General features: G+C 45.0%; 158 protein-coding genes and 1 tRNA gene (1 of these 159 running past the window's edge). 73 read left to right on the forward strand and 86 right to left on the reverse strand.

Going from position 1 to position 164,473, the window contains the following annotated elements:
* From ACTHQF_RS09780 to ACTHQF_RS09795, 4 genes are all read right to left on the reverse strand, one after another.
* Nucleotides 1–636, reverse strand: partial view of a baeRF7 domain-containing protein gene (locus ACTHQF_RS09780; RefSeq protein WP_440429996.1) — the 5' portion only. The gene continues 528 nt to the left of window position 1, outside the view; 636 of the gene's 1,164 nt are visible here — the first part of the coding sequence; it begins with the start codon at nt 634–636; its stop codon lies beyond the left edge, outside the window.
* Between the two features lie 5 nt (nt 637–641).
* Nucleotides 642–875, reverse strand: a complete 234-nt coding sequence (locus ACTHQF_RS09785) for a hypothetical protein (protein ID WP_440429997.1) — start codon at nt 873–875, stop codon at nt 642–644.
* A 79-nt stretch (nt 876–954) separates the two neighbouring features.
* Nucleotides 955–1,554 carry a hypothetical protein gene (locus ACTHQF_RS09790; protein WP_440429998.1) on the reverse strand — a complete coding sequence of 200 codons (600 nt, stop codon included), beginning with the start codon at nt 1,552–1,554 and terminating at the stop codon, nt 955–957.
* A complete protein-coding gene (locus tag ACTHQF_RS09795) occupies nt 1,535–2,332 on the reverse strand; it encodes a metallophosphoesterase family protein (RefSeq protein ID WP_440429999.1) in 798 nt (265 codons plus the stop codon). Before ACTHQF_RS09795 ends, ACTHQF_RS09790 begins: the two co-directional genes overlap by 20 nt.
* A gap of 114 nt (nt 2,333–2,446) precedes the next feature.
* Between ACTHQF_RS09795 and ACTHQF_RS09800 the strand changes: the two genes are divergently transcribed.
* From ACTHQF_RS09800 to ACTHQF_RS09810, 3 genes are all read left to right on the forward strand, one after another.
* The gene (locus tag ACTHQF_RS09800) at nt 2,447–3,436 is read left to right on the forward strand and encodes a 2-hydroxyacid dehydrogenase (protein ID WP_440430000.1); all 990 of its coding nucleotides are present in this window, start codon (nt 2,447–2,449) and stop codon (nt 3,434–3,436) included.
* Nucleotides 3,437–3,457: 21 nt separating this feature from the next.
* Nucleotides 3,458–5,110, forward strand: coding sequence for an alpha-glucan family phosphorylase (glgP, locus tag ACTHQF_RS09805; protein ID WP_440430002.1), 1,653 nt, complete (start codon nt 3,458–3,460; stop codon nt 5,108–5,110).
* A gap of 233 nt (nt 5,111–5,343) precedes the next feature.
* Complete coding sequence (locus tag ACTHQF_RS09810) at nt 5,344–5,721, forward strand: hypothetical protein (protein ID WP_440430003.1); 378 nt, start codon at nt 5,344–5,346, stop codon at nt 5,719–5,721.
* Between the two features lie 26 nt (nt 5,722–5,747).
* On the opposite strand, the gene glgB is transcribed toward ACTHQF_RS09810, so the two are convergent.
* From glgB to ACTHQF_RS09825, 3 genes are read right to left on the reverse strand one after another with little or no spacing between them, the layout of a single operon-like run.
* Nucleotides 5,748–7,745, reverse strand: coding sequence for a 1,4-alpha-glucan branching protein GlgB (gene glgB, locus ACTHQF_RS09815; RefSeq protein WP_440430005.1), 1,998 nt, complete (start codon nt 7,743–7,745; stop codon nt 5,748–5,750).
* Nucleotides 7,746–7,755: 10 nt separating this feature from the next.
* Nucleotides 7,756–11,094, reverse strand: coding sequence for a maltose alpha-D-glucosyltransferase (gene treS / locus ACTHQF_RS09820; RefSeq protein ID WP_440430007.1), 3,339 nt, complete (start codon nt 11,092–11,094; stop codon nt 7,756–7,758).
* Between the two features lie 12 nt (nt 11,095–11,106).
* Nucleotides 11,107–13,053, reverse strand: a complete 1,947-nt coding sequence (locus ACTHQF_RS09825) for an alpha-1,4-glucan--maltose-1-phosphate maltosyltransferase (RefSeq protein ID WP_440430008.1) — start codon at nt 13,051–13,053, stop codon at nt 11,107–11,109.
* A 244-nt stretch (nt 13,054–13,297) separates the two neighbouring features.
* Here ACTHQF_RS09825 and ACTHQF_RS09830 point away from each other — a divergent pair, with 244 nt between their 5' ends.
* The 3 genes from ACTHQF_RS09830 to ACTHQF_RS09840 all read left to right on the forward strand — a co-directional run bounded on the left by ACTHQF_RS09830 (nt 13,298) and on the right by ACTHQF_RS09840 (nt 15,281).
* A complete protein-coding gene (locus ACTHQF_RS09830; RefSeq protein WP_440430010.1) occupies nt 13,298–13,597 on the forward strand; it encodes an ArsR/SmtB family transcription factor in 300 nt (99 codons plus the stop codon).
* Nucleotides 13,598–13,621: 24 nt separating this feature from the next.
* Nucleotides 13,622–14,722 (forward strand): NADH:flavin oxidoreductase, encoded by a 1,101-nt coding sequence (locus ACTHQF_RS09835; protein WP_440430011.1) that lies wholly within the window; start codon nt 13,622–13,624, stop codon nt 14,720–14,722.
* Between the two features lie 70 nt (nt 14,723–14,792).
* Nucleotides 14,793–15,281, forward strand: coding sequence for an FKBP-type peptidyl-prolyl cis-trans isomerase (locus ACTHQF_RS09840; protein ID WP_440430012.1), 489 nt, complete (start codon nt 14,793–14,795; stop codon nt 15,279–15,281).
* 42 nt (nt 15,282–15,323) lie between these two features.
* Here ACTHQF_RS09840 and ACTHQF_RS09845 read toward each other — a convergent pair whose 3' ends face one another.
* Complete coding sequence (locus tag ACTHQF_RS09845; protein WP_440430013.1) at nt 15,324–16,148, reverse strand: hypothetical protein; 825 nt, start codon at nt 16,146–16,148, stop codon at nt 15,324–15,326.
* On the reverse strand, nt 16,145–16,921 hold the full coding sequence (locus ACTHQF_RS09850) for an EcsC family protein (protein ID WP_440430014.1): 777 nt from the start codon (nt 16,919–16,921) through the stop codon (nt 16,145–16,147). The genes ACTHQF_RS09845 and ACTHQF_RS09850 overlap by 4 nt, the downstream gene beginning before the upstream one ends.
* Nucleotides 16,922–17,011: 90 nt before the next feature.
* On the opposite strand from ACTHQF_RS09850, the gene ACTHQF_RS09855 reads away from it, so the two are divergent.
* Nucleotides 17,012–18,640 carry an amidase gene (locus tag ACTHQF_RS09855; protein ID WP_440430015.1) on the forward strand — a complete coding sequence of 543 codons (1,629 nt, stop codon included), beginning with the start codon at nt 17,012–17,014 and terminating at the stop codon, nt 18,638–18,640.
* Nucleotides 18,641–18,683: 43 nt separating this feature from the next.
* On the forward strand, nt 18,684–19,997 hold the full coding sequence (locus ACTHQF_RS09860) for an MgtC/SapB family protein (RefSeq protein ID WP_440430016.1): 1,314 nt from the start codon (nt 18,684–18,686) through the stop codon (nt 19,995–19,997).
* On the opposite strand, the gene ACTHQF_RS09865 is transcribed toward ACTHQF_RS09860, so the two are convergent.
* On the reverse strand, nt 19,998–20,963 hold the full coding sequence (locus tag ACTHQF_RS09865; RefSeq protein WP_440430017.1) for an SDR family oxidoreductase: 966 nt from the start codon (nt 20,961–20,963) through the stop codon (nt 19,998–20,000).
* A 173-nt stretch (nt 20,964–21,136) separates the two neighbouring features.
* Here ACTHQF_RS09865 and ACTHQF_RS09870 point away from each other — a divergent pair, with 173 nt between their 5' ends.
* Complete coding sequence (locus ACTHQF_RS09870; RefSeq protein WP_440430018.1) at nt 21,137–22,021, forward strand: universal stress protein; 885 nt, start codon at nt 21,137–21,139, stop codon at nt 22,019–22,021.
* Here the strand turns inward: ACTHQF_RS09870 and ACTHQF_RS09875 are convergent, their stop codons facing one another.
* Complete coding sequence (locus ACTHQF_RS09875; RefSeq protein ID WP_440430019.1) at nt 22,022–22,825, reverse strand: helix-turn-helix domain-containing protein; 804 nt, start codon at nt 22,823–22,825, stop codon at nt 22,022–22,024.
* Nucleotides 22,826–22,893: 68 nt separating this feature from the next.
* Here ACTHQF_RS09875 and ACTHQF_RS09880 point away from each other — a divergent pair, with 68 nt between their 5' ends.
* From ACTHQF_RS09880 to ACTHQF_RS09895, 4 genes are all read left to right on the forward strand, one after another.
* The gene (locus tag ACTHQF_RS09880) at nt 22,894–24,237 is read left to right on the forward strand and encodes a TolC family protein (protein WP_440430020.1); all 1,344 of its coding nucleotides are present in this window, start codon (nt 22,894–22,896) and stop codon (nt 24,235–24,237) included.
* Between the two features lie 2 nt (nt 24,238–24,239).
* Nucleotides 24,240–25,301, forward strand: a complete 1,062-nt coding sequence (locus ACTHQF_RS09885; RefSeq protein ID WP_440430021.1) for an HlyD family secretion protein — start codon at nt 24,240–24,242, stop codon at nt 25,299–25,301.
* 1 nt (nt 25,302) lies between these two features.
* Complete coding sequence (locus tag ACTHQF_RS09890; protein WP_440430022.1) at nt 25,303–26,901, forward strand: MFS transporter; 1,599 nt, start codon at nt 25,303–25,305, stop codon at nt 26,899–26,901.
* Between the two features lie 65 nt (nt 26,902–26,966).
* A complete protein-coding gene (locus ACTHQF_RS09895; RefSeq protein WP_440430024.1) occupies nt 26,967–27,755 on the forward strand; it encodes an OBAP family protein in 789 nt (262 codons plus the stop codon).
* Here the strand turns inward: ACTHQF_RS09895 and ACTHQF_RS09900 are convergent.
* Entirely contained in the window at nt 27,752–29,608 is a 1,857-nt protein-coding gene (locus ACTHQF_RS09900; protein WP_440430026.1) for an LTA synthase family protein, read from the reverse strand. The two genes, ACTHQF_RS09895 and ACTHQF_RS09900, sit on opposite strands and share 4 nt — an antisense overlap.
* 513 nt (nt 29,609–30,121) lie before the next feature.
* On the opposite strand from ACTHQF_RS09900, the gene ACTHQF_RS09905 reads away from it, so the two are divergent.
* The 6 genes from ACTHQF_RS09905 (at nt 30,122) to ACTHQF_RS09930 (ending at nt 37,564) form a co-directional block, all read left to right on the forward strand.
* Nucleotides 30,122–31,681, forward strand: a complete 1,560-nt coding sequence (locus ACTHQF_RS09905) for a protein adenylyltransferase SelO (RefSeq protein WP_440430027.1) — start codon at nt 30,122–30,124, stop codon at nt 31,679–31,681.
* Nucleotides 31,682–31,700: 19 nt separating this feature from the next.
* Nucleotides 31,701–32,879, forward strand: coding sequence for a nicotinate phosphoribosyltransferase (gene pncB / locus ACTHQF_RS09910; protein ID WP_440430028.1), 1,179 nt, complete (start codon nt 31,701–31,703; stop codon nt 32,877–32,879).
* A gap of 12 nt (nt 32,880–32,891) precedes the next feature.
* Nucleotides 32,892–33,626: an FRG domain-containing protein gene (locus ACTHQF_RS09915; RefSeq protein WP_440430029.1), complete on the forward strand. Its 735-nt coding sequence runs from the start codon at nt 32,892–32,894 to the stop codon at nt 33,624–33,626.
* Between the two features lie 90 nt (nt 33,627–33,716).
* A complete protein-coding gene (locus ACTHQF_RS09920) occupies nt 33,717–34,331 on the forward strand; it encodes a (2Fe-2S)-binding protein (protein ID WP_440430030.1) in 615 nt (204 codons plus the stop codon).
* On the forward strand, nt 34,328–35,305 hold the full coding sequence (locus ACTHQF_RS09925; protein WP_440430031.1) for an FAD binding domain-containing protein: 978 nt from the start codon (nt 34,328–34,330) through the stop codon (nt 35,303–35,305). The genes ACTHQF_RS09920 and ACTHQF_RS09925 overlap by 4 nt, the downstream gene beginning before the upstream one ends.
* 24 nt (nt 35,306–35,329) lie before the next feature.
* The gene (locus ACTHQF_RS09930) at nt 35,330–37,564 is read left to right on the forward strand and encodes a xanthine dehydrogenase family protein molybdopterin-binding subunit (RefSeq protein ID WP_440430032.1); all 2,235 of its coding nucleotides are present in this window, start codon (nt 35,330–35,332) and stop codon (nt 37,562–37,564) included.
* A 6-nt stretch (nt 37,565–37,570) separates the two neighbouring features.
* On the opposite strand, the gene selD is transcribed toward ACTHQF_RS09930, so the two are convergent.
* From selD to ACTHQF_RS09960, 6 genes are all read right to left on the reverse strand, one after another.
* Nucleotides 37,571–38,611 (reverse strand): selenide, water dikinase SelD, encoded by a 1,041-nt coding sequence (gene selD / locus ACTHQF_RS09935; RefSeq protein ID WP_440430033.1) that lies wholly within the window; start codon nt 38,609–38,611, stop codon nt 37,571–37,573.
* Between the two features lie 3 nt (nt 38,612–38,614).
* The gene (gene mnmH / locus ACTHQF_RS09940) at nt 38,615–39,649 is read right to left on the reverse strand and encodes a tRNA 2-selenouridine(34) synthase MnmH (RefSeq protein WP_440430034.1); all 1,035 of its coding nucleotides are present in this window, start codon (nt 39,647–39,649) and stop codon (nt 38,615–38,617) included.
* Nucleotides 39,650–39,686: 37 nt separating this feature from the next.
* Entirely contained in the window at nt 39,687–40,313 is a 627-nt protein-coding gene (locus ACTHQF_RS09945) for a gluconate 2-dehydrogenase subunit 3 family protein (RefSeq protein WP_440430035.1), read from the reverse strand.
* Nucleotides 40,314–40,349: 36 nt separating this feature from the next.
* Nucleotides 40,350–42,089: a GMC family oxidoreductase gene (locus ACTHQF_RS09950; protein WP_440430036.1), complete on the reverse strand. Its 1,740-nt coding sequence runs from the start codon at nt 42,087–42,089 to the stop codon at nt 40,350–40,352.
* Nucleotides 42,090–42,273: 184 nt separating this feature from the next.
* Nucleotides 42,274–43,224 (reverse strand): CvpA family protein, encoded by a 951-nt coding sequence (locus tag ACTHQF_RS09955; RefSeq protein WP_440430038.1) that lies wholly within the window; start codon nt 43,222–43,224, stop codon nt 42,274–42,276.
* Nucleotides 43,225–43,563: 339 nt separating this feature from the next.
* Nucleotides 43,564–43,950: an SPW repeat protein gene (locus ACTHQF_RS09960; protein WP_440430039.1), complete on the reverse strand. Its 387-nt coding sequence runs from the start codon at nt 43,948–43,950 to the stop codon at nt 43,564–43,566.
* Between the two features lie 356 nt (nt 43,951–44,306).
* Between ACTHQF_RS09960 and ACTHQF_RS09965 the strand changes: the two genes are divergently transcribed.
* Complete coding sequence (locus ACTHQF_RS09965) at nt 44,307–44,534, forward strand: hypothetical protein (protein WP_440430040.1); 228 nt, start codon at nt 44,307–44,309, stop codon at nt 44,532–44,534.
* A 26-nt stretch (nt 44,535–44,560) separates the two neighbouring features.
* On the opposite strand, the gene ACTHQF_RS09970 is transcribed toward ACTHQF_RS09965, so the two are convergent.
* Complete coding sequence (locus ACTHQF_RS09970; RefSeq protein WP_440430041.1) at nt 44,561–45,604, reverse strand: Gfo/Idh/MocA family protein; 1,044 nt, start codon at nt 45,602–45,604, stop codon at nt 44,561–44,563.
* Nucleotides 45,605–45,787: 183 nt separating this feature from the next.
* Here ACTHQF_RS09970 and ACTHQF_RS09975 point away from each other — a divergent pair, with 183 nt between their 5' ends.
* The 4 genes from ACTHQF_RS09975 (at nt 45,788) to ACTHQF_RS09990 (ending at nt 49,307) form a co-directional block, all read left to right on the forward strand.
* A complete protein-coding gene (locus tag ACTHQF_RS09975; protein ID WP_440430042.1) occupies nt 45,788–46,912 on the forward strand; it encodes a carbohydrate-binding family 9-like protein in 1,125 nt (374 codons plus the stop codon).
* A gap of 24 nt (nt 46,913–46,936) precedes the next feature.
* Complete coding sequence (locus ACTHQF_RS09980; protein ID WP_440430044.1) at nt 46,937–47,410, forward strand: hypothetical protein; 474 nt, start codon at nt 46,937–46,939, stop codon at nt 47,408–47,410.
* 137 nt (nt 47,411–47,547) lie between these two features.
* Nucleotides 47,548–48,246 carry a zinc metallopeptidase gene (locus ACTHQF_RS09985; protein ID WP_440430045.1) on the forward strand — a complete coding sequence of 233 codons (699 nt, stop codon included), beginning with the start codon at nt 47,548–47,550 and terminating at the stop codon, nt 48,244–48,246.
* 140 nt (nt 48,247–48,386) lie between these two features.
* Nucleotides 48,387–49,307: a TIM barrel protein gene (locus ACTHQF_RS09990; protein WP_440430047.1), complete on the forward strand. Its 921-nt coding sequence runs from the start codon at nt 48,387–48,389 to the stop codon at nt 49,305–49,307.
* A 1-nt stretch (nt 49,308) separates the two neighbouring features.
* On the opposite strand, the gene ACTHQF_RS09995 is transcribed toward ACTHQF_RS09990, so the two are convergent.
* The 5 genes from ACTHQF_RS09995 to ACTHQF_RS10015 are packed head-to-tail and all read right to left on the reverse strand — an operon-like array spanning nt 49,309 to nt 53,914.
* Nucleotides 49,309–49,848, reverse strand: coding sequence for a 2'-5' RNA ligase family protein (locus ACTHQF_RS09995; protein WP_440430049.1), 540 nt, complete (start codon nt 49,846–49,848; stop codon nt 49,309–49,311).
* Between the two features lie 11 nt (nt 49,849–49,859).
* Nucleotides 49,860–51,146, reverse strand: a complete 1,287-nt coding sequence (locus ACTHQF_RS10000; RefSeq protein ID WP_440430050.1) for a TolC family protein — start codon at nt 51,144–51,146, stop codon at nt 49,860–49,862.
* A 2-nt stretch (nt 51,147–51,148) separates the two neighbouring features.
* Nucleotides 51,149–52,282, reverse strand: coding sequence for an ABC transporter permease (locus tag ACTHQF_RS10005; protein ID WP_440430051.1), 1,134 nt, complete (start codon nt 52,280–52,282; stop codon nt 51,149–51,151).
* Nucleotides 52,283–52,284: 2 nt separating this feature from the next.
* Nucleotides 52,285–53,232: an HlyD family secretion protein gene (locus ACTHQF_RS10010; RefSeq protein WP_440430053.1), complete on the reverse strand. Its 948-nt coding sequence runs from the start codon at nt 53,230–53,232 to the stop codon at nt 52,285–52,287.
* The gene (locus ACTHQF_RS10015; protein ID WP_440430055.1) at nt 53,213–53,914 is read right to left on the reverse strand and encodes an ABC transporter ATP-binding protein; all 702 of its coding nucleotides are present in this window, start codon (nt 53,912–53,914) and stop codon (nt 53,213–53,215) included. Before ACTHQF_RS10015 ends, ACTHQF_RS10010 begins: the two co-directional genes overlap by 20 nt.
* 69 nt (nt 53,915–53,983) lie before the next feature.
* Between ACTHQF_RS10015 and ACTHQF_RS10020 the strand changes: the two genes are divergently transcribed.
* Both ACTHQF_RS10020 and ACTHQF_RS10025 read left to right on the forward strand, forming a co-directional pair.
* Nucleotides 53,984–54,943, forward strand: coding sequence for a helix-turn-helix transcriptional regulator (locus ACTHQF_RS10020; RefSeq protein WP_440430057.1), 960 nt, complete (start codon nt 53,984–53,986; stop codon nt 54,941–54,943).
* Nucleotides 54,944–54,997: 54 nt separating this feature from the next.
* Entirely contained in the window at nt 54,998–55,489 is a 492-nt protein-coding gene (locus tag ACTHQF_RS10025; RefSeq protein WP_440430059.1) for a DinB family protein, read from the forward strand.
* Nucleotides 55,490–55,560: 71 nt separating this feature from the next.
* Here ACTHQF_RS10025 and ACTHQF_RS10030 read toward each other — a convergent pair whose 3' ends face one another.
* The 4 genes from ACTHQF_RS10030 to ACTHQF_RS10045 all read right to left on the reverse strand — a co-directional run bounded on the left by ACTHQF_RS10030 (nt 55,561) and on the right by ACTHQF_RS10045 (nt 57,872).
* Complete coding sequence (locus ACTHQF_RS10030; protein WP_440430061.1) at nt 55,561–56,067, reverse strand: SRPBCC domain-containing protein; 507 nt, start codon at nt 56,065–56,067, stop codon at nt 55,561–55,563.
* Nucleotides 56,033–56,668 (reverse strand): DinB family protein, encoded by a 636-nt coding sequence (locus tag ACTHQF_RS10035; protein WP_440430063.1) that lies wholly within the window; start codon nt 56,666–56,668, stop codon nt 56,033–56,035. Before ACTHQF_RS10035 ends, ACTHQF_RS10030 begins: the two co-directional genes overlap by 35 nt.
* A gap of 6 nt (nt 56,669–56,674) precedes the next feature.
* Nucleotides 56,675–57,142, reverse strand: coding sequence for a VOC family protein (locus ACTHQF_RS10040; protein WP_440430064.1), 468 nt, complete (start codon nt 57,140–57,142; stop codon nt 56,675–56,677).
* Between the two features lie 148 nt (nt 57,143–57,290).
* Nucleotides 57,291–57,872: a Crp/Fnr family transcriptional regulator gene (locus ACTHQF_RS10045; RefSeq protein WP_440430065.1), complete on the reverse strand. Its 582-nt coding sequence runs from the start codon at nt 57,870–57,872 to the stop codon at nt 57,291–57,293.
* A 139-nt stretch (nt 57,873–58,011) separates the two neighbouring features.
* Between ACTHQF_RS10045 and ACTHQF_RS10050 the strand changes: the two genes are divergently transcribed.
* Both ACTHQF_RS10050 and ACTHQF_RS10055 read left to right on the forward strand, forming a co-directional pair.
* Nucleotides 58,012–58,755: a nucleotidyltransferase gene (locus tag ACTHQF_RS10050; protein WP_440430066.1), complete on the forward strand. Its 744-nt coding sequence runs from the start codon at nt 58,012–58,014 to the stop codon at nt 58,753–58,755.
* Entirely contained in the window at nt 58,752–59,501 is a 750-nt protein-coding gene (locus ACTHQF_RS10055) for a metallophosphoesterase family protein (RefSeq protein WP_440430068.1), read from the forward strand. Before ACTHQF_RS10050 ends, ACTHQF_RS10055 begins: the two co-directional genes overlap by 4 nt.
* A gap of 57 nt (nt 59,502–59,558) precedes the next feature.
* Here ACTHQF_RS10055 and ACTHQF_RS10060 read toward each other — a convergent pair whose 3' ends face one another.
* The 3 genes from ACTHQF_RS10060 to ACTHQF_RS10070 form a co-directional block, all read right to left on the reverse strand.
* Nucleotides 59,559–59,909 (reverse strand): ExbD/TolR family protein, encoded by a 351-nt coding sequence (locus ACTHQF_RS10060; protein WP_440430069.1) that lies wholly within the window; start codon nt 59,907–59,909, stop codon nt 59,559–59,561.
* A 233-nt stretch (nt 59,910–60,142) separates the two neighbouring features.
* A complete protein-coding gene (yiaK, locus tag ACTHQF_RS10065; RefSeq protein WP_440430070.1) occupies nt 60,143–61,147 on the reverse strand; it encodes a 3-dehydro-L-gulonate 2-dehydrogenase in 1,005 nt (334 codons plus the stop codon).
* A 178-nt stretch (nt 61,148–61,325) separates the two neighbouring features.
* Nucleotides 61,326–61,535, reverse strand: a complete 210-nt coding sequence (locus ACTHQF_RS10070; protein WP_440430071.1) for a hypothetical protein — start codon at nt 61,533–61,535, stop codon at nt 61,326–61,328.
* 302 nt (nt 61,536–61,837) lie between these two features.
* Between ACTHQF_RS10070 and ACTHQF_RS10075 the strand changes: the two genes are divergently transcribed.
* The 11 genes from ACTHQF_RS10075 (at nt 61,838) to ACTHQF_RS10125 (ending at nt 75,546) form a co-directional block, all read left to right on the forward strand.
* Entirely contained in the window at nt 61,838–64,147 is a 2,310-nt protein-coding gene (locus tag ACTHQF_RS10075) for a putative monovalent cation/H+ antiporter subunit A (RefSeq protein WP_440430072.1), read from the forward strand.
* A gap of 1 nt (nt 64,148) precedes the next feature.
* Nucleotides 64,149–64,562 carry a Na+/H+ antiporter subunit B gene (locus ACTHQF_RS10080; RefSeq protein WP_440430073.1) on the forward strand — a complete coding sequence of 138 codons (414 nt, stop codon included), beginning with the start codon at nt 64,149–64,151 and terminating at the stop codon, nt 64,560–64,562.
* 1 nt (nt 64,563) lies between these two features.
* Nucleotides 64,564–64,920, forward strand: coding sequence for a Na+/H+ antiporter subunit C (locus ACTHQF_RS10085; RefSeq protein ID WP_440430075.1), 357 nt, complete (start codon nt 64,564–64,566; stop codon nt 64,918–64,920).
* On the forward strand, nt 64,917–66,419 hold the full coding sequence (locus ACTHQF_RS10090) for a proton-conducting transporter transmembrane domain-containing protein (protein ID WP_440430076.1): 1,503 nt from the start codon (nt 64,917–64,919) through the stop codon (nt 66,417–66,419). The genes ACTHQF_RS10085 and ACTHQF_RS10090 overlap by 4 nt, the downstream gene beginning before the upstream one ends.
* Nucleotides 66,420–66,425: 6 nt before the next feature.
* The gene (locus ACTHQF_RS10095) at nt 66,426–66,902 is read left to right on the forward strand and encodes a Na+/H+ antiporter subunit E (protein WP_440430078.1); all 477 of its coding nucleotides are present in this window, start codon (nt 66,426–66,428) and stop codon (nt 66,900–66,902) included.
* Nucleotides 66,899–67,171, forward strand: a complete 273-nt coding sequence (locus ACTHQF_RS10100) for a monovalent cation/H+ antiporter complex subunit F (protein WP_440430080.1) — start codon at nt 66,899–66,901, stop codon at nt 67,169–67,171. The genes ACTHQF_RS10095 and ACTHQF_RS10100 overlap by 4 nt, the downstream gene beginning before the upstream one ends.
* Nucleotides 67,168–67,560 carry a monovalent cation/H(+) antiporter subunit G gene (mnhG, locus tag ACTHQF_RS10105; RefSeq protein WP_440430082.1) on the forward strand — a complete coding sequence of 131 codons (393 nt, stop codon included), beginning with the start codon at nt 67,168–67,170 and terminating at the stop codon, nt 67,558–67,560. Before ACTHQF_RS10100 ends, mnhG begins: the two co-directional genes overlap by 4 nt.
* Before the next feature lie 68 nt (nt 67,561–67,628).
* A complete protein-coding gene (locus tag ACTHQF_RS10110; protein WP_440430084.1) occupies nt 67,629–67,991 on the forward strand; it encodes a hypothetical protein in 363 nt (120 codons plus the stop codon).
* Between the two features lie 151 nt (nt 67,992–68,142).
* Complete coding sequence (locus tag ACTHQF_RS10115; RefSeq protein WP_440430086.1) at nt 68,143–69,279, forward strand: efflux RND transporter periplasmic adaptor subunit; 1,137 nt, start codon at nt 68,143–68,145, stop codon at nt 69,277–69,279.
* Nucleotides 69,280–69,350: 71 nt separating this feature from the next.
* Nucleotides 69,351–74,009: an efflux RND transporter permease subunit gene (locus ACTHQF_RS10120; protein ID WP_440430088.1), complete on the forward strand. Its 4,659-nt coding sequence runs from the start codon at nt 69,351–69,353 to the stop codon at nt 74,007–74,009.
* A 154-nt stretch (nt 74,010–74,163) separates the two neighbouring features.
* Complete coding sequence (locus ACTHQF_RS10125) at nt 74,164–75,546, forward strand: erythromycin esterase family protein (RefSeq protein WP_440430089.1); 1,383 nt, start codon at nt 74,164–74,166, stop codon at nt 75,544–75,546.
* Here ACTHQF_RS10125 and ACTHQF_RS10130 read toward each other — a convergent pair whose 3' ends face one another.
* The 7 genes from ACTHQF_RS10130 to ACTHQF_RS10160 form a co-directional block, all read right to left on the reverse strand.
* Entirely contained in the window at nt 75,547–76,272 is a 726-nt protein-coding gene (locus tag ACTHQF_RS10130) for an AAA family ATPase (RefSeq protein ID WP_440430091.1), read from the reverse strand. It abuts the gene before it with no gap.
* Between the two features lie 125 nt (nt 76,273–76,397).
* Nucleotides 76,398–76,589, reverse strand: coding sequence for a cold-shock protein (locus tag ACTHQF_RS10135; RefSeq protein WP_188625056.1), 192 nt, complete (start codon nt 76,587–76,589; stop codon nt 76,398–76,400).
* 128 nt (nt 76,590–76,717) lie between these two features.
* Nucleotides 76,718–77,221, reverse strand: a complete 504-nt coding sequence (locus tag ACTHQF_RS10140; RefSeq protein ID WP_440430094.1) for a DUF1579 domain-containing protein — start codon at nt 77,219–77,221, stop codon at nt 76,718–76,720.
* Nucleotides 77,222–77,346: 125 nt separating this feature from the next.
* On the reverse strand, nt 77,347–78,765 hold the full coding sequence (locus ACTHQF_RS10145; protein ID WP_440430095.1) for an efflux transporter outer membrane subunit: 1,419 nt from the start codon (nt 78,763–78,765) through the stop codon (nt 77,347–77,349).
* Nucleotides 78,752–81,937 (reverse strand): efflux RND transporter permease subunit, encoded by a 3,186-nt coding sequence (locus tag ACTHQF_RS10150; RefSeq protein ID WP_440430097.1) that lies wholly within the window; start codon nt 81,935–81,937, stop codon nt 78,752–78,754. Before ACTHQF_RS10150 ends, ACTHQF_RS10145 begins: the two co-directional genes overlap by 14 nt.
* 10 nt (nt 81,938–81,947) lie before the next feature.
* Entirely contained in the window at nt 81,948–83,081 is a 1,134-nt protein-coding gene (locus ACTHQF_RS10155) for an efflux RND transporter periplasmic adaptor subunit (protein WP_440430098.1), read from the reverse strand.
* 161 nt (nt 83,082–83,242) lie between these two features.
* Complete coding sequence (locus tag ACTHQF_RS10160; protein WP_440430099.1) at nt 83,243–83,842, reverse strand: TetR/AcrR family transcriptional regulator; 600 nt, start codon at nt 83,840–83,842, stop codon at nt 83,243–83,245.
* Nucleotides 83,843–84,101: 259 nt separating this feature from the next.
* On the opposite strand from ACTHQF_RS10160, the gene ACTHQF_RS10165 reads away from it, so the two are divergent.
* Nucleotides 84,102–86,192: a hypothetical protein gene (locus tag ACTHQF_RS10165; RefSeq protein WP_440430100.1), complete on the forward strand. Its 2,091-nt coding sequence runs from the start codon at nt 84,102–84,104 to the stop codon at nt 86,190–86,192.
* A gap of 34 nt (nt 86,193–86,226) precedes the next feature.
* Here ACTHQF_RS10165 and ACTHQF_RS10170 read toward each other — a convergent pair whose 3' ends face one another.
* The 13 genes from ACTHQF_RS10170 to ACTHQF_RS10230 form a co-directional block, all read right to left on the reverse strand.
* Nucleotides 86,227–87,978: an alpha-L-fucosidase gene (locus tag ACTHQF_RS10170; protein ID WP_440430101.1), complete on the reverse strand. Its 1,752-nt coding sequence runs from the start codon at nt 87,976–87,978 to the stop codon at nt 86,227–86,229.
* 370 nt (nt 87,979–88,348) lie between these two features.
* Nucleotides 88,349–88,428 (reverse strand) — tRNA-Leu (locus ACTHQF_RS10175).
* A 53-nt stretch (nt 88,429–88,481) separates the two neighbouring features.
* Nucleotides 88,482–88,775 carry a DUF3817 domain-containing protein gene (locus ACTHQF_RS10180; RefSeq protein WP_440430102.1) on the reverse strand — a complete coding sequence of 98 codons (294 nt, stop codon included), beginning with the start codon at nt 88,773–88,775 and terminating at the stop codon, nt 88,482–88,484.
* A gap of 2 nt (nt 88,776–88,777) precedes the next feature.
* Nucleotides 88,778–89,302 carry a Fe-S protein assembly co-chaperone HscB gene (gene hscB / locus ACTHQF_RS10185; RefSeq protein ID WP_440430103.1) on the reverse strand — a complete coding sequence of 175 codons (525 nt, stop codon included), beginning with the start codon at nt 89,300–89,302 and terminating at the stop codon, nt 88,778–88,780.
* A gap of 8 nt (nt 89,303–89,310) precedes the next feature.
* Nucleotides 89,311–90,642, reverse strand: a complete 1,332-nt coding sequence (gene rseP, locus ACTHQF_RS10190) for an RIP metalloprotease RseP (RefSeq protein ID WP_440430104.1) — start codon at nt 90,640–90,642, stop codon at nt 89,311–89,313.
* Between the two features lie 37 nt (nt 90,643–90,679).
* Entirely contained in the window at nt 90,680–91,831 is a 1,152-nt protein-coding gene (locus ACTHQF_RS10195) for a 1-deoxy-D-xylulose-5-phosphate reductoisomerase (RefSeq protein WP_440430105.1), read from the reverse strand.
* 10 nt (nt 91,832–91,841) lie between these two features.
* Entirely contained in the window at nt 91,842–93,341 is a 1,500-nt protein-coding gene (locus ACTHQF_RS10200) for a GH3 auxin-responsive promoter family protein (protein WP_440430106.1), read from the reverse strand.
* 6 nt (nt 93,342–93,347) lie between these two features.
* Entirely contained in the window at nt 93,348–94,175 is an 828-nt protein-coding gene (locus ACTHQF_RS10205; RefSeq protein ID WP_440430107.1) for a hypothetical protein, read from the reverse strand.
* Nucleotides 94,172–95,140, reverse strand: a complete 969-nt coding sequence (locus tag ACTHQF_RS10210; RefSeq protein ID WP_440430108.1) for a glycosyltransferase — start codon at nt 95,138–95,140, stop codon at nt 94,172–94,174. Before ACTHQF_RS10210 ends, ACTHQF_RS10205 begins: the two co-directional genes overlap by 4 nt.
* Nucleotides 95,140–96,093 carry a glycosyltransferase family 2 protein gene (locus ACTHQF_RS10215; protein WP_440430109.1) on the reverse strand — a complete coding sequence of 318 codons (954 nt, stop codon included), beginning with the start codon at nt 96,091–96,093 and terminating at the stop codon, nt 95,140–95,142. The genes ACTHQF_RS10210 and ACTHQF_RS10215 overlap by 1 nt, the downstream gene beginning before the upstream one ends.
* A 160-nt stretch (nt 96,094–96,253) precedes the next feature.
* Nucleotides 96,254–96,826 (reverse strand): DUF4199 domain-containing protein, encoded by a 573-nt coding sequence (locus ACTHQF_RS10220; protein WP_440430110.1) that lies wholly within the window; start codon nt 96,824–96,826, stop codon nt 96,254–96,256.
* 25 nt (nt 96,827–96,851) lie between these two features.
* The gene (locus ACTHQF_RS10225) at nt 96,852–97,529 is read right to left on the reverse strand and encodes a hypothetical protein (protein WP_440430111.1); all 678 of its coding nucleotides are present in this window, start codon (nt 97,527–97,529) and stop codon (nt 96,852–96,854) included.
* Nucleotides 97,522–98,784 carry a dihydroorotase gene (locus ACTHQF_RS10230; protein ID WP_440430112.1) on the reverse strand — a complete coding sequence of 421 codons (1,263 nt, stop codon included), beginning with the start codon at nt 98,782–98,784 and terminating at the stop codon, nt 97,522–97,524. The genes ACTHQF_RS10225 and ACTHQF_RS10230 overlap by 8 nt, the downstream gene beginning before the upstream one ends.
* Nucleotides 98,785–99,155: 371 nt before the next feature.
* Between ACTHQF_RS10230 and hisG the strand changes: the two genes are divergently transcribed.
* The 9 genes from hisG to ACTHQF_RS10275 all read left to right on the forward strand — a co-directional run bounded on the left by hisG (nt 99,156) and on the right by ACTHQF_RS10275 (nt 107,161).
* Nucleotides 99,156–100,007 carry an ATP phosphoribosyltransferase gene (gene hisG / locus ACTHQF_RS10235; RefSeq protein WP_440430113.1) on the forward strand — a complete coding sequence of 284 codons (852 nt, stop codon included), beginning with the start codon at nt 99,156–99,158 and terminating at the stop codon, nt 100,005–100,007.
* A 67-nt stretch (nt 100,008–100,074) separates the two neighbouring features.
* Nucleotides 100,075–101,373 carry a histidinol dehydrogenase gene (gene hisD / locus ACTHQF_RS10240; protein WP_440430114.1) on the forward strand — a complete coding sequence of 433 codons (1,299 nt, stop codon included), beginning with the start codon at nt 100,075–100,077 and terminating at the stop codon, nt 101,371–101,373.
* Nucleotides 101,363–102,409 (forward strand): histidinol-phosphate transaminase, encoded by a 1,047-nt coding sequence (hisC, locus tag ACTHQF_RS10245; protein WP_440430115.1) that lies wholly within the window; start codon nt 101,363–101,365, stop codon nt 102,407–102,409. Before hisD ends, hisC begins: the two co-directional genes overlap by 11 nt.
* A gap of 27 nt (nt 102,410–102,436) precedes the next feature.
* On the forward strand, nt 102,437–103,570 hold the full coding sequence (hisB, locus tag ACTHQF_RS10250) for a bifunctional histidinol-phosphatase/imidazoleglycerol-phosphate dehydratase HisB (RefSeq protein WP_440430116.1): 1,134 nt from the start codon (nt 102,437–102,439) through the stop codon (nt 103,568–103,570).
* The gene (gene hisH, locus ACTHQF_RS10255) at nt 103,571–104,158 is read left to right on the forward strand and encodes an imidazole glycerol phosphate synthase subunit HisH (RefSeq protein ID WP_440430117.1); all 588 of its coding nucleotides are present in this window, start codon (nt 103,571–103,573) and stop codon (nt 104,156–104,158) included.
* Nucleotides 104,159–104,165: 7 nt separating this feature from the next.
* Nucleotides 104,166–104,915: a 1-(5-phosphoribosyl)-5-[(5-phosphoribosylamino)methylideneamino]imidazole-4-carboxamide isomerase gene (gene hisA / locus ACTHQF_RS10260; protein ID WP_440430118.1), complete on the forward strand. Its 750-nt coding sequence runs from the start codon at nt 104,166–104,168 to the stop codon at nt 104,913–104,915.
* Between the two features lie 2 nt (nt 104,916–104,917).
* Nucleotides 104,918–105,673: an imidazole glycerol phosphate synthase subunit HisF gene (hisF, locus tag ACTHQF_RS10265; protein WP_440430119.1), complete on the forward strand. Its 756-nt coding sequence runs from the start codon at nt 104,918–104,920 to the stop codon at nt 105,671–105,673.
* On the forward strand, nt 105,670–106,260 hold the full coding sequence (gene hisIE / locus ACTHQF_RS10270) for a bifunctional phosphoribosyl-AMP cyclohydrolase/phosphoribosyl-ATP diphosphatase HisIE (RefSeq protein WP_440430120.1): 591 nt from the start codon (nt 105,670–105,672) through the stop codon (nt 106,258–106,260). The genes hisF and hisIE overlap by 4 nt, the downstream gene beginning before the upstream one ends.
* A gap of 1 nt (nt 106,261) precedes the next feature.
* Nucleotides 106,262–107,161: a WD40 repeat domain-containing protein gene (locus tag ACTHQF_RS10275; protein WP_440430121.1), complete on the forward strand. Its 900-nt coding sequence runs from the start codon at nt 106,262–106,264 to the stop codon at nt 107,159–107,161.
* Nucleotides 107,162–107,187: 26 nt separating this feature from the next.
* Here the strand turns inward: ACTHQF_RS10275 and ACTHQF_RS10280 are convergent, their stop codons facing one another.
* Nucleotides 107,188–107,970 carry a C40 family peptidase gene (locus ACTHQF_RS10280; RefSeq protein ID WP_440430122.1) on the reverse strand — a complete coding sequence of 261 codons (783 nt, stop codon included), beginning with the start codon at nt 107,968–107,970 and terminating at the stop codon, nt 107,188–107,190.
* Nucleotides 107,971–108,065: 95 nt separating this feature from the next.
* Between ACTHQF_RS10280 and ACTHQF_RS10285 the strand changes: the two genes are divergently transcribed.
* The gene (locus ACTHQF_RS10285; RefSeq protein WP_440430123.1) at nt 108,066–108,515 is read left to right on the forward strand and encodes a universal stress protein; all 450 of its coding nucleotides are present in this window, start codon (nt 108,066–108,068) and stop codon (nt 108,513–108,515) included.
* A gap of 33 nt (nt 108,516–108,548) precedes the next feature.
* Here ACTHQF_RS10285 and ACTHQF_RS10290 read toward each other — a convergent pair whose 3' ends face one another.
* From ACTHQF_RS10290 to ACTHQF_RS10315, 6 genes are all read right to left on the reverse strand, one after another.
* Entirely contained in the window at nt 108,549–109,241 is a 693-nt protein-coding gene (locus tag ACTHQF_RS10290; RefSeq protein ID WP_440430124.1) for a cupin domain-containing protein, read from the reverse strand.
* Between the two features lie 286 nt (nt 109,242–109,527).
* Nucleotides 109,528–110,970, reverse strand: a complete 1,443-nt coding sequence (locus ACTHQF_RS10295; protein ID WP_440430125.1) for a glycoside hydrolase family 30 protein — start codon at nt 110,968–110,970, stop codon at nt 109,528–109,530.
* An 87-nt stretch (nt 110,971–111,057) separates the two neighbouring features.
* Nucleotides 111,058–112,467: a RagB/SusD family nutrient uptake outer membrane protein gene (locus ACTHQF_RS10300; protein ID WP_440430126.1), complete on the reverse strand. Its 1,410-nt coding sequence runs from the start codon at nt 112,465–112,467 to the stop codon at nt 111,058–111,060.
* 11 nt (nt 112,468–112,478) lie between these two features.
* Nucleotides 112,479–115,388, reverse strand: a complete 2,910-nt coding sequence (locus tag ACTHQF_RS10305; RefSeq protein WP_440430127.1) for a SusC/RagA family TonB-linked outer membrane protein — start codon at nt 115,386–115,388, stop codon at nt 112,479–112,481.
* A gap of 264 nt (nt 115,389–115,652) precedes the next feature.
* Complete coding sequence (locus ACTHQF_RS10310) at nt 115,653–117,497, reverse strand: 7TM diverse intracellular signaling domain-containing protein (protein WP_440430128.1); 1,845 nt, start codon at nt 117,495–117,497, stop codon at nt 115,653–115,655.
* A 92-nt stretch (nt 117,498–117,589) separates the two neighbouring features.
* Nucleotides 117,590–117,940: a 4Fe-4S dicluster domain-containing protein gene (locus ACTHQF_RS10315; RefSeq protein WP_440430129.1), complete on the reverse strand. Its 351-nt coding sequence runs from the start codon at nt 117,938–117,940 to the stop codon at nt 117,590–117,592.
* Nucleotides 117,941–118,014: 74 nt separating this feature from the next.
* On the opposite strand from ACTHQF_RS10315, the gene ACTHQF_RS10320 reads away from it, so the two are divergent.
* Nucleotides 118,015–119,034, forward strand: a complete 1,020-nt coding sequence (locus ACTHQF_RS10320; protein ID WP_440430130.1) for an acyl-CoA reductase — start codon at nt 118,015–118,017, stop codon at nt 119,032–119,034.
* A gap of 29 nt (nt 119,035–119,063) precedes the next feature.
* Here ACTHQF_RS10320 and ACTHQF_RS10325 read toward each other — a convergent pair whose 3' ends face one another.
* On the reverse strand, nt 119,064–119,267 hold the full coding sequence (locus ACTHQF_RS10325) for a hypothetical protein (protein ID WP_440430131.1): 204 nt from the start codon (nt 119,265–119,267) through the stop codon (nt 119,064–119,066).
* Nucleotides 119,268–119,498: 231 nt separating this feature from the next.
* Between ACTHQF_RS10325 and ACTHQF_RS10330 the strand changes: the two genes are divergently transcribed.
* The 7 genes from ACTHQF_RS10330 to ACTHQF_RS10360 all read left to right on the forward strand — a co-directional run bounded on the left by ACTHQF_RS10330 (nt 119,499) and on the right by ACTHQF_RS10360 (nt 125,632).
* Nucleotides 119,499–119,702 carry a fructose-6-phosphate aldolase gene (locus ACTHQF_RS10330; protein ID WP_440430132.1) on the forward strand — a complete coding sequence of 68 codons (204 nt, stop codon included), beginning with the start codon at nt 119,499–119,501 and terminating at the stop codon, nt 119,700–119,702.
* Between the two features lie 2 nt (nt 119,703–119,704).
* The gene (locus tag ACTHQF_RS10335) at nt 119,705–120,388 is read left to right on the forward strand and encodes a cell division ATP-binding protein FtsE (RefSeq protein WP_440430133.1); all 684 of its coding nucleotides are present in this window, start codon (nt 119,705–119,707) and stop codon (nt 120,386–120,388) included.
* Nucleotides 120,389–120,516: 128 nt separating this feature from the next.
* The gene (locus tag ACTHQF_RS10340) at nt 120,517–121,134 is read left to right on the forward strand and encodes a nucleotide exchange factor GrpE (protein WP_440430134.1); all 618 of its coding nucleotides are present in this window, start codon (nt 120,517–120,519) and stop codon (nt 121,132–121,134) included.
* 4 nt (nt 121,135–121,138) lie between these two features.
* Nucleotides 121,139–122,308 carry a molecular chaperone DnaJ gene (dnaJ, locus tag ACTHQF_RS10345; RefSeq protein ID WP_440430135.1) on the forward strand — a complete coding sequence of 390 codons (1,170 nt, stop codon included), beginning with the start codon at nt 121,139–121,141 and terminating at the stop codon, nt 122,306–122,308.
* A 151-nt stretch (nt 122,309–122,459) separates the two neighbouring features.
* Nucleotides 122,460–123,365 carry an ABC transporter ATP-binding protein gene (locus tag ACTHQF_RS10350; protein ID WP_440430136.1) on the forward strand — a complete coding sequence of 302 codons (906 nt, stop codon included), beginning with the start codon at nt 122,460–122,462 and terminating at the stop codon, nt 123,363–123,365.
* A complete protein-coding gene (locus ACTHQF_RS10355; RefSeq protein ID WP_440430137.1) occupies nt 123,365–124,693 on the forward strand; it encodes an ABC transporter permease in 1,329 nt (442 codons plus the stop codon). The genes ACTHQF_RS10350 and ACTHQF_RS10355 overlap by 1 nt, the downstream gene beginning before the upstream one ends.
* Before the next feature lie 3 nt (nt 124,694–124,696).
* Nucleotides 124,697–125,632, forward strand: coding sequence for a Ppx/GppA phosphatase family protein (locus tag ACTHQF_RS10360; RefSeq protein ID WP_440430138.1), 936 nt, complete (start codon nt 124,697–124,699; stop codon nt 125,630–125,632).
* On the opposite strand, the gene ACTHQF_RS10365 is transcribed toward ACTHQF_RS10360, so the two are convergent.
* The 17 genes from ACTHQF_RS10365 to ACTHQF_RS10445 form a co-directional block, all read right to left on the reverse strand.
* On the reverse strand, nt 125,608–126,177 hold the full coding sequence (locus tag ACTHQF_RS10365) for a Maf family nucleotide pyrophosphatase (RefSeq protein WP_440430139.1): 570 nt from the start codon (nt 126,175–126,177) through the stop codon (nt 125,608–125,610). The two genes, ACTHQF_RS10360 and ACTHQF_RS10365, sit on opposite strands and share 25 nt — an antisense overlap.
* A gap of 68 nt (nt 126,178–126,245) precedes the next feature.
* Nucleotides 126,246–126,773 (reverse strand): KdsC family phosphatase, encoded by a 528-nt coding sequence (locus ACTHQF_RS10370; RefSeq protein WP_440430140.1) that lies wholly within the window; start codon nt 126,771–126,773, stop codon nt 126,246–126,248.
* Nucleotides 126,773–127,015, reverse strand: a complete 243-nt coding sequence (gene iscX, locus ACTHQF_RS10375) for a Fe-S cluster assembly protein IscX (RefSeq protein ID WP_440430141.1) — start codon at nt 127,013–127,015, stop codon at nt 126,773–126,775. The genes ACTHQF_RS10370 and iscX overlap by 1 nt, the downstream gene beginning before the upstream one ends.
* A gap of 20 nt (nt 127,016–127,035) precedes the next feature.
* On the reverse strand, nt 127,036–127,368 hold the full coding sequence (locus tag ACTHQF_RS10380; RefSeq protein WP_440430142.1) for a 2Fe-2S iron-sulfur cluster-binding protein: 333 nt from the start codon (nt 127,366–127,368) through the stop codon (nt 127,036–127,038).
* A 39-nt stretch (nt 127,369–127,407) separates the two neighbouring features.
* Nucleotides 127,408–128,169 carry a Rossmann-like and DUF2520 domain-containing protein gene (locus ACTHQF_RS10385; protein WP_440430143.1) on the reverse strand — a complete coding sequence of 254 codons (762 nt, stop codon included), beginning with the start codon at nt 128,167–128,169 and terminating at the stop codon, nt 127,408–127,410.
* Between the two features lie 55 nt (nt 128,170–128,224).
* Nucleotides 128,225–130,693 (reverse strand): heme lyase CcmF/NrfE family subunit, encoded by a 2,469-nt coding sequence (locus ACTHQF_RS10390; protein WP_440430144.1) that lies wholly within the window; start codon nt 130,691–130,693, stop codon nt 128,225–128,227.
* 22 nt (nt 130,694–130,715) lie between these two features.
* The gene (locus tag ACTHQF_RS10395; RefSeq protein ID WP_440430145.1) at nt 130,716–131,126 is read right to left on the reverse strand and encodes a cytochrome c maturation protein CcmE domain-containing protein; all 411 of its coding nucleotides are present in this window, start codon (nt 131,124–131,126) and stop codon (nt 130,716–130,718) included.
* Nucleotides 131,127–131,280: 154 nt separating this feature from the next.
* A complete protein-coding gene (gene msrA / locus ACTHQF_RS10400) occupies nt 131,281–131,946 on the reverse strand; it encodes a peptide-methionine (S)-S-oxide reductase MsrA (protein WP_440430146.1) in 666 nt (221 codons plus the stop codon).
* A gap of 131 nt (nt 131,947–132,077) precedes the next feature.
* Complete coding sequence (locus ACTHQF_RS10405; RefSeq protein ID WP_440430147.1) at nt 132,078–133,499, reverse strand: Glu/Leu/Phe/Val family dehydrogenase; 1,422 nt, start codon at nt 133,497–133,499, stop codon at nt 132,078–132,080.
* Nucleotides 133,500–133,648: 149 nt separating this feature from the next.
* Entirely contained in the window at nt 133,649–133,867 is a 219-nt protein-coding gene (locus ACTHQF_RS10410) for a CcmD family protein (protein WP_440430148.1), read from the reverse strand.
* 2 nt (nt 133,868–133,869) lie between these two features.
* Nucleotides 133,870–134,529: a cytochrome c biogenesis protein CcsA gene (gene ccsA, locus ACTHQF_RS10415; RefSeq protein ID WP_440430149.1), complete on the reverse strand. Its 660-nt coding sequence runs from the start codon at nt 134,527–134,529 to the stop codon at nt 133,870–133,872.
* 12 nt (nt 134,530–134,541) lie between these two features.
* Nucleotides 134,542–135,201, reverse strand: a complete 660-nt coding sequence (locus tag ACTHQF_RS10420; RefSeq protein ID WP_440430150.1) for a heme exporter protein CcmB — start codon at nt 135,199–135,201, stop codon at nt 134,542–134,544.
* A gap of 12 nt (nt 135,202–135,213) precedes the next feature.
* Nucleotides 135,214–135,627, reverse strand: coding sequence for a hypothetical protein (locus ACTHQF_RS10425; RefSeq protein WP_440430151.1), 414 nt, complete (start codon nt 135,625–135,627; stop codon nt 135,214–135,216).
* Nucleotide 135,628: 1 nt separating this feature from the next.
* A complete protein-coding gene (gene gldC, locus ACTHQF_RS10430; RefSeq protein ID WP_440430152.1) occupies nt 135,629–135,964 on the reverse strand; it encodes a gliding motility protein GldC in 336 nt (111 codons plus the stop codon).
* Between the two features lie 55 nt (nt 135,965–136,019).
* Complete coding sequence (locus tag ACTHQF_RS10435; RefSeq protein ID WP_440430153.1) at nt 136,020–136,304, reverse strand: hypothetical protein; 285 nt, start codon at nt 136,302–136,304, stop codon at nt 136,020–136,022.
* 5 nt (nt 136,305–136,309) lie between these two features.
* Complete coding sequence (locus ACTHQF_RS10440) at nt 136,310–137,620, reverse strand: DEAD/DEAH box helicase (RefSeq protein ID WP_440430154.1); 1,311 nt, start codon at nt 137,618–137,620, stop codon at nt 136,310–136,312.
* Nucleotides 137,621–137,741: 121 nt separating this feature from the next.
* On the reverse strand, nt 137,742–138,833 hold the full coding sequence (locus ACTHQF_RS10445; protein WP_440430155.1) for a hypothetical protein: 1,092 nt from the start codon (nt 138,831–138,833) through the stop codon (nt 137,742–137,744).
* A gap of 318 nt (nt 138,834–139,151) precedes the next feature.
* On the opposite strand from ACTHQF_RS10445, the gene ACTHQF_RS10450 reads away from it, so the two are divergent.
* Both ACTHQF_RS10450 and ACTHQF_RS10455 read left to right on the forward strand, forming a co-directional pair.
* A complete protein-coding gene (locus ACTHQF_RS10450) occupies nt 139,152–140,486 on the forward strand; it encodes a dihydroorotase (RefSeq protein WP_440430156.1) in 1,335 nt (444 codons plus the stop codon).
* A 67-nt stretch (nt 140,487–140,553) separates the two neighbouring features.
* The gene (locus ACTHQF_RS10455; protein ID WP_440430157.1) at nt 140,554–141,606 is read left to right on the forward strand and encodes a DUF3810 domain-containing protein; all 1,053 of its coding nucleotides are present in this window, start codon (nt 140,554–140,556) and stop codon (nt 141,604–141,606) included.
* Here the strand turns inward: ACTHQF_RS10455 and ACTHQF_RS10460 are convergent.
* Both ACTHQF_RS10460 and ACTHQF_RS10465 read right to left on the reverse strand, forming a co-directional pair.
* Nucleotides 141,601–141,987: a group III truncated hemoglobin gene (locus ACTHQF_RS10460; protein ID WP_440430158.1), complete on the reverse strand. Its 387-nt coding sequence runs from the start codon at nt 141,985–141,987 to the stop codon at nt 141,601–141,603. The two genes, ACTHQF_RS10455 and ACTHQF_RS10460, sit on opposite strands and share 6 nt — an antisense overlap.
* A gap of 34 nt (nt 141,988–142,021) precedes the next feature.
* Nucleotides 142,022–142,213, reverse strand: coding sequence for a hypothetical protein (locus ACTHQF_RS10465; RefSeq protein ID WP_440430159.1), 192 nt, complete (start codon nt 142,211–142,213; stop codon nt 142,022–142,024).
* Nucleotides 142,214–142,391: 178 nt separating this feature from the next.
* Here ACTHQF_RS10465 and dnaK point away from each other — a divergent pair, with 178 nt between their 5' ends.
* Nucleotides 142,392–144,269: a molecular chaperone DnaK gene (dnaK, locus tag ACTHQF_RS10470; protein WP_440430160.1), complete on the forward strand. Its 1,878-nt coding sequence runs from the start codon at nt 142,392–142,394 to the stop codon at nt 144,267–144,269.
* 39 nt (nt 144,270–144,308) lie between these two features.
* A complete protein-coding gene (locus ACTHQF_RS10475) occupies nt 144,309–145,265 on the forward strand; it encodes a zinc dependent phospholipase C family protein (RefSeq protein ID WP_440430161.1) in 957 nt (318 codons plus the stop codon).
* On the opposite strand, the gene ACTHQF_RS10480 is transcribed toward ACTHQF_RS10475, so the two are convergent.
* Entirely contained in the window at nt 145,262–145,921 is a 660-nt protein-coding gene (locus ACTHQF_RS10480; RefSeq protein ID WP_440430162.1) for a DedA family protein, read from the reverse strand. The genes ACTHQF_RS10475 and ACTHQF_RS10480 overlap by 4 nt on opposite strands.
* A 324-nt stretch (nt 145,922–146,245) precedes the next feature.
* On the opposite strand from ACTHQF_RS10480, the gene ACTHQF_RS10485 reads away from it, so the two are divergent.
* Nucleotides 146,246–146,671: a hypothetical protein gene (locus ACTHQF_RS10485; protein ID WP_440430163.1), complete on the forward strand. Its 426-nt coding sequence runs from the start codon at nt 146,246–146,248 to the stop codon at nt 146,669–146,671.
* 47 nt (nt 146,672–146,718) lie between these two features.
* Here ACTHQF_RS10485 and dnaN read toward each other — a convergent pair whose 3' ends face one another.
* The 5 genes from dnaN to ACTHQF_RS10510 are packed head-to-tail and all read right to left on the reverse strand — an operon-like array spanning nt 146,719 to nt 151,944.
* Nucleotides 146,719–147,843, reverse strand: a complete 1,125-nt coding sequence (gene dnaN / locus ACTHQF_RS10490; RefSeq protein WP_440430164.1) for a DNA polymerase III subunit beta — start codon at nt 147,841–147,843, stop codon at nt 146,719–146,721.
* Nucleotides 147,844–147,877: 34 nt separating this feature from the next.
* A complete protein-coding gene (gene gldG / locus ACTHQF_RS10495) occupies nt 147,878–149,560 on the reverse strand; it encodes a gliding motility-associated ABC transporter substrate-binding protein GldG (protein WP_440430165.1) in 1,683 nt (560 codons plus the stop codon).
* On the reverse strand, nt 149,554–150,282 hold the full coding sequence (gene gldF, locus ACTHQF_RS10500; protein WP_440430166.1) for a gliding motility-associated ABC transporter permease subunit GldF: 729 nt from the start codon (nt 150,280–150,282) through the stop codon (nt 149,554–149,556). The genes gldG and gldF overlap by 7 nt, the downstream gene beginning before the upstream one ends.
* A 36-nt stretch (nt 150,283–150,318) precedes the next feature.
* Nucleotides 150,319–151,026 (reverse strand): ATP-binding cassette domain-containing protein, encoded by a 708-nt coding sequence (locus ACTHQF_RS10505; protein ID WP_440430167.1) that lies wholly within the window; start codon nt 151,024–151,026, stop codon nt 150,319–150,321.
* Entirely contained in the window at nt 151,027–151,944 is a 918-nt protein-coding gene (locus ACTHQF_RS10510; RefSeq protein ID WP_440430168.1) for a glycerophosphodiester phosphodiesterase family protein, read from the reverse strand.
* A gap of 38 nt (nt 151,945–151,982) precedes the next feature.
* Here ACTHQF_RS10510 and ACTHQF_RS10515 point away from each other — a divergent pair, with 38 nt between their 5' ends.
* The 8 genes from ACTHQF_RS10515 to ACTHQF_RS10550 all read left to right on the forward strand — a co-directional run bounded on the left by ACTHQF_RS10515 (nt 151,983) and on the right by ACTHQF_RS10550 (nt 159,774).
* Nucleotides 151,983–153,464 (forward strand): glycine--tRNA ligase, encoded by a 1,482-nt coding sequence (locus tag ACTHQF_RS10515; RefSeq protein ID WP_440430169.1) that lies wholly within the window; start codon nt 151,983–151,985, stop codon nt 153,462–153,464.
* Between the two features lie 60 nt (nt 153,465–153,524).
* Nucleotides 153,525–154,430: a hypothetical protein gene (locus tag ACTHQF_RS10520; protein WP_440430170.1), complete on the forward strand. Its 906-nt coding sequence runs from the start codon at nt 153,525–153,527 to the stop codon at nt 154,428–154,430.
* Entirely contained in the window at nt 154,427–155,095 is a 669-nt protein-coding gene (locus ACTHQF_RS10525; protein ID WP_440430171.1) for a class I SAM-dependent methyltransferase, read from the forward strand. Before ACTHQF_RS10520 ends, ACTHQF_RS10525 begins: the two co-directional genes overlap by 4 nt.
* Nucleotides 155,096–155,204: 109 nt before the next feature.
* Complete coding sequence (locus ACTHQF_RS10530; RefSeq protein ID WP_440430172.1) at nt 155,205–155,843, forward strand: YceH family protein; 639 nt, start codon at nt 155,205–155,207, stop codon at nt 155,841–155,843.
* A 36-nt stretch (nt 155,844–155,879) separates the two neighbouring features.
* Nucleotides 155,880–156,671, forward strand: a complete 792-nt coding sequence (locus ACTHQF_RS10535; protein WP_440430173.1) for a CAP domain-containing protein — start codon at nt 155,880–155,882, stop codon at nt 156,669–156,671.
* Between the two features lie 58 nt (nt 156,672–156,729).
* On the forward strand, nt 156,730–157,203 hold the full coding sequence (locus ACTHQF_RS10540) for a GtrA family protein (protein ID WP_440430174.1): 474 nt from the start codon (nt 156,730–156,732) through the stop codon (nt 157,201–157,203).
* 83 nt (nt 157,204–157,286) lie between these two features.
* Complete coding sequence (locus ACTHQF_RS10545) at nt 157,287–159,068, forward strand: aromatic amino acid hydroxylase (RefSeq protein ID WP_440430175.1); 1,782 nt, start codon at nt 157,287–157,289, stop codon at nt 159,066–159,068.
* A gap of 4 nt (nt 159,069–159,072) precedes the next feature.
* On the forward strand, nt 159,073–159,774 hold the full coding sequence (locus tag ACTHQF_RS10550; RefSeq protein WP_440430176.1) for an SDR family NAD(P)-dependent oxidoreductase: 702 nt from the start codon (nt 159,073–159,075) through the stop codon (nt 159,772–159,774).
* 12 nt (nt 159,775–159,786) lie between these two features.
* Here ACTHQF_RS10550 and ACTHQF_RS10555 read toward each other — a convergent pair whose 3' ends face one another.
* Complete coding sequence (locus ACTHQF_RS10555) at nt 159,787–160,677, reverse strand: flavin reductase family protein (protein WP_440430177.1); 891 nt, start codon at nt 160,675–160,677, stop codon at nt 159,787–159,789.
* Nucleotides 160,677–161,672 (reverse strand): fumarylacetoacetate hydrolase family protein, encoded by a 996-nt coding sequence (locus ACTHQF_RS10560; RefSeq protein ID WP_440430178.1) that lies wholly within the window; start codon nt 161,670–161,672, stop codon nt 160,677–160,679. The genes ACTHQF_RS10555 and ACTHQF_RS10560 overlap by 1 nt, the downstream gene beginning before the upstream one ends.
* Before the next feature lie 318 nt (nt 161,673–161,990).
* Here ACTHQF_RS10560 and ACTHQF_RS10565 point away from each other — a divergent pair, with 318 nt between their 5' ends.
* Together ACTHQF_RS10565 and hppD are read left to right on the forward strand one after the other, a co-directional pair.
* On the forward strand, nt 161,991–163,157 hold the full coding sequence (locus ACTHQF_RS10565) for a homogentisate 1,2-dioxygenase (protein ID WP_440430179.1): 1,167 nt from the start codon (nt 161,991–161,993) through the stop codon (nt 163,155–163,157).
* A gap of 27 nt (nt 163,158–163,184) precedes the next feature.
* Nucleotides 163,185–164,315, forward strand: a complete 1,131-nt coding sequence (gene hppD, locus ACTHQF_RS10570) for a 4-hydroxyphenylpyruvate dioxygenase (protein ID WP_440430180.1) — start codon at nt 163,185–163,187, stop codon at nt 164,313–164,315.
* Nucleotides 164,316–164,473 lie beyond the last annotated feature (158 nt).

A 164,473-nucleotide genomic window follows, 5' to 3' on the forward strand; every position in this document is an offset into this window, starting at 1 on the left:
GTATTGGATCACCCATTCCGTTTCATCTGCAAGCCCAGGTCCATGTCCGTGAAAGTTCGCGCCTGAAATAGCACCTCTTCCCGCACCAGCACCAGCCCTGCGCATGGTTTGCTGCGTATCTTTCTCTTCGAAGTGAATCACATCATCCATACCGTTAGGTAGACCTTCAACTTCCAATAGTTCCATACCATAGGCATCACCACGGAAGATCTTCGCGTCTTTCTTGCTTAGCATCAGCAGGAAAAAGTATGCGTCGTCAGTCATGAGTGGCAGCAGCGGCAGGATATTGAACGAAGAGTTTACAAACAATTCCTCTTTCAATGGCATAGGTGTTTTGATGACCTTACAAAATCCTTCCGCGAGAAATAAAGCCAATCCTTGCGATTGCGTATTCCAGAATTCGCGATTATCTACCAGCGCTGAGCCTTCTTTTAAAATCTGTTCAACAGCAGCCTGGCTTTTGCCTTTTTCCGTTAAAATTCGTTTTGCTTGCTGCAGGTTATTCTTTAACAACAGTGCATCGTGTTTCTCATTTACTTCTACACCCGAACGATGCGCGGGTATGTAGATAGACACACAGATATCCGCTTCAAAGCCAGTTATCTCCGTGATGTCTTCCTTTAATAATACTCCCATAGATCCTAGTTATTAGCGTCGTCGTTGTAATCTACCCCTTTATTAACATTCCTGTTCACGTGTCTCATCTGAATGAGTGCTTCCTGACTGTCCGTATCTGAGATATATTTTTCCGTAATTTCATTCTCCTTATCAGGATCAATTGCCGCGAAGGCATCTTTCAATCCAGCTGTTTCATTTCCTTTACCTGAAGGTTTGCCCTTTGGAGGTACAAAACTTCCATTATTGTTTTTAGCCATAGGTTTGAATTTTAGTTTTATTAAGGTATTGTTATCTTAATAATGATTCCGGGCTAAAAATTGTTTGTAAAAATAAATCTTAGAAACGCATGCGCAGGCCAATACCCAGCTTAAATACGTCTTTAATCGACACCTCAGGCACATTTTGAAAGAAATTGACCAGATACCATTCATTACTATTGAACTCTGAATAGAGACTTAAAGACTTCAAACCAGCGGCTTTGATAAACTTGGGCTCAGAGAATTCAATTTCATTGCTGAAGGATAAATGCGGGCGGAGGGCTTCCGACCAGTAGTAATATCCTTTCGGCCAATTGTCTTTGGAGAACTTAAATTGCAGATCCTTATGCGCCGTATAGCTCAGGAAAAACCCTGGATTAAATGGATAAATGGTGCCAAGCTTATTCACTTTAATCACAAAAGGTTTGTAAGCGAATTTGGCGGTAATGATATGCAGTTCCCCCCCTTTGGATGCGGGTACATAGCCATACAGCAGGTCCAGATTCCCACGTTCATTTTTGAACAACTTATAACCTGCGCCGGCACTTAGGTAACCGATACTCCCGGCATGTTGCAGGATCAATTCATCAGGTACAAGAAACTGTTGCGCATTTGACCGGAGTCCGTTAAGTAAAAAGAGAATGATCAGGGATGGAATCTTAATAAAATACGCGTTCATGAGTCAGTTTGTTGTTAATTACAGTTACCACGATGAATTCTTTGCTTTCGATGGAGCCGGTTACGACATACCGGAAGGAATCTTCAGGCGCAGAGGTAAGGTAAGTATGGGTATGCCCGTACAGGGCAGCAAGAAAGTTAGGGGTTTGTTCAAATTGCCTTGTATATTGTGGCACGAGTTTCTGGTCAAAGTCGTCAGACAGCGGCGGCACATGGCCAACGGTAATATAGGATTGTACGCCGGCGCCAGGCTGAAGCTGCTGCGCAAGCCAACCTATATCGGGTACACGACCGTCATACCTGTACTCGCGACTATTGGTATCATGGCAAATGAACTTTGTGCCTTTATATACGAAGCTAAAGTTCAGCTCGCCAAACATCCGTTGATAAGATTCCCTGCCGCGCCCGGTTAAGTCATGGTTGCCGATCACGGTAATCACCGGCACCTGTGCTTTCTTCATCCGCTCGGCATATCCTTCCATCTCCTGCGAATTTCCGAACTCGGTGATATCACCTGCAACGAGGATAAAATCGACATTGTCAAATGAATTTACTTTTTCAATAAAGCCGGGAATTTCTTTATAAGAACGTTGCGTGTCACCCGAAAGAATGAACTTCAGCGTATCATTTGTCGGTTGAACGGACATCAGCCTGCTTATGGCAGTTTTATTAAGATTTGTAGGTGAATTGCGATCAAAGGTTTGGTTCGGACTGTATTCGAAGGCGTTACAACCAGTTAGCATTACTGACAGAACGAGTAAATTAGTAAAAATCTTCATACTTGCTTAAAAGAAGTTGAGATGACCAAAAACAATGCCTTTCGCGCTTAGAGCCTGTCACATGGAAGCAAGGAATACGAAACTAAACTGTAACTTGTTCATAAATTTAGAATTATGAAGATTGCCGTTTTTAGCACCTACACCTATGATGAAGTTTATTTGAGCAGGTTTAACACCGGGCATGAGCTAAACTTTTTTGTATTACCCTTAAATGAACAAACCGTTGCCTTAACTAAAGGATACGACGCCGTTTGTATTTTCGTAAATGATACGGTGAACAACACGGTTGTGAAAGCATTACACGAAAATGGTGTTCAGTTGATCGTGTTACGCTGTGCGGGTTTCAACAACGTTGATGTTGCTGCAGCAGCAAAACTGGGCATCCCGGTTGTCCGGGTACCGGCTTATTCTCCCGAAGCTGTTGCTGAGCACGCCATGGCGCTGATCCTGACATTGAACCGTAAAACACACAAAGCCTATAACCGTGTCCGTGAAGGAAACTTCTCCCTGGAAAAGCTGATGGGCTTTAATCTACACAGCCGGAAAGTAGCCGTCATTGGCACTGGAAACATCGGCAAAGCGTTCTGTAACATCCTTCGTGGTTTTGGATGCAAGATCAGTGCCTATGACATCTATCCGGATCCGGAGCTTATTGCCGCGGGGGTGATCTACGGTACCCTGGAAGCAACGCTTTCCGAGGCCGACATCGTTTCACTACACTGCCCTTTGATGGACAGCACCCACCAGATGATTAATGCCGACACGCTACGGTTGTTCAAAAAAGGTGCAATGCTGATCAATACCAGCCGTGGCGGACTGATCAATACCATGGACGTGATATCGGCCTTAAAACATGGTCAACTGGGTTATCTCGGACTGGACGTGTATGAACAGGAAGGCAAATTGTTCTTTCAGGACTATTCCGAAGATGTCATTCAGGATGATGTCATCTTGCGTCTGATCTCTTTTCCAAATGTGCTGATTACCGCTCATCAAGGCTTTTTTACGCAGGAGGCTATGGAGCAGATCGCAGGCACCACTTTTCAGAACATTGATGCCTTTGCTGCGAAGGCGAGCTTACATAATCAAATTAAAACAGGATAAATTAAAGTTAACAAAGCAACTATGTTAAATAAAAACGAAATTTTCGGCTATACGCCAGATGAGAAATATGCAAAGTCAGTTGCATATTTCTCCATGGAATTTGCCATTGATCAGGCACTAAAAACTTATAGTGGCGGCCTGGGCTTTTTAGCAGGGTCCCATTTACGCAGCGCTTACGAACTGCGTCAGAACCTTGTAGGTATAGGTATGCTTTGGAAATATGGGTACTATGATCAGGTCAAAACGCGCGATGCCCTGATGAAGCCTGAATTTGTGGAAAAGCAGTATTCTTTTTTAACTGATACAGGTATAGTACTCACCGTTCCGGTACATGACTATCCGGTAAAGGTTAAGGTTTATCTGCTAAAGCCGGAAGTTTTCGATTCCGCACCGCTGTTCTTGCTATCAACGGATATTCCAGAGAATGATGAAATGTCCCGCAGCATCACCTATCATTTATATGATGGGAATGAAACAACAAGAATTGCACAAAGCATTGTACTGGGCATCGGTGGCGCCATGTTGCTGGACGAGCTGAATATGACGCCGGAGGTCTATCACATGAACGAGGGCCATGCGGTATCCTTAGGTTTTTACCTCTATGCGAAGCATAAAAGCCTGGAGGAGATCAGAAAACGAGTGGTTTTTACGACCCATACGCCAGAGATGGCAGGCAATGAATCGCACCGCTTCAGTTTACTTAAAGAGATGTCGTTTTTCTATCACTTGCAGGAGCATGAAGCTAAATTTATTCTGGGTATGGAAGGTGAAGACTTCAACTACACGCTTGCCGCGTTGAAGTTTGCACGCAAAGCTAACGGGGTGTCCAAACTACATGGCGAAGTAGCACGCCAAATGTGGAGCAGTAATCCAGGGGTCTGTGAAATTACATCCATTACCAACGCGCAGAACAAGAATTTCTGGACCGATCCGGAAATGCATGCAGCCATAGAGGCTTCTGATGCTACAGCCATCCGTTCCCGAAAGCAGGCACTTAAAAAACAACTGTTTAAGATTGTCGCAGATCAGACGGGGAAACTTTTTGACGAGCAGGTACTGACCATTGTCTGGGCAAGGCGGTTTGCCGCTTATAAGCGTGCAGACCTGGTGATGCAAGACTGGGAAAGGTTTGCGCGCCTGGTTTCCAATACCACTTACCCGGTACAGTTTATATGGGCCGGTAAACCCTATCCTGGCGATTATGGCTCCATAGCCCTTTTCAATCACATCATGTCCCGCGCGAAACCACTTGCGAACTGTGCGGTACTCACGGGCTATGAACTTTCACTTTCTGATGCCTTAAAGAAAGGTGCGGATGTTTGGTTAAACAATCCAAGAATGTACCGCGAGGCCTCTGGAACTAGTGGGATGACCGCAGCAATGAATGGTACCATAAATTTATCGATGCCCGACGGTTGGGTACCCGAGTTCGCAGTAGATAAACAGAATGCCTTCGTTATCGAAACACTAAGCGATCAATCTGCTCCTGAAGAGGTGGACCGCTTCGAAAACAAGGCTTTGATGACGCTACTTGAAAGGGAAATTTTGCCCATGTACTATAAGGATCAGAAAAAATGGGTAGAAATACTGGAAAATTCGGCAAAAAGTGTGATACCATCGTTCGAATCGGCTAGAATGGCACAGGAGTACTATGAAATTCTGTATAACAAATAAATTTATTTCTCAAATCTTCACATTAGGGTAATATATCACATTTTAAGGCGGAACAAATATTGCATTATTAGTATTGTGAGCAGACAAAACACAGGATTTCACCAGCTTAGGAAATTTTTGGGGAACTTGTGTGTATATTCAAGAAACAAACTGTGTAGTTTTTAAGACGGTTGAACAAAGAATACACAATAATCTTCTCACGACATTTTAAAACAGTAATCAAATTCGTTTATATGGATATACATCACGGAGAAATCATTGAAAAAGTAGTCAGAAGAAACGGTCACTCTATAACAGATGTGGCGAGATTGACAAACGTAAACCGAAGATCAGTGTATAACTGGTTTAACCAGCCAAGGCTGAAACCCGAGATCATTTATAAGATCGGGTGTGTTATAAACCACGACTTTTCGAAGGAATTACCACAGCTATTTACCCCTGAAGATTTTGAAAAAGGATTTAAGGAGCATTCTCCGGTTGAAAGACGAGCAGAAGAACAAAAGGATATCTGGAAGGATAAGTATATTGATCTGATGGAACGCTACAATGCATTACTTGCTGAGTGCAACATGGAACGGGAGATCAATAATATTCTGAACCCGGTTAGCTAATTTAGCCAAAAAAAAGAGACTGGTACCTAAAGCGTACCAGTCTCTTTTTTTGTTTGTGGTTTGAACCATCCGTAGGTATGGCTGAACTTAAGCACAATGACAGCCAAAGGCGGCAGCTTCAGGGAAACTGAGTGAGTTTGGCGGTTATACGGAATTGGTGAGGTTTCCAGTTCATTAAGGTTCCTCAGGTCACTACCACCATAATAAAGGTTATCAGAATTGAAAATTTCCTTATAGTAACCCATCTTCGGCACCCCCAGTCTATAATTCTTCCAGACCACAGGGCTAAAATTGGCAACAAATATTAGGGTGTCCTGCTCATTCTTTCCTTTACGTGTCCAGGAGATCACAGATCTCTCCGCATCATCGGCATTGATCCATTCAAAACCTTCTGGTGCAAAATTAGCTTCATACAATGCGGGATGGTCCTGATAAAGTTTATTCAGATCTTTAACCACGCGCTGAATACCTTGATGATCTGGATTGTTGATCTCATGCCAGTCCAGGCTGAAATCATGTCGCCATTCATGCCTTTGCGCAAACTCTCCGCCCATAAAGATCATCTTTGCACCTGGATGCCCAAACATGTAGGCATACAATAAGCGAAGATTAGCAAACTGCTGCCAGTTATCCCCCGGCATCTTATTGATCAGAGAGCCTTTTCCATATACCACTTCATCATGCGACAAAGGCAAAGTAAATTTCTCAGAAAACGCGTACATCATGCTGAAAGTAAGCTGTCCATGATGATACTTTCTATAGACGGTGTCCGTTTGCAGGTAACCGAGGGTATCGTGCATCCAGCCCATCATCCATTTCATGTCGAAGCCCAGTCCACCTTGCGAAACCGGATGTGTGACCCCGGGCCAGGACGTAGATTCTTCCGCAACGGTGAAAACATCGCTGTATTCTGTATGGATCACCTGGTTGAGCTCCTGTAGAAAACTGATCGAATCCAAATTCTCCCTGCCTCCATGAATATTCGGAATCCACTCACCTGGTTCGCGGGAGTAATCCAGGTACAACATGGAAGCTACCGCATCCACCCGCAGTCCATCAATATGATACTTCTCCAGCCAGAACACGGCGTTGGAGATCAGGAATGCGCGAACCTCATGTCTGCTCAGGTTGAAGATAAAGCTCTTCCAGTCTGGATGAAAGCCTTTTCTAGGATCGTCCCATTCATAAAGATGTGTACCATCGAAATACCCGGGACCGTGTTCATCAGTAGGAAAATGTGAGGGTACCCAATCCAGGATCACTCCGATACCGGCCTGATGCAATTTATCGATCAGGTACATAAAATCCTGCGTGGTGCCATATCGGCTACTTGGCGCATAAAAACCAACCACCTGGTATCCCCAGGAACCGTAAAATGGGTGTTCCATAACCGGCATGAATTCGACATGTGTGAAATTCATATACTGGCAATAGGCTGGCAGTTGTTCAGCCAGTTCCCGATAAGTCAGAAATGCATTGGGTTTCTCCTTATCCATTCGCCGCCAGGATCCCAGATGAACTTCGTAGATCGATATAGGCTTACTCAATGGCTTTTCCATTTTTCTTTTTGCCATCCAGGCCTCATCGTTCCATTCATAACTCAGGTCCCAGGTAACACTTGCTGTGTGTGGTGGCGTTTCCCAGTGAAAAGCATATGGATCGCCTTTTTCCACCTCATAGCCAGAGTGCGACTGGATGAAGTACTTATAGTATTCGGCCGGACCAAGTCCTGGTATAAAACATTCCCAAATTCCAGAGCTATCCCAACGCACAGACATCGGGTGACTGCTACGGTTCCAGCCATTAAAGTTCCCGACAACACTTACCTGTTTTGCATTGGGCGCCCAAACGGCAAAGTAGGTGCCTTGGCTACCCGCATGTTCCACTACATGTGATCCGAGTTTGTTAAACAGCTTGTGGTGCTTCCCTGCTTTAAACAACTGAATGTCCTCGTCGGAAAACAAAGAAAACCAAGCCGGTGCTTCCACCGGCACATTGCTTTTTACCGCTTTTATCTTCGCCATACCTCTATAGTTAAACTGCTACTACGCTCCTATTCTTTTCCACAATTGCCTTGATTCCGCGCAATGGTACAATGACCCAATCCGGGCGGTTGTTTAATTCATAATTTAACTCGTAAATCGCCTTTTGCAACAAATAGGTTTGCAACAAGGTTTCAAGATCAGCGGCGTTATCTGGTACAATCGCTGCCGTGCCAACTTTCTCCATGTATGATTTGATGAAGAAACCACTCATATAATGGTACCATTGTTCAACATAAGGTAATAACACGGTGATATCTTCTTTACGAATCTGGTTGTCCAGGAACAAGCTACCAAATGCCGCATAATGGAATGACCGGATCATACCAGCGACATCGCGGAGTGCCGAATACTTCAATCGTCGTTCACTGTAACTTCTGGATGGTTCACCTTCAAAGTCTAATATCAGGAAGTCTTTACCGGTAAATAAAACCTGTCCAAGGTGAAAATCGCCGTGAATCCTGATCTTATTAACATCTATCTTGCGGCTATAAACCTGCTTTAATATGCTGAGTATCTCGTTTTTCATGCTGAGCACCTCTTCTGCCTCTGCACGGATCTCTGGGTTCAGCGACTTCAGGTTCTTACTCAGGCTGGAGAATGCTACCCTTACCAATGATTGTAAGGAAGAGAACAGCGAGCGCTGATAGTGCAGTGAGAAAGGCTCGGGCGTGAAAGCTGGATTTTCAGTGTCAAGTGCAAGCGCAAGATGCATCTCAGCGGTCCGCTGCCCCAGAAGGTGACAATTCTCGGCAACGTTCGCTTCCAGTAACTCCTGAAGGGCAGGAGGAACTTCCTCAAATACTGCCGGTGCGGAGAGGGAGCCAACCAAATCCGGCATCACAAAGCCTGCGTCGGTATTGGAGAGTATCTTTTCATTGAAATCATCAAGCCTGTCGAGCATATACGCCCAACCATCACTAGTACTTTTTACCATCTCCTGCATCATACCCAATACCATGGTCTCCTTGCCGAACTTCCATTCGATGGCCCCGATATATCCAGGTGTATGTTTGAAACCTGCCGTTTCACTTAAGTGGCGACTAAGCTCTACATCAGGGTTGATTGCACGGTCTACTTTCCGGTATATCTTGAGGTAGAAGGTGTTATCATAGGTGATTGAGGTGTTGCTCTGCTCCGCGGAGATTACACGGGGTTTGGTTTTTGGATTTTCCTGCACATGCTTTCGAAGCGCCTTGTTGCCGTGGAATATCAACTCCGAGCGGTTTTGCGGCACATGATGGTTACTCGCCATGTTGGTCAATATGCTTTGCTGCAGGTCAATACCGTATATGGCGTCGTACAATACCGCTTCTTCACCATCAAGGTCAAGAAAGGCGATAACCGATTGCGGACAATTATCCTGAAGTTTGTAGGAGAACTGCCCTAAGCCACAGGCTACGGGAATCTGGTACATATCGGGTAGCCCATCACGATAAGAGACCTCCAGCAGCAGCACGAACGCGCTATTTTCCTGCATTGGCACAATGGCATGATCAATGATCTTTACGTTCTCCATCCCCCTGCCCTTACCGCCGAACCAACGTAAGCGCATCATGTACTTAGGCAGGATTTCCGTTTCCAGCTGTGCAAGGATCTCAGGTTTAAGCAGATCTTTCCACTTATTCATCTTGATGGTATGGATCTGCACGTCATTTTCCAGCTCCGGATGTACTTTCTCTAAAATAAAGCTTTGCGTAGCGTAGGCGCCAAGCGTAAAGAAATATGGGATATCCTCCCGGATCAAGGGAAAACGATTACGGCTTAAGATTTCTACGGGAACATAACCTTTAAAGGTATCAAGGTCAAGTTCAGCCACCTGTGCGAAACGTGAAAGGTTAGCAACAATAAGCATGGTTTCATCCTCAAAGGTGCGGGTGAAAGCAAAAACCTTTGCATTTTCACTCTGAACAAACTTCATATCGCCGCGGCTAAGTGCCTTATATTTTTTCCGTGTGCTGATCACCCGCTTCATCCACCAGAGCAGCGAAGAAGTATTGCGGGATTGCAGTTCTACGTTCACAGATTCATAATGAAACTGTGGGTCCAGAATCAGTGGCAGGTACAGCTGTTGAGGATTGGCTTCAGAGAAGCCGGCATTCCGGTCGGAATGCCATTGCATTGGTGTGCGAACGCCATCCCGGTCCCCTAGGTAGAAGTTATCTCCCATACCGATCTCATCACCATAATAGATCACTGGTGTACCAGGAAGTGTAAACAACAGGGAGTTCATCAGTTCGATCTTACGGCGGTTGTTTTCCAGCAGGGGTGCCAGGCGGTGCCTGATACCAAGGTTGATTCTTGCTTTAGGATCTTTTACATAGACCTTGTACATGTAATCACGCTCCTCGTCGGTAACCATTTCCAGGGTGAGCTCGTCGTGGTTCCTGAGGAATATCCCCCACTGGCAATTCTCCGGGATGGCTGGCGTCTGATCGTAGATATCAGTTATAGGGTATTTATCTTCCATCTGTAAAGCCATGAACATCCTTGGCATCAACGGGAAGTGATAGTTCATCTGACACTCGTCGCCATCGCCAAAGTATGCTGCTGAATCTTCGGGCCACATGTTTGCCTCCGCAAGTAACAGCGTACCCGGGTAATGGTCATCAACATATTTACGAAGCTTCTTAAGGAAGGCGTGGGTCTCTGGCAAATTTTCGCAGTTGGTTCCATTACGTTCAAATAGGTATGGCACAGCATCGAGCCGGAAACCATCAACACCCATTTTGCACCAGTAGTCCATGATCTTGATAACTTCCTGCTGCACGGCAGGGTTATCGAAGTTCAAGTCGGGTTGATGGTGGAAGAACCTGTGCCAGAAGTACTGCTTGGCCACTGGATCCCAAGTCCAGTTGGAGGTTTCATAATCCTGGAAAATGATCCTTGCATCCTTGAAATTTGTAGGGTCATCTGTCCAGACGTAATAGTCGCGGTAATTGGAGCCCTTTGGTGCTTTTCTCGCACGCTGAAACCAGGGATGCTGGTCGGAGGTATGATTGATGACCAGCTCGGTGATCACCCGTAAGCCTCTTTTATGTGCTTCTTTTAGAAAAGTTTTAAATTGTTTGATATCCCCGTAGGAGGGGTTGATGTTGTAATAATCGGCAATGTCGTAGCCATCATCACGTAATGGTGATGGATAAAAAGGAAGTAGCCAGATCGCAGTGACACCAAGATCTGCCAGGTAAGGAATTTTTTCAATAAGGCCTTTAAAGTCGCCTATACCATCACAATTCCCATCGCGGAAAGCCTTGATGTGGAGTTCATAGATGATTGCGTCTTTGTACCAAAGTAGGTTTTCGTCAATCCGGTTATTTTTTTCAGCCATGGTTGTATATGCTTATTGTTCTATTCTAAAGATGTGTGCAGGCATCAGGTATGGGTTTAGCTCCACATACTGCCACTCGCCCTGCCAATGGTATTCGTCGCCACTAAGGAGATCATGCACCCGGTAGGTCGTTCCCGGACTGATTCCAATTATCGCTTCCGGTATTCTGACCATTGCAGCATGGGTATTCCAGAAGTCCATATTCACTACTACAATAAGCCTGTTCTTCGTTATTGCATCAACTTTAACATAACAGAGGATCTGATCGCTACTGGTCTCTGCAAACTCGATATTCCAGGTACTTTGAAGTGCAGGATTCTCTTTACGGATCTTATTTATCCGGATCATGATTTCTCTGATGCGGGTGTATTTATCCCAATCCCAGTGCTGGATTTCGTATTTTTCATTATCCACATATTCCTCCTTGGCGCCATGGGGGGTGTTGATCCCGAACTCATAGACAGGACCATAAACGCCGTAACTGGAAGAAAGCGTTGCGGCGAGGATCAGCCGGGTGATGTGCGCATTTTCGCCACCCGAGATCAATGCAGGCGGCAGGATATCGGGGGTATTCGGCCAGAAGTTCGGCCGGAAATAATATCTCATCTCCGTCTTCGTCAACTCAGTTAAATACTCCTCCATTTCCTTTTTGGAATTCCGCCAGGTAAAGTAGGTGTATGACTGGTTGAAGCCGGCTTTTGCAAGGCGCTCCATTACACGTGGCCGGGTGAAAGCTTCTGCGAGGAATAAGACCTCAGGATGTTTGTTCCGCACTTCGCCGATCGTCCATTCCCAGAAACGGAAAGCCTTGGTATGTGGATTATCAATGCGGAATATGGTTACACCCGCATCTACCCAATATTCAATCACACTCTTAAGCTCGTCCCAAAGGTTTTCCCAATCGTCGGTTTCGAAGTTAAATGGCAGGATGTCTTCGTACTTTTTCGGCGGATTCTCGGCATATTGAACCGTGCCGTCGGGACGCCAGATAAACCACTCGGGATGTTCCTTGACGTAAGGGTGGTCTGGAGCACACTGAAAGGCGATATCCATGGCGATCTCGATGCCCATCCCCTTTGCAGCTACGACCAGCTTTTTGAAATCATTGAGGGTGCCGAGTTGGGGATGTATCGCCTTATGCCCCCCCTTCCGATTGCCGATCGCCCAGGGCGACCCAGGATCGTCCTTTGTCGCAATGAGGGAGTTATTTTTGCCTTTACGGTTCTTTTCGCCGATTGGATGTATGGGCGGGAAGTATAAAACATCGAAACCCATCTGTGCCACCCGCGGCAATAAAGTGATCACGTCTTTAAAAGTTCCATGGCGCCCGGGTTCTTTCGCTGCTGAGCGGGGAAATAGCTCGTACCAGGTGCTAAAGGCCGCCTTTTTACGTTCGATTTCGATCTGATAGACCGGCGAAGAGCTGATGATATCTGCCGGTCGATATGGATACATTAAAGCAGCAAGTTCATTATCCAAAGCCAACTCCAGGGCTGCGGCAGGTGTTTCTGCATGAGCGATACGCGCTGCCCAATTCTGGAGGGCTGTTTGTTGCTCCGGCAATACTGCCGCCGCCTTTTTAAGCAGAATCAACCCGATCTCCAGCTCCACATCAATGTCCTGACCAGCATCAAATTTCTTCTTCAGTCCTTTTTTCCAGTTCGTATAATGATCCTCCCAGCCTTCTATCCAAAAGCTGTGTTTTCCGATTGCAGTGAAGGTGTGTTCAACCGTCCAGAAATCATTTATCTGAAAAACCATGGGAACTTCGGTGACCTCATTTACGGCCGCGTTCCTGATATATAAGCTTGCTGAAATGGCATCGTGCCCGTCGCCAAAAACATCTGCTGAAAAAGTGATGGTGTCGCCAATGACCGCCTTTGCCGGGTAGCTGCCCGCTTCCACAACAGGCTTTACATTACTGATAATAACTCTTGTTTTACCGCTTGCTTTTATCATTTACTGAAAATTGGTTACTATATAAATCCGATACCCAGTTGAATGTTTTACAAAGACTCGAAATCTTAACTAAACCGAATTTATACTGTTAACAAGCAGGTTTTTAATTGGTTAACAACGTATTAAATTTCGTATTTATAACACTGTATTACGTGATCAACTTCAAGTACGGTGCTTTATTCAGGAAATTGTCATCTCTTACAATGTTTGGTTATATCGGAAAAAATCGATATACCTTTGTGCCATGGATCAGGTAGACATCTTCAAAGCGCTTTCAAATAAAACCAGGCTGCAGATCTTAGCCTGGCTTAAAGCGCCTGAGATCAACTTTGCGGAACAAACTGAGGCTGGCTTTGCGCACGGCGTTTGTGTAGGACAGATACAGAAAAAGGCAGGCCTGACACAATCGACAGTGTCTGAGTATCTTGCTATGCTGCAGCGTGCCGGCTTGGTTAGCTCCGTCAGGGTTGGGCAATGGACGTATTATCGTCGTGATGAAGCGGGGATCAAAACCTTGATGGATCGCATTAACAAAGAACTTTAATAAAGTATAAACAACAACACACATATGAATAACGATAGCTTGTTCAAACCTTTTCGTTTGAAATCTTTGAATATCAAAAACAGAATTGTCATGGCACCCATGACGCGTTCTTTCTCACCGGAAGGTGTGCCCACAGCGGATGTGGCGGCATACTATAGCAGGAGAGCAGCAGGACAAGTTGGCCTGATCCTCTCTGAGGGTACCGTCATTGACCGTGCTGCCGCTTCCAACGATCCTGCAGTACCACATTTCTATGGCGCAGCAGCCCTAGACGGATGGAAGCAGGTTATTGATTCGTTGCATGCCGAGGGTGGACAAATGGGTCCACAGATCTGGCACATGGGCATCATGGATAACCATCCTTCCGGCTGGTTGCCATCCACACCATTTGAAGGTCCTTCAGGTTTAAACCGTCCGGATTTCAACAACGGCAACACCATGACCGATGCCGACATCGCGGATACGATTGCTGCCTTTGGCCGTGCAGCAGCAGATGCAAAAAGACTGGGCTTTGACTGCGTGGAAATTCATGGTGCCCATGGTTATTTAATTGACCAGTTTTTCTGGGATGGCACCAACAAACGTACCGACATCTACGGCGGCAAAACACTTGCTGAGCGCAGTAGATTTGCGACTGAGGTGATTAAAGAAGTACGAAAATCGGTAGGTGAAGATTTTGCCCTGATTATCCGTTTATCACAATTTAAGCCTTCGGCATACCATAATAAACTTGCAGCAACACCTGAAGAAATGGAGCAATGGCTGAATCCAATGGCAGATGCCGGTGTAGACATTTTTCACTGCTCACAACGCCGCTTCTGGGAACCTGAATTCGAAGGATCAGATTTGAACTTTGCAGGCTGGGCGAAAAAAGTTACCGGCAAAGCGACCATTACCGTAGGTTCGGTAGGTTTAACCGGGGAGTTCCTGGCTGCATTCGCAGGAGAAAGCTCCGCACCATCATCATTGGATGAATTGTTACGCAGGATGGATCGTGGTGACTTTGACCTCGTTGGTGTGGGACGTGCTATACTCGCTGACCCGAACTGGACGGAAAAGGTAAAGGATCACCGTACCGCTGAGTTGAGAGGATTTACTAAGGAGGCATTAGCACAGCTGCTATAACACAACAACGATAATGATGCGCTATTCGACTGGATAGCGCATTTTTTATGCAATAGTTTTATCTTTGATTATGAAGAAAATTAAGTCTATACTACTATTCGTATGCATGGCAGCTGGTTTAGCAGCTTGTAAAAAGAATTCCAGCAACGACAACTTTGATGTAGTTGCGCAATTTAATGCAGATACAACCGCCATCCGCGCTTACATCGTTAAAAACAGCATCCCAGCAACAAAACATGAATCTGGCGTTTTTTACCAGATCATCACCCCTGGCACCGGATCGGTAGAATACAAGCCAAGTACCACGGTGACCGCGCACTATTCTGGTCGTGTTTTAGGAAACACAGCAACGTTTGATTCTACGGAAGGTAAAGCTCCCGCTGCATTTCCTTTAGGTGGAGTGATTACAGGCTGGCAGATTGGTGTACCGCTGATCCAAAAAGGTGGTACGATCAGGTTGATCATTCCTTCTTATCATGGGTACGGAAACCGTGCCACTGGATCAATTCCTGCGAACTCCATCCTGGACTTTAACATCACCCTGGTTGACGTTAACTAATCCAAAAGAACAAATCAGAAAATTATGGCCACTTATCCGGAGTTAGAACAGCTCCGGATAAGTTGTCTTAAGCGCCTTCACGGCAATCTCTATAAGCTGTAAGTTTTGCAGTTGATGTCCATGCTGCACTTCGACATTGATGTAAGGAATTTTATTTTGCATGGCATAAAGCGAAAGCGAGCCATCATCAGCCGCATCCCGGCTCTGTAACACCACATTAACATCCTCTTTCTTTAAAGCATTAAATAACTTTAAATCAGTTACCAGGATCAGATCGTCCGGGTCCATATTAAAGTTAATATGCAGGGAATCTGCAACCAGCTCCAACTCATGTCCTTTCAGGTAGGAGTTAATGCCGAAAGCGCCGTCAGTATTGTTATGCAAGGTAAAAATGTAATCCGGCTTACCGGGATTGTAGAAATTTAAGATCATTTCAGCAGCCGTATTCAGGCTTGCACTCACCTCGTCGTTAACAGCACCATAAAACTCCAAGCCCTCCATTACACCATAGCTCGAATAAATTTTGTTCGGATCAATTTGGTACTGCAGGCCTTGATAATTGATGTTGTAATTGCGCAGGTCACCATATTGAGAATCAAAAACACTACCTCCACTAAACCTGATGTATTCAAATGCGGCTTTCACCCCGGTATCCTCATTGTCGTGAATGACCAGGAAGTTTACATTGGGTTTGCCATAGCTGTATTTAACTACCTTTAATGGTAAAGAATACATGTCCACAAACAGCGTATCCATCTTCATGCCTTCAAATACCGGAGGGTGTTGTGCATGAACCAGGCCAGGGAAGGAAAGGAGAATACTAAGCGTTAAAAGGCGAGGTAAGTTGATTAAAAGCTTATAGATCATTCATTCACAGGATAAGTGTCATCATTGTTGTTGCTACCTGAATGCCTCAACAGGCGCAAGCGATAGCAGTTCATAGCAGTTTCGCCAAGCTGTGCCACGAGTTTATAGTTGGCGATGGCGCCCACAGCGGCCCCTATTACTGGCACCAGTTGTGCCATTTTTGCCAGATCGATATAGTCGCGGTATTCCTGTTGAAAACTGCGCCAGTTAAAATCCTCAGCATGTTCAGGCAGTGTTTTGGCAAAGTCCTCCCAGGTATCTATCATTTTATAAACCTCATTGCGCCACTGTTGGCTGGAGAAAGCGAGTTGAAAAATGTAGAGGATATACAAGCGCTCGCGGTAGTCTTTTACGTCGAAGCCGTACAGTGCAGCGATATCAAATAGCAGCTTCATCTTCAAGCCGATGAGTACCGGAAAATCTGCAAGCCCCATCAGTAGCCCACCAGCTCCGGTGACTGCACCTTCGAGCGACGCGGTTTTCTGATAGAAAGCAATTTGATTTTTGATGTAAGCTTCACGATATACCAATGAACCATTTGTCATTTTCCGGCCAGTGGTGTATTCAGCGCCAAAAAGAACAGCCTTGAATAGTTTCTCCATGGTGAGGGTAATTGCTTTGTGCACTTTCTCGGGGATATATCCATTGATCTTATCCTGAACCTTCTTCGACAGGCGATCTGTAAAGGAAGGCGCACTGGTCATTTTACGATGCCAAAACAAAACTTCGGTACGTACCTGATCCTCGTAGCTGTTTAAATGATGATGCTGCATATTTAAGCCATTAAGCTATGTAATATTTTTATCTTACCCATTTACAGGCCAAATAATTTTGTTACTTAGGTGATAAATCCTTCAAATTTCATGCAAAGAAGAAACTTTTTGAAGTCAAGCTCCCTTGCTGCGCTCAGCCTGGGTACCCTGACCAGCTCATCCTGCAGCATTCTTGTTGAGGAAAGCAACAATTCTAATAAACCAACCAAACTTCCGGGCGACTTCGAGCTTAATGAAGCCAGTATAAAGCTGCTGCAGGAGAAAATGGCTGACAAATCTTTAACTGCCCATACAATCACCAGCTTATATCTGGATCGTATCGCCGCCATCGACAAAAAAGGTCCCACATTAAACTCGGTGATCGAGCTAAACCCTGATGCCCTGGAAATTGCTGAACAGCTGGATAAAGAGCGTGCCCAGGGGAAGGTCAGAAGCATGATGCACGGCATCCCCGTACTGATCAAAGACAATATCGATACTGCGGATAAGATGCATACCAGCGCAGCTGCGCTTGCACTTTCGGATAACATCGCCAGCCAGGATGCACACATTGTTAAACTACTGCGTGAAGCTGGCGCGGTGATCCTGGGGAAAACAAACCTCAGTGAATGGGCAAACTTTCGCTCCTCAGATTCGACAAGCGGATGGAGCAGCCGCGGCGGACAAACAAAAAATCCCTACATACTGAACCGTAATCCAAGTGGTTCAAGTGCAGGCTCCGGTACTGCCGTTGCTGCAAACCTCTGTGCCATTGCTATAGGTACGGAAACAGACGGTTCTATTGTATCCCCGAGTTCTGTGTGCGGTGGTGTAGGCATCAAGCCAACGGTCGGATTGTGGAGCCGAAGTGGTATCATTCCCATCTCCAAAACACAGGACAGTGCCGGCCCAATGGCGCGGAATGTCAGCGATGCAGCGATACTGTTGGGAGCGCTTACGGCTGAAGATCCTAAAGATCCTTACACCAATTCGGCTCGTGGAAAGAGACATCAGGATTATACGCAGTTTCTGAATCTTGATGGGCTGAAAGGCAAGCGATTGGGTCTGGAGCGGTCAGCCATAACGGCAGGAAACGTCGCGGCCCAGCAGCTGCTGCAAACCGCTGTAGACCTGATGCGCAGTAAGGGTGCTACGATTATTGAGATCGACCTGCTTAAGGAATTACGATCTCTCGGGAATGCAGAATACACCGTCTTGCTCTATGAGTTTAAAGCCGGCGTAAATGACTATTTAAGTCATGCAAACTCCGCCATGAAAAGCCTGGCAGACGTTATCGCTTATAATAAAAACAATGAAGCTAAGGCGATGCCATTTTTTAAGCAGGAAACACTTGAGCTGGCGCAGTCGAAAGGCGGATTAGACAATAAGGAATATCTGGATGCGCTAAAGAAGTCAAATCTGGAAAGTCGCAAAATCATCGATGGCTTGATGGACAAACATCAACTGAACGCTATTATTGGTCCTACCAATGGATTTGCAGTATGTATCGATCTGGTAAATGGTGACTATGGGAATGGATTTTCGTTCTCCTCTCCTGCTGCGAAAGCCGGCTATCCGCATATCACCGTACCCATGGGCAGCTGGCACGATCTACCGGTGGGTATCTCATTTTTTGGGAAGGCTTTTACGGAGCCAGAACTGATCAGCATCGCCTATGCCTACGAGCAGGCAAGTATGAAACGCACTGCCCCCAAATATATTCCGGCCTTATTTGGTTAAAACCAATGGAGGCTGCTTTTGTTAGGTTAAAAAATTGTTAAGCATGAATGATGAATTTCTGCATTACCCGGCTGCGCCAATAGCTTTGAAGATGGCTGTGTCGCTTGGCATCGGGATGCTCATTGGAATGGAACGTAAATGGTCTAACAAGGAGATGGGCATCCGCTCGTTTTCGATGGTAGCCATGTTGGGTATGCTCTCTTCTGTTATTGGTACAAACTTCGTAATTGCCTCTTTAGCCGGCGTGCTACTGCTGGTTTTACTGAACAATGGCCGGAACATCCTGGTCGACCGCACTTTAGAGATTACAACATCCGTTGCGCTCATCGTGACCTATGTGCTGGGCGTGCTGGTGGGCTTGGGTCATATATTTCTGCCCGTTGCCGGGTCCATCGCCATTATGATGCTCCTAGCATGGAAGGCAGAATTGAATAAGTTTGCTGGAGGCCTGAAACCTGCTGAAGTTCGCAGTGCAGTACTGCTGGGGCTGATCGGCTTCGTGATCTATCCGATTATGCCCGACCGCTATGTTGACCCCTGGGAGCTTTTCAATCCAGGTGATGCCTGGGTCAGCGTTATTGCAATATCCGGCATTGGATTTTTAAACTACTTTTTGCTTCGTGTATTCAGCACGAACGGACTTTATCTGGGCGCCATATTTGGTGGACTGGTAAACAGTACGGCTACCCTTGCGGAAACCAGCCAGCGCGTACAGCAGGCTGGCCTGACTTCCCGGATAAGTACCCTTTGCCTGTTAACGACCATCGCAATGTTTGCACGCAATCTTATTCTGCTGTTAATTTTCTCCCCACTTTCCATCACCTCAACGCTCCTGCCGATCCTGGCGATGTCTGTGGTATCCGGATTATGGATATGGAAGGATTATACGGAGGAAAAGTCAGATCCAAATAAAGTACCAGCATTACAACTCGCCTCCCCGATTTCACTGATGAATGTGCTGACCTTCGGATTGATCTTCGTTATTATCGCCATCGGCGGCACATTGCTTACGAAGCTATTCGGAAACTACGGCATCATGGCTACGGGCTTTTTTGGTGGATTTGTAAGCAGTGCCAGCACAACAGCTGCCGCTGCTACCATGGCCAGCCACGAGAAGATCAGTGCTGCGCTTGCCGGAAGTGTCACTATTGTCACTTCACTCACAAGTGCCTTAGTAAGCTTACCGATTGTCTGGAAGATCATAAAGGACCGGGCAGCTGTTAAAAAACTAACCTTTCAGCTTTGTACTGTACTCGCTATCGGTATTGCAGTTGTGATGCTCGACAGGTACTTCGAGTTTTCAGAACAACTGATCAATTTCAACCCGGACATGTTCAATAAACAGGCAGCGCGTTAGCTATTTCTGCTTTTTCAACAACAGCAAGCCTAATGCAGAAGTTAGCACGAAAGCGGCTGCAAGGTATTTTTGATGTGCTCTTGGCCGCCCAGGCAAACCCCAACCACCGAAAACGGAATTGCCAAAGGCAAGCGTATTAAACAGGTTCCCATTGGTTTTGCCGGCCTGCTTTGCCTGCTTCAAATAGGTGGCAATTACTGCTTTGGTTACTGTGGTGGTAATACCTGGAAATAATCCATATGCCAATCGAATGACGCTCGATACGCTGCCGATCATCAATTCGGATTTCGGATTTTCGGCAAGTTTCACAATCGCCATTGCCAATCTTCTTGGATCGTATACAGGCGGCGCTGGCTTAAGCGCTTTTCCGGTGCAGTTTGCTGCGTGTTGGATGCCCGGTGAATCCAGAAAGGCAGGATAGGCATCGCAAACATGAATATTAGGGAAGCCGCTTAACTCTGCTTTCAGCGCTGAGGAAAAACCCCGGATGCCGAACTTACTGGCAGAATAGCCCACCCCATAAGGTACAGGCATAAAGCCGCCAATGGAAATGTTGTTGATTAAAGTACCATATTGCTGTTTTTTGAAGTACGGCATTACCGCATGAGCCCCATAGATATAGCCGAGCAGATTGGTTCGTACAACTTGTTCCGTTACTTCAATGGGTGTTTCCGTGAACGCTCCCACCGCAAGTACACCTGCATTGTTCACCCAAACATCTATTTTACCCCCGAAGTCATCCGCTTCGCTGGCCAGGTTGATCAATGCAGTGGGTTCCGTTACATCGGTGACCACACATTTAACGGCTGCACCAAGCACTCGACACTCCTCAGCGGTCTCTTCCATGGCGGTTAGATTTCGCGATGCAAGCACCAGCTTGTGCCCTCCTGTTGCGAATTCAAGCGCAATAGCTCTACCGGCACCACTGGAGGCACCAGTAATGACAATTGTTTTTTGATCTAGCATAATAAAGGTTTTGTTAATACAACTTATGCAAGCGCATTATGTTTTTGTCTATTTGAATTTGCGCCAAACTGATCAGGGTCACAAAAAATTAACACGAGGGTCATTCCTGCTTACACCGATTTTCACGATCTTTAGCTAAGCAACAGGAATAAAGAGGATTAAAATGAAATGTTATGAAAAAGATTATAGTATTTACAGACTTCTCGGAACGCGCGGCGCATGCCGGTGAATATGCCTTCCAGCTTAGCCGTGAACTGCAGGCCAACATTATCCTTTACCATGCCTATCTCAATCCTGCTTCACAACCTTACGCCGCACAGGTTGCCTGGCCCATGGAAAATGCTGGGGCGCTGGAAATAACCAGCAGAAAAGAGCTGGCGCTTGCTGCCTCCAAACTCAGCAAGACTTCAAGCCTTAGCGCCGCCACGGGCTTTACTCCAAAAATAGAAACGCGTTGTGACGAGGGAGAAATCGCCGATCATATAGATGAACTGCTTAGTGATCGAGACATCGTCCTTTTTGTTATGGCTAATCATAGAAAAGGCTTTAGCAGCCTGATTACGGGCAATCACATGAAGAAACTACTGGAACAATCGAAAGTTCCCGTGCTGGTTGTTCCGCAAGGCGCTGCTTTTAAGGGCATCCATAAAATTGCATTTGCAACAGATCTGCAACTGCAAGATATAGATGCCCTGCATTCACTGTGCAGCCTTGGCAGACATCGAGAGGCAAGTATCATGCTTGCACATGTATCTTCGGAAAGTGAACAAGAACAGGGCAAGGAAAAACGGGATCAGGTGCAGCAGTTTTTATGTGCGGTAAGCAGTAAGATCAACTATCCTCACGTTTACTACCGCCACGTGCAGGATGCCCAGGTATCCTCAGGCTTGAAATGGGTATCTGAACATGTTAGCTTTGACCTGCTCGTGATGGTACATCATCAAAAGCACTTTTTGCAGCGTCTATTTAGCAGTAGCAACACACATGAGGTTGCTAATGACATGAGCATTCCGCTGCTTGTATACCCCTATCCAGCCGAACATTATCCGGTATTCTGATTATTTGATAGAATGCGCAAACTGGGATGGGCGCATATTGGTAAGCTGGTAAAAGGTATTGCTAAAAGCTGCGATACTTTGATACCCGGTGCGATAAGCGATTTCACTCAGGGTGAGTTCCGTCTGAAGCATCAGCTCTACAGCTTTCACCATCCTGAGTTGCTTTAAGTATTGTAAAAAGGAGATGCTAAGTTCCGCCTGAAAGATCCTGGAGAGCGTACGTTCGCTTAAGGAAAATTCTTTACTGATTCTGGTTAAACTAATCTCCTCTCCGACATGGGCTTCCATGTACTTCAGTATCGGCACCAGGCGCTCGTTTCTCGTCACTGGTAATACCGTATGCAGGTGATTATTGCTAATTTCCGGCAGGATATTGAACAAGGCTTTCAGGAATGGATAGTATTTGTTTGTCTTGCCGATCTCCCATTCGAAGTGTTCCGTAAACAAGAGCATTTCAAGTAAAAGTGTGTCTACCGGGTAAATGCCCATCTGCTGGTAAAAAACTTCCTCAGTGTCGAGTTCAAAATACACCGTCCGGATGGCGGTCGCTGAACTTCTAACGGTTAGGAAATGTAGAAGTCCTGGAGGTATCCAGATGTAATGTCTTGCAGGTATCACCAGGATTTTTCCCTGAACATGAACATAGGCAATTCCCCCATCTACGTAAGTTAACTGCCCTTTGGTGTGCTGATGGACTGGGAAGCGGCGTTCCAGCTTTTCATGTAATACAAAGATTGCATCAGGTGTCGCATCTATATACTGTAAATATTCTTCTGAATTCCGGACAACCTCAACTTGGCTCATTTGATATAATTTTAGGCAAATTACATAAAGTGCAGCAAAAGGCATAGCGGTACCTTTGTGTTGTTATTATGAAGAACATTTTTTCAATCCCCAGGTACTTTGCATTTACCTGTTTTTTAACCTTTCTTGGCTTTGCAGAAGCTCATGGGCAGCATACTCCCGATAATGCCATTACCTTAACCATCAACCAGGTATGGGAAAAGGCCACCGCAGAAAATAAGATCATCAAGATGCAGGATTTGGACGTCGCAGTCAGCGCTGAAAAGATCCTGGATGCGAAAGCAGAGCGCCTGCCAGAGATTAGTACAGAGGCCGAATACGGCAAAGTCAGTAATTTTCCACTCTTTGTCGATGGTTTATTGCATAAGCCCGAATTGCTGCCCGTGGAACATACATTTTATAAAGTTGGTGGCGACGCTTACTTGAACTTGTACAACGGTCACAAAACCGGCACGAACATCACACGCCAGCAAATTTTGCATGAGATCCATTCGGAACGGAGGAACCAAACGGTTTCTGAAATCAAGCTGCAAGCGGCAGCCTACTACCTCGATTTACAACGTAGTATTGCTTTCAAGGCACTGATGGAAAAGAATATTGAAGATCAGGAGCGTCAGCTTAAAGAAATCCGTCAGCTACTGATTAACGGCGTTGTCCTAAAGAGTGATGTGTTACGGGCAGAGTTACAGCTTTCCAGACAAAACCTCAGCCTTAAACAGATTAATAATGACATTGCTATTGCTCGTCAGAAACTAAATATTCTCATGGGAGAACCTGATGCTCAACACACTTTACCAGTGGAGCTGTCGGCTATGCAGGAGCTTCCTGTTAAGAACTATGAGGAATATCTCCGGGAAGCAATGGCCAGATCATATCAGAACAAGATCTCTGAAGAAGAAACCCGTTTAAGCAAACTGGAGTTAAAAGATGTAAAAGCAAACGTTAACCCAAAACTAGGTCTCTTCGCCAACTATGCCTACTCCTATCCACAGATACAGTTCTACCCTTATAGCAACTACCTATATGGACTGGGAACAGCAGGGATCAAGGCCAGCTTTTCCGTTGACGCTTTGTATCACAACAAACACAAGGTTAAGGCAGCACAGCTTGAGCTAAAAACACAGGAGCTGGAGCATCACCATACCCAGGATCAGATCAGGCAAAGGGTAAATGAAGGCTATCTGCGGTACAATGAATCCTTGAACAGGATCAAGGTCGCGGAAACCAATGTCATTCAGGCCCGGGAAAATGCGAGGATTGTAAATAATACCTACTTCAACCAATTATCATTGGTTACCGACCTGTTGGAATCCAACACACAGCTACTCCAGACGCAGTTTGACCTTGCTGCAGCGCGGATCGCGGCACAACTACAATACTATCAATTACAAAACATTATAGGCAATCTCTAAATATGACGACAAATACTGACCATTCCCGCACAGATAAGCTAATCACCCGTGTTACGGCCTGGATTGCCGGAATTATCTTGCTGGTTTTAATGATCTGGGGCATTTTTAGCCTTTGGGATCTTTACCGATACGAGGAAACCAATGATGCACAGGTGCAGGAATATATCAACCCGGTCACTTCCAGAGTCGGGGGATTCATCAGGGAGATCCGGTTCGAAGAAAATCAGGACATTAACATGGGAGATACCTTGCTGATCATTGACAACAGTGAATATGAATTACAACAGCAGCAAGCCGAGGCGGAACTCGCCAATGCAAGAGCGCAGCTCGAAGTTTTAAAAAGCCATGTGGAAAGCAGTTCAAGCAGTGCGCAGGTGAATGAGTCGCAGATCATTGCTGCTAAGGCGAAGTTACACCATGAGGAACAGGAATTTGCACGCTACAAAAAGCTGTATGATGTGGAATCTGCCACCAGGCAGCAGCTTGAAAATGTACAAACCGCCCTTGAAGTGGCACGTGCAAACTACCAGACAGCACTAAAGAACTACGAAGCAGACAAGCTAAAGGTGAAAGACACGAAAGTGCAGACCGCTGTGGCTGAATCGGAGATAAAACGCCGGGAAGCCATGCTGAACCGCAACAAACTAGATGTTGGTTACACCGTGGTTACGGCACCATACAACTGCAAAATGGGACGGAGAACCATCCAACCCGGACAGATGGTTCAGGCTGGACAAACCTTGGCCTACATTGTAAATCAGGAAGCCGGCAAGTGGGTGGTGGCAAACTTCAAAGAAACACAGCTGCGCCACATGCATGTAGGCGAAATGGCGGAGATCAAAACGGATGCCTACCCCGGTAAAATATTCAAGGGTAAAATCGAATCACTATCGCCAGCAACAGGTTCAAGTTTCTCGCTGCTGCCACCGGATAATTCTACAGGCAACTTCGTGAAGATTGTACAACGTGTGCCGGTAAGAATCCGTCTGGTAGATGAGCCGGCTGAGATCGCCGTGCTGCGCTCGGGCATGAATGCCGAAGTGTTGATCCGTAAAGAGAATTAATATGGCAAGGGGTTCATCAGAAGAAATAAAAGACTGGGTACCTGGTTGGCTGACCAAGATCACATTATTCATGGTGATCCTGCCAAGTATGGGGCTGTTTGGGCTCTCGAGTGCCAACAGCAATGCCGCAGCTGGATTTTATGGGTTTGAACCAGCAGATGTTCAATACTCGATGATTGTCTTTTATGCTGCAGTAACAAGCTTCTTTGCGCTAGAGCGCCGGTTTTTCAATTACATCGCCGTAAAAGAATATCTTTTGTTGGGCGCCATCATCCAGGTTGCAGCCAGTTACATCTGCTATATCACCCAGAACCTTCACACACTATTTATCTTCCGCTTCATTCAGGGGATGGCCAACTGTTCGATCACAAGCATCTGTCTTACCCTGGTTTTCAGGCAACTTAAGGGGGAACGAGCCAGGGAAATTGGCTACTCGGTGTTCTATGGCATGTTGCTTTGTGTATCACAGATCAGCATGATGCTGACCTCACCGGTCTTGGAGAGCTTTGACTTCAACATCCTGTACAAAGGCATCATGTTCCTGTTTATCCCAGGCACAATCTTGTTGTATAGCATTCTTAAAAATGTAAGACTCAGCAATAAATCACATTTGTACAAGCTTGATTGGCCAAGTTTCGTGATCTATGCAGCCTTGCTGCTGCTTATTGGATACATCCTGATCTATGGACAACAATACTACTGGTTTGAGGATAAGCGAATTTCCCTGGCCACGGGCGGCGTGGTAGTTTCCCTTGTTTTACACCTGTTACGACAGTGCCATTTAAAACGACCGTACATGAGCCTGGAGGTATTTAATTACCGGAACTTCAAGGTCGGCGCAATCCTGATCTTTATACTCTATATCTGCAGAGGAACAATAAACGTGACAAACAGCTATTTTGCTACGGTGATGGGTATGGATCCCATTCATGTGGCATATATGTTACTGGCGAATTCTCTTGGTATTATCTTAAGCGCTTTTGTCACCTCACGTCTAGTGGTGCTGAAGAAGCCGATGCGCTTTATATGGATTGCAGGATTTGGCTTTCTGTTAATTTTTCATCTTTGGATGCGAGTGTCTTTCACCATACAGGCGAATGACTGGTCCTACTTGCTTCCATTGTTTATACAAGGCCTCGGTGCCGGTACGTTGATGGCACCACTGATCTTGTATATGGTATCGACAGTACCTGCGCATCTCGGCGGCATGGCTTCTGCGTCAGGCGTTTTTTTTAGATACCTCGGTTTTTGTTGCAGCATTGCAATCATTAATTATTATGGCCTGCTGAAACAAAGCGTGCATCTGGATCGGTTTAGTCAGCATGTCAGCGCATTAGATCCCGCAGCCCTGCAGAAACTGGCTGGGTATAAACAGGCTTTTCTAGCGAAAGGGATAGATCCTGAACAGGCAAATAAACTCGCCAATGCCATGCTAAGCAGGACCATGAAAGTTCAAAGTCAGCTTCGATATGCCATGGATTATTACGAACTGATCAGTTGGTGTATCCTGGTAATCATTTTACTGATCGCGATCTATCCTTATCTAAACCGTACCATAGTAAACGTAAAATCCAATCAACCCGCTCCCGCCTCTTTTTAATTTACACAAACTATTTTCTAAGCCAGCAGTTTTATGCTTGTATAACGCCGATAAAACAGCCTGCTATGAAAATACAGAAAACACTAATTTACAGTTCGATTTTTGCAATCGGATTAGCTGCTTGTGGTGGTGGCAATACGCCATCTAACGTTACCGCGCCAGGTGACGAAAAATCATCAAAGGATAAGGTTCTGAACACTGGTGCAGACCTGATGCAGGATAAATCACCATTGAAAAAGTTCAATGCCTATCTGGATGGTTTCCACTTTTACAATGGCAATATCAACGCACAAATGGAGGCACATCATTATGTGAACCAGTTGAACGAAGATGTTTATCAGGCGATCATCTTCGACGGAAATGAGGGTAGTCCCAAGATTATGGGGATAGAGTACATCATCACGCCAAAGTTGTTCAAAACACTTACTGAAGAAGAAAAGAAGTTATGGCACTCACATGTTCACGAGGTGAAATCGGGCACGCTCATCGCGCCGGGCATCCCCGAAGTCGCAGAGAAGGAGCTGATGGAAAAGCTGGTTAACACCTACGGCAAAACGATACACACCTGGCATACGGATCAGGAGCGAACACTTCCTGTGGGCTCGCCCATGATCATGATGGGATTCACCAAAGATGGTCAGATCAACAAGGAACTCGTGGATGCCAGGGATAAGCGGTTTAACGTGTCGACTGCAGAAAAACGTAAAAATCGGGCAGATATCAAAGCATTACCGATAGATCCAATGGCAAATGCCTGGGAAAAAGGCGAGATCAGGCAATTTGTCATTTCTAAAAAGGCCGATAGTGCTGTACACAAACATCAGGGGAAGCCGGTCCAGCCGCAACACCATTAATACGCCATATACTGCTGATAAACTTCCTGCATAAAAGATTTTCCTGCAATAACTTCAGGGGCTTCAACGCTGCTTTTGTTGTTGCCGATAACCTGATTACTGACCGCATCGTACGCAATGGTATCTTTTGGCGTTATAAATCCAAAGCCATGGTCCCAGTTGAAGAAGGCAAATTGCTTCGTATCGGGATTTAGAAGATCCTTGCTCCAGGTAAAAGCACTTGCATCCATACCGAGCTGTGTTAACAAGGTGTTTGCGATGTCGGTCTGTCCGCCAATATGGTGGATGGTCTGGCCCTTGAATTCCTTTTTAACTGCAGGCCCAAAGAACAACAGCGGAATGCGATAACGCTGTGGATCAAATATTTCCAGGTCAGTGCGCGGCAGAAAATGACCATGGTCAGCTACTACCACAAACAAGGTTTTTGGATACCAGGGTTGCGTTTTTGCAAAATCTACAAAGGCGCCAAGACAAGAATCAGCATAGAACGCAGTGCTACGGAATTTATCCTCGTTACTGGCACCCTTGAAATGCGGTGGAACAGGTAATCCGAAAGGTTCGTGATTGGTTAGCGTGAGCATTGTTGCAAAAAATGGTTGCCGCTCCCCGGCAAGCTCCTGCCCCATACGTTGGTAAACTGGTCCATCAAATGCACCCCAGCTAGAATTCAGGTACTTCTTGTCGAAGCTGCTTTTTTCGATAATTTTCTTGATGTCGTGGCTTAACAGGTAAGACTTCATGTTTGCAAAGCGAGACTCCCCTCCATAGAAAAAGGGTGTCGAATAGCCGTATTTTTGAAAGACCTGGCTGAGCGCTGGTAGTCTGGCCTGCTTACTGTTCTCCTTCATAATACTTCGCGAAGCCTGGGCTGGAAAGGCGCTTAAAATAGAAACAACACCTTTGTCTGTTCGGCCTGCCGAGGAATAGATCTGATCAAAGAAGACCCCTTCCTGCTTCAGGCGCTCAATAGCATTGGATATGCCGGGCTCTCCGCCTAATGATTCGACCACGTTTGCCGTATGGCTTTCCATAATGATCAGGACTACATTGGGCCTCTCTGTAGATAAGATCTTCATGCCGGCACTATCCGGTTTATGATAATACTGCTTGACGTTCTCCCGGGCTACTTCAGCCTCAAAGTATCTAAAAGGATTTTTGGTGTTGTACTTCGCGTTCTTAATATCGGTGGCTAATCCCCATTCTGTATTTACAGCCGCAATATTCAAGGTTTGGTTGCTGGAGTAGTAAGCCATGCTTTCATTCATTGGCGCATCCTGCAGGCCACCCCGAATGGCTATGACCGTTAGGCCGATGAGCAATAAGGTGATTAGCGCCTTGCCAAACATATGCCCTTTTCTGTTAATCGTCCAGCCTATCACCTTTGTGGAGAGTAAAACTCCGGCAGCTATTAACGCAACGAGTATCAAAAAGCTCAGAAATAATGGAGAGGAGCCACTGCTGGCCATGGCCTCTGCTGGAGAATTTATCGCAAATTCAAAGGCACGATAATTCACCTTAGTACCCCATTCACGATAGATGTTGAAATTAACAACCGTCAATAATGAACAAATCACCAGGAATGTCCAGGTGTAATACTTCAAAAAGCGGGTTGATAGTCGCAGTTTAGGGATATACCAGGTTACCAGGAAGAATAACAAAGGAATGGCACATAAATATCCTGCCATGGATGCATCCATCCATAGGCCATACTTAAATGCAGGAGCAATTTCCGCAAAGGGCTCAGCAGAAAGCTTGTTTAGGTTGTACAAGATGAATACCAGGCGTTCCAGGAAAAAGAAAATCAGCCAGAAACAGAAATACCTGAGTAAGGTCCAAACGGTCTTCAATAACATATTGAAGCAAACCTAGAAAATTTCCTTAGAAATTTTCATCATCCGTGTCCAATTCGGCGGCATTGAACCAGGCGCTTAGGCAGGAGAAAATCACAAGGATCGTTAATATAATTAAGAGAATTTCCATAATGCTGACAAAAAATGAATGGGCAACGAACTTAGGTATTAAGAACGTGAAAATATGAGAAAAGTTCACATCTCTTCACATTTTATTTTAACCACCTTTGCCAACTGTGGCTTCATTTCAGCTTAAAGACCTTTTTACTTCAATTTTTAAGCTTGGGGCTTTACTGAATTAACCTGCGGCTTTACCGAATTAAGCGGCAGGAAAGCGCCTCTAATGGGAGCAATAAAAGTGTAGCTAATAATTGAATGTCATGGGAAACAAATAGTTTCAATGGTAAATTCTCTTTCATGTTCTGCTTCATGAAACGTAAAATATTAAGAACATAGCTGGAAGATACCTGTTACCCATATGTTCGTATATCGATCAAATTAACCTTTAAATAGCCCATGGAACATCTCCACTTAAAAATATTCAAGAACAGATTTACCGAGCAATTTCCCGGTGATCATTCCGGAAGTACCAAACCGCGGCAAACACCTGGCCAGCTCTACAGCAGTACAAAGCCCACTGCAGTAGCACAGCCCCAGTTGATTGGGTGGTCGACCGAACTTGCTGCTGAGCTGGGCATAGCAGAACCCGATGAGCAAGATGTTGCTATCCTTGGCGGAAACCTGACTACACCTTCCATGCATTCCTATGCTGCTTGCTATGCTGGTCATCAATTTGGCAACTGGGCTGGACAACTCGGCGATGGACGAGCAATCACTCTTGGTGAATGGGAAAGTCCTGATGGTAAAAGTTGGGAGCTACAGCTGAAAGGTGCCGGACCAACGGCTTACTCGCGTCGTGCTGATGGAAGAGCAGTGCTTCGTTCTTCTGTGAGAGAGTTTTTGATGAGCGAGGCGATGTTTCACCTTGGCGTTCCTACAACCAGGGCGCTAAGCTTGGTTTCTACCGGCGACAAAGTGGTCCGTGACATGTTTTACAATGGGAATCCGCAGTATGAGCCCGGTGCAATCGTTGCAAGGATGGCACCTAGCTTTCTGCGATTTGGGAACTTCGAAATGCTTGCCGCAAGGCAGGAACTGGATCAGTTGAAAGCCCTAACAGACTGGACAATTTCAAACTACTATCCTCACCTAAGCGGTGAAAACAACATATTGGACTGGATGGCGGAGGTTGTGGATCGTACGGCAAGTATGATTGTTGAATGGATGCGGGTAGGATTTGTCCATGGTGTTATGAACACCGATAACATGTCTATCCTGGGCCTCACTATAGACTATGGGCCATATGGATTTGTGGACAACTACGATCCGAACTTCACCCCGAATACCACAGACCTTCCTGGAAGAAGGTATGCTTTTGGCAAACAAGCATCAATCGCCTACTGGAATTTGGGTTGTCTGGCAAACGCCATCGCGCCAATCGTAGAAGACACTCAAAAATTGGTAGCGGTAATTGAAGCTTACGAAGATATTTTCTGGTCCAAATACAGTTTAATGATGTCCAGAAAGCTTGGTTTGGATGAACTTGTGCCTGAAGACCATACCCTGCTGCAGGAACTCGAAAAAATGCTGATCTCGATCCAACCGGATATGACGATCTTCTATCAGCTATTGATTAGCCTGCCACCGGATATGACGGACACGGATGCACTGATAGCGCATTTTCAGGCTGCCTTCTATCAGGAAGAATTATTTCCTGCAGAACGCGATGGCTTTCAGCAGTTTATTTCTTTATACCAGGCACGGATCAGCACCAATAGCATATCTGATGAAGCGCGGATCGAAAAGATGAAAGCAGCAAACCCTCGCTTCATACTGCGGAACTATCTACTGCATATGGCCATTACGGACCTTGAGAAAGGCGATGACAAGCTGTTCCACAGCCTGCAACAGGCAATCAAAGATCCTTATTCTACTCAGGCAGACCAGTTCTTTAAGATCCGACCAACATGGGCTAACGAACAGCCAGGGTGTTCCATGTTGTCTTGCAGTTCATAATCAATTAATCATAATGCACTTGAAACAAGATTTTTCCTTCAGTTCGATTTTAGATAACGACTTCTATAAATTCACCATGCAACAGGGCGTGGTACGACTTTTTCCGGATGCGAAAGCAAAGTATGGTTTTATCAATCGCGGCAATCACGTCTTCCCGGAGGGGTTTGCAACAGTACTTCGTGAAGCGGTTGACCAAATGGCTAAGCTAAAGTTAAGTCGACAGGAAAAGCATTTCCTTCAGGTTACCTGCCCGTACCTGGACGCGGTTTACCTGGACTTTCTGGAGGGTTACCGGTATAACCCGGAAGAAGTACACATAAAACAATCTGGAGGTACGCTCGAGGTTAATATTGAAGGTAACTGGTACAGGACCATTCTTTGGGAGGTGCCATTGATGTCCTTGATTTGTGAATTGTACTACCGCATGACTGATCTGCAGCGTGTTCCCGACGAAGAAGTGGTCAGTCGTACAAGGGAGAAAATCGAAAACTATAAAAAGCTTGGTGTAACCGTGGCCGACTTTGGCACAAGAAGGCGTCACTCCTATGCGGTGCATCGCTTAGTGCTACAGGCGCTGTCAGAGTTCGGACAAGGTTCGTTCATAGGGACTAGCAATGTCCATCTTGCAATGTTACACAACACTAAACCTATCGGGACACATGCCCATGAGTGGTTCATGTTCCATGCGGCACGCTATGGTTTTAAAATGGCAAATGCCATGGGTCTGGAACACTGGGTTGATGTTTATCGTGGCGACCTCGGAATTGCACTTTCTGATACCTATACAACTGAAGTTTTCTTTAGCCAGTTCGACAAAATGTTCTCCAAATTGTTTGATGGTGTACGACATGACAGTGGAGACCCGCTGGAGTTTGCCGATAAAGTAGTAGCCCATTACCAGAAAATGGGCATCGACCCAAGGAGCAAAACCATCATTTTCTCCGACTCACTCAACTATGATAAAGTTGCAGCCATTGCCGATTACTGCCGGGATAAAGTAGGCATGTCCTTCGGCATTGGCACAAGCCTGACCAATGACGTCGGACTAACACCAATGAACATCGTGATCAAGATGACTGCAGCGCTTCCTAAAGATGGCGCCTGGACGGAAGTCGTTAAACTATCCGATGAACATGGTAAATATACCGGAAGCAAGGAGGTCATCGCCTTGGCAAAAACACTATTAAGTATTCACTAATTAAGCCCTGTTATGCTGAAAGAGATTGAAATTACCAGCATTGAAGCATATCTGAAGATCATCAAAGAAAGTAAGGAAACAAATGCTGAGCAGACCCATGCCGTTGATTTTCTATTCAGGGGACAGACCTTGGACTATCCCTTGATCCCGAAAATCTGCAGGCTGAAGGCTAAGGGGGATCTCCTGGAAACGGAGAATTTACTGCTACAGGAATTTAAAAGGACCAATCCTTTGTTGATTGAACAACATCGTCCAATGGATGATTGGGATTTTCTTACCCTTGGTCAACATTTTGGGCTCCCAACGCGATTGCTCGATTGGTCAAACAACGCCCTTACCGCACTTTGGTTCGCAACGGCAGAAAACTACGGTCCAAATGAAGAGCAAAATCCTCCGTATGCTGTCGTATGGATCCTGATGGCTGAAGCCAAGGATTTTAATCTGAATATCGCCGAAGTAAAGCCTTTCGATGTAAAAGAAACCAAGATCTTCAGGCCAAGGATCATCAAGCAACGTATCAATAACCAGTCAGGGGTGTTCAGCATCCATTCCACTGATGAGATGCTCCAGATGCGCTATATGAACGAAATTGATTCCTTTGATCAGAAGCTGATCAAAGTGAAAATCCCCGCAGGCCATGTTCGCGAGATCCGTACAGACCTGGATACCCTCGGCGTGAATGCCTTTACCATATTCCCCGAACTCGAAGGTTTGTGTAATTACCTGCAATGGCGTTATTTTGAATAATTCCAAACTATGCATTGAGCATGTATTTCTTAGGTGATTGAAAAACATTTAATCATCTTCAAGTGTAAAAGAACCAGATAAAACTTTACTATGGAAAAGGAAAATGCTACCCCTAATCCGCGCCGGGACTTCCTAAAAAAATCGAGCCTGATCACTGCGGTGGCGCTCACCCCAGCCGCTGCGATTAAGGCTGCTGATAACCAACTGGACGAGCGGATTGCGCAAGCGATTGAAAACGTACCCTGCAGCATCGAAATCAACGGCACCAAACACAACTTAAAGATCGACCCACGCATTACCTTGCTTGATCTATTGCGCGAGCGACTACACCTCACTGGTACTAAGAAAGGCTGTGACTACGGTCAATGTGGCGCCTGCACGGTACACGTTGACGGACAACGTGTAAATTCCTGTCTTACCTTAGCCGTAATGAATGATGGAAAGAAGGTCACCACGATAGAGGGTTTAGCAACAGGTGAGCAACTTCACCCGATGCAAGCTGCATTTCTTAAACACGATGGCTTTCAATGCGGCTATTGCACCCCTGGCCAGATCATGTCTGCGGTAGCCTGCATCCGTGAAGGACATGCTGATAATGAAGATGAAATACGGGAATTCATGAGTGGTAACATCTGTCGCTGTGGCGCCTACCCTAACATCGTCGCCGCCATTCAGGAGGTTAAGAAAGGAGGCAAAAACGTATGAAGCAATTCCAGTATATCCGGTCGGTCAGCCAGAAAGCTGCACTGAGCGCAATCGCTCAGGAGCCTACTGCTAAATTCATTGCCGGAGGCACCAACTTACTCGACTTGATGAAGCGTCATGTGATGACACCCGAACGTTTGGTCGATATCAACAAACTGCCGTTACGGGAGATTAAAGAGGAAAACAAGCGTTTAAGCATTGGAGCGCTGGCACTGAACAGTACAGTCGCTGAGCAGTCGACCGTAATGAAGCGTTTTCCGCTCCTCTCCCAAGCCCTGAATGCAGGTGCTTCTGCACAGCTCCGCAATATGGCGACTGTTGGTGGCAATCTGATGCAGCGTACCCGCTGCCCCTATTTTTATGATACCGCGACGCCCTGCAACAAGCGGGAACCTGGAAGCGGATGTAGTGCACTGAAAGGATTTAACCGTATGCACGCCATATTCGGTGCAAGCGAACACTGCATCGCTGTAAACCCAAGCGATATGAACGTCGCCCTGATTGCACTTGATGCTTCGGTGCATGTATCCGGTCCAAAAGGAGACCGCATTATACAGATGCAGGATTTTCATAGGCTACCAGGTGAGCAGCCTGAAAAGGATACGATTTTGGACAAGAACGAACTTATCACTGCAGTGAGTATCCCCGCTTCAACGCTGACACACAATCACTACCTTAAAGTGCGGGATCGCAGCTCCTATGCATTCGCACTGGTGTCGGTTGCGGCAGGGCTGGAAATCGAAGGTAAAAACATCCGGCAAGCGCGTCTGGCAATGGGTGGTGTGGCACATAAACCATGGAGGCTTAAAGAAGCAGAGCAGAGTCTAGCCGGCAAGCCTGCATCCCTCGAGAGCTTCCACCAAGCTGCCGAAATCGCCATGCGCGGCGCAAAAGGATATGGAGACAATGACTTCAAGCTTAAACTTGCACCAAATACAATTGTCGAAGCTTTAAAGATTGCTTCCCGCATATAACCATTCATCAAATACCATAATCTTATGAATACACTATTTAAAGCGGATGAACCCCTTCAACGGGTGGATGGCAGATTGAAAGTAACAGGTGCCGCCAAATATGCCGCTGAATATGTTCTGCCAGACTGCAAATACGCGGTTCTGGTAACCAGCAGTATCGCTAAAGGCCGGATCAAATCATTAGACACCAAGGCCGCAGCCAATGCGCCGGGTGTCATCGCCGTGATATCATATCAGAATGCCATTCGTCCGCCAGGTTACCCCGCGGACAATGAACATCCTACGGAGCCACCGACTGGTGGACAGCCGCACCGGGTGTTTTACGACAATAAAATTTACTTCAACGGGCAGCCAATTGCCATGGTGGTGGCCGACACCTTCGAACGTGCTACCTATGCCGCACACCTGGTGAAAGCACAGTACACGGTTGAAGAGCATCTGACCGACCTGAACAAGAACCTGGATAAAGGTGTGCTTCCTCAATCTGCAAAGAAGAACCCTAAATCAGCTCTTGCTGATTATGATCGCGGTGTAGTTGATGGCTATAAAACTGCAGCGGTAAAGCTGGAGATGGAGTATGAGCATCCTGCGGAGATGCATAATCCTATGGAGCTGCAGGCCATTGTAGCGCATTGGGAAGCAGATGATAAACTTACCCTTTATGATAAGGTACAGGGTACACAGCCCACCCAGCAGAATTTCGCCAAGGAGTGGAAGCTTTCGCCGGAAAATGTGAAGGTTATTGCGCCTTTTGTGGGCGGTGCATTTGGAAATGCGCTGCATAACTGGCCACATGAGACCGCAGCAATTATGGCCGCCAAGATGATCAAAAAGCCGGTAAAATTGATGCTTACCCGCGAGCAGATGTTCTTCATGGTGGGCTATCGTCCACGTACCTATCAGCGCATCGGCATTGGTGCAAACCGGGATGGCAAACTCGTCGGGATCAGCCATTTCTCCATAGGGCAGACTTCAAGCTATGAAGAATTTACCGAAAGTGTATTACAGCAAACCCGAATGATGTATACTGCGCCTAATGTAACCACCAGATACCGCATATTGCCGATGGATGTGAGTACACCAATCTGGATGCGCGGTCCGGGAGAAGCTACAGGTGCTTTCGCATTAGAAAGCGCTATCGATGAAATTGCCTATGAGCTGAATATCGATCCATTGGAATTAAGAATTCTTAATCATACGGATCAGGATCCTGAAAAGAATATGCCTTGGTCGTCCAAATATCTGAAAGAGTGTTTTAAGCTTGGCGCCGAAGCGATTGGCTGGGACAAACGTCCTTTGAAAGCCGGTACACTCAGCGATGGTCCCTGGAAGATCGGCTATGGCATGGCGGTAGGTACATTTGGAGCAAACCGCAGAAGTGCTAAAGTGCGTGCAAAGTTGTTCGCGAACGGTGCGCTGCTGCTGCAGAGTGCCGTAACCGATATCGGTCCAGGTACCGGAACAGCAATGGTCGAGATTGCCACTGACGCCATTGGTATTCCTGCCGACCAGATCACTTTTGAGTTGGGCAATTCGCAATTCCCAACGGCAGGTAATCAAGGTGGCTCGTCTACGGTTAACAGTGTCGGCTCAGCGGTACTTGCTGTCTGCAACGTATTGAAGGAAAAGCTGGTTGCTCTGGCTGCAGAAAATATCCCTGATTTTAAAGGCGCCACCCTGGAACAGGTAAGCTTTGAAAACGGCGGCCTGCAACTTAAAGGTAAAAATGCTAAAACATCCATCGCCGAACTGATGAAAAAGAGTGGATCTGCAGATCTGGACCTCATCGAAGAAGCTAAGCCGGGAGAAGAAGCCGGGAAATACTCGAAATACTCCTATTCAGTACATTTTGTTCAGGTACATGTACATTCCGTTACCGGAAGGGTTAAAGTTACGAAAGCCGTGACTTGCGCCGATGCCGGAAAGATCATCAATCAGAAAACTGCAGGCAACCAGATGATTGGCGGCGTAACTGGAGGTATAGGCATGGCGCTACATGAAGATGCTGTCATGGATCATCGCTTTGGCAGATACATGACTAAAGACCTGGCCGATTACCATGTACCGGTTCATGCAGATGTACCGCACGTGGAAGTTAAGTTTGTGGATAAACCAGATTATATCGTAGACCCGATGGGTACCAAAGGTATTGGGGAGATTGCAATCATCGGGGTTGCTCCTGCCATCGCGAATGCGATCTTCAATGCTACTGGAAAGCGTATCAGACAGCTGCCGATCACACCAGATAAGCTGATTTGATACAGGTTAAATAACCTGTATCAAATCGCCACCTTCAAATTCTTTTAATCTCCCAAAAGAATTTGAAGGTAAATTTAAGTCCCGAAGCAGTTGCTCGAACGCTTCAGATGATTCTTCTGTAACTGCAACCAGTAACCCGCCACTTGTTTGTGGATCCGCCAGCACATAACGCTGCTCATCAGTAAGCGTTCCAATTTTATGTCCATAGCTGTTCCAGTTACGCTGGGTTCCGCCGGGGAAACACTTTTGTTCCAGATAAAAACCTAAAGATTCAATTACTGGTACTTTATCAAACGCAATCTCCGCAGCCAGATTACTGCCTGCACACATCTCTGACAGGTGGCCTAACAGACCAAATCCGGTCACATCAGTCATGGCCTTTACACCTTCTAGTTCTGCAAACTGCGCCCCGGGGCTATTTAAAGTAACCATGCTCTTCAAAGCGATAGCAGCGTCTTCGGCCTTTAGAATACCCTTCTTCTGGGCGGTAGACAAAATTCCAACACCCAGCGCCTTGGTAAGGTAGAGTTTACAGCCAGCTGTTGCGGTCGAATTCTGCTTCAACTGGTTGATGTTCACCATGCCATTAACAGCCAGACCAAATACAGGTTCAGGACAGTCAATGCTATGACCCCCGGCCAGTGTTATTCCTGCTTCAGCGCAAATTGAACGTGCACCTTCAAGCACTTTCTGCGCCACTTCTGGTGGCAGTTTATCAATCGGCCAACCCAATATCGCAATCGCTAAAACCGGCTTTCCGCCCATAGCATAAACATCGCTGATGGCATTGGCAGAAGCGATACGCCCAAAATCGAATGGGTCATCAACAATCGGCATGAAGAAGTCGGTAGTTGAAATCAATGCGGTCCCATTACCGAGGTCGAGAACGGCTGCATCATCTCTTTTATCGTTACCTACCAGCAGGCGTGCATCCGGTGCTGCAGCGAGCGGACTATGCAGAATCTTGTCCAGAATTGCAGGGCTGATCTTGCAACCGCAACCAGCACCGTGGGAATATTGTGTGAGTTTTATTGTAGAAAGTTCCATGTTTTAAGATAGGCTTTGCTGTGGAAGCGCCCCAGCAAAGGATTTTAGTTCGTTTGCAGTGGTCTGTATATCGCCCCTGCGCTCAAATGGATGTAGTTGTTCAGGATTTCTTTTTGCAAGCCCCCTGCGGTAGTTCTTATCATAGTATACCAGCAGCAGTCGGATAAAATCTGCCATCCGATCTTCTCTGATGGCCTCTATGGCGTGCTTAGTTTGTTCGGGGCCAAGCCGCTTCCGCACGCGTTCAGTACACTCGATCAAAAAGTCTTTGTCGAGGCAGCCGTATTCTTTAACCAAGAATTCAAGTCTGCACTCCTCAGAAACGAGAAGGTTGATAAGCATGGAACTGCGCATATTGCTCCAGAAAGCGCCTGGAATGATCCGCTTGCCGATGGTGAGGCTTTCATCCTCCACCCATATGGGTTTGGCAGCATCCAGCTGATAGAGTTCAAAAGCAAAGTTGTTCTCAAATTGTTCCTGTGTAGGCTGAATGAGCTTGTTCATCGTTCCGAAGGTCGAGCCCTGGTGTTGTGCCAGATCCTCCAGATCTATAACCTGCTCAGCCTTTGCCCGCAATTCCCGAAGGATTTGGGTCTTACCCGAGCCGGTCATTCCACCGAGGACAATCAGATTAAAGGGCTTTTCGAATTGGGCAAGTGCCCACCTGCGATAGCTCTTATAACCGCCGGCAATCGTATAAACCTCAAAGCCATACAAGTCCAGTACCCAGGCCATTGCGCCGCTACGCATTCCGCCGCGCCAGCAATGTACTGCAATACGCTTGTCCGGTGCGATCTTCAAGGCCTCCCGGATAAATCCCGACCATTTAGGCCCGGTTAGGTCGAGTCCCAGCAGTATCGCTTGCTCCCGACTTTGCTGTTTATAGGTTGTACCCACCTGCACCCGTTCCTCATTGCTGAAAATAGGTAAATTGAATGCGCCGGGCACATGGCCCTGCGCAAATTCCAATGGTGTCCGTACATCAAGAAGCGGAATATTTAGCTTGAAGTATTCCTCGAAATCAATTGCCTTTGTCATTCAACAGCTTTTGTTCGAATATACCGCAAATATATCGCTAAACCATATCCTCCAGGCCATACTGCTTCAGCACATCTGCAGGTACGCCTTCCCAACGATTGGGTTTATTCCCGGCATAGCCGATATCCTTCACACCCATCTCGCTGGTGAAAAATCCGGAGGCGGTCAGGTCACGCATCAGGTTGAAGAATCCGGCGCCTTGCAACATGCCTGGTTTAAGCTTGTTCGGATAAGCAATATCATCAACAATGTTGATGCGTTGTTCCGGACTTGCATCAGCGAATGATTTCTCAAAACGCTGCAATGATTGCAGATCAAGCCAGCGCAATCCACCACGCATTGGCGTTTGGTAACTTGGAATATCTTTAACAATAAATTCTATAAATTCCGGCACCTTAGCATCTGTCGCAGAGCCCGACTTCTCATCCTTCGGAATGATAATGTCCGCCAGGATACCTATAGTGGTCATTTCATGTTCATTAAAGAACTTAGCTTCCTGTAAGCGCTTGTCGCGCTCAATTTCAAAATCCTGCCGTCCAGGTTGTTTGGTGCTATCCATTCCGGCAGCTTGCTCTTTTTCCGGGCCAGACTTACAGGCTTCCAGCAAAACGGCAGAGCTTATAGCGGTAAGGCCCAGGGCCTTGAGCGAATCACGTCTATTCATGACTTAACAATTTAAATCTGCATTAATGTAAATAACCTATCCTACGTTTAACTTTTTCTTCTGCGCAAGGATATACTCAGCCGTACGCATGGAAAGTGCAAGAATGGTCCAGGTTGCATTCTTGTCTCCTTGTTGCACAAAAGGTGCAGCATCAACCACAAACAAGTTTTTGCAGTCGTGCGCCTGGCAGTACTTGTTCAGCGCAGACTTTTTAGGGTCGTTACCCATCCTTACGGTACCCACTTCGTGAATGATCTTTCCTGGCGCTTCCAGGCCGTAGTTGGTGTCTGCTCCCGGTAGTGGAGAGGTGATGATCGCACCCATTCCATGCATAATCTCTTTGAAGGTCTCCTGCATGTGTTTGGCTTGCTTCACCTCTTCCGGCGCCCACTTGTAATGAAACCGCAGCACCGGAATTCCGTATTTATCAACGGTTTTTGGATCAATCTCACAGTAATTGCTTTCGCGTGCAATAGCGGTACCACGGCCCGCCATACCTACGCCGGTGCCGTAAAAACGTCTGTAGTCATCCTTTAATGATGCACCGTAACCACCGGCTTCTTTCATCTTCCCGTCTCTTCCCGGTACCAGTCCGTTCATGCCTTGCATACCTCCGCCGAAGCCATAGGATGGCATGTGCATGCCACCACCATATTCAATATGATAACCTCTAGGGAAATCCAGACTCTTGTTGTTCAGCCACCATGGCGAGTAGATGTGTACACTACCTACCCCATCCTCATTGTATCGCTTACGGTCCATCAATTGCGGCAGAAAGCCACTTAAACTTGCACCAGTAGAATCATGCAGGTATTTACCAACAACACCAGAGCTATTCGCAATACCATCCGGGTGAGCTGAAGATTTGGAGTTCATCAGTAACCTCGCCGACTCACAAGCACTAGCGCCCAGAATCACAACTTTACCCCTAACCTGGTGCTCCTGCATATCTCTGGTATTTACATAAGATACCCCTGTTGCTAAGCCGCTTTTATCGGTAAGTACCTCACGAACCATTGCATTTGTGATCAAAGTCAGGTTACCGGTCTTTACTGCCGGGATAACCAAACAAGAAGAAGCAGAGAAATCGGCATAGACCTTACAGGCCCTGCCGCATTGTCCACAGAAAAAGCATGAACCGCGATCTTTATTGCCCGGCAGTGCTTCCGTTAACACGGAACCCCGGCCTGGGATTACCGTCACGCCGGCTTTCTTTGCGCCTTTGCGAATGAAATATTCGTGCAATCTAGGTTTCGGCGGTGGAAGGAAAATGCCATCAGGTTCATTTTCGATACCCTCTACCGTACCATAAACGCCAATGAGGCGGTCTACTTTATCGTAAAAAGGTTTAAGGTCGTCATATGTGATGGGCCAGCTGTCTGTCAGGCCATCTTTAGGTTGGAAATCCTCCGGACCCATTCTGAGCGAAATGCGACCCCAGTGATTTGTTCGTCCGCCGAGCATCCTCGATCTGAACCAGGCAAATTCCGAATCATCTTTCTGGGTATATGGCTCGCCATCCAGTACCCAGCCGCCGTAAGAGGCATCGAAGTCGCCGAAAGGCCGGGTGGTACTCGCACCACGTCGGGGAGATTCCCATGGCCATTTTAATTGTTGTGCATCCGTACGCGGATCAAAGTGATCACCCGCTTCAAGCATCAGCACTTTCTGTCCGGCATGTGCCAGCACATAGGCTGCCATCCCTCCGCCGGCACCAGACCCAATCACAATCGCGTCGTATTCAGTGTCTGATTTCTTTATTTGAAAATCTTTCATGTCACACTATGTATTTTAAGGTTTACATTGGTTTGTGGCTGTAATTTAAAGATAATATCGACACGATGAAGCGATTACAACAATATTGATACGAATTTACTAAAACGTTTTCGCAGCAAGTGGAGGCATAATCCCGGTAAAATGCAAATGTCTGAGCTTCGCTAGCGCAGTAGCATTGCACAAGCTAATTCCTAAAGTTCTGCGTGATCATCAAACCATAGAACCCACCATCCTGAATGCCGATGCCTACCCTGCCGAAAGTACCATTCAAAATGTTCGCCCGATGCCCCGGTGATTTCATGAGGCCATCATGTGCGATCGCCAGGGATTGCGCCAGAGCCAGGTTTTCACCAGCCGTAAGAAAGGACACATTTTCTTTTGCCATACGATCGAAAGGGTCAAGTCCTTCAGGGCTATGATGAGAAAAATAGCCCCTAGAAAACATGTCCATAGAATGCTTTCTGGCAACTACCCGCATTTCCGGATCCGCTTTCAAAAGCTGCAGGCCCATCAGCTTACGCTCTTTGTTGATCAGCACCAGCATTTCAGCCTCTAGCGCTGCATTAGGCTTTGAATCTGTAACCTTAAACGGCAATTTAATAGTTTCCTCGGCCTCAACATGTGGTGGATGTTTAATAAAGTGCTGCCCACCAGAAAATACGCTGGTAAGCTTCTGTCCCAGCCAACTGATTTCGGATACCAAGGGACCTGCGATCCTGCTTGATTGTACATGCGCGGGAATTCTGCTATTCAATGGAAGCAATAGCAGCAAGGTTGCAAAAAAAGCCGCCCACAAACTTCCATTCACCAATCCCGGAAGCAGGCCAAAAAACCTGTTATAGGCGTTTGTATGTACCGATGCCGGTATATATCTGAAAAGCTGAACAGCGATTGAATCAAGGATGAATTTAAACAGGATCGCAGAGAAGATGAATGCGAAAGGTCTTGACCATACCACCTCCGACCCGATGAGCATTTGAAGCCCGGTGTTTATCAGATCATTTGAAATAAAGGCTAGCACCAAACTGGCCAGCCAGCAAACAAGGTCTGCAGTGCTCCACAAAAATCCTTTCTGTATAGCAACATAGACAGGCACAAGCAAGCTAACGATTAAAAGAAGGTCGATGTAATTCATAAATCTTGTTTATCCAGGCTGAGGCGAGAAACACTGAGAAATAATGCAATAAGTTTTGTGTAATTACGTAAAATACTGTCACCATTCTTTCTATTACGCATTAAACATCAAATTACCTGCGTAAAATCACAGGCGTTTTCATAGACCTTACCATTAACTTTCTTAAATCCGTATCCCCTTGCCGCTCATCTAAAATAACAAATATTTAATTGCAGGCCTTCAAGATTAAGGCAGCAGCGCATAACCTGACACTGATCAAGCGTAAATTGAAGAAAAACTTCAGATCCAAGGCTTTTAGAATAGGCATAAAAAAAGCCGGCTAAGCCGGCTTCCCTTATGTTACTTCGCCATGGAGTGTTGATGTTCCTGATATCTATGGTGTAAACTTTCGCTGTTTGTCATCACTCCGGATGCAACCGCAAAGAGTCCCATGATCACGTGAAACAGATAGGTTTCGCCGCTGAATCCAAATACCCAGGGAGAAATTAAGAGGAAGATTCCAAGCATGATGTCGGCATAAAGATGTATCTGCATCGGAATCACTTTAACCATCCCTATTTCATAATTTGTCATAAGCGACATCGCAAAGATCAGGATACCAGCGCCAATGGAGATAGATTTTGCAGGTTCCACATCGCTAAAAGCAAATAGCCAGGGTGCTGCGATCAATAAGATCGCTGATCCATAATCTAATGCACCGTGCATTTTTCTACTAATGATTTTCATAGCCTTAGTTCATTAATTTAAAAACTTGTTAATTAGGCAATTACCAACAAAAACCAGGCAACAGCGGGTCAAAATTAAACATCGCGTAGATGTTACCCGCACTTTCAGGTATTTGTTTAAGTCCCGCTCGTAAATACCATAAGTAGGTTACTCAACAGCTTTCAACGATGATTCGGGCAGTTCTGTAGACATTGCCTCCAGCTATAAAGATCTGGGTATTAATATTTTATTAACCTTGGAAAACTTAAAGTATTAAGGGTACTTTTTTTTGTGTTTTAGGGGTTTTCCTTGTAAAATTTTCATTATGGTTCAACTAAATTTGGTTAACCTATATTTTTTGTTTAAAACCTATGATTATGTTCAGACTTGTTTATTTTGATCCTGCTCAAGGATATGGAACCTTTGATTCCCATCGTTACAACCAGATTATGGATACCGACAACCACCTGAAACAGGAAGGTAAAGAGGTCATCTGCATTGTTGATTATGATCAAAAAATGATTGATCATAAAAGTCCCGACTATAGGGACCATCGTGATAACATCGATAATTATATTTTTGACTATGAATTTCTAAACAGTTAGGCCCGGCCCGACTGTTTAGAAATTGCTCATTTTAAGGACACCCGCTTACCGCTTTTTGCAGACGCTTTTGCAGCCTCCAGAATTCTGACTACGATCAGGTTATTTTCAAGCGAGGAGAGATCGTCTTTGGCAGTGATCTGTTTATTGAGCAAGGCTTTAAGGTAGTTAAGATGATTACGGAATGTCTCGGGCAACGGCTCCGCAGTCTTGATGCTGTACGGTGCTTGTTCCTTTTCCTTAATCCGCAATGTTTGCGGATCTACGGCCTGTATGTAACCGGTTTCACCGAATACTTCCATGTCTTTTATTGCGAAAGGCCAGTTCCAGGAGGCTTCGATGATACCGGTTGCACCTGGGTATTCGAGCAGAATGGTCGCGTCGTCGTCAACGTTTGGATAAACTTCTTTCTTAATCTGGCGCGTGATAGCTGTTACCGCTATCGGCGCCTGACCATCCATTAGCCAGGTCATTAGATTTGCGCCATAACAGCCGAAATCGACGATCGCACCTCCACCGTTTTTAACCGGATCGGTGAGCCAACTCAGAAACTCCTTGCTCACGTTGATTTCTTTGGGTCCCTGATGGCCATCATGAACGACCATTTTGCGGATTGATCCGATTTCTCGATCTTCTTTGATTCGTTTATAAGCTTCCTGATTGCTGGAATACCAGGTCGTTTCATAATTGGTAAGCAACTGAATACTATGGCGTCTGGCCAGTGCAGCCATGCGCTCAGCATCTTTCACAGTTGTTGCAAGTGGCTTTTCCACCATTACCGAAATTCCAAGAGGCGCTGCCGCTTCAACTACCGCAAGATGGTCGTTAATGGCGTTATACGCTAGAACGATCTCAGGTTTGCGGCTTTTAAGAAGCAAGGAAAGATCTGCACTAAACAATGAATCATGAAGTTTGTACCTGGTTTTAAACCTGTTGATCAGGTTAGCATCGGATTCAGCAATCCCTAGAATATTCACTTCCCCCTTTTCAAAACTGTTCATGATCAGGTACACGTGGTCGTGGTTTAATCCTGCAACTACAACATTGAGTTTGTTTTGTCCATGCACATTCATTGTGAAGCAAATTAATAGTAAGCAGCAAATTGCCGCTAATCCTGATCGTACCTTACCTAATCTCATAATACTGGTTTATTCCAGCAATTTAGTAAATCCGGCGCATTAACTTTGCTTTAATCCAGGCTTGTTTTGTTCTATAGCTAAAAATATGTAAGCTTACGGAAGAAATATTTTATACTGATGATCCCCAATTTTTTAAGACCTAAACCCACCGCGACACACCTTTTACCCTACCTATGCTTATGCCTGCTGTCTGCTGGTTCGAGCCATGCCCAGGTTAAACAAGCTGATCCATTTAAAGGTTATGAACATCTCTTTACGCCTCCAAACCACTACCAGGCGAAACTAATTGAAACAAAGCCGGAGATCGACGGTGATTTAACAGATGAAGTCTGGAAAGACATCCCCTGGAGCAGTGCCTTTGTTGACATCGAAGGCGCGAAAAAACCAGCAGCAGCGCTGATGACCAGGTGTAAGATGATCTGGGACAAAGAATTCCTTTATATTGCTGCAACACTTGATGAACCACATGTATGGGCGAATATGAAGGAACACGACGACATCATCTTCTATGACAATGATTTTGAGGTTTTTATAGATCCAGACGGCGACAGCCAGAACTACTTTGAAATTGAACTCAATGCCTTAAACACCACCTGGGACCTCTTCTTAGCCAAGCCTTACCGGAACATGGGCCATGCGCTATTTAACTGGGAAGCCAAAGGAATGAAAACCGCGGTGAAAGTGGATGGAACAATCAATAATGCTGGTGATGTTGATAAAGGATGGACGGTAGAAATGGCAATTCCTTATCGGGCACTGCAAATCGGCGACCAAATTAAAACGCCAAAACCAGGAGATATCTGGCGCATAAACTTCTCCAGAGTAGAATGGGACACAGAAGTGGTCGCAGGCAAATACCTAAAAAAGAAAGATGCTAATGGGAAAACACGCCCCGAACATAACTGGGTTTGGTCACCACAAGGGGTCATTAACATGCACCTCCCTGAACGCTGGGGTTATCTGCACTTCGGAACAGGCACTAACGCTGTTAAGCAGCTGCCCTTTGATGAACAGCTCAAAAAATATCTTTGGCTCGGCTATTACAAGCAGGTTGATCATTTGAAAAAGAATGGCCGCTATACCGAGAACCTGAGCGAACTGGGGCTCTCCAGTACCTATCAGATCCAAGGAAAAACCTTTAGTCTTTCGATGGAAGGCGGCCGAAGGCAATTCCTACTGCTGATAAAATCCGGAAACAAAACCCTAAGCATAAATCAGGATGGAATGCTAAAAATGCTGTAAATTTAAATACATCAAATTACAAGGATGGTAAATCAACTTTTAAATGTCGGCTGGACTATAGTTGGATTTTTCCCGGTAGGTTACTTCTGGTTCCTGCAGGGCATACACTGGCCATTCTATGTTTTATTACTGCTCAGCGTCGCTAGCTGCTTTTTCCCGGAAGCCATCTACCGAAAGTTAGACGTTAGTAAAAATCAACGGGTTTACCGGCGATTGGGTGTCAAATTTATTCGCAGGTTTGCGCAAGACGGAGACTTCCAGGCGGGTAATGGCATTGGTATTAAAAACTACCTTAAAAAGACCCAGATGTTTGAACGTTATCATTTCTGCTGTTTGATTTTCTTCCAGGCCAGCAGCGTGTATGCATGTTATAACGAACAGTATATACTGGCCTTTACCATCTTCATTTGCAACATTATCTATAACGTTTATCCCATCTTGCTGCAGCAGTATAACCGCATAAGGATCGTTAAATTTCTCAGGCAGCATAACCTTTAGATGTAAAATTGCCATGCTTGGTTGATCTTTTCTGAAATTTTGACATCTATGCTGGCTTTGCACCATTTTTGATCCACAACAAAAAAGCAATGTCGCTTAGATATAGACTTTAAACACACACAAATAAAGATAGAGATATGGGACTTATGGGATATTATCTTATTGCCGGCATCATGTTCCTGGTGGGCATGATTGTCAGCAACAGGCTGAAAAGCAAATTTACCGAATACAGCCAGATCGGCTTACGAAACGGTCTAAGTGGCCGTGAAATTGCCGAGAAAATGCTTCATGATAATGGCATATATGATGTACGGGTACTGTCTACACCTGGCGAACTAACAGACCACTACAATCCTGCGAATAAAACGGTGAACTTAAGCCCCGATGTATATGCCGGGCGAAGTGTATCGGCAGCTGCAGTGGCGGCTCATGAGTGCGGCCATGCCGTACAACATGCCACGGCGTACAGCATGTTGCAATTCAGAAGCGCAATCGTGCCAGTGGTGAACATTAGTTCACAGCTGTCACAATGGGTAATACTGGCGGGTCTCGGCCTGATGTTCGGCCGTTCCAATCCCACCATTCTTTTAATTGGAATTGTACTATTTGCGGTAACCACATTATTTACCCTGATCACCCTTCCGGTAGAATATGATGCCAGTAACCGTGCATTGGCATGGTTGGAGAACAACGGCATGACCACTGCGGCAGAACATGATAAAGCTGCTGATGCTTTGAAGTGGGCGGCAAGGACATACCTTGTTGCAGCGATAAGTTCCGTAGCAACACTGTTGTATTACATTCTCTTGTTTTTAAACGCACGAGACCGGGATTAATCTCGGACTGCAGAGCAGGGTGAATACTTTAGAATGAAAAAAGCGGATCATGGATCCGCTTTTTTCATTCTATGGCTGGCATTTGCTTGTATCAAATATTTTTAACTATTTTTAAGTGCTAACCTAATAAACCAATGCATATGAACTCAAACACCCGCAGGTCCTTCCTTAAAAATCTGGGCATGCTGTCCGCAGCCGCCGGCCTATCTCCTTTGTTACCTTTTGATGCCTTCTCCCTGGAGAAAAAGCCATTTTTCGAAATCTCCCTTGCAGAATGGTCTTTTCACAAAGCCTTGTTCGCGAAAAAGATGACGAACCTGGAATTTCCTATGAAAGCAAAGAAGGATTTTGGCATCAACATCGTTGAATATGTAAGTCCGTTTTTTGACAAGAAAGAATCCGATCAGGCCTACCTTAAAGAGTTATTAACCATTACAAAAGGCGAAGGCATACGAAACCACTTGATCATGATTGATGGTGAAGGTATGTTGGGCGATCTGGATGAAAAGGCAAGACAGCAGGCGGTTGAGAAGCACCACAAGTGGGTTGCTGCAGCCAAGTACCTTGGTTGCAATAGTATCCGTGTTAATGCGGCCGGAAATGGTACTGCCGATGAGGTAAAAACTGCTGTTGTGGACGGACTTGGCCGATTAGCAGAGTTTGGAAAACAACACAAGATCAACATCATAGTGGAAAATCATGGTGGCTATTCCTCCGATGGCAGCTGGCTGGCATCCGTAATGAAACAAGTGAATAATCCATACTGCGGTACACTGCCTGATTTTGGTAATTTCCGCATCAGCAAAGACAAAGAATACGACAAGTATCAAGGTGTAAAAGACCTGCTTCCTTACGCCAAGGGCATCAGTGCTAAAGCCTTTAACTTCGATGCAAAAGGCAACGAAGACACCATAGATTTTGATCGTATGTTCAAAATTATCAGCGACGGTAAATGGAGCGGAGTCGTAGGTATAGAGTATGAAGGTACAAAGCTTTCCGAAGAAGAAGGTATCCGCAAGACCGTAGAACTGCTACGCCGCATTCAACAGCAATACGCCTAAATCAAACTGGCGAATCGCCCGATAAGGGCACATCCTTATAAGCCTGATACCCGCCCTGAGGGTCAGGCTTATAATATATTCTCAAGGCAGATACCATAAATCGGACATCATTCTCCAACAGGTACCCTTCCGCCGTCTTTTTCATACTTTCAAAGTCATCTACCGTAAACCCGCACCAGGCACGTCCAAGCGTAAGGTGAGGATGGAAATCACCTACCCTTTCTTGTTTAGCTGCTACAGGTTCAAGATCCTTCAAGGCAGGGATCAATTCGGCATGCAACTTCAACAGGCCAGAAGATTCCACCCGGACAAACATCACACGCTTTCCAAAGGTACCTGTTCCAGGCAGCAACACCTCAAAGGGCGCTGCTGCTGCAGCTTGCTGCTCCACAACCTGCAACCAACCTCGCTCCGGCGATGGAACAACCGGCGGACGCAAAGTAATATGTGGCTCCAGTCGGTTATCTCCGTGTTGCGTTTGTATGTCAAGTAATTTCTGGTATATATCCTCCGGTGGAACAATTCCTATAAAATACTTCATGATAGGTCCTCCTAGTTTTCTGCAACATAACGTTCCAACACCGCTAACAAGTGGTCGTATTCTGCCTGCCAGACGTTCTGCAAATTTTTAAAATGCGTACTAAGCTCCTGATTTAATTCAGACAGCAAGATCTTGCCCGCTTTATATTGCGCCTGCGCCAGCGTGATGTTCTCGGTTGATAAGCGCTCGATAGCTCTGGCGTTTTCAAGGGCTTTTTCCGCCTGCACGATATTTAGCGCCTGCTGCTGGAAATTGGCCGCCTCCATCGCTGCCTCTTCACGATACTGAGAGGTTATCAGCTGATTCTGCAGGCCAAGTTGCTTTTTCTTCAATGCCCGGTCTATGTTTTCAGAAATTGGAAGCCGTACACCTATATTAACGTAGCTATTGCCAAACCAGTTATTGTTGTTCCATAACGACAAAGTATTGTTATAAAACTGGCTTCCATAGAAAGCATTCAGGGTCAAGGACGGTAAAGCCTCTTTTTTCAATGATTGAAGTTGCAACGCGATCTTCTGCTGTTCTATATGTATATGCTCCAGTTGAACATTCCTCGCGTCTGCTTTTAGCTTTGCAACAATATCCGGAATGGAGCTCGAGAGTTGTGTAAATCCTTTTGTATCTGCATATTTAGAAAATTCGATATTCGCCACTTCAAGCACCCGGAAAGCTTCATGCAGCTGTGTCTGTCTATTAATAAGTTCCTGTTTGGCTTTGTTAAGTTCCATCAAAGTCGTGCGGCCAGCTTTCTGCCGGTCCTGCGTGATGTCAAGGATTTCCGCATACCTGAGGGAGTCTTCAACGGCCTCAAAATACTGTCTGGAGGAGATCACCACCTTTGCATAAGCAGATGTAACCTGTTTTTTCCAGTCCTGTAGGGTTTGATCATAATCGAGTGTAGCTGCTTTACGTTCCAGTTCAGCCGTTTTCAGTGCGAGCTTCTGTTGTGGATTAAAGATGTCCATACTAAACTGAATACCAGCTTTAGCGGACCAGTCTGTGGCAAACTTTAAAGGCAGGATCTCACCGGGTGCAGCATCCGGATTGAAAGCTATTGCAGGTACCGGTGTGGAAGGCGTGATCAGATTGCGCTGCAGATTTGCTTCGCCATAGATCAGTGGTAAGCGCCCGAGCTGCTCCGCTTTGATGTTCAGAGTAGCAAGAGATACATTGGTATTCGCCTGTCTGAGTTTTTCATAAGAACTTGCCTGCGCCCAGAGCGAGTCAATGGAAAGCCCTTGTGCATAAGCGCCTAAACTGCCACAAACGGCTAATATGGTAAGGACTATTCGATTCATAATTAAAATACAGATGCTGGTTCCAGTTTGGAGATCTTACGAACAGCGAACAGCGAGCCGCCGATGGAAATCAGCAAGGTTAATCCAAAAAGGAACGCAATAAACAGTATACTGAAGTCAATAAATAATCCGCTGTTCTTAACACCTTGTTGGAATCCGAGCAGTAGCACCATGGCTATGAGAAATCCAAACACGGCATATAAGAAAGCCTGGGTAACAATAAGCCGGTTTACATAGCCCTTTTTTGCACCAATTGCCTTCAACGTACCGTAATCTTTTATACGATCCAGCGCTGAAGAATATAGTGTCAGGCCAATAATGAAAAAACCACTGATCATCGCAAATACCACCAGCGTACCAAAGCTCATGCCCATGTTGGAGGATATTAGTATCTCCTTCACCGTCGAGTTCCTCAACTTTTCTACGTCCCATGCCCTCAATTTAGGATATAGCCTATTGATTCGCGCAATTACCGCTGCTTTGTCTACCCCCTCCTGAAGTCTTACAGATACAATGCTTACCGTAGAAGGATCTAAATTTCCATAGAAGCGGGCATTCTCGATGGTGGTATACATAAAATCGCCCCCAAAAGCCTGGGCCTTTTTGGTGATTAGTTTTATCCGCGCGCTTTTACCATTGATCTCGATGGGTTTATTTAAATAGAGATCTGTCTTCCAGGAAGATGCATTGAAGAACTCAGCAGACAAAGCTTCCGGTGTAGCCAGGTCGGCAAGCTTGCCTTCAAAGATGCGTTCCTGTCTGGGCCCGGTGATAAACATCGGTGCTTCACTGCCGACCAGGCTCACGCCTGCAGTTTTGCCATCGAGAAAGGAGGCCTGACAATTGACGATTAAAATTGGATAGGTTTGTTCAACCCCTTTTATGCTGCGCAGCTCCTGTACATAACGCTGATCAATCCGGTTCAGCACATTAACATTCTCGGTTTGATTTTCGATCACCCAAATGTCGCGCTCATCAAGATTGGCATTACTCACAAGATTGCCCATCAGCCCCATCAAAAAGCCAAGCAGTCCCAGCTGCTGACCTATTAAAAAGATGCTGATCACAATGGCAGTGACGATCCCGATGCTCTTCGAGCGATCAAACTTTATGAATTTCCAGGCCAGCAGGATCATAATCAGTTCAACATAATTTTACATTCAACCTTATCATTGATCAGCAGCGGACGTTCAGATTTGGTGATCTTCACCGTCATGCGCCGAACCCGCCTGTCTGTACCCTCCCCAATCTGTTCGTACAAAATGGACTTGTCCTGGAGCGAGGCACCTACGAAGCTGATCTGACCTTCGGCTATTGGATTTGGATTGCTGGTTGGATAGATCAGTACCCGCTGTCCAAGTTTTATTTTTGAGGCATATAGTTCATCTACTTCACATTCCGCAACCAGTTCTCCTGCAGGTGCAAGTTCAGCAAAGGCCTTACTGGCTTCAAGCACCTGCCCCGCTTTGGCATCCATATTCAGAATAATGCCCGCTGTAGGCGCCTTGATCCTTCGATCCTTCAGGTTCAGCGCCGACAGTTGCTGTCGCTGCCGCAGCTCATTCAGCGATTGTTGATTGGCGCGCTGGGTTTGTTTAACCTGAGCTACTTTTTGCAGTTGCTGCTCATAATTGATGTAGTCTGTATTCAAAACCTCTTGTGTTTCTGCCCCTTTTTCAGCCAGCGACTTGCTGGTCTGGTATTTTGCTGATAGTTCCTGAAGCTTAAGTTCGGCGATGCGTACCTCATAAGCATCCGCAGCATTGCTGGCAAGCTGCGCCGCAACTTGGGCCTGGCTTTCTGATGCGGCAAGCTGTTCCTGCGCCGCGCCAAGTTGCAGAATTAGATCACCCTTCTTTACGCTGTCGCCCGCTTTCACCTGGATGGCTTCAATAGTCCCGCTTATGGTGGCCGACATGCTGATAATGCCATCTCTAGGCAGGATTTTACCGACGCTAATGACCTCCCTGGCTTCTGCAACAACCTGCTCAGGCTTCAGCGGAGCTTCCTGTTTTTTGTCGCCAGCACCGCAGGCACTTAACAGCATCATCAGCGCAAATAAGGTATTACTTGTATTCCTCTTCATTCGAAATTGTATTAGATACTTTGCCTTCTTCCACATAAATGATGCGATCGGCAAATTTGCGTAATCTTAAATCATGTGTCACAATAATAACCGCTTTTCCTTCCTGCGCCAGATCCTTAAGCTCCTCCATGATCACGGCGGCACTCTTCGCATCCAGTGAGGCTGTAGGTTCATCACACAACACAATTGGTGGATTGGTGACCAAAGCTCTGGCGATCGCCACACGCTGCTTTTGGCCACCGCTAAGCTTTTTAGGAAGATTGTTCATGCGGTCCAGCAAGCCTACCTTCTCTAGTGCGCGCTTAGCGCGTGCCCTTACTTCGTCTTTGGGCAAACGCTGAAGCACCATGGGCTGCATCACGTTTTCCAGCGCATTTAGTGGTTCGAGCAGGTTGAATTGCTGAAAGACAAACCCGATCTGATCAAGCCGAATGGCAGCAAGTTCATTTTCCCTGAGGTCCGTTACTTTCCGGTCTAAAAAGTACACTTCACCCGCTGTTGGATAAATCACGCATCCTATAATGGAGAGCAGGGTTGTCTTTCCAGAGCCGGAGGGGCCCATAATTAAGGTAAGTTCACCTTTTCTAAGCTCCAGGTCCGTTTGATCCAGCGCCGTAATCGTCGTGTCGCCTGTTTTATAGATCTTATTTACGCCTTTTAAGGATATTATGGTCTCCTGCATTGAGTGCTTAACAAATATTTAGCAATTAAGGTTGGTAATTTAGCGGTTTTATAATGATAAATTTGGTTTATGAACCGATTAGACCGGCTGTCCGCGATTTTGATTCAGCTGCAATCCCGAAAAGTAGTTAAGGCACAAGATCTTGCATCACGATACGACATCAGCCTTCGTACCGTATACCGCGACATGCGTTCGCTTGAGGAAGCTGGGGTGCCCATCATCGGTGAGGCCGGCGTAGGCTACTCCCTTGCCGCAGGTTACCGCCTGCCGCCTGTAATGTTCAGCCGCGAAGAAGCTACAGCTTTTCTCACCGCGGAGAAACTCGTCAGCAGCCTTACTGATGCCGCGAACAGCGCCAGCTATCGCGCTGCACTGGATAAGATCAGGGCGGTGCTGCGCAGTACCGAACAAAACTACCTTGAACATATTGATACCCGCATTGAGGTACTTGAAAGCAGACGACCAGCAAACCATCCTGGCGAAAATGCCATGCAGACCATTCTAAAAGCAATTGCTGAACGTCGGCTGTTGGAAATCGACTATTTCGCCTATTACCGCCAGGAACATACGAACAGGCAGGTTGAACCCATCGGGGTCTTCTTTCTGGATAACTTCTGGCACTTGATTGCCTGGTGCCGTAGTCGAAAAGCCATTCGTGACTTTCGGTTCGACCGGATCTTAAACATACGCTTGCTGGAACTTCAGTTTGATGATATACACGAGCCCTTCATGAACTATGTAAGAAGCCTTTACCGGGAGATGGCGCTGCAGCCAGTGCAAATTAGCTTAGATCAGCATGCCTATATTCATCTGGGAGAACAAAAATATTATCAAGGATTCGTATCGGAAGAAATTACACCTGAAGGTGTAATCATGGACTTCATGACGATGTCATTAGAGGGATTTGCGCGTTGGTACATGAGCTTTTCTGATTGTGCAACCATCCTTAGCCCAAATGCCCTAATTGAAAAAGTAAAAACAATCCATACCGCTGCAGAAAAAAAAATGCAACAAATGCAATGCTGCTGACATAGGGTTGTCACCACCAATTTGCTTCTTTGTCTAAAACTAATCAACAAGCATATGTCAACACTTAAAGAATTTCTAAAAGAACTTGATGAGGAATCAATTGTAACCCGTAAAATGCTGGAGCGTGTTCCTGATGATAAATTGGACTGGCAGCCACATGTTAAAAGCATGAAAATAAAAGATCTTGCGGGCCACGTCGCGGAGCTCACAGGTTGGATGAGCCTGGCTTTTGTAAGTGAGGAAATGGATTTTGCCGCGACACCCTATAGTCCACCGGTATGGAATAACAACGCTGAATTACTTGCCCTGTTTGAAAAAGAACTTGCAGGTGCAAGGGAACATTTGATGACTGCAAAAGAAGAAGATCTGGATCCACAATGGACCTTGAGGAACGGCGATGCGATCTATATGTCCATCACCAAACGAGAATTGGTAAGACATTCTATGAGCCAGATCATTCATCACCGTGCCCAATTGGGTGTTTACCTGCGACTATTGGATATTCCAATACCAGGAAGCTACGGTCCTAGCGCGGACGAGCAGTAGGCATATAAATCTGCCTGACTGAACTACTTTTGATCCAAAAGGATTATTTAGTTCAACCAGGCAGATTTACATTATTGTGCTGACATAAAATCGAATGCACCTTTCCGCAAATGAACACCATACTCCAACCAGGCTTTCATGCAGGCCAGAAAATTTGCCCAACCCTCCGTATTACCTTTAAGCCATTTGATGTCTGCTGTTTGTTCAGATGAGGGCTTTTCCGTTACGGTTACAACACTCGCATTTTCTCCAATGGGCTGGAGATTGATCTCCACCAGGGTCTCCCCCACTTCAGTGTCCCAGTAAAAAGCAACATATGTCTCTGGTTTCACTTCCTTTACCCGCACGGTAAACCCTTCTTCAAATTCAGGGAAATGCCAAAATGGCTCCGCACCGGTTTCCATGCGCATGGATCCTTTAGAGATGAAGTAATTTGACATCTCTGCTGGTTCTACAATTGCCTGGAAAACCACGGATGCCGGTTTTAAGATTTGAATTTTTGTTTTGATTGATAGTTCCTGATCTTTCATCGCGTAAAAGTTGTTACTTGGGAAAGCCCGGGCTTGATTTGATTTCATCAATCTGCCCGGTATGTCTTGCCATATGACCTGCAATGTACAAAAAGGCATGATATCCGTCTGTGGGTCCAAAGGGACTATCGCTGATGTGATTGCGCAGGTCTGCAATGGGGCGGGTATTTAGATAATCAAACACCAACTTCCTGCTATGCGTAAGCTCTTCAAGGGCCTGTGACACATTACTATACTTGCCTTTACCGGTCAGCGCCTCTGGTGCCTTAACTTTATGGCTACGATCGCTCATGCCTTTGATTACCTCTTCATCACTAACTTTAACATCTTTCCGGCGTTTAGGGCTTGCTGGTGCCTCCATAGTTTTCTTGGCTTCCTCAAACAGCACTTTCTCTGTCAGCACAATGTGCTCCAGACATTCGTTGATCGACCATTTATCCGCTGCCGGTTTAAAATTCAGTTGTTCACTCGTGAGTCCCGAGGTACTTTCTTCAAGTTTCGCATAAGTCTGCATGAAGTAGTCGTTCAGGAAAGCTTTGTCATTTTCCTTCGTTGACGCTGCTGCAGCAACGTTTACCTGCTTTGCTTGCTGTGCACATACTCCGGTAACGACCGGAGCAAGCAGCAGAAGAATTAATATCTTTTTCATGTCGTATTATTGAGATTCATAAAGTTGACCGGCTTCCTCGGAGACATTCGTCGCAGCCGGTGTCGTCTCGTACATAATCATCCAGTACACACCATATTTATCCTTGAAGGAACCGAAGTAATCGCCCCAGAACATATCCGCCATCGGCATTTCCACCTCACCTCCGGCCGAAAGCCCATTGAATATGCGATCCGCCTCATCACGGCTGTCTGGTGATAGCGCGATGTAATTGTTGTTTCCAAAAGTCAGCTGCTGTCCTTGTGACTCCAGGCAATCGGATGCCATGAGGAATTGTCCATCACCGATAGGAATAGACACATGCATCGCCATATTGCGCTCAGCTTCCGACAACTTATCTGCACCGGGCGCATCATCCATCTTCATCACCCGGAGTTCACCACCTAAAATGGACTGATAAAAGCGGAATGCTTCTTCCGCATTACCGTAGAAATTTAAATAAGGATTTAGTTTCATGATCTTGTTGTTTAGAGGTTTACAGTTGATTAATAACTCCAAAGCTAAGATGAAACAGATTCAGATCACTTGTCTTAAGACAAGAAATCCAGGCAATTATTCAGGCAAATCTCAGGCTATAAAACTGCTCGGCGATAATTCTATGGCATCAGAGGCTTGCCTTACAGCGCTCCTTTCGAATACGGCTAAGCGAAGAATCCGTGATACCAAGATAGCTGGCAATAAACTTCAAGGGTGCCTGTTGAAGGATTTGGGGATGTTGCGCTTCGAGCCGCAAGTAGCGCTCCGTTGCCGATTCGGTGATCATTGCTATGGTACGTTGCTTCAACTCGAAAAGACTCCCGGACATCCAGGCTCTCCCCCATTCATTTAGTCCCTTGATGGAGTGGTATAGCTCCTGGAAGGTCTCCAGGTCAATCCGGTAACATTCGCAGTCCGTAAGCACCTGAAAATATTCTTCTGAAGGTACCCGGGTAAACAGTGATACCACGTCAATGGCGATTTCATTTTTACCAATAAAACCCGTAGTAATGTCATTCCCACTGTAATCATATACAAATGAGCGTATGAGCCCCGTCTCGACACAGAAGTAGGCATTCGCTATTTGCCCCTTTTTAAGCAAAAAGTTCCCCTTTTTGAATGATATAGGCTCATGAGCATCTATTATCACCTGCAAATCGCGGGGTGTTAGAAGCGGATGCTGGTACAAGGATTTTAAAGCTAAAGCCATAACCTTAAGGTAAGAAAAAAGCAGGGAATGTCTGCCCAAAAAGATGGGCTTTTTACAAGCGAATCGCCATTGTTTCCCTTACAGCAAACATTGGAGCATGAAAATTAGTTATTAATGGGCATCAAATTGCTAAACATAAATGGCCCAATCTGAAAAACAAAAAGCGGAAGCTCAGGAATTTTATCTGGAGGTTTTAAGAATTCTTAACGAAAACGAGTTAAACTATATGCTAGGTGGGGGCTTTGCAATGTACAACTACACCGGCATTGTAAGAGATTCTAAAGACCTGGATATCTTCTGCAAACCATCCGAATATCCGAAGATCCTGAAAGTTGTAGCCGAGCACGGTTATGAAACGGAACTGACAGATATCCGCTGGCTGGCAAAAATCCATAAGAACGGTGAGTACATCGATATCATTTTCGACACCGTAAATAACATCTGCACGGTAGATGATTCCTGGTATGAACACGCTATGGAAGGGGAATATGCAGGGGTTCCCGTGAAGTTTCTTCCATTGGAAGAGCTGATCTGGTGTAAATTGTATGTGCAAAACCGGGAGCGATATGATGGCTCCGACATCAACCATATGCTGCTGAAACAAGGTAAGGACATGGATTGGAAACGCTTGTTGTTCCGGATGGACCAGCACTGGCACTTGCTACTTGCACAGCTCCTGATCTTCCAATTTGTTTATCCGGCAGACTATATGGATATCGTTCCCAAATGGCTTTTTGATGAACTTATAGACCGTGCGAAGGAACAGTATGACATTCCTTTTTCCACAGAAAAGGTTTGCAGAGGCCCTATAATTGACCAGACTCAATATGAAGTCGACATCAAGTTATGGAACTATAAAGTGAGTACAATAAAAACCACATGATGATGGAAGAAACAGCAGAAAACAAGATACGAATTGCAGCAATGGCGGATATCCACGTTAAGGAAACGGACAAAGGCCGGTTTGCCGATTGCTTCAAGGAAATTTCCGGTAAGGCTGATGTGCTGATCATTGCCGGAGACCTCACAGACACTGGCGATGAAGGTGAAGCAGCCATTCTGATTGAAGAATTGAAACAATGTAGCATCCCTGTGCTTGGCGTGCTCGGTAACCACGACTATGAGAAAGGCCGGCATAAACTCATCCGGCAAATGCTGCAGGATAGCGGAATGACCATATTGGATGGAGAGTCAATTGTCGTTAAAGGTGTTGGCTTTGCCGGAGTGAAAGGGTTCGGTGGGGGTTTCGACAAATACATGTTATCAATGTTTGGCGAAGGCGCCATGAAAGCTTTCGTTCAGGAAGCCGTTGATGAAGCGCTGCATCTGGAGCGTGCTCTGGCGAAGCTGGACCAACAACATGAAAATATTAAAAAGATTGCAATCCTGCACTATGCCCCGATTTTCCAGACCATCGTTGGCGAGCCGGAAGTGATCTATCCTTTTCTTGGTTCTTCACGCCTTGCGGAGCCGTTATCAAGACAAAACGTGATCGCTGCTTTCCATGGCCACGCACATGCTGGAACCCTTGAGGGGGAAGCGCCAGGCGGTGTCAAAGTTTTTAACGTCGCACTGCCGATCTTACGAAAACATGGCTATCCTTGTGGGTATTACACCTTTGAAGTATAGTTTTGATATATCATAGGTATACCGGAGCGCATAAACACGCTCCGGTATACAAAAACGCTAAAGGTTGTTCTTCGCTAAAAAGGCAAGTTCTGCCTCGCTAAAATGTTCATCATCTATCGCAGGTGCGGTACCATAGCCTTCCACCTTCGGCAGGCTTTTGCCTGGCTCTCCCATGTACCAGGGCAGTTGATTATTTCTGCCAAGCAAAATCGTCATTGTCCTCGACGCCGGCAACTCAAGCCTGGTCTCAGGATCAACTATTGGTTTTGCAATGTCCATTGCTACTGGTTTAGACAAGGACGTCGTAAGCATAAAAAAGGTGATCAGCAAGAATGCAAGATCCACCATCGCAGTAAGATCCACTTTTGGTACTGCTTTTCTGTTAGAGGAAGTCGTTAGTTCAGCCATGATGGGTGTTTATTTCAGGATGACTTAACCTCGGTGATTCCACAAATTCCTACGACAATTACAGGTTAAAAGTCATAACACCCTTAAAAACTGGGGATTAAAAAGGCATGTAGCAAGGGTTGGACGGGTGTTCACCCGCCCCTAGCCGGTTCAAGGGCGGCTCAAGGCCGGGTTGAGGGCGGCTTAAGGCCGGGTCGACCCCAAAGCGGCTGCATCGCCTGACCCAGCTGTTCCTACTTATGTTGCAACAGCTGCAACACTTCATTCCAAATCTTTTCATCTACTGGAATACCTTGGGCCTGGTTTTCCCGGCGCGTTTTCAAGGTATGCTCACCTGGGTAGCTTACCGGGTTTTCGGCATCTTCAGGTGTACTGCTCTTGGTATATGTGATGATCTGTTCCGTCAACGTTTCGCAAAGATCTGGATCCTCCGGTTTTATGCAGATAAATACCTGGGAGATTCCGTATTCCTTACCAGCCGCTGTAATCTCCGCGGTAGAACGTCCTCCACTAAGAATGGTTGCTAAAAGATCCAGCATCAAAGACAGGCCAGACCCCTTCCAGAATCCAACCGGGAGCAGGCGTTGAGACTGAATAATTGCACCAGGATCGGTACTCAGCTGACCTTGCTGGTCATACCCACCGGCAAGCGGCAACGCATTCCCTTGAGACTGGTATTGAAGTAACTTGCCGAAGGAGAATTGAGACATGGCCATATCCAGCACAACATGGCCTTGCTTACGCGGCACAGCAATGACTAAGGGATTATTACCTAACCTGGGATCTGTACCAGCCCAGGGGGGCATATTGGCAATCGTATTGGTGAAACAGATGCCAATGTAACCACGCTCCGCAGCCTGCCAGCCATAGGTCCCGCCCCGCATCCAGTGACTGGTGTTCCTGATGGCGACACAGCCGATCCCCGACTGTTCAGCTAAAGCTATCGCCCGCCCCATGCAATGTTTCCCGTTTAACATGCCAGGCGCCAGTTTTCCGTCCCATTGTTCAATAAGACCATTTTTGCTGATCAGCACTGGTTCGGCTTTACTGTCAACTAAACCTTGTCGCACCATTTCAACAAAGACGGGGAAACGGTTCAACCCGTGTGTGTAAACGCCGTCACAGCTATTTTCAGTAAAGATTGTTGCACAAGCATTAGCTTTTTCAATCGAAAAACCGGCTTGCTGTAAAACGGTAGAAAAGGTTTCCCTCATCTTGTCGGCTGAGATTCTCAACATTGTTCCAGATTAGTTTCTAAGAAAGATAACAGTTGATAGGTAAAGATTCAATACACATATATTTCACACATTTTCTCAAATATGAGGACAGCTGTAGCTAAGAATGTGAAAGTTGGAGGGCTAAGTAGCCTGAGAGATGCGATACATCGTTTTAGATGCGCGGGCTAAATAGGCAGTATTAACAAAGGATGTTGAGCAGCGAATCGGATAGTTCGGCTTCAACATTTGAAAATTCTGGGGAGCTATTTTTAATTAAGCCATTTTCCAGAATACAGAAGATCTTAAAGGCGGATCCCTTCGTGCTGTCAACAAATGCAGCAGCATCCATGTTGTGCAGTTTTAACTGCTGGAGCTGATTGAATGTGTTGTAGTAAAAAACTTCAGTCATTGTTAAAAAATTAATGATCAATCTTAAAACCAGATCTATACCTGTGGAAACTTTCCCCGAATTGGGGATATATTCTGCCCCGGGTTGACCCTCTATTCTGCATTTAAGCTCGATTAAAGGCTTTCAGAGCCGGTTACCTGGACAGCTGGTCTATTTCAATACGTATGGTGCAATGATCGGCCCAGCTTCGAGGACATCTCCATTTAGTTTAGCAGATATAACAGAAGAATATTGCCGAAAATGCAGGAAAAAGGCTATTTTTTTACTATTTTGGGGGTCATCTGCAACAAAATCCCCAAAAAATGCTATTTACTGTACTATCAGGATTAATAACATCGGGCCTTTTAATTCCCTTCGGAAAGTTCTTCCGGACAAAATGGTGTGCCGTTTTAATTTTAATTCCGCTGGCCATATTTTGTTATCTCTTACAACAAGTTCCATTGATGTCCAACGGCGGGGTTGTCTATGAACACTACCGATGGGTGCCATCATTGAACATCAACTTCGACCTTCGCTTAGATGGGCTTTCCATGATATTTGGATTGTTAATCTCAGGAATAGGGACGCTGATCTTCTTGTATGCCAGCGCATACCTGAAAGGACATCAATATCTGGATCGCTTTTTTGCATACCTCTGCTTGTTCATGGCTTCCATGCTGGGCATTGTCCTGTCCGATAATATACTGCTGCTATTTATATTTTGGGAACTAACCAGCATTAGTTCGTTCTTCCTGATCGGTTTTAATAACGACAACGCGGATTCACGAAAGAGTGCATTAACAGCCTTAAGTATCACCGGCCTCGGCGGTTTTTTCCTGCTTACCGGCATGATCCTGATTGGCACCATCGCTGGTACCTTTAGCATTTCAGAATTAATTCGATCAGCGGATCTCATAAAGGGACACGAGTTGTATCCCCTGGCTATCGCTATGGTTTTTGTTGGAGCTTTTACCAAATCTGCCCAGTTCCCTTTTCATTTCTGGCTGCCCGGCGCCATGAAAGCACCTACACCCGTATCGGCTTACCTGCATTCCGCGACCATGGTGAAAGCAGGCATATTTCTGCTCGCACGTTTTACACCTATTCTGGGCGGTACGCCTGCATGGTCCTATACGCTGATGATCTTTGGTGGTTTTACGATGATATATGCTGCAGTACATGCTTTGTTCAGAACAGACTTAAAGAGTATCCTCGCTTATTCAACCATTGCTGCACTTGGGATCCTCACCTTTCTGATTGGCCTTGGCACCGAAGCAGCTTTGATTGCAGCGATTACATTCATTGTTGTACATGCGCTTTATAAAGCTACCTTGTTTATGACCACGGGAATTATAGATCACGAGACGGGCATCAGGGAGCTTACAAAACTAGCCGGACTGAGAAAGGTACTCCTACCCGTATTTATTGCAGCTTTGCTTGCAGCACTCTCCAGCGCCGGAATGCCCTTGCTTTTCGGATTTATATCCAAAGATCTCATTTATGAGGCAACATTACATGCAGATCAGCAGCTCAGCATCTATCTGACCATTGCCGCGATCATCACCAATGTGTGTTTAGTTGCTGCAGGATTTATGGCTGGGATTAAGCCATTTATGGGTGCACTGCCGGAGAAATATAATAAAGTTCATCTACCCCCAAAAGCTATGTGGATACCGCCACTAATCCTGGCACTTCTGGGATTGATCTTCGGGCTGCTGCCACAGCTTGCCGGCACGCAACTGGTCACCGCAGCGCTGCAAACCGTCAAGGCTGGCACTGAGCCGGTAAACTTGAAACTATGGCATGGCTTCAATATGGTACTGACGCTGAGCCTCGTCACACTGGCTGCTGGAACCTTGGTATACCTGTTTAATAAGGCCGACGAGAAGAAGCTGGCATTACTAAATCCACTTCAGGCCTTTGCGCCCCAGGCGTTTTTTGGAAAGCTCGGTGATTGGTTCATTGATCTTTCAGAATGGTATACCAATATTATGCATAATGGCTTTCTAAGATCGTATCTACTGAAAATCATCCTCTTTGCAGAATTACTGCTTGCCTACGAATTGCTCATTGGCGGACCGATCTATATTGATTACAGTAAGCTATCCGCAATCAGCATTTACGAAGCGGTAAATGTTCTTATTTTAATGGCAGCGGTAATCCTGACGGTAACGACATCTTCCAGACTAACAGCGGTGGTAGGCACAAGTGTAATTGGCTATGCCATTTGTCTGATGTTTGTGTATTACAGCGCACCAGATCTTGCCATGACGCAGTTTACCATTGATACCTTAACCGTGGTCCTGTTTGTATTTGTGCTATTTAACCTGCCACCTTTTATCAATCAGGCGAATAACCGGGTTGTCATCCGGGATACCGTCGTCGCCTTAGGCTTTGGAATTATCCTCTCGATCATCGCGATCCGGGTGTTACAGGTACCAACGGACATCGCCATCAGTAAATACTATGGTGACTTCGCTTATACGCTTGCCAAGGGTAAAAATGTGGTGAATGTGATCCTTGTTGATTTTCGCGGTTTTGACACCATGTTCGAGATTGTGGTGCTCAGCATTGCAGCGCTTGGCGTTTATAGTTTAATTAAATTGAGGTTAACATCTTCAGAGAAAGAATAATATGAGAAGTGCAATTTTACAAACAGCATCGAGGTATTTGCTACCCATTCTGCTGCTATTTTCGTTTTTCCTGCTCTTAAGGGGGCACTACTATCCTGGTGGCGGTTTCGTAGGAGGCCTAGTCGCTTCCATCGCTTTTGTGCTGCATAGCTTTGCTCATGGAACCATCAATACGATGAAGATCCTTGGTTATAAGCCACTTGCACTGATTCCCCTGGGGCTGGGGATCGCTGCCCTGGCCATGTTTGCACCCGTATTCTTTGGCTATCCGGTTATGACAGGCTTGTGGTTTGAAGAACCTATCCCGGTCATTGGGATGTTGGGCTCTGCATTGTTTTTCGATCTTGGTGTGTACCTGGTTGTTATCGGTGTGGTATTAACCATTTTGTTCACGATTTCACTGCATACACATTAATATGGAGTTACTTTTAGTCTTTATCATCGGTGTGCTGTATTCCGCTGGCGTTTACCTGATCCTGAGAAGAAGTATGGTACGCCTCCTGCTGGGGATTATGCTCCTTGGTAATGGCACCAATCTGCTGATCTTCTTATTAGGAAACATCACGAAAGGCAAGCCGCCGATCATTAGAGCTGATTTAAAAGTGTTTGAAGATATCTATGCCGATCCCGTACCGCAGGCGCTAATTCTTACGGCCATTGTAATCAGTTTTGGATTAACCTCCTTTGCAATTGTACTATTAAAGCGGGTCTATGCTTTGATTAGCTCAGACGACCTGGATGACCTAAATACCCCGGAAGAAGAAGATTTATGATTGATAACCAGATAATAGCAACTGTACTGATTCACCTGTTCACGGCTATACTTCAACTTGCCTTTTGGACCAGAACCGTTACGCAGCGTGCCTTGAGTATCGCAGGCGCGGCCATAGGCTTAGTATTTTCAGTGAGTCTGTTTATCAAAGTTTATAACGGTGAAATCCTGATGATGAATGCCGCGAATTGGCAGGCACCCTTTGGTATTGTGTTCGTAGCGGATCTGTTTAGCAGCACACTTGTACTATTGACCTCCATTGCTGCACTTGCCGTTTCCATCTTTTCGTCTGTAGGTGTTGGAAAACCGAGGATGCTCTACGGCTATTTCCCAATTTTTCATTTCCTGATCATGGGGCTTAATGGTGCATTCCTTACTGGCGATATCTTCAACCTTTATGTTTGGTTCGAAGTGATCATTATTGCATCGTTCGTTCTGCTGACGCTTGGTGGGAGAAAGGAACAGCTGGAAGGTGCAGTGAAATACATGGCTTTAAATATCTTGGCTTCGACCTTTTTCCTGACTGGTATTGGCATTTTGTATGGTATTACCGGAACCTTAAATATGGCAGATTTGTCGCTGAAAATACCGCTGGTTGAGGACCAATCCATTGTAAACCTTACAGCGATGTTCTTTATTATAGGGTTCGGGATCAAGTCAGCTGTATTCCCCTTATATTTCTGGCTTCCCTCCTCCTATCATACACCACCTTCGGCGGTTGCCGCGACCTTCGGTGGCTTGCTTACCAAGGTAGGTCTTTACGCGATGTTCAGGGTTTTTACATTGATCTTCATACCTAATGATTTTCTGCGGACGGTATTAATCGTTCTGGCCATCTTAACCATTCTTACCGGCGCATTTGGCGCGATCATCAAACACGATATCCGCAGGCTTTTCTCTTACCTGATTGTCTGCCATATCGGATTTATCGTAGGTGGTTTAGGCCTTTACACGAAAATAGCCTTCATGGGTGCCGTCTTTTACCTGATTCATGATATTATGGTAAAAACGAACTTATTCCTGATCTCAGGGTTGATCCGCCAACTAAGAGGTACACTGGACACCGCAAAACTCGGTGGGCTGTACTCGGAATACCCGAAAATATCATTGTTAATAGCGTTGGTATTATTTTCTCTTGTCGGCATTCCACCATTATCAGGATTCTGGCCTAAAATTTACCTGTTTGAAGCTGGCTTCAATGCAAACAACTACTTTTTTATCGCCAGCTTAATCCTGGCCAGCTTTATCACCTTATATGTTATTGCTAAACTCTGGGCGGAGGTGTTTTGGAAGGAGGCCTCCAAAACCGATCCGCTGACCGATACCTTTGTTACACTTGGTTTACTCAGAAAAATACTCCTGGTCCTCCCTATAGGGATTCTTGCCGCCGTTACACTTTTTATTGGCTTAAATGCAGAATTCATTATTCAGGTTGTCGACCGGATATCAAATGAAATGTTGGACACAACTCCTTACATCAAGGCAGTTTTAGGAAAATAGAAAGCTATGATGAAACACTTTTTGATGAACCTGCTGCTATCCTTCATTTGGGTAGCACTTACCGGTTCGATGTACTACTCTAATTTTCTGTTCGGATTTCTGCTCGGCTTTTTCATCCTGTGGGTCATGAACAGGCATGAAGAAGACCGGCGTTATTTCAACAAGGTACCTAAGACAATTGGCTTCGTCCTTTATTTCCTGTATGAAATGCTGGCAGCAAACGTTCAGGTGGCTTATGATGTAATCACGCCGAAATACTTTTTTAAACCAGGCATTATTCGCTATCCCCTGGAAGCTACAACAGATATAGAGATCAACCTTTTATCAACCATGATCTCGATGACACCAGGTACCTTAATTCTGGACATCAGTGAAGACAAAAAGTCGCTCTTCATCCATGTAATGTATCTCAAAGACCGAGAACATTTTATTGCCCAAATCAAGAAAGGTTTTGAACATAGACTATTAGAAATTTTACGATGACATTAAATACTTACTTCGATTACGTGATCTTCCCGATCTTAATCATTTCGATTATCCTGGTGATGATACGTCTGTATAAAGGGCCACAGGTTGTGGACCGGGTAATTGCACTGGACCTGATCATCACCGCAGGTATTGCTTTGATTACAGTTTATAGCATCCGTTCTATGGAGTCGGTGTTGCTCGATGTTGCAATGATCTTTGCCCTGATTGCCTTCCTGGGTACCATAGCATTTTCGTTTTACCTGGATAAACAAATTAAAAAATGACAGATCTGCTAACAGCCATATTCAGCACGATTGGTGCACTGGCGATACTCTTTGCTTCCATCGGCATTCTACGTATGCCGGATTTCTACCTTCGGCTGTCCGTAACGGTAAAGGCCTCTACCCTTGGCGTCGGCTTGCTTTTAATTTGTGCTGCATTCACCTTTTCGGATGTTTCGGTAACCACCAAAGCAATGGCGATCATCTTCTTTCTCATTTTAACGGCACCCGTTGCTGCCCACATGATTGGCAAAACCGCATACCATACTGGCGTATCGATCTGGAAGGGTACAATTATTGATGAATTAAGTGGGTTTTATGAGAAAAAAGATCCGGAATCTGGGGAGAAGACTGAGGTTGAACAGCAAGGTAAGCGACCAGAGGGTACTTAGCCTCATCTAACTGTCAAAATGGTATTACATTTAACGATACAGCCGTAAGATTTATAACTTTGCCGCGTATGTTATTCAAATTTTTCCATTTTATCGGGTTATTTGCATATCTGAACATCATTGTTTACGAGGCTGGCTTTAGTGCAGTAAGTAAAGATACGACGTTGGACGGCCACTCTATTGTAGAGTATTTTGTGGACGACCTGTTAAATTTGCCTAAAGCTAACATTCAAGACATCAAAGTTCCCAATGAGGAATATCGCTTGGTAAAAGCAGCAACACCGGTGATAGGTGCCATCGCTTTTGTCCTCTGCTTCTTTTTATACCGACAGTTTCAAACTACAAAAGTAACTGATCATCCTTTTTACCGGGCGAGAAGCTTCTGCCTGCCTGGCTACTATTCCTTTCTTTTCCGGCTTAAGCCCTTCTAGCATTTCTGCTGCTAAAGTATTGTCGTGCTGCGCTGTTTTTGTTTCAAAAGCTTAGTGTATGCTTTTGCCGTTTATCGGCGCCTTAACCTGTTTTCGACACCAGGAACCCCTGTTTCTATATTATAAAATTTAATTAATTCATCTAATTAACATGAAAGTCAACCTTTTAGCGAATTTCCTTTTTTTAAGCACCATTGCCTTTGTGGGCTGCACTGTACAGAGCAAAGAAAACGCGGAAACCGCAGCACCCAAGTCGGTACCTGTAACTGCAGTAGCCGAGTTAGACACCGTAATTTATAACGAGTACATCGCCGATATACAGGCTGTAAAGAATGTTGAGGTCAGATCCCGTTTAGCTGGCTTCTTGGATAAGATCTACGTTGAAGAAGGCGCGGAAGTAAAAGAAGGTCAGGTGTTGTTTAAGATAAATGATGAAGAATATAAAGCGGAATATGCGAAGGCAGAAGCAGCGCTGAACAATGCTATTGCAGATGCAAAGACCGTACAACTGGAAAAAGCTAGAACCAAGATCCTGGTCGACAACAACATTGTGTCTAAAACCGATATGGACCTTGCGGCTGCCAAACAAAAAGCGGCAGAATCCCGGGTAGCTGAAGCACGATCCGTACTACAGCATGCCAAAACCAGGCTGGCGAATACCCTGATCCGTGCACCATTTTCCGGCCGAATAGACAGAATTCCACTTAAAGCCGGAAGTTTGCTGGAAGAAGGTTCACTACTGACTTCAGTATCTGACCTGACCGCAGTTAATGTTTATTTTGATATCTCGGAAAAAGAGTACTTGAACATCGTTTCCGACTCGAGCTACAACAAAAACAAGTTTAACAAACGTGTCAAACTGGCACTTGCAAATGGACAGATATATCCATATCAGGGCGATGCCGTGTTTGCGGAGAGTGAGTTTGCCCAGAATACTGGTTCGCTTTCCTTGAAAGCGCGTTTTCCAAATCCATCAGGCCTGCTTAAACACGGCGCTTCCGGAAAGATCAGTGTACCTATGGAAACCGGTGAATTGCTTGCGGTACATCAGAAATCAGTGTTCGAGATTCAGGACAGAACTTATGTCTATGTACTTCAAGACGACAACACCATTAAAATGACGCCGTTTAAGGCCGGTCAACGTGTTGGACACTTCTACACCGTTGTAGATGGTTTAAGTACAAACGACAAAGTGGTTTTTGAGGGAAGTCAGAACTTGCGTGACGGGTTAAAGGTGGCGCCGAAGACGATGAGTATGCCCCAAAGCACCATGATCGCGAAGAACTAAGGTCCCTACAATCAACAAATCTTTGATGTGAGCCTCAATTGCAGGCTCCACTAAAATTACTATGCACAATTATGTTTGAAACATTCATAAAAAGACCAGTTTTATCGCTGATCATATCGCTCTTTATTACCCTACTGGGTGTACTGGCGTTATTTACCTTGCCTGTAACCCAGTTCCCCGACATTGTGCCGCCTTCGGTAGTTGTGACTGCAAATTATACAGGTGCCAATGCTGAAGTAAGTACGAATGCTGTAGCCATTCCGCTGGAGCGGGCCATCAATGGTGTAGCGGGAATGACGTATATGAACTCGGTATCCACCAACAACGGTACCACCCTGATTCAGGTATTCTTTAAAGTAGGAACCGACCCGGATATCGCGGCAGTAAACGTCCAGAACCGTGTGACCACCGTACTGGATGAACTTCCCGAAGAAGTAATTAAGGCCGGGGTAACCACAGAAAAGGAAGTTAACAGTATGTTGATGTACCTGAACATCTACAGTGACGATAAAACAGCCGATGAGCGTTTTATATACAACTTCACCGACATCAACATTCTAAAGGAACTTAAGCGTATTGAAGGGGTGGGTTTTGCGCAGATCATGGGCCTAAGGGATTATGCCATGCGGGTTTGGCTAAAACCGGACCGCCTTGCCGCCTATCAGATTTCCAGCGATGATGTGGTTGCCGCATTGAGAAAGCAAAACGTGGAAGCTGCACCGGGCCAAACAGGTATCGGCTCGGACAAGTCCATCAACATGCAGCAATATGTACTTCGTTATCCTGGTAAGTTTACAGAGGCTGAAGAATATAAAAACATTCCAATCCGGGCAAATGCAGATGGATCGATCATCCGGATCAAGGATATCGCCGATGTAGAGTTCGGCTCGTTAGATTATGAAATGGTATCCAAGACGGATGGTCGCCCTTCCGCATCCATCATGATGAAGCAGCTGCCTGGTTCAAACGCACAGGACGTTATTAAAAATGTGAAAGACCGTATGGCGGAGCTCAAGGAAAGCTCCTTCCCTCCGGGCATGAAATACACCATGGGTTATGATGTTTCACGTTTCCTTGATGCTTCCATCTCCAGTGTATTGATGACCTTGCTGGAAGCATTTATTCTGGTGTTTATCGTCGTTTACATCTTCCTGCAGGATTTCCGTTCCACCTTGATTCCGGCGCTTGCCGTTCCGGTTTGTTTGGTGGGTGCATTGTTCTTTATGCAGATGCTGGGCTTCTCGATCAACCTATTGACCCTTTTCGCACTCGTGCTGGCCATCGGTATCGTGGTGGATAACGCTATCGTAGTTGTAGAGGCGGTGTATGCCAAAATGGAAGAAGAACACATGCAACCTATGGAAGCAACACTTTCGGCAATGAGCGAAGTGGGTAAACCCGTAGTTGCAATCACGCTGGTGATGTCGGCGGTATTCGTGCCGGTGGCCTTCCTTTCCGGTCCGGTTGGTATTTTCTATCGCCAGTTCTCGCTAACGCTGGCTTCAGCAATTGTAATTTCAGGTATCAATGCCTTGACCCTTACGCCCGCTTTATGTGCCATTATCCTGCGTTCGCCGCATGATAAACCTGCTGCAAAGGGTTTTATGGCCAAGTTGTTTAGTGGCTTCAATAAGGGATATAACCGAACATCAGGTGGCTACCAAAGTCTGATCGGCAGAATTGCCGGCCGTAGAGTATTGACTTTCGGACTATTAATCGGGTTCTTTGTGGCAACCTGGGGTATGGCAAGTGTGCTGCCGTCAGGCTTTATTCCGACAGAAGATCAGGGAATGATCTATGTAAACGTAAATACGCCGCCAGGTGCAACGGTAGATCGTACGGAAGCGGTGTTGAATGAAATAGACGCGATCAGTCGTAAGATGAAATCCGTAGAAACGGTTTCTACACTTGCAGGTTATAGTCTGGTCAATGAGGTATCCGGCGCTTCCTATGGTATGGGCATGATCAACCTTGTAGGCTGGGGCGACCGTGATCAGTCCGTAACCGATGTGATTGCGGAACTTAAAAAAGCGACTTCGCATATCATGGATGCCGAAATAGAGTTCTTTCCTCCCCCTACTGTTCCCGGCTTCGGTAACTCTTCCGGCATCGAGATGCGTATTCTGGATAAAACCGGACAGGATGACCTAAATAAAACTGCTGTGGTGCTGGACAAGTTCATGGCAGATCTAACTGCTACGCCGGAGCTCGCCAGTGTGTCGAGTACGTTTGACGTTAGCTTTCCGCAGTATCTGATCAAGGTTGATTATGATCAGGCAGCTAAAAAAGGTATCAGTGTGGAGAATGCGATGAATACTTTGCAGACATTGATGGGAAGTTTCTATGCGACGAACTTTATCCGTTACGGACAGATGTATAAAGTGATGGTTCAAGCCGGACCAAATTACCGCGAGAAACCAGAAGACGTACTTAAGCTGTTCATCAAAAATGATGCAGGGGAAATGCTGCCGTTTTCGGCTTTCATAACCATGGAACGGGTTTACGGACCGGAGCAGATCACCCGTTATAACATGTACTCTTCAGCAATGTTGACCGGTGAGGCTGCAGCAGGCTTCAGTAGTGGTCAGGCCATTGAAGCTGCAGAAAAGGTTGCTGCCGGATTGCCGCAAGGTTATGAAATTGAATGGTCTGGTATGACCCGCGAGCAGATCCTGTCGGGTAACCAGGCGGTTTATGTATTTGCACTCTGTCTGGTGTTCGTTTACATGATCCTTGCTGCGCAATATGAAAGCTTCCTGTTGCCACTTCCAGTGCTGCTTTCACTTCCTGCGGGTGTATTTGGTGCCTTCCTGTTCCTTAAAGTATTTGGTCTGGAGAACAACATATATGCACAGGTAGCCTTGGTGATGCTTATCGGCTTGCTGGCGAAAAATGCGATTCTGATCGTGGAGTTTGCAATTCTAAAACAAAAAGAAGGCATGAGCTATCTTCAGGCCGCAATTCAAGGTTCGGTAGCACGTTTGCGTCCGATCCTGATGACTTCCTTCGCGTTTGCAGCGGGATTGATCCCCTTGATGCTGGCCAGCGGCGCCGGTGCATTGGGTAACCGTTCCATTGGTACCGCAGCTGTTGGTGGTATGGTTATCGGTACCATTGCTGGTGTTATTGTAATTCCGGGGCTTTATGTTCTTTTCTCTTCATTTATGAAAAAGAAAAAATCTGCTCCCGGGAATGGACCCGATGGCAACCATGATTCCGATTCAGGTTCCGGAGGTCCCGGTCCAGATCATGATCCGGACCACGGTCCTGTAGCAGTGCGGAGAAAAACGGCTGTAGAGCTGGTTGCCCTGCCGCTGGTTGGATTTATCCTATTTTTAAGCAGTTGTTCGACAAAGAAGGACCTGCCCGAATATAAACATCGCGACGTTCCTCAGGCATTTCAGCAGCGTTTGGATACCAACACCGTGGCTAATCAAACCTGGAAGACCTTCTTTAAGGATGAACATCTGGCGGCATTGATTGATACGGCACTTGCGAATAATCCGGATATGAAGCAAACGCTGCACCGTATAGAAATTGCGGCAGCTAATCTGAAAATTCGAAAGCGGGCTGCCCTACCTAATCTGGACCTGTCTGTAGAAGCTGGATTAAGGAAATATGGATTTTACACCATGGATGGAATTGGTAACTATGACACCAATTTCTCCGATAATCTGAAGGAAGACGAGCGTTTGCCAGATCCCCTGCCCGACTATTTTGTCGGGCTGAGGACAGCCTGGGAGCTGGATCTATGGGGTAAGCTGAAGAACAGGAAACAGGCGGCATTGAACAAATTTCTGGCATCCTATGAAGGTCAGAAGCTGGTGCAGACCGAATTGGTAAGCAATATTGCCGCAGCTTATTTTGAGCTGCTGACTTTAGATGAAGAACTTGAAATCATCAACAGGAACATCGCTTTACAGCAGCGTAGCCTGAAAATCATTGAAGTACAGAAATCTGCCGGTGCGGCAACCGAGCTTGGTGTGCAGCAGTTTAAAGCTGTTCTGGCCAATTCCAGGGCAAGGCAGCAGGAAGTATTGCAACAGATCAGCATTATGGAGAATCACCTGAACTTCCTTTCTGGCAAGTTTAACACTGCCATCGTAAGGAAAGCTAACGGACTGGAGCATAGTGCGCTGAGCGATTCGCTGGCGAGTGGTACACCGATACAAATGCTTGCCTTGCGACCAGATATCCGTCAGGCTGGCTTGGAGTTGATCGCCTCAACGAAAGATGCAAAAGCTGCAAAACTGGCCTTTTTACCTGCAGTTGTCCTTGCGCCATATGTTGGTTTTCAGTCTTTTGACCTGGGTAAATTCTTTAACACCCCAGCATCGGTGGCTTATGGTTTACTGGGAGGGATCACAGCGCCGATTTTTAGTCAGCAACGACTAAAGGCCGAATATGCCAGCTATGCGGCGAGTTATGGCATTGCATTTCAGGAATACGAAAAGGTGGTATTAAAAGCCTACAACGAAGTGCAGGATGCCTTGAAGTCAGAAGATTATATCAAACAAAAAAGAACGCACATTACAGATGAGGTGCAAGCGCTGAACGCATCTGTAAAGGCCTCGAACGATCTTTTCCTGGCCGGTCGCGTAACATACCTGGATATCCTGAATACACAACGTAGTGTATTGGATGCAGAGCTTAAAGAAGCACAGGCAAAGAAAGAGCAGGTGCTAAATCATATTTCCTTATACAAAGCCCTCGGTGGCGGTTGGAAATAAAACGCTAGTTAGGTTGGTTGAAAACATGGGTGCTTGCTTTTGCAGGTGCCCTGTTTTGTTTATACCCATTCCTTCACCGGTACAAGTACCGGAATTTCAAATTTGAACGTTCAACGGCTGGATTTGGCCCGTTAATTCGTGCAGCCAGGTGATCTTGGAACACTTAAGCGACCTGGAAATGAAAGTGCCTGCAGCCTTTAAGTACATTGTTGGACTGTTAACGCTACTCGCAATTGCGTGCAAAGGTCCGGCGGTTGTTGAAACGCCGGAAATCCAAATACCATCACAGCCCTTACAAAATGAAAGCGACCTGGATGTTTTAATCGATCAGATTGGTGATCGGAAGATTGTGCTGCTTGGCGAGGCATCGCATGGCACTGCCGAATACTACAGCTGGCGGGCAGCAATATCCAGACGGCTTATACAGGAAAAAGGCTTTCGAATGATTGCCATTGAAGGCGAATGGGCGGATAGCTACCGCGTAAATCAGTTTATCAAAGGAGATCTGAAAGACAGTTTACAGATCGTTTCTTTATTAAGGCAATACGACCGCTGGCCCACCTGGATGTGGAATAATTATGAGATCGCAGGACTGGTTGGCTGGCTTAATCGCTATAATCAGGAAAAGTTGGCTAAACAGAAGGTAGGCTTTTACGGGATGGACGTTTATTGTCTATGGGAGTCGATGGAGGAACTGATGCCCTATATACAGGGGAACGACAGTTTAACCCGGATGGCCGAGGCCGTTCGGAAATGCTTTAAGCCCTACAGTGCGGATGCAATTCAGTACGCGATCGCGGTCAGGGATGCGTCTGAAGATTGCAAGGCACAAACTTTACAATTATACCGGTCCGTATTGGCCTATACCGCTAGTCAGGCTTTAGATGAGGAAACCAAGTTAGTTATGCAGCAGCATTCGCTGGTGGCACTGAATGGGGAAAAGTATTACAGTGCCGCGGCAACGAGTAATGCTGCATCCTGGAACATTCGTGACAGGCACATGGGGGCGACGGTGAAAAGACTTATGGACCATCATGGATCTGATGCTAAGATGATCATCTGGGCACACAACACCCATGTGGGCGATGCCCGTTACACCGATATGGCAGCAGCGGGTATGACAAACCTGGGGCAGATGATCCGCAGCTTTTATGGTCCGGAGCAGGTGTATATTGTCGGATTTGGTTCTTACAGTGGTAAGGTGACCGCAGCGGATACCTGGGGTGGAAGTATCAGAACCATGCGGGTACCCAAAGCCCGTCGTGGTAGCTGGGAGGATTTGTTGCATAGCAACGGAGCTTTTAACAAGCTTATATTTTCGAATGCGCTTCGAGGCAACATTAAACTTATGGATGCAATCGGGCATCGTGCGATCGGCGTTCAGTACAATCCAGCTACCGAGAGCCGGAATTATGTACCTTCTATCATGCCCAACCGGTATGATGCTTTCTTGTTTTTTGAGGAGACAAGGGCACTGAAGCCGCTTCCAGTCTTACCAAAAAACGAACCACCGGATACTTATCCTTCAGGTTACTGATTATGAAGATAGCAGGTGACGGAGATACAGGCTTGGATTATCTAAAAACGATTTGGTCAGGTTATAGTGCTCGGTCTTCTGATAGGTTGTTTCCTCAACGCCCTCGCTGCTGAACTCATATATTGTTGCACCCGGATAACATATTAGCATTGGCGAGTGGGTTGCAATAATAAACTGTGCACGGCCACTTTGTTCAAGTTGATTTATCACAGCCATAAAAGCGAGGATTCTTGCGGGCGACAAAGCTGCTTCCGGCTCATCAAGAATATAGATTCCGGCATCAAAATGGTTGTTAAATAGTGAAAGGAATGATTCCCCATGGGACTGTTTATGCAGAGAACGCCCGCCATAAGCTTTTAAAATCGCCGGGTCGGCACTTGCAAGATCATCCACATAAGAAGCGAAATTGAAGAAGCTTTCTGCTCGCATGAAAAAGCCATTAGTTATTCTGCGAGGTGACCATGACAGTCGAAGGTATTCCGCTAATATAGATTCGTAAATTCGCTTGCCACTTAGATTATGATTTCGGTTACCTCCCCGGAGGCTAAATCCACAATGCGAGGCAATGCCTTCCAGTGAAGTAGATTTTCCCGATCCATTCTCACCAACAAAGAAGGTGACACTATTCTTCAGCTGAAGCTGTATTCCTGAGCTTAGACTCGGTATGTTTTTAAGATAATTGTCATCCTGAATTTGGGAAAGCGATATCTGGGATAAAAATGGCATGCGCAGTAAGGATTGGTATCTGGTTACAAAGTACAACCTTATGCGCAGACATCCCTAAGGGTATAGGCAAAAAAAAACATCCGCCTAAAAAGACGGATGTTTACCAATTTATGAAGGAAATCTAATTAGCTGATCTTAACATTAATTGCGTTTAAGCCTTTTTTACCTTGCTCAACGTCGTAGCTTACTGAATCGTTTTCACGAATGTTATCCATTAAGCCTGAAGAATGAACAAAAATTTCGGCGTCACCATTAGCTGGCACGATAAATCCAAAACCTTTTGTCTCATTGAAGAATTTTACTGTTCCTTGTTGCATTATATTGTACTTTAAATATATACAAATGTAATAAAAATATTTAAACATTAGTAAAATTACAACCTGATTTTTAAAATATGGTTAAATTATAGCCTGATGAAATTAAATTACCTCTGTGAATCCTGAAGTTACGGCATCCGACGATAGTTTATCTCAGTTGCTCTTTCCTCTGCCCCACCCGGTTCAATATTGTAAGCTGTTATGAGTATCTGGTCGTCACTTTTGACCTCAATAGTAGTTCTCCAGCCCCATGGTTCCGGCATTCCTCCGCCTCCGTAGCTACCTAAAACAGAATGTCCTGCCGGAGTTGCATCTCCTTCAGAGAACATTATGCCTGTTCCCATGTGGAAGCTATCAACCCAGGCTGTCTGATATCGCTCATACGGGAAGCTGTAGCCGATGACTGCCAAGCCTTCCAGCGGCTTACCTTGTAAACTACTTTGATATTGGTGGAGCAAGAAGCGGCCACCTAAAATCGAAGTGATCGTACCCTTAACGGGGGATTCGTCTGCGAGCAGGTCTTTCTCGAACCAGGTTCGCGATGTGCCTTCCCAGCTGCCGCACAGCTTTCCGAGCTGATGATGAGGGCCATCTTCCAATGACATCTCAAATTTGCTTTTTTTAGGTTCCATATAGGATAAGGTTAAGTTTCGTATTCATCTTCTTAATGAATGCAATTTGGTTGCATCACCAAGTTAAAGAAGAAAGTTGAACTACCCATGGTTTATAGAAATTCAGCAGCTTGACAAGGGGGAGTTTATAAGTCGACGACACCTCCGCCCAAGGCCCGGTATAGTTCCACAGCAGCGATCAACTGCGATGTTTTGATTTCGGCCAGGGCCAGTTCACTTTGCAGGAAGTTACTTTGTGCGGTTATGACCTCCAGATATGTTGCCATTCCGTTTTTGAACAAAAGGTTTGCATTTGAAACCGCTTGCTGTAAGGTTACAACCCGTCTGGAAGAAATTTCATACTGCTGTTGCAGCTTCTGGATTCTTGTCAATTCATCCGATACCTCAGCCGTTGCATTGAGCACCGTTTGTCTGAACTGAATCACTACCCGCTCGCGATCAACTTTCGCCAGTTCATATTGTGTTTTCAGTTGGCGGCGTTGGAAGATTGGTTGCGTGATCCCCCCCGATACCACACCAAATAAAGAGGCTGGAACTTTAAACCAGTTACTTGCTTTAAATGCATTTAAGCCACCGTTTGCGGTGATGCTTAAGGTTGGATATAGATCAGCCTTGGTGATGCCTACCGTTGCATTTGCCATATCTAAAGCCAACTCCGCACTTTTAACATCCGGCCTGGCACTTACCATGGCGGCTGGATAACCGCTTGGTAGTTCAACAGGCGCTTTAATGTTGTTCAGGCTGGTTTGCCGTTCTATCGCTGAGGGCAGCTTTCCAGTAAGTACACTCAGCGCATTCTCCTGGATGGTGATGGCTTGTTCCAGCTGCGGAATCAGCTGTGCTGCGACGAGTTGCTGCGCCTCTGCCTGCTGGATGGCCAAGGAGGTCACCTGGCCAGCATCATACTGCATTTTGATGATCCGGAGTGTGCTGTCGCTCAACTGAAGGTTTCTTTTTGCGACGTTCATTTGCGCATCCATCATCATCAACTGGTAGAAACCTTGTGCCACATTGGCCACAATCCTGGTTTGTAAAGCTTTTCTGGCTTCTGCGGTTTGCAGATAACCAGCCAGCGCAGATTTCTGTTGATTTTTAATCTTGCGCCAAATGTCTGCTTCCCAACTTAAGCCGAGACCTGCATTGAAATCTTCAATGTGCCTGGTACCCAGAAACTGGCTGGTGCTCAATCCATTTAAGCTGTTGTCTGATGGCCGGTTGGAACTTGCGGTGATCTGCATATTGATCACCGGCAGGTTACCCAAACGTGATTGTTTGAACAGCAGTTCCGAAGCTTCTATATTCTTCATTGCGAGCTGCAGGTCGTAGTTCCGGATCAAAGCGGTATCAATCAGCCGCTGAATATCGGGCTCCCTGATGAAGGCTTTCAGTGGCAGTGCAGCGATACTGCTGGAATCTTTGGGCTGAGCGCCGCGGAAGGTCTCCGGTATTGCGGTTGTGGGTACCGGGACATCCTTAGACACCTTACAACCCGCAACCAAGGCGCTGAATAAAAGGAGATAGAATATGGTTTTATGCGTTTTCATGAACAAGTTCTTTAACGTGATTTTCACTGGTTGGAACAACTACTTTAATTTTTGAGACCTTTTCCTGCAAATACTGGAAGAAGATGAAGAGTACAGGGATGAAGAATAATCCAAGCACGACGCCGAATACCATTCCTCCGGCGGCACCGATACTGATCGAGTGATTACCCAGGGCAGACGGCCCTTTCGCGTTCATCATCGGGATCATACCCACGATAAATGCAAGTGAGGTCATGATGATCGGTCGGAGGCGGAGTTTAGCAGCTTCAATAGCGGCAGCAGACAGCGATTTGCCCGCACGTCGGCGTTGGACGGCAAATTCGACAATCAGAATCGCGTTTTTAGCCAGCAAGCCGATCAACATCACCAGCGCAACCTGCACATAGATGTTATTGGCGATTCCAGTGAGGCCAATGGCAACGAATACGCCGAGGATACCAGCCGGGATCGAAAGCACAACCGCCAGAGGCAATATGTAGCTCTCATATTGAGCTGCTAACAGGAAGTACACAAAGATCAGGCAGAGCGTGAAAATGATCACTGACTGTCCACCAGAAGAGATCTCTTCCTTGGTTAGTCCGGTAAACTCATACGAATAACCGAAGGGCAGCTGTTTTTGGGCTACTTCTTCTACTGCGCGAATCGCGTCACCCGAACTATATCCTGGTTTTGGAATCGCATTGATGCCTATAGAGTTGAACAGGTTGTACCTGGATACATTCTCCGGTCCATAAACCCGCTTTAACTTCACGATCGTATTTATGGGCACCATATCACCTTGATTGTTTTTGACAAAAACACCATCCATAGACGCTGGTTCTACCCTGTCGGCTTTATCGGCCTGCACCATCACACGGTAGTACTTACCGAAACGGTTGAAATCTGAGGCTTGTGAACTTCCAAAATAGGTCTGCATGGTTTGTAATACATCTTTAACACGGACACCGAGCTGATCCGCTTTTTCGTCATCAACCTGCAGCTCAAGCTGTGGATAGTCTGACCGGAATGAAGTGAATGCCATAGCGATCTCCGGGCGCTTCATCAGCTCGCCGATAAACTTGCTGCTGATTCCGCTGAACTTATCCAGACTGCCACCGGTACGATCCTGAAGCACCATATCCAAGCCGTCTACATTACTAAAGCCGGGAACAGTTGGGAAGGTGAACACAAAGAAGCTGGCACCTTTGATGGTCGCGAGTTTTCCACGCACTTCATCCATGATCTCGTTGATGTCCTTCAGTTTACCTCGCTCAGCTGTTGGCTTAAGCAGGATAAAAGACACGCCCATGGAAGGACTTGAAGATTGCGTTAGAATATTGAAGCCTGATAATCCCATCAAGGTTTTCTTGGACTCCATGTCGCCAAGTTTGTCCTCAAGCTCCTTAATGGCTTTGGTGGTCCGGTCTAAAGAAGCACCTACAGGCATAGACAAGGAAATGGCGATAAAACCCTGATCCTCTGAGGGGATAAATCCTGAAGGTGTTCTTTTCACCAAAATCCCCGTGATCAGCATGACCACCAGCAAACCTGCAACGCTAACCCACTTGTAACGAATCAGAAAACGTAAGGAGCCCAGGTATTTATTGGTGAGTTTTTCAAATCCTGAGTTGAAGCCAATGAAGAACTTCTCTTTAAAGGTTTTCTTCGCCATCGTTCCGTTGGAGTGGCTGTGATTTTCTTTTAAAAACAGCGCGGTTAATGCGGGGCTCAGGGTAAGGGCATTCACCGCGGAGATCACAATGGCTATCGCCAGGGTAAAGGCAAACTGGCGGTAGAAAACACCTGTAGAACCTTCCATGAAACCTACCGGTAAGAACACCGCCGACATCACCAGGGTTATGGAGATGATTGCACCTGTGATTTCCCGCATGGCGGAGATGGTTGCCGCTTTAGGGGCCAGGTTTGAATGTTCCATCTTGGCATGCACCGCCTCGACAACGACAATGGCGTCATCGACGACAATACCAATGGCTAACACGAGTGCAAACAATGTGAGCAGGTTGATGGAGAAACCAAATAACTGCATGAAAAAGAAGGTTCCCAGGATGGCCACCGGTACGGCAATTGCTGGAATTAAGGTAGACCGGAAGTCTTGCAGGAAGATAAACACCACAATAAACACGAGGATAAATGCCTCGATAAGCGTCGCTTTCACCTGATTGATCGAAATATCCAGTGAATCCTTAGTGTTGTACAGGATCAGGTGTTTCACGCCTTTGGGGAAGTCTTTGGAGGCTTTTTCCATCAGCTTGGCGATGGCAATCTGGATTTCATTGGAGTTGGAACCGGATAATTGCATCACGGCGATATTGATCCCCGGCTTTCCATTCACCCTGGTAAAGTTGCTATAGGTGTATGTTCCGAACTCTACGCGGGCTACATCTTTTAACCTTAGGATGGAGCCATCTGCATTTGTTTTTACGGCAATATTTTCATAGTCACCAGGTTTGTTCAGCTTACCCTTGTACTTGATCACGTATTCAAAGGACGCTGTACTACTTTCACCAAATTTACCCGGCGCAGCTTCAAGACTTTTGTCCTGAATTGCAGCCATAACTTCATTAGGCGTAAGCTGATAAGTTGCCATTTGCGCAGGATTCAGCCATACTCGCATAGAGTAATCTTTATTTCCGCCAAAAATGATGGACTGCCCTACCCCCGGAATCCTTTTAATCTCCGGAATAATATTGATTTGAGCATAGTTGGCAAGAAAGGCCTGGTCGTAGTTTTCAGTATCTTCTGCAAACATGTCAACAACCATGATCAAGCTGTTCTGCTGCTTTGACGTGGTGATCCCTGCTTGTACCACCTCCGCAGGAAGCTGGCTGGTCGCCTGGGAAACACGGTTCTGCACGTTCACGGCTGCCTGATCGGGATCGGTGCCCAGCTTAAAGTAAACGGTAATGACCAAAGAACCATCATTACTGGCGGTGGAACTCATGTAACTCATGTTCTCGACGCCGTTTATAGATTCTTCCAATGATGGTGCTACCGAGCGCAATACGGTTTCCGCATTTGCACCTGGATAAAGGGCCATCACCTGCACCGCGGGCGGCGCAATGTCAGGAAATTGCTGCAAAGGCAGTTTAGTTAGGCCAATCACTCCAAGAATGACCAGCAGAATGGAGATCACAGTAGCCAGTACTGGTCGCTCAATAAATTTCTTAAACATCTTTAACGTATTATTTGATATTAGCTGCAGTTAAGTCTTTTGATTGCTCCGGTTGGATAAGCTCGCCTTCTTTCAGGTTTTCCATTCCTTTTAGCACGATCCTGTCCCCGGCTTTAATGCCATTTCTGACCAGGTAATTTGTACCGCTGGTACCAAGTACGGTGATGGGTTGTTTGCTTACTTTGTTTTCTTTATCTACCGAAAAGATGAATATCTTATCCTGGATTTCTACTGTTGCCTCCTGGGGCACGGAAAGCGCGTTCTCATGGGTCATGATCAGCTGGATCTTGCCAGTGTTTCCAGAGCGCAACAGCCCATCCTCATTCGGGAAAGTAGCTCTTAGCGTGATTGCGCCGGTTTGCTTGTCGAACTGCCCGTCTATCATGTCAAGTTTACCTTTTTTCGGATATACAGTATTGTCGGCAAGTAATAGCGAGACACCAGGAATGTTTCGGATACGCTCTGCTACAGTTTTACCCGCATATCTTTCATTGAAGTTGATGAAATCGTCTTCGCTCAAGGAAAAGTAAACATGTACCTCGTGGGCGTCAGACAAACGGGTAAGTGGCACAGGATCGTCGGCCCCAACTAAACTTCCCTGTTTTTTAGGAAGTCTGCCGACGTAGCCGGTAACTGGCGCTTTTATCAGCGTGTAGCCAAGGTTGATCTCTGCTGTGGCAATGCCTGCCTTTGCCTGTTCAACACTCGCCAACGCAGCAGCATGTGCAGCTTTAGCACTTTTTAATTGGAAGTCCGAGACCACCTTGTTGGCAACTAGCGGCGTGAGCTTATCAATTTCGAGCTGCGCATTCTGTGCCGCGGCTTTGGCCGACTGCAAGGTTGCTTTGGCATTGTTCAAAGCCTCTCTAAATGGTAGTTCATTGATCTTAAATAGAGGTTGACCTTTTTGGACCAGCGCGCCTTCATTCACAAAGACCTTTTCAATGGAGCCAGATACCTGGGGGCGAATTTCAAGATCCACTGCCCCTTCGATTAAGGCTGGGTATTCGAGCAGTGTATTTTCAGAGCTGCTATTGATGGTTAAAACAGGTAGTGCCTGAACAACCGTACTGGAGACTTGAAGCTTCTCCTGTCGCTGACAGGCAAATAGCAATAAGGCAAGAGCCAGGCTAAAGACTTTCATAACGTTATTAGATCGTTTAACAGCGTTAGATGGTGGGGTGCAGTTAAGGTGATTTTCCATGATTTTAAAGTTAAATTGTTGGTGAGATAACGGTTATAGGTAATCTAACACCGTTAAGTGAAGTTTTTAAAAAGAGGGTTCAATGATTGAACCCTAAATTTTTATTCGTTTATATATTTGATAATTCCTTTGATGGCGTCTTGTAGTATCTGTTGATTCATTTCTTGTCCCCTGCCCCGGTTAACCAGGTTTATGGATATCAAACCGTGTATCACAGACCAAAAGGTGTAGAACTTCCTAAATACCAGATCTTTGTCAGGTTCCTCTGCCGTCATCACTTCTTTGATCTTCTCAAAGAACAGGTTGAGCGATAGTTCTGCCTCGGGAAACTCATTCTTTCGATAACAGCAATTCATTTCCACGCCATACATGAGCTGATATAATTCTTTATGTTCAAATGCAAAGTTCCAGTAAGCAATCCACATGGTTTCGAGTTGCTTTACAGGGTCTGCATCCTTCTCCATAGATTTCTTGACCTCTTGTCCCAGGATCACGTATCCCTTGCGGGTAAGTTCAAAAAGGATTCCTTCCTTATTTTCAAAATACTCGTAGATGATGGGTGCAGTATATTCTATCTTGTCAGCGATTTTTCGCATACTTAAAGCCTGCCATCCATCTTCTTTTACAATCTCTAAGGCTGCATCCAGGATGTTATTTCTGGTTTCTTCCTTTAATCTTGCAATCCGCTCTTTACTTCCCATATTTCAATCTGTTATATCATTTAACAGTGTTAGACAAATGTAGAACCGTTTTTGCAAATAACAATCATCCATTTGTCAAGACTATTTTGGTGCTTATACAAAATACCAATGCACAGACAATCCGAAGGATTCAAACAGGATTTGAGATCAAATGGTAGTTCAGGTTTTTGATACGCTTAAGCATCGCGTTATCTAATCTGCTGCGTGATAAAGCATTAAGTCATATGTTTTTATTAAGTTAGTATCATACAAGCCAGATATGAATTTTAGAACCTTGATCTTATTAGCACTGACCATCTTTTCCCTGGGTCAGGTAAAAGCGCAGCAGAAACTAGACACCAGCTTATTCAATTCCGATGGCGGTGCAACAATCACACAGAATGGGCAATTGATTGAACTCACCTGGCCGGCAGGAAAAGACACCAGGGGCAAAATACAGTTGGATATGTCTGCTAGCAGTCCCTTGTTTAAGTACATTGGTCTAAGTTCCAAATCTAAGTTTCACACTGTCGCTGAAGATCTAGATCCATCATTTCTGTTGAGCATTGGAAAACGGGATCTCTTGTCACAGAACAGCTGGAATATTTTTTTTGACAAGGTGCCCGCCCGCCCGCATGCTACCTACCCGGTGGTATTAAAGAAAGATTCGATTTCAGTAAAAACGATCGGCAGCCGGACGGTTGTCTCTTTGGGGAGCCTTAAAGCGGACCGCTTTTCTGGTAAGCTGGAGCTTACGTTCTACAATGGCAGTCCGCTGTTTAATATAGCTGCGGTAATGTCTACGGAGGCTGACGCCACGGCAATCGTCTATGATGCAGGACTGGTAAGCCGGTCTAAGAAATGGGAAAAACTAACCTGGGTGAATACCAGTGATCAGTTCGCTACTGCAGCAGTCAACTATGGGGATTCTGCCCGGAATCTGGCCCTGAAGTATCGTACGATTGCTGCACAGCGCAAGGGCGGTGCTTTGGCCATCTTTCCTCCGCCACATCAGTATTTCTATCCACTTGATGAGGCGTTCAATTTGAAATTTATCTGGCATGGCGCCAATTATCGTGGGCTGGTCGACGGTTATGGCATGGGCATCAGGCAGGAACTGGAAGGTGACAGACGTTTTGTTCCTTGGTTCAACGCACCTCCGGGAACGAAACAGCGGCTTAACTTTTTCTGCCTGCTCGGGAATTCAGGCAGCGGGGATGTGCTTGAAGCAGTGAAAAAGTTTACCAATGCGGATCGTTACGCTAGCCTCCCGGGATTTAAAACCATGTCCAGCCACTTTCATAATGAATTTATCATGAATGTTGTGCTCGCCGGCAAAGCTGTTCCAGAGAAGCCGGAGTTTGTAGATGTATTTAAACGCCTTGGTGTGGATATGGTTCATTTGGGGGAGTTTCACTATACCGCACATCCCAAGGGGCCGGATTCGCTCCGTCTGAAAGAACTGAAAACGTTGTTCGAGCAATGCGAACGTTTATCCGATGACCATTTTCTGCTGATGCCTGGTGAGGAGCCAAATGAATTTTTCGGGGGACACTGGCTTCAAATATTTCCCAAGCCGGTATATTGGGTAATGGCCCGGTCGAAAGGTGTACCGTACGTTCAGGAGCAACCAGGTTTTGGGAAGGTGTACCATATTGGGGATAAACACGATATGCTCCGTTTGCTTAAGGATGAACATGGACTTGCCTGGACGGCACACGCACGCACAAAGGGCTCGGTGAACACACCTGATATTTACAACCACGAAGAGTTTTTCAAGTCTGATCGCTTTATGGGCGCTGCCTGGAAAGCTATGCCGGCTGATCTTTCTCAACCGCGACTCGGCAACCGTGTGCTCGACCTTTTAGATGATATGAACAACTGGGGAGAAAAGAAGACCGTTATCGCCGAGGCTGACCTTTTTACCATCACACAGGAAAACGAGATGTACGCCCACATGAATGTGAACTACATGATGATGGACAAGCTTCCTAAGTTCAGCGAAGGCTGGAAGCCCGTTGTCGACGCGATGAAGCGGGGTAAATTCTTCAGCAGTACCGGAGAGGTTTTGATGCATGAACTGCAGGTAAACGGCAAGCTTTCCGGTGAGACGCTGAAGCTGAATGCAGATGCTACAGCTGATATACGGCTAAAACTCAGCTGGACCTTCCCAATGAACTTTGTCGAGATCATTTCCGGCGACGGAGAGAAAGTTTACAGGGAAAAGGTAGACCTGACAGATACCGAGGCCTACGGAACAAAAACCTTTGCTCTTAGACCTGAACTGAAGGGCCGCAAATGGTTGCGTGTGGAAGCCTGGGATTGTGCAGCTAACGGAGCATTTAGCCAGACGTTTTACGTGGAGCAATAAATGTTATGCCAGCGACTGGAGCGGATGAAAAGCTTTATAGGTTACTTTCTATCGCTCCCACCTGCTCACGATGCAAGTCTAAAGGTTGGTCAAGCAATATTGCAATCACCGTAATATGCTTGTCCAGTCGGGATTCTGGTATTGGAATGTAAATGATGCCGGGCACCGCACTCCAGTAAAGCTTATTATAGATTTGCGGTTCGATCATCGTACCCTCGCCAACAACTCTGATTCTGCTAATCTTGTTTTTGATGCCTTTTAATGCAATAGGTCCGGTGGGTGTCCCTTCGACAAAAAGATACAAGGTCTGCTTGTCTGCTGCTAGTGTGCTGTTGCCCTGATAGTGACCTTCAGGTAAGCCCTTGCCTGTTTTGTATAACGCCTCAGCATGCTTTGTAATCCATCCGTACACGTCTGGAGATAAATTATTCTTTTCTTTTTCCAATCCAAGTCCGTCGACTTCGAGTTTAGTATCTAGAAATGGATTGTTACCTTCATGTAGCGCATTGGTGAGTCTTTTCAGTTGAAGCGGATTAGCTATCTTTTCATCTTTCAAGTGTGCAAGATTAATGTTTGTGGTTCTTGAGTCGTGCAATTCTAAGGGTTGATCAAATCTTAAAGCAATAACCGTTACTTCAGTATCTGCAGCCGAGGGAGGGATGTTTAATAAGAGATCATTTCCATCTCTGTCAAAGGATGCTCCTGCTTCACTGCCGACAATTTTGACACTAAGAGGCTGCGATTTTACATCCCTCAACAACAAACTCTCATCATTTTTAGGAATCCAGTCGACATAAAGATAAAGTGTCTTTTTATCCTTAGATAATGCAGTTTTCCCACTAAAGTGCTTGCTGGGAATACCAGCTCTTGTACCGTAAATAGCTTCGCTATGCTTGTTTGTCCATCGCCCTAATTGTTTAAGAATATGCACCTGCTCTTCAGGAATGGTGCCGTCGGCCTTTGGACCAATATCAAGCAATAGGTTACCACCCATGCTGATACAATCTACCAATGTCCTGATAATCATATTAGGCGACTTGTATTTATCGTCGAAAGGCTGATATCCCCAGGAATCATTCATGGTATAGCAGAGTTCCCAGTAGTCATTCTTAGGCTTTAGAACAGGAATACCTTGTTCTGGTGTTTCGTAATCGCCATGGTCGTTTAATCTAGAATTGATAATAATATTAGGATTGTATTTTCTTAGATTATTCAGCACTTTTTCACTCTGCCATTCTTCAGCCGTATGCTCCCAGTCTCCATCGAACCACAGGAGGTCAGGTTTATAGATCTTTGATATTTCATTAAGCTGGGTATGAAAGTAAGTAAGGTACTTGTTCCAACGAGCTGGAGATTCAATCACCTGATATCTTTTACGTGCTCTTGTGAATACATCATAATCAGGATGGCTCCAGTCTGGCAGGGAAAAGTAAATCCCTGTTTTTAAGCCTGACTTTTTTAGTTCAGCGACAAAGGGGCTTAGTAGATCTTTTTTCGCAGCACTATTGTTCAAGGTTGTAATCGGATTGATCGCTTTTGTATCCCATAAAGCCACACCATCATGATGTTTACTGGTAATTACGGAGTACTTTGCTCCACTCTCCTTGATCAGGTTTACCCATTCCTGCGGCTTGTAGTGCGTGGCGGTTAAACCATCAAGCTGCTTCATATAGCTGTCATGACTCAAATAGTTGTTGAAGAAAGACCAGGATTCAGAAACTCCGTTCACGGAATAGATGCCCCAATGAATGAAGATGCCAAGTTTTGCGTCTTTAAACCATTCCATTTTCTTACGCTTTTCAGCTGATATTTCTTTAGCCTCTTGCTGAGCAGAAAGTTTAATAAATGGAAATAAGATTAATAGAAAGAGTAACGCTTTGTTTAACGAGCCTTGATACATATCTAAATTTAAGGTACAGTGTTGGCAAATTTAAAACTGTTTTTAGGATATGTATCATCAATTGTTAAACATCTTAGTGCTCATATCACGGGGTGGTTCTCCTTTTAGTTCCGAAAACCTCCTTAACTTCTACTACTTTAATAAGCTTATTACTACCAGAAGGTATTCTGAACCATTTTTAGGCTAAAAAAAACGGCCTTAACAAGGTGTTGAGGCCGTTTTTAGGTTGTTCCCTCTAAAGGTATCAGAGGGGGTGTACCCAGCGCCGGAGTCGAACCGGCACGGTTTCCCACAGGTGTTTGAGACCAGCGCGTCTACCAATTCCGCCAGCTGGGCATTTGCTTGTTAGCGGGATGCAAATCTATTCATTGTCTCCCAAACTTCCAAGATTAATTTTCATTATCTTCTTTTAATTTTTTGTCCACCCAGAATGGTGCGAAAGGTAAAAATGACGAAAGCAGGAACATCGCTGCTTTACTTGCCTTCCATCTGCTTTCCTGCCAGGTCATTAGCCAGAAAACGATGTATAAGACAAACAGCAGTCCATGCGCCCAACCTGTATATTTCACCGCTAGCGGCATGTCTGCCCAATACTTCAATGGCATCGCGATAAACAATAAAAGGATGTAAGAAATCCCTTCTGCAACGGCTACTTTTCTGAAAATGGCGGAAGTATGCATCATATCTATTTGATTTTGGCCAGGCTTTCCCTGATCCGGTATAAGTATTTACTTCTGTAATAAAGATCTTTGATCGCCAGCAATGTTGCTTCCTGCGCAGCAGGATCTTGCTGGTCGTAAGAAGCTGCAAGCGATGCGGATTCCTGGTTCAGTGAAGCTTCAATGTTATCTATTTCCTGCTTCACCTGCGACAAGCGCTCCGGATCTGGATCAAACTGCAAGTCCATCAAAGCTTCATTTACCTCCATCATCTCCATCAGGAAGCTTTGCGGAAGTTTATAGTTCTCCCCTTCTTCCAGCAAGCCTTTCAACGATAGTATATAATGAACTCGCTTCTGTGGATCATTAAGCACCTGAAAAGCTTTGTTGTTTAATGTCGACAGCTCCAGTACCTCCTGCTGTTTTTCTTCACCTTCATTGATAAAGAAATCCGGGTGGTACTTTTTACTCAGTTCATAAAACTTCTGCTTCACGAGCTTCAAATCGGGGTTGAAGCTAAGCGGAAGGCCGTATAATTCAAAGTAATCCATAAACGGTGCTACTTAATGAAATTCTTAAAGATATCGTTGCCGAGCACAAAGACCATGAGTGATAGCAAGATCACAAAGCCGACCATCTGTGCACGTTCCATGAATTTGTCCCCCAGCGGCTTTCCTTTTACCATCTCCACTAAAAGGAATACCACGTGTCCGCCATCCAATGCCGGGATCGGCAATAAGTTCATGAATGCTAAGGCAACCGAAATAAATGCCGTAGAAGCCCAGAATCGAGCCCAAACCCACTCACCACCGTAAACTTTGCGTGCGATATCCACAGGGCCGGAGAATGCCTTATTCGCCTTTATTTGACCTGTAAATACCTTACCAATACCTTTTGCATTGTCGCTGAAAGTTTTCCAGGCTTGTGTAGCACCGATAGGCAATGCTTCCAACAAGCCATATTTGATGGTCTCTTGTTTAATTTCACTTACACGGAACCCAATGCCCACCATACCGGATGTATCAGCCGGCACATTCAACGCCAATGTCTCCGCACCGCGTTTTACATCGAAAACCATGGGCTTCCCTTTAGACTTCTTTATCTGTTCAACAACTTCGGTACTAAATTTAACAGGAACATCATTGATGGCAGTTATCACGTCACCCTTCTGCACCCCTGCTTTAGCCGCAGGTTTACCGGTCATAATGGAGTCCACAGTAGAACTAATCAGCGGTACGCGGTCTACAAAGGCCTCAATGCCCTCGTCCGATATGTCGTTCAGTATGTTTTCAGGAACCTTTACGTACAAGGTTTTGTTCCCACGTAGTATCGTTAACGTGGTGTTGCTCAGTAATACTTTTGAAGAAGTAATTTCTTCGAAGCGGATTACCTTTTTACCGTTAATGGCAAGAACCTTATCCCCCTTCTGTAGTCCGATGCTTTGTCCTACTACACCGGGATTGATGCCGCTATGGGCGGAATTGTTCGAAATATAAGTCTCTCCGTATTTGAACGTCAGCATCCAGAAGATGAAAATACCGACAATCACGTTTACGACCACACCACCGAGCATCACGATCAATCGCTGCCAGGCCGGTTTAGAGCGGAACTCCCAAGGTTGTGCAGGTTGTGCCATCTGCTCGGTGTCCATCGACTCGTCGATCATACCTGCGATCTTAACATAGCCCCCAAGTGGCAGCCAACCGATTCCGTATTCACAATCGCCTTTTTTAAAGCTGAAAAGCTTAACGTTCCAGGCATCAAAGAATAGGTAGAACTTCTCGACCTTGATGCCGAAGGCCCTTGCCGCCAGGAAGTGACCCAGTTCGTGTAAAATTACTAATATCGATAGTCCCAGTAAAAGCTGGGCGGTCATAATCAGTCCATTCATATATTACTTAATGTTTTTATTTATGATGAGATAAAATCTATTTTGTTACCAGTTGACCGGCAAATATACGGGTATGCTGGTCCGTTTCTAAATAATTGTTCAGGGTAGGCGCTGCAATGAATTGAACATCACTCATACAACGTGCAATAACATCGCTCATTTCCAAAAACCCGATCCGGTCTTCCAGGAATGCATTCACCACCACTTCATTGGCTGCATTGATGATGCAGGGCATATTACCACCCTGGTTCATCGCCTGATAAGCGAGTTCGAGATTACGAAATGCCGTCCTATCCGGCTGCTGAAACGTAAGCTCCGGATAATCCATAAAGTTAAAGCGAGGAAAGTTCGTTTGTACCCGTGCCGGATAAGCCATCGCATAGTGAATCGGCAGTTTCATATCCGGCAGCCCCATTTGCGCCTTCATCGAACCGTCAGTAAACTGCACCAGCGAGTGGATAATCGATTGAGGATGTATGATCACGTCAATCTGATCTTCCTTCAGGTCGAATAACCACTTGGCTTCAATCACTTCCAATCCCTTATTCATCATTGACGCAGAATCAATCGTGATTTTAGCGCCCATCACCCAGTTCGGGTGTTTTAGAGCAGCCTCTTTGGTCACAGATGCCAGAAATGAAAGATCTTTACCCCGGAACGGGCCACCTGAAGCGGTTAAGTAAATCTTTTCCACCGCGTCTCCGGCTTCACCCACCAGGCACTGATAGATGGCGGAATGCTCAGAATCGACTGGAACAATATTGACACCATGATCCTTCGCCAACTGCGTGATCAGCTGCCCAGCCACAACTAAGGTCTCCTTATTGGCAAGACCAATATCTTTTTTTGCTTTGATTGCTGCTATAGTCGGCTTTAATCCTACAGCCCCCATAATTGCAGTTACTACGAAGTCTGCGCTATCCAGGCTGGCTGCTTCCTCTAATGCCGCCTCACCAGCAAGCACCTTTATGGCAGTACCTTCAAGTGCCGTCCGCACCTGCTGAAATTTTGATTCATCGCAGATCACAACCAATTCCGGCCGGTGTTTCATGGCCTGCGCAATCAACAGCTTTGCATTCTTCTGCGCTGTCAGCGCAACAACTTTATATAACGAAGGATTAGCCTCAATAACTTCCAACGTTTGTGTCCCCACAGACCCAGTAGAGCCCAGTATCGATATATTCTTCAATGATATTCTGTTAAATTGTAAAGCTACTCAAACGATCCGCAATCTGTCTATCGTTAGACAACCGAGGCACCTTATTCTGGCCGCCAAGTTTACCTGCAGCACGCATGTAGTCTACAAATGCATTTTTATTTAATGACCGGATCAAGAGCGGTTGCAATACCTTCCCCGTGATCAGATCATGGTAATATATGTTTTTCTTTTGAAGTGCCTCATCCACTTTCCTGCTAAAAGCAGTTAAATCCTTTGGTGCAGTACCAAATTCCACAAACCACTCGTGATATGGCAAGCCTCCTTCCGGTGGCGTAATCTGTGGCGCTACGGTAAATTCGGTGATGCTAACTCCTTCCTGTTCAGCTACACTCCATAGTGCCTGTTCTACTTCTTCTCCGATCACATGTTCCCCGAAAGCTGAAATAAAATGCTTGATCCTTCCAGTCACCAGGATCTTATACGGATGCTTAGATACAAACTTCACCGTATCACCAATGCTATATCCCCAAAGTCCCGCATTCGTATTCAGGATCAACGCGTAGTTCCTGTCCAGCTCCACCTCTTCCAAGCTTAAACGTGTCGGACGCTCATTATGATATTCCTCAGCAGGAATAAATTCATAGAACATCCCTGCATCAGCCAATAATAACAGACTTTTATCCTGCTGACTATCTTGATAAGCAATAAAGCCCTCCGAAGCCGGATAGGTTTCGATCGAGTCGATTTTCCTCCCAATACTACCCTCAATCTTAGCACGGTAGGGTTCATAATTTACCCCCCCATATACGAAGAGCTGCAGGTTTTTGAATATATCCTTGATCTTCTTACCACCACTCTTTTCCGTCAAACGGTCGAAGTACATCTGCACCCAGGGTGGAATACCCGAGATCAAGGTCATATCCTCCTGAATCGTTTCGTCTACAATGGCGTCAACTTTAGTTTCCCAGTCCTCAATGCAGTTCGTTTTGTACGATGGCATCCGGTTTCGCTGCAGATAAGCAGGCACCAGGTTAGCTACAATCCCTGAAAGACGGCCAACTTTGATCCCATTTTTTATGCTCATCACCGGGCTACCTTGCAGAAAGATCATCTTCCCGTTGACAAAGTCAGCTTTCCCGGTTTCATGTATATAGGTCAACAGAGCATTGCGTGCAGCTTTGAGATGCTCCGGCATGGACTCCCTGGAAATTGGAATATATTTAGCACCAGAGGTTGTCCCGGATGTTTTAGCGAAGTATTTCGGCTTGCCCTTCCACATGATGTTTGGCTCCCCTGCAACCACACGGTCAATATAGGGTCTTAGTGCTTCATAGTCCCGCACAGGCACCTGTTGCTTGAAATTGGCATAGGTCTTTATGGCTGAGAAATTGTGATCCTTGCCAAAAGCAGTATCAGACGCTTCGCTGATGAGCTGCTGAAAAACCTTTTGTTGAGCCGCTGCTGCGTTATTTTTCCATTTGTTTATGCCTCGTACGATGAAGGCAGCAAAGGGTTTACTTAATGCCGCTTTTAATCCCATAATTTGCTAAACAATATTGTGAATGATGTCTGGTTCTTCGTTCCCATCGTATTCAGCCATCATTTTACGATAAACAATCGTTAATGCCACGCTGGAAAGCGGAACAATGATGAAAGAGCTCAGGCTGATGACCAGCAATGATATCACCGACCAGTGAAGATAGTTAAAAACCAAAGAGAGCAGGTGAAAAAAGCCAAGCACCAGTAACAGTAACAAGATCTTGGTAAAATTACCGCGAGTGGTGGCCAAACTGTATTTTATCGCTTGGAAAGGCTTAGCCTGCCTATCGATAATGAAGAATTGAAAAAATGAAATCCTGATGAAGGTGATGAAGATTGCCACAATGGCAATAGCAACGGAGACATTGGTCACTACCCTGCCAGCTGCAGCGAGGTCGCTGACCAAACCCATTTTTACGGCGTAACGCAAGATGGGATCAAGAATAAATAACACCGGATAAAGCAAGACACCCACGAATACGATACAAAGTGCGAAGTAAAATGTAGCTATCAAGAAACGAATGATCTGTACGCGGGTAGGTAAAGTGCTTACAATAGTGATCTGTTCGTTCTCATTATCCAACAAATGGAGAATGTACTTAAACAAGGATAGATTTATCGTACAGTATAGCACGATGAAAAGGAACACCATCAGGATCCGCAAGCCAATGTTTACGTCCTTTAAAAAGAAGGCCATTAAACTCGAGGTCGTAAAAGTAATGAAGATTAAAAAGCACAATGTCGCGAGCGAGAAGTAGTTGTCGTAAGTAACACGCCAGGCTTTCCCGATTACCTCATTAACCGTAAAGGTGCTTTCTTTTAAAAAATTAATCATGCCGATTTTAAAACTACTCTTTTAACAAAATCCTGTATAAAGCCCATCCCATAAGCACCCAGCTGAATGAACGCTGCAATGATGCTTAAAAAAGCCACATGTACAGACCTATTCACCTGCCAGGAATGACAAAATATCAAAAAGAAAAATAAAAATATACCCGCATCACAAAGATAAGCTAATGGCGGATATATAAAATGGAGAACTATTGTCAGCAATGTACCCACCGTAAACACCGCCGGAAAAAAATGCACCAGCTTAAGCTCTGAAGGGAAATGTTTATAGATGTTGATCCTGGCCCTGCCAAAGAAATGCAGCTGTTTATAAAACTGCGCAAAACTTGTTCGACGTTTATGATAGACCTTTGCCGCAGGAATCAGCCCGATCTTGAAACCATGCTCATGGATACGGATGCTATATTCGATGTCCTCCCCAAGCCTGGTCAGAATAAATCCCCCAACTTTTTCCCAAACTACTCTGGAAACCCCCATGTTAAAGCTTCTGGGATGGAACTGCCCGATGTGTTTAGCATTTCCCCGGATGCCCCCTGTGGTGAAAGGCGAGGTCATTGCATAGCTAATAGCCTTTTGTACCGGTGTAAAACTATCATGAGCAGCGTCAGGACCACCGTAAGCATCCAGGCCCTGGGCCAGTAAATAATCTTTTACGATCTCCAGATAGTCTTCGGGAATCAGACAGTCTGAATCGAAAATTACAAAGTAATCGCCTTTTGCACGCTCAAAACCATAGTTCCGGGTAAAGCCTTGTCCTTCGTTTGCTTTTACGTAGTATTTAAGATCAAGCTTGTTGCTATACTTTTCAACAACCGCTTTAGCGTCGTTTACAGATCCGTCCTCAATCACCAGCACTTCAAACTGCGTGTAAGACTGCCGGGTTAAAGTAAACAGCAGCTCATCAATCTCCTGTGGACGATTATATAAAGGTATAATGATAGAAAAAAACATTAGCGCAGCTCTTTTTCTATTAAGTATTGATTTCGCTCAGGTGCATTTCTTGTCACCAGCTCCGCAACGAAACCCGTCAGGAACATTTGTGAGCCGACAATGATGGCCACTAAGGCAATGTAAAATAATGGCTGATCGGTAACCTCCCGTTTATACGGCAGGTGCACAGCGATATGGTAAAGTTTAACGCCAATCATCCATAAGGCCATAAAGATCCCCAGGAAAAAAGACAGAACCCCAAGCGAACCAAAGAAGTGCATCGGTCGCTTTCCAAATTTACCAACAAAGAAGATTGATAACAGATCCAGGAAGCCATTGATAAAACGGCTCATCCCAAATTTGGTTACCCCGTATTTACGTGCGCGGTGTTCCACAACCTGCTCCCCAATCCTCGTGAAACCCGCCCATTTGGCAATTACCGGAATATAACGGTGCATTTCCCCGTAAACTTCAATTGTTTTGATCACATCTTTACGATAAGCTTTAAGACCGCAGTTAAAATCATTCAGCGCAATGCCAGACATTTTCCGGGTTGCGGCATTAAACAACTTTGTAGGTATCGTTTTAGTGATCGGGTCATACCGTTTCTTCTTCCAACCAGAAATAAGGTCAAACTTTTCTTCCTTAATACGGCGAAAAAGCTCAGGAATTTCATCCGGGCTGTCTTGCAAATCGGCATCCATAGTGATGATAACATCACCCTCCGCAGCCTCGAAAGCTACGTTTAGTGCTGCAGACTTTCCATAGTTACGTCGAAACTTAATACCCTTAACTTCAGGCTGCGTAATTCTGAGCGATTCGATGATGCTCCATGAGGCATCTGTACTCCCATCATCCACGAACAGGATCTCATACGAAAAACCATTTTCAGCCATCACCCGGGCAATCCAGACCGTTAGTTCTGATAAAGATTCTTCTTCATTATATAAGGGAATAACAACAGATATGTCCATGTGTGCTCTAGTACGCTTAATCTGGTCGCAAATTTTGTCAAATTAAATGACATTCTTCTGAATGCTTAAAACATTGACACGAAAATGTTCCATAAAAAAGCCAATACCGTCCGACCGATTTCATCGACCCAAACAGTATTGGCTTAAAAAATTATGATTTCTATTCCTCAGTTTTGAAGAATATTGGACGCTCTTTTTTAAAGATTGCAGCAAAGATCAGTGCACCGATAAAATATAAGGTCGCGGAAATACCGAAGCCAACAATGATCTGCGAAAAGTTCGGATTCAAGGTCTTATCTAGTTCAGTAGACATTTTACTCATCTCTTCATCCAGTTTCGCAGCATCCAGACCAACACTCTTATAGGTAGACTCTACACTGGACATCATCGTCTCTTTCATTTTTATCGCATACTCCGGTTCAATGTACTTACTGAAGATGATCGTGAAAAAGTACGAAAGTGCCGTGGAAACGAGGAACATGATAAAGATGTTTAACAGTGCCTGTGAAAAATTCCAGTATCCTCCAGCATGTTTACGTAAATCCAGGCAGAAGAAAACCGCCAGACCTATACCAACTAAAAAGGTGATGGTAGAGCCGATCCATGAACCCATAAGCTCTGGTGCAATGTAATAAATGACCAAAAACAACACGATACTAATCGCGCCCCAAATGATTCCGTTCTTCAAGGCAGCACTTCTTACCGCACTGGTGTTGATCGTTGTAGTTTCCATGTTTAACAGCGTTTTTATTTAATTACTAAATTCTATTTTCGTTAAAATTAGCAATTAAGCTGTAAACCGCAACATCAAAAGCAGGGTTTGCACTATTTTCTTCCAACTCTTTTAAGGCCTCCGGTGTTGCCCGTGGCTGATGGAAGAAACTCATGAAAGGAACAAACAGCTCCTCCATCTCTTCACCAAGATCGATCATGCCTGCATGACTGCAGATATCCTCGATGCTGCTCTCAACCAGCTGCTGATTGCTGATCAGATCTTCATAAATATGAAACTCATCCTGGAACTCGTCCTCTTCAACCAACAAAAACTCTTTCAGGAAGTCATTGAGTTCAGGCTTAATTTTCTCGTCATGACACTCGTTGATGTACAGCAGCAAATTCAGCAACTCCGTACCACGATCAATGGTTTCTTCTTCAATGTTCGCCCACTCATCGGTTTCCAGGTAATCTTCTTCCAATTTCTTAATGTCACTTGCAAAGAAGTTGATCATTAATAAGTCAAAGAAAACCTCGCGAAGTTCCTCGAATGCAGGATATTCATCGAATGCGGCATCAAACTCTTCAACTTTCTCAAGAAAACCAAGATCCTTACTGAACACCTCAACAAGGTTTTCCTCCAGTTTAACCGAATCTTCACCCGATTGTTCCGCAAATTTATCCAGTGCGGCGACAAGTGCGCTTTTTACATTACTATCCATAAGTTTCAAGTTTATTGTTGTTGTATACCAGCTTCACTTTTCCGCTAAGCTGTTGATTTAATAGGGCTGAATTCTTAGACTTGCTTTTATTACTATCCTGGTTATATAACCAGGTCTCTTTCAAACTGTAAACACTGAAATTGGCCTTTTCACCGACTTCTATGTTAGGAACTTCAAGATTCAACACCTTTCTTGGTGCAATTGCCAGCTTCTCGGCAATCTGCTGTGCATCCAAACCTGCTTTCACTAAAAATGGCAAAGCCGTTTGTAGCCCAAGCATGCCGTAGGCTGCAATTTCAAACTCCACGTCCTTATGTTCTATTTCATGTGGACGATGTTGACTGGTTACGGCATCAATCGTGCCGTCTTTCAACCCCGCTAAAAGTGCTTTGACATCACTCTTACCTCTTAACGGTGGTTTAACCTTATAATTGCTGTCAAAATCGTTTAACTTGTCTTCAGTAAACACCAGGTGATGTGCCGCAACGTCGCAGGTCACCTTCGCGCCGTCACGTTTTGCGCGTTTTATTAAAGCAACAGATCCGGCCGTCGATATTGTACTAATATGTATTGGTGCATTGTGGTATGCCGAAAGGAACAAATCACGTGAGATCTGCATTTGTTCTGCCAGGGCAGGAATTCCTTTCATACCAAGCAAAACGCTGGTGCGACTTTCGTTCACCTGAGCCTTACCTGCTATTGCTTTATTCTCCGGATAAACCATCAGGAGCGCATCAACACCCTTTGCATATTGAAGCGCACGGCTCATAAAGCCATCATCAGCTACAGGTTTATTGCCATCAGAAAAAGCAACTGCGCCTGCTTGTTGCATATCGTAAAGCTCCGCAAGTTCCTTTCCTTCCAGGTTCCTGCTAATTGCTCCAATCGGATGGACATCAACCAAACGATCTTTCGAACGGTTCAAAATGTACTCTACTTCTGCTTTGGAATGCACAACAGGTTCAGCGTGCGGCAAAACGGCAATGCCAGTAAAACCTCCAGCTGCGGCAGCAGCCATTGCAGTTTGAATATCTTCCCTGGTTTCTAAACCAGGATCACCAACTGCGCAATTCAGATCAAAAAATCCCGGACTAATGTAACATCCAGTTCCATCAAAAACCTCGTCACCGGCTTCAGGGCTCAAGCTTTCGCCTATCGCTACAAGCTTACCTTCTTCTACACGTACATCACAAGTGCTTTGATTAAACTGACTATTGGGGTCGGCAATAGTTACGCCTGTGATTACAAGTTTCATATTGTTTTTTTAAACAAAAATAAGGATTTAAATGGAATCTGTTCGGCTTTTTATAAGCTAAGGGCTGCTGCGGCCGCTTTTTCAATGTATCATTTCTTAAACATACCGTCAATCCTGGTGTTTCCATGTTAAACTTACATTAACAATACAATTTTTGAAGCTGATATTCTTTATTTTATTTCCAAGCCTATATATTTGCCGCATCCCAACATGCATTTGCAGATTGAACGGACGAAATAAATGAGAAAACACTTGAACCACCACTTACATTTGCACCATCGCCAGTTATGGCGATAGATATGTAATGTTTTGTACTTCAAGACTAGTTTCCGAAAATTTTATTTTTATTCCATTCATTCAATATAAGCAAATTGAAAACACTCAAAATAGCTATCCAGAAATCGGGTAGGTTAAACGAAAAATCCGTAGAGATCCTTAAAAATTGTGGTTTATCATTCGAAAACTACAAGAGTTCCCTTATCTCAACCGTTAGTAATTTCCCTTTAGAAATCCTCTTTTTAAGAGATGATGATATCCCCGAATATGTACAGGATGGTATTGCCGATCTCGGTATTGTTGGTGAAAATGTGATCACAGAATCTGGTGCACAGGTATCGTATTTACAAAAGTTATCTTTTGGAAAATGTACCCTTAAAATTGCCGTTCCGAACAATAGTGACATCACTGAAATCTCAGAATTAGAAGGCAAGGCCATCGCCACTTCCTACCCGGTTATTCTAGAAAAATATCTTCTCGAAAACAATGTAAATGCTCAGGTCAGAACCATCTCAGGATCGGTAGAAATTGGTCCCGGTTTAGGACTAAGTGATGCCATTTGTGACATCGTTTCCACCGGTGGAACTTTAAAAAGTAATGGCTTGAAACCATTTGCTGAAGTGATGAAATCTGAGGCGGTTTTAATCGGGAGGGAAGGTGCAGAATTCGAGCCCGAAGTGCTCGAATTATTACAGCGTGTGCGTTCCGTTCTGAGAGCAAAAGAAACCAAATACGTTGTATTAAATGTTGCCAAAACAAACCTGGAAAAAGTTGTTGCACTACTTCCGGGCGTGAAGAGTCCGACAGTAGTTCCATTGTTCGACGAAGGTTGGGTGGCCTTACACTCCGTGATTGCTGAACAGGATTTCTGGGAAAAGATTAATGCGCTTAAAGCTGCAGGTGCCGAAGGTATTGTTGTAATGCCAATGGAAAAGATCATCGTCTAAATAGGTATAAACGCCTAAACATCTCAATTTTAACATTAACCTTTAGTTAATTACTAAATATAAAACATTGAAAGTCTACACATTAAAAGACCTGTCTAAACAAGATATTCAGAACCTCTGCTTACGACAACTGGAGGATGACGGCAGCATCAAAGCACGGGTTTCAGCAATTGTAAAACAGGTAAAACAGGATGGAGATGCAGCATTGAAAGCCTTTTCCCTGCAGTTTGACAAGGTTGATCTTACTAAGCTGTACCTGGACAAAACTGAACTTGCGGAAATTGCATCAGCTATCCCGGAAAACGTTAAAACAGCTATTGATACAGCATACAGCAACATCAAACGCTTTCACGCAGCACAAATCCATAAAGAAGCCGCAATAGAAACGATGCCCGGTGTAACATGCTGGCGTGAAAATCGCCCGATTGAACGCGTAGGCCTTTATATACCTGGCGGTACAGCCGTTCTACCAAGCACCTTCCTCATGTTGGGAATTCCAGCAAAGCTTGCGGGTTGTAAGGAAATCATTGTATGTTCTCCGCCTCAACAAGACGGAAAAACGAACAGCTACCTGGCCTATTGTGCCATGCTGCTGGGTATCGACAGGATATATCTTGCAGGAGGTGCTCAGGCCGTTGCTGCTATGGCTTACGGAACGGAAAGCATCCTGAAAGTTGATAAAATCTTTGGTCCGGGAAACAGATATGTGACCCAGGCGAAGCAATTAATCCAGGGCACAACGCTGACGGCCATCGACATGCCGGCCGGACCTTCCGAAGTTTTGGTGCTCGCAGACGAGACTGCCAATCCGTCATACGTTGCTTCCGACCTCCTTGCTCAGGCAGAACATGGCGTTGATAGTCAGTCAGTACTGGTTGCTACATCAAGCAAAATTATAGCAAATACAATCGCTGAACTGGAAAAGCAGATTGCTGTGCTCCCACGTAGAACCATTGCGGAAAAGGCAATCCAAAACTCTTATGCTGTGCTGGTGGACGACCTAAACGCAGGTATGGACTTCAGTAATGTCTATGCTCCTGAGCACCTGATTCTGGCTACCTCGGCATACGAAACGATAGTTCCCCTCATCATAAATGCAGGCTCCGTATTCCTTGGCAACTTAACGCCGGAAAGTGCTGGAGACTATGCCTCAGGCACCAACCATACCCTACCCACAAGTGGTTATGCAAAAGCCTATTCGGGGGTTTCAATTGATTCTTTTATTAAGAAGATCACATTCCAACTAATTGATAAAACAGGTTTAAATAACATTGGCAATACTATTGAGACGCTTGCAGAAGCAGAAGGCCTGCAGGCACACAAAAATGCCATCACCATTCGTTTAAATTCAGAAAATGGATATTAACAGTTTACAGCGGGAAAACATAAAAAACCTGCGCCCCTACTCTACTGCCCGCGATGAGTATAAAGGCCAGGCCAGCATTTATCTTGATGCCAATGAGAATAGCTTCGGATCACCACTGCCTGCAGATTACAACCGGTACCCGGATCCACTGCAGCTCGACCTTAAAGATGCTATCAGTAAGATCAAGGGTGTACCCATTGAAAACACCTTCTTAGGTAACGGAAGTGATGAGGCAATTGACCTGCTTTACCGCGCCTTTTGCGAACCCGGAAAAGACAACGTTATTATCCTTCCACCAACTTACGGAATGTACGAGGTTTCGGCCAATATAAACAATGTTGAAGTACGCAAAGTAAACCTGCTTCCGAACTTCCAATTAGATCTTGATGGTATTGCTGAAGCGATCGATTCGAACACCAAAATGATCTTTATTTGTTCGCCGAATAATCCTACCGGAAATTCAATTATCAGAACGGATATTGAAACTGTTTTAGCGAATTTCCAGGGCTTAGTTGTGATCGATGAAGCGTACATTAATTATGCAAAACAAAGGAGTTTTATTAAGGAATTAACCGAGTATCCAAACCTGGTTGTAATGCAGACTTTTTCCAAAGCATGGGGCCTTGCTGCACTACGTTTAGGGATGGCATTTGCTGCCCGCCCAACCATCGACATTTTGAATAAAGTTAAACCTCCTTACAACATTAATCAGGCAACACAGGACCTTGCATTAGCTGCATTGAAAAACATAAATCAGGTAAACGAATGGATCAAGGTTACCGTTGAAGAACGTGACCATTTAAGTACTGCATTAACCGGACTTGAAATTGTAAATAAAGTTTATCCTTCTGACGCCAACTTTGTGCTAGCCGAGGTGACCGACGCAACCGGAATATACAACTACCTGGTGAACCAAGGCATCATCATCCGGGACCGCTCCAAGGTTACTTTATGCGAAGGATGCCTGAGAATTTCTATCGGCACACCTGCAGAAAACCAAACCTTAGTTACTGCCTTAAAAAACTATCAAGCTTAAACCACGATAAACCGAATTAACCAACAAATGAAAAAAGTATTATTTATAGATCGCGATGGTACGCTGATCCTGGAGCCAGCAGATGAACAGATCGATTCCTTTCAGAAGCTGAAGTTCTATCCAAAAGCACTGTACTATCTATCTAAAATCGCCAATGAATTGGATTATTCACTGGTGATGGTGACCAATCAGGATGGTCTGGGTACAGATTCGCACCCGGAGGCCAACTTCTGGCCCGTGCACCAGTTCATTTTAGATACCTTCGAAGCTGAAGGCGTACGATTCGAGGAAGTCATCATTGACCGGACCTTTGCACATGAAAATGCGATTACCAGAAAGCCAAATACCGGATTGCTCCAGCATTTCTTCGCCGAGGGCTTCAATTTGAAGGAATCTTTTGTGATCGGCGACCGCCTTAATGATGTGATCCTTGCGAAAAACCTGGGTTCGAAAGCCATTTGGTTGCGCAATAACGATCTTCTCGGCCAGAATGAGCTGCTTGAAAAAGCAGAAAGTCTGCAGGAAGTTATTGCACTGGAAACGCAGGACTGGGCGGACATTTACACCATGTTACGCGCAGGCACCCGTACCGTGCATCATGAACGCAATACCAATGAGACGAAGATCAGCATCGATATTGACCTTGACGGCATCGGAAAAGCATCCATCCATACCGGACTGAACTTCTTCGACCATATGCTGGATCAGATCGCCCGCCACGGCAGCATCGACCTTAACATTAAAACTGATGGCGACCTGCACATCGACGAACACCATACCATTGAAGACACTGGCATTGCCTTAGGCGAGGCATTTGCAAAGGCCATCGGCAATAAGCTCGGTCTAGAGCGGTACGGCTTTTGTTTGCCTATGGACGACTGCCTGGCACAAGCTGCGATTGATTTTGGTGGCAGAAGCTGGATTGTCTGGGATGCAGATTTCAAACGCGAGAAGGTTGGAGATGTACCAACAGAGATGTTTTACCACTTCTTCAAGTCCTTCAGTGATGCAGCAAAATGCAACCTGAACATCAAAGCGGAAGGTCAGAATGAACACCACAAGATTGAGGCAATCTTCAAGGCTTTCGCAAAAGCGATAAAAATGGCCATCAAAAGGGATCCAGAAAAATTAGTACTACCAAGCACAAAAGGCGTTTTGTAAATGATTGGGATTGTAAATTATGGTGCAGGGAATATTTTTTCACTCACCTCAGCACTTAAGCGACTAGACATCCAATATGGTATGATCAATGAAGCGGCAGACTTCGAGCAGTATAGCCACATCATCATTCCTGGAGTTGGCCATGCAGGCGCAGCCATGAAAAAACTCGAAGAAACCGGCCTCGTAGAGGTTATAAAAGCACAAACGAAGCCTGTTTTGGGCATTTGCGTAGGTATGCAACTGCTAACGGAACACTCTGAAGAGGGCGACGCAAAACTCATGAACATCGTGCCGGTCAGAACCAGGCTTTTTGACAAAGCCGGAAACATTAAAATACCACATATGGGCTGGAATAATGTATCTCCAAAAAACAATAAATTGTTCGAAGGTGTTGAGGATCAGGCACAATTTTATTTCGTACATTCCTACTTTATTGAATACAATCCTACATTTGATATTGCTACAGCAGAGTACGGAGCACCTTTCTCCGCCAGCATTCAAAGGGATAATTTTTATGGCGTGCAGTTTCACCCCGAAAAATCCGGCGCAGCCGGAGAACTTGTATTAAAGAACTTTTCAAAAATTTAAAGATAAAATGTATATAATTCCAGCAATTGATATTTTAGATGGCAAGGTTGTCCGTCTCAGAGAAGGTGATTACAACCAGAAAACAGTATACGACGTTTCCATCGCTGACATGATTGAAATGTACCATTCCAACGGTACCGAATATATACATATTATCGATCTCAATGGCGCCAAAGGCGACTTCAGTAATCAGGAGACCCTCTTTGAAATCATCCGCAAAACAGAGATGAAGGTTCAGTACGGTGGTGGTATCCGTACCATTGACCAAGTAACTAAACTGCTGGATGCGGGCATACACCGAGTGATCGTGGGTACACAGGCCATCACCAATCCAAATTTCCTTTCCGAGCTAAGTGAGGAAGTAGGCAAAAAGTACGACTATGCCAACCGCATCGTTGTTGCCATCGACGTTCTGGACGAGGTGATCAAGTACTCGGGCTGGATGGAAAGCTCTCCAATTAAACTGCTGGATTACGTTGATAAGTGTTTGTCACTTGGCTTCTTCCGCTTTCTATGTACCGACATCAATAAAGATGGTAAGTTAGGCGGAGCGGCAGTAGATCTTTACAAAAAGCTTTTAGATCACTCTCCATTCATTAAGCTGATCGCTTCGGGAGGAATCAGTTCTATGGCCGACATTGAGGAACTTGCCAAATACAACATTCGCTCTTGTGTAGTTGGTAAAGCGATTTACGAAAACCGGATCAGCATTGACGAGATTAAACAATGGAACCTTAAAGCGCTGTCCTCATTGTAAATATGCTGAGTAAAAGAATTATCCCCTGCCTGGATGTAAAAGACGGCAGAACAGTAAAAGGCGTAAACTTTGTAAATCTTAGCGATGCCGGCGACCCGGTGGAGCTTGCCTGGCAATATGGCCAGCAAGGTGCTGATGAACTGGTATTCCTGGACATTACCGCCACACATGAACGCCGTAAGACCATGATTGAAATGGTAAAAGCTGTGGCCAGCCAGCTAAACATCCCTTTTACCATTGGTGGCGGCATCACCTCAGTCGCAGATGCCGAAGCGCTACTGAGTGCCGGCGCTGATAAGATCAGCATCAACTCCGCAGCAGTAAACAATCCCCTGTTAATTGAACAACTTGCAAGCGCCTTTGGCGTACAGTTCGTTGTGGTAGCGGTAGACACGAAAATTGTGGATGGTAAAAATCTGGTGCACCTGAATGGCGGCCGCAAGGTTACAGAACTGGAAACGGAATCCTGGATCAAACAAGCAGAATCAATGGGTGCAGGAGAAATCCTGCTGACCTCCATGGACCATGATGGTACTAAAAACGGCTTTGACTGCGGACTACTGGCTACTGTTTGCAGCAGTGTTAACATTCCGGTTATCGCATCCGGTGGTGCCGGCAACAAGGAACATTTCGTAGATGTATTTAAACAAACTGGCGTAGATGCTGCCCTGGCGGCTTCGGTCTTCCATTTCGGAGAGATCGCTATACCAGATCTGAAACAAGAATTAAAAAAGAACGGCATACCGGTAAGGTTATGAATATAGATTTTGAAAAAAGTAATGGCCTTGTACCTGTAGTTATACAGGATGTACAGACCTTAGAAGTGTTGATGCTGGGTTACATGAACGAGGAAGCATGGACCAAGACACAAAACGAGGGTGTTGTAACCTTCCTCTCCCGCACTAAAAACAGACTGTGGACAAAAGGTGAAAGCAGCGGAAACTTCCTGCATGTAAAAGAGACTTACCTGGATTGTGATAACGATACCTTATTGATTAAGGTAACCCCTATTGGACCTACCTGTCATACGGGTAATCGTAGCTGTTTTAATACGCCTTACAACCAGAACTTCATCTTCCAGTTGCAGAACATCATTGCAGATCGTTATGCAAACCCCTCAGAAGAATCTTACGTAAACAGCCTGCGGAAAAAAGGCATCAACAAAATTGCCCAGAAAGTTGGTGAAGAAGGTGTTGAAACCGTAATCGCCGCATTAGCAGAAACGGATTTTGATTTTGTAAATGAAAGCGCTGACTTAATCTTTCACCTGCTCGTGTTATTACAGGAAAAAGGCAAGACACTAGAAGATATTGCGTTAAATCTGGAAAGCAGACATAAAAAGTAACATGCTGGTACTCGAAGAAACCCTTGTTGGCCACTCAAACCCAATTTACGCACTGAGCAGTGCTGTTGATCCAGACCGCTTTTATAGCGCCGGAAATGATAAAGGTGTTGTAGAATGGTCGCTAAGCAGCATGACCTATGTAAAAATACTCCTGCCTGTGCAAAGCTCCGTTTATGCTTTGCACAGGTTCAATGATCTTTTATTCATTGGCCAACGCAGTGGTACCATCCTGGTTTACAACACCCAGACCGCACAACTGCTGGCCAGATTAGACCATCATAAAAAAGGTGTTTTCGACATCAAGACGATCCCTTCTAAAAACGAATTGATCAGTACGGGTGAAGAAGGTAATGTGGTGATCTGGTCTTTATCAGATTTCAGCTTCTTATATGAGTTCCCGGTCATCAATAATACGCTACGTGTTGTTGAGCTTAGTAAAGACGAAAAGATCATCGCCATCGGCGCAAAGGACGGATTGATCAGGCTGTATAATTCGGAGGACTATTCACTGTTTAAAGTGCTAGAAGGCCATACCCTTCCGATAACATCGATCCAATTTGATCCTACAGGTACGTACATGATCTCCGGCAGTCGCGATGCACAGCTTAAGGTCTGGAGCCTCTTAGATTTTGAGCTACAGAAAAACATCCCTGCACACCTTTTCAGCATTTACAGCATTGTGTTCCATCCTACGCTGCCCTATTTCGCAAGTTGCAGTCAGGACAAGAGCATTAAACTTTGGAGCAGCCGTGATTTCCGGCTTGTCAAAATTTTGAGCAATGAAAAGAATACCGGCGGGCACTTTCACTCCATTAACCACATGATCTGGAGTGCAGATGGAAAATACCTGATTTCCACCGGAGACGACAGACACATCATGATCTGGCGTGTGGAGGATTAGTCATGTTCACAAAGCATTATGCAGGCCTAATGAAAACGCTTGATGATGCGGAGTTTATGGGTGTAGCGTTTTAGTTCCTTGTTGAAAATGCCTTGATCATCAATCGGATCTATTCGTACCTGTCCGGAAGCATGTATAATCTCTTTTTGATTCAGGAGAATACCAACATGGATAATTCGACCTTCATCATTGTCAAAGAAAGCCACGTCACCAGCTTGAACCTCCGGCAGAAAATGAACGGTTTCGCCTTGCAGTGCCTGCTGTGAGGCATCGCGTTGGAGCTTGATACCAGCTAATTTATACACGATCTGTACAAAGCCTGAGCAGTCAATTCCAAACAATGTCCGCCCGCCCCACAGATAAGGCGCATGCTGGAAAAACAAAGCGCTAGTGATTACGCGCTCAAGCCGCTGATCCGGGTTCGGCTGCAAGGGTTCAAAGTTGACTTTGTAAGTTATATCACCAATCTTGCAAGAGCCTTGCTCATAGGCTGGGAGATTACTACCTGCAGCCAGGTAGATCTTGCTGCCATCTTCGAGCAAGAGGCTGTTTATGGGCGCTGCAGGAGCCAAATACTGGTGTTCAGCGGTCGCAGCAGCCTCATCTGTGCCGATAGTAGTCAACTGCTTAAAATCCATGAAACCTTCATAGCCCTCAAACAAGTTCCGCACCTTGAGCCATTTATCCAATACTTCAAGAATGATCACCTGATCTCCAAAAAGTAGTTGCGAGACAATTTCTGCCTGATCCTTCGGAGCAGATCTTAAAGGGGCAATCGACACCCGACAGATTCCAAATTCATTTTCCATTCAGGTATAAAACTAGTGAAAGCCTGGTAAAAACGTACATTAAACATTATATAGATGGAAATTGTTATAGGTGTACAAACCAAAAACCAGCAGATATGAATGTTAAGAAAGTACTAATTGCAGTAGATAACAGCACCGCCTCGGAGAAGGCAGCGCGTGTAGGCTACGAAATCGCACAAACATTCGGTGCTGAAGTAGCTTTGGTAAATGTTATTGAACCGCTTCCCGCAAACGTAAATCCTGATATGACACTGGCACCAGTGTTTTTGGAAACTTATGATAATAGTGAAGACAATAGCCACATCCTGCTTAAGGAAATGGAAGACAAATACGGCAATGGCATTTCTACCACCTATTTAAGTGTAATGGATAGCGCCGCTCATGGTATCATTCAGCAATCCGAAGAGTGGGGCTCCCACCTGATCGTGATTGGTACTTATGGCCGTACAGGCTTATACCATTTCCTGATGGGTAGCGTTGCTGAGCACGTCGCGAGAAAATCTGCCTGCCCGGTACTCATTGTCCCAAACAAGGCAGATGTTTAATCCCCTACGATGCAGCAGTGGTAGTCATGTCCTTTACTTCGTGGCTGCTGCCAATGTCAGAAGAAAAACGGAGTCTTCTAGGGCCAGAACACTGTGCGGAATTCCGGCATGAAGTGTAAGCATTTGAGCAGTTTTACGTGGTGATTTCTGCAATTCAGTGCTAAAATCGATGTACCCTTCAAGAACCTGCACGCTGATTATACCCGGAGCAGTATGCGTTTTTAATTCTGCACCTTTTTTAAGGGCCATCAATACGATCCGCATTCCATCGGTTTTGAAAATGGTAATTGCATTACGGTCACTCTTCTTATAAGTGTCTTCTTCCTTAATTTGTATTGTTAGTGACGATAAATCCATTGTCACCATTGCTGCGTCGAGTGAGCGTGCACCTTCAGGACGTAAGGACGTTGACTCGTTGGTTTTACGTTCCATAGTCAAAGCCTTAATCATGTTGTGCGTAAGCTTGCTGCTCGACGTGCCATAACCATCCACTAATGTTCCCTTCAAGTTATGCTTTGCAGACGAGATTGCATATACAATAGCGGCATCAGCCGGATCAGACGGTCCTTCAAAACGGTAGTGTTTGTCTACTACAAAATCCTCCGGATAAATCTTTAAGGCATTTGAGTGACAAACAACACAGTTATCATCCAAATTGAAGTCGACAGTATACCCCTTTGCTTTAAGGTTATTTAGAACTTCCGAAACGGTGGTCATTGTGTCCATAATTTGCTTTTTTCGAAATTTACATATAATTATCCGGCTTTCTAGCCCCTGCGATAAATACGTCTATGCTGCATATGCTCCGGATGCCCTAAACATCAGCAACAAAAACAAACCATGTATAGCCATATCAGGACAAGACAACTTCGGGTCAAACGCACATCAACCGCACATCAAACCCAGATGAAAGGCACAACGACCGCAGGAATCATGTGGGTTCCATCTGCCTTTGATCTGCGGTTTATAACGCCCTCTTGTGTGTTTTACCAAATGCGACAACTGAGCTGCCTTACCAAACGTAAGTCGCTACCGCACCTGCCGGCAGACTGGCTTCGGCTACTTTCCCCTTATGTTTAATATTAAAGCTGCTGGCTGCCGAAGCAGTATTTACAACAATTAACACCGTTTTTCCATCTGGCCTTTTAAACGCTACATTATCCAGTTTATCAACAAGGTTAGATGCAATTCGTACAGATCCCGCCGGCACAAACTTACTAGCATGACCAATAATGTAGTAAGCGACATTTCTGCTAACGCCATCACCTATAGTTAGTGCGCCTAAGCAACTGGTACATCCTCCAACTGTGTGTGGCTTGTACTGCGGATCGGCAGCCAGGTTCCACTCCAGCACGTTTTTGCTCCAGTTCCTGGTTGCACCGATGATCAAAGTGGATACATGCCATTTCAAGTCTTCAGGGAAGTTTGAAGGACCACCAACCCACTGTTCTGTGAAGTACAGGTTCTTGTCTGGAAAAGCTTCATGAACGGTTGATAGTGCCTCTATTTTACCACCGTATAAGTGGAAAGCCGAACCATCAACGTATTTAGCCGCTTCAGGATCTTTAAGAATGGTGATCGGGTAATCCGGCCGGTCTGCATTATGATCATACACGATGATTTTGGTTTTTACCCCAGCTGATTTAAATGCAGGTCCCAAAGCGGTTTTGATAAAGTTTGCCTGATCCTGTGCTTCCATATACATACTCGGTACGTTTCCGGGGTGTAAAGGCTCATTCTGAATGGTTATGGCGTCAATAGTGATACCTTCAGCTTTCATCGCTTGGATGTATTTCACGAAATAATTCGCATAAGATTGATAAAATTCAGGCTTGAGGCTTCCCCCTTTGAAGCTATTGTTATCTTTCATCCATGTTGGTGGCGACCATGGAGAACCCATGATCTTTATTGCCGGATTTATGGCCACAATTCTTTTCAGGACAGGAAGGAAATCCGTTTGTTCCATCGCTAAGGAGAACTTCTCCTGATTAGGATCGGTTTGCCCTTCAGGTAGATCATTGTAACTGAAAGGTGCTGCGCTCAGATCAGACGCCCCTATACTAATGCGTAAATAACTTACACCGATGCCGTTATTCTTCGTGGAGAACAGCTCTTTTAACAGGGAATCTTTAGTGACCTCCGGAAGCTTGTTAATTAACGTGGCACTACCGCCGGTAAGGGTATAACCAAAACCATCTATAGACTGGTATGTTTGCTTGTCATTGATTTCAATCACTGGCCCGGCAGTCGCCGTCGCTGTTGATGTAAATGACAAGCCTTGGTTCTGTTTTGCAAGCAAAGATTTTTGATCTCCAGTGGTTAACCAAATACCGGTCTCTGCGTTAGTAGAAGCGCTGTTTATCATTTTTGTACCGGAGCAAGCAACTAACATGGCGCCAGCCAGCAAAGCTGTATACGGCAACGCCTTTATACTTTCGAACTTTTTTATGTTCATATTTTAGGGGATTTATGTTTTTAAACAGGTTATTAGAAGGGCATAAATGATAAAGGCTGATTGCTCAGCCCTTACCCTTTCTAAATTCTATCTCATGTTTGGATTTCTGTCGACTTCAGTTTGTGGGATTGGCCAAAGTAATTTCGCTTCAGTAACATTGTAGTTCAGCGGATTACCGTTGCCATCCTTTTGTGCATTCATGACGGTGACTGCACGTCCGGTTCTAACCAGGTCAAACCAGCGGTGCCCTTCGAAGGCTAGTTCGAGTCTGCGTTCTTTTTCAATTGCCAGTCGCATGGAGGCTTGATCGGCTGCAGCAGTTGCAGGCAGGTTTACGCGGCTCCGGATTTGATCTACCAGCTGTTTAGCCTGAGCCCAGCCGCCGGCAGACAGCTCGTTTTGTGCTTCTGCTTTAAGCAACAGAATATCTGCCAGACGTAGAATGTAAGTGTCTGTCTTATCATCTGCGCGGTACTTATTAATGTGTGGATACGTTTTTGGATCCTTCCAGTAGTCATCATCCCAGCCAATACCATCGGTGAAGATGCTTGAGCTTTTGCGAACCTGGTCCTGCTCTGCATCAAAGGTATTCACCAGGTCGTTGGTTGGTGTATTGAACTTCTTCCAACCCGCGCCAAAGAGTTGGCTAGGCATCCAGTTACCGTGTGCGCCACCCCATCCATCATATTGCATTTCCCAGATTGCCTCTGAATTATTGTCGTGCTGCGAATCCCAAAGCTGATCGTAATTAGCCATTAAAGCATAACCATTATTGATCGTCGCATCCGCGTGTTCCAACACTTTCGCCCAATCCGGGTTTGCCTGTGTAGCATAAACCTTGGCAAGCAGCGCATTTGCTACACCTTTCGTAATGATGCCTTTGTTGGCGGATGTTGCACGTGCATGTGCCACACCATACTCCAAGTCTTCCTTTATCTGTGCGTAGATCGCTTCTACAGACGCTTTGGCGGGTTGAAATTCTGCATCTGTGGATGGAATTTTCAATACCAAAGGTACTGATCCCCATAATCTTACGAGGTTGAAGTACATGTAAGCACGCATGGTTCTTGCCTCTGCAAGGATCTGCTCACGTCGTCCGCCTTCATCCAGTTTAGGGTCCTGAATGTTGGGTACGTTGTCGGTCACCAGATTACAGTTCTTAATATCGCTGTACAGCGAGTTCCAGTCGCGGCTGATATTGCCGTTCGTAGCATTAACAATGAAAAGATCAATCTGTATGTTGGCTGGGTTATCCCCTCCTGCATAGGCATTGTCTGCCATCGCATCACCATTTACCAGGAAATCGTTGATGTGATAGTCGTTGTACATGCCATCATATACACCCTGAATGAGTTTTTCGGCTGCCGCTGCGTCTGCAAAGGCTACTTCCGGCGTTACCTGACTAATGGGTTGTTTATCCAGGAAATCTTTTTTGCAGCTTGCAAAGCTAATCGTAACTGCAGCTGCTGCTATAATTGAGTATTGTCTGAGTTTCATTTTTGTTCGAATTAAAATCCAACATTTACGCCAAACAGGAATGTTCTGGCTTGCGGGTATGTTCCGTAATCAATACCCATAGAAGGGCTATTGCCGCTATATTGCTGCACTTCTGGATCAAAACCGTCGTATTTGGTGAAGGTAAGCAGGTTGTATCCAGTTGCAAATACCGTTAATTTGCTCATGTTCCATTTGCCAAGGGCAGCTTTACCAAAGTTATAAGACAGCGTGGCAGTCTTTAAACGTAAGTAAGAGCCATCTTCTACGTATCTGCTTGATGTACGTGAGTTGTCGGTATTTCCGCGGTCTGCTTTTGGAATATTGGTTACCTGCCCTGGTGTTGTCCAGCGGTTTAATACGGTTGCAAGTTGGTTTTTGGAGTCATATAAACCTTCCAGTTCTATACGCGAGGCATTGAAAATGTCGTTGCCCTGAACGCCCTGAAAGAATAATGATAATGCAACAGGCCCGTAACTCAAGTTATTATTGATACCGTAGGTAAATTTAGGCTGCGCATTACCGATAAAAGTACGGTCACCTGCATCAACGCTACCGTTATCATTAAGATCTGCATATTCTGCAGCACCTGTTTGTGAATTTACTCCTGTAAACTGATAGCCATAGAACGATCCCAGTGGTCTACCAACTTCAACCCGAATGGCATCATCGCGCTCGTAAACGCCTCCGAAGTTTATTGAGCTAAGTGAATTACCAAGGCTGGTCACCTTGTTCTTATTGATGGAAAAGTTTAAATCTGTTGTCCAGCTGAATTTCTCGCGTTCAAAATTCTTCGTAGATAATACAAACTCCAGTCCCTTGTTCTCCATAGAGCCAACGTTTCTCGCCTGACTGCCGAAACCAGTTGCCTGTGGCAAAGGAACATTGATCAAAAGATCATTAGTTTTCTTCAAGTAGGCGTCTGCGGTAAAGGTAATCCTGGAGTTAAACATGCTTAGATCCAAGCCGATGTTGGTCTGTGTAGTTTTCTCCCAGGAAATATTCCTGTTTTCCAGCTGTGAAAAGTTGTATGAGCCCTGTGGTGTAGGCTGATACAATGCCAGGTAGGCATAATCTCCGATACCTTCATCATTACCAACTTTACCCCAGCTACCCCTGATCTTTAGATCATTGATCACTTTCGAGTCCATCATGAAGTTCTCGGCGGAAATGCGCCAGCCTGCAGATACTGAAGGGAAGTAACCATAGCGGTTTTCCTTAGCAAATCTTGAAGATCCATCTGCACGCATGTTAGAACTAAACAAATACTTGTTTGCATAAGCATAGGTGATACGTGCTAAATAAGAACGCTTGGTCCATTGCGCAAAGGCTGGTAGTTGTGGAAGTATAGACGTTCCATCCTGCAATAGGTTTTTGTTCGCATCTAAAAACCGGGTAACTTCATATGGATAGAACTTATAATCCGAAGATTGCAGGGTCATACCACCGGTAGCGGTAAATGCATGTTGTGCGAAGTTTTTGGTATAGTTTAGAATATTCTCGTTCAACCATACTTTATCATAGGCCTGATTGTCCCGGTAAATACCTTGCTGTACCCGTCCGTAGTCCGTGGAAAATGGATCAAGGAAGTAGCTGTAAAAGTTGTTGCTGTTATTAGTGCTGATGCTGGATTTGAAATAGAAATCATCCGTAAAATTCACCTGCGCGGAGAATGCGCCCAGAAAACGGAAGTTCCTTGTGGCATTTTTTGCAGCATACGCATTGGCAATCGGGTTCTCCCAGCCCCCGGCATTTGGATTACCGGCATACTGTCCATTTTCATTGAAGACCCCAATGTTCGGCGGAGTTGTCAAAGCTGACAAGATCGTTCCACCACGTGCTACACCTGCATTATCACTTACATCAAATGACTTTCTTGAGGTCAAAGATGCGGAACCGGTTAGCGTTAACCACTTTGTTAGTTTCTGCGAACCATTAAAGTTGGCGGTATATTTATCCAGCACAGCTGGTGCAACAGTACCCTGGTCACGTTGATATCCGGTAGAGAAATAATACTGGCCGCCTTTGATTCCGCCGGCAAGTGAAAGCTGATAGCTATGCTGTTTTCCAGTACCGAAAGTCAGGTCCTGCCAATCCGTTTGTTGGTTTCCGATACTTTGGTAACCAAGCTCCTCCATTAATGCGCCGTACTGTGCGCTATTCAGGACTTTTTGTTGCTGCCACAGGTTAGAAAAACCGGTAAATGCATTGAACCCAACCTGCAGTTTTCCTGCGGTGCCCTTTTTTGTGGTGATCAGAATTACCCCGTTTGCACCGCTTGAGCCATAAATCGCCGCTGCAGACGCATCCTTCAGGATCGTCATCGTTTCTATATCGTTCGGGTTAAGGAAATCTGCATTCCTCGAGGTTACCCCGTCAATAACATACAGCGGACTGTTGGAAGCGGTGATAGAAGTATTACCACGAATACTTACCGCTACTCCAGCACCGGGCTTACCCGACTGCGAAGTAATTTGTACACCCGCTGCTTTACCCTGAATGGCTTGCAATGGATTGGTAACCGGCTGGTTTTGGATGTCTTTAGATGATACAGAAACAACTGCGGTGGTAATGTCCTTTTTTGTTGTTGTTCCGTAACCGATCACGACAACTTCATCAAGCTGATTATCGTCTTCTGATAGTACGACGTTCATCGACGTTTTTCCTGCTACAGGTTGCTCGATGGTTGTGTAACCGATAAATGAAAATGTTAGTGTTGCTTCGGCTGGTGCCGATAATGTGAATCTTCCTTCGGCGGAAGTTACGGTGCCTCTTTGTGCACCTTTGATCTGAATAGATACTCCAGGTAGTGCAATTCCCTGCTTGTCTTTTACGCTCCCGTTAATTGTAATCTCCTGTGCAATCGCGATTGAGAAACCATACAGTAGAAAAACAACAAACAACGCAATCTTCTTTGTCATCATTGCTTTTTGTAGTTTATAATTGGATGCTGTAAAGTTGAAGCTATTTCAGCTCATATCAAAGCAAACCAAGTAAAATACTTTATATAACTTATTGATAAACAAGCTATTGTAAAAATTTGATACGCTTTAGTACCGCAGCGCGATTTTTGGGTTATCGCTGAATATCAGCCTCAAAGACCAATATAGGGGTGCTGTTATTTGATGTCCTGATACGCTTCTATACCCCAGTAACTTTTTTCACGCTATCGGACAAAGACAGCAGGTTTAATCCAGAATGAGCTGGCTCCAGCCTTGTTTACCGGATCTTTTAAGAATGGTTTTCTTCTCTTCCATGGCTGTTTTTACTCGTGAACTGTAAGTCCAGCATGTACTTTGGCGCATATTCAACACCTCCGAGATCTTATGTGATGAGGTCTTCCCCTTGGTTGTGTAAATCAGATAAACCATGTAAAAAGCTTTGTTGATCGGAATCCTGGTGTTGTGAAATATACTATATGAGGTCACAGATTCCTCGTATCCACATTTGCTGCATCTTCGGCTATAAGGCGCGTGACCAGTATAGAACTGGGTCTGCTTACACTTTCTACAGGCATAACCATTCTTCCATTTTAAATCTGCCAAGAACTGGTAACAGGTTTCTTTATCGGGATAGATGCGGCTAAACTCCTCGAAGTCCATTTCGGCCGACATGACCCGGGCGCGGGTTACCTTTTCTACATTGGTATTTAAGGCCTGGTTATCCATCTCCAGCAGCACGTTCATCCGGCTGATGTCTTCGGCTTGCTTTTTCAGTAGCGTGTTCATCTCCTCCAGTTCTGCATTTTTGGCTTCAATAATCAGCGACTTATGGGATACCTCCTGGGTCCGTGCAGCGACCTTAGATTCGAGCTCCCGGTTTATCTTGTCTTTTAACAACCTTAGCTGGTCCGCTATCGCAAAGGAGAAGAGCACCATTTCAGCGACGAAGGAAAAGCTTAAGCTGTAGTAGCTTACTACACCGAAATTCAGCCATCCATAACCAAGCATGATCAGGAATTTCAAACTAAAGCCAATGAACAGCACGCTATAGCCCAGAACAAAAAACCGTGCGGCTTGATAGCCCTTCAGGTAAACGTAGATACCTGCGAAAAACGCAAGACTAAGTGGTACAACCTCCAGGAACTTAAAGCTGAATAAAGCATGGTCGAATAACAGGCAGTATAGAAAGAACAGGAGTCTTAAACCTACCGCAGCGATGATTATTCTGTTGATCTTCGGCGCTTTCACATTTAAATGCAGTAGCTGTCGGGTAAATAGCAGCGCAAATACACTCGTACTGCAAAGTGCTACCGCATAGGCGATCTGGTTGAATTCGGGGTGATTGGGCCAAAGGTACTGGTAAGCGATCCCGTCGGTGCTCATTTCATAAACACCGACGCTTAGGATATAGAGCACATAGTACAAGTACTCTCGTTGCTTCATGGAAATGAATAGTACCAGATTATACAAGCTGAACACGAGGATCATGCCATAGAAAACACCAAAAAACAGGTACTCATTGAGCGCATAAGCGATGAAGAAATCCACCGAACGAAGCACAACGATTGCATCAGCAATTTGTGTGGACCTAATTTTTATATAATAAGTGTTTATCTCCTGGCCTGAATTCTCAATCGGTATTTCAAAGTTCTTGTGCTTCAACCTGCGTTCGACGAAAGGGTATTGATCTCCAAGTACCGTTTCCCGATATCCTCCCGCAGGTTCTGGCATGTACACGGTTATCGCGTCAATGGTCTGGTCGAAGAATTCAAGCAGGTAGTGTTTCTCCGCAGCAGGATTGCTCTTGATCTTAATTTTAAACCAATAGTTCGAGCTTAAGTTCAGGGTTTGCGGCGTACTTGCGGTGCTTGCTTTGAACCGGCCTTCATGATCGGCCCGGCGAATCTGATCGATGCCCAGACTACCCGAGGGGTCTTCAAGCATCTCTATTTCCTTGTAGGTGAATATATGCTGGTTTACATCATCCCGGATCACTACAGGTGTTTGTGCAGCAGCGGGGGAGCATGCAAGTATAATCAGGAACAGGAAAAGAAAGCCTTCGCGGCAATGCTTCAAATCAATTTGGATCATGGGGAAGTCCAAAGTTAAGCATTTAGCCAGAGCAGGGCATAAAAAAAGCCACTACAATTACTGTAGCGGCCTTGTACGAATATAGATAAATATTATCCTTCCTGGTGCAACCAAGCTTTCTTTTCTAGCAATTCAGTCTCCGTTTCACGAACGTCTTCATCATCTACACAGCAGTCTACCGGGCAAACTGCAGCACATTGAGGCTCATCATGGAAACCTTTACACTCTGTACACTTATCGGAAACAATGTAATAGTACTCGTCCGAAATTGCCTCCTGAACGGCATCTGCATCTACCTGGGTTGTACCGAAGTCGATAATTCCTTTTAGGTTGGTACCATCGGAGAACCTCCATGCAGAACCGGCATCATAAATTGCATTATTCGGGCATTCCGGCTCACATGCTCCGCAGTTTATACACTCATCTGTTATTTTAATAGCCATGTCTTCTTTTATATCTATGCTAAGTTTACCTTTGCGGTGCAAATATAACAATCTACTTTTAATTTACCGGAGATATGCCATTCCTTAGCGCTGAAAAATTAATAATTGCTTTCACGAAACTGGGCGCCTTTATGGCTGCACCAGATCCTGCCTTTAATGCAGTGATCGAAGGTTCAAGCAATCATAATGCCTGGTTCACGCCAGAGGAAGTAAAAAGAGCGGTACTATCCCTCGGTAACATGCTCAACAACAACGATCTTGAGAAATGGTTTGAGCACATTGTTATTTCTGAAACGCCGAAAAAGGTAGGTTTAGTACTTGCCGGAAATATCCCGCTGGTCGGCTTTCATGATGTACTTTCCGTATTAGCTACTGGAAACGTCGCATTGATAAAGCTTTCCTCCTCAGATGATAAGCTGTTACCTGCCCTGTTGAAGGTGCTGGTTAGCTTTGAGCCAGCGTTGGAGCAGCAGATTCAGTATACAGAACGTTTGAAAGATTTTGATGCCATCATTGCAACCGGCAGCAACAACTCGTCCAGGTATTTTGATTATTACTTCGGTAAGGTTCCCAACATCATTCGTAAAAACCGGAATAGCGTCGCGGTACTAACAGGTGAGGAAAGTACAGCATCTATTGCGCGGCTCGGGCACGACATATTCGACTATTTTGGTCTGGGATGCAGGAATGTTTCCAAGATCTACATTCCCGAAGGTTATGAGATCAAGCACTTTTTTGAGCCGCTGGAGACCTTTCAGCCGATCATCAATCATTTTAAGTACAACAACAATTACGACTATAATAAATCCATTTACCTGGTAAACCAGGTGCTGCACTACGACAATGGCTTTTTACTTTTGAAGGAAGATACGAGCATGAGCTCCCCTCTGGCGGTATTGTACTTTGAGCAATACAAGAACCTTGAGGATGTAACAGCAAGTTTAATCGCGCAGCAGGATCAAATTCAATGTGTGGTTTCAGAGGCAGCCCTAAATTTGAACATTGCAGTGCTACCCTTCGGGCAAAGTCAGTCGCCAAAGCTTTGGGACTACGCAGACAACGTCAATACCATAGAGTTTCTGAAATCGCTATAGGTTGACTAACGTGGTGTACAGCTGCAGAGCTACTTCTTTGCGGTAAGCTCCGCACGGATATCTTTTACAAAGGAAATGGAAACCTGGGCAACTTCAGAAGCTTGCTCATCCGACATACCCAACTGGGTAATCAGGCTAAGCACAAGCTTTTTCTTCTGCTCTTCCTGCCCCACTTCTTCTCCTTTTTCGAGGCCACCTGGTGCAACCTTTTTAATTGTTCTGATCAGTCCCATATTATTTATCTTTTGAAAAGTTCGTTATTTAAAGAACAGCCATTTTAGATGATTATTGTCATCAGGCCTGCCTTACTGCCATCTTCTATTTTCAAACGACAATTGTCGGCATGAAACATTAAAGTTCCCTGCATTGGCTTGCTTCTTCGAAATTACATAATGTACGGCTATTTTCCGCCAGGGAAGCATGGCTTGCAGGAATTTCAATTGTAAATACTATTTTTGAACAAAATGTATATTATTAAAGTAAAAGGCATCGCCAAAATTCCGGATTATGTGCAGTTGAGGGATGATAAGTTTACCTTGCTGGCATATTTCAGGCTAGACCGTCCGGACAAATCCCTGGAGAAACTCGGCCTTACCGATAAGATACCTTATATAATGAGTGAGATCAATGATTTGCCTTTTGGTGAGATCAAGAAAATAGATATTTAAGCATGGCAGGAAACGCAGTTATAAATCTAAAGAACGTTGATGTTTATCAACAGAAACACCTGGTACTAACCAATGTAAACCTGAATATCGATAAAGGTGAGTTTGTGTTCCTTATTGGCCAAACAGGATCCGGAAAGAGTAGTTTGCTGAAGATCATTTATGGCGACCTGCATATCGGTAATGGTGAGGGCAGTGTAGCGGGGTTTGATTTGAAAAAGCTTGCCATCCGTGATGTACCCTATCTACGCAGAAAGCTTGGCATTGTGTTCCAGGATTTCCAGTTGCTTACCGATCGTACCATTGAAAAGAACCTGGAGTTTGTGCTGAAATCTACCGGCTGGACCGATAAAAACCTGATTCAGGAGCGCATTAAGGATGTGCTGGAGAAGGTAGGCTTAAGGTCGAAGATCCGCAAAATGCCGCATGAGATTTCGGGAGGTGAGCAGCAACGCGTCGTAATTGCCCGTGCATTGCTGAACAACCCGGAGATCATCCTTGCCGATGAGCCTACAGGGAACCTTGACCCGGATACCTCTGAAGAAATTGTGATGCTGCTGAAGCAGATCAGTCAAAGCGGAACCGCGGTTTTGATGGCTACACACGATTACCACATTATACGCACCTTCCCTTCACGTATCATTAAATGTGAAAGCGGTGTGGTTCACGAAGATGCTACCATCAGCTAAAACCAAAGCTGACATAATTATTCCTTTTCAGCCATAATGATCAGCAATTTTCAGGAACGCTGACAGCATGGCTGATATTCTTTCATTGGCAAACCTTTTGAGTTTACCACCAAAAATTCTATTCTACCATGTTTAGCAAGAAGAAAAAGAACGATAACGATACCACGAATATGGAAAATAAGGCCGAAGAGCAAGTAACAAACGAACAGACTACTGCAGCGCAAACCAATGCAGAAGAACAAAGCGGAGCAGATACAGGTGCTGAAGAGACCAAAAATGAAGCTGCGCCAGAACTATCTGTAGAAGAAAAACTTAGACAAGAAAATGCTGCGCTGAATGATAAATATCTGAGATTATTTGCCGAGTTTGACAACTACAAACGCAGGACGCAAAAAGAGCGTATCGAGTTATTGCAAACCGCCGGAAAAGACGTTATTGTATCGCTACTTACTATTCTGGATGATTTTGACCGTGCAAACAAAGCTGCGGAAACTGCGGTTGAAGTTGGCCCGATCAAAGAAGGTGTACAATTGGTACATAACAAACTAATAAGCGTTTTAAGCCAAAAGGGCTTAAAAGTAATGGAGAGTATCAACACACCGTTTGATACCGATTTACACGAAGCAATCACAAAAATTCCCGCTCCAAGTGAAGAACTTAAGGGCAAAGTAATAGATGAACTTGAAAAGGGATATACTTTGAATGACAAAGTGATCCGTTTTGCTAAAGTTGTTGTAGGTAGTTAAAATTATGAGTAAGAGAGATTATTACGATATTCTTGGTGTTTCCAAAAGTTCTTCGGCAGACGAGATCAAAAAGGCCTACCGGAAACTTGCCATTAAATATCACCCGGATAAAAACCCGAACGATAAATCCGCGGAGGATAAGTTCAAGGAAGCTGCTGAAGCTTATGAAGTGCTTAGCAATCCGGAAAAGAAACAGCGTTATGACCACTATGGCCATGCAGGTGTAGGTTCTTCTGCGGCTAGTGGCGGTGGCTACGGTGGTGGCGGCATGAACATGGAGGATATCTTCAGCCAGTTTGGAGATATTTTTGGTGGCGGTGGCGGCAGTCCTTTCGAGAGCTTCTTCGGCGGACAGCAGCAATCACGAGGCGGCCGACGTGTTGCCAAGGGATCAAACCTTAGAATTAAAGTTAAACTGACACTGGAGGAAATTGCCAACGGTGCAGAGAAAAAGATAAAAGTAAACAAACAGGTTACTTGTAAGACCTGTGATGGCAGTGGCGCTAAGGACCGTAACTCGGTAAGCACTTGTAGTACCTGCGGTGGTAGCGGTGCGGTAAGAAGAGTTACCAACACCATTCTTGGCCAGATGCAAACCTCTTCTACCTGCCCTACTTGTAATGGTAGCGGTAGTCAGATTACCAATAAGTGTAACTCCTGCCATGGTGAAGGTACCGTTAGAGGGGAAGAAACCATCACCATTAACATCCCAGCGGGTGTAAGTGACGGTATGCAGTTAAGCATGAGCGGTAAAGGTAATGCCGGTCCTAACGGCGGTATTCCAGGCGATCTGATCATTCTTATCGAAGAGATCCCACACGAAACGCTTAAACGTGAAGGCAACAACATCGTTTATGATCTTCACATCAGCATTATCGATGCAGCACTGGGCTTCAGCGCTGAAGTACCGACCATTGATGGTAAGGCAAAAATCAAGATCGAGCCAGGTACACAAAGTGGTAAGCTTTTACGCCTAAAAGGAAAAGGTATTCCAGAAATAAACTCTTACCAACGTGGTGATGAGATTATCCATGTGAACATCTGGACACCGAAAGCGTTGAGCACTGAAGAGAGAGATCTTTTAGAGAAATTAAGAAGCTCTCCCAACTTCAAGCCGCAACCAGGTAAAAACGATAAAAGCTTCTTCGAGAAGATGAAAGAATACTTTGAATAATTAATTTTTTTATTTTTTTTCTGAAAGCCATCCATAGTGATGGCTTTTTTTGTGGCGTGTTGATAAGGCCTGTTGATAATTATTAATGGATCAGCCTGTAACTTTTAGCGGTTCTAACTTACTAACGTATTATTATATCTAAATTAATAACATGCTTAGCGTAAGAAACATTGTTAAACAGTATGCCAGCCACCGGGCATTAGACGAGGTAAGCCTCGAAGTACCGGAAGGAAAGATCTTCGGCCTGTTGGGCCCGAATGGTGCAGGCAAAACTTCCCTCATCCGGATCATTACACAAATTACCGGCCCCGACAGCGGTGAAGTATTCTTTAGTGGACAGCGCCTGAATGCTGACCATATTGCTCAGATAGGCTATTTGCCTGAAGAACGCGGGTTGTATAAGAAGATGGAGATTGGTGAACAAGTTCTTTACCTGGCGAAATTAAAGGGGCTGAGCACTCAGGAAGCTACTAAACGCATCAAGTACTGGTTTGAAAAACTGGAGATGCAGGATTGGTGGAAAAAAAAGGTGGAAGACCTGAGTAAAGGCATGCAGCAGAAAGTGCAGTTTGTTGCTACGGTGCTTCATCAGCCTGAGCTGATCATTCTGGATGAGCCATTCTCTGGCTTTGATCCTGTAAACGCAGACATCATTAAAAATGAGATCCTGGAGCTGAATAAGCAAGGTGCGACGTTCATCTTTTCCACCCACCGCATGGAGTCTGTAGAAGAGCTGTGTGACCATATCGCTTTGATACATCGTTCAAAGAAAATTTTAGACGGCTCTGTAGGTGATATCAAGTCAACCTACAGGAGCAATACTTACTGGGTGGAATACGAAGGTGACTATAGTTTAACCCAGGCAGACCCAATATTCTCTGTACTGCAAAGCCAGCAACTCGGCAATACAACCAGAATAAAGATTCAGCTTCGCCCTGGGCAATCTGCTAATCAGGTGCTCCTTGCACTGCTTCCTCATGTGAGCATTCAACGCCTGGATGAAGTAATCCCTACCATGAACGACATATTTATTGATAAAGTTAAAAACGTAAACTAATGGCCACAAACAAGACCTTACTAATTATCGAACGTGAATATATGTCGAGGGTTAAAAAGAAGTCATTTATTGTAATGACTTTACTTGGCCCGCTTATCATTGCGGTATTCTATGGTTTAATCATTTACTTTTCCATTCAGGGCGTCTCCGGCACATCAGATAAGATTGCTGTGGTGAATGAAAACAAGACGATTACAGAAAAGCTGAAGTCGAACAAGAACATTCAGTATGCCTACGTTTCGACCCCACTTGCTGATATGAAAAAATCGGTAAAGAATTCCGGTTACGACTATATCCTATACATTCCTGATTTTCCGCTGGACAAGCCTGAGGGCGTTCAGATCCTTGGTGAAAAGCAAGCGGGCATGAACCTCAGCGGACGGGTATCCGACCATATTGAAGAGCTGATCCGTAATCAGAAGCTGAAAGCCTCCGGTCTTCAACAGGCAGATCTGGATAACCTTAAATCCTCGGTGAACATTAGTGTTAAGAAAATTGCTGAAACCGGTGAAGAGGAGGATTCCAGTGCAGGCGTAAGCACGATCATAGCTTATGTTTCCGGAATCCTGATGTTTATTTTTATTATGCTTTACGGGATCCAGGTCATGCGGGGCGTTATTGAAGAGAAAACAAGCCGGATCATTGAAGTGATGATCTCTTCAGTGAAACCTTTTCAGCTGATGTTGGGTAAGATTGTCGGCATTGCATTGGTTGGCCTGACCCAGTTTTTATTGTGGATCGTGTTGACCACTGCAATTTCAACTGCGGTGATTAAGGTTTTCGTATCAGACGAGGATTTAAAGCAAACCACCATGGTGCAGAACGACGGTGGTAAAGTTACCTCAGCTGCCGCAGTTAAGGATAGCCCTTTTGGCGATATCCAGAAGAGTATGGCAAACCTGGAAGTTGGAAAGATCGTGGTGGTATTCTTATTCTTCTTCTTTGGAGGTTACCTGTTCTACAGCGCCCTGTATGCCGCCATCGGCTCTGCCGTAGACAATGAGACGGAAACCCAACAGTTTATGATGCCCGTCATGATGCCACTGTTTTTGGGCTACGCTTTATCTTTAAGTGTGGTGACCAATGATCCATATGGCTCAATTGCCTTTTGGTTGTCGATGATTCCTTTTACCTCTCCTATCGCCATGATGGTGCGATTACCTTATGGCGTTCCGGATTGGCAGCTGGCTTTATCCATGGCAATTCTGGTGGTAGGCTTTATTGGCACGGTTTGGGTTGCATCTAAGATCTACCGTGTCGGTATTCTGATGTACGGTAAAAAGACAAACTTCAAAGAGATGGTAAAATGGTTTACCTATAAAAATTAATTCATGAAAGCAGCTGTTATAGATCTTGGCACAAACACCTTCCACCTCATTATCGCTAATCTGGAGGCTGGGAACGGAGAAATGATCTATAAAACCACTGTTCCAGTGAAGTTGGGAGAAGGTAGGATCAATGAAAACATCATTATCCCTGCGGCCTTCGAACGAGGACTGGCAGCGCTGGAAGCTTTCGCAGCAACAATCAAATCACACGAGGTGGATGTAGTGAAAGCTACAGCCACCTCTGCTGTACGTAGCGCTTCCAATGGGAAGGCGTTCGTTGAAGCAGCCCTTGAAAGATCCGGCATTGCCATTGATGTAATCGATGGAGATACTGAAGCAGCCCTGATCTACAAGGGTGTGCAGGCGACCGGGCTGATCACAGCGACGAGTTTGGTCATGGATATCGGTGGTGGTAGTACAGAGTTCATCCTTTGTACGCGGACTGAAGTGCTCTGGAAAAAAAGCTATAATATCGGTGCTGCACGTTTGATGCAGGCATATTTTAAGTCAGACCCGATCAGTGAAGACGAAAAATCTGCCATTTATCACCATTTGGCAGCGCTAACGGCTGAGCTGCTGCAACAGTGTGAGCAGCACAGGCCTCAGAAACTCATCGGCTCGGCAGGCGCCTTTGAATCCTTCGCCGGCATGCTGATGATTCAGAACAACAGGCCCGCGAATGATATTGCCTCTGGAGAGATCAACTTCATGCAATATCTGCAGCTGTCCAGCCGTCTGATTGACTCTACACATGAACAGCGCTTGCATATGGAGGGGCTTATTCCGCTCCGGGTAGACATGATCGTGATCGCAGCGCTACTGGTGAACTTTGTGCTCGAAAACACGCGCATCAGACAGCTTAGCCTTTCCACATACGACCTGAAAATGGGGGTTCTCGCTATGCTGAAAGAAGATTACAACTTAGACAATTCTGTATAAAGCTTTTCTGTCGGCAGTCCCATGACATTGGTGTAGGATCCTACGATCTTCTCTACCCCAATCATGCCAATCCAATCCTGCACGCCGTATGCGCCAGCTTTATCAAAGGGGTTGTAATGGTTCACGTAATAGTTGATCTGTGCGATATTCAAGGGCCGGAAATAGACCTCCGTTACATCAAAGAAGGTGTGCAATGCGCCGTTATAGGCCAGGCTTACACCGGTAAACACCTCATGCATATTTCCAGAAAGCTTAGTGATCATCTCCACTGCATGTGCCGCATCTGTAGGTTTTCCAAGGATTTCATTTTGAAAGGAAACAATGGTATCTGCAGTAATCACTACGGCTTTCAGTTGGTCGGGAAGGAAGGCTTTAGCTTTCTGCTCACTGATATATTGTGCAACCTGATGTGGTTTTAAGCCTTCAGGGTAACTTTCATCGATATCTTTAAGCAGTACCTCAAAATCAAGATCCATGAGCTTTAAAAGCTCATGGCGACGTGGTGATTTTGAAGCAAGTATAATTGGATGATTTTGAACAAGCATGGTTTTTAAGTTTTTGCTAAAATAAGAAAAGCGGCTGTAAGCCGCTTTCATAATGATAATAATGTCTTTTATATTGCTGAATCTGCTGCCGAGGGATTAGGATCAAACCACTTCCCCTGGATTTTAAGGACTTTTTCAATGACATCTCTAACGGCAGTTTTGCCACCATTATAAGGGGAAATGTAGGTTGAAAGCGCCTTAATCTCCTCTACCGCGTCCGCCGGACAAGTTGGTAGACCCACAAGCTTCATGATCTTGTAATCAGGGATATCATCCCCCATATACAACACTTCTGCGGGCTGAAGCTGGTACTGCGCTAAGATCTGTTCGAAAACTGCTACTTTATCGGATACTCCAAGATAGATATTCTTGATGCCCAGGCCTTCGAAACGTTTTTGCATGGCCTCACCACTCCCTCCGGAAATGATGCAGACATGATAGCCCTTTTTAACGGCAAGCTGAAGGGCATAGCCATCCTTGATGTTAAAGCTGCGCAGAAACTCTCCGGTATTTGAAGCCAGGATATCCCCGGTCGTTAACACACCGTCAACGTCAAAAATCAGGGTCGTGATTTCCTGTAGCTTCTGCAGAAACATTAATCCTGGTTATCGCGCCATTCGTACACCCATGCCGACTGGATTTGCTCCAGATGGCCTTCATTGCTTTCTTCTCTTGTACCTTTGAAGTTCGGCAATGTAAGTACCCATTCCAATAGTTCGGTGAACCGTACACGGTAGATTTTACCTTCATTAAATTCATCTCCGAACTTCTCATAAAGTTCTTGTGCGATGTCTTCATAGTCGTTCCAATAAATTGGAAGCGCAAATTTATCCTGCATATTCGTTTATTTAAATTTGATTAGTGACCAAGGAATTCCGACTGATCCGGAATGGTAACGGAGATATCTCCTGATAAAACTACACACTGACAACCCAATCTGGAGGTGATCCTCGGGCGAACAGCTCTGTCAATAAAATCCTCTTCCTTGTCTGAGATTTCCTGAATATTATCCATACCAGCAGTTACATATACATGGCAGGTACTGCAACCGCAAACACCGCCACAGTTGTGTTGTAATTGGATTCCGTTGTCCAGGCAAACGTCAAGAACGTTTTCACCTCCGGCGATCGGAAGCTCCACAGGTTCTTTAGTTTTATCTTCGAAGTTTATTTTTAATTTATAAATGCTCATAATCGTGTTCAAAAATAAGAAGCGTAAACCGCAATATTGTTATAGGTGCGTCTTTTTAATACTTTCACTTAAAGTTTTGTAGATCTCCTGCAAGTCCGGCCGATCATCTAAAAGCCGCAAATGTTTTACCATAGTCTCCTGATCGCCTCTAACTGCAGGGCCGGTCTGGACGTCGAAAGGCACAGCATCCTCTATCTTGCGGGCAGTTTCGGCAATCAATGGTTTCAATATCTCGAAGTCAAGACCACGCGCTTGCAAAAGGGAATGCCCTAGATGATATAGGTGATTGCTGAAATTACAAGCGAACACTGCGGCAAGATGTAGAACTTTGCGCTGTTCTGAATCCAACGTATACCGAGCAGTACTGATCAATTTTGCGGCAGCTTCTAACACCTGCATGGCAGCGGTGGAATTTGCCTCCAGGCACATGGGGGTATCTGATAGGTCGAGTGCTTTTTGCTTAGAGAATGTTTGCAGAGGATAGAAAACGCCTTTGTTTTCAATTCCTTGAAGTACATCTATGGCGGTAGCACCAGAAGTATGTGCCACCACACCATGAAGGTGCTGCAAGAACGGTACAAGATCTTGAATGACATCGTCTTTCACGGCAATGAGATACAAGTCCGCATTGCGGTCTAATGAAGAAAGATCATCAATTGCTGGTGCATGCAGCCGTTCGGCCAGGTGCTCCGCATTAGCCTTGCTCCTGCTCCAAACCTGCGTAATCTGCTGTCCTGATGTACTTAAAGCTATTCCCAAGTGGGTTGCTACATTCCCTGATCCCAGAAAAACGATCCTCATTTGATTTACATTAATTTAAAAAACAAAACCTGCAGCTTCATGCTGCAGGTCCTGATTAGTTTGTGGTAAGTTCTTTTTTCCTCCTGATGATCGACAGCATAAAGCCAACAACCATCACAATCGTACCCACCCAATATAAGTTGATGTAAGGGAACTCAATAGATTTAAATACAACCCAGTCTTTTGCTTGCTGTGGTTTTTCATAAACCTGAAGTTCAACCGAATTCTGTTCCGGTATGATCTTGGTAAATCTTACCCGAATACCGAGTTCATCAATATTCCTGGCGAAGTCGAAGGTGTTATTCCCTTTAACCAGGAATATCGGCTCAGCTTTATAGATCTTTCCATTTAAGTTGATTTCGATAGGCAGTCCTACGGCAACATCTTCTTTAGCAAGCACCAACTGTTTAGCCGTAGGCTTGAAGTTCAATGGCTTCACCGTAAGAATACCACTGCTGGTATGAACGGTGTCACCTGGCTTAACGCTCAGAATTCGAGGTGCCTTATAGTTCTCTTCAGGCGAGTGCCCTTCGTGATCTTCATGCTCTTCCTTCTCCGCAGGTGCACTGGTGATGTGTGTGTAAATGTCTGAAGTCAGGTAATGCTTGGTATCTGGCGAGGCGATCAGGCCCATCTTTTCGTTCGACTGAACGTGTGGGTTCAAATCGAAATCTTCTTTGATCTCACCAGTCTTAGGATCAATAACCTTAAAGTTTAACTTATAGTAGGTATTCGGTGCTATGGTGCTATCGCTAACATAAGTAACCGTGTAGCGGCCCATGGTTTTAGGCTCATTCTTATAAAGCACCATGTTTTCGCCAGGCTTTTCGGCCTTTTCAAAGTCCTTCACCGGGATGAAGTTACTTGCGTTAAGTGATATCGGCTGACTGGTTGCCGAAGCTACCAATGCGCCCACCAATAGTAGCGCAAAGCCCATGTGGGCAACTGCTGCACCAACAAGCTTGCCTTTACCACCGAAGCCCACAACCAGGATCTTCGCATTCGAAAGAATGGCAAATACACATGAAAAGGTCAGTAAGATGTACATAAGATTGGTATAAATACCCGCGATGTACACATACACTCCAGTAACAACAACCGCGAATACTATGCTACCGACCAAATTGCTATAGAACTTCCTGGCATTGGTGCGTTTGTATTTGAGGAACTGTGAAAATCCGGAGATAACCGTGATCAGAATGGCAAATGGTGCCTGCCACTGGTTATAGTATTTAATAGGATCAATTGGTGGCGCGAAGTTGGTACCAAAAACCTTGTTGAATACCGGTACTGATGTCGTGAAGATCACCTGAATACAAGCCACGGTTACAACCAGTGCACCAATGAACATCCAGAACTCCCGTGAATAAGTCTCTTCATCTTTATTCGTGATCGGCAATTCCTTCCATCGTAGCGCCATAAAGATCACCGGGATGGCAAGGAACACCACGTTGTAAAGAATCAGGTGCCCAAACATCCCCAGGTCAGTAAAGGAGTGTACAGAAGTTTCACCCAGAATACCACTTCTGGTCAGGAAAGAAGCATATAGTACCAGAATAAAGCTTAATACAACCAGCGTAATCGCGGTAAAGAAAGCGTGTCCCGTGTTTTTAAATGCAATTAGCACGTGAACCCCTGCAATCAGCATCAGCCATGGAATAAGCGAAGCATTCTCCACCGGATCCCAGGCCCAGAATCCACCAAAGTTCAGCGCTTCATAGGCCCAAAATGAACCCATGATAATCCCTGCGCCAAGAATCATTACTGCGAACAACGACCAAGGTAGCGCTGGTTTAACCCAGTCCTTATACCTGCGCTGCCATAAACCGGCAACGGCATAAGCAAAGGGAACAACCATACTCGCAAAGCCAAGGAACAAGGTAGGCGGGTGAATAACCATCCAGTAGTTCTGAAGCAAGGGGTTTAATCCGCGGCCATCAGTTATAAATTTCAAATAATTTTTAAAGTTTTCCGGATCAGCGAAGACTACCGGTGCCATCGCTTTCAGATCTACGGCATCACGCAAAAGGATGAAAGGTGAACTACCAACACGGGTACCCAGGATATCTACTCCAAGTAACATAGAGGTTAAAAACACCTGTGAAAACGCAACAATGGTCATCACCCCATTTTCCCAGCTCTTTGCTTTCCAGATCAGGATTAATCCAAGCAATGATTGCCAGAATGCCCAAAGCCAGAAACTTCCCTCCTGTCCTTCCCAGAAAGCCGATACAATGTAATACACCGGCAGTGCTTTAGAAGAGTGGAAGTAAACGTAATAGTATTCGTTATAATGATTTAAGATCAGGTAAAACAAAGTTGCACCGATAGCGATAATACTCACCATGTTGGTGATGAAACCAAGGCGACCTAGCCTGGTCCAGGAATTATTATCTAGTTCTTTGTTTGTAGTCGCAAAAAAGTAGGAGATGGTTGAAAATAAAGAAGCGGCAAAAGCAAGGACAATAAAAAACTGTCCGACTTTCCCGGGGAGGAGGGTTTCTCCAATAAATTGTGTATCCATTAAGGGCTTTAGTATTTTGAATCTATTGAGGTTGTTCTACAGTTCCATCTTGCTTTACTTCAACAAGATTGTCATTATATTTTGAAGGACATTTCATCAGAATTTTAGAAGCATAGAACGTATCTTTCTCCATCTTTCCAATCAGCACGAGTTTCTCGGAACGCTCGAAATCCTGAGGTTTAGTGCCATTATAAACAACTTTGTTCACTGCACCTTTCTCATCTTTCATATAGAATGCAAAATGATTCGCATCTTTCTCCGCATCGTAGTACATGCCTTTCTCTTTTTCCCAATAACCCATTACATGGAATTCACGGGATTCCTTTGCTGCATCCTGAAAAGTTGAATAACTGCTGGTATCAGCATTCAAACTCACCAAAAAACAAACACATAAAGCAATTGTGATTAAACCTATAATTGCACTTTTTTTCATGGTATAAATAAGATTTAAAGCTTCTCACAAAGATAAAAATTAAACCCACCTATTAGACCGCCGCTTTCTGCTATTCATGTTCTTGACGATATATTGATAGTTCTCTGACAATGGATTGGGGTTTTATGTAAGCAAACTGCCGTTTCAAAAAATATTATTCTAAGTATTGGGTTTTAATCATCGAAGGCATGGTTTTTTGCATTTTCAATACCTTCGGTTTCGACACACGTCTGATGTATGGCTCCCAGCCATGACGTTTATAGTAATCCTGATGCTCCATCTCCGCCGGGTAAAACTTATCCAGCTGTATCAGTTCAGTAACGATCATATTTCCAAACCTCGTGCTGTCCAAGACCTTTCTCAAAGCAAGCAATGCTTTATACTCTCGCTCATTGCGGTAAAAAGCTATGGAACGATAGTCGGAGCCAATATCGGGACCTTGTCGATTCAACTGTGTTGGATCATGCGCCTCGAAAAAGGCATTCGCCAGCTGTTCAAAGCTGATCACCTTTGGATCATAGTATACCTGCACCGCCTCTGCATGCCCTGTCGTTCCCGATAACACTTCATCGTAGCTTGGATTTGCAGTGCTACCACCGGCATAACCACTAATTGCTTTATTAACGCCTTTAAGCTGAATCATACACTCCTGCATGGCCCAAAAACATCCGCCGGCAAAGGTTGCCACCTGCTCCTTAGCTTGAGGCTCAGGAAGCACCGCAAAACCATCTAGCTCCTGGATCTCCTGCATGCTGGAACTTGTGCAGGACAAAAAGATGCTGAGCAGCAACACAACAAAAAGCGGAGTTCTGATTTTCATATCCTTCGTTTGTAATATATACGCCACTGTCGCTGAAAACGTATGTTTCTGATCTTCAAACAAAAGTCATATAAACGACAAAGCCGCAGCAGTTTGAAACTGTTGCGGCTTTCCATATAATTTATTTCAGCTTACGGCCAAATACCAAGGTTCATGTAAGAAACGGCGATCTTGTCAATAGAACCAACAAAAGCAGCCATTCTTAAGGTATCAACACCAGGCTTAACCTTTAAAGTCTCTCTGATCTCGTGGTAAGAATGGATCATGGTATCCTCAAGACCAGAGTTTACCAATTCCATTTCAGAAGCTCCTTTTACCAACATTGAGCGGTGTTCTGCAGGAATGCTCTTTCCAGTTAAGCTTTCAAGAGTATTAATCAGATTTGCATTTGAGTTTTCCGCATAACGGTTTTCCATACGACCAAAAGCAACGTGTGAAAGGTTTTTCAACCACTCGAAATAGGAAACGGTTACACCACCAGCATTGCAGTACATATCCGGAATAATGATACCACCCATTTCAGTAAAGATCTCTTCCGCACCTGGCGTAGTTGGTCCGTTTGCACCTTCAGCAATAATTTTTGCTTTGATGTTTCTGATGTTTGCTTCTGTGATCTGGTTTTCCAAAGCCGCTGGCACAAGGATGTCACATGGCTGCTCTAAGCCTTCCATCGAGTTTTTAAACTCCGTAGCGCCTTTGAAGCCAAGGATTGAACCGGTTAACTTACGATGAGCAAATACCTCATCGATGTTAAATCCATTCTCGTTGTAAATTGCGCCTTCAAACTCGCAAAGACCTACGATCGTTGCGCCCATCTCAGAAAGGAATTTCGCAGAGTGGTAACCCACATTTCCTAACCCCTGAACAATTACACGTTTATCACCAAGACCTGCTTTCAAGCCAAGCTTAGCCATATCTTCACCTACGCTTACACATTCTCTGATTGCAAAAGCAACACCGCGACCGGTAGCTTCCTTACGCCCACGGATACCGTGCAATGCAATCGGTTTACCCGTAACACAACCTAACGCGTCCAGAGAACCTGGATTCATGGTCATATAGGTGTCGGCGATCCAGCTCATTTCACGCTCCCCTGTTCCGTAATCCGGTGCAGGAACGTCAATACCAGGACCAATGAAGTTCTTTTTTATTAATTCGGTAGTATACCTACGGGTGATGTTCTCCAGCTCACTTACCGTATAATTTTTCGGATTGATCCGGATACCACCTTTTGCACCACCAAAGGGAACGTTTACGATGGCACATTTATAGGTCATCAATGCAGCTAATGCCATCACTTCATCCTCATTCACCATTTCACTGTAACGGATACCACCTTTAGTAGGGCTCATGTGGTGAGAGTGCTCCACACGCCAGGCATCAATAACTTCAAAACCATTTCCCCTTCTAATTGGAAACTGGAAACGATATACACTGTTGCAAGCTTTAATTTGATTCAGTAGACCTTCCGGATGGGAGGTGAATTTTGCGGCGTTGTCAAAATTCGCACATACGTCTGTAAAGAAGTTTGTTTCGTTTGCTAGATTAGCCATTATTTGTTTTTTATGTTTTTCGTTAGTTTACCTCATTAAGGCTGCAAAATTGCATTAAAAAATATCATTTATGCAAATGGCCATGAGCTTAGTGTATTCGTCACACCTAAGCATTTAGTCGTACAAAACAAGGATTTAAGAGGATAGAATTAGTTTTTCGGATCAGAATATTTTTCTAATTTTTTTAATCTTCTGTCGATTGAAAATAAAAATAAGATCAAACCGATGAGGATTATAGCCGCACATGCCACGACCACGTAGATTTTACCTGAAGCATAAATACTTTCTTCCAGGGAAGATGATGCGCCCTGCGCAAATATCTGAAGGCTTACTGTTAACATTAACAGTGTGAATAATATTTTTTTCATGATTATAGCGTCGTCGTTTTATCTAGTGCACGTACCCGGAATTTAAGCGTGTATATCCAGTATCCAATCAGGATCCAGCCCAGACATGCAGGATAGAAAACCGTACGCATACGACTGTCCAGGTCATAGGAATTAAAGCCAGGGTTCCCGCCATTCCCCGGGTGCAGCGAATCAGACAATCTTGGTAAAACAAAAAGCAGCACCACCATCATTGGAAATGCAAATATGTTATAGATGGCCGAAATTTTAGCACGCTTTTGTTCCTCATCAATGGCGTTGCGAAGTACCAGGTAAGCAAAATACAGCAGCAAAGCAATTGCAGCAAAGTTTTGCTTTACGTCAAAGCTCCATGCCTGCCCCCAGGTGTACTTTGCCCATACCGCGCCTGTCACAATTCCAAGAACGCCAAAGACAATCCCCACGTTCACACTCTCTACCGCTTTCAAGTCGTTTGTAGGATTGCTGGATAACAGATATTTGATGCTGTGAAAAACCGAAACGCCAAACAAAATAATCATACTGAACCACATCGGAACATGGAAATACAAATTCCGGATACTTTCATGTAGTATGGGCAACTTCGGTACACTATTCAAAAAGCCGGCAACGGTGGCATACAATACCAACACAGAACCCAAAACTTTCCACCAGTCTTTATACATGGATAACAGATTTTAATCGCGCCAAAGGTAAGGAAATAACAGTAAAGAAACGGCGCAGACCAGTACATTAATGACCAGTAGCATACCAATTTCATCTATGCTAACGCTCCGGTCTAAGCCGTCAATGGCGTTTTTCGTTAGTTTGATCAACACAATCAGCACCGGAATGATCACCGGAAAGCTCAATATGGCCATCAACATTCCGCCATTTCCAGCCTTGGAAGAAATCGCGGAGATCATGGTAAATATGCTCGAAAAGCTTAAACTGCCCAATATCGTGGCAAGGAAATAAAGGCCGAGATCCGCGGGCACGTAGCCAAACACCATGATGTAGAATCCGAGTGCAATGACCGTGAGCAGCATCATCAGCAAAATGTTATACAATGTTTTGGAAATAATAAGCGCAAGCGGACTGGCAATGGTGTAAATATAAAGTTGCCTTCCCTTACTTTCCTGCAAAAAGCTCTTTGAGACCGCATTTATGGAGGCAAAAAGCATGATGATCCAGAACAGCGCATTCCAGGTTACCGGGTTAGCGCTAACGCGCGACAGGAAACACACGAATATGGTCGACACCACGTACAACAGCACACCGTTCAACGCATATTTCGAGCGCCATTCTAAAAGCAACTCCTTTTTTACCAAAAACTTTACCTGATCAAATAACGTCATCAATAAAGCGATCTAAACCGACACTGCGTTTGCCGGAGGAAACACCTTTTTAGGACTCCGCACCGTAATGAGCGCTAAAGCACCTGCCAGGATTACAAACCAACCCCATTTGTATTTCACCACACTCGCGGCGAAGTTGATGGCTTTCTTAAAATGAATGAAACTGAAGGCGTCGTGAGATTTGAAATACACGCCCGCAAGCGTTACCAATACAAGCGTAACGCCCAGCCATCCACATATACGCATCAGCCTGGATCTTTCCATGAAGGATGCAGCAAACGCAACCAGCACTACAAGGTAGAATATGGTTGCTATGGAAACATCAAGATCGAAATAGTTCCAGTTGCCGATGATCGGAAGGTGAACCAGGGGGCACATACCCCCTACCGCCATAAGCGCTGCTCCAACAACCCCTTGAATTTTCATACTAGCCTTGTGTATTGATACCCATTTTATCTGCAAAATGCGCACAGTAATCACGCAGATCCTCAACAATTAACTGCTCTCCAGTTGCTTTAAGGAAGGTATCACCCATGGTTTGCAGGGTCTCGTAGAAGAAACGCTTCATTTCATCTACCGGCATATCCTTCGTCCAAAGGTCAATACGCAAAGAGTTTTTGTAATTATGATCCCATAATGCCAGCATCATAGATTTTACAGGCATCTGCTCCTTATTCTCTGCATCAGTAGACTCCCATAAAAGGTTCTCAGGCACATTATTGTCGTCCAGCTCTACGGTAATTTTAATTTCAGCTTTTTTCATCGATTCTATTATTATCAGGCAAATGCATTCGCCTGCGGTTTATGTTATGGTTTTATTAGCTATTCAGCACACTTAACTTCAGTATAAATACAAATACAAGCGTGAAAATAATGAAAGCACATTCGATCACCCAAAGGTTCAAGGTTGAGGGAATGAACTTTCTGAAGATCTGATCAGAAAGAAATGATATCACAACAGCCAGAAAACAAACTGCTATCCACAGCCCGTTCACCTGGTGATCAATGCCGTTGGATATTTCAGGTTTACCGAAAATAAGCAGGCCAGCCATTACCAGACTTAAGGCAGTTACAATATTCAGCGGCGTCAGTTTAAAATTCAAGTCCTTTACCGTTTAGTTTTCTTTCTTTTCCAGGCTGGTGTTTTATCGGTTTTCTTCTTTACCTCGAAAACACGTTTTTTCTCATGAAAAGCACCTTTAAAATCCGGATCTTCTTTTCTCTTTTGAGCATCGATTTCCCTTGCCATCGCCTGGCGCTCTTCGTAAGGCGTCTCTTCCACAAATACCTCCGGTGGAAGCGGCATTACCGGGATGGTCTGTCGTATTAACTTCTCGATCTTCCGGATGTAATACTTTTCGGCTTCTGTATAAAATGTTAATGCCTCACCCGTTGCCAGAGCACGCCCGGTACGACCAATGCGGTGTACATAATCTTCTATAATTATGGGCACGTCAAAGTTTATGACGTGACTTACGTCAGAAACATCTATTCCTCTGGAGGCCACATCTGTAGCTACAAGCACGCGAATATTGCCCTCTTTAAATGCACTAATGGAATTGATCCGGGTGTTCTGCCCTTTGTTCGCGTGAATCACACGAACGTTCTCCGCACCAAAACGACGGCTGATAAATGCAAAAATGGAATCTGCAACAACCTTCGTTTTGCAGAAAATGATCAATCGTTTAACCGCGTCATCGTTCTTCAGCAAATGCTGCAGCAAGTTTATCTTAGTTTTGAAGTTCGGAACTTCATAAAAGGTCTGTGTAATGGTTGCTGCAGGCGTTGCACGCTCTGCCGCCTCTATAACCGTCGGATTTTTCAGGAAATCACCTGCAATTTTTTGCACCAGATCACTCATGGTCGCAGAGAAAAGTAAATTCTGCCGCTTTCTTGGCACAATTTCGAGAATCCGGTGGATGGAGCCAATAAAGCCCATATCCATCATCTTGTCGGCCTCATCAAGTACCAGGAAACGCAGACTTTGTGTGTTAATGTGTCCTGCAAGATAGATATCCAGGAATCTTCCTGGAGTAGCAATGATAATATCCACGCCGGCTTTCACCTGTTCAATCTGGGTCTTTGGACCGATACCGCCATAAACCACCACAGCCCGCAAGTCAGTATATTTAGCAAACATCTTTACATGATCTGCAATCTGCATGGCAAGCTCACGTGTTGGCGAAAGGATCAGTGCACGCGGATTTTCTCCCTGTGCATATTTCAGTTGCATCAGCATTGGCAGCAGGTAGGCAGCTGTTTTTCCAGTGCCGGTTTCTGCAATACCAAAGATATCCTGTCCGGATAATACCGGAGCAATGGCCTTTTCCTGAATCGGCGTCGCTACGGTAAAACCGGCATCTTCTACAGCATTTAAAATCTGTCGGTTGAGTTTAAACTCTTCGAATTTTTTGGACATTCGGCAAATATAGGCATTAAAATAGCTGTGCGAGGCCTTCGGCCAACTATTATACATTTTGACCCCTGGCAGACTTCCAGCGGGCACCGTCCACCTTTTGCAGCAGGTGCTGTTCTACTGCTTAGCTCTGCTCCAGGAATGGCAGCGCAATACACATGGAATCCGACTCCGAATGGAAAAACGATTCAATCTTATCAACGGTCCGCTCGGTAGCCAGATTCGTGTTGAAATATTCGATCACAGATGCTTTCATGGATTGCACTTGCTCCTGACTCATGGCCAGGGCGCTCTGTATAGCTTCGTCAAGTGATTCATAACTGGTATAAGTAATGCAGTTTTTCAGATGTTCTAAGGGTGGATAGAATAACTCGTTATATTGCAGAATAGGTATCGTTCCAACGGCCATAGCCTCAAACGCATTATGCGACCATGGCATTCTTACGCCTGGCAGGCAGAGATAAAAATCCGATTTACTTAAAATCGACAACCAGTCGTCATCCGGAGTTCTTGCTTCACTAATGATAAACTTTTGCCTTGCAGTTTCAGCACTCAGAAGACCATATAGGTGTTCTTTACTACCTGATCGTAAAATTGCGGGATCTTCTGCATATTTAGCATCAATGTGGTCGAGTACTTCAACCCTGGAGATTGTACCTGCAAATTTCTCCTTTAGGACGGATTTATTATATAACTTGCGTTCGAAGTTGCCGGCAAAAATAATCCGGGCACACCTACGCTGCCTCCGGAAAATGGCAAAGTCCGATGCCTTCAGATAACCCTGGTAAAATCTCGGGTGAAGCGTGTAAGGCATGTAATACCCATCTATTTTATGCCTGATCAATGCATATCCATAGCTAAACTTAATTAGTTTCTTCCTTTTGCCTCCTTCTTGAAGCACTACCGTGTCTTCTTCCTCCTCCGTATTACGAACCAATTTGAAACCTTGGTCCAGCAGCATTTTCTTGTAGGGTGCATCGTCAGCAAAGAAACCTTCATTGACCCGGAGCACCGGCTCAAAGCCACTGAATTTAAAAACCTGACTTAGGATAAATGAATACCGCCCCATATCCTTATTCAGGATACGGTCTGAAAAGGTAATAACCGCGGTTTTATGATCCGCATGAAGCGGCACCTTGCCTTTTGTTTGGGAAAAGTATTTTAAAAGCCGTGTAAGCTTGCTCGGAATGTTTTTAAGTTTTCGCTCAATGTACATTGTAAGATCTAATTTCGTCTGCTGCGCATATCGCATATAAGGTAGAAAATATTCTGTAAAAAGAAATGATTAACCGTTGCTTCGCTTAAGGCGGTTCACAATCAGTTGCCTATTAAAACAGCTCGATAGAATTACTTTATTCGTTTATTTACTGCAGCTTACATCAACATAAACTCAAAATGATACTTTATTCAGATTTAATCCACCATTAAAAATGTGCATCATTTTGATTAGCTTTTTAGGCCGGAATGACTGAAAATAGTCAACAATTGATACAAATATCTTTAGCCTAACCTGGAAACTCTTAAGTTTGAAGCAATGAACACGATCCTCCTAAAAAACGCGACGCTCGTAAATGAAAACCAGGTTTTTGTTTCTGATGTACTCCTGAAAGCTGGAAGAATAGAAAAGATTGCCAGCACTATCGAATATGCAGGTGCTATGGAAATCAATGCCGAGGGATTACACCTGCTGCCTGGCATGATCGATGACCAGGTACACTTCCGTGAGCCGGGTTTAACGCACAAAGCTGATATCTTCTCAGAAAGCATGGCGGCCGTTGCTGGTGGCATCACCTCCTTTATGGAAATGCCAAATACGGTACCCAATACTTTGACCCAGGAACTGCTAACAGACAAGTACAGCATTGCTGCTGAGGTGTCGCTGGCAAATTATTCCTTTTATATGGGCGCCTCCAACAACAACCTGGAAGAAGTGTTAAAAACAGATCCCAAAAATGTATGCGGCATTAAAGTTTTTATGGGTTCCAGTACTGGAAATATGCTGGTGGATAATGAAAAAGTATTGGAAAACATCTTCCGCGAGGCACCGATGCTTGTTGCTACCCATTGCGAAGATGAGGCAACCATACAGCGTAATCTGGCGGCCTATAAAGCACAATACGGCGATGAGCTAACGATAAACATGCACCCCAAGATCAGAAGTGAGGAAGCCTGTTATCTTTCCTCCTCTTTAGCGGTATCGCTTGCTAAAAAGTACAATACCCGACTACACATCCTGCACATCTCCACTGCCAGGGAAGTTGCCCTGTTCGATAATACACTTCCTCTTCAAGAGAAGCGGATTACTGCTGAGGCATGTGTGCATCACCTGTGGTTTGATGACCGGGATTATGCAAATAAAGGCAATTGGATCAAGTGGAATCCTGCAATCAAGACTGAAGCGGATAAGAATGGTGTACTTGCAGGACTGCTGAACGATCATATCGACGTTATCGCAACCGATCACGCACCCCACACCATTGAGGAGAAAGAACAGCCCTACAGTTCCGCACCTTCTGGCGGACCCCTGGTGCAGCATGCATTGCCTACGTTGCTAGAAATGTACCACCAGGGCAAGATCTCCCTTCAAAAAATCGTGGAAAAAACCGCCCATAATGTTGCAACGTGTTTCAACATCAAAGAAAGAGGCTTCATACGCGAAGGATACTGGGCCGACCTGGTATTGGTAAACCTGAATGATCCCTTTAAGGTAACCCGTCAGAATGTGCTTTATAAATGTGGCTGGTCTCCTTTTGAAGATCAGACGTTCCAGTCGGAAGTTGTCCACACTTTCGTTTCAGGAAATCTGGCCTACTCAAATGGTAAGTTTACGACCAATGAAACTGGCAAGCGTCTGGAGTTTATTCGCTAAACCCTAACATTAATAACGATCAGAAATAGGAATGCGTGCAGGAAAGCAAAGCCTTAAACGACAATTGATGATAAACGGCCTCTTGGCCGTTTTAATCTTTTTCATCGGCTTAAACAGCAACATTGTAGAGCAGCTCTATTCCGGGTTTTTCTACAAATATCTCTCGCTGGTGCTAAGGAGCATCAGCGGCCTGTTTCCTTTTCCGTTGGGTGACATACTCTATGTGCTGTTCATAGGTTTTATTTTATACCGTGCGTTCAACTACCTCAGGATATTAAAAACTGCCAAGCCCAGACGACCTATGCTTCTTGCAGCGCCACTGCATCTGTTAAACTTCAGTTTAATCCTATACATTGCCTTCAAACTGCTCTGGGGCTTGAATTACGCCAGACCTTCCATTGCAGAACAACTCAAGATCGGTAATGAAAAATATAGCCCTGAGCAATTAACCGCACTGGCAAAATTTTTAATCAAACAGATCAACGGCATACAAGTCGAGCGCTTAACGCAACAGGATCCCGAATCACAACATTACACGACTGCAGCGTTGGAGCATCTGGCTGCTTCCGCATACCAGGAAATGCATGCTAAAGCCCCATTCTTCAGCTATCGTCAACCCGCATTGAAAAAAGTCTTAAACACTTGGGCAATTACAAAAATCGGGCTTGAAGGCTACTACAATCCCCTATCCGGGGAGGCCAATGTTAACATGAGGATTCCGGCACACGGGCTTCCCTTTGTTGCTTGCCATGAAATTGCACACCAACTTGGTGTTGGACGTGAAGATGAAGCAAACCTGGTCGGCTATCTCGTTGCATCGAACAGTGGAGATCTGAATTTTAAATATTCAGCAACCTATAGTGTGCTCCGCAACGTTCTGTTTGAGGTCCGCATTAAGTTGCCAGAGGAATACGAAGAACTTGCCGCAAGCATCAATGAAGAAACAAAACTGGATTTTAAGCGTGACCGGGATTTTTGGATGAAATACAACAGCGACATGTATGCTTACATGGATGTTGCCCTGGACAGCTTTTTGAAGTTAAACAATCAACAAAAAGGCATTAACAGCTACCAGGACATTGTGATCTGGGTATACAACCTGCACAAACACGAATTATAACACAGGTAATCCATCGGCACGAGACCGGATCACCATCATGATCCTTGCAATACTTGCTGCCCGCAATTTCGCGTTTTCTGCAACTTCTCCGGCAAAAAGGGCATCCAGCGTTTCGTTGAAGAGGGAGAGCCAGCGATCAAAATGCCGCTGCTCAACAGGTAACTGCAGGTGTTTAGGCATGGGATCATCCTTGTACTTCCTGGTATATAGCAAAATTGTAGACCAGAAATCCACCATCCTGTTCAGATGCGGCGCCCAGTTGTCCTTTATGATCGGCTCGAAAATAGGGCCCAGCAAGTCGTCTGCACGCACTTTAGCATAAAAGGTATGCACGAGGAGGGCAACATCATCCTCATTTCCAATATCAGTTCTTTTTTCCATATCCATCTCAGCTCAATTCTACAAAGCTACGAACTTAAACACCATTTATGATCTGAATTGCTTTCTCCAGAAGTTCGTCTTTCCCCGCTTTGATCCCCTGGATCGTTGGTTTGATTTCATAGTCGATCCGAATGCCTTTGCGTTGAGTCTCCGTACCATCAGGGTACAATACGCCGATTCCAGAGATCATCGTCGAAATTCCGCCCGGCAGCGTAATTGCAGACACATTACCATCAGCTGCAGCCGTCGTACTACCGATAACGGCTACGTTTGGTGAGCCGTCCTTATCTCCATGCTGTCTAGCGCCACAGGTGCACCGCCTTCGGCACTTTTACCCGGTTTAAAGCCCAAAACATTACAGCGCTAAAACAAATAAAGCCTAAAACATTTCTAAATTTGCAGTTATGGCAAAGATATCCATCAACCTGGCTACAGGTTCTTTACAAAAGGAAGAGATTATTGTTGGTATAGACTTAGGTACAACCAACAGTTTGGTTGCGTTTATCAACCCTGAAAATAATCCACAGGTCATCAATGACACAGGTAAAGGTTTATTGGTACCATCTGTTGTACATTTCAATGCCAATGGCGATGCTGTTGTTGGTAATGAAGCCAAATCTTTCCTGATCAGTGATCCTGCGAACACGATATTTTCCGTGAAGCGACTGCTTGGCCGTTCTTACAAGGACGTTGCAGCTCACCAGGACACTTTTTCTTATAAAGTTATAGACGACGATACAGAATCACTGGTAAAAATCCAGGCCGGCAATAAGTTTTATACGCCCATTGAATTATCCGGATTGATCCTTAAAGAATTGAAAGACCGGGCAGAACACGCCTTGAAAACACCGGTAAACCGGGCTGTGATCACAGTGCCTGCTTATTTCAATGATAGTCAGCGTCAGGCCACACGGGATGCTGGAAAACTTGCAGGGCTTGATGTGCTAAGAATCGTAAATGAGCCTACCGCAGCAAGCTTAGCCTACGGTATCGGACTTGACCCGACACAAACAAAGACCATTGCTGTCTACGATCTGGGTGGTGGTACCTTCGACGTGTCGATCCTTGCGATCCAGAATGGTATTTTCGAGGTGCTTGCAACGAATGGAAATACTTTCCTTGGAGGTGATGACTTCGACCGTGCGATTGTACACTACTGGATAGAGCAGAACAAAATCAGTGCTGAAGCCTTAGCGGCAGATGCCGGATTGATGCAGACACTTCGTCTGAAAGCAGAAGCAGCAAAGATTGCCCTGAGTACTCAAAACATTTACAATGAAAAGCTCGAACTAACCAACGACCAAGCTGCGGAGATCTGGTGCAGCATCACGAGAATCAAGTTCGAGGAACTTATCGCCGCCAAAGTACAGGAGACCATCGATTCTTGTCAACAAGCACTAACGGATGCAAAGCTCAGCATAGCAGATATCGACGAAGTGGTAATGGTTGGTGGTTCAACAAGAACACCGTACGTGAAGCAACAGGTTGCCGCTTTCTTCGGCTCAACACCACATGATCAGATCAACCCGGATGAAGTGGTTGCGCTTGGTGCGGCTATTCAAGCGGACATCCTTGCTGGTAACCGCTCCGATATCTTACTGCTTGACGTTACACCACTTTCCCTGGGTATCGAAACCATGGGGGGATTGATGGATGTTATCATTCCACGAAATTCAAAAGTGCCCACCAAAGCTGGCCGCCAATATACAACGTCACTGGACGGACAGGTGAACATGAAAATTTCTGTGTTCCAGGGTGAACGTGATCTGGTTTTTGAAAACAGGAAATTGGCAGAATTTGATCTCAAAGGTATTCCATCAATGCCTGCTGGATTCCCGAAGGTAGACATCAACTTCATGCTTAATGCCGATGGTATCCTGACGGTGCAGGCGATAGAGCTACGCTCGGGTGTAAAGCAGGAGATTGACATCACGCCATCTTACGGGCTGTCTGACGAAACCGTTGAGCAGATGTTAATCGATTCCATTACGCACGCAAAAAGCGATGTAGAACAGCGCATGCTGATCGAAGCCAGAAGCGAAGGTGAACAGTTGGTGTATACAGCCGAACGTTTCATCGAGAAGAATGGATTCGTGCTAACTGAATCTGAAAAATCGGAAACCTTAAAATACATCGCCGCTTTGAAGGACGCACTTGCTACTGCAGAGAAAGACAACATACTTAAGAAGGCAGACGAGTTGAATGAGTTCACCCGTCCATTTGCAGAACGTCTGATGGACATTGCAGTTTCTCAAGCGATGAAAGGCAAAAGCATAGAATAATTTAACAGCAACCTTGTTGCCTGATATATACTGGCGTAAATGAAAAGATCTTTTATTTACGCCATTTTTATGTTCGCCTGGTTTACGCTAAGCAGTTGGGGATTTTTTGCCCACATGCAGATTAATCAGCTCGCAGTTTACACGCTGCCGCAAGGCCTCAGCAGGTTCTATAAGAACAACATAAAGTATATTCGTGACCATGCCGTTGACCCCGACAAACGGCGGTATTCAGACTCTTTAGAGGCGCCAAGGCATTACCTTGATGTTGAGGTTTATGAAAAAAGCATTGACAGTATACCATATAAATGGGAAGATGCACTGGCTAAATATGGCCGGCCAAGGCTACAAGAAAGCGGTACCCTACCCTGGCAGATACAGATCAGCTACTACAAACTGGTTAATGCCTTTAAAGCCTGTGATTCCATACGGATTCTCCTGTATTCCGCCTATCTCGGCCATTACCTGGGCGATGCACACGTGCCCCTGCATACAACAGAGAACCATAATGGCCAGCTAAGCAATCAGTCCGGAATTCATGCATTCTGGGAAAGCCGGCTGCCCGAACTTTTCGCGAAGGACTACAACTTCCTGGTTGGCCGGGCGAGTTACATAGACAATCCGCTTAAAGCAGCCTGGAAAATCGTAAAGCATAGCCATGGGCTGGTCGATAGTACGTTATCCCTGGAGCAGGAGCTTAAGAAAGCTACGCCCGCATTCAGCCGCTACAGCTACTCCAAAAGAAAAGGTCAGGTGTTAAAACAATACTCCGCGAAGTACTCCAGGGCCTATAACCTGAAACTAAATCACATGGTTGAAAAGCAAATGCGATCCTCGATCAAAGCCGTCGGCGATTTCTGGTTCTCTGCATGGGTAGATGCGGGACAACCAAAAATGGAAAACATGATCAGAGTACCTGACTCCGAACTGGAAAGGCAGCGCGAAGAAAGACTTAACAACAAGTACGAAGGCGGAAAGATTATCGGACGAGAAAACTAAACTTCCGTAACTTTCTTCTTGCTGAATTTAGATTTCAAAGCCGCAAATATCGCAGGGAAGAAAGTTACTACGGCAATCACAAGAATCACAATATCAAAATTCTTCTTTACCACTGGAATCTGGCCTAAAAGGTATCCTGCCAATAGCAAACTGGCGATCCAGGTTACCCCACCAATCACATTGTACATGGTAAACCGGCCAAAAGGCATCTTTGCGACACCTGCAACAAAAGGTGCTATGGTGCGGAAAATTGGAAGAAAACGGCTAAAGATTATGGCTTTACCACCATGTTTCTCAAAGAACTCATGAGACTGGTAGTAATATTCCAGTTTAAGGATTTTGTTTTCTGCTTTGAAGACCTTCACGCCGAGCAGACTGCCCAGTTTGTAGTTTACAGTGTTCCCCAATATAGCAGCAACAATCAAGATTACAAGCATCACCCAGATACTCAAGCCAGTTTTCTCACCAGCGATTAAAGTTCCCATAGCAAACAGCAGGGAGTCTCCAGGAAGAAACGGTGTAACGACAAATCCGGTTTCCGCAAAAATGATCAGAAACAGTATCAAATAAGTCCAGGTCTGGTATTCGCTAATAATGATCTCGAGGTGCTTATCTATATGCAGCAGGAAATCGACAAACTGTGATAAAAATTCCAAAATAATCTTTTTTGTCAAAAATATAAATTTACGTGTGATTCCGGTCCACTTTATTCTTTTTATCGGCTTTCTTACTTTCCCGTAACAAACCTGTGTGTTATTGACGGCACAGGTTCTCGGTTTTTGTGTCAGACAAGGTTTAGGTTGACAAGGGGTTAACAAGGGGTTGACAGGGGGTTGACAGGGCCCTTACCCGGCAATGATCTTGTCAACCCCCTGCCAAGCCCGGGCAAGCACCCTGTTTATGCCATGGCTTGATCAAATCGAGCCAGTATGCTGTTCGGAACAAGCATTTTAGTATGTTTACACCATAAACCAGCTATTTTGAAAACAACCTTGTTAGCGTTCCTGATCTTGGCCATTGGTTTTGTTGTTCAGGCCCAATCACCAAAGCTAGAACTGAGCCCCGTGACTGATCAGAAAACAACTGCGCTTTTAAGCAGTATTGAACAGTTTGAAACCTTCGAGGGAACAAAATTATACCTAAAGATTTTTGTGCAAGGTAATCCGCCAGGTTCGGCGAAAATTCCGGGAGGCCATGAGATATCCCATAATCTACTGTTGATCGTCGGCGAATATGACCTGTACTTTGATGGAAAGCTGTTTAAGGTGGGTGAGTTCTATAGGCCTAGAATAAAGGCTAAATACGAGTCTCAGGGTAAGATTAAGCTTAAAGTTGAACATGGCCTGGCAGCGAATAGAAAAGAAGCTGAGATCACCGTTGATCTTGATCAAGTCACTTTAAACTAAAAAAGCCTGGTTTTACAACCAGGCCTTCTCTTGTATCCGTTTAGGAATTAATTATAGCTGTTTAGCATAACTGGCATAACCAGCATCAGCACATCTTCATTTTCGTCATTGGTTTGTGGGATCAGTAAACCCGCTCGATTTGGTGTAGATAACTCTAATGTTACCTCTTCACCCGATAAGTTGCTAAGCATCTCAATCAGGAATCGTGCATTGAAGCCAATTTCAAGGTCTTCACCTTCATATTGACAGCTTAGGCGCTCATGTGCTTCATTTGCAAAGTCAAGATCTTCAGAAGAGATGTTCAACTCGCTGCCGCTGATCTTCAATCGTACCTGGTGTGTTGTTTTGTTAGCGAAAATCACAACCCTTCTCAAAGTGTTTAAGAATAATGCACGATCAATGATCAGCTTATTAGGATTGTTAGCAGGAATAACCGCTTCGTAATCTGGATAGCGCTCATCAATTAAACGGCAAACCAGATTAATATTCTCAAACTTGAAGAAAGCACTGGTGGCATTGTAGTCAACCGAAACGCTAACCTCGGTATTTGGTAAAGCAGCTTTCAATAGCGTTAATGCTTTTTTAGGTAAGATGAAAGAAGCAGTCTTATCAGCTTTGCTGTCTTTACGTCTGTATCTTACCAGCTTATGCGCATCCGTAGCTACGAAAGTGATGTGCTGGTCCGAAAGCTGACAAAACACGCCAGTCATCGCTGGACGAAGTTCGTCATTACTCACCGCGAATATGGTTTTGGTAATCGCCTCGGTCAATACCGCAGCTGGAAGTTCAACAGAAGAAGCATTCTCTACCACTGGGATCTTCGGGAAATCGTCGCCGTTTTCACCACTCAATTTGTACTTACCATCACCTGCACTGATTTCAATAACAAAGGAGTTATCATCAATATTGAAAGCAATAGGTTGATCTGGAAGTGTTTTTAAAGTATCTAACAAGATCTTGGCCGGGATAGCAACTTTTCCGCCTTCTTTAGCTTCAACCGGTAGAGCGGTGGTCATACTGGTTTGTAAATCAGTAGCAGAAATGGTCAGGTTGCCGTCGCTGATTTCAAAAAGGAAGTTCTCCAAAATTGGCAAAACAGTACTGCTGCTTGAGGCACCATTTACTGTTTGTAAATGTTTAAGTAAAGTAGATGTGGATACAATAAATCTCATAGTATGATCTTGTAAATCTCAAAAATATACAATTTTACCTTGTATACTTATATTTGCGATAATAATGTTGAAAAATGCCGAATAATATCAATAGCCCTATCGGAAGCAGTACATTCATTATCTGCCAGGTTAACTTTTCGGTCCTGAGCCGTGTTTTATCAAGTAGTCTGACCTTAACATCTTTGTTTCTCAGCGCAATTAAGTTATCCTCACTCGACAGGTAATCAGCAATATTCAGCAACAATGCCTTGTTACCGAAATTCTGCTGTGTAAAGCGGTCAAAGCCTAGCGGAAAGACCGAATTGTCCGTTGCACTTACCTGATTTTTAAAGATATCGCCGTCGCCAATCACGATCATACGTGTTGTTTTGCTCCTTTGGAAATTTCCATAGGAGCTAGTGATGCCTTCTGGAAGTGCCCTGTTATAGAATACCGATGGGAAGTTACCCTCCATCAACACTCCTACGGGTTTAGCAGTACTGGCATAATCTCTAGGGTCTGGTTGCTCTGCCACCATCTGTAAGGATAAAAGCTTGGGTGTACTGTGCAGTTTGTTATATGGTGAGGTCGATAATATGGTTGTTTTACTTATACCTTTAACACCTATGGTGTCAATGGTGCTCACAAACTCAGCCCTCACACCATCAATATTCTTGACGAGTGCTGATGAAGTATCCGGTAAAAGGATTGGATAATATAGCCATGGTGCCATTTGGATCTGATTTTGATTTCCGTCGCCCATCGCCAATGGGATTTCAGCACAATTGGCATCCGCAACCAGATTGTAATTGATCCTCGCGCCGTAAATAAACAGCATATCATCAAGGTTCAACGCTTTGTTAAATGCCAGCTGTTCCGTTTTTCCGCGAAGGCTATCCAAATCTGCACTTACCTGATCGATGCTCCAAACCAGACTACCGCCTTTCATAACAAAGTAGTCGAGCTTGTATTTCTCTGCTTCAGTAAAAGGTTGCTGGGGTTTGGTTATGAAAAGAATCTTTAAGCGATCAAGCCCGGCCTTGTCGATAACCTTCAGGTCTACACGTCCGGCTTCATAGGTGGTCGATAATGATTTTAAGGCATCACTAAGCTGAAGATCCGAAAGCTCCCCATTGCCTTCCGTAAAACCTATTCTTGGATTCTCCCCGGTTACCACTTTCTTAATTGCCGAGGTAAAGGTGTATTCCAGGTTTTGTATGGAGCTGTTGATGTTATCTTCATAACTTCCCGCGGCATCCATATTCTGGAGCAGCTTCACTGGTAACTGCCGTCCTTCACAAGAGACCACTGCCATCGGGAATATCGTTTTCTGTGCAAAGCCATTGTCATTCTTGATATTCAAGGTAGTTGGCTCTACGCCGACACTATAAAGTCTACGAATTACAGTATCCTGTTCATTCAGTGGTAATCCAGAAATCGGATCGCTGAACACCACATTTATTTTAACATTTGCAAGTGCCTTATAGTCGTTCAGGAGATCTGATGTGGCAAGCTTCAGCCGCTTAAAGGCGGCGGGTAAATCACCATCCAGGAACACCGTGACGTTGATCTCCTGTTGGGCTTCGCGGAGAATGGCCTCCGTTTTCGGGTTCAAAGTATACCGTTTTTCTTTGGTGAAATCAAAACGTGTATAGATGTACTGTGAGGCAAGATTTAAAAGCACCAGTAAAAGTAGGCCAGCCAGCAGCTTAAAGCCTCTATTTTTGAATACTACCATTTACGTCCTCCTATCACAAACCGGGTTAATAGTAAAAAGAAGCTTACCATGGAAAGAAAATAGATCGCATCCCGGGTATCCAATACGCCCCGACTGATGGACTGATAATGTTCATTCACACTTAGAAATACAAAGAAATCCTGCAAAACAGCAAGTACTTCCATCCTGGCCATGGCATCGAAACCATTATACATGATGAAACAAAGGAACACTGCAATTGCGAATGCGATAACCTGGTTTTTGGTCACCGAAGAGGCAAATACGCCAACTGCGGTAAAGGAAGCACCAAGGAACAATAGTCCGATATATGATCCGATTATGGCACCGGTATCTACATTACCCGAGGGCATGGCGAGATTTGAAATGCTATAATAATAGATGAAAGTAGGTATCAATGCGCAAAATACCAGCACCAGACAGGCAAAGTACTTTGCCAAGATGATCTGCCAATCGGTTAGCGGCCTGGTTGCCAAGAGGATGTAGGTACCCTCCCGTCGTTCTTCAGCGAATGAGCGCATACTGATTGCGGGAATGAGGAACATGAATAGAAATGGTGCGAGGCTAAAGAAGCCCGTAAGTTCTGCGTAGCCATAATCCAGCATTGAGGTATCTGGAAAAAACCACAGCAGCAATCCCGCCGCCAACAGGAAAATCCCTATGGTAATATATGCCATCAGGGAATTTAGCAAGCTAAATAATTCTCTTTTAAATACTGCGTACATGCAATTTCAGGGTTGCCGAGGTTTAAAAATTAATGGTCAGGAAGTAAGCTTTCTGAAGATGTCCTCCAGGGAATTGGTGTTATGACTGGCCTTTAATGCTTCAATTGTCGCATTAGCAACAATCCGGCCTTTATTAATGATGATCACCTCATCACAAACAGCTTCCACTTCCTGCATAATGTGTGTAGAAAGAATAACGGTTTTATCTTTTCCAAGCGTCCTGATCAAGGCCCGGATCTCCGTAAGTTGATTCGGATCAAGGCCTGAAGTCGGCTCGTCCAGGATCAGCACTTTTGGATCGTGAATGATAGCTTGTGCCAGTCCTACCCGCTGTTTATAACCTTTAGACAGCATGGCAATCTTCTTGAACTGCTCTACTTCCAGCCCTACAGCTTTTATGGTTTCCTGCACCTTAAGCGCTGGGTGTTTTAAGCCATAGGTATTCGCAACAAACAGCAGAAATTCTTTAACATACATGTCTGCATACAAGGGTGTTTGTTCTGGTAAATAGCCCATGATGCGCTTTACCTCGAGCGACTGGGTCTGCACATCTAAACCGCAGAGTTCTGCAGTACCTGAAGTCGGCTGTAAGTATCCTGCAAGCATTTTCATGGTGGTTGACTTACCCGCACCGTTTGGCCCCAAGAATCCAATAATCTTCCCGGCAGCTGCAGAAAAGCTGATGTTGTCTACCGATTTCTGCGTCTCATAATGTTTCGATAAAGCCTGAACCTTTATACTCACTTACTTGATCTTAAGATATTTAGTGCTTAACTTTTTGTCTGCACGGTACTGATCCAGCGCTCTGCCAGACTGCAGTATTTCATCCGTTGATAGAATATCAGCGCCATCAGCAATAAGCTTGTAATACACCTGTTTATTCGGGTTGGCTGCAGCGCTGCGGTCTAAGTTGCCCATAGTTCCAAGAATGCAGCTGATACCTTTACTGTGCAGATATTTATAGACCGCTTTATCTGGCGCGGATACGCCTACAAAGGCCACGATCCGGTTGTTGGGGACACCCATACGGTTTAATCTTTCCAAATCTTCCTTTCCTCGTACCGAAGCAGAGATCATCAGGTCCGGCGCGAGTTTATGTACCTCAGCGGCCTGGTTTGCATTGTAAGTAATGATAATGGAGTTGCTTTCTGACTTCGTTTGTCGTACCGCATCTATGATCCTGCTATATGGAACACCCTTTTTGATGTCGATCGTAAAGATCACTTTGTTTTTCCCCCAGGTAAGCACCTCTGACAGGGTAGGAATTTTGAAGTCAGTAACGGTACCTTCATCATCCTTCAAGCGGATCTGCTGAAGTGCTTCATAGGTGTAGTTTCCAATTGGCCCCGTTCCGGTGGTGGTACGATCCAGTTTATCATCGTGCATAATCACCAATGCAGAATCTTTGCTTAAAGCAACATCAAACTCCACCACAACCGGTTGATAGGTAATTGCATTTTCAAAGGTTTCTATACAATTCTCCGGAAAACCTTTCATCGGACCTCCACGGTGTACACTAATCAAAGGATAAGTTCCTTTTTTAGCATTTAGAAAATCACGAAGTTCTGTGGTATTATTGAAGGAGAGTAGATGTTTTTGCTGAGCCCCTGCAGTAAGTGATAGAAAGCAGGCTGCAATCACCAAAAGATTGAATCGTTTCATGTCCAAAAGTAACCCCAACTTTCTATATTTGCAATATTATGGCTAAAACTAATCACGACGAACAATTTAAAAATGTAATATCACATGCCAAGGAATACGGATTTGTATTCCAGAGCAGCGAGATTTATGATGGGCTGAGTGCTGTATATGATTACGGGCAACTGGGTGCTGAATTAAAGAACAACATTAAAACGTATTGGTGGAAAGCCATGGTACAGATGCATGAAAATATTGTGGGGATCGACTCTGCAATTTTTATGCATCCAAAAGTATGGAAAGCCAGCGGTCACGTGGACGGTTTTAACGACCCCATGATTGACAACAAAGACTCTAAGAAAAGATACCGTGCGGATCAATTACTGGAAGATAAAATTGCCAGATATGAAAAGGACGGCAAAACAGATAAAGCTGCACAATTACAGGCTGACATGGATGCTGCTTTAGCAGCAGACGATCTGGAACAGTTAAAAACGCTTATTGAAGCGCACGAAATTGTTTGCCCGGTAAGCGGCACCAGGAACTGGACCGAGGTACGTCAGTTTAACCTGATGTTCAGCACGCAGTTCGGTGCAATGGCGGAGGGTTCTGATGAAGTATATTTACGTCCGGAAACAGCTCAAGGTATTTTCGTAAACTTCCTTAACGTGCAGAAAACTGGTCGTATGAAGATCCCTTTTGGTATTGCCCAGATCGGAAAAGCCTTCCGTAATGAAGTCATTGCACGTCAGTTCATCATGCGTATGCGTGAGTTTGAACAAATGGAAATGCAATTCTTCGTCCGCCCGGGTGAAGACAAAAAGTGGTTCGAATACTGGAAAGAAGCACGTCTGAAATGGCACCTGGCACTTGGATCAAATGAGGCACAATATCGCTATCATGATCATGCTAAACTTGCGCATTATGCTAACGCCGCAACAGATATTGAATTTGAATTCCCATTTGGCTTTAAAGAAGTTGAGGGTATTCACAGCCGTACGGATTTTGATTTAACCCAGCACCAGGAGTACTCGGGTAAGAAAATGCAGTACTTCGACAACGATCTGAATGAAGAAGGTAAGCCATATGGCAACTATGTGCCATATGTTATTGAAACCTCCATTGGCCTTGACCGCATGTTCCTTTTAACCTTGATCAATGCCTTAGAGGAACAAGATCTAAGTGAGGGTGATAAGAAAGATAGCCGCACCTTATTGCGCCTGCACCCTTGTTTGGCACCAGTGAAAGTTGCCATCTTCCCTTTGACCAAAAAAGACGGGTTGCCGGATAAAGCCAGAGAGATCATGAACAGCTTGAAATTTGATTTTAATTGCATTTACGAGGAGAAAGATGCGATCGGTAAGCGTTACCGCAGACAAGATGCAATTGGTACGCCTTTCTGTTTAACGGTAGACCACCAGACATTAGAAGACAACACCGTTACGATCCGCCACCGGGATACCATGGAGCAACAACGAATAGAGATTAAAGACCTTCAGGAAATCATTTCCAACAAAGTAAGTTGGAAAAACCTGCTTAGATAATTAGCAAAGCCCTGGCAAACCCTGCCGGGGCTTGTTTGTTATACCCCTTTAACATTCCAGATGGTTGCGAAGCTGATCAGGTTCATATTTTTCGGCAATTACTTTATTGGCCTGCTTGCAATAGCGCTAACCATAGAATCCGCTTTGCAATTGGGGGTACCATTAAATTCAACACCTTACTATATCCTGATTTTCTGCGCGCCAGTAGTTTACTATACACATGCCTATATGGGGGCTACACGATTTAGCCGTTCTTCAAACCCCAGAGTAGCCTGGTTTATCAAACACCAACAATACCTTCGATGGAGCCAGTGGGTACTTTCTGCAGTGGCATTACTAGCTTTCCTCTATCTATTTATAACGAACAGCAGTGCAATCCGAAGCCTACCCTGGTTCTACTGGGCGGGGGTCAGTTTCATGCTTATCGTAGCCTTTTTGTATTACGGGCTACTTCCCGCCTATTTTTTTAACCTTAACCTGCGAAATACAGGCTGGCTTAAACCTTTTATCATAGGCTTCATCTGGGCCTGCACCGCAAATGTGTTACCGCTGATTCTGTTGAAAATCGAATTGGGTATGGCTTTTCCAGTGAGTGAATTATGGCTTTGGTTGTTTGTCAAGAACTGGATGTTCTGCACGGTAAATGCGATCATGTTCGACATCAAAGATTATGAGATTGATGCCAATAAAGAGTTGAAAACCTTCGTTGTGCGATTTGGAATTCATAGAACGATCTTTTTTATCCTTATTCCCCTGCTAGCGATTGGAATGTTGAGTTTGCTCGCTTTTACAAGTTATGAACGCTTCCCGGTGAAGCAGGTGTTGATGAACCTCATTCCCTTTGTGCTCACACTCGTTGTGGCATTTTCATTACATCTTAAAAAACCGATACTGTATTACCTCATTGTTATTGACGGTCTTATTTTACTGAAAGCCTGTTGTGGAATTATCGGTGCCAGCATATGAGAACAAACAACTACGATGCCGTTGCGGGTGCCTACGATTTTCTAAGTAGACTGGTGTTCTTCAAAGCCCAGGTAAATGCACAAATCGACCAACTTCAGTACATTCCGGCAGGTTCATCGGTACTGATCGTAGGTGGCGGGACAGGCTGGATTCTCGAGGAAATCGCGAAAGTCCATCACGCTGGCTTGAAGATCGTCTATGTAGAACTATCCGATAAGATGCTGGAATTGGCAAAAAAGAGAAGCTGTGGATCTAATCAGATTTCATTCGTGCGCAGTGACATTGAGCATTATATTAATTCCCATTTGTTTGATGTCATACATACCGCATTCTTGTTCGACAACTTCGGAGAAAGCCGGGCGACCCGCGTCTTTCAACGACTTGTAAACCAGCTAAAAGTTGAGGGTATTTGGTTATATACAGATTTCAAGATTGAAGCTGGAGTGGGTTCAGGTTGGAAACAGGCGTTGCTACGGCTGATGTATAGTTTTTTCAACATCATTGCACATGTAGAAGCAAAAAAACTGCCGGCGATGGAGCGACTATTCAGCAAGTCCGGATGTGGGGTTATTGCCCGCAAGCAGTACTACAAGGGCTTTATTGAATCAATTATTTTTCAGAAATCCCAGAAATTGCCTACCTTCATGGAAAATTTAGAATCATGAGCAACACAGATTTAGCCCTTCTTTTTGGAATTTGCAGTATCATCATCTTTATTACTGCCTTGTATTTAACATTTGTGAAGAATAGAGTACGCTAGTTCCTGAGGAATTAATGGAAGAAACAAGAGGCATCATCCTGCTCAATCCTGAAGAGCAGCGTGTACTTGGTACGCTGTTGGAAAAGAGCAGGACAACACCGGACTATTATCCGATGACCATCAATTCCCTTACGGCAGCCTGCAATCAAAAGACTTCGAGGAATCCCGTTGTAAACTACGATGAGGAAACCGTTACGCTTACCCTTAATGCTTTAAAGATTAAGGGATTGGCGAGTACCGTTACTGCATCGGGTAGCAGAACAGTTAAATGGAAACACAATCTCGCAATATATTACCCCCTTTTACCTTCAGACCTTGCTATTATTTGCCTGCTGCTACTGCGCGGACCACTTACACCAGGTGAGATCAACACCAGCGCTGGCAGGCTTTATGAGTTCGAGACCATTGAAGAAGTGCAGGAAAACCTTCAGCGGCTTGCAAGTGCTGAGCCTGCTTTTATAAAGCAATTGCCGAAACGGCCGGGCCAAAAGGAAGCACGATTCCTGCAGCTGTTTGGCGGGGATAAACCGGACGAAATCTTTGAGCCAGCAACGGAATCAAATAGCCCAGTCGCTAATGATCTGGAAGAACGCCTTGCTAAACTGGAAACAGAAGTTGCTGCGATGAAAGCAATTCTTGATCAGCTTCTATAAAGATCAATAAACTTTAGGATACAAATTGAGTCTTAAATGATGGGCAGTGTATTAAATACTGCCGATTTACGTTTAGGGAACATGAAATCTATTCTTTTCGCTTTTTTATTTGCCTTTCCAGCCTACGCCAGTGCCAGTCATACCGGCGACTCCACGATAAAATCCAAACATCTCTCCTATTATTCTGAAGAACCAGCCGCAGCCAAATGGAGCACAGCGGAATTGGAACGCGCCAACACCGCTAAAAACGTAAAGTACCTGAATGCAGAAGAAAAGAAGATCATATTCTACATGAACCTGGTACGGATGAATGGAAAGCGTTTTTTTGATACCTATTTCCAGCAATATATCGACGAACACAACCTGAAGATGAAACAGTACAGCAATTACCGTGAAGTTCGGGTAAGTCGTAACGACCCCTATTATCGTGGCTTGGAGCAGGATCTACGAGACATCAAGAACCTTGGCCTGTTGTATCCCGATGAGACTTTGACCTATGTAGCGCAGCAACACGGCAAAGACATGAACAAACACAACCTTGCGGGTCACAACTCTTCCGATGGGCGGACCATGGTGGATCGCATTAGAAAGTACTATCCCAACAACGGCATGGCTGAGAACCTCGCCTTTGGCTTTTCCTCTGCATTGGCAAACGTCAGTTTATTGTTGTTGGATAAAGGTGTTCCCGACCTCGGGCACCGTAAGAATATCCTGAATAGAACGTTGGGGATCAATATTGTAGGCGTAAGCATTCAACCGCACCCGCATTACAAATACTCGGCTACAATCGACTTTGTCGCGGTCAGGAACTTGAAGATTCCAGAATAAAAATTCCGAATTGCTATGAAATTTGCGTGCAATGGCTACTTTCGTGCAGAATTAAATTATGCGTAAAGCGATATTAAGCCTGATAGACTTCTTTTATCCTCCATTTTCGCGATGGATTCCACAGCACACCTTTAGATACCTGGCGACAGGGGGGTCTACATTTGCCGCGGGAATTGTCATTTACTATCTAGTATATAACTTCGTGCTGCATCAACAGGATATCCGGGTAGCCGGACTGCTGGTTACTGCCCCTATTGCAGCCTTGGCTATTGAGTCCATCATCACGTTTTTCATTGGATTCCTGTTGAATAAATACCTTGTCTTTACGCAGTCCAATCTAAAAGGTCGCGTGCAGCTCTTCCGTTATGGATCTATCGTCATTACGAATATCATGCTTAACTATGCCTTCATTAAGGTCATGGTTGAGGCCTTTGGGTTTTACCCGACGATTGCTAAGATTGTAACCTCAATAATTCTTGCTGTTTTCAGTTACTTCTCTCAAAAACATTTTTCTTTCCGGGTAAAGAAATAGAGCTGGCCTGATCAATTCTATTTTTTACTTGTGTTCCTTTGATTTAGCCCCTATATTAGGCACAATCCCAATTTTAGATAGTGATGAGCGATTTTAATGACTTCAACAATCCACAGGTAAGGAATTTACCCAGGCATTTAAGACAGTTTATTGTAGAGCAGCATTACGAGAAATATACGCCAATTGATCAGGCGGTATGGCGGTACGTAATGCGTAAAAACTACAGTTATTTAAAAGACGTTGCCTATTATCCATATATCAAGGGACTTCAACGTGCAGGTTTGAGCATTGAGCACATCCCTGACCTTCAAACCATGAACGATAACCTGGCCAAACTGGGCTGGGGTGCTGTCACTGTGGACGGCTTCATTCCGCCTGCCGCTTTCATGGAGTACCAGGCTTATCGTGTGCTGGTCATTGCTGCAGATATCAGGCAGCTGAACCACATTGAGTACACCCCCGCCCCTGACATCATTCATGAATCCGCAGGACATGCACCGATCATTGCAGATGCAGCATACAACAGTTATTTGAGTTATTTCGGCTCAATTGGCGCCAAAGCGATGTTTTCTGCCAAGGATTTCGAGCTGTATGAAGCGATCAGACATTTATCGATACTCAAGGAAGCGGTCCATGTAAGCGAAGAAGAGATTGCCGCAGCAGAAAAACATCTGAACGACGTGGCGGAGAATATGGGTGAGCCATCCGAAATGGCCCTACTGGGAAGGTTGCACTGGTGGACGGTAGAATATGGTCTGATCGGTACCCTGGAAGACCCAAAAATTTATGGTGCCGGATTACTTTCTTCTATCGGTGAAAGCGCAAGCTGTATGTCTGACGAGGTAAAGAAGATTTGGTACACTATAGATACCGTAAACTACCAGTACGATATTACGAAAACCCAGCCACAACTGTTTGTGACGGAAAGTTTCCAAAATCTGATCGACGTGCTGGAACAATATGCAGACACCATGGCGTTTCGCCGTGGCGGTGCGGAAAGCGTACAAAAAGCAATTGATTGTAAGAATCCGGCAACAGCCGTTTACAGTTCCGGTTTGCAGGTGACGGGTATATTTACCGAAATGAAAACCAATGCCGAAGGCGAACTTACATTTGTAAAAACCTCCGGCCCTTCTGCTCTTGCTTTTGAAAACAAGCAGTTGCCAGGCCATGATAAGGTTTACCATAAAGATGGGTTTTCTTCACCTGTTGGACGCCTAAAAGGAAGCATCACGCCTCTCGAGAACTATGATACTGCAGCGCTGGTGGCAGCAAACATTATTGTAGGGCAAACCTGCGCATTGGAGTTTGAAAGTGGAATCCGGGTTGAAGGCGAAATCGAGAAGATCCTTAAGCCAGGGAATAAAGTATTGCTAATCAGTTTCAAGAATTGCAGGGTAACGGATGCGTCCGGGATAGTTCTGTTTCAGCCTGACTGGGGTATGTACGACATGGCTGTGGGAGAAAAAATTGTCTCCGTGTTTAATGGAGCCGCAGATAAAGATGCATACGAAGAAATTACCTACGTGAGTCAGAAGCAGACACACAAAATCCAGTACGACGAGGCTATGCAAAAGTTGCATCAACTTTACCAATCGGTAAGAGCCATTCGCGAGTCCGACAAGAACCATCAGCAACTGCCAGAAATCTTCAAGACGCTAACGTTAGAATATCCTAATGATTGGCTCTGCGGGCTGGAGATACTTGAAATTCTGGACCATAAAAAGCTCTTTCCTGAACTGGAAGCTGAGATCCGGGAATGGCTGGTGGAAAAAGCTGAACACGAACCTGAACACAGAAAACTGATCGTTGACGGGCTGCATGTAATTGCAAATCCGGTGACTCAACTGATTATACAAGAATAGACTAATGAATATAATATTAACTGGTGCAAGCAGCGGGATAGGCTTTGAAGCAGCACTTGAACTTTCCCTCAGTAACGACAACAAAATTGTTTGTATTGCCCGTTCGGCAGACAAGCTACGCAAACTGCTCGAGATTGCACGTGGCATCAATCCCGATTGCACCATTTATCCGGTCGAATTTGATATTGTAATGGATGACTATGCCGCTCTTGTTCCATTTTTAAAGGAAAGACTTGGGCATGTCGACATCCTGATCAATAACGCAGGTGCATTGATAAATAAACCTTTTCTGGAAACTACAGGGCAGGACTTAGCGGACATGTATCAAAGCAATGTACTGGGTCATTTTAACATGATCAAGCATATCCTGCCTTTGATGCAAAGTGGAGGACATATTGTAAATATTGGCAGTATGGGTGGGTATCAGGGAAGCGTTAAGTTCCCGGGACTTGCTGCCTATTCGGCCAGTAAATCCGCACTACATACGCTTACCGAATGCCTCGCCTTTGAACTGGCTGATACCGGCATAAAAATCAACTGTCTTGCTTTAGGTTCTGCGCAAACGGAAATGCTTGAAGCAGCTTTCCCTGGTTATGAGTCGCCGGTTATGGCATTTGAGATGGGTAAATATGTCGCTGATTTTGCAAGAACGGGGCACAAGTTTTTTAATGGTAAGGTGCTGCCCGTAGCAGTGACAACACCTTAGAATGACAGTCAATTAGTCGAGCAACACAATTTTTAAGGCATCGGATACACGCCCCTGCCTTAAAAATTCTTTCGCCAGGCCATGAAGTTCACGCATTCTGGTACTTGCGTCGCCGATGGTGGCATCCAATACCTCTTTAACGGCAGCATCGCTGCGCATGTCATCAATTTCTTCAGGTGTAGGTAGTTGCTCCACGTTTCCTAACATCCCCAGATCGTTTCCGCTGAGTTCTCTGGAGTTACGAACCTCATGCGGTAATGCATCAACCCCAATGCCGAGTGTGGTAAGTGGTTTAGCAACTTTGAACAAATTGTCTGGAGTAACCCTGCAGTACCAGTCGCCACCCAATCTGGCTACCAGATCTATCTTCTCCTGATCGATCTTTCCACTTTCATCCAGAATCTCTTCATTGATGTGCATCAGCTTAACCTCTGCTACAATTAAGTTCCCCGCTCCTGCCTGATCACCGAGCGAAATAACCTGTGTAACCAGGCATTCCATTTGTACCGGAGCTTCCATCACCCTAGGTGGTTGTACGAGTTGTGAAGCCTGCATGGTAAAACCAGCCTTTTCAAACTCGTTAACGCCCTTGGCATACTCTGTACTGGAAAGGCTCATTTGCTGCACCATATCGTAGTTGACGATATTGATCACGCATTCACGCACTTCGAGAATGTTTTCCAGCGTATGTTTAGTAGTGTTATCACGAACGCGCCGGGCTGGTGAGAACACACATACCGGTGGATTGGTGCTGAACATGTTAAAAAAGCTGAAGGGGCTCAGGTTGATATTCCCAGCTGCATCGACCGTGGATGCAAAGCAGATTGGCCTCGGCGCAATGGCATACTGCATGTAATTTTGCAATTGCGCCGGGCTCAATTCTGAAACATTTATCGTCAGCATTATTTTTTTAGCGCAAGTATTGAAAAATCGGTATCTACCCTGCTTATGGTGTTGCTCAAGATACCCAAGCCGGTAACCGTCATTTCCACGATATCTCCCTCTTGTAGCCATTGTGGCTTGTAATCGGGATTCTCAAGCAAGCCTGTGCCATTCAACTCCAGAAAACAACCTGTGCCAACGGTTCCTGATCCGATGACATCCCCAGGCAAAATATCTACGCCATAAGCACAGCGCTCAATGATCTCGGCGAAGGTCCAGTCCATATCGGCCATATTACCTTTAGATACCGCTACCCCATTTACGGTACATGCCATTTCCAGGTTGTAAGCATTTCCAACATGACCAGCTTTAGGCGTTGTTCGATATGGCTCGAGCTCATCTGGTGTAACCAGCCATGGACCAATCACGGTCGAGAAGTCTTTTCCTTTTGCCGGCCCGAGGTTAAGCAGCATTTCTTCCATTTGCAGGGTGCGCGCGCTCATATCGTTCATGATCATGTATCCCGCGATGTAGCGGTCAGCTTCTGCTGCCTTGATGTTTCTGCCTTTAGCACCAATTACTACTGCCACTTCCAACTCAAAATCAAGCTTTTGAAAATGGTCGGGCATACATGGGATTTCTCCTGGCCCCTGAATGGCGTTATGATTGGTGAAGTAGAAGATTGGATATTGGTCGAATTCGGCGATCATGCCAACACCACGGTTTCGGCGGGCAGCTGCAACATGTTGCCGGAAAGCATAAGCATCTCTGCAAGATGTTGGGTGTGGCACTGGCGCAAGGAGCTCATAGAAAACCTCTTCCTTAGCTTCTATCTCTGCAGCCTTAATCTGCTGATCTATCTTCTTGGCCCGTTCCATCATGACATCGCCTTCAGCTAAAAAGGCATTCATCTCATCAGGAATCTGCTTATCGCAGGAATGCAGGTTATAGATATGTCCGTTTACATAAACACCCAGGTGTTCCCGGTCTTCCGTCTTATAAGATACAAGCTTCATACGCTATTGGTTTAGGTTTTTAGATTGGATAAAGCTAAGCAGATGTTCTTAAATTTAAAGAAATAAAGCATTTTATATCTTTTGGATGGGATTTCATGAAATTATTTGTCAACTTTAAATAACAATACATACTTTAGCATAGCAGATGAATAAGCGACTACATAGCCTTAAACAGATCTCCCGCCAGGTGTTGGCTGGTTTCCGGTATGCTATGCTTTCCAAGCTGATCTTTGCACAATACTCCTTTTAAGCGTTACTACGGCTTACCAATAACGGATTTCTGATCGTTATATCCTTTTCTAACCAAATTCATGTATTATGCCCATTTACCACACTTTAGGAACTATTCCTCATAAACGCCATACCGTATTTCGAAAACCTAATGGGGAACTTTATGCAGAAGAACTTGTTTCCACGGAAGGATTTTCCAGTTTGTACTCTCTGGTTTATCACTGCCACCCGCCGACCATTGTAAAGGCTTTAGGTGAGCCGTATTCAGTGGAGCCTAAAATCGCCCGGGAAAAACACCTCAAACATACCAGTTTGATCGGCTTCAACATCAAACCCGAAGACGACTACCTGCAGAGCCGAAAACCTGTACTGGTGAATAGCGACCTGCACATCAGCCTTGCCGCACCACGTAAATCCATGAGGGATTACTTTTATAAAAACAGTCAGGCAGACGAAGTGGTCTTTATCCATGAGGGCCGTGGAACCCTGAAAACTGGTTTTGGAAAGATCAGATTTGAATATGGCGATTATCTGGTGATCCCACGCGGAACGATACACCAGTTTGAATTTGAGACAGAAAGCAACCGTTTGTTTATTGTTGAAAGTTTCAGCCCCATACGCACGCCTAAAAGATACCGGAATGAATACGGACAGTTGATGGAACATGCACCCTTTTGTGAAAGGGACATTAAACGTCCTGTGGATATGGAGACCTTTGATGAGTTTGGAGATTTTAAGGTGCTGATCAAAAAGCAAGGACTGATGTATCCATACACTTACGGCACACATCCGTTTGACTTCATCGGTTGGGATGGCTTCCATTATCCATGGGCATTTTCGATCCATGACTTTGAGCCGATCACCGGTCGCCTGCACCAGCCACCACCCGTGCACCAGACATTTGAAGGACACAATTTCGTAATATGCTCCTTTGTACCCAGGAAATATGACTATCATCCGCTCTCCATACCAGCACCTTACAACCACAGCAACGTGGATAGTGACGAAGTGCTGTATTATGTGGATGGCGATTTTATGAGTCGCAAGAGTGTGGTTAAAGGGCAAATCACCTTGCACCCCGGCGGAATTCCGCATGGCCCTCATCCTGGTACAGTCGAAAAGTCGATAGGAAAAGAGAAAACAGAAGAGTTAGCCGTGATGATTGATCCTTTCAGACCATTGATGCTTACCGAAGATGCGGTAAATATAGAGGATGAAAGCTATCATAAAAGCTGGCAGATAAACATCGAATAATTAACGAATACAACCAAATATAAAGTTATGTCAACACAAACATTTGCAGAGAAAATTGCCAAGGCACAGGATTTCTTACCCATCCATGGTACTGATTATATTGAATTGTATGTTGGTAATGCAAAACAGGCTGCACATTATTATAAGACTGCCTTCGGCTTTCAGTCGCTTGCTTATGCCGGTCCGGAAACGGGTGTTAAGGAGTATGCTTCCTACGTATTGCAACAGGGTAAGATCCGTCTGGTACTTACTACAGCATTGAAGTCGGATCACAAGATCGCAGAACATGTCAGGAGACATGGGGATGGCGTTAAAGTATTGGCCCTTTGGGTTGAGGACGCCTATAGTGCCTTTGAGGAGACTACTAAGCGCGGTGCGAAGCCTTATCTGGAGCCCGTGACCATCAAGGATGAATTCGGCACAGTGAAGATGTCTGGCATTTACACCTATGGCGAAACCGTACACATGTTTGTAGAACGTAAGGAATACACCGGCCCCTTCATGCCAGGTTATCGCGCATGGAACAGCGAGTATAATCCCGAGGAAGCTGGCTTACTTTACATTGACCACTGCGTGGGAAATGTGGGCTGGAACAGGATGAATGAAACCGTAAAGTGGTATGAAGAGGTCATGGGTTTTGTAAACATCCTTTCTTTTGACGACAAGCAGATCAATACAGAATATTCTGCACTGATGAGTAAGGTGATGAGCAATGGAAATGGGTATTCGAAATTTCCAATCAACGAACCTGCTGAAGGCAAAAAGAAATCGCAGATTGAAGAATATTTGGAGTTCTATGAAGGCGAAGGTGTTCAGCATATTGCGGTAGCAACTAAGAATATTCTGCATACCGTGCAGACCTTGAAGGCCCGGGGTGTAGAGTTTTTGAGTGCGCCACCTGAAGCCTATTATGAAATGATGCCGACCAGGGTTGGGGAAATAGATGAAGAGGTGGAACAACTTAAAGCCTTAGGCATATTGGTGGATCGTGATGAAGAAGGCTACCTGCTTCAAATATTTACGAAACCGATTGAAGACCGACCAACTTTGTTTTTTGAAATTATTCAGCGTAAAGGGGCACAATCTTTCGGTGCCGGGAACTTCAAAGCACTATTTGAATCGCTGGAACGCGAGCAGGAGCTGCGAGGAAATTTGTAGCAGCCTCATCATAGCATAGCCCGGCGGTTTAACCTCCGGGCTGTTTTTGATTTAGCGGTAAAACAAAAGAAGGCGACTCATCGCTGAGCCACCTTCCCTATAAGCATTTATTAATGTTTTCTTTTTAGAATGAACCTGGATATCTGTTCAGACCTGCT

Origin of the sequence: Pedobacter sp. SAFR-022 (assembly GCF_051965375.1) — a bacterium.
Taxonomy (GTDB): domain Bacteria; phylum Bacteroidota; class Bacteroidia; order Sphingobacteriales; family Sphingobacteriaceae; genus Pedobacter.

Bases quoted from the DNA above. Each gene is read 5' to 3' on its own strand.
- ACTHQF_RS09900 (WP_440430026.1), bottom strand. From the start codon at position 29,608: ATGTTATTGAAGACCGTTTGGACCTTACTCAGGTATTTCTGTTTCTGG.
- ACTHQF_RS10040 (WP_440430064.1), bottom strand. From the start codon at position 57,142: ATGAAACTAAATCCTTATTTAAATTTCTACGGTAATGCGGAAGAAGCA.
- ACTHQF_RS10510 (WP_440430168.1), bottom strand. From the start codon at position 151,944: ATGAAACGATTCAATCTTTTGGTGATTGCAGCCTGCTTTCTATCACTT.
- mnmH (WP_440430034.1), bottom strand. From the start codon at position 39,649: ATGACAAAGGCAATTGATTTCGAGGAATACTTCAAGCTAAATATTCCG.
- ACTHQF_RS10145 (WP_440430095.1), bottom strand. From the start codon at position 78,765: ATGAAAACGCATAAAACCATATTCTATCTCCTTTTATTCAGCGCCTTG.
- ACTHQF_RS09960 (WP_440430039.1), bottom strand. From the start codon at position 43,950: ATGAAAATCATTAGTAGAAAAATGCACGGTGCATTAGATTATGGATCA.
- ACTHQF_RS09870 (WP_440430018.1), top strand. From the start codon at position 21,137: ATGAAAAAGATTATAGTATTTACAGACTTCTCGGAACGCGCGGCGCAT.
- ACTHQF_RS10320 (WP_440430130.1), top strand. From the start codon at position 118,015: ATGCCATTCCTTAGCGCTGAAAAATTAATAATTGCTTTCACGAAACTG.
- ACTHQF_RS10280 (WP_440430122.1), bottom strand. From the start codon at position 107,970: ATGGAAAATGAATTTGGAATCTGTCGGGTGTCGATTGCCCCTTTAAGA.
- iscX (WP_440430141.1), bottom strand. From the start codon at position 127,015: ATGCAGGATAAATTTGCGCTTCCAATTTATTGGAACGACTATGAAGAC.
- rseP (WP_440430104.1), bottom strand. From the start codon at position 90,642: ATGAATGGACTGATTATGACCGCCCAGCTTTTACTGGGACTATCGATA.
- ACTHQF_RS10550 (WP_440430176.1), top strand. From the start codon at position 159,073: ATGAATATAATATTAACTGGTGCAAGCAGCGGGATAGGCTTTGAAGCA.
- ACTHQF_RS09865 (WP_440430017.1), bottom strand. From the start codon at position 20,963: ATGCTAGATCAAAAAACAATTGTCATTACTGGTGCCTCCAGTGGTGCC.
- gldG (WP_440430165.1), bottom strand. From the start codon at position 149,560: ATGGTAGTATTCAAAAATAGAGGCTTTAAGCTGCTGGCTGGCCTACTT.
- msrA (WP_440430146.1), bottom strand. From the start codon at position 131,946: ATGAAAATCAGAACTCCGCTTTTTGTTGTGTTGCTGCTCAGCATCTTT.
- ACTHQF_RS10515 (WP_440430169.1), top strand. From the start codon at position 151,983: ATGGCTAAAACTAATCACGACGAACAATTTAAAAATGTAATATCACAT.
- ACTHQF_RS09975 (WP_440430042.1), top strand. From the start codon at position 45,788: ATGATCCCCAATTTTTTAAGACCTAAACCCACCGCGACACACCTTTTA.
- dnaK (WP_440430160.1), top strand. From the start codon at position 142,392: ATGGCAAAGATATCCATCAACCTGGCTACAGGTTCTTTACAAAAGGAA.
- ACTHQF_RS10050 (WP_440430066.1), top strand. From the start codon at position 58,012: ATGGCCCAATCTGAAAAACAAAAAGCGGAAGCTCAGGAATTTTATCTG.
- ACTHQF_RS10315 (WP_440430129.1), bottom strand. From the start codon at position 117,940: ATGGCTATTAAAATAACAGATGAGTGTATAAACTGCGGAGCATGTGAG.
- ACTHQF_RS10535 (WP_440430173.1), top strand. From the start codon at position 155,880: ATGATGGGCAGTGTATTAAATACTGCCGATTTACGTTTAGGGAACATG.
- ACTHQF_RS09800 (WP_440430000.1), top strand. From the start codon at position 2,447: ATGAAGATTGCCGTTTTTAGCACCTACACCTATGATGAAGTTTATTTG.
- hisB (WP_440430116.1), top strand. From the start codon at position 102,437: ATGAAAAAAGTATTATTTATAGATCGCGATGGTACGCTGATCCTGGAG.
- ACTHQF_RS10085 (WP_440430075.1), top strand. From the start codon at position 64,564: ATGGAGTTACTTTTAGTCTTTATCATCGGTGTGCTGTATTCCGCTGGC.
- ACTHQF_RS09875 (WP_440430019.1), bottom strand. From the start codon at position 22,825: ATGAGCCAAGTTGAGGTTGTCCGGAATTCAGAAGAATATTTACAGTAT.
- ACTHQF_RS10215 (WP_440430109.1), bottom strand. From the start codon at position 96,093: ATGGACATATCTGTTGTTATTCCCTTATATAATGAAGAAGAATCTTTA.
- ACTHQF_RS10410 (WP_440430148.1), bottom strand. From the start codon at position 133,867: ATGAAAAAAATATTATTCACACTGTTAATGTTAACAGTAAGCCTTCAG.
- ACTHQF_RS10525 (WP_440430171.1), top strand. From the start codon at position 154,427: ATGAGAACAAACAACTACGATGCCGTTGCGGGTGCCTACGATTTTCTA.
- ACTHQF_RS09925 (WP_440430031.1), top strand. From the start codon at position 34,328: ATGAAGCAATTCCAGTATATCCGGTCGGTCAGCCAGAAAGCTGCACTG.
- ACTHQF_RS10385 (WP_440430143.1), bottom strand. From the start codon at position 128,169: ATGAGGATCGTTTTTCTGGGATCAGGGAATGTAGCAACCCACTTGGGA.
- ACTHQF_RS09990 (WP_440430047.1), top strand. From the start codon at position 48,387: ATGAACTCAAACACCCGCAGGTCCTTCCTTAAAAATCTGGGCATGCTG.
- ACTHQF_RS10160 (WP_440430099.1), bottom strand. From the start codon at position 83,842: ATGGGAAGTAAAGAGCGGATTGCAAGATTAAAGGAAGAAACCAGAAAT.
- ACTHQF_RS10335 (WP_440430133.1), top strand. From the start codon at position 119,705: ATGGCAGGAAACGCAGTTATAAATCTAAAGAACGTTGATGTTTATCAA.
- ACTHQF_RS10115 (WP_440430086.1), top strand. From the start codon at position 68,143: ATGAAAGTCAACCTTTTAGCGAATTTCCTTTTTTTAAGCACCATTGCC.
- yiaK (WP_440430070.1), bottom strand. From the start codon at position 61,147: ATGTTGAGAATCTCAGCCGACAAGATGAGGGAAACCTTTTCTACCGTT.
- hisIE (WP_440430120.1), top strand. From the start codon at position 105,670: ATGAATATAGATTTTGAAAAAAGTAATGGCCTTGTACCTGTAGTTATA.
- hppD (WP_440430180.1), top strand. From the start codon at position 163,185: ATGTCAACACAAACATTTGCAGAGAAAATTGCCAAGGCACAGGATTTC.
- ACTHQF_RS10330 (WP_440430132.1), top strand. From the start codon at position 119,499: ATGTATATTATTAAAGTAAAAGGCATCGCCAAAATTCCGGATTATGTG.
- ACTHQF_RS09785 (WP_440429997.1), bottom strand. From the start codon at position 875: ATGGCTAAAAACAATAATGGAAGTTTTGTACCTCCAAAGGGCAAACCT.
- ACTHQF_RS09895 (WP_440430024.1), top strand. From the start codon at position 26,967: ATGAAAATACAGAAAACACTAATTTACAGTTCGATTTTTGCAATCGGA.
- ACTHQF_RS10275 (WP_440430121.1), top strand. From the start codon at position 106,262: ATGCTGGTACTCGAAGAAACCCTTGTTGGCCACTCAAACCCAATTTAC.
- ACTHQF_RS09795 (WP_440429999.1), bottom strand. From the start codon at position 2,332: ATGAAGATTTTTACTAATTTACTCGTTCTGTCAGTAATGCTAACTGGT.
- ACTHQF_RS10130 (WP_440430091.1), bottom strand. From the start codon at position 76,272: ATGCCATTTTTATCCCAGATATCGCTTTCCCAAATTCAGGATGACAAT.
- treS (WP_440430007.1), bottom strand. From the start codon at position 11,094: ATGGCTGAAAAAAATAACCGGATTGACGAAAACCTACTTTGGTACAAA.
- ACTHQF_RS10365 (WP_440430139.1), bottom strand. From the start codon at position 126,177: ATGCTTGTTCAAAATCATCCAATTATACTTGCTTCAAAATCACCACGT.
- ACTHQF_RS10055 (WP_440430068.1), top strand. From the start codon at position 58,752: ATGATGATGGAAGAAACAGCAGAAAACAAGATACGAATTGCAGCAATG.
- ACTHQF_RS10030 (WP_440430061.1), bottom strand. From the start codon at position 56,067: ATGAAATCAAATCAAGCCCGGGCTTTCCCAAGTAACAACTTTTACGCG.
- ACTHQF_RS10220 (WP_440430110.1), bottom strand. From the start codon at position 96,826: ATGGAAACTACAACGATCAACACCAGTGCGGTAAGAAGTGCTGCCTTG.
- ACTHQF_RS10285 (WP_440430123.1), top strand. From the start codon at position 108,066: ATGAATGTTAAGAAAGTACTAATTGCAGTAGATAACAGCACCGCCTCG.
- ACTHQF_RS10475 (WP_440430161.1), top strand. From the start codon at position 144,309: ATGAAAAGATCTTTTATTTACGCCATTTTTATGTTCGCCTGGTTTACG.
- ACTHQF_RS09980 (WP_440430044.1), top strand. From the start codon at position 46,937: ATGGTAAATCAACTTTTAAATGTCGGCTGGACTATAGTTGGATTTTTC.
- gldF (WP_440430166.1), bottom strand. From the start codon at position 150,282: ATGTACGCAGTATTTAAAAGAGAATTATTTAGCTTGCTAAATTCCCTG.
- ACTHQF_RS10205 (WP_440430107.1), bottom strand. From the start codon at position 94,175: ATGATTAATTTTTTAAAAGAAAGCACCTTTACGGTTAATGAGGTAATC.
- ACTHQF_RS10530 (WP_440430172.1), top strand. From the start codon at position 155,205: ATGGAAGAAACAAGAGGCATCATCCTGCTCAATCCTGAAGAGCAGCGT.
- ACTHQF_RS10295 (WP_440430125.1), bottom strand. From the start codon at position 110,970: ATGAACATAAAAAAGTTCGAAAGTATAAAGGCGTTGCCGTATACAGCT.
- ACTHQF_RS10370 (WP_440430140.1), bottom strand. From the start codon at position 126,773: ATGTTTCTGCAGAAGCTACAGGAAATCACGACCCTGATTTTTGACGTT.
- ACTHQF_RS09945 (WP_440430035.1), bottom strand. From the start codon at position 40,313: ATGAATAGACGTGATTCGCTCAAGGCCCTGGGCCTTACCGCTATAAGC.
- ACTHQF_RS10180 (WP_440430102.1), bottom strand. From the start codon at position 88,775: ATGATGCATACTTCCGCCATTTTCAGAAAAGTAGCCGTTGCAGAAGGG.
- ACTHQF_RS10080 (WP_440430073.1), top strand. From the start codon at position 64,149: ATGAGAAGTGCAATTTTACAAACAGCATCGAGGTATTTGCTACCCATT.
- ACTHQF_RS10140 (WP_440430094.1), bottom strand. From the start codon at position 77,221: ATGGAACCTAAAAAAAGCAAATTTGAGATGTCATTGGAAGATGGCCCT.
- ACTHQF_RS10290 (WP_440430124.1), bottom strand. From the start codon at position 109,241: ATGGACACAATGACCACCGTTTCGGAAGTTCTAAATAACCTTAAAGCA.
- ACTHQF_RS09995 (WP_440430049.1), bottom strand. From the start codon at position 49,848: ATGAAGTATTTTATAGGAATTGTTCCACCGGAGGATATATACCAGAAA.
- ACTHQF_RS09880 (WP_440430020.1), top strand. From the start codon at position 22,894: ATGAAGAACATTTTTTCAATCCCCAGGTACTTTGCATTTACCTGTTTT.
- ACTHQF_RS09790 (WP_440429998.1), bottom strand. From the start codon at position 1,554: ATGAACGCGTATTTTATTAAGATTCCATCCCTGATCATTCTCTTTTTA.
- ACTHQF_RS10425 (WP_440430151.1), bottom strand. From the start codon at position 135,627: ATGAAAATTCAAGGGGTTGTTGGAGCAGCGCTTATGGCGGTAGGGGGT.
- ACTHQF_RS10025 (WP_440430059.1), top strand. From the start codon at position 54,998: ATGTCAACACTTAAAGAATTTCTAAAAGAACTTGATGAGGAATCAATT.
- dnaN (WP_440430164.1), bottom strand. From the start codon at position 147,843: ATGAGATTTATTGTATCCACATCTACTTTACTTAAACATTTACAAACA.
- ACTHQF_RS10355 (WP_440430137.1), top strand. From the start codon at position 123,365: ATGGCCACAAACAAGACCTTACTAATTATCGAACGTGAATATATGTCG.
- ccsA (WP_440430149.1), bottom strand. From the start codon at position 134,529: ATGTATAAAGACTGGTGGAAAGTTTTGGGTTCTGTGTTGGTATTGTAT.
- ACTHQF_RS10445 (WP_440430155.1), bottom strand. From the start codon at position 138,833: ATGTACATTGAGCGAAAACTTAAAAACATTCCGAGCAAGCTTACACGG.
- mnhG (WP_440430082.1), top strand. From the start codon at position 67,168: ATGACAGATCTGCTAACAGCCATATTCAGCACGATTGGTGCACTGGCG.
- ACTHQF_RS10520 (WP_440430170.1), top strand. From the start codon at position 153,525: ATGGTTGCGAAGCTGATCAGGTTCATATTTTTCGGCAATTACTTTATT.
- ACTHQF_RS10005 (WP_440430051.1), bottom strand. From the start codon at position 52,282: ATGATCCTGCTGGCCTGGAAATTCATAAAGTTTGATCGCTCGAAGAGC.
- ACTHQF_RS10035 (WP_440430063.1), bottom strand. From the start codon at position 56,668: ATGAAAAAGATATTAATTCTTCTGCTGCTTGCTCCGGTCGTTACCGGA.
- ACTHQF_RS09890 (WP_440430022.1), top strand. From the start codon at position 25,303: ATGGCAAGGGGTTCATCAGAAGAAATAAAAGACTGGGTACCTGGTTGG.
- ACTHQF_RS10455 (WP_440430157.1), top strand. From the start codon at position 140,554: ATGATAAACGGCCTCTTGGCCGTTTTAATCTTTTTCATCGGCTTAAAC.
- ACTHQF_RS10545 (WP_440430175.1), top strand. From the start codon at position 157,287: ATGAGCGATTTTAATGACTTCAACAATCCACAGGTAAGGAATTTACCC.
- ACTHQF_RS09825 (WP_440430008.1), bottom strand. From the start codon at position 13,053: ATGATAAAAGCAAGCGGTAAAACAAGAGTTATTATCAGTAATGTAAAG.
- ACTHQF_RS10110 (WP_440430084.1), top strand. From the start codon at position 67,629: ATGTTATTCAAATTTTTCCATTTTATCGGGTTATTTGCATATCTGAAC.
- gldC (WP_440430152.1), bottom strand. From the start codon at position 135,964: ATGAAAAAAGCTGAAATTAAAATTACCGTAGAGCTGGACGACAATAAT.
- ACTHQF_RS10230 (WP_440430112.1), bottom strand. From the start codon at position 98,784: ATGAAACTTGTAATCACAGGCGTAACTATTGCCGACCCCAATAGTCAG.
- glgP (WP_440430002.1), top strand. From the start codon at position 3,458: ATGTTAAATAAAAACGAAATTTTCGGCTATACGCCAGATGAGAAATAT.
- ACTHQF_RS09920 (WP_440430030.1), top strand. From the start codon at position 33,717: ATGGAAAAGGAAAATGCTACCCCTAATCCGCGCCGGGACTTCCTAAAA.
- ACTHQF_RS10450 (WP_440430156.1), top strand. From the start codon at position 139,152: ATGAACACGATCCTCCTAAAAAACGCGACGCTCGTAAATGAAAACCAG.
- ACTHQF_RS10300 (WP_440430126.1), bottom strand. From the start codon at position 112,467: ATGAAACTCAGACAATACTCAATTATAGCAGCAGCTGCAGTTACGATT.
- ACTHQF_RS10225 (WP_440430111.1), bottom strand. From the start codon at position 97,529: ATGGATAGTAATGTAAAAAGCGCACTTGTCGCCGCACTGGATAAATTT.
- ACTHQF_RS10390 (WP_440430144.1), bottom strand. From the start codon at position 130,693: ATGGATACACAATTTATTGGAGAAACCCTCCTCCCCGGGAAAGTCGGA.
- ACTHQF_RS09905 (WP_440430027.1), top strand. From the start codon at position 30,122: ATGGAACATCTCCACTTAAAAATATTCAAGAACAGATTTACCGAGCAA.
- ACTHQF_RS10095 (WP_440430078.1), top strand. From the start codon at position 66,426: ATGATGAAACACTTTTTGATGAACCTGCTGCTATCCTTCATTTGGGTA.
- ACTHQF_RS10555 (WP_440430177.1), bottom strand. From the start codon at position 160,677: ATGCTGACGATAAATGTTTCAGAATTGAGCCCGGCGCAATTGCAAAAT.
- ACTHQF_RS10210 (WP_440430108.1), bottom strand. From the start codon at position 95,140: ATGTTTTTTTCTATCATTATACCTTTATATAATCGTCCACAGGAGATT.
- ACTHQF_RS10460 (WP_440430158.1), bottom strand. From the start codon at position 141,987: ATGGAAAAAAGAACTGATATTGGAAATGAGGATGATGTTGCCCTCCTC.
- hisH (WP_440430117.1), top strand. From the start codon at position 103,571: ATGATTGGGATTGTAAATTATGGTGCAGGGAATATTTTTTCACTCACC.
- ACTHQF_RS09985 (WP_440430045.1), top strand. From the start codon at position 47,548: ATGGGACTTATGGGATATTATCTTATTGCCGGCATCATGTTCCTGGTG.
- ACTHQF_RS09830 (WP_440430010.1), top strand. From the start codon at position 13,298: ATGGATCAGGTAGACATCTTCAAAGCGCTTTCAAATAAAACCAGGCTG.
- ACTHQF_RS10155 (WP_440430098.1), bottom strand. From the start codon at position 83,081: ATGAAAGTCTTTAGCCTGGCTCTTGCCTTATTGCTATTTGCCTGTCAG.
- ACTHQF_RS10350 (WP_440430136.1), top strand. From the start codon at position 122,460: ATGCTTAGCGTAAGAAACATTGTTAAACAGTATGCCAGCCACCGGGCA.
- ACTHQF_RS09970 (WP_440430041.1), bottom strand. From the start codon at position 45,604: ATGAATGTGCATGGACAAAACAAACTCAATGTTGTAGTTGCAGGATTA.
- ACTHQF_RS09955 (WP_440430038.1), bottom strand. From the start codon at position 43,224: ATGAATTACATCGACCTTCTTTTAATCGTTAGCTTGCTTGTGCCTGTC.
- ACTHQF_RS10310 (WP_440430128.1), bottom strand. From the start codon at position 117,497: ATGATCCAAATTGATTTGAAGCATTGCCGCGAAGGCTTTCTTTTCCTG.
- ACTHQF_RS09915 (WP_440430029.1), top strand. From the start codon at position 32,892: ATGCTGAAAGAGATTGAAATTACCAGCATTGAAGCATATCTGAAGATC.
- ACTHQF_RS10560 (WP_440430178.1), bottom strand. From the start codon at position 161,672: ATGAAGCTTGTATCTTATAAGACGGAAGACCGGGAACACCTGGGTGTT.
- ACTHQF_RS10090 (WP_440430076.1), top strand. From the start codon at position 64,917: ATGATTGATAACCAGATAATAGCAACTGTACTGATTCACCTGTTCACG.
- ACTHQF_RS10200 (WP_440430106.1), bottom strand. From the start codon at position 93,341: ATGGGATTAAAAGCGGCATTAAGTAAACCCTTTGCTGCCTTCATCGTA.
- ACTHQF_RS10150 (WP_440430097.1), bottom strand. From the start codon at position 81,937: ATGTTTAAGAAATTTATTGAGCGACCAGTACTGGCTACTGTGATCTCC.
- ACTHQF_RS10305 (WP_440430127.1), bottom strand. From the start codon at position 115,388: ATGATGACAAAGAAGATTGCGTTGTTTGTTGTTTTTCTACTGTATGGT.
- ACTHQF_RS10000 (WP_440430050.1), bottom strand. From the start codon at position 51,146: ATGAATCGAATAGTCCTTACCATATTAGCCGTTTGTGGCAGTTTAGGC.
- ACTHQF_RS09855 (WP_440430015.1), top strand. From the start codon at position 17,012: ATGCAAAGAAGAAACTTTTTGAAGTCAAGCTCCCTTGCTGCGCTCAGC.
- hscB (WP_440430103.1), bottom strand. From the start codon at position 89,302: ATGGATTACTTTGAATTATACGGCCTTCCGCTTAGCTTCAACCCCGAT.
- ACTHQF_RS10020 (WP_440430057.1), top strand. From the start codon at position 53,984: ATGAACCGATTAGACCGGCTGTCCGCGATTTTGATTCAGCTGCAATCC.
- glgB (WP_440430005.1), bottom strand. From the start codon at position 7,745: ATGGCGAAGATAAAAGCGGTAAAAAGCAATGTGCCGGTGGAAGCACCG.
- ACTHQF_RS10420 (WP_440430150.1), bottom strand. From the start codon at position 135,201: ATGACGTTATTTGATCAGGTAAAGTTTTTGGTAAAAAAGGAGTTGCTT.
- hisA (WP_440430118.1), top strand. From the start codon at position 104,166: ATGTATATAATTCCAGCAATTGATATTTTAGATGGCAAGGTTGTCCGT.
- ACTHQF_RS10325 (WP_440430131.1), bottom strand. From the start codon at position 119,267: ATGGGACTGATCAGAACAATTAAAAAGGTTGCACCAGGTGGCCTCGAA.
- ACTHQF_RS09835 (WP_440430011.1), top strand. From the start codon at position 13,622: ATGAATAACGATAGCTTGTTCAAACCTTTTCGTTTGAAATCTTTGAAT.
- ACTHQF_RS10075 (WP_440430072.1), top strand. From the start codon at position 61,838: ATGCTATTTACTGTACTATCAGGATTAATAACATCGGGCCTTTTAATT.
- ACTHQF_RS10015 (WP_440430055.1), bottom strand. From the start codon at position 53,914: ATGCAGGAGACCATAATATCCTTAAAAGGCGTAAATAAGATCTATAAA.
- ACTHQF_RS09840 (WP_440430012.1), top strand. From the start codon at position 14,793: ATGAAGAAAATTAAGTCTATACTACTATTCGTATGCATGGCAGCTGGT.
- ACTHQF_RS10120 (WP_440430088.1), top strand. From the start codon at position 69,351: ATGTTTGAAACATTCATAAAAAGACCAGTTTTATCGCTGATCATATCG.
- ACTHQF_RS09930 (WP_440430032.1), top strand. From the start codon at position 35,330: ATGAATACACTATTTAAAGCGGATGAACCCCTTCAACGGGTGGATGGC.
- ACTHQF_RS10100 (WP_440430080.1), top strand. From the start codon at position 66,899: ATGACATTAAATACTTACTTCGATTACGTGATCTTCCCGATCTTAATC.
- ACTHQF_RS10170 (WP_440430101.1), bottom strand. From the start codon at position 87,978: ATGGAATGGTTTAAAGACGCAAAACTTGGCATCTTCATTCATTGGGGC.
- ACTHQF_RS10395 (WP_440430145.1), bottom strand. From the start codon at position 131,126: ATGAAAAAAAGTGCAATTATAGGTTTAATCACAATTGCTTTATGTGTT.
- ACTHQF_RS10070 (WP_440430071.1), bottom strand. From the start codon at position 61,535: ATGACTGAAGTTTTTTACTACAACACATTCAATCAGCTCCAGCAGTTA.
- ACTHQF_RS10360 (WP_440430138.1), top strand. From the start codon at position 124,697: ATGAAAGCAGCTGTTATAGATCTTGGCACAAACACCTTCCACCTCATT.
- ACTHQF_RS10405 (WP_440430147.1), bottom strand. From the start codon at position 133,499: ATGGCTAATCTAGCAAACGAAACAAACTTCTTTACAGACGTATGTGCG.
- ACTHQF_RS10340 (WP_440430134.1), top strand. From the start codon at position 120,517: ATGTTTAGCAAGAAGAAAAAGAACGATAACGATACCACGAATATGGAA.
- ACTHQF_RS10135 (WP_188625056.1), bottom strand. From the start codon at position 76,589: ATGCAACAAGGAACAGTAAAATTCTTCAATGAGACAAAAGGTTTTGGA.
- ACTHQF_RS10010 (WP_440430053.1), bottom strand. From the start codon at position 53,232: ATGAAGAGGAATACAAGTAATACCTTATTTGCGCTGATGATGCTGTTA.
- ACTHQF_RS10565 (WP_440430179.1), top strand. From the start codon at position 161,991: ATGCCCATTTACCACACTTTAGGAACTATTCCTCATAAACGCCATACC.
- ACTHQF_RS09885 (WP_440430021.1), top strand. From the start codon at position 24,240: ATGACGACAAATACTGACCATTCCCGCACAGATAAGCTAATCACCCGT.
- hisC (WP_440430115.1), top strand. From the start codon at position 101,363: ATGGATATTAACAGTTTACAGCGGGAAAACATAAAAAACCTGCGCCCC.
- ACTHQF_RS09850 (WP_440430014.1), bottom strand. From the start codon at position 16,921: ATGCAGCATCATCATTTAAACAGCTACGAGGATCAGGTACGTACCGAA.
- ACTHQF_RS10380 (WP_440430142.1), bottom strand. From the start codon at position 127,368: ATGAGCATTTATAAATTAAAAATAAACTTCGAAGATAAAACTAAAGAA.
- ACTHQF_RS10440 (WP_440430154.1), bottom strand. From the start codon at position 137,620: ATGTCCAAAAAATTCGAAGAGTTTAAACTCAACCGACAGATTTTAAAT.
- ACTHQF_RS09845 (WP_440430013.1), bottom strand. From the start codon at position 16,148: ATGATCTATAAGCTTTTAATCAACTTACCTCGCCTTTTAACGCTTAGT.
- ACTHQF_RS10045 (WP_440430065.1), bottom strand. From the start codon at position 57,872: ATGGCTTTAGCTTTAAAATCCTTGTACCAGCATCCGCTTCTAACACCC.
- ACTHQF_RS09810 (WP_440430003.1), top strand. From the start codon at position 5,344: ATGGATATACATCACGGAGAAATCATTGAAAAAGTAGTCAGAAGAAAC.
- ACTHQF_RS09965 (WP_440430040.1), top strand. From the start codon at position 44,307: ATGTTCAGACTTGTTTATTTTGATCCTGCTCAAGGATATGGAACCTTT.
- ACTHQF_RS09950 (WP_440430036.1), bottom strand. From the start codon at position 42,089: ATGAAAGATTTTCAAATAAAGAAATCAGACACTGAATACGACGCGATT.
- ACTHQF_RS09860 (WP_440430016.1), top strand. From the start codon at position 18,684: ATGAATGATGAATTTCTGCATTACCCGGCTGCGCCAATAGCTTTGAAG.
- ACTHQF_RS10060 (WP_440430069.1), bottom strand. From the start codon at position 59,909: ATGGCTGAACTAACGACTTCCTCTAACAGAAAAGCAGTACCAAAAGTG.
- ACTHQF_RS10540 (WP_440430174.1), top strand. From the start codon at position 156,730: ATGCGTAAAGCGATATTAAGCCTGATAGACTTCTTTTATCCTCCATTT.
- ACTHQF_RS10165 (WP_440430100.1), top strand. From the start codon at position 84,102: ATGAATTTTAGAACCTTGATCTTATTAGCACTGACCATCTTTTCCCTG.
- dnaJ (WP_440430135.1), top strand. From the start codon at position 121,139: ATGAGTAAGAGAGATTATTACGATATTCTTGGTGTTTCCAAAAGTTCT.
- selD (WP_440430033.1), bottom strand. From the start codon at position 38,611: ATGGAACTTTCTACAATAAAACTCACACAATATTCCCACGGTGCTGGT.
- hisF (WP_440430119.1), top strand. From the start codon at position 104,918: ATGCTGAGTAAAAGAATTATCCCCTGCCTGGATGTAAAAGACGGCAGA.